This is a genomic window from Pseudomonas sp. BTN1, from assembly GCF_001907715.1.
Lineage (GTDB): Bacteria > Pseudomonadota > Gammaproteobacteria > Pseudomonadales > Pseudomonadaceae > Aquipseudomonas > Aquipseudomonas paracarnis.
This window is the reverse complement of the sequence record NZ_MPBM01000026.1, coordinates 1-192,121: the sequence shown is the minus strand read 5'-3', so window position 1 is coordinate 192,121 and position 192,121 is coordinate 1. Positions and strand designations below refer to the sequence as shown.

The window sequence follows — 192,121 nt, the reverse complement described above, 5'->3', positions numbered from 1 at the left end:
GGACTGGCATTGGATGCGTTCTATCTGGCCAGCGGAGCCACCAATACGGGTATTGGTATCGATGACAAACTACATGGCAAACCGACTGGCAACCAACGAATCATATTCGGCGTGTTCAATGCCGCACCTGTGGTGATACCGCGTATCGTAAAGGCTGGCAAAGCGGGGGAAGGTGCCGTTAACGAACCCAAGGCGCCTACGGTAAAACCCGGCGAGGCACCTACGCCTCCCCACTACCCGCCAGATACCGCCCCCCCTGTAGGGGCCGGCGAATCGACAGTCAATCGTCTACGTCCATCTCAATGGAAGGACATCAGCAGCCATGTGGTACCAGAGGGTGAGCAACTGATCTCAGGCGTTACCCCAAACGCCAAAGGCATCTATCAAATCAAGGGGCCCAACGGCGAAGACCGATGGATGATCCGAATAACCGATGACGCAGGAAACAGCCAAGTACATGAGATCGACGGCCGGTTTAAGCTCAGTGATGGTTATGCCCAGATCATTGACCCATTGACCAAAAAACCTGTGATGACCGTGCACGCGACTGCTGATGGAGCGTGGAGCCCGATCAATGGGCCGGGGGGTATCAAACTCCCATGGTTCTTAAAAAATGCGTCCCGTGCAAAAGAGGAACTCAACGAGTATATCGCCAATATTAACAAACCCAAGGAAGCCTATACCGAGTCAGAGAGGGAACACTTCAGTCAATCGTTGGAAGACTTGATAAATGGATCTAAGGCCGAGCATTCTCAAGCGTTAGGCAAATATACTGAAGGCGGGTCAGCAGAGATAAATAGCGAACTACGCGCAAAATCCGATCCAAACGAGTATTCAGAAGAGCTTAAAAAGCTCTTATCGGACCTGGATAATCAAGCCGATTATAGAGGTCCAGCATTCCGCTACTCTTATGTTTCCGCCGAGGGCGCAAAAAAATTGAAAGCGGGGGTTGGAAAAGTATTCCGGGGGCCCGCCATTCAATCGTCCTCATCTCAGCCTTCAAATGTAAAGGGGTGGAGCACCTGGGCCAAAGATGATCCGCTTACGCAAAATAACCAGCCTGTCATCTATATATTCAACGAGTCGATTCCCAAAAAAAACCTTTCCAGTGGATTTCTAGTTGACCATGTAGCAATCAAACCAAACGTTTCCTTGGAGGTGTTGGCGACGAAAGAAAAAGATGGAATTTTATATGTGTACTTCGACGCCCCTACCAAGGTGCCGAAAGAGCGTTACAACCTGTACGACGGCAGCGTTGCACGTCCGTTCTGAGCCGTGTTACTGCGCGTGATGTAGCCGCCACCCAGCCCCCACCGTTTCGCCAGCGTCACGGGACGTTAGTGAAACGGTGGTCGACACTGGATTGGCCGTTTATGTTAGAGCACTTTATCCAAGGTAATCGGAAACTCCCGCACCCGCTTTCCGGTGGCATGGTAAACCGCATTCGCCACCGCCGCCGCCACCCCGACAATGCCGATTTCCCCCACGCCTTTGGACCCGAGGGCATTGACGATCTCGTCATGCTCTTCGACAAACAGCACGTCAATCTCGCCAATATCGGCGTTCACCGGGATGTGGTATTCGGCCAGGCTGTGGTTCATGTAGCGCCCCAGTTCATGGTCCACCTGGGTCTCTTCATGCAGCGCCATGCCGATGCCCCACACCACGCCGCCGAGGATCTGGCTGCGGGCCATCTTGGGGTTGACCACGCGCCCAGCGGCAATGGCGCTGACCACACGACTGACCTTGATGGTGCCCAGGTCTTCATCGACCCGCACTTCGACGAACACCGCCGAGTGAGTAGCGCTGGCATAACCCTCGCGCTTCTTGTCGGGCTGGCTGTCGACCTGTACCTCCAGGGCCTCTTCACCGCTGTCCTTGACCAATTGCGCCAACGACACGCTCACGTCACCGCTGTGTAGCTGGCCGTCTTCAAACCGAACCGAATCGGCATCCTTGAATACCGGATAAGTCTGCCGGGCGATCTCCAGCAACTTGGCATTCAGCGCTTCGCACGCTTGCTGCACGGCAGTGCCGACGGACGAGACGGTAAACGAGCCGCCCTGCAACGGCGCGGTGGGCAACGACGAATCGCCTAGCACAAAACGCACATCGGCCATGGCCACCCCGCTGGCCTGGGCGGCGATTTGAGTCATTACGGTGTAAGTGCCGGTACCAATGTCGGTGGTAGCGCTGCTGACGGTGAGCTTACCCTCGGCGTCGAGGCGCGCCTTGGCGCTGGCTTTCATCTGCATGGCTTCCCACACCCCGCCGGCCATGCCCCAGCCGATCAATTGGCGGCCGTCACGCATGCTGCGCGGTTCCGGGTTGCGCTGGCTCCAGCCGAAGCGTTCGGCGCCTTCGCTGTAGCACTCGCGCAGGGCCTTGCTCGACCAGGGTTTGTCTTCGTTCTGGTTGCGTTCGGCGTAGTTGATCAGGCGCAATTGCACCGGATCGATGGCCAAGGCGCAGGCCAGTTCGTCCATGGCACACTCCAGGCCGATCACGCCCAGTGCCGCACCGGGCGCACGCATATCCAGCGGAGTAAAGACGTCCAGCGGCACCAGCTTGTAGGTCAGTTGCACGTTGTCACAGTGATAGAGCATGCCGCTCCACTCCACCACGTGCTCGCTGAAATCCTCAAAGCGCGAGGTCTGGCCAATCGCGGTATGCCCCAGCGCCAGCAAGCGACCATTGGCGGCGGCGCCCATCTGCAAACGCTGCAAGGTGCGCGGGCGATAGCCGAAGGTGAACATCTGCTGGCGCGTCAGGGTAACGCGCACCGAGCGCTTGAGCACCATGGCCGCCATCACCGCGAGCGGCAATTGGTATTGCGGGCGCAAGCCCGACCCGAAGGCACCGCCGACGAAAGCGGCAAAGATGCGCACCTGGTTCTTATCCAGGCCGAAGACTTTTTGCACATAGGCCTGGCAGTTCTGCGGGCCCTGGGTCTTGTCGTGAATATGCAGGGTGCCGTCGGGCTGATACAGCACGGTGCTGGCGTGGGGCTCCATCGGGTTGTGGTGCTCGATGGGCGTGCTGTAGTGCAAGTCCAGACTGATTGCGGCACCGGCCCATTCAGCCTCGAAGTTGCCTCGCGGTTTGGGTGGGGTCTGGGGCGACGGGTGCGCCGCCGCTTGCTGGGTGAGCAGGTCGGTTTCGAAGGCTTCAGGCGCGTAGTCGATCTGCACCAGCGAGCCAGCGTGCCGCGCCAGTTCGAGGTTATCGGCAATCACCAAGGCCAGGGGCTGGCCACTGTAGAGTACGCGGTCGTTATACAGCGGGCGAAAAGGCGAGCCATCGGCCGCATCGGCATCGGCGAACGCCTCATCATAGCTGGCGATTTTCGGCCGATTGAGGTGATGGATCACGTCCACCACACCCGGCAACGCCAACGCCTTGGACGCATCGATGCGCAGCACCCGGCCTTTGGCGATCGTGCTCGACACTACGCTGCCATACAGCAGGCCGTCCTCGGGAAATTCACCGGCGTAGCGCGCTTGGCCGGTGACCTTGAGCAGACCGTCGACGCGGTCCAGGGGTTTGCCGATGGCGCTCATGGCTGTTCTCCTGCGACGGCGGCGTCGCTCAGGGCACGAATGATTGCGCGCCGGGCCAGCTTGATCTTGAAGCCGTTGTGTTCCAACGGTTCGGCGTCTTGCAGCAGGGCGTCGGCGGCGGCGCTGAAGGTTTCGCGGCTGACCGTGCGGCCGATCAGCAAGGCTTCCACTGCGCGGTCACGCCAGGGTTTATGCGCCACACCGCCCAAGGCCAGGCGGGCGTCGATGATTTCATCACCGTCCAGCTCCAAGGCGGCGGCCACCGAAACCAGGGCGAAGGCATAGGAGGCACGGTCACGGATTTTCAGGTAATGGCTGTGGCGGGCCAGGTGATCGGCGGGCAGCTCAATGGCCGTGATCAGCTCATCGTCGGCCAATTGGTTGTCACGTTGCGGCGCATCGCCTGGCAAGCGATGGAAGTCGGCGAACTCGATCACCCGCGCACCGCCACGTCCTTCTACATGCACCCGCGCCGCAAGCGCCGCCAGGGCCACGCACATGTCCGATGGATGGGTGGCCACACACTGTTCACTGGCGCCGAGGATCGCATGGATACGGTTCAAACCGTCGCGCGCCGGGCAGCCGCTGCCGGGCTGGCGCTTGTTGCACGGCACCGCGGCGTCGTAGAAGTAATAGCAACGGGTGCGCTGCAACAGATTGCCGCCGGTACTGGCCATGTTGCGTAACTGCGGGGACGCCCCGGCGAGAATGGCCTGGGACAGCAACGGGTAACGCTGCTCAATGAGTGGGTGCCAGGCCAGGTCGGCGTTGCTCACCAGCGCACCGATACGCAGGCCACCCTCGGCGGTCTCTTGAATGTCGTGCAGCGGCAAGCCGGTGATGTCGATCAGATGCTCGGGATGGCTGATGTTTTCCTTCATCAGGTCCAACAGGTTGGTGCCACCGGCGATAAAGCGCGAGGCGCCGCTGCTCATCTGAACGGCCTGCTGCACATCGGTCGGCCTGCTGTAGTGGAAGGGGTTCATGACTCACCTCCCTGGCGGCGGCAGGCCGGCAGCGCGTCTTCGATGGCATCGCGGATGTTGTTGTAGGCGCCGCAGCGGCACAGGTTGCCGCTCATCAATTCCTGGATCTGCGCACGGTCGTGGGCGCGGCCTTCATTGGCCAGGCCCACGGCAGAACAGATCTGGCCGGGGGTGCAATAGCCGCACTGGAACGCGTCGTGCTGGATAAAGGCCTGTTGCATGGGGTGCAGTTGGTCGCCGTCGGCCAGGCCTTCGATGGTGGTCAATTCGGCGCCGTCGCACATCACGGCCAGGGTCAGGCAGGCATTCACGCGTTTGCCGTCACGTAACACGGTGCAGGCGCCGCACTGGCCGTGGTCGCAGCCTTTTTTGCTGCCTACCAGGTCCAACTGCTCACGCAGCAAGTCCAGCAAGGTGGTCCAGGGCAACACGTTCAGTTGGCGAGCCTGGCCGTTGAGTGTCAGGCGTATCGGGTGGGCAACGAACGGCTGGGCCGCCGCGCCATGGGGGGTCGCGCTCATAAACACCTCACGGGTTGAAGTACATCCGCGGCGTTCAGGAAAATCGCCGTCTTAGGGGTACGACTTCCGGGGGTTTTGAGCGTTCAAGATGATTGATCAGCGGATATTGAGCTGGGCTTTCAGGGTGTTTTGCGGTGGGTTGATCGAGGTATTGGTGAATTCGAACCAGCCCTGGGCCTGGACGTTCAGGTCGAACACATAGATGTAGCCCATCAAGGTGCCCACGCCGTTGCACGCCTCACTGATGTTGCCGACCTGGCACACCGCTGTGCGTTGCCCATTCAACTCTGCGCCGTTAAAGCGGCCCATGGGGCTGTTGCCCAGGCCGACTTCCATCACCGAGACCTGGGTGGGCCCGCGGTGCTCGCACATCTGGGTGGTGTTGACCCGCTCCGGGATCGCTTCGCTGCAGTCGGCCGATTCCACCTTGAACACCCGCACCTCGCTCAAGGCCGGTGCAGCCGCGCCCCACGCCGGTGCTGCGCCCAGCCACAGGCTGATAATGGCGATCAGAGCTAGACTCCACGGGTTGGCTTTTTTCATGCTGTCGATGACCGGCTGTTGAACGTCGGCGCAGTATGCCTCAAGCCCATGCGCCACACAGCCTCGGCTGCTGGTATGATGCGCCGCTTTTTCCGATCCTCTCTGAAACCACAAGCGTTTGGCGCAGTTTGTGCTTTGACTTAGAGGTCAACAAATCACGACGCACACTAGCGTCACAGGGAGCCGGCATGCTGGAAAAGCTGTTTCAACTCAAAGCCCACAACACCAATGTGCGCACCGAGATTCTCGCGGGGATCACCACCTTCCTGGCCATGGCCTACATCCTGTTCGTGAACCCGAGCATCCTCGGCGAGACCGGCATGGACAAGGGCGCGGTGTTTGTCGCCACCTGCCTGGCGGCGGCCATCGGTTCGACCGTGATGGGCCTGATCGCCAACTACCCGATTGCCCTGGCACCGGGCATGGGCCTCAACGCCTTCTTCACCTACACCGTGGTCCTGCACATGGGCCACACCTGGCAGGTGGCGCTGGGCGCGGTATTCATTTCGGCGGTGCTGTTTTTCTTGCTGTCGATCTTCCGCATTCGTGAGTGGATCATCAACGCCATCCCCCTGCCGCTGCGCTCGGCGATTGCCGCCGGCATCGGCCTGTTCCTGGCGCTGATCGCCCTGCATAACGCCGGTATCGTGGTGAGCAACCCGGCCACCATGGTGGGCCTGGGCGACCTGAAACAACCGGCGCCGATCCTGGCGACCCTGGGTTTCGTGCTGATCGTCGCGCTGGAAGCCCTGGCCGTACGCGGCGCGGTGCTGATCGGCATCCTGGCGGTGACCGTCGCCTCCATCGTTCTGGGCTTCACGCCGTTCATCGGTGTGACCTCAGTACCGCCGTCCCTGGCGCCGACCTTCCTGCAGCTGGATATCAAGGGCGCGCTGGACATCGGCCTGGTCAGCGTGATCTTCGCCTTCCTGTTCGTTGACCTGTTCGACAACTCCGGCACCCTGATCGGCGTCGCCAAGCGCGCCGGCCTGATGGGCAAGGACGGCCATATGCCGAAAATGGGCCGTGCACTGATCGCCGACAGTACCGCTGCCATGGCCGGTTCCCTGCTGGGTACCTCGACCACCACCAGCTACATCGAATCGGCCGCAGGCGTGAGCGCCGGTGGCCGTACCGGCTTGACCGCCATCGTGGTCGCGATCCTGTTTTTGCTGGCGCTGTTCTTCTCGCCATTGGCCGCCAGCGTACCGGCCTATGCTACCGCGCCAGCCTTGCTGTTTGTGGCGGTGCTGATGAGCCAAGGCCTGGCCGAAATCGACTGGGACGACATTACGGTGGCAGCGCCGGTGGTGATCACCGCCCTGGCGATGCCCTTCACTTACTCCATCGCCAACGGCATCGCCTTCGGTTTCATCGCCTGGACCGCCATCAAGCTGCTTTCGGGCCGCTACCGTGAGCTGAACCCGGCACTGGTGATCCTGTCGATCCTGTTTGTGATCAAGCTGGGTTGGTTCAACGCATGACTTTCGACGCCGCAAGCTACACCGCTCAACTGCAAGACAAGGTCACGCGCCTGCGTGACCTGCTCGCACCGTTCGACGCGCCCGAGCCGCAGGTCTTCGACTCGCCGCTGCAGCACTTCCGCCTGCGCGCGGAGTTCCGCCTGTGGCGCGAAGGCGGCGAGCGCCACTACGCGATGTTCTCCCAGGAGGACAAGCGCACGCCGATCCTCATCGAAGAGTTCCCCATCGCCAGCCAGCGCATCAACCAGTTGATGCCGCAACTCAAGGCCGCCTGGCAAGCCAGCGCCGCCCTGAGCCACAAGCTGTTCCAGGTGGAGTTCCTCACCACCCTGGCCGGCGACGCGATGATCACCCTGTGTTATCACCGCCCGCTGGACGAACATTGGCACACCGCCGCAAACAAATTGGCCGCTGAGCTGAATGTGAGCATCATCGGCCGTTCCAAGGGCAAGCGCGATGTGATCGGCCACGACTACGTGGTGGAGAAACTCGACGTCGGTGGGCGCACCTTCAGCTACCGCCAACCCGAAGGCGCGTTCACCCAGCCCAACGGCACGGTGAACCAGAAGATGCTCAACTGGGCCTACGAAACGCTGGGCGATCGCCCGGACGATTTGCTGGAGCTGTACTGCGGCAACGGCAACTTCACCCTGCCGCTGGCGACCCGCGTGCGCAAGGTGCTGGCCACTGAGATCAGCAAGACCTCAGTGAATGCGGCCCTGAGCAACCTGGATGAAAATGGCGTGGATAACGTCACCCTGGTGCGCCTCTCCGCCGAAGAACTCACCCAAGCCCTGAATGACGTGCGCCCGTTCCGCCGCCTGCACGGCATCGACCTGAAAAACTACGAATTCGGTAGCGTCTTCGTCGACCCGCCCCGCGCTGGCATGGACCCGGACACCTGCGAGCTGACCCGGCGCTTCGACAACATCCTGTACATCTCCTGCAACCCGGAGACGCTGGCGGCGAACATCGCGCAACTGCACGACACGCACCGGATCTCCCAGTGTGCAATGTTTGACCAGTTCCCGTGGACGCACCATATGGAGTCGGGTGTGTTGCTGACCCGCCGATAAACCTGCAGGGTAGGAGCGAGCTTGCTCGCGAAAAACGTCAACGATAACGCGTGCTTCCTGGATAAACGCGTTGCCTGTGGGTTTTTCGCGAGCAAGCTCGCTCCTACAGTTTATTCAAGTGTCTGTTGTCTCTGGCGGCTGCGGTACTTCCTTGCGTGGCCGGCCCCCCTTCTTGCCATTGGCCCGGGCCGCTGCGGTCTTGGCCGCGCTGCTTTTGCGACCATTGCGTGATGCCACCAGGCTGGTTGCCAGGTCCATCAGCGGCTGGCTTGTAGCGATCAACCCTGTGATCGAAACATCCAGGTCTTGCGCTTCACAGCTAATCGCCTTGCCTCCGAAAGTCACTTCCAACTGCTGGAAATCCTTCTCTGAAAACCCTTCGAACTCCGGCAGGCCAGCCACCGGCAACACCACGCGGCTGCCATCGGAGAAGCCAATGGAGAGGCAGTCGTGTTCATAACGCACATTGCTGGCGTTGGCGTACAGGCGTTTCAACCTGCGTCCTCGGGCGATTGCCTTGTCAACGTCGGCTTCAGTGAGAGGTACATAAGGTGTGACTTTGGCTTTTATGATCTTTTTCATAAATCGATCTCCACAAAACCTGGGGCTCTGACCAGATTCAAAATTGTTTTCTGCCCTACGACATCGTGTCGGGCACGTGCAATCACGTAAACACCACGCTGAATGACCAATCCAGGAATGAGTTCATCCGTTTCCCAATCCCAGGAATGATTCTCCAGGCATACCGTCTGCAGTTTTTCCCACCAGATCCTGCGTGCCCGCGCCAAGTAGTGCCGCTGCATGATCGTCGCGCGTATTTCCTTCAGTACCGCCATGGGTGGCCGTCTGCGTTCAGGCTCTACATTCCACAACTCAACTTCCCCATCCAGGAAACTGAAACGAAACCGCGCATCCCATCCCTTGCCCCTGACATGCACATGGGGCGGGCAATGCTCATCCCTGATAAACACCGAAATGACATAGCCTTTGTAAGCACCTACTCTCATCGTAACCCATCCGTTAGGTTATTTTCCGTCAGGTAACAATTTCCCTCTGCACACCCGACAACCGGCTCCTATTCCCGAAGCTGTTTCACAGATTAGTAAGCACAAAAAACCCGGCGAATGCCGGGTTGTAACCAGGGATGCCAACGACTGGAACGACCCGGTCAATGCTCGAAAGTCCTCGTCATTCAGCAACCTCGCGCAATACTTCAACCGAATGCACATCAGCCGGTGATCCAGCAATTGCACTGATTAAACGTTCGATCACCGAACAGTTCCACTGCCATCCATTGACCAAATTAACCAACCAGTACATTTTGACTCCACAACCAATAAGAACTGTGGAGAAGCCTCTATGCCGCCCATCGTGCTGGTGCTCAACGGCCCCAATCTCAACCTGCTCGGCACCCGCGAGCCTGCCACTTATGGCCATGAAACCCTGGCCGACATTGCCGCCCTGTGTGGTCGCAGCGCCGACAAGCTCGGGCTGAAGATCGAGTTTCGCCAGACCAACCACGAGGGCGAATTGCTTGACTGGATCCACGGCGCCCGCAACCGCTGCGCGGGTATTGTGATCAACCCGGCGGCCTGGACTCACACTTCGGTCGCGATCCGCGATGCCCTGGTGGCCAGTGAAGTGCCAGTGATCGAAGTGCATTTATCCAACGTGCATGCCCGTGAAGCCTTTCGTCATCACTCGTTTGTGTCACCGATCGCCCAGGCCGTGCTGGCCGGGTTTGGCAGCCATGGCTACCACCTGGCCCTGGAACATTTCAGTCTGACGCTGAAGGGACGCACGTAATGAAACCACGCATTCTCGCTGGCCTGATCGGCGCCGGCATCCAGGCCTCACGCACACCGGCACTGCATGAGCAGGAAGGCGACGCCCAAGGCTTGCGCTACCTGTATCGCCTGATCGACCTGGAGCCGCTGCACCTGGACCTCAAAGCCCTGCCGGAATTACTACGGGCCGCTGAGTTGATGCACTTCACCGGTTTGAACATTACTTACCCGTGCAAGCAGGCGATTCTGCCGTTGCTCGATGAGCTCTCCGATGAGGCCAGGGGTATTGGTGCGGTCAACACCGTGGTGTTCAAGGGCGGCAAACGCATCGGTCATAACACCGACTGCCTGGGGTTCGCCGAAGGCTTTCGGCGCAACTTGCACAACGTGCCGCGCCAACGCGTGGTGCAGATGGGCGCCGGTGGTGCGGGCGCGGCAGTGGCCCATGCACTGTTGGCAGAAGGCGTGGAATACTTGAGCATCTTCGATGTCGACCGCACTCGCGCCCAGGACCTTGTGGATAACCTTGCCCAGCAGTTCGGCACCGGTCGCGCTCAGGTCGGCAGCCACTTGGAAAACGCCATGGCCGAGGCCGATGGCCTGGTGAACACCACGCCGATGGGCATGGCCAAGCTGCCCGGTACGCCTGTGCCTGCGACGTTGTTGCGGGCTGAATTGTGGGTGGCGGAAATTGTGTACTTCCCGCTGGAAACCCAACTGCTGCGCGACGCGCGCGCCTTGGGTTGCCGTACCCTGGATGGCGGCAATATGGCGGTGTTTCAGGCGGTGAAGGCATTTGAGTTGTTCAGCGGCGAAGTGGCGGATGCAGACAGGATGCTGGCGCACTTCCAGAGCATGAATATCTAGGGATGCAGCCCCATCATGATCGTTCCCACGCTCTGCGTGGGAACGATTAGTTCTCAGGCTTGCAGGTAGCGCAACACCGACTCGCAAATCATTTCCCGATGGCGCTGCTTGATCGCCTCATCCGACAGTTCGATCTGGAAAATCTCGCTGAAGGTGTGCCGGTTGGACACCCGGTAGAAACTGAACGAGTTGATCAGCAAGTGCACATCCAGCGGCTCCAGCCCTTCGCGAAACAGCCCCAACTCAGCCCCGCGGCGCAGGGTCTCCCCCAACCCTTCCAGGATTTTGCTGTTCATCGCCTTGATGGTCTCGGTGCGTTTGACGTACTCGGCGTTGTGGATGTTTTCGATGCTGACGATGCGCACGAAATCCACGTTCTGGTCGTGGTGATCAAAGGTGAATTCCACCAGCCGGCGAATCGCCTCACGCGGCTCCAGGGCGGTGAGGTTCATACGCGTTTCGGTGTTGCGGATATCACCGTAGAGCTTCTCCAGCACCTCGACGTATAGCTGCTCCTTGCTGCCGAAGTAGTAATAGATCATGCGCTTGGAGGTGTGAATGCGCTCGGCGATGGCGTCTACGCGAGCGCCGGCCAGGCCCTGTTGAACAAACTCGACAATGGCTTCCTGGAGAATATTCTCCCGGGTCTTTTCCGGATTGTTCTTGCGACTCTTGCGCGGTGCGTCAGCTACCGCGGGGAGATCGGGACTCGAGGTCATGGTGCGCTCACGGCCATTGTTGTGCAGGCGCTGATTATGGGCCGCGGCGCTCCCCGAAGGAAGCACCTGCCTTGCGGTTATAGCCGAGCCTGGCGTACCGCCCCACTGCGCGACTTGGCCATCGCCGCCAGACGCACCGCGACGTTGGCAGCGCCGTAGCCGGCATAGCCATTCTTGCGCTGGATGATCTCGAAGAAAAACCGCCCCTCGAACGCCTCGGTGTACACATGAAACAACTCACCGCCCTGGGCGTCGCGGTCATACAGCACGTTGTAATACGCCAACTCACTGAGGAACTCATCGTCAAAATCAAAGCGCGCCGCCAGGTCGTCGTAATAGTTGAGAGGGATATCCAGCAACGGCACACCGGCTTCTTTGGCCCGGCGTACCTCGGCGAAAATATCCGCGCAATCGAAGGCAATGTGGTGCACGCCCGAACCGCGATAGCTGGAGAGCGCGTGGGAAATCGCGGTGTTGCGGTTTTCGGAGATGTTCAGCGGCAGACGGATCGAGCTGCAGCGGCTACGCAACGCACGGCTTTTCACCAGGCCGTAAGGGTCGGGCAGCACCACTTCATCGTCGGCTTCAAAATCCAGCAGGCTCTTATAAAACAATACCCAACTGTCGAGGCTGTCGGCCGGCAAGGCCATGGCCATGTGGTCGATGCGCAACAAGCCGCCGCTAGCGGGTGCGGCCGTTTGCAGGTTGAAATCGGTGTCGTACAGCCCGCCTTCGCTGGGGTCGACCAGGTAAATCAGGCTGCCATCCGGTGCACGCACGGCGGCCAATTCCAGCTCGTTGGGGCCGACCAGGCCGCGATAAGGCTGGCCCTTGTAGGCCACCGCCCGCTCCAGGGCCTTGGCACTGTCCTTGACCCGAATTGCCGTGGCGCACAGCGACGGGCCATGGGCCTCGAAAAAGTTGTGGGCGAAGGAATAGGGTTCGCAGTTGAGGATCAGATTGATATCGCCCTGGCGCAACAGGCTCACATTCTTCGAGCGATGCTGGCCGGCCTTGGCAAACCCCAGGCGTTCCAGCCAATTGCTCAGTTTGGCGCCAAGGCTTTCATCCACGGCAAATTCGAGGAATTCGATCCCGTCGTACTCGCTGGCCGCCGGGGTTTCAAACAGGATGTCCACTGGCGCAGCGGGCGCCTCTTGCGCCAGGCGCTGGCGGGTTTTTTCCTCGAGGTACAGCAACGAGCGCAAGCCATCTGCCGCATTCGCACGAGTGGGCGCGGCGCGGAAGCCATCGTTGAAAATTTCCAGGGACAAGGGCCCGGTGTAGCCACTTTTGATGATCGGCGCGAGAAAGCCCGCCAGGTCAAATTCGCCCTGGCCGGGAAAGCAACGGAAATGCCGGCTCCACTCCAGCACATCCATGGCCAGGATCGGCGCGTCGGCCATTTGCACGAAGAAAATCTTGTCGCCCGGGATCTGGGCGATGCCACTCGGGTCGCCCTTGAGCGACAAGGTGTGGAAGCTGTCGAGCAACACGCCCAGGCTTGGGTGATCGACCTGGCGCACCAGGTTCCACACCTGCTGCCAGGTGTTCACATGCTTGCCCCAGGCCAGAGCTTCATAGCCGATGCGCAGGCCGCGCTTGCCCGCGTGTTCGGCCAGCAGGCTCAGGTCATCGAGCAGAATGCGTTCGTCACCCACGCTGTCGGCCGAGGCGTTACTGCACACCAGCACCAGGTCGGTGCCTAGCTCTTGCATCAAATCGAATTTGCGTTCGGCGCGCTCCAGGTTGCGCGCCAGGCGATCACGGCGGCAGCCTTCGAAGTCGCGAAACGGCTGGAACAGGGTGATGGCGATGCCGAGGTCGGCACACATCTGCCTAACTTCCCGAGGGCTGCCGTCGTAATACAACAAGTCGTTCTCAAAGATCTCCACCCCATCAAACCCGGCGGCGGCGATGGCTTCGAGTTTTTCCGGCAGGGTGCCGCTCAAGGACACAGTGGCGATAGAACGTTGCATGGAAGACTCCCGGCAATTGTTGTTTGTGGCAAATTATTCGCCCCCAGCCTACAGGCAGCAATTAAAATGTACGAACCGGTTAGTTTTTGGTGCGATTATCGAACACTAAGCCCCTTTGGCGAATTGACGACTTTTTAACCACTGCGCACCATCGACCGGGTAATTCGCTCACGTAACAAAGACCCAGAACACACCATAAGAATTTCAAAAAACGGGTACAAACCTCATGCCTCTGCAAAATTCAGCCCTGGCCGCGCGCCCGGGCAACCCGCACGCCGGCATCGGCGACAAGATCCGCGGTGCCCTGGCCGTGGGTAAAACGCGCTGGGGCATGCTGGCCCTGGTGTTCTTTGCCACCACCTTGAACTACATCGACCGCGCCGCCCTGGGCGTGATGCAACCGATCCTCGCCAAGGAAATGAGCTGGACGGCGATGGACTACGCCAACATCAACTTCTGGTTCCAGGTCGGCTATGCCATCGGCTTTGTGCTGCAAGGCCGCCTGATTGACCGGGTTGGCGTCAAGCGCGTGTTCTTCTGCGCCGTGCTGCTGTGGAGCCTGGCCACCGGCGCCCATGGCCTGGCCACCTCGGCGGTCGGCTTTATGGTCTGCCGGTTTATCCTCGGGCTGACCGAAGCCGCCAACTACCCGGCCTGCGTCAAGACCACACGCTTGTGGTTCCCGGCGGGTGAACGGGCAGTGGCCACCGGCATCTTCAACGCCGGCACCAACGTCGGCGCGATGATGACGCCCATGCTGCTGCCGTTGATCCTGCACGTGTGGGGCTGGCAGGCAGCGTTCCTGTGCATGTCGGCACTGGGCGGTATCTGGCTGGTGCTCTGGGGCTTGAAGTACTACAACCCGGAAGACCACCCCACGGTTAAACAATCCGAATTGGACTACGTGCAACAGGAAGTCGAACCGGAACAACCCCGCGTGCCGTTCAGCCGCATCCTGCGCATGCGTGGCACCTGGGCCTTCGCCCTCGCCTACTCGCTGACCGCGCCGGTGTTCTGGTTCTACCTGTATTGGCTGCCGCCGTTCTTGAATCAGCAATACAACCTGGGCATCAACGTGACCCAGATGGGCATTCCGCTGATCATCATTTACCTCACCGCCGACTTTGGCAGCGTCGGGGGCGGGATCCTGTCGTCATTCCTGATTGGCCGTGGGATGAACTCGATCAAGGCGCGGCTGTTGTCGATGCTGCTGTTCGCCTGCTGCATCGTCGGCGTCATCATGGCGGCCGGCTCCAGCCAGCTGTGGGCCGCGGTGTTTGCCATCTCCCTGGCCATCGGCGCGCACCAGGCCTGGACCGCCAACATCTGGAGCCTGGTGATGGACTACACGCCCAAGCACATGATGAGCACGGTGTTCGGTTTCGGCGGCATGTGCGCGGCCATCGGCGGCATGTTCATGACCCAGATCGTCGGCCATATTCTCACGGTGACCAACAACAACTACACGGTGTTGTTCACCCTGATCCCGGCGATGTACTTCATCGCACTGGTGTGGATGTACTTCATGGCGCCGCGCAAGATCCCTACCGTAGACGTTTGATCTACCTGCGCCGCTGCTGCCAGGCAGCGGCCAACCCGCTCATGCAGATCACCCCGATACCCACAACCGTGGTCATATCGGGGGTATGGCTGAACACCAGCCAGCCCAACAACCCCGCAAACACGATCTGGCAATAGCCAAACGGCGCCAGCAAGGCCGGCGCCGCGAAGCGGAACGCCTGGGTGAGCATCAGGTGCGCGGTCATCCCGCAGGTGCCCAGCGCCAGCATCATCACCGCATGCCACAGCGTCGGCACTTGCCAGAAGAACGGCACCATTGCACTCATCACCAAGGTGTTGCACAGGCCGGCGAAGAAGTTGCTGGTGGTCGGGCTGTCGTATTGGCTGAGGATGCGCGTGAGCAACTGGTAGAAGCAGAAGAACAGCGCCGAACACAGCGGCAGCAACACCGCCGGGGTAAACAGCTCGCCGCCGGGGTGGATAATGATCACCACGCCGATAAACCCGCAGATCACCGCTAGCCACTGGCCTCGGGTCACGTGCTCACCGAGCAACGGCACCGACAGCGCCGTCACCAGGATCGGCGCCAGGAAGTTCACCGCTGTAGCTTCGGCCAACGGGATGTAATGCAGCGCTGTGGTGAAGAACAGGCTGGTGCCCAACAGGCATAACGCCCGCACCACCTGCATGCCCGGCCGCTTGCTGCGCAACACGCGCAGGCCCGATTGCGGCAGGAAGATCCCGGCCATCAGCAAGGTGTGGACCATGTACCGCGCCCACACCACCATCACGATCGGGTAAAACCCGGCCAGGTATTTGGACAAGGCGTCGTGGCTGGAGAACAGGAACGTCGCCAGCACAATCAGCAGGATGCCTTTGAACGGATGGTTGACGCCGGAGAGCGGGGTACTGACAGTCATTGAATTCTCTTGTGTGGCGAGCGGGACGCTGAGCGCTGAACCAAGTCGCGCTCAACCCGGTAATCTAGCAGCCGGGCCGGAGTCTGCCCCAAGAGCATAACCAAACACTGGGCGAACAGCGCACTAAATCGATGGATCCGAGTCCAACGCTGCACGCTCGCCCCGGCGTTGCACACTATTTAACCAAGGCCTTGCCGCTATGAAAAAAATCCTCTTTGCCCTGTCTGCCCTCGCCCTGCTCGCCGCCTGCGATAAAACCCCGAAAGAAGCCCCCAAGCCCGCGCCGGCTTCCGTGCAAGCGACCCTGGTGCCCGAGACTCCGCCGACCGATAAATGGGTAGGCAAGTGGGTCGGTGTCGAAGGCTTGCACCTGACCATCGCCAAGGACGACAGCATTGGCCGTGGCCACTACCTGCTGACCATGCAATACGGCCTCGACGCCGATGACGCCGGCACCTTCAAAGGTGAGGCCACCGAAGACGGCATCGCCTTCATCCGCCCCGACGGCCCGCAGTTGTTGCGCGCTGGCGACGGCGCCGCCACCGGCTTGAAATGGCTGGCAGATAAAAAAGACTGCCTGATCGTCGCCACTGGCGAAGGCTATTGCCGTTAATACCGACCATAATCAATCACGGTTTGCACACAGAGGATTGCTCCCATGCTATGGAAAAAAGGCCGACGCAGCGACAACGTGGTGGATGCCCGTAACGACAGTGGCGGCGGTGGCGGCGGCGGTATGCGCTTCGGCGGCGGCAAGGGCCTGAGCCTCACGGCCATCGTGCTGATCGTTGGCATTGGCTGGCTGACCGGCCAGGACCCGATGCAGATTCTTGGCCAATTGACCGGCCAGATGGAACAGGCGCCGTCGGTCAGCACCCAGCCGCGTCAAGCGCCGCCAGCCAACGATGAGCAAGCCGACTTTGTGCGCGCCGTGCTGGGCGATACCGAAGACACCTGGGGCCAAGTGTTCCAAGAAAATGGGCTGGCCTATAAGAACCCGAAACTGATCCTGTTCCGTGGCCGGGTGAACTCAGCCTGTGGTGGCGCCACCTCGGCCAGCGGCCCGTTCTACTGCCCGGCTGACCAGCAGGTGTACTTGGACCTGGATTTTTTCCGGGAAATGTCGCAACGCTTCCAGGCCGCCGGTGATTTCGCCCAGGCCTACGTGATCGCCCACGAAATCGGGCACCACGTACAAACGTTGCTGGGCATCTCGTCCAAGATCCAGGCGGCGCGCCAACAGGGTCGGCAGATGGAAGGCGACGGGGGCCTGCTGGTTCGCCAGGAGCTGCAAGCCGACTGCTTTGCCGGCGTGTGGGCCAACCATGCGCAAAAACGTCTGAACTGGCTGGAACCCGGCGATATCGAAGAAGCCCTGAACGCAGCCAATGCCATCGGCGATGACCGCTTGCAGCAACAAGGCCAGGGGCGCGTGGTACCAGACTCGTTCACCCACGGCACCTCGGCCCAGCGCGTGCGCTGGTTCAAGACCGGCTTCGCCCAGGGCCAGATCACTCAATGCGATACCTTCGCGGCCAAGAGTCTCTAAATGATCAAACGATGGGGGTTACTGCTGGGTGTGCTCGTGTCCTGTTGCACCTTCGCAGCCGAACACGGCGTCAAGGTGGTCAGCCCCGATCACTTTCATCTGGAGGCCGGCGACCTCAGCCTGGGCCTGAGCCAGGATTGGCGCGAACCACTGCCCAAGGTCACACGCGCGTTGATCATCGTGCATGGCCGCCTGCGCAATGCACAAACCTACCTGCAAAGCGGCATCGACGCCGCCGAGCATGCCGGGGTGGGCGGTACTACGCTGGTGATCGCGCCGCAGTTTCTCAATCAAGCCGACGTGAAGCGCAATCACCTGGGCCACGAGGTAGTGCGTTGGACGGGTAACGACTGGATGGCCGGCGAAGCGTCCACCGGCCCAGGGCAAATCAGCTCTTATGGCGCTCTGGACCAGATCATCAAGCACTTGGGCAACCGCAAACTGTTCCCGGCACTGAAAGAAATCGTGGTCGCCGGGCATTCCGGTGGCGGCCAAGTGGTGCAGCGCTTCGCCCTCACCGGCCACGACCACCCGTTGCTGAATTCCGAGGGCATCCGCCTGCGGTATGTGGTGGCTAACCCGTCGTCCTATGCGTACTTCAGCCCGCAACGCCCGGTGACGTTCGACATCGCCAATTGCCCAGGCTTCAACGACTGGAAGTACGGCATGCAAAACCTGCCGGATTACGTGGGGGGCCGAGGTGCCCAGCAGCTGGAACAAGACTACGTCTCACGCGACATCACTTACCTGTTGGGCCAGCAGGACACCGACCCCAACCACCCGGCATTGGATAAAAGCTGCGAAGCCGAAACCCAGGGTGCGTATCGACTGCTTCGTGGCCACAACTACTTTGACTACCTCAAGCAGCGGCATCCGCAGTTGGGCCACCGGCTGGTAGAAGTGCCGGGGGTGGGACATGATGGGGACAAAATGTTTACCTCGCCAGAAGGAGAAAAGGTGCTGTTCGCCCATTAGCACCTGAAGGAACCTAATCAAAATGTGGGAGCTGGCTTGCCTGCGATGACGGACTGTCAGTTGATAAAGTGTCAGCTGACCCACCGCTATCGCAGGCAAGCCAGCTCCCACATTTGATCTCTGGAGCCCGGCTTAGATCATTCGGCGCAGCGCCGCACAATCCTCGGCATGCCAATCCGTCAATTCCGGCCAAGGGTTCTCCGGCAAGTTCACCAACACCGTCTTGGCCCCCGCTGCCCGACCACAATCCAGGTCAAAGCGATAATCCCCGACCATCACCATTTCGCGGGGTGCTACATCCCAAGCCGCCGCCAGTTTCAGCAACCCACCGGGATCCGGCTTGTGCGGCGCATCATCGCGCCCCAGCACATCCTCAATGGCAAAGCAGTCCGCCAGGCCTATCGCCTCCAACGTGATATGGGCCAGCTCCCGCGCATTACGGGTCAGGATCCCCAAGCGATAACCGCGCCCGGCCAATTCGCGTACCAATTCCACCGCGCCTTGCGCCGCCACCGAACCCAGGGCCAGCTCGCGCTCGTGCTCCAGCAACCAGGCGTGCTTGGCCGCTGCAACCGGCGCCGGCAAGGCCGCCAGGTGCGTGAGGATGTCGTCTTCAGGTGGAATGTCCAGCGCCACGCGGATAGCGGCAAAATCATGCACGGCCACCGTGAGGGTGCCGTCCATGTCGAACACCCAGTGCCTAACGTCGCCGAGGCTCATGCCCAATCCTTGCGATGGCGGATCAAACCTTCCTGGGTCACCGACGCCACCAGTTGCCCGGCGCGGTTGTACACGCTGCCCCGGGAGAACCCCCTGGAGTTGCCAGCCCACGGGCTGTCCATGGCGTACAACAACCAGTCATCGGCACGCAGGTCGGCGTGGAACCACAGCGCGTGATCGAGGCTGGCGACCTGCATGTCTTTCTGCCACACGGTCTTACCATGGGGCAGCAGCGAGGTGGTCAGCAGGCCAAAGTCCGAGGCATAGGCCAGCAGGTATTTATGCAACGCCGGTGTGTCCGCCAAGGCACCGTCGGCACGAAACCACACGTACTTGACCGGGTCGGACGGCTGCGGGTTGAACGGGTCTTTTTCGGTGACCGGGCGCACTTCGATGGGCTTGGGGCACAGCAGCTTGTCGCGCATGTGCTCGGGGATCAAGTGCGCACGTTGCTGGGTCAGCTCCAGCTCCGACGGCAGGTTTTCCGGGCCCACTACCACCGGCATGGTGGTCTGGTGCTCGAAGCCTTGTTCGTCGTACTGGAACGAGGTCGTGCAGGTGAAGATCGGATTGCCCTTTTGAATCGCGGTGACACGACGCGTGCTGAAACTGCCACCATCGCGCACGCGGTCCACCGAATACACCACCGGCAACGCGGCATCGCCAGGGCGCAGGAAATAACCGTGCAGGGAATGTACATGCCGCGCTTCTTCTACGGTCTGGCTGGCCGCCGACAGTGACTGGCCGAGCACTTGGCCGCCGAACAGCTGGCGAAAGCCCAGGTCCTGGCTGCGGCCGCGAAAGAGGTTCTCCTCGATCGGCTCCAGGGTCAGCAAGTCCACCAGATCTTCCAATACTTGGCTCATTGAAACTCTCCTCAAAGCAAAACGGTATCTACCTGTAGGAGCGAGCTTGCTCGCGAAGGTCGCTAACGATTACGCAGCGCTTCTGGTTTACCGCAGCGCTCTTGCGCTCTTCGCGAGCAAGCTCGCTCCTACAGGGTTCTCTCAAGCACGACCGCCTGCTTATCCGTGCAGCGTGTCCAACCATTGGGCGCGGGTGATGCGGTACAAAACATGCGGTCGCAGCGGGTCACCGGCTGCGACTTTCGGGTGTTCAAAATCTGCCTGCGGATCGTAATGCATACCGATGGCCTGCATGACTTTTTGTGAGGGCAGATTGCTCTCGGTGGTGAAGGCCAGGATTTCGTCCAGTTGCAAGCGGTCAAAACCACAGCGCAACGCTGTCCAGGCGGCCTCACTGGCATAACCCAGGCCCCAATGTTCGCGGGCCAGGCGCCAGCCGATTTCCACCGCCGGGGTAAAGCCGGCTTCAAAGCTGACATTCGCAAGCCCGGTCAGGCCGATAAATTCGCCCGTGTCCTTGCGCTGCAAGGCCCAAAAACCAAAGCCATATTCAGCAAAATGCCCGCGAATCCGGCCGATAAGCGCGGCGCTTTCCAAGTGGCTCAATTGAGCCGGAAAGTAGCGCATCACCTGCGGGTCGGCGCACATGCGCGCAAAGTCCGGCAGGTCGCTGTCGCGCCATTGGCGCAGCACCAAGCGTGCACTTTCCAATTCCAGTATCGGCTCCATGGGTCCCCCCTGCCTTGCCATGTGCGTGAGTGTACAGCGCTGTTAAGATTCGTCGCAGGTTCCCGTCAGAAAATCCCATGCCCTTGCCATTGATCTACCACGAAGACTACAGCCCTGAGTTCCCGGCGGACCACCGGTTCCCAATGGACAAGTTTCGCCTGTTGCGTGACCACCTGGTGGACAGCGGCCTGACCGAAGACAGCCAATTGCTGCGCCCGCCGCTGTGCCCGGCAGACATTTTGGCCCTGGCCCATGAACCTGGGTATATCGAACGCTACATGAGCGGCGAACTGTCCCGCGAAGACCAACGCCGCCTCGGCCTGCCGTGGAGCGAAGCCCTGGCCCGGCGCACGGTGCGCGCGGTGGGCGGCTCGATCCTGGCCGCCGAACAAGCCCTCGAACATCGCCTGGCCTGCCATTTGGCGGGCGGCACCCACCATGCCCATTACGATTATCCGGCGGGTTTCTGCATTTTTAATGACCTGGCGGTGATCAGCCATTACCTGTTGGCCAGCGGCCGGGTCAATCGCGTGCTGATCTTCGATTGCGACGTGCACCAGGGCGACGGCACCGCACGCATCCTGCACGACACGCCGGACGCCATCACCGTGTCGCTGCACTGCGAAAAGAACTTCCCGGCACGCAAGGCCCAGAGCGACTGGGACATCCCGCTGCCCATGGGCATGGGCGATGCCGACTACCTCAAGGTGGTGGATGACGCGCTCAACTACCTGCTGCCGCTCTACCAGCCGGATCTGGTGCTGTACGACGCCGGCGTGGATGTGCACAAGGACGACGCCCTTGGTTACCTCAAGCTGACAGACGAAGGCGTCGCCGCCCGTGATGAAAGCGTGATGCGCCACTGCCTTGGCCGCGACATACCGGTGATGGGCGTGATCGGCGGCGGTTACAGCAAGGACCGCCCCGCCCTCGCCCGCCGCCACGGCATCCTGCACCACAGCGCGCAGCGGGTGTGGACGTCATCAGGCTGTCATTGAGCTGTGGGCGTTACCCACAATGCCTGTGGAACGGCCTGTGGATAACTTGAGCGTAAGCGGCTGCAAGCGAGTAGCCGCATGGCCTGTAGGAAAGTGTACGTTTTTTGATCAGGCAGCGGCGTCATGGTCGGGTAGAATGCTCGGCCTATTCACATCACCGTAGCCCTGCCCATGCCTCAGACTTCTGCCCACCACGTCTCCATTATCGGCGGCGGCCCCGCCGGGCTGATGGCCGCTGAAGTCTTGAGCCAGGCGGGCGTGCGCGTGGACCTGTACGACGGCATGCCTTCAGTGGGGCGCAAGTTCCTGCTGGCCGGCGTAGGCGGCATGAACATCACCCACTCCGAGGCGTACCCGGCGTTCCTGTCGCGCTACGCTGAACGCGCGCCGCACATGGCGCCGCTGCTGCGCAGCTTTGGCGCCGAGGCGTTGTGCGAATGGATCCATGGCCTGGGTATCCAGACCTTTGTCGGCACCTCCGGCCGCGTATTTCCTACCGATATGAAAGCCGCGCCACTGCTGCGCGCCTGGCTCAAGCGTCTGCGGGAGCAAGGTGTGGTTATCCACACCCGGCATCGTTGGACGGGTTGGAATGCCGAGGGCGATTTACTTATCCACAGCCCGGACGGCGAAAAAGTTGTCCACAGCGACGCTGTGCTGCTGGCCCTGGGCGGCGGCAGCTGGTCGCGATTGGGCTCCGACGGTGCATGGCTCAACCTGTTTGAAGGCAAAGGCCTGCCCTATGTGCGACTGCAACCGAGCAACTGCGGGTTTGAAGTGTCGGCATGGAGCGCGTTGATGGTCAGCAAATTCGCGGGCGCACCGTTGAAAAACGTCGCCATTGGCCTGGGGGATGACAAGCCTCGGCTGGGTGAATGCGTGATCACCGCCACCGGCATTGAAGGCAGTTTGATTTACGCCTTGTCGGCGCCGATTCGCGAAGCGATCAACCGCGACGGTGCGGCCACGGTGCATATCGATTTGCTGCCCAGCAAGCCGCTGGACAAGGTGCAGGCCGCATTGGCCAAGCCCCGTGGCTCGCGGTCGATGAGCAAGCACTTGCACAGTCAGTTGGGGTTGGATGGGGTGAAAGCGGCGTTGTTACGCGAGTTGACGCCCGCTGAACACTTCACCGATCCGGCGCAATTGGCGGTGGATATCAAAGCGTTGCCGCTGACATTGGTGAAAACACGGCCGATGGATGAGGCGATCAGCACGGCCGGTGGTGTGCCGTTTGAAGCGCTGGATGAGCGGTTGATGCTCAAGCCGTTGCCTGGGGTATTTTGTGCGGGGGAAATGCTGGACTGGGAGGCGCCCACTGGTGGGTATTTGCTGACGGGGTGTTTTGCCAGTGGTAGAGCGGCTGGGCGGGGGATTTTGGAATGGCTCCACCGCTGATCGTTCCCACGCTCTGCGTGGGGATGCCGCCAGGGACGCTCTGCGTCCCGCTTTAGGTTCGTGACGCAGAGCGTCACAGGATGCGTTCCCACGCGGAGCGTGGGAACGATCAATCACTTCTTCTTACGCGGCCCAGTGTTAAAAACCGGCACCTTGCGCACCGGCTTGATCGAAGGCTCGGCCGGCGCCACTTCCCCACTGTCCACCCACTTGCCCAGGTTGCGCTTGCCGCCACCGCCGGACGCTTTAGGCTTCTTCGGCTTTTTCGGTTTCTTCACCACCTGCCCGCTGGCATCGGTGTCCGGCACGCGGTGCTCCGGCTCGAAATCCGGTTCCATCTTGCGGGTGAGGGTCTGACGGGTCAGCATTTCGATCGCCGAGAGCATGTTCACCTCATCGGCACACACCAGGGAAATCGCCTCACCGGTGTTGCCCGCACGCCCGGTACGGCCGATACGGTGGATGTAGTCCTCGGCCACGATCGGCAGGTCGAAGTTGACCACCAGCGGCAGGTCTTCGATATCCAGGCCACGGGCCGCTACGTCGGTGGCCACCAGGATCTGCACGTCGCTGGTCTTGAAGCGGTCCAGTGCGCGTTGGCGGGTGGCTTGGGGTTTGTCGCCATGAATGCCGTCGGCGTTGATGCCCAGGCCCTGCAACTTGTCCACCAGGGCGTCTACGCCGTTGCGGGTCTTGGCGAACACCAGCACTTGCTTCCAACGGCCTTTGCGCATCAGGTGCACAAACAGCTCCGGCTTGCGCTTCTTGTCCACCGGCACCACCCACTGCTTGACGGTGTTGGCGGCAACGTTGCGTGGGCTGACTTCGATGCTCAGCGGGTCGTTGAGCATTTGCCCGGCGAGCAGGCGGATGTCATCGGAGAAGGTCGCGGAGAACAGCAGGGTCTGGCGCTTTTTCGGCAGCATGCGATAAATGTTGGCAAGCTCTTCGGAGAAGCCCAGGTCGAGCATACGGTCGGCTTCATCCAGCACCAGGGTTTGCAGCTGGTTGAGCTTCAACGCGTTCTGGCGGAACAGGTCGATCAGGCGGCCAGGGGTGGCGACCAAAATATCCACACCCTTGCGCAGCTTCATCATCTGCGGGTTGATACTCACGCCGCCGTACACCGCGTAAGTGGTCAGCGGCAGGTGCTGGGCGTACTCGGCAACGCTGGCGTGAACCTGCTCAGCCAGCTCGCGAGTGGGGCACAGGATCAGCGCACGCGCCGAGTTGGCGGCGACTTTCGGCCCTTCCAGGGTCAGCAGTTGCAGCAGCGGCAAAGCGAAACCTGCGGTCTTGCCGGTGCCGGTCTGGGCCGCGGCCATCAGGTCGCGACCGGCCAGCACGGCCGGAATGGCTTGGGCCTGCACCGGCGTCGGGGTCTGGTAGCCAAGCGTCTCAAGGGCGCGCAGCAAGGGTTCGATCAGGCCAAGGGTGGCGAAAGTCATGTAGTTACCGTAGGAAAAATTCAGCGCAAGGGCGTAATGCGCGGCAGTTTACCTTATTTCCGGTTTGGGCTTGCGCCATTGGGGCAGGCTGATCAGCAACACCGCGCTGATGATCACCAGCATTGCCAAGGCTTCTTCCAGGCCGATGCTCTCACCGACGAACACAATCCCCAGTAACACGGCCACGGCCGGGTTCACATAGGCGTAGCTGGTCGCCGCCGCCGGGCGTACGTGCTTGAGCAGGTACATATAAGCGTTGAAGGCGATGATCGAGCCGAACACCGTGAGGTACGCCAGGGCCAGCCAGCCTTCCAGCGGCGGCATGGCCTGCAGGTGCTCGCCGGACAGCGCGCTGACGATCAGCAGCGCCATACCGGCCACGAGCATTTCCGCGGCGCTGGCCATGGCGCCTTGGGGCAGCGGCAAGTGGCGGCTCCACACCGAGCCGAAGGCCCAGGACGCCGCCGCCATCAACAGCAACACCGCGCCCAGTGGGCTCGACTGCAAGGTACTGCCCATGTTGAGCATGGCAATGCCGATAATCCCCAGCAGCACCCCGGCCCATTCCAACCGTGTATTACGTGCGCCCCAGAAAAACCCACACAGCAAGGTAAACAGCGGCACCGTCGCCACCGCCAGCGCGGCCACGCCGGACGACACGCCCATATGTTCGGCCACACTCACGCCACCATTGCCCACGGTGAGCAACAAAATGCCGATCATCCCGGCCGCCTTCCACTGCGGCCAGGTCGGCGCCGGCACCCCGCGCCACCTCAGAAAGCCGTACATCAACGCGCCCGCCGTGCAAAACCGAATCCCCGCCAGCAACAGCGGCGGCCAGTACTCCACGCCAATGCGGATCACCAGGTAGGTGGAACCCCAGATCACATACAACGCAAAAAAGGCGGCGATCAACGGTAAGGGAAAGCGACGTGGGCCAGGCATTGGGCGGCTCTATGGCAGGTAATGGGAGACTTATTCTAGAAACGAAGGTGGATAAACTTAAGTTACAAAACCTGTTTAAAACGCCAATACACTTCTCAAACCATGGTTATCAAGGCTATAAACCGTGCTTTCGAAAGCCATGCGCAACCGGAGCCTTATCATGGACAAATACGACCGCATGCTCCTCAGCGCCCTGCTTGAAGATGGCCGTGCTTCCTACGCGCAACTGGCACGCACCGTAAACCTCTCCGCCCCCGCCGTGGCCGAACGCGTGGCCAAGCTTGAGGCCAGCGGCGTGATCACCGGCTACCAGGCCAAGGTGGATTTATCCAAAGTGGGTTTGCCGATTCAATGCGTGATCGAGTTGCGGCTGACCAACCATGGCAGCCAAAAGGTGTACGACGCCCTGGCGGAAATACCCGAACTGACCGAATGCCACCGGGTCACCGGCGACCCGTGCGTGATCATGCAAGCGGCGGTGGGCTCGATGCCCGAGCTGGAAAACCTGATTAATCGGGTAGCGAAGTTCGGCTTCAGCAAGACCTCGATTATTTTGTCCAGCGCCATAGAGCGGCGGGTGCCGTTGGGGCAGTTGGACACCAATGGCAAAAATGCTGGCTGATCGATCGTTCCCACGCTCCGCGTGGGAATACACCCCGTGACGCTTTGCGTCACGACTTTAAGGGCGGACGCAGAGCGTCCAGGGCAGCATTCCCACGCAGAGCGTGGGAACGATCAGTGACTGCCGGGCAGCTTGTCATCGTGTTGCCCACATGAAACGCCACGCTTGAACTGGAGCCCAGATCAATGCCATTTGATTCAAGTTCCAACTTGCTTCGCATAATCGCTGTATGAAGATCGCTTTCCTGCATGACTGTAATCCCTATGCATGAGTGACAGACGGGATGGTAGGTCGCAGTAAGACGCGATAGAGGAGTGAAGAGAAAAACGAGAAAGGTCCTGGGTCATAGCAGGATTTGGCCTACCGACCATTCAGCGCTCAGGTGAAAGAGACCTCACCCCCCCGTATTTCATTGGCCAGCACGACCGATCCCTTTCATTTGCGGGACGTTTCCGAGAGAATCCCACGGCCTTGTTTCCGTCGGATTCGGTAGCTAGTCTCGCCCTGTCATCGAATGTTCGGTGACCGGACGTGCAAGTCCGACGACGGTAATACGCATAGCCTTAACTCTCTACGCCTGGGTTTTATCTCAGGCGCTAAGTGTCATGGCAGCTGTACGCGGGAGATCTTCGGATCTACCGGACTCCGTCTCGGTCTTGCACACCTGCGTACTGCTGCCACCCTAATTCGTGTGCAAGCGAACGGTTGCAGCTTCTTACCTGACGGAGAAGTTTCACCATGGTCAAAAAAGTCACCCCCGATCCACCCCAGTCCAAAACCGACTTCCTCAGCGAAGACGCCCTGCTCCACCGTCGTGCCATCGACTACTACCTCAAGGCATCCGCCCCGGATGCGCCGATCTTTATCCTCAATGACAACCTGAGCTTCGAAGACGCCCTGGCCCATGCGGCGGATTTGTTGCACTGCGCGGTGGAGACGGCGAATGCGTCGGGTGAGGTGATGAAGGCGCCGCAGCGGGCGGTGATGCATTTGGTGGAGATGGCGAAGGGGGTGGTGGACCAGGCGCGGGAGTGCGCACAGCCTCGATAGGCGACGCATGACCCCTGTGGGAGCGGGCTTGCCCGCTCCCACATTGGCACTCTGTTTGCTGATCGTTCCCACGCTCTGCGTGGGAATGCCGCCCTGGACGCTCTGCGTCCGCTCTTAAAGTCGTGACGCGGAGCGTCACCAGATGCATGCCCACGCGGAGCGTGGGGACGATCAGCGCCAGGCCTTAAAACCCGCGATGTTTCTTCAGGTGCTCATTGATCTTCGCGGCCGGCACTTTTTGCAAGGTACACAGCAAGTCATGGGACAGCTCCCGCAAGCCATGAGTCTGGCGCAGTTCCTGGGCCAGGTGCGCGGTGAGGTTGGCGGCCATTTCCGCATCCGCCAGCGCCCGGTGAGCCTGGCCGGTGTGGGGCAGTTTGGCGTAGGTGTTGAGGGTGCCGAGCTTGTGGTTGGGCGCCGCCGGCATCAGGCGGCGAGCCAGCAGCAGGGAGCAGGCAAATTTCTGCAGGCGGGTGCGGCGGATCAGGCCCAGCTCAAAGTCCCAGAACTTCTGGTCGAACGCGGCGTTGTGCGCCATCAAGGGCGTGGTGCCGACGAACTCATTGACTTCGTTCATCACCCGTTCAGCCGGTGGCGCGCTGCGCAGCATGGCGTTGCTGATGCCGGTGAGCTGTTCGATAAACGCCGGTATGCGCACGCCAGCATTCATCAGGCTCTGGTAGCGGTCCACGATTTGCCCGCGCTCAAGGATGACCACGCCAATCTCCGTGGCCCGACAGTGGCTGCTGGGGGTGATGCCGGTGGTTTCAAAGTCGATGACCGCTATACGTTCCAAACCTGTTCCAACTCCGTTCTACGATCTATTTGAGCAACAACGCGCCTTCGATCGGCACATAGTGGCTGGCGGCGCGTATCAATGAGTTGGCCGTCAGCCCCGGCACGCCGTAGGCCACGGCCCGCACGCCATGCTTGTGGATAATGCGCTCGAGCAGCATGTCGAAATCACCGTCACCTGAGGCCAGCACGACTTCGTCGACATGGTCGGCGGCGTCCATGATGTCCAGCGTGATGCCCACGTCCCAGTCGCCCTTGGCCGAGCCGTCGCTGCGCTGGATGTACGGCTTGAGTTTTACCGTAAAGCCCAGGTTGCGCAGGATCTGCTGGAACTGCTGCTGCTTGCTGTCGCCGCGGTCGATGGCGTAGGCGTACGCCTCGACAATCTGCCCGCGCGCGCTGATGTCAGCCCACAGGGCGGCGTAGTTGAAGTGGCAACCATAGGCCTGGCGCACGGTGTAGTAGAGGTTTTGCACATCGGCGAACACTGCAATTTTTTTCACCGCACTTCCTCATGGACAGCCAGGCGCCAGCGCCCGGAAAGGGCGCCAGTATGCCAGCCAAGGGAGCGTTTCCGGGAAAAAATCAGACCGGAGCGCCGCAGCGCCCCGGCGTGGTGTGTCAGACGAAGGAATCGTCGTCGCCAAAGGATGAGGAATCGTCGGAATAATCGCTGTCGGCGAAGTTATCAGAGTTGCTGCCCCAGCTGTCATTGCCGGCAAACTTCTGGTCATCGTTGCCCCAGTTGCCCTGGTCACTGGCCGGTGCCGGTTGTTCGATGATTTCTTCCACCACCTGCGGCTGCTGGTTGTGATGGAACAGGCTGCTGATGCCTTCGGCCAGCAACACCCCACCGGCCACGCCGGCGGCGGTTTTCATGGCGCCACCGAGGAAGCCGCTGCCGGCTGGCGCGGCGGCCGGTGCTTGCGGCGGTTGGTAGTTCTGCTGCGGCGCTGGCTGACCAAAAGCGGGTCGCGCCGGCTCACGCCAGCCGCCACCTGTGTTGCTCGGCGCAGGCTGTGGCTCACGGGAGCCGCCGCCAAAGATGCTCGACAGGAACCCACCACCGCTGGCCGGCGCCGGTTGCGTGGCCTTGGCCCGTTGCAGCTCGTCCTGCAATTGCTGGATCTGCTGGGCCTGTTGCTTGTTTTGCGCGTCGAGGCTCTGCAGCGCATGTTCCTGCACCAGAATCGACTGGGTCATGTAATAGCCGACGGCGGGTTGGCGAGCCATATGCTCCTTGATCCGCGCTTCGGCCTGGGCGTCGCGGGGGGCTGAGTCCGTTTCGGCTTGCTGCAACCGTGAAAACAGTCCATCGATCAGGGTTTGCTCTTCGCTGTTCATGGCGACCTCGTTAGATTGCCGATAAAAAATTCCGGTCCCGCCTGTGATCAGGCTGGGGGCTTTCCAGTTATGGGGATGTTACGAGTTGTTTCAATGGTCTTTACTCAAGGTTTACGTTTGCGCCCCTTGGACCCTGATCGGTTAAAGTGTGGCCCTCTGCTTCCAGGCCTGTGATGACCCTGATGAATCCGTTAGACGTTTTGCGCGACTCCTTCCGCTTTACCCAGCGCAACCTGGGCGCCATCGTCCAGCTGTGCCTGCCATTGGTGATCCTCGAAGCCTTGTTGCAACAGGTTCTGGACCACACGCTGGGCCCGGATGCGTTTCCCGGCTACAGCGTGGTCGTGGGTTTGTTGGTGTACCCGCTGTACACCGGCGCCCTGATCCTGTTTCTCGATGCCCGCACCCGGGGCGAGTCGCCGCGCACCAAGGACGTGTGGGCCATGGCCTTGAGCCTGTGGCCGCGTTTTGCCCTGCTGACAGCCATGAGCACCTTGCTGATTCTGCTGGGGCTGTCGCTGTATTTCCTGCCGGGCTTGTGGCTGATGGTGGTGCTGGCGTTTGCCGAATACCTGCTGGTGCTGCGCGGTATGCCGGCGTTGGCGGCGATGAAGGAGAGCTTTCGCCTGACCCGCGGGCATTTCTGGCGCATCCTGGTGTGCCTGCTGTGCGTGATGACGCCGTTGTGGCTGCTCAAGGGCGCCAGCGTGGCGGCGTACCCTGAACCGGCGCCGTTGCTGGGGCTGCTGATGGACAGCGCCCACAGCTTCCTGCAACTGTTCACCAGCGTGGTGCTGTTCCGTTTATTCATGCTGATCGGTGGCGACGCCGACGTGCGGTGATATGCTCCGTGGCTCTTCTGACACGCATATAAGCCGAGCCGATGACCCGTTTATTGCGCATCACCCTGTTGAGCCTGTTGATCATCACCGGCCTGCTGGCCGCGCTGATCTACAGCCTGACCTGGCGCCCTGCCGACAAAGAGACCCTGCCCGTCAGCTGCGTGGCACCCCGTGCGCCGACACTGTTGCCGGGGCAGGCGCTCAAGGTCATGACCTGGAATGTGCAATACCTGGCCGGCAAGAACTACGTGTTCTGGTACGACACCCCGGACGGTAGCGGCCCGGACGATCGCCCCACCGTCGAAGACATGGCCTTCAGCCTCGACGAAGTGGCGCGGGTGATTCGCGACGAACAACCCGACATCCTGCTGTTGCAGGAAGTCGACGAAGGCGCCAAGCCTTCCCATTATCAGGACCAGCTTGCGCTGTTACAGGAGCGCCTGGTCGACCTCTACCCCTGCAGCGCCCAGGCGTTCGACTGGAAGGCCGACTTTGTGCCCAGCCTGCATATCTTCGGCAGTGTCGGGCGCAAGCTAGCTACGCTCAGCCGCTATCAGATCGAACACGCCGAGCGCCTGCAACTGCCGGCCGCCGAAACCAACTTCATCAGCCGGCAGTTCCAACCTAAACCTGCGTTGCTACTGACTTACCTGCCCTTGAGCGATGGCGGCCAACTGGCGGTGCTCAATACACGCCTGGACGGCGGCGCACCTGGCCGCTCGGCAGCGCAACAACAAGTGCAAGCCACGGCCAAGCTGCTGGACAAGTTCGAAGGCCGGGGCACGCCCTGGTTGATCGGCGGGGATTTCAATCTGCTGCCACTGGGCCAATACCTGCGCCTGGACGCGGCTAAGCGTGGGCAGTATGCGCCGGACAGCGAGTTGCACCTGCTGTGGGACAAGTACCCGATGATCCCACGTAACAGCGAGTCCAGCGGGATTGATCGAGAAAAATGGCTGACGCACTTCCCCAATGACCCGAGCCTGGACGGGCCGGATCGCACCTTGGATTATCTGTTCTACAGCCCGCGCATCAAGCGGGTGGAGGCGAAGGTGAGGCAGGAGGACACATTGCGCATTTCCAACCATCTCCCGGTTATCGCCCGCTTCCTGCTGCCTGCCGCGCAATAACCCACATCCTTAATCTTTTGTGGGAGCTGGCTTGCCTGCGATGCCGCCGATGCGGTCTTTCAGTGACACCGCAGCGATGCGATCGCAGGCAAGCCAGCTCCCACATTTGAACTGCATCGCGCCTACTTACGCGGCTTGATCCGGGCCGTCGCTTCGGCCACCAACGGGTCATCCGGCCAGTAATGCTTGGGGTAGCGCCCTTTCAAATCCTTCTTCACCTCGGCATAGGTACTGCGCCAAAAGTTCGCCAGGTCCTGCGTGACCTGCACCGGTCGCCGCGCCGGGGACAGCAGGTGCAGCTTCACGGCCAGGCGCCCACCGGCAATGCGCGGGGTGTCTGCCAACCCGAACAATTCCTGCAAGCGCACCGCCAGGATCGGCGGCTGTTCGCTGTAGTCCAGGCGTACCGATGACCCTGAAGGCACTTTCACATGCTGCGGCGCCAGCTCTTCCAGGCGTTGGGGCAAGGGCCATGGCAGCAGGTTGTGCAGGTAGCTGGAAATATCCAGGTTGGCGAAATGGCTGAGGCGCGAGACTTTGCCCAGGTAAGGCATCAGCCAGTGCTCCAGGCCCGCGAGCAGGGCCTTGTCACTGATGTCGGGCCACTCGCTGGTGTTGCCGGCATCCAGTTGGCGCAGCAGCATCACACGGGCTTGCCACTGACGCAGTTCCGGGGTCCAGGGCAGCAGTTCCAGGCCTTTGCGGCGCACCAGGTTGACCAGCGCCTGGCTGCGAGCGGATTCGTCGAGGCCGGTCAGGGGTTCGCGGCTGAGCACCAGTTCACCGACTTTGCGTTGGCGCTCGGCACGCAAGACGCCTTCGCGCTCGTCCCAGTCGAGTTGGTCGACGTTGCGCACTTGCTCGGCCAGCACCGTGTCGAACAGCGCCGGGTCAAAATCCGCCGCCAGGTAGATGCGCTCTTCACGCTGGCCCTGGCGGCTGCCCAGGTCGGCGATCACCAGCCAGGGTTGTTTCATCAGGCTGTCGGCTTCGGCAAACAGCGCCGCTCGGCCATTGGCCAGGCGATATTCAGCGCCACCGGCGCGACGTTGCTGGGCGACGCGGTCCGGGTAGGCCAGTGCCAGCAAGGCGCCGAGCCAGCGTGGGTGGTCGGGGTTGTCCACCGGCTGGGCCGCCTTGCCGCGCAGGTAGCCCCGGTATTGCCGGGCCAGTTGCTTGGCACGCTGAACGCCGCCCTGGGTGCCGCGCGCACGTTCTTCTCCGGACATCAGCGCCAGGCGGCTGTGCAAATCGGCACCGCCGCCGCGCAAGATGTCGCGTTCGCCCAGCAGGGCCGCCACGTCACAGGCGGTGGCGGCGAGGCCCAGGTCCTGGCCACGCAACAACAGATGGGCGATACGCGGGTGAGCCGGCAACTCCGCCATCTTCTGGCCATGGGCGGTGAGGTTTTCTTCGTTCAATGCACCGAGGCGCTGCAACAGGTCCTGAGCCTGGGCATACGCGGCCGTGGGTGGTACGTCCAGCCACACCAACTGGTTGGGCTTCACACCCCAACGGGCCAGTTGCAAGGCCAGCCCTGCCAGGTCAGCGGCGAGGATTTCCGCGCTGCCATAAGCGGCCAGACCGTCGTGCTGGTCTTCGGACCACAACCGGTAACACACCCCCGGCTCCAACCGCCCTGCCCGGCCGGCGCGCTGGGTGGCGCTGGCGCGGGAGATGCGCTGGGTGTCGAGGCGGGTCATGCCGCTGCCGGGGTCGAAACGCGGCACCCGCGCCAGCCCGGCGTCGATCACCACGCGTACGCCGTTGATGGTCAGGCTGGTCTCGGCGATGTTGGTGGCCAGCACCACTTTGCGCTTGCCGGCCGGCGCCGGGTCGATGGCGGCGCGCTGGGCGTTGAGGTCCAGCTCACCGTGCAACGGGCATAACAGTACATCAGGGCGATCACCCAAGGCCTCAGTCAGTTGCTGGTTGACCCGGCGAATCTCCGCCTGCCCCGGCAGAAATACCAGCACACTGCCGGGCTCGTCATGCAGGGCTTCGAGGATAGTTTGCACCACGCGCGGCTCGATAAACTCCCCGGCCTGGTACGGCCGGCCCCAGCGCATCTGCACCGGGAACATGCGCCCTTCGCTGCGCAGGATCGGCGCGTCATCCAGCAGGCCGGCCAAGCGCTCGCCTTCGAGGGTGGCGGACATCAGCAGGATCTTCAGCGGCTGCTCGTCGCGAAACAGCTCGCGACCGTTAAGGCTCAGGGCCAGCGCCAGGTCGGCATCAAGGCTGCGCTCGTGGAATTCGTCGAAGATCAACAAGCCCACGCCGTCCAGCGCCGGGTCGTCCTGCAGGCGGCGGGTGAGGATACCTTCGGTGACTACCTCGATGCGCGTGTTGGGGCCGACTTTGCTGTCCAGCCGAATGCGGTAGCCCACGGTCTCACCGACCTTTTCACCCAGTTCACTGGCCAGCCGCTCGGCAGCAGCACGGGCAGCCAGGCGCCGGGGTTCGAGCATCAGGATGGTTTGCCCGGCGAGCCACGGCTCATGCAACAAGGCCAACGGCACGCGGGTGGTTTTACCGGCGCCGGGGGGCGCTTCCAGCACGGCTTCATGGCGATGCGCCAAGGCGTCACGCAGGGCGGGTAAAACATCATCGATCGGCAACGAATTCATACTGGCTCCAAAGCAGAGCGGCGAGTATAACGGCGAACTGCCGAGTGCCGATGCGGGTCTTAAAAACACCCACGCTTTGGGCTGTGAATGCAGTCGAAGGTGGGAGCTGGCTTGCCTGCGATAGCGGTGTGACAGTTGCCGCTGTATTTCCTGAACCGTCGCAATCGCAGGCAAGCCAGCTCCCACATTGGTTCATCGGCGCCTGGCCGATCTGGCTTATAGTCACCCTTAAATATGTTCAGGAGACTTTTTCATGCGTATCGCTTCCCGTGTCATCGGCGGTGTCCTCGCCGTTACCCTGCTGAGCCAACTTACCGCCTGCGGGTCGATTTTCTACCCCGACCGTCGTGGCCAGATCGATGGCAAGATCGACCCGACCATCGCGGTACTCGATGCCCTCGGCCTGTTGTTTTATGTGATCCCCGGCCTGATCGCCTTCGGTGTCGACTTCGCCACGGGCGCCATTTACTTCGAACCGGGCAAGACCGCCCAGGTCGCCCCCGAGAAACTGCACGAAGCCATCGGCGCTGACGGCAAGGTCGATAACGCCAAGCTGCAAAGCATCATCCAGAAAGAAACCGGCCGCACCTTGCCGCTGGACGACCCACGCCTGATCCAGTTCAGGGGCAGCGTGCAGCAACTGGCGGCCCTGGGCCTGCAGCCTGCCGCGTAAGGACAGCTCATGACCAGCAGCCCCGAACACGCAAGGCTCTTGCGCCTAGCCACCCGCGCCTCGGTGGGCGTGGCCTGTGTGTTGATTGTGACCAAGGCCATCGCCTGGTGGCTCAGCGGCTCGGTGAGCATGCTCGCCGGGTTGACCGACTCGCTGCTCGACGGCGTGACCTCGCTGCTGAACTTGCTGGCGGTGCATTACGCCCTGCGCCCCGCCGATGACGATCATCGTTATGGGCATGGCAAGGCAGAGTCGCTGGCGGGTATGGCGCAAGCCTTGTTTATCGCCGGCAGTGCGGTACTGATTGCGCTCCAGGCCTATGAACGGCTCAAGCATCCGGAGCCGGTCGGCGCACCGTGGCTGAGTATCGGCGTGATTATCTTGTCGCTGGGGCTGACCATGGCCCTGCTGATGCTGCAACACCGCGTGGTGCGCGAGACCGGCTCCAACGCGGTGCGTGCCGACTCGCTGCATTACCGCTCAGACTTGCTGCTCAATGGCAGCATCCTGATTGCGCTGGTGTTGGCAGGCTTTGGCTTTCATCAGGTCGACGCCTGGTTCGGCCTGGGAATCGCCGCTTACATTCTGTGGAGCGCGATCCAGATCGCCCGGGAAAGCTTTGCGGTGTTGATGGATGAAGAGCTACCGCCGGATGTCAGCCAGCACATGCTGGAGCTGGCCCGTGGCGTGCCCGGCGTACTGGGTGCCCACGACTTGCGTACGCGGGTTTCCGGCAACCACTGGTTTGTGCAGTTGCACCTGGAGTTGCCGGGGGAATTGACGCTGTCGGTGGCCCACGGCATCAGCGACCAGGCCGCCGATGCCATCCACCGGGAATACCCGAAAGCCGAAGTGCTGGTGCACGCCGACCCACGGGAAGTGGTCACCGGTAACAAGGCCTAGTACTGCACCTGATACCCACGACTGCCCAGGCAGTTGCCCTGGGCCTGGCGGTAGGTTTGCACCACCGCAGGGTCCGGGGCGTAGGTGACGGTGCGCGGGTCGAAGCCACTTTGTTGCACCGCCCAGCGATAACAGTCGTAGCCGTCCTGCTGTACCTGGGCTGGCGACTGGCCGTTGGCCGGGTAAGCCACCACGTCATAACCGTTGCCTTGAGGCGTCGGCGGAGGTGATGGCACCTGCGTCGGTGGTTGTACCACCACGTATTGTTGGGTGCTTTGCTCGTAGGCGTAATAGGCGCCTGCGGCGAGGAACAACAGTGAGCCGCCTACCCACACTTCACGTGCGTAGTCCGGCAGGTAATGCACGCGGATGCCGTAGGGCGGCGTCACCACCACGTAGCGCGGGCCTTGGGGGCGATACCAGTAGCCACCGGAGAAAAAGTAGTCCTGGCCACGGTAAGGCACGCGGTAATTGCGGTCGGGAAAACGGTCGATGACATATCCAGGGCGATGTTGCGGGCCCGGGCCCCAGCCGTTGCCATGCCCGTCGGGGCGGCCTGGCCAGCGGTTATCACCGGGGCGATCGTTACCCGGACGCGAACCGGGGCCGCCGGCCTCCCAATGCCGGTTGTCATCGGGGCGTCTGGGAATATCACGGTAATAACCCTGGCGCGGCTCCTGAGTCTGGCGCACGGTATCGGGCCGGCCCTGGATCGGCAGGTTATTGGAGGGTTGCGGTTGCAGTGCTGGTCGCCCCGGCTCATGACCTTGAGGCCGACCTTGCCATTGGCCACCCTCGTGCTGGCCGCCACGATCACCCTGCGGGTTTTGTGGGCGTGGCTGATTGTGCTCAGGCCGTTGCCCCTGGCCCGGTGAGTTATCGCGTTCGTCGGCCATCGCCTGGGAGCCGACGCTGACCACCAGCAAACCAACACCTGCCATACGCCAGATGCGCTTCATGCTTTTCCTCACTGCGGATTGGGGCTTGATCATGAGACTGGAAAAGCCTCGCCCGGTTCTGAGACAGGTTATCAGTCACGAGAACTATTTTCTGAAGGCAAAACGCGCACAAAGAAAAAGGGGTGACCCGTCGGCCACCCCTTGAGAATTTCGTCCTGGCTCAACGCTTTTGACGTTGGCTCACCTCACGCCGTCTTGTGGACAGTGTGCAGCCTGGAGGCCGGCTCAACCCTGCTGGGGCGGCGGCCGCAACGGGCCTGATTGGGCGCGTTGCTGTGGACTGTTGTCCAGGCGGTGATTCTGTTGGTAATCATAGGCGTGCCGGGCGGGCAGAGGATTGCGAAGATTGCGTCAATAAACAGTGCTTGCGCAATTTTTAACCCTTCATGGATAATTAACCGCAATAGTTACGACAAAGGCCAACCCAATGAGCAAGCTTGACCGATACGACCTGAGTATTCTGGCGGAATTGCAGCGCGACGCGAGGATCTCCAACCAGGAGCTGGCCGAACGCATCGGCCTGTCGCCTTCGCCCTGCTCACGCCGGGTCAAGCAATTGGAGGACGACGGCTACATCGCCCGCCAGGTCGCCCTGCTCGACCGCAAGATGCTCGGCCTGAGCCTCACCGCATATGTATTGATCGGCATGGACCGTCACACGCCGGAACGCTTCGAGAATTTCGAGGCCGCCATCCGCACCCTGCCGCAAGTGCTGGAGTGCAGCCTCGTGACGGGGATGGATGCGGACTACCAGTTGAAGGTGGTAGTGCCGGACATGGATCACTATCAGAAATTGCTGCTGGGGCATCTGACCCGGATCGAAGGGGTGACCAGCGTGCGGTCCAGCTTTGTGCTGAACCAAGTGCTCAACAGCACCGAACTGCCCCTGACCCACCTGCGCACCTGAGAACAACGATGTTCAACGGTGGGAGCTGGCTTGCCTGCGATGGCGGCGGGCCAGTTTGCCTCACGATCACTGACAGACCGCTATCGCAGGCAAGCCAGCTCCCACCGTTTGACCGCGTACGACTCAGGTCAATGTTGCGTTTGTGACGCTGCCGTATACTGCTCGCTTGTCTTGTCGGAAGAGTCCCATGAACAACATCGACCCCGCCCTGTTTGAAGAATGGATGATGACCGGCCTGGTCACTATCCTCATCATTTTCATGGGCTTTATCGTCTGGGACCTGGCGAAAAAATCCAAGGCCGGGCGCTTTGGTTCGTTCATCCTGTTTTTCGTGTTGGGCCTTGGTGTGGCAGCGTTCATCATCAAGAGCGTGGTGATCGGCCTGATTGAATCCGGAGCCTTATAAGCGCGCCGGCACTGCCTTCCATTGGCCTTGATCCAGGCCGTCGATAGACCAGTCGCCAATGCGCACGCGCACCAGGCGCAGCGTCGGCAGGCCCACTGCTGCGGTCATGCGCCGTACCTGACGGTTGCGCCCTTCACGTATCACCAACTCCAGCCAATGCGTCGGCACGCTTTTGCGAAAGCGTACCGGCGGGTTGCGCGGCCATAACGCCGGTTCATCCAGTTGTCGAGCCTCGGCAGGCAAGGTCATGCCATCGTTCAGCTCGACACCATCGCGCAGACGTTGCAGCTGTTCTTCAGTCGGCTCACCTTCCACTTGCACCCAGTAGGTTTTCGCCAATTTGTGCTTGGGATCGGCGATGCGCGCCTGAAGCTGGCCATCGTTGGTCAACAGCAGCAAGCCTTCGCTGTCACGGTCCAGGCGCCCCGCCGGGTAAATACCGGGAATATCGATAAAATCCTTGAGCGTCGCGCGCCCGCCTTCGTCGCTGAACTGGGTCAGCACATCGAACGGTTTGTTGAACAGGATCAGCTTCGGCTCGGCCGGTGGCGCCTTGGCGACACGTCGAACAGGCTGCGAAGGTTTCACGCCTGGGCGGCGCGAATCGGGACGGGTAGGACGGGACATGGCAAAGGAACATCTAACGGTCAGGACCGACAATGCTAGTGGCCTGACCGCCAAATGACCATCCCAACCGCTTAGCGGAACGGCGGTTCGTCGAAGCTGCGCAGTTTGCGCGAGTGCAACGAGTTGAGTTCGGTGCGCAACAGGTCGACCGCCTCGATGCCGATCTTCAAATGCTGGCTGACCGCACGCTCGTAGAACGCGTTGGCCGAACCCGGCAGCTTGATCTCGCTGTGCAGCGGCTTGTCGGATACGCATAACAAGGTGCCGTAAGGCACGCGCAAACGGTAACCCTGGGCGGCGATGGTGCCGCTTTCCATGTCCACGGCCACGGCGCGAGACAGGTTGATCAGCGGCCGCTCCTGGGCCCAGCGCAGTTCCCAGTTACGGTCGTCGTAGGTCAGCACGGTACCGGTGCGCAGGCGTTTTTTCAGCTCTTCGCCTTTTTCGCCGGTGACTTTCGCCGCCGCTTGCTGAAGCGCCAGCTGCACTTCGGCCAGGGCCGGGATCGGGATGTTCGGCGGTACTACACGGTCCAGAATCCCGTCGCGGCGCATATAGGCGTGGGCCAGTACGTAGTCGCCGATGGTCTGGGATTGGCGCAAGCCGCCGCAGTGGCCGATCATCAGCCAGCAATGCGGGCGCAATACGGCCAGGTGGTCGGTGATGTTCTTGGCGTTGGACGGGCCCACGCCGATGTTCACCAGGGTCACGCCGTGGCCGTCAGTGGCCTGCAGGTGATACGCCGGCATCTGGTAGCGGTGCCAGACCACGCCGGCGGCAATGGCCGAGGCTTCGCCGTGGTCCATGCTCTTGTCGATGACCACGTTGCCCGGCAGCACCATGCGGATAAAACGCGGGTCACTGCGCAGTTGCTCCAGGCCATGCAGGATGAACTGGTCCACGTAGCGGTGGTAGTTGGTCAGCAGGATCCACGGCTGTACATGGCGCCAGTCGCTGCCGGTGTAATGCACCAGGCGGCGCAGGGAAAAGTCCACACGGGCGGCATCGAACAGGGCCAGGGGCAGCGGGTCGGTGTTTTCCCAGTCGTACAGGCCATCGGCAATGCCGTCGGTGGCGGCGGACAGGTCGGTACTGGGGAATACACGGGCCAGGGTCGCGGCGGTGACGCCGGAGCCGGCCAGTTCATCGCCCTGCTCCACCACATAGGGGTACGGGATGTTCTGCTGGCTGACGCCCACTTCCACCGTGACGGTGAAGTCGTGCATCAGCGGCACCAGTTGCTCCAGCAGGTACTTACGGAACGCGGCCGGGTGGGTCACGGTGACGCTGTAGGTCCCCGGCAGTTGCACCTTGGCATACGCCCGAGTGGTTTGGGGGACTTCACCGTGGCAGTGGTAGGTCAAGCGCAGTTCCGGGTAGCGAAACAATGCGCGCTGCTCGGCGTCGGGCTCGACGCGGTCCTTGAGGTATTGCTTGAGCGCCTGGTTGAGCGCGCCAGTGGCACGCTCATGCAGCGCCGCCAGCCGGTCCACGGCTTCTTCGGCGGTTTTAACGACAACAAAAGCTTCGGTCACGGTAAGCATCCTGTGTTCTGACTTGCAGGCCTTTATCTTGCCTGTATCCAAGCCTCACCGAAACACCAGAAGTGGAATGCGTTGATAGGTGGGAGCTGGCTTGCCTGCGATAGCGGTCTATCAGCTACATAATTGCTGGCTGCACCACCGCTATCGCCGGCAAGCCAGCTCCCACATTTGGATTGTGTTTATTCAGAGCGATTGCGGGGTTGAGCGGGCGACAATTGCTTCCACGTCGACGCCACGCGGCAAGGTGCCATATACCCGCCCCGACGATTCACCCAGCCGGCTGGCGATAAACCCATCACTCACCGCCGCATTACCCGCCTCCAGCAACAACTTGGCCTGTAACGCCAGGGCGATGTCCTCGGTCAGTTGCCGCGCCCGATACTGGATGTCCTGGGTGTCCATGAATGCCGCCTTCAACTGCTCGATATGCCGCGCCAACTGCTTGTCGCCGTGGCCATCGCCCAGCTCCACAAACAACGCCTCCAGTACCCCCGGCTCTTTGGACAGGGCACGCAATACGTCCAGGCACTGCACATTGCCGGAACCTTCCCACGTCGAATTCACCGGTGCCTCGCGGTAAAGGCGCGGCAGGATGCTGTCCTCCACATACCCGGCACCGCCCATGCATTCGGCGGCTTCGTTGATCATCGCGGGCGCGCGTTTGCAGATCCAGTACTTGCCCACGGCCGTGACCAGCCGGGCGAATTTGGCTTCATGCGCATCATCAAGATGATCCAGGGCGCGGCCCATGCGCAGGCTCAAGGCCAGGGCCGCTTCGCTTTCCAGGGCCAGGTCGGCCAGCACGTTCTGCATCAGCGGCTGCTCGCTGAGCACGCGGCCACCCACCTGCCGATGAGCGCAGTGATGGCTGGCCTGGGTCAGCGCCTGACGCATCAAGGCGCTGGAGCCGACCATGCAATCGAAGCGGGTCATGGCAACCATTTCGATGATGGTTGGAACGCCGCGGCCTTCTTCACCGACCATCCACGCCAGGGCGCCGCGAAATTCCACTTCGCTGGAGGCGTTGGAGCAGTTGCCGAGTTTGTTCTTCAAGCGCTGGATGTAGAACTCGTTGCGCGTGTCATCCGGGCGGTGCCGGGGCAGCAGGAAACAGGTCAGGCCCTTGTCGGTCTGGGCCAGGGTCAGAAAGCCATCGCACATCGGTGCCGAGCAGAACCACTTATGCCCCACCAACTCGTAGGCTTGGCCAGGGCCACTCGCGCCCACGGGGTAAGCGCGGGTGGTGTTGGCGCGCACGTCGGTGCCGCCCTGCTTCTCGGTCATGGCCATGCCGATAGTAGCGCCGGCCTTGTGGGCGATGCCGACATTGCGGGGGTCGTATTGGGTACTGAGGACTTTAGGCAGCCAGAGGTCCGCCAGCTCCGGTTGCAGGCGCAGGGCCGGGACGCAGGCGAAGGTCATGGTCAGCGGGCAGCCGCTGCCGGCTTCGGCCTGGCTGTGCAGGTAGGTCATCGCCGCACGCGCCACATGGGCGCCCGCCTGGGGATGGGCCCACGGCAACGACGGCAGGCCATGCTCGACGGCGGTGCGCATCAGCTCGTGATAAGCCGGGTGAAACTCAACCAGGTCAATGCGATGGCCATAACGGTCATGGCTGCTGAACACCGGTTTGTTCTGGTTGGCCAGGAAGCCGGCTGCCATCAACGGCCCACCCGCCAGCGCGCCGTAGGCATCAATGCGCGCTTGGGCCCAGCCGGCGCCAAAGCGGCGTGACCATTCCTGCAAAGGCAAGTCGATGCGATACAGGTTGGTGCCGTCCAGGGACGGTGGCTGGTTGGTGACGTCGTGGGTTTCGGCAAACTGATGCAGGTTCATGACGGGCCTCCTGGAAAAAAGGCCGCATGAACAGTGGCCCGGAATTCAGTTAAGCACCGTGCAAGACCTTAAAAAAGTGGCATACGCGCCGAATGTTCGGCGCTTTCACCCTCATCCGCGCACAGCACGCTACGTTCAAGTGCCGCCTGCAAAGCATCGAAACGCACCGGCTTGGCCAGCCGATCCGTCATGCCAATGCCATGGCAGCGCTCACGCTCCGGCCCATTGGGCGAAGAGCTCAGGGCGATCACCGGCAATTCACCGCAGCCAGGCAATGCGCGAATCTGACAGCACAACGAAAAGCCACCCTCTGGCACATCCAGCAGCACGGCGTCGAAGCTGTGCGCTTGCAACGCAGCGAGTGCCGCCGGGCCGCTGTCCACGGTTTTGACCCGGTAACCGAGCTTGAGCAACATGCCACGCACCGCCAGTTGGCCCACGCTGTTGTCGTCCACCAACAGCACCGTGCACTCCTGAGGCGCACGCTGTGCAGGCAGCGTTTGCGTGGCGGGCGTCACCTGCTGCGGCACGGCGCTGACGTCCACTTCCAACTGGAAGCGACTGCCTTTACGGGGCTCAGAATGATGGGTCAGGCGCCCGCCCAGCAGTTCGATCAACTGCCGGCAGATCGCCAGGCCAATGCCCAGGCCGCCGTATTCACGCGTCATCGAGCCGTCCAACTGAAAGAAACGCTGATACAGCGTGGCCTCATCGAGAAAGGCGAAGCCGATACCGGTGTCGGTGACGATAAAGCTCAGGTGCAAGGCGCCATCCCCTTGGGGCACGCCCACCACTCGCAAGCGCACCGCGCCGACGTGGGTGAATTTGAAAGCGTTATCGAGCAGGCAATCCAGGCACTGGAGCAGTTTGTCGGCGTCGCCGATCAGCCGGTCCGGCACCTCATCGGCCACATCAATGGAGAACGCCAGGCCTTTGCTCTGGGCGCTGCCGGTGAATTGCTGGCGCAAGGTATCGAGCGTGCCGCGCAGGCTGAACACTTGCGGCTGGGCCACCAGGCGACCGGCCTGCAATTCGGTGAGGGTGAGGATGCCGTTGACCATGCGCATCATGTCCCGCGCCGAGCCGGCGGCGGTTTGCTGGTACTGCGTCAGGTCATCGTCCAATGACACGGTTTGCATCAGCTCCAGCGAGCCGATCACACCGTTCATCGGCGTGCGCAATTCGTGGGTCAGGGTGGCGAGAAATTCGTCTTTGAGGCGATTACTGCGGGCCAGTTGCTGGTTGAGCGCTTCCAGCTTCTGGCTGGCATCGAGGAGAATCTGCGCCTGCTGTTCGCGCATGCCGTTGATGCGGTCGGCCAGGGCCAGGGACAACAGCGCCACTTCAATGGCTGAGCCGAGCTGGCTGGCGTACATGGTCAGGAACACGTTAGGCAGGTAACCCAGCACCATCAGGGTGTTGACCACCCCGCCGAGCAGGAAAGCCGACCAGGCGATGATGAAATAACGCGCCATGCGCTGCCCGCAATACCAGGCCTTGATGGCCGCCACGAAGATGGTCACGGTAAACACCAGCGCCAGCGCAGTGGCCAGGCGCAGGGCCACGGCGTAACTGGTCAACAACGCCAGTGCCATCACCAACCCTCCACAGGCCGCGAGCGCCAGCAGGATACGGTTGAGCCAGCGGCTGTGCTGCGCGGTGTGCAGGAAGCTGCGCGCGAACAGGCTGCCGAACAAGGCCGCCGAGCCGATCAGGAAGGGCACCGCCGCATTCGCCCACCACGGGTTGTTCGGCCAGAAGTACTCCACCGCGACGCCATTGACCGACAGCTGATACAAGCCGAACGAGGCGATATAGAGGATGTAATACAGGTAGCTGGTGTCGCGCACGCTCAGGTAGATAAACAGGTTGTAGATCAGCATGCCCAGCAACACACCGTAGATGGCGCCGAGCACGTACAAGCGCAGCGGCTGCTCCTCCATGTAGGCGGTGCCGGCCCACAATGTCAGTGGTGCCTGGATCGAGCCTTGGCTTTGCAAGCGCAGGTAGACGGTTTGTTGCTGGTCGGGCAAGAAGCTGAGCTTGAACAGGTAGTTGCTCTGGCTCACCTCACGGCTGGAAAACGGCAACGCGCTGCCGGTGCGGGTGGTGAGGCGGAAGTGACCAGTGCCGTCGTCCTGGTAAAGGTCCAGGCGATTGAGCGGCGGGTAGGCCAGTTCCAGAAACCAGGTGCGTGGTGCCCGGGGATCTTGGGCGGTGTAGTGCAGGTTGACCTTCAGCCAGAACACCGAGCGTGAATAGCCGGCATTGAGCGTGTCTTTGTCGTGGGTCTTGAATTGGGCGGCATAGGCGGGGGAACTGACATCGGCGATGGTGAGGGCATCGGTTGGGTCTTCGAGCACTTGCATGACCCGGCCCAACGGGAGGCTTCGCGTGTCCTGGTTGAACTCGACGGCGCTGGCGAGCATCGGCAGCCCGCACAATAAAAAAATCAGCAAATAGCGCATAGAGCCCCAGCGTAGCCTGGTCCGGTTGTGTCAAAAGCCCCCCATTCCTTTTGAGAAGACGTACACCGGCGATACAGTAAGTTGTTTGGATGCACTTTAGCATAGCCAGTAAAAGCCATTAGCCACCGCGGGAACTTTTTTTAGGACAGCTCTAGGGCAATGCTTTCAGCTCATCTCAGTGCAGCGCTCAGCCACGGCAAATCGCGCCGCAGCGGCAAACTCCTGCCATCGCCAGGCAGCCACGCAAAAAGCGTTTGGTGGTAAGCTCGCGCACCATGAATATCTACAGCTCTCGCCCCGTTGTCCTCTGTCTCTCCGGCCACGACCCCAGTGGTGGCGCCGGCCTGCAGGCAGATATCGAAGCCCTGCTCGCCCAGGGTTGCCACGCGGCCCCGGCCGTCACCGCGTTGACCGTGCAAAATACTGTCAATGTCAGTGATTTCCGCGTGCTTGACCGTGAGTGGGTACTGGCCCAGGCCAATGCCGTGCTCGGCGACTCTGAAGTTGCGGCAGTCAAGCTGGGCATGCTCGGCTCCACCGCGATGGTCGACACCGTGGTCGAACTGCTGCAGGCGCACCCGCATTTGCCGGTGGTCTGCGACCCGGTGCTGCGCGCCGGCGGCGGCGGTAGCCTGGGCAAGGACGAGGTCGGTTATGCAATGCGCGAGCGGCTGCTGCCCTTGTCATTGATCGCCACCCCCAACCTGCCCGAAGCGCGCATCCTCGCGGAACTGCCCGACGGCAGCGCCGACGACTGCGCCGAGAAGCTGTTGCCGTACATCAAGCACCTGCTGATCACCGGTGGCCATGGCGACGAGCACGAAGTGCACAACCGCCTGTACAGCCGCGACGGCACGCGCCAGACCTTTACCTGCCAGCGTTTGCCCGGCGGTTATCACGGCTCGGGTTGCACCTTGGCCAGTGCGCTGGCCGGGCGCATTGCCCAAGGCGAAGGTTTGGCCAGCGCCGTGCAAACGGCTCTCAACTACACGTGGCGTACCCTGCGTGATGCCGAACAACTCGGCCAGGGCCAGTTCGTGCCGCGTCGATTGCCGCTGGATTTCTGCTCGTAACTTATCGCTCGTCAGCAAGGGGTTTGCCCGATGAAACTACGCGGCCTTTACGCCATTACCGACAGCCAACTGTTGGCCGGCAAATTCCTCGCCTACGTCGAGGCGGCGCTGGACGGTGGCGTCACCCTGTTGCAGTACCGCGACAAAAGCAGCGACGAGACACGGCGCCTGCGTGAAGCCGAAAAGCTCTATGAACTGTGCTCGCGCTACAAGACTCAATTGATCATCAACGACGATGCCGAACTGGCCGCGCGACTGGGCGTCGGCGTACATCTGGGCCAGACCGACGGCCCGCTGACCTCGGCCCGGGCACTGCTCGGCGCCAAGGCGATCATCGGCGCCACCTGCCACAGCCAGATCGAACTGGCCGAACAGGCCGCCAAAGAAGGCGCCAGCTACGTCGCCTTCGGCCGCTTCTTCAATTCCACGACCAAACCCGGCGCACCCGCCGCCACCGTTGACATGCTGGCCCAGGCCCGCAAGCGCCTGCACCTGCCGATCTGCGTAATCGGCGGCGTCACCCTGGAAAACGCCGAGCCGCTGGTGGCCCACGGGGCTGACCTGCTCGCCGTGGTCCATGGCCTGTTCGGTGCCGACAGCACCCAGGAAGTCACGCGCCGCGCCCGTGCATTCAACGACCTTCTTAAATCTTCAGTTTAGAGAGCCCGATCATGTCCCGTTCCGAAACCCTGTTTGCCAACGCCCAGAAACACATCCCCGGCGGTGTGAACTCCCCCGTGCGTGCGTTCAAGAGCGTGGGCGGCACGCCGTTGTTCTTCAAGCATGCCGAAGGCGCCTACGTCACCGATGAAGACGACAAGCGCTATGTCGACTACGTCGGCTCCTGGGGCCCGATGATCCTCGGCCACAGCCATCCGGATGTGCTGGAGGCGGTGCGCCAGCAACTGCAACACGGCTTGTCCTACGGCGCCCCGACCGCGATGGAAACCGAGATGGCCGACCTGGTCTGCTCGATCGTGCCGTCGATGGAAATGGTGCGCATGGTCAGCTCCGGCACCGAAGCCACCATGAGCGCGATCCGCCTGGCCCGTGGTTTCACCGGCCGCGACAACATCATCAAGTTCGAAGGCTGCTACCACGGCCACTCCGACAGCCTGCTGGTGAAAGCCGGCTCCGGCGCGCTGACCCAGGGCGTCCCCAATTCCGCTGGCGTACCTGCGGCATTCGCCAAGCACACCCTGACCTTGCCGTTCAACGACATCGCAGCCGTCGAGCAGATGCTCAGCGAAGTCGGCCAGGACGTTGCCTGCATCATCGTCGAGCCGGTTGCCGGCAACATGAACTGCGTTCCACCGGCCCCGGGTTTTCTTGAGGGCTTGCGCGAGCAGTGCGACAAGCATGGCGTGGTGCTGATTTTTGACGAAGTGATGACCGGTTTCCGGGTCGCCCTCGGTGGCGCCCAGGCTTACTACGGCGTTACGCCAGACCTGAGCACCTTCGGCAAGATCATCGGCGGCGGCATGCCGGTAGGCTGCTTCGGCGGCAAGCGCGAGATCATGCAACACATCGCCCCGCTCGGCCCGGTATACCAGGCAGGCACCTTGTCGGGTAACCCACTGGCCATGGCCGCCGGCCTGACCACCCTGCGCCTGATCAGCCGCCCGGGCTTCCACGCCGAGCTGACCGACTACACCACGCGCCTGCTCGACGGCCTGCAACAACGCGCCGACGCCGCCGGCATCCCGTTTGTGACCACCCAGGCCGGTGGCATGTTCGGCCTGTACTTCAGCGGCGCCGACGATATCGTCACCTTCGATGACGTGATGGGCAGCGATGCCGAGCTGTTCAAGCGCTTCTTCCACCTGATGCTCGAAGGCGGCGTGTACCTGGCGCCGAGCGCCTTTGAAGCCGGCTTCACCTCGATTGCCCATGGCGAAGCCGAACTGAAATTGACCCTGGATGCTGCCGAGCGCGCCTTCGCGGCCCTGAAATAAGTGACGGCAACCTCTGACGTTGCCCCTGGCAGCGTCAGATTTGCTACTTTGCTTACAGAGAATTCCTGGTTTTTTCGAGAATTGCACTGCAATCCGGCAGATAACTTGCCCAAGCAGCAGAAAAACGAGTAAAGACTTTGTAAGCAGAGGCCTGCTTATTTCATAATGCGCGCTTATTGGACTCCCTCGAGGGTCCGCGCGCCCCGTCAGAGGTAAGTCGATTCCCATGAAACGCACCGGCCGCACCCTGGTTCTGGGCTGCCTGTTGCTCCTTCAACCGCTACTGGCACATGCCCAGGCCGGCGGCAACTCGTTGTTAATTCCAGCGATGGGTCGTTGCACCCTCAATACCCAGCCAGAGAGCCAGGCCGAAGCCCTGAGCGCGTGCCAGAAACAGGCCGAGGACGGGGATGCGCAGGCGCAATACGAGTTGGGCGAGTACTACCACGACAGCAAGAACCCGGCCGTTGACCTCAACAAAGCGTTGAGCTACTTCGAGAAAGCCTCGTTGCAGGGCCACGCCCAGGCGCAATACCAGTTGGGCAACATGTTCTTCAAAGGCGAAGGCGTGCCGGCCAACAACATTCAGGCGTACATCGTGCTGAAAATGGCCGCGGTCAATGGCGCCGAAGACGCGCTGGACACCGCCGACGAAGTCGCCGAGCACATGCAGCGCGATGAACTGGAAGTGGCGACCCAGGTGCTGGGGCAGATTTTCCGCAACTACCTGCAGGAGTTGCAGAGCGCCGATGGGCGTTCGCCTTTCTCTCCCCTGCCTTGATCACGGCGATAACAGGTAGCCCTGTCGATACGCCGTGACCCCTGCGACGTGGGCAATCGCCATACCGGCGCTTGCCATTCGGCGTATTGATCGTACATACAAAAGCCCTGCACGCTCACACGCTACCTCGGTCACACGGTCTGTAATCGGATCGATGACGTGCGCCACGATTTGTCCTGCTTCCAGGTAATCCCCCACCTGCGCGCAAAACACAATCAAGCCTCCCACCGCACTCACCACCGGCTCGACCCCCGCCAAGGGTGTTGGCGGACTCAATAACGCCGGTAGTGGAGGCGCTTGCCCCTCAACGCCTCCCTGCAAAGTCAGATAGTTGATCAACGCCTGACAATCCTGTCGCGCCAGCCCGTGGCTCACATCAGCCACGCCGCGCAACTCCACGGTCACGGCAAAACCCGGCGCCGCAAAGACCCCAGGGAAACGCGCCTGCATCCGTGCCCAGAACAAGGTGTAGCAATCGTCGAACGAATGCCCGCCCGCGTCCGGGCTCATAAAGCAGGCCCGGGCGCCCAGGTACCGCGCCAGCGGTTCCACCTGGGGCCAGGCGTCCGGTGCCAGGTACAGGTGCTGCACCGCCTCGAAATCACAATGCAGGTCCAGCACTCTGTCGGCGTCACAGGCCAGCGTTTGCAGGGCCAGGCGCAGGGAATGCAGCTGGGTCCCCGGCACCTGGCTGACAAGGGTTTGCCGCAAGGTCGCGCGGATCAGGTGCAGGTTATGCGCAGGATCATCAGTCAGAACATCCTGGACCTGATCCCCGACCTGCTGGCTGACGTCGACGAAGAAGCGATTGAAGTTCTCTCGACTGTCGTTATCGAAGCGCCCCTGCGGCACGTCCATCAGCACCTGCTCCAACCCCAGCGGATTGGCCACCGGCACCAGCACCACCTGCCAACGCAGCGCACCTTTGGCCTCCAGATCTGCCAGCCGTTGTTTGAGATGCCACAACACCAACATCCCCGGCAACTCATCGGCGTGCAGGGAAGCCTGGATGTAAACCTTGCTCGGCGCATCGGCTGGGCCGTAATGAAAACTATGAATATGCCGCGTGGTGCCTGGCACAGCCGTCAACAGTTCATGTCTGCAAGTCTGCATATCGCCTCCTATCGATTCGAATCAAGAAAGCTCAGCCAGCGTCGTTCTGCCAGACGGAACAGGCAGATCAACGCGAACGTAATGCACAAGTAGAGCGCCGCGGCCAGGCCAAAGGATTGGAAGGTGAGGAAGGTTGCAGCGTTGGCATCCCGTGCGACTTTCAGGATATCCGGCACCGTTGCCGTGAACGCCAGGGTGGTGGAATGCAACATGAAGATCACTTCATTGCTGTAGTAGGGCAACGACCGGCGCAGGGCCGAGGGCATGATCAAGTGCACGTAAAGCTTCCAACCGTCGAAACCCAACGACCGTGCAGCCTCGATTTCACCGCGCGGCATCGCCCGGATCGCGCCCGCGAGTATTTCCGTGGTGTAGGCCGCGGTATTGAGGGCAAACGCCAGAAGGGTGCAATTGAGCGCTTCGCGAAAAAAAGCATCCAGCAACGGTTGCTCGCGAACGGCGCCAATGCTGTAGATGCCGGTGTAGAAGATCAGCAACTGGATATACAGCGGTGTGCCGCGAAACACGTAGGTAAAGCTTTGCACCGGCCAACGCAGCCAGCGTCGGCTGGACGTCCTGGCAATGGACAGTGGCAACGCCAACAGCAGGCCCAGGCACGAAGAGGCGCTAGTCAGCCACAAGGTCATGGCCAGGCCGGTGATTTGTTGGCCGTCAGAATAGATAAACGGCCGCCAATACTCCTGGATAAGCTCGATCATGATGATGATTCCTGCACACCGTCACCATACCGACGCTCCAGCCAGCGCAACGCCGCGTTTGAAACACTGCTGAGCAACAGGTAAACCAGCGCCGCCAGCAGCAGAAAAGCCAGTAATTGCTGACTGCTCTTGCCCGCCATCTGCGCCACTTTCACCAAGTCTGCCAAGCCGATGATCGACACCAACGCCGTGGCCTTGAGCAAGACCATCCAGTTATTGCCCAGCCCCGGCAGGGCAAACCGCATCATTTGCGGGAATATCACATGCACAAAACTCTGCCTGAAGGTCAGGCCAAGGGCTTTGGCAGCCTGGAACTGGCCCCGGGGCACAGCCAGCAACGCGCCGCGAAAGGTTTCGGTGAAATAGGCGCCGTAGATAAACCCCAGAGTGATCACGCCGGCGCTGAAAGGGTCGACATCGATGTAGGCCCAGCCCAATTCGCTGGTCAGACGACTCAGGCCTGTCTGCAACCCGTAGAAAATCAACAGCATCAACAACAGGTCCGGAACCCCGCGAATCAAGGTGGTATACACCTGCGCGCACAGGCGCCATGCCCTGACCCTGGACAGCTTGGCGCCTGCCCCCAGCAGGCCCAGGATCAGCCCCAGCAGCAATGACAACAGTGCCAGTTGCAGGGTGACCCAGACCCCGTGCAGTAACATCGGCAAAAAACCGCCCAGGGACGCGGCGAATTGAGTGAAGGCAGGTAGCATGATTGTGTCCTCGCTGGCCGTTGAGGGCGGTTATTGGCCGCTGAACATGTTCACTCCGGGGAAGTACTGCTCTTGCAGGCGAGCGTAGGTGCCATCGGCGTGCAGGGCAGCCAGCCCCTTATCCAACAGCGCTTTCAACGTGTGGTTGCCCTTGGCGATGCCAATGCCGCTTTTGGACGGCATCAACTCGCTGTCAATCAACGGGCCCAGCACGAACCCGACGCCTTGGGGTGAACGTAAAAATCCGCTCTGTGCTTGCTGAGCATCCTGCAGCGATGCCTGCAAACGCCCTGTCAGCAGGTCCGCGTACACTTGCTCCTGATCGGCATAAGCCACCACCTTCATACCCTGCCCGGCGAGCACTTGCCGGGCATACACTTCTTGAGTACTGCCCTGCAAATAGCCGACGGCCATGCCTGTGGAAAGCTCAGTGCCAGGGCGCATCACCATGGCGGTGGGACTGGAAAACACCTCCGAGGAAAAGTCGATGACCTTTTGCCGAGCGGCAGTGATGGTCATTGAAGCAAGGATGGCGTCGATCTTGCCGGCGTTGAGGCTGGGAATCATGCCGTCAAAGTCACTCTCGACCCATTGGCAGCGAACATTCAAATGTGCACAAATTGCATTGCCAATATCTATTTCAAAACCGGTCAAAGTGCCCGTACTGTCTTTATAAGCAAAGGGCGCATAGTTGGGATCGGCAGCGAAACGGATCACTTTATAATCGCTGGCAAACAACGATGAATTAATAAGGAGTGTGGTGAATAACATCAGGAGTATTTTTTTCATTATTGTATTCCTCGTTATTGATTGAACAGTCGGACTGACTACACCTCGATAAATGGAATTTCCCGCCGCACTATCAGCGAGCCTTCGGGCGCATCGAACTCACGTGCGATGCGATGACCTGAATACACCGCCGCCGCAATGGTGCCCGGCGCCACACAGTCGCCGATCAGCGTCAGCGTTCGGATGCCTGCCGCCTGTAACTGTTCGGGTGAGTTGTTCAAGGCCTGATACAGCGCCTGCTCAGGCTCCCGGGAAGTGACCAGCAGCAAGGCTGCAGCTGGGATCAACCGCGTACGTTCGGTGTAGATGCAGCCCGCTACCACACCCTCTGGCTTAACGCTGACCAGCGTATGGGACGGTATGATCGTGACATTCAACTGCATCAGACGACGCTGAATGCGGTGCTGCTCGAGAGTGTTATGGGTCCAGGCCGCCACGTCCGCCGCAGGGGTGACGAATATCACCTCCACACCCCGCGCCACCAGGTGTTCGGCCAGCACGCTGCCCATGTAATAGTGATCGTCATCGAACAGCAGCACCGGCGAAGTGGGCAACACCCCCGCCATCAGGTCATCAGGCGTCAGCACGGGCAGGCTCTCCAGGCCCGTTAAGGGGGAGCGCAAGGCGCGTCCCAAGCCATCCCGCCGCCAATGGGAACCCGTAGCGATGAACACATGCTCGGCGGCGAAATCCAGCACATCCTGGGCCTGCAAGGGGCTTTCCCGATAGATCTCGACTGACGGCATGCGGCTCAACGCATCCAGTCGATAGTCAATCACCCGTGCCCAACTCGCCAGCCCCGGCAGCCGGGCTTCCAACGCTACACGCCCGCCTAGGGTGCGCAGGCTGTCGACCAGGGCCACTTCCATCCCTCGCGCACCTAGGATCCGTGCACACTCAAGCCCGGATGGCCCGGCGCCGACCACCAGCGCCCGGCCGGGTTGCTGCGTACGGTTGACCGACTCGGGGTGCCAGCCACGCCGCCACTCCTCGCCCATGGTCGGGTTCTGTGTACAGCGCAGGGGCGTGCTGGTGTGGTCGCCACTGACACATACATTGCAGCCGATGCATTCGCGAATTTCCTCGGCGCGCCCCTCTTCAATCTTCTTGGGCAAGAACGGATCGGCAATCGAAGGGCGGGCCGCCCCGATCAGGTCCAGTACGCCACGGCGAACCAAAGACACCATGGTGTCCGGCGAAGTGAAGCGGCCGACGCCCACCACGGGCTTGCTGGTCAGCGCCTTGAGCCCCAGCAGGAAGGCCTCCTGGTAACCCTCCCCGGCAAAGCGCGCCGTCACGCTGTCATTGGACCAATCGGCGACATTGACGTCCCACAAGTCCGGCAGGTCCGCCAGCATCGAGAAGATTTCGGCACCTTCGCCCTCGCGGCTGAGGCCGTCGGCCATTTGCTCATCCACCGCCAGGCGGACCGCTACGGCACACCGATCACCCACTGCGTCGCGAGTGTCTTCAATCAACTCGCGCAACAGGCGCACACGGTTTTTCAGCGTACCGCCGTATTCGTCGGTACGCCGGTTATTGCGTGGCGTGAGGAAATGGAACGGCACGCTCAAGTCGTGGCCGGCGTACACATAGATAATGTCGAAACCCGCCTCCCGGGCGCGCAATGCGGCGGCTCGATGCAGGGCGCGCAATTGCCGGATATCGGCATGGCTCATGGCCCGAGCCTGCACCGGGTCGTAACTGCGCACCGGGGTATTGGAAGGCGCCCAGGGAATTTCGCGACTGTAGCGGTTGGGCGCCGAGTAACCATTGAATGCCAGCTCTACCCCAGCCAACGCCCCGTGACGGTGTACCCCCTCACACATGCGCGCCAGTGCAGGAATATCGCGTTCATCCCAAAGACGCGCTTCTATATAAGGGGAGAACTCGCTCAGCGGGCTGATTTCGCATTCTTCCGTGCACACCACGCCCCAGCCGCCCTCGGCTTTCACTGCGCGCATGCGCGCCATCGCCGAGGGGTGCACGTGGCCCATGCCATTACAGTGCGGAACTTGATAAAAGCGATTGCGGGTACGCACCGGGCCTATTTGCACCGGTTCAAACAGAATGTCATAGCGAGGATCGCGCACAGGGCTACTCCCGAACAGGTCAGTTCGTTAATGAAGGCGTGTTGGAACTTGGCGCTAATGAGTGGCGTGATTAAACGCAGTCGAACGGGGGAAACTTCGAGGTTTTCTTATTATTGGTATATTCATGATGCCCTCTCTGAATAAACAAAATTTGCTATCTTTCAAACAAAATGTCTATCCATTGAGAGGCAGTTTCGGAAACGCCCTACAAATTAATTGCAGATCACTTCTCAGGCATCGGCATCGGAAACGGCATCACATTGCTCATGCCCCGAGCTTCACTGATCTTCGGCGTCCCCAAGCGCTCGACTTCATCGATGCGCACAATCGAATGCATGGGCACAAAGCTGCGCACTACCCCTTCGAACTGGGCCTTGAGCTTTTCTTCGCCCGGATCGACCACCAACTGGGTGCGCTCGCCAAAGACGAACTCTTCCACCTCCAGGAAGCCCCACAGATCACTTTGATAGATCTGCTTGGCGTACATTTCGAACACCTGGCCCTGGTTGAGGAAAATCACCTTATAGATTGGAGCTTCACGTTTGGTCATGGTGGGCGAACAACACATGGGGATATAAAAGAGGGCGCGAACTATAGCATGGCACCCGATGCACAGCGCTAGGAACCAATGGGCATGCCCCCTATAATGCGCGGTTCTTTACCACCAGTTGACGATTCCCATGGCCAAGAAGCTTTACATCGAAACCCACGGTTGCCAGATGAACGAGTACGACAGCTCGCGCATGGTCGACTTGCTGGGCGAACACCAGGCCCTGGAAGTCACTGCCCGCGCCGAAGATGCCGACGTGATCCTGCTCAATACCTGCTCGATCCGCGAGCGGGCCCAGGACCGTGTGTATTCGCAGCTGGGCCGCTGGCGCGAATTGAAACTGGCCAACCCGGACATGGTGATCGCCGTCGGCGGGTGCGTGGCCAGCCAGGAAGGCGCTGCGATCCGCGACCGCGCGCCCTATGTCGATGTGGTGTTCGGCCCGCAAACCCTGCACCGCTTGCCCGAGATGATCGACGCCGCACGCATCACCAAGCTGCCGCAGGTTGACGTGTCGTTCCCCGAAATCGAAAAATTCGATCATCTGCCCGAACCGCGCATCGATGGGCCGAGCGCCTATGTGTCGGTGATGGAAGGCTGCAGCAAGTACTGCACCTTCTGCGTGGTGCCTTACACCCGCGGCGAAGAAGTCAGCCGGCCGTTTGACGATGTGCTATCGGAAATCATCCACCTGGCTGAAAACGGCGTGCGCGAAGTGACCCTGCTGGGCCAGAACGTCAACGGCTACCGTGGCCAGACCGATGATGGCCGCCTGGCCGACCTGGCGGAATTGATCCGCGTGGTCGCCGCTGTCGATGGCATCGAGCGTATCCGCTACACCACCTCCCACCCGCTGGAGTTCTCCGACAGCCTGATCCAGGCCCACGCCGAAGTGCCAGAGCTGGTCAAACACCTGCACTTGCCGGTGCAATCGGGTTCGGACCGCATTTTGTCGGCGATGAAGCGCAACCACACCGCGCTGGAATACAAATCCAAATTGCGCAAACTGCGCGCTGCCGTGCCGGGCATCTGCATCAGTTCGGACTTTATCGTCGGCTTCCCGGGCGAAACCGAGAAAGACTTCCAGCAGACCATGAAGCTGATCGAGGACGTCGGTTTCGACTTCTCCTACTCGTTCGTCTACAGCCAGCGCCCGGGCACCCCGGCTGCCGACCTGCTGGATGAAACCCCGGAAGCGTTGAAAAAAGAGCGCTTGAACGCGCTGCAACATCGCCTCAATCAGCAGGGCTTTGAAATCAGCCGACAAATGGTCGGTTCGATCCAGCGCATTCTGGTCACCGATTATTCGAAGAAAGACCCGGGTGAATTGCAGGGGCGTACCGAGAACAACCGAATCGTCAACTTCCGCTGCGACAATCCCACGCTGATCGGCCAGTTTGCCGATGTGCACATTGATGCGGCGCAGCCACACTCGTTGCGTGGCTCGTTGATCAACTGATCTCGCTGACCGGATGAAGATCAAAATGTGGAAGCTGGCTTGCCTGCGATAGCGATGTATCAGTGCCCTATGTGCCAACTGACCCACCGCTATCGCAGGCAAGCCAGCTCCCACAGGGGTTCTTCAGGGTTATCGAGAGTGGGGCCAAGCTATTTAAGTGCTTTCGCACACCGGCGCCTGGCGTTATTCTCTCTCTCACCTCATCAGCCAAAGGGCGGCTAAAAGCAACCTTGAACGCACCCATAGCAGAACCCCATCGCTTTATCCTCGAGCCGTTTGAGGCTCGCCGTTTCGCCAACCTGTGCGGCCAGTTCGACGAGCACCTGCGCCTGATCGAACAACGCCTGAGCATCGAGATCCGCAACCGCGGCAATCAGTTCGAGCTCATTGGTGAACCTCAACACACCACGTCTGCAGAAAACCTGTTGCGCCGCCTCTACCGCGAAACCAAGGGTAGCGAGCTGTCGCCGGAGACCGTGCACCTGTACCTGCAGGAATCGGCTGTGGAAGACCTGGCCAATAACCCGGTGGCCGAAGCCAGCGTGGCCTTGCGTACCAAAAAAGGCATGATTCGCCCCCGCGGCTTGAATCAGCAGAAGTACGTCAAGGAAATCCTCGGCAACGACATCAACTTCGGCATCGGCCCGGCCGGTACCGGCAAGACCTACCTGGCGGTGGCCTGCGCTGTCGATGCCCTGGAGCGCGAGCAAGTGCGGCGCATCCTGCTGGTGCGCCCAGCGGTCGAGGCCGGCGAAAAGCTCGGTTTCCTGCCCGGCGACCTGGCCCAGAAGATCGACCCGTACCTGCGCCCACTCTACGACGCGCTGTACGAGATGCTCGGCTTTGAATACGTGGCCAAGCTGATCGAGCGCCAGGTGATCGAGATCGCACCACTGGCCTACATGCGTGGCCGCACGCTCAACAACAGCTTCATCATCCTCGACGAAAGCCAGAACACCACCGTTGAGCAGATGAAGATGTTCCTCACCCGTATCGGTTTCGGCTCCACTGCCGTGATCACGGGCGACATCACCCAGGTCGACCTGCCCAAGGGCACCAAGTCGGGCCTGGGCCAGGTGATCGAGGTGCTCAAGGACGTGCCGGGTATCAGCTTCACGCACTTCATGCCCAAGGACGTGGTACGCCACCCGCTGGTGCAGCGCATTGTCGAGGCCTATGAGCGTTTCGAACACCGCGACGACGCGCCCGCCAAGGACGCTCGCCACGATGCTTGAGCTAGACCTGCAGCTGGCCACCGACGCGCCCGCCCCCAGCGAAGCCCAGTTCCGCCAATGGTGTGAACTGGCCTTGCGCCAGCGCACCGCCGACTCGGAACTGACCATTCGTCTGGTGGACGAGGCCGAAGGCCGTGAGCTGAACCACACCTGGCGCCAGAAAGACTACGCGACCAACGTGCTGTCCTTCCCCGCCGACGTGCCCGACGAATTGCTGGATATCCCGCTGCTGGGCGACCTGGTGATCTGCGTCGCGGTGGTCGAACGCGAAGCGGCCGAACAAGGCAAGGAACTTGAGGCCCATTGGGCCCATCTAGTCATCCACGGCTGCTTGCATCTCTTGGGTTACGACCATATAGACGATGACGAAGCCGAGGAAATGGAAGCGCTGGAACGAACGTTGCTTGCAGAGCTGGGTCACCGCGACCCGTACGCAGACGACGAAAACTGATCAACACTCAACTGTCATATCAAAGGATTTAGAGTAATCGCTATGAGCGAAGACCGATCGAGCAACGGGCAGAAGTCATGGCTGGGTAAACTGACCCAGGCTTTTGCCCACGAGCCGAAGAACCGCCAGGAGCTCTTGGAGCTGCTGCGCGATGCACACCAGAACAAATTGCTGGACAGCGAAGCGCTGGCCATCGTCGAGGGCGCCATCCAGGTGGCTGACCTGCAAGTACGCGACATCATGGTCCCGCGCTCGCAGATGATCAGCATCAAGGCGACCCAGACCCCACGGGAATTCCTCCCGGCCGTGATCGACTCGGCGCATTCGCGCTACCCGGTGATCGGTGAAAGCCATGACGACGTCATGGGCGTCCTGCTGGCCAAGGACTTGCTGCCGTTGATCCTCAAGGAGAACGGCGACAGCTTCAACATCAAGGACCTGCTGCGCCCGGCCACCTTCGTGCCCGAGTCCAAGCGCCTGAATGTGCTGCTGCGCGAGTTTCGCGCCAACCACAATCACATGGCCATTGTGATTGACGAATACGGCGGCGTGGCCGGCCTGGTCACCATCGAAGACGTGCTGGAGCAGATCGTCGGCGACATCGAAGACGAGCACGACGTCGAAGAAGACAGCTACATCAAGCCGCTGCCCAGCGGTGATTTCCTGATCAAGGCGCTGACGCCGATCGAGAACTTCAACGAGTTTTTCGACAGCGAGTTCTCGGACGATGAGTTCGACACCGTAGGCGGCCTGGTGATGAGTGCGTTCGGGCATTTGCCCAAGCGTAATGAAACCACCGAGATCGGTGCGTATCGCTTCCGCATCCTCAATGCCGATAGCCGTCGTATCCATCTGATCCGTTTGACACCTATCGCCCGCTAAGGACTGACATGCGCCGTATGATCGCACCCGGCTGGCCCGGTAACTTGCTGGCCGTGGTGGCCGGCGCCATCACAACCCTGGCGCTGGCGCCGTTCGATATCTGGCCGTTGGCGCTGGTAGCGGTCGGCCTGTTCTATATCGGCCTGCGGGAGCTGACACCCCGCCAAGCCCTGGCCCGTGGCTGGTGTTTCGGCTTCGGCCTGTTTGGCGCCGGCACCAGTTGGATCTACTACAGCATCCACCACTTCGGCGGCGCTTCGGTGCTGCTGGCGGGGTTCCTGATGCTGCTGTTCACCGCCGCCATCGCCTGGTTCTTTGCCCTGCCCGCCTGGTTATGGGCACGCTGGTTGCGCCGTAACGAAGCACCACTGGCGGATGCATTGACGTTCGCCGCGTTGTGGGTCGGCCAGGAAGCCTTTCGTGGCTGGTTCCTTACCGGTTTCCCGTGGTTGTACTCCGGTTACAGTCAACTCGATGGGCCTTTGACCGGCCTCGCGCCATTGGGTGGGATGTGGCTGATTTCCTTCGCCCTCGCACTCACCGCCGCATTGCTGTGCAACCTGCCGCGTCTGCTGGCCAGCAAGCGCAATGCCTTCATCGGCGCGGGTCTGTTATTGCTGGTTGCACCTTGGGCCATTGGCCTGGCGCTCAAGCATCACGCCTGGACGTCGCCGTCTGGCGCGCCGCTGAGCGTGGCCGCGATTCAGGGCAACGTCGAGCAAAGCATGAAGTGGGACCCCGACCAGCTCAATGCACAGTTGGCGCTGTACCGCGACATGAGCCTGAGCTCCAAGCGCGTCGACCTGCTGGTCTGGCCGGAAACCGCCGTGCCGGTGCTCAAGGAGTCCGTCGAGGGCTACCTGGGCATGATGGGCAAGTTTGCCGCCGACCGGGACAGTGCGTTGATCACCGGGGTACCGATTCGCCAGGAAGTGCACCACCAGAAGCGCTATTTCAACGGCATCACCGTGGTGGGTGAAGGTGACGGCACCTACCTCAAGCAGAAACTGGTGCCGTTTGGCGAGTACGTGCCGTTGCAGGACATGTTGCGCGGGCTGATCGCCTTTTTCGACCTGCCCATGTCGGACTTCGCCCGCGGCCCTTCTGACCAGGCCATGCTGCAGGCCAAGGGTTATCAGATTGCGCCGTTCATTTGCTATGAAGTGGTGTACCCCGAATTCGCCGCCGGCCTGTCGGCCCAGAGCGACCTGCTGCTGACTATCAGCAACGACACCTGGTTCGGCCGCTCCATCGGCCCGCTACAGCACCTGCAAATGGCGCAAATGCGTGCGCTGGAGGCTGGCCGCTGGATGATCCGCGCCACCAACAACGGCGTGACCGGGCTGATCAACCCGTTTGGGCAGATCACCGCGCAGATCCCGCAGTTCGAGCGCGGCATTCTCTATGGAGAGGTGGTGCCGATGCATAACCTCACGCCGTACCTGCAATGGCGTTCGTGGCCGTTGATCATTGTGTGCCTGGCATTGTTTGGCTGGGCTCTGCTGGCTGCACGAATGTCCAAAACGCTCTGACCTGTGGGAGCTGGCTTGCCTGCGATGGCGGTGTATCAGTGCCCTGAGTGCTCACTGACCCACCGCCATCGCAGGCAAGCCAGCTCCCACATTTTGATCTCCTGTGTTGCGCCTACCGGTAAAACAACCGATACCCCACCTGCCCCACCGCTTCATTGATCAACTGCCCGCTTTGCCACACCGCCTTGACCTCCGGCATCCAGCCACCCAGCGGTCGGCCATGGTCCACACCCAAAAAGCCCACCGGCCCCGGCACCACGGTGAAGCCGGCCTTTTCAAAACTCCACACCGAACGCGGCATGTGCCAGGCCTGGGTCACCACTACCACACGCTTGATGCCTTGAGGCAAGAGTATCTCGGCGCTCATCTGGGCGTTTTCCCAGGTAGTGCGGCTTCGCTCTTCTTTCCAGCGTACGGTGACACCGAAGTCATCCTGCATCGACACGGCCATCAGCTCGGCCTCACTGGGCGGCGTGCCGTAGTGCAAGCCACCGCTGGTCAGCACTGGCAAACCGGATGCCTTGGCCAGCCGCGCGGCAAAACGCTCACGCTCCAGGCCAATACCGGTGGGCTGGTCGCTGCCCCAGGCAACGTCACCGCGCTCGCGCCCCGAGCCCAGCACCACAATCGCGTCGGCACGCTGGGCCAAGGTGGCCCAGTCTTCCCGGGCCAAAGGTGGTTCTGTCTCCAGGACACGGGCGCCCCACTGCACCATCACTGGCAGGCTGATCAACCACATCCCGCCCAGCCCGAGGGCAAAGCACAAGCCCGCCAGGCGCGGACGGCTGCGGCGAAACCACCAGGCACACGCCAGCAACAGCAGAAAAATACCGGGCGGCAACAACAGTTGTTTAATGAAATAACGAAAAGGCATCGGGCATCTCCAAAGATGCCCGCAGCCTAGATGCATCGGGGTTTTGCAACAATCCTTACCGACAACATTTTGATAACGCTAACGGATAACGCGTGGCTCACTTGCACCGCACGGACCGGAAGTTCTCTGGCCCACGGCCGGTCGCCACGTCTTTGAGCCAGATGACCTTGGCCGAATGAGCGGGCGGGGAAGCCTGCCCATGGGAGGCGCGGTCGTGATTCAACGCCAGGTAGTTCTTGATCAATTCAAGTTCCGCCTGGCTCAAGCCTCGCAACTCCAGCTCCAGAGGCCGCTCATCACGCAATCGGCCTGCGGTTCTTGCGGCATCCAATGCCCGACCCAAACGGTCGATCAATCCTTCATACAACTGCGGTTTCGTTAAAGTTCGCTGCGATTCAACCATCCCCTCACCTCATTGAAGAAATACTTGCTCCCCACTAAACAGCGTAGCCCCCGTGGCTGCGCCTGCCCGGTGCCGCGACAGACGGCCCTTGCCGCGCAATCAGGGTTTCCCTCGATAGAGTGGGGTCATGTATGCTACGGCGCTTCCTGTAACTCCACTTCCCGCAGGGTTTGGGCACGGACGCGCCGCTTCTTGGTGTCGAACAACCCGGACAGTGCACCGAAGAGGATTAGGCCACCCCTATCCAGTTCAAAAGTAGCCATGCACGAACAATATCAGCCCCGTGAAATAGAAAATGCCGCCCAAACCTTCTGGGACGAGCAAAAGTCCTTTGAAGTCAGTGAACAGCCAGGCAAGGAGACTTACTACTGCCTATCGATGTTCCCTTACCCCAGCGGCAAGCTACACATGGGGCACGTGCGCAACTACACCATCGGCGACGTGATTTCGCGCTACCAGCGCATGCTCGGCAAGAACGTGTTGCAACCTATGGGTTGGGACGCCTTCGGCATGCCGGCAGAAAACGCCGCGATGAAAAACAACGTGGCGCCCGCCAAGTGGACCTACGAAAACATCGCCTACATGAAGACCCAGCTGCGCAGCCTGGGCCTGGCGGTGGACTGGTCCCGCGAGGTCACCACCTGCAAGCCGGATTACTACCGTTGGGAACAATGGCTGTTCACTCGCCTGTTCGAAAAAGGTGTGATCTACAAAAAAAGCGGCACCGTGAACTGGGACCCGATCGACCAGACCGTACTGGCCAACGAACAGGTTATCGACGGTCGCGGCTGGCGTTCCGGCGCGCTGATCGAAAAGCGCGAAATCCCGATGTACTACTTCAAGATCACCGCCTACGCGGATGAACTGTTGTCGAGCCTCGACGATCTGCCGGGCTGGCCTGAACAGGTCAAGACCATGCAACGCAACTGGATCGGCAAATCCAAGGGCATGGAAGTGCAGTTCCCATACAACGTCGACTCCATCGGCGAAGCGGGCGCACTCAAGGTCTTCACCACCCGCCCCGACACCCTGATGGGCGCGACCTACGTCGCCGTGGCCGCCGAACACCCGCTGGCCACCCAGGCCGCACAGAACAACCCTGAGCTGCAGGCGTTCATCGCTGAATGCAAAGGCGGCAGCGTGGCCGAAGCCGACGTCGCCACCCAGGAGAAAAAAGGCCTGCCAACCGGCCTGTTCGTCGAGCACCCGCTGACCGGCGAGAAACTGCCGGTTTGGGTCGCCAACTACGTATTGATGCACTACGGCGATGGTGCCGTCATGGCCGTGCCGGCCCACGACGAGCGCGATTTCGAATTCGCTACCAAGTACAGCCTGCCGATCAAGTCGGTCGTGCGCACCAGCTCGGGCGACACCAACCCCGCTCCGTGGCAAGACGCCTACGGCGAGCACGGCACGCTGATCAACTCCGGCGAATTCGACGGCCTGGACTTCCAGGGCGCCTTCGATGCCATGGAAGTGGCCCTGATCCAGAAAAACTTCGGTGCCTCGCGCACCCAGTTCCGCCTGCGCGACTGGGGCATCAGCCGCCAGCGCTACTGGGGCTGCCCGATCCCGATCATCCACTGCCAAACCTGCGGCGACGTGCCGGTACCGGAAGACCAACTGCCGGTCGTGTTGCCAGAAGACGTGGTGCCGGATGGCGCTGGCTCGCCGTTGGCACGCATGCCTGAGTTCTACGAGTGCAGCTGCCCTAAGTGCGGCGCACCGGCCAAGCGTGAAACCGACACCATGGACACCTTCGTGGAGTCCTCGTGGTACTACGCTCGTTATGCCTCGCCGCATTATGAAGGTGGCCTGGTGGAGAAATCCGCAGCCGACCATTGGTTGCCGGTGGATCAGTACATCGGTGGCATCGAACACGCCATCCTCCACCTGCTGTATGCGCGCTTCTTCCATAAGCTGATGCGTGACGAAGGCCTGGTGAGCTCCGATGAGCCGTTCAAGAACCTGCTGACCCAGGGCATGGTGATCGCCGACACTTACTATCGTCGCGAAGCCAATGGCGCCTACACCTGGTTCAACCCGGCGGATGTCGAGCTTGAGCGTGACAGCAAGGCCAAGGTCATCAGCGCCAAATTGAAGGCCGACGGCCTGCCGGTGGAAATCGGCGGCACCGAGAAGATGGCCAAGTCCAAGAACAACGGCGTCGACCCACAGTCGATGATCGATCAGTTCGGCGCCGACACCTGCCGCCTGTTCATGATGTTCGCCTCGCCGCCTGACATGAGCGCCGAATGGTCCGACTCGGGTGTCGAAGGCTCGCACCGTTTCCTCAAGCGCGTCTGGCGCCTGGCCCACGCCCATGTCAGCCAGGGCCTGCCGGGCAAGCTGGACCTCGGCGCCTTGAACGACGAGCAGAAAGCCGTGCGCCGCAGCATCCACCTGGCTATCCGCCAGGCCAGCCAGGACGTCGGGCAGAACCACAAGTTCAACACCGCCATCGCCCAGGTGATGACGCTGATGAACGTGCTGGAAAAAGCCTCGCAGGCGACCGAACAAGATCGTGCGCTGATCCAGGAAGGCCTGGAAACAGTTACCCTGTTGCTCGCGCCGATCACGCCGCACATCAGCCATGAACTGTGGAGCCGTCTGGGCCACAGCGGTGCCGTCATCGATGCCGCCTGGCCGGTGCAGGATGACAGCGCCCTGGTACAGGACACGCTGCAACTGGTCATCCAGGTTAACGGTAAACTGCGTGGCCAGATCGACATGCCGGCCAGCGCCAGCCGTGAAGAGGTTGAAGCAGCTGCACGTATCAATGAGAACGTGCTGCGCTTTACCGAAGGCCTGACCATCCGCAAGGTGATCGTGGTGCCTGGCAAACTGGTCAATATCGTCGCCAGCTAAATCGGATCAGGCGCGGGGCTTGGGCCCCACGCCGAACTAAACCTTTAGGGCCCGAGAAGGCCCACCTGGTTTCAAGGGGAGCAACAAAATGATCAAACGCAATCTGCTGGTTATGGGCCTTGCCGTGCTGTTGAGCGCTTGCGGCTTCCAGCTGCGCGGTACCGGCACCAATGAGCTGTCGCTCAAGGAACTCGACGTCAGCGCCCGCAACGCCTACGGCGAAACCGTCACCCAGCTGCGCCAGACCCTGGAAAACAGCGGTGTGCACGTGTACAACGGCGCCACCTACAAACTGATCCTGACGGATGAGCGAGAAACCCAGCGCAATATCAGCTACGCGAGTGCTGGCCGTGCGTCCGACGTCGAGTTGAACACTGCGCTGATGTTCGAAATACAAGGCCGTGATCAGTTGCCGTTGATGGGTGACAAGATCCAGGTGCAGAAAGTGGTGAGCCACGATGGCAACAACTTGGTGGGTTCGGACTCCGAGACCATCCAGGTGCGCAAGGAAATGCGTCGTGAGCTGATCCAGCGCATGATGACTCGCCTGCAAATGCTCACTCCGGAAAAACTGGCTGAGCTGCAGCAAGTGGCCGACAACAAGGCCAAGGCTGATGCCGACGCCCTGAAAGCCGCGCAGGAATATGAAGACAACACGCCGAAACAGTCGCCTGTTGAAGTCCCTGTCGAGTAAGCCAGACGGGGCGCCCCTGGCGCCCCGTTCGCCCTGCCTATGAAACTTGCCCCCGCCCAACTCGCCAAACACCTGCAAGGTGGCCTTGCGCCTGTGTACATCGTCAGCGGCGACGACCCGCTACTGTGCCAGGAAGCGGCCGACGCTATCCGCACCGCCGCACGCCAGCAAGGTTTCGATGAACGCCAGGTGTTCAGTGCTGACGCCAGTTTCGACTGGGGCACGCTGCTGCAAGCTGGCGCGAGCATGTCGCTGTTTGCCGAAAAACGCCTGCTGGAACTGCGCCTGCCCTCGGGCAAGCCGGGCGATAAAGGCGCGGCGGCCCTGATGGAATACTGCTCGCGCCCCGCCGAAGACACCGTGCTGCTGGTCAGCCTGCCCAAGCTTGACGGCAGCGCGCAGAAAACCAAGTGGGGCAAGGCCCTGGTTGAAGGTCCACAGACTCAGTTCATCCAGATCTGGCCGGTGGACAGCAACCAGTTGCCGCAGTGGATTCGTCAGCGCCTGTCGCAATCAGGGCTGGCGGCGACACAGGATGCCGTGGAACTGATCGCCGCTCGGGTCGAGGGCAACCTGCTTGCCGCCGCCCAGGAGATCGAAAAGCTCAAGTTGATGGCTGAAGACGGGCAGATCACCGTCGAAACCGTGCAAGGCGCAGTGGCCGATAGCGCACGCTTTGATGTGTTCGGCCTGGTGGACGCCATCCTCAACGGCGAGCCCGCCCACGCCCTGCGCATGCTCGAAGGCCTGCGTGGCGAAGGAGTGGAACCGCCGGTGATTCTGTGGGCACTGGCCCGTGAGCTGCGGGTGCTGGCGAACATTGCCCTGCAATACAGCCAAGGCACACCGCTGGACAAATGCTTCAGCCAGGCCAGGCCGCCGGTGTGGGACAAACGCAAACCCCTGATGAGCAAAGCCCTGCAACGGCACTCGGCGCAACGCTGGGCGCAACTGTTACTGGAAGCGCAGCGCATCGACGCACAGATCAAAGGCCAGGCTGCCGGCTCACCGTGGATGAGCCTGAGCCGTTTGTCGCTGTTGATGGCTGGCCAGCGCCTGGCGTTGCCTGCCGAATAACCACCTCTGTACAACGGCACAAAACCCTGTGGGAGCTGGCTTGCCTGCTCCCACATTGACTCTGCCCACTGCCTATTTGCGACATTTCCCACCTATCGACGGGCTTTACAGCCGGCCCACTTCGGCAGATGATTTGCACCGCTGCATTCCACCCTCAAGCGAGAGAATCCACCATGAGCAAAAAGCCATCCAAGCATGGCCCCAACAAGGCCAAATCCATCATCGCCCAGCCCTTGTTCCGCAGCCGCCAGGAACGCGCCGGCAAAGGCAAAGGCAGCTACCGCCGCGAAGCCTTCCAGTCTAATAGCTGGGAGGCTTCTTACTTTCTGGCTGCCTGAAGGCAAGCGCCCCTCTGGCATGATAAGGTCTGTACCTGATTTGTAACCCCTGGACCTGTGCATGCCCTCTCGTCTTTCTCGTCATTGGCACCTGCGCCAATTGATCGCTGCCTCCAGCCTCATTCTGCTTGTCGCCTGCGCCGAAAAACCTACCGCTGCGGACGCTCAACCCCTGCCCAAGCTCCAGACGGCCCCGGCTATCGCGCCTGCCGTGGTGGCCCCGTTGGCGGTGGACAATCTCGATATCCAGCCGACCCAGACCTTTGCCGAATGGCAAGCTGGCTTCCGTGCGCAAGCGCTGCAGGCCGGGATCACTGCGGCCGTGTTCGATAACGCTTTTGCCGGCGTCACACCTGATATGGCGGTGATTCGCGCCGACCGCAGCCAACCGGAATTTTCCCGCCCGGTGTGGGAGTACCTCGACGGAGCACTGTCGCCGGTGCGCGTGCGCAATGGCCAGGCACTGCTGGTCAAGTACGCCGATATTCTGCAAAGCATCGAGCAACGCTATGGCGTCGACCGCCAGGCGCTGGTCTCGGTGTGGGGCATGGAGAGCAACTTCGGCGCTTTCCAGGGCAATAACTCGGTGATCCGCTCCTTGGCCACCCTCGCCTATGAAGGACGTCGTCCGGCCTTTGCGCAAGCGCAGTTGCTGGCCGCGCTGCAGATCATCCAGCATGGCGATATTCAGGCCGACCAGATGAAAGGTTCCTGGGCCGGGGCGATGGGCCAGACCCAGTTCATCCCGACCACCTACAACACCCATGCCGTGGACTTCGACGGTGACGGTCGCCGCGATATCTGGAACAGCCCGTCCGACGCCCTCGCCTCCACCGCGCATTACCTGCAAAGCTCCGGTTGGCAGAAAGGCCAGCCGTGGGGCGTTGAAGTACAGCCGCTGCCGTCGGGCTTCGACTACAGCCTGGCCGATGGCGGCGTGCGCAAGACCGTGGCGCAATGGCTGCAACTGGGCATCCAACTGCCGCCTGGCGTGAGCCTGCCGGCCAATGTCGACCAGCTGTCCGCCGCCCTGCTGCTGCCGGCCGGCTACCGTGGCCCGGCGTTCCTGGTGCTGGATAACTTCCGCGCGATCCTCAAGTACAACAATTCGTCGTCTTATGCACTGGCGGTTGGCTTGCTGTCGGAGCGGTTTGGCGGTGGCGGTGTGATTCGGGGCAGTTGGCCAAAGGATGAGCTGCCACTGAGCCGTTCGCAACGCATAGACCTGCAGACGGCGCTCAGCGCCAAAGGCTATGACGCGGGTAATGCCGACGGGATTATTGGCGCCAACACGCGCAAGGCGATTCGGGCTGCGCAGCAGGCGTTGGGCTGGCCGGCGGATGGGTATCCGACGGTGAAGTTGCTGGAATCGCTGCAGAACCGCTGAAGTGATCGCTCCCACGCTCTGCGTGGGAGCGCTGCCTTGGACGCTCCGCGTCCGCGGCTGAAGAGGGTGACGCAGAGCGTCACTGGAGGCATTCCCACGCAGAGCGTGGGAACGATCAGGCCTTGAACACTACATCCTGCTCCAACACCACACGCTGCTCCCCCGCATCCAGACGCACCAAGGCGCCCATCGGCAATGTCAGGTTCGGGTCGCAATGCCCACTGCGCCAGCCTGCCAGCACTGGAATGCACAGCGGCTCAAAGGACTGCTTCAGCAGACGTGCCAACGCCCCGCTATCCACACCAGCCACATCCCCTACCAGCACACCGGCGACCTGGGCCAGCTTGCCAGCCAGGCGCAGGTGGGTCAGCAGACGGTCAATGCGATAGAGCGGTTCGTTGACGTCTTCGATAAACAGGATGATGCCGTCAGCGTCTATTTCGTAAGGCGTGCCCATGACCGCGGCGATCATCGACAAGTTACCCCCCAGCAAGCGCCCACAGGCCACACCTGGCTCGATTGTGGTCAACGGGTAGGCCATCGGGTGCGGCAGCACACTGCCGGCGCCCCGCTGGCCACGCAGCAGGCTGAACAAGGAGGATTCGGTGGGTGGCTGTTTGCCGCCGAGCAGGTCGGCGTTGAGCATCGGGCCATGGAACGTCACAAAGCCCGCATAGCGGTTGATGGCCAGATGCAAGGCGGTGATATCGCTGTAGCCCACGAACGGCTTCGGGTTGGCGCGCAGCAGGTCGAAGTCCAGGGCGTCGAGCAAACGGGGCGTGCCGTAACCGCCACGCAGGCAAAGGATGACATCGATATCGGGGTTTGCGAAGGCGGCATGCAAATCACGCACGCGCACTTCATCGCTGCCGGCCAGGTAACCGTCGTGCTCGTACACCCCGGGGAAAATGTGCAATTGGTAGCCACGGGCACGCATCCATTGCCCGGCTTTTTCAACATCCAGCGCGGCGGGGCCGGCGGGGGCGATCAGGCCGAAGGTGCCTTCGGGGCGCAATGCAGGTACGGCGGCGGTCATCCATGGTTCTCCCTATATGACGCAGAACGAAATGTGGGAGCTGGCTTGCCTGCGATGCAAGCGCCTCGGTGTATCAGTGACACCGAGGTGATGCTATCGCAGGCAAGCCAGCTCCCACACAAGCCAGCATTTCACATTGATTCTGGGGGCGGCTTACGAAACCAGGCTCGCCTTGACCAGCTTGGCCTGCTCGTCGGCGTGGTACGAAGACCGCACCAACGGGCCCGAGGCCACGTTCTTGAAGCCCATCTTGTAACCTTCCTCGGCGAACCAGGCGAAGGTGTCCGGGTGCACGAAGCGCTGCACCGGCAAGTGGCTGCGGGACGGTTGCAGGTACTGGCCCAGGGTCAGCATGTCGATGTCGTGTTCGCGCATGCGCTTCATGACTTCGATGACTTCTTCGTCGGTTTCACCCAGGCCCAGCATCAAGCCGGACTTGGTCGGGATGTGCGGCATCATCTGCTTGAATTTCTGCAGCAGGGTCAGCGACCACTGGTAGTCCGAACCCGGGCGTGCAGCCTTGTACAGGCGCGGCACGGTTTCCAGGTTGTGGTTGAACACATCCGGCGGCTCGGCAGCGGTGATGTCCAGGGCGACGTCCATCCGGCCACGGTAGTCCGGCACCAGGGTTTCGAGCATCACGTTCGGCGACAGCTTGCGGATCTCGCGGATGCAGTCGGCAAAATGCTGGGCACCACCGTCACGCAGGTCGTCGCGGTCTACCGAGGTGATCACCACATACTTGAGCTTCAGGTCGGCGATGGCGATGGCCAGGCTTTCTGGCTCGTTGACGTCCAACGGCTTCGGACGGCCGTGGCCGACGTCGCAGAACGGGCAACGACGGGTGCAGATGTCACCCATGATCATGAACGTGGCGGTGCCGCCAGAGAAGCACTCGCCCAGGTTCGGGCAGGAGGCTTCTTCGCATACGCTGTGCAACTTGTGTTTGCGCAGCAGCGACTTGATACGGTCGACTTCCGGCGAAACCGGGATGCGCACGCGAATCCAGTCAGGTTTCTTCGGCAGTTCGGTGGTCGGGATGATCTTGACCGGGATGCGTGCAATCTTCTCGGCGCCGCGCAGCTTGACGCCGGCTTCCACCTTGGCACGCGGGGCCGGGGCTGGACGCTCAGTGATGTCCAGCGCCGGGATCATGGTTTGCACAACATCAGTAGTCATATCAATCGATTCCGCCCGTCAGGGTCGTCTGCTCTGCATAGTCGAGGTGTTTGACGAGCTGCGCGCGCAGCCGGGCACTTACCTCGGCAAATTCTATGGATGTTGCATGCTCACTCAACTGGGTCATCGCAAGCCCGGCGTAACCGCACGGGTTGATGCGCCGGAACGGCGCCAGGTCCATGTCCACATTCAAGGCCAGGCCATGAAAGGAACAACCGTGGCGAATGCGCAGCCCCAGGGAGGCGATTTTCGCGCCATCCACGTATACACCCGGTGCATCGGGCTTGGCCACGGCGGTCACGCCGTAACTGGCCAATAGCTCGATCAGGCACGTTTCCATGCGGCTGACCAGGTCGCGCACGCCAAACCCCAGCTTGCGCACGTCCAGTAGCAGGTAAGCCACTAGTTGACCGGGCCCATGGTAAGTCACTTGTCCCCCTCGGTCGACCTGCACCACCGGAATATCACCCGGCAGCAGCAAGTGCTCGGCCTTGCCGGCCTGACCCTGGGTGAAGACCGGCGGGTGTTCCACCAGCCAGATTTCATCCGGGGCCGAGGTGCCGCGCTCATTGGTAAAGCGCTGCATGGCATGCCAGACCGGCTCGTATGCCATCCGGCCGAGCTCGCGAAAGCCCAGGACTTGCGACATCACAGCACCATATGCACGAAGCCGGTGGCTCGCAGTTCGCTGTTGATGTTGTAGAGCTGGTCTTGATCGGTCGCAACGATGTGCAACTGGATCGTGGTGTACTTGCCGGTGGAGCTTTGGCGCTCGTCCACGCGGTTGTCGTTGATTGTCGCGTGCTTGCGCACGATTTCGAGAATCTTGTCCTTGCGGCCGACACCGGTATCGCTGATCACCTTGACGGGATAATCCGTCACAGGAAATTCGATCTTTGGCGCCTTTACTTCTACGTCTTTATCGGTCATGGCAGAACAGCCTCGTAAGCGCTAAGCCGTGGCGACGGGCAAAGCCCCGCGTTGGATCAACGCGGGGCTTTGCAGGTGCACACAATCAGTTGAACAAGCCGTAGAAGAATAGACGGATGCTATCCCATACGCGGCGGAAGATACCACCTTCCTCGACAGCGTCCAGCGCGATCAGGTCGGCGCTGTGCACCACCTTGTCGTCCAGCTTCACTTCGACCTTACCGATCACATCACCCTTGGCGATTGGCGCAACCAATTGCGGGTTCAGGGTCATGCTGGCGGCGAGCTTTTTCAGCTGGCCTTTAGGCATGGTCAGGGTCAGGTCGTCGGCCAGGCCGGCCTTGACTTGAGAAGTCGAGCCCTTCCACACCGGCGCGGTCGCCAGTTCAGCACCCTTCTGGTAGAAGGTCTGGGTTTCGAAGAAGCGGAAGCCGTAAGTCAGCAGTTTTTGCGTCTCGGCCGCACGGGCCTGCTCGCTGTTGGTGCCGAATACTACGGCGATCAGGCGCTGGCCATCACGTACGGCGGACGACACCATGCAGTAGCCGGCTTCGTCGGTGTGGCCGGTCTTCAGGCCATCGACGGTCTTGTCGCGCCACAGCAACAGGTTGCGGTTAGGCTGCTTGATGTTGTTCCAGAAGAATTCCTTCTGGGAGTAGATCGCGTAGTGCACCGGGTCAACGCGGATGATCGCGCGCGCCAGGATCGCCATGTCATGAGCCGACGAGTAGTGCTCCGGGTTCGGCAGGCCGGTCGGGTTCATGAAGTGGCTGTTGGTCATGCCCAACTCACCGGCGGTTTTGTTCATCATGTCGGCGAAGGCGTCTTCGCTGCCGGCGATGTGCTCGGCCAGGGCGACGCTGGCGTCGTTACCGGACTGGATGATGATGCCGTGCAGCAGGTCGCTCACGGTCACTTGCGAACCCACCTTGATGAACATCCGCGAACCACCAGTACGCCAGGCGTTTTCGCTGACGGTAACCGGGTCGTTTTCGCCGATCTGGCCGCGACGGATTTCCAGGGTCGCGATGTAGGCAGTCATCAGCTTGGTCAGGCTGGCAGGCGGCAGGCGTACATCACCGCCGTTTTCGACCAGCACGTTGCCACTGGCGGCGTCCATGAGGACCCACGACTTGGCGGCCAGTTGCGGGGAGGCCGGCACCATTTCAACCGCCCAGGCGGCCGGGGTGATGATCAGCGAGATAAGCAGGCACGTGCGTTTGGCTAAGGTGGTGATGTTCATCCGTCTCTCGAAATTGCTTATGGAAACTTGCCCTCGCGGGCAAAACTATTCAGACAGCCCGCTTCCAGACTGTCACGTGTTCGGTTGCCCGCTCACCCCTTGCCCCTGGGTTTTTATTGTTCAACGAGCCAACAACCAGGGCTCGGGCACGCAGACGCCCCCGAGCCATCAATGCGTTACTTATTCTGCGGTGACCACGCTAGGTTGCCCCAGGTTGGCCAGGCGTACGCTGTTCTGCACTTGCGCCACTTCGCTCGGCGAGCCGATCGGGCCCATGCGCACACGGTGCAACGTTTGCTGGTTACGCACGATGGAGCTGATGAAAACCGGCGCACTGACCATGCCGCTGAGCTTGGACCTTAACAGTTCTGCCGCATCCGGGTTGGCGAAAGCGCCGACCTGCAGGTATTGCCCGCCCGCCATCGAGGCGCCCGGTGCCGCGTGAGGGACGACGACGGTATCCGGAGCATGTTGCGCCGGCGGCGGCGTCCACTGCTCGATCTTGCCGGTCGAGGCCGTCACTTGCGGTTGCGGGGTAGCCGGTTCGTTGAGCATCAACGGCGCCGGCTTGCCGCGCTGGGCCCAGTACTGCGCCGGGTCGATGCCTTCGACTTTCACCCGGGCGGTGCCGGTTTCGGCGTAGCCAAGCTTCTTGGCGGCGGCGTAGGACAGGTCGATGATCCGGTCCGAATAGAACGGCCCGCGATCATTGACCCGCAGGATCACCGTGCGGTTGTTGTCCAGGTTGGTGACGCGAACATAGCTGGGCAGCGGCAGGGTCTTGTGGGCCGCGCTCATGCCATACAGGTCATACACTTCGCCGTTGGCGGTGTTCTGGCCATGGAACTTGGTGCCGTACCAGGACGCGGTGCCCGACTGCACGTAAGTCTTGGACTCCTGCAGCGGGAAGTAATTCTTGCCCAGCACGGTATAGGGGTTGGCCTTGTAGGGGCCGGTGTGCAGGGTCGGCGTGGCGTCCGGGATTTTCGACACATCCACATCCCACCACGGCGCGCCGTCTTTGTGCGCGCGGTTGATGTCCAGGCCCGGCTGGGCACGCACGACCGCGCCGCCGGCCTTCTTGGCCGGCGCACGGTTAGGCGTGGTGGAGCAACTGGCTACCAACAAGGACAACGCGGCGAACGCCACCAGCTTGAGCGGTTTTTTGAACGGCGATACCCGCATTACTTGTTGCCCCGTGCTTGAACCAGCTCATCTGACAGCTGATGCACGGCCATGGCGTACATCACACTGCGGTTATAACGCGTGATTGCGTAGAAATTCTTCAGGCCCATCCAGTATTCAGGGCCATTTGCGCCTTCCAGGCGGAATGCCGTCACCGGCATGTCGTCGCGTGGCGCATTCTGACTCGACCAGCCCAGCGCTCGCAACTCCCCGACGGTCTTGACCGGTTCGATACCTTGGGTCAGGCCCTCGTCGGCGTGCTCGCCCGCGACATCGGCGCGGATAACCACCGGCTCGCCGCCCACCCAGCCGTGGCGCTTGAAGTAGCTGGCCACGCTGCCGATGGCATCGTCGGGGTTGCTCCAGATATTGATGTGCCCGTCACCGTCGAAATCCACCGCGTAGGCCCGAAAGCTGCTCGGCATGAACTGCGGCAAGCCCATCGCCCCGGCGTAGGAGCCCTTGAGGCTCAGCGGGTCGACCTGCTCTTCGCGGGCCAGCAACAGGAATTCGCGCAGTTCCTTGCGGAAGAACTCGGCGCGGGGCGGGTAATCGAAGCCCAGGGTCGACAAGGCGTCGATCACCCGGTAGCTGCCGGTATTGCGCCCGTAAAAGGTTTCGATGCCGATGATCGAGACGATCACCTGCGCCGGCACGCCGTATTCTTGCTCGGCGCGGGCCAGTACCGCCTCGTGCTGGCGCCAGAAATCCACGCCGCGGGCGATGCGTGCATCAGTGAGGAACATCGGGCGATAGTCCTTCCACTGCTTGACGCGTTCGGCGGGCCGGGAAATGGCGTCGAGGATCGCCTGCTTTTTCTGGGCTTCGCGGAACACGCCCATCAGTTGCTCACCGGCAAAACCGTAGTCGCGGGTCAGCTCACCGACAAATTCGGCAACCTGGGGAGAGCCATCGTAGTCACCGGCCTGCGCCTCTTGCGTTGCCCCCAGCAGCCCGATCAGGCCCATCCAGGTCGCATGCCGAGTCGCCCAGCCGCGCATTACTTGCATTGACATCTTCACCTTATTCAAACCTGTGCGATCCACTTGCGATGCGTATGAATCGACATCAAAACCCCAAACGCTGACAGCAATGTCACCAGCGAAGTTCCGCCGTAGCTAATGAATGGCAACGGCACCCCAACCACCGGCAGCAGGCCACTGACCATACCGATGTTGACGAAAACGTAAACAAAAAAAGTCATGGTCAGGCTGCCGGCGAGCAATTTGCCGAACAGCGTCTGCGCCTGGGCCGTGATCACCAGGCCGCGACCAATCAACAGTAGATAGATCAGCAACAATGCGCAAATGCCCACTAGGCCGAACTCTTCGCCCATCACCGCGATGATGAAGTCGGTATGGCTCTCGGGCAAGAAGTCCAGGTGAGACTGGGTGCCCAGCAACCACCCCTTGCCAAATACCCCGCCGGAACCGATGGCCGCCTTGGATTGGATGATGTTCCAGCCGGTGCCCAGCGGGTCGCTCTCCGGGTCGAGGAACGTCAGGATCCGTTGCTTCTGGTAGTCGTGCATAAAGAAGAACCACATGGCCACCGCCACGGGCACGGCGGCGGCCAGCACGCTGAGGATCCAGCGCCAGCGCAATCCGCCCATGAACAGTACGAACGCGCCACCGGCGAGGATCAGCAACGAGGTGCCAAGGTCCGGCTGGCGCACGATCAGCACAAAGGGCACGCCAATCAGGATCAGGCTGATCGCCACGTGCTTGAGCTGCGGCGGCAAGGTGCGCTTGGACAGGTACCAGGCAATAGTGGCCGGCATCAGGATCTTCATGAATTCCGACGGCTGGAAGCGAATCACCCCCGGGATGTTGATCCAGCGTGTGGCCCCCATGGCGTTGTGGCCCATGACGTCCACCACCACCAGCAGCAACACGCCGGCGACATAGCCCAAGGGCACCCAGCGTGCCATGAAGCGCGGCTCCAACTGGGCGATCACCACCATCGACAGCAGGCCCAGGCCAAACGAGGACGCCTGCTTGATCAGCAAGTCCCAGTTCTTGCCGCTGGCCGAATACAGTACAAAAAGGCTGCCGGCCGCCAGGGTCAGCAGCAGGATCAGCAAAGGGCCATCAATGTGCATGCGTTGCAGCAACGTCGCACGGCGACGCATCACATCTTCGCTGGAGAGGATGCGGTCAAAATTACTCTTCACGGGCCGTAACCTCGGGGCTTGAAGGGGGGCCGCCATACTCGGGCTTGAGCCGGCCATCGTCGGCCAGCAGCCAGGCGTCCATCACCTGGCGTACCACTGGGGCCGCGACGCCGGAGCCGGACTCGCCGTTCTCGACCATCACTGCCACCACGATTTTCGGGTCTTCCGCCGGCGCAAAGCCGACAAACAAGGCGTGGTCGCGGTGGCGCTCCTGCACCTTGGAGCGGTCATACTTTTCGCCCTGCTTGATTGCGACCACCTGGGCCGTACCACTCTTGCCGGCAATGCGGTACTGCGCGCCGACCGCCGCCTTGCGCGCGGTGCCGCGAGCGCCGTGCATCACCTGCTGCATGCCATGGTTGACCTTGGTCCAGTCGGACGGGTCACGCAGCACGATGTCCGGAATCGGGTTGTCGTCCACCGGCTTTTCGCCTTCGATGGTCCTGGCCAGATGCGGTCGGTTCCACACGCCTTTGTTCGCCACCAGCGCCGTGGCCTGGGCCAGTTGCAGCGGAGTGGCTTGCATATAGCCCTGGCCGATACCCAGGATCAGGGTTTCGCCAGGGAACCACGCCTGGCGGCGGGTCGCACGCTTCCACTCCCGCGATGGCATCAGGCCGGGGGATTCTTCGAACATGTCCAAGGAGACTTTCTGACCGAGGCCAAACTTGCCCATGTAGGCAGATAGCCGATCAATCCCCAGCTTGTGGGCCAGGTCGTAAAAATAGGTGTCGTTGGAGCGCATGATCGCGGTGTCCAAATCGACATAGCCGTCACCGGAGCGGTTCCAGTTACGGTACTTGTGGTCGTAGTTGGGCAGCATGTAGTAGCCAGGGTCGTACACCCGGCTTGAGGCCGTGACCACACCAGCATCCAGGCCGGCAATCGCCACCGCCGGCTTGATGGTCGAGCCCGGGGGGTACAGGCCGCGCAACACACGGTTGAACAGTGGCCGGTCGATGGAGTCACGCAGCTCGGCGTAGGCCTTGAAGCTGATGCCCGTCACAAACGGGTTGGGGTCGAAGCTGGGCTGGCTGACCATCGCCAGCACTTCGCCAGTCTTCGGGTCCAGCGCCACTACGGCACCTCGCCGACCGCCCAAGGCCATCTCGGCAGCTTCCTGCAACTTGATGTCCAGGCTCAGGACAATGTCCTTGCCCGGTACCGGATCGGTGCGCTTGAGCACGCGCAATACGCGGCCACGCGCATTGGTCTCGACTTCCTCGTTACCTACCTGGCCATGCAACTCGGCCTCGTAGAAACGCTCGATGCCGGTTTTGCCGATATGATGGGTGCCGCTGTAGTTGATCGGGTCGAGGGTTTTCAGCTCTTTCTCGTTGATCCGCCCCATGTAGCCAACGGAGTGGGCAAAGTGCGGCCCTTGCGGGTAATGCCGCACCAACTGCGCCACCACTTCCACACCCGGCAGGCGGAACTGGTTCACCGCAATCCGGGCGATCTGCTCTTCGGTCAGCTCGAACAGAATAGGCACCGGCTCGAACGGCCGGCGCCCCTGCCGCATGCGCTTCTCGAAGACGGCCCGGTCTTCCGGCGTCAGTTGCAGCACCTCGACGATGACATCGAGCACCTGCTTCCAGTCGCCGGAACGCTCACGGGTCATGCTCAGGCTGAAGCTGGGCCGGTTATCGGCAACCACCACGCCATTGCGGTCGAAAATCAGCCCACGGGTAGGGGGAATCGGCTGCACATGCACCCGGTTGTTTTCCGACAGCGTGGAGTGATAGTCGTACTGGATCACCTGGAGGAAATACAGCCGCGCAATCAGCACGCACATCAGCACCACCACCAAGACAGCACCGAACACCACCCGCGCGCGTACCAGACGTGCGTCTTTCTCGTGGTCCTTGATGCGGATCGGTTGGGTCATCGGGGGCGGCGCAGGCTATTTGTGGTAAGGGTGCCCGGACAGAACTGTCCAGGCGCGATACAGCTGTTCACCGATCAGAATCCTTACCAACGGGTGCGGCAACGTCAGCGCCGACAGCGACCAGCGCTGATCGGCCCGCGCACAGACTTCCGGCGCCAGCCCTTCCGGGCCGCCGACCATGAAATTGACCGTGCGCGAATCCAGGCGCCAGCGATCCAGCTCCACCGCCAGTTGCTCGGTGCTCCAGGGCTTGCCGTGCACTTCAAGGGTGACGATGCGCTCATTGGGGCCGACCTTGGCCAGCATGGCTTCGCCTTCCTGACGGATAAAGCGCGCCACGTCGGCGTTCTTGCCCCGGGTATTGAGCGGTATTTCCACCAGCTCAAGCGACAGCTCAGCGGGCAGACGCTTGGCATATTCGTGCCAGCCTTCTTCCACCCACTTGGGCATGCGTGAACCGACAGCGATCAGACGCAGGCGCACAGCCGTTCCTTATTCCTGGTCTTTGTTGAGCTTGTCGAAGTGCGCGTGGCCCACTTCCGGGCTGTGGTGCTTGCCATCGGCAGCACGGCTCTGCTCGGCGCCTTTCCACAGACGCTCCAGGTCGTAGAACTGGCGAGCGTTGGAGGTCATCATGTGAACGATCACATCGTCCATGTCCAGCAGCACCCAGTCGCTGTCGCCCTTGCCTTCTTCACCCAGTGGCTTGACGCCCTGGGCTTTGACGGCTTCGCGAACCTTGTCCAGCATCGCGCCGATCTGGCGGTTGGAGGTACCGGTGGCGATGATCATGAAGTCGGTGATGCTCTGCTTATCGCGCACGTCCAGCACCTGGATGTCCTGGGCTTTAACGTCTTCCAGGGCAGCCACGGCGACTTTCACCAGCTCTTCGCCAGCCAGTTCCGGGCCAACATGGGCTTCAACCGGCAGCGGCGCGCTTTTGAAGGTGCCTTTGCGCTTAACTTTGCTTACGTCTTTGTTCGTCATATAAAACTCGTTTTGCTCGTATGTTCGGGCGCTTGCTGCACGGTTCGTGCGTTCAAGCGCGCCTTTTCAGTTCGACGCACGGTAAAGCCCGTGCGCATCGATGTAGGCCAGGACCGCGTCAGGCACCAGGAAACGTACCGACTTCCCGCTGGCCAGCAGTTGACGGATCTGGGTGGCGGACACCGCAAGCGGGGTCTGCCAGACGAATGCAATATTCCCGTTCGGCCCGGTCAGGGCCAAGGGGTCACTTACCGACCGCGCGGCCAGCAGGTTGCGCAAGGCATCCGGCGGTTCGCTGTCGGCATCCGGGCGTTGCAAAACCAGGATGTGGCAATGCTGGAGGAGTTCCTCCCAGCGGTGCCAAGAGGGCAGGCCGCAAAATGCGTCCCAGCCCAAAAGCAGAAACAGTGGGTCATCTGCGGCCAATTCGGCGCGCATCAGCTCCAGGGTGTCGATAGTGTAGGACGGTTTATCGCGCTTGAGTTCGCGATCGTCCACCACCAGCGGCGATATACCTTCTACGGCAACACGCACCATTTCCAGGCGTTGTTCTGCGGCCACCTGCGGCGTGTCGCGATGGGGCGGCCGAAAATTGGGCAGCAGGCGCAGCTCATCCAGCGCAAGGGCATCCGCAACTTCCAGGGCACTGCGCAAATGGCCGATGTGCACGGGGTCGAAAGTACCGCCGAGCAGCCCGATGCGTTTAGTCATCAAGTGCGCACATGACCGTCGCCAAACACCACGTACTTCTCGCTGGTCAGCCCTTCGAGGCCCACCGGGCCGCGTGCGTGGAGCTTGTCGGTGGAAATACCGATCTCCGCCCCCAGGCCGTACTCGAAGCCGTCGGCAAAACGCGTCGAGGCGTTGACCATCACCGAAGCGGAATCCACTTCGTTGAGGAAACGCCGGGCATCGCTGAAATGCTCGGAAACGATGGCGTCGGTGTGCTTGGAGCCATAGGTATTGATGTGTTCGATGGCCTGGTCCAGGTCGTCGACGATGCGGATCGACAGGATCGGGGCCGTGTACTCGGTGTACCAATCCTGCTCGGTCGCCTCGATGACGTCCGCGCCCAGCAGCGCACGGGTGCGCTCGCAACCGCGCAGTTCTACCGACTTGTCACGGTAGATGGCGGCCAGCGGCGGCAGCACGCGCTCGGCAATGCCGACGTGCACCAGCAGGGTTTCCATAGTGTTGCACGGCGCGTAGCGGTGAGTCTTGGCGTTGTCGGCAATGCGGATCGCCTTGTCGAGGTCGGCGGCGATGTCGATGAACACATGGCAGACGCCGTCCAGGTGCTTGATAACTGGCACCTTGGCATCGCGGCTGACGCGCTCGATCAGGCTCTTGCCACCACGAGGCACAATCACGTCGACGAATTCCGGCATGGTAATCAGCGCGCCCACGGCGGCACGGTCGGTGGTTTCCACCACTTGCACCACTTCGGCTGGCAACTCGGCCACGGCCAAGCCCTGCTGGATGCAGGCGGCGATGGCGCGGTTGGAGTTGATCGCCTCGGAACCGCCACGCAGGATGGTAGCGTTGCCTGACTTGAGGCACAGGCTCGCGGCGTCGATGGTCACGTTCGGGCGCGACTCATAGATAATGCCGATCACGCCCAGGGGCACGCGCATCTTGCCCACCTGGATGCCGGACGGCAGGTAACGCATGTCGCGAATTTCACCGATGGGGTCAGGCAGCTTGGCCACCTGACGCAGGCCTTCGATCATGTCGTCAATACGTGCCGGGGTCAGCGCCAGGCGGTCCAAAAGGGCTGGCTCCAGGCCATTGGCGCGCCCATTGGCCAGGTCCAGTTCGTTGGCGGCGGTCAGCTCGGAGCGCGAAGCATCCAGAGCATCCGCAGCCGCCAGCAGCGCACGGTTCTTCTGCGCGGTGCTCGCACGGGCGATCAACCGCGAGGCCTGCCGGGCAGCGCGACCCAGGCGGGTCATGTAGTCAAGAACGGACTCAGTCATGGTCAGGGAGTCTTGGCAAAGAGGAAAGCGGCAGATTATAGCTGTGACGCCGCCCGACTGACAGCGGTGAGGGGCGGATGGTCGAAATGAACTGTAAAAACCCCAGGTTCAGGCGTAATTAAGCTGAGAGTTGTTATGATTCGGTCACATTTAGCCGTATCAACCCTTGACCGCCATGCCCGATTTTTCGCCCCAACTTCCCGCCAGCCCCCTGCCCGATAGCTTCTTCGACCGCGATGCCCAACTGCTTGCGCGCGAATTACTCGGAAAAGTCATTCGTCATCGTGTGGGCGATCTCTGGCTTTCGGCGCGAATTATTGAAACCGAAGCCTATTACGTGGCCGAAAAAGGCAGCCACGCCTCACTCGGCTACACAGAAAAGCGTAAGGCTTTGTTTCTGGATGGTGGCCATATCTACATGTACTACGCCCGTGGCGGTGATTCGTTGAACTTCAGCGCTCACGGCCCGGGCAATGCCGTGCTGATCAAATCGGCCTATCCCTGGGTAGACGACATTTCCGGCGCGGCGAGCCTGGCGCAGATGCTGTTGAACAACCCCAACCCCGATGGCAGCCCACGCCCCTCGCAAAAACTCTGTGCGGGCCAGACGCTGCTGTGCAAGGCCCTGGGCCTGAAAGTGCCGATGTGGGACGCCAAGCGCTTCGATCAGGAACTGCTGTATGTCGAAGACGTGGGCCAGGTGCCCGCGCAGATTATCCAGACCACGCGCCTGGGCATCCCCAGTGGGCGCGATGAACACTTGATGTACCGCTTCGTCGATGCTGGCTATGCGCCTTATTGCACGCGGAACCCGCTGCGTCGGGGCCAGGTCGAAGGCCGAGATTATTTTTTGATTTGATGATATCCGCAACACAGCGGATCCAATGTGGGAGCGGGCTTGCTCGCGAATGCGGCGTGTCAGTGAAGGAATCTGTTTCTGACACACCGCATTCGCGAGCAAGCCCGCTCCCACAATTGAATCTTCAGCGTTTTTTGAATATGTATGCATGGAGTGGATTGTATGGGCCAATGGCTCGATAGCATCACCGGCTGGTTGACCCTCAACCCACAATGGCTGGCAGCCGCGGTGTTTATCGTCGCGTGTGTGGAGTGCCTGGCGATTGCCGGGTTGATCGTGCCGGGCACGGTATTGCTGTTTGCAATCGCCGCGTTGGCTGGCAGCGGTGCGCTGCCTTTGAGTGAAACCCTACTGCTGGGCTTCCTCGGCGGTTTATTGGGCGACGGCGTTTCCTATTACCTGGGCCGCCATTTCCATCAGAACATCCGGCGCCTGCCCGGCCTGCGCCAGCATCCTGAGTGGATGAACGGTGCAGAAACCTACTTCCACAAGTACGGAATCGCCAGCCTGTTGGTCGGGCGTTTCATCGGCCCATTGCGTCCCATGCTGCCCATGGTCGCCGGCATGTGCGACATGCCCTTCCCGCGCTTTGCCGCTGTGAGCATCATTGCCGCAGCGGGTTGGACCGTGGCCTATCTGCTGCCGGGCTGGGCTGCCGGCGCCGCGTTCCGCCTGCCGTTGCCGGAAGGCTTCTGGCCGGAAGCGGCGATTATCGCGGCGTGCCTGGCGGTGCTGCTGGGGCTGAGTTTGAACAGCAGTTGGCGCGGGCATCGGCGCGCCACCTTGTGGATCGGTTGCGCCAGCCTGGTGTTGTTAATCGCGTTGTTTATCGGCTATCCCCACCTCAATGACTTCGACCAGGGCCTGAGCGCCCTGGTGCAAGAGCATCGCAGCCCGTGGCTGGACGAAGTGATGGTACGGGTCACCCAACTGGGTGAGTTCAAGAAGATGTTCTTCGCCAGCGCGGTGTTCACTGGCCTGTTGCTGTTGGCACGGCAGTGGCGCCACGCGGTGTTTGTCGGCGCCACCCTCGCTGGCGCGGCAGTGATCAACACCGGCACCAAGCTGTTTTTCGCCCGGGGCCGCCCGGAAATCCTCACCGACCCGCTGACCAGCTTCAGCATGCCCAGCGGCCATGCCTCCGGTGCCTTTGCCTTCTTCCTGGCGCTCGCGGTATTGGCCGGTCGCGGTCAACCCACGCGGCTGCGCCTGACCTGGATGCTGCTGGGCTGCATTCCGGCGGCGTTCATTGCCTTGTCACGGGTGTACCTGGGCGCCCACTGGCCGACGGACATCCTGGCCGGCACGTTGCTGGCGATGACCGTGTGTGCGTTCAGCCTGACGGCCATCCAGTACCGCAGCCCATTGCCAGCCATGTCGCAAAAAGCCTGGTGGCTGGTGCTGCCCGCCGTGGTGGCCGTGCTCGGTTTTATCGCCTTTACCGGCACGCCCCACGCCCTGCTCAGGTACGCCTACTGACCCTTGGCCGGGCCGATCCAGTCCACGGAGGCGCTGCGCCGTTCAACGCAACGTTCGCGGCGCTCCAGTAACATCTCATCAGCCACTTCGGCGGCGCGCTCGGCAATGTACTCCGCGCCCCGCGTGGCTTGCTGCTGGAGTAATTGCGTGGTCACGCTGACAAAATAAGCGTCCCACGCCACTTGTTCCGAGGGTGTCAGCCGAATCATGGTTCTCTCCGATCATTGTTGTGTGATCGGAAAATAGTGCAGGCGACACCGTGGAGACGACCGAGCAAAGTCTGAAAGCGCTGTCAGGCAAATCCGAACCTCAGGTGAACAGCTCGCCCTGCAGTTCATCGAGCAACATCTGGATCGCATCCAGCCGTTGCTGTGGGTCGTCCAGTTGCAGCAAGTCGATCTTGTCGGCTTCGGTAAACGGCAACAGATAGGCCAATTGATTGCCCAGGGCTTGCTGGCCTTCGGCGTGGCCGCCCATGTCCAGCGAGGCCACCATCGGGTGCTCGGCCAGGGCCTCAAGCAACGCCAGCAAGTCGGCGTCCTCTTCGCCCAGCGGCGCGTCCGGCAACTCTTGCAACCATTGCACTTGGGCCACCAGCAATTGGTCTTTCTGCACGTCGGCCTCACGCACGCGGAATCGACGGCCACCTTCGACGCGAATGCCCAGCAGGCCGTTATCCTGCTGCTTGAAGTCACGAATCAGCGCTTCACAACCGACAAGCGCATAGCCGTCAGGGGCCGCGCCCACCTCTGAGCCATCCAGGATGCACACCACACCAAAGCCTTCGCCCTTTTTCATGCAACGGCCGATCATGTCCAGGTAGCGCGCCTCAAATATCTGCAAGTCGAGGATGCAGCCCGGGAACAGCACAGTGTTGAGGGGGAATAGCGCCAGACTCATAACGGTTTCCTTAAACCTGGGTTAAACAATGACCGACACCGCCAACGGTAGGAACACCGCCGTGGCCACGCCCATCAAACTCATGGCCAGCGCCGCGAAGGCGCCGCATTCTTCGCTTTCCTGCAGGGCCACCGAAGTGCCGACGGCGTGGGCGGTCATGCCCAAAGCCATGCCGCGCGCTTCGGGGCTGCGCACTCCCAGCCGTGACAAGAGCGCTGGGCCGATCATCGCGCCGACCACCCCAGTGATCAACACAAACACCGCCGCCAAGGCCGCCACGCCGCCGATCTGCTCGGCCACCAGCATGGCAATCGGCGAGGTCACCGACTTGGGCGCCATGGTCATCAGCACCCGGTGCTCAGCCCCGAACCACCACCCCAACGCCACACAAAAACCAGTGGCCAATACCCCGCCTACCACCAGCGTAGTAAAAATCGGCCAGAACAATTGGCGAATCCGTCGCAGGTTCAGATAAAGCGGCACCGCCAGGGCCACGGTCGCAGGCCCCAGCAGGATGCCCATGATCTCGGTGCTCTCGCGGTATTCGGCGTAGCTCAGCCCGCAGGTGAGCAGCACGCCGATCACCAGCAACATCGACACCAGCACCGGCTGCAGGAAGATCCAGCGGGTTTTCTCGAACCCCGCCAACACCAGCTGATAGGCGCCCAGGGTGATACCGATACCGAACAACGGGTGATGAATGACCGCCGTCCAGGCGCCCTGCCAGTCGAGGATCATTGGTCCTTCTCCTTGCGCTTGACCATCTGCTGCATCAGCACGCCGACAAAGCCCATGGCAACCACTAGCGACAGCACCAACGCCCCGACGATGGCCCAAAAATCCGCCACAATGTCCTTGGCGTACACCATTACCCCCACGGCCGGCGGCACCAGCAGCAGCGGCAGGTAACGCAACAGGCTGCCGGCCGCCAGGCTCAGGGGCTCGCCGACTTCACCGCGCCAGACCAGAAAGCCCAGCATCAGCAACAAGCCGATGATTGGCCCAGGCAGCACCGGCACCAGCAAATGATTGATAGCGGTGCCGATCAGTTGAAACAGCACCAGCCAGGTCAGGCCACGTAACAGCATCCCGCTCTCTCCCCCTCAAATCCCGCGCGCATTATAAGCACGCCCGCCCTATGCTCCGGCATTCGCCAAAAGCATGTTGGGTTGACCGGGCTGATTGCCCGTGATGATCTACAGTGGTTCTCTGCAACAAAAAAAAACGCCCCTTATCAACGGGCACATAAGTGATGAACCAAGGAGAGACGCAATGCCCTATGTACCCGTAGCGCAGCTCAAAGATTACGTCGGCAAGGAACTGGGACGTTCCGAATGGCTCACCATCGACCAGGCACGTATCAACCTCTTCGCGGAAGCCACCGGCGATCATCAGTTCATCCACGTCGACCCGATCAAGGCGGCGCAAACCCCGTTCGGCAGCACCATTGCCCATGGGTTCCTGTCGCTGTCGCTGATGCCCAAGTTGATGGAAGACATCCTGATCATGCCCGAAGGCTTGAAAATGGCCGTCAACTACGGCCTGGACAGCGTGCGCTTTATCCAGCCGGTGAAGGTGAACTCCAAGGTGCGCCTGAACGTCACCCTCACTGACGTCACCGAGAAAAAGCCGGGCCAATGGCTGTTCAAGGCGACGGCCACCCTGGAAATCGAAGGCCAGGAGAAGCCGGCCTACATTGCCGAGTCGCTGTCACTCTGCTTCGTATAATCACCACACCTGCTCTGTAGGAGCGAGCTTGCTGAATAAATGCGGTGCCTGTGAGTTTTTCGCGGGCAAGCCCGCTCCTACAGGTGGTAGATCCTGCGCATAGACCACTAGGTTCGGCACCCCGGCTACGGCATACTCGGCGCTCAATTATCCGGATCCCGCTATGCGCCCACTCGCTCCCCTTGCCCTTGCCCTGTTGCTCACCGCTTGCGGAGACGGCGAATCGCTGTTGCCGCCCGATGCGCGCCTGCCCGATGGCGGCCGCTACCGTGGCGACGTGGTCAACGGTTTGCTGCAAGGCCAAGGCCGTGTGGACTACCCCAATGGCAGTTGGTACGCCGGCCAGTTCGACAAAGGCCAGTGGCACGGCCAGGGCGAATGGCATGGCAGCAATGGCGAAGTCTATAAAGGCGAATTCAAGCAGGGCCTGTTTGATGGCCAGGGCAGCCTGACCACGTCGGGCAGCAGCTACGTGGGCGGCTTCAAGAATGGTCGACGCAACGGCGAAGGCACCCTCAAAGAGGGGCAGATGACCTATCGCGGCGAATTCCAAGACGACCAGTATTCAGGCCTCGGCCGCCTGGAACTGGCCGACGGCAGCCAGTATCAGGGCCAGTTCGCCCACGGCAAGCCCAATGGCGAAGGCCAGCGCAATGACGACAGCGGCAACCAGTTCAGCGGCCGCTTTGTCGATGGCCAACTGGAAGGCAATGGCACCTTTAATAGCGCCGAGGGCGATATCTATGTCGGCCAATTCAAGCAGAACCAGCTCAACGGTAAAGGCCGCTACGAGAACGCCGACGGCGACGTATGGATCGGCCAGTTCAAGGAGGGCGCGCTGACCGGCAAAGGCGAACTGATCGGGGTTGATGGCAGCCACTACGTCGGCCAGTTCAGTGACTGGCGCTTTACCGGCGAAGGGCGTCTGAACCTCACCGATGGCAGTTTCTATATCGGTGGCTTTGACAGTGACAACTATCAAGGCCGTGGCACCCTGGTCCTCACCGACGGCACCGTGCAGTCCGGCACCTGGGTCAATGGCCTGCGCGTACGCGACGCCGAGGGCAAGCTGCTGCCCGACCCACTGGAGACCGGCATACTGGCCCAAGGCCGCTTGCTTAATGACGCCCTGGCGACCGTGCCCGCGTCCACCCCGGCGGTGGAACTGTACACCCTGGTGCTGGCCGGTGACGGCAAACAAAGCGTGTTCCTGCGCGAAGCCGATTACGTCAGCAACCTGCTCGCCACCCGCTTCGGCGCGCGCGGGCAAGTGCGCCTGGTCAACCACCGCGACCATATCGCCGACCGCCCCCTGGCCACCCGCGAAAGCCTGCGCCGCTCGGTACAAACCCTGGCCGAACGGACCGGGCCGGAAGACCTGGTGTTCATTTACCTGACCAGCCATGGCACCCATGAGCATGAGCTGGTGCTCGACCAACCGCGCATGGAACTGGCCGACCTGCCCGCCGACGAGCTGGCCGCCGTGCTCGCACCGCTGAAAAACCGCGACAAGGTCATCGTGATCTCCGCATGTTATTCCGGCGGCTTCATACCGGCGCTCAAAGATGAGCGCACCCTGATCATGACCGCCTCCCGCGCGGACCGCGTGTCGTTCGGCTGCTCGGAAGAAGCAGACTTCACCTACTTCGGTGATGCGCTTTTCGCACAGGCTTTCAACCAAACGGATGATTTGCAACACGCCTTCAAACTGGCACAACTGCACGTGGCCGAACGCGAACAGGCGGACAATTTCGAAGCCTCCGAACCGCAGATCTGGGCGCCTAAGGGCGTGATCGCCCATTGGCAATTATTACGTAAACAGCAGGCACGAAAGGCGCTCGAAAGCGTCTCAATGAATAGCAAGGAAGCCAAAGGCAACTAAGCTGTAACGTGTAACAAGGGGGAAACACCATGTACCTGACACCGCAGCATATCTTGCTGGCCGGGGCCTCCGGCCTCACTGGCGAACACCTGCTCGACCGCCTGCTCAACGAACCTACCGTGACCCGCGTGCTGGCACCCAGCCGCAAACCATTGGCTGAACATCCACGCCTGGAAAACCCGGTAGGCGACCCGGCGGTGTTCCTGCCGCAACTGAGCGGCCGCGTGGATATTGCCTTCTGCTGCCTGGGCACCACGATTAAAAAGGCCGGCTCGGAAGCGGCGTTCCGTGCGGTCGACCTGGACATGGTAGTGGCCTTCGCCAAACGCGCACGGGAACTGGGCGCGCGGCATCTGATCGTGATCAGTGCGATTGGCGCCGACCCGAAATCCTCGGTGTTCTACAACCGGGTCAAAGGGGAAATGGAACTGGCGCTCCGAGCGCAAGACTGGCCGCAGTTGACCATCGTACGTCCCTCGCTCCTGCTGGGTGAGCGACTGGAACCGCGCCTGGCCGAACAGTTGGCCGGCCCGCTGTCACGGCTTATCCCGGGCAAGTACCACGGTATTGAAGTCTGCGAACTGGCCCGCGCCATGTGGCGCCTGGCGCTGGAAGAACAGGATGGCGTGCGGGTGGTGGAGTCGGACGAGTTGCGCAAACTCGGCAAGTGATGATGCAGGGCTGTTACTGATCGTTCCCACACTCTGCGTGGGAACGCCGGTTATGACGCTCTGCGTCATGCTTGGGACGCGGAGCGTCCCCGACTGCATTCCCACGCGGAGTGAACGATCCACCCAGTTAGCCCTTATCTTACAGCCCGCCCGTGGCGTTGAAGCCAACCCCCAGCACCGTCAGCACCGACAGTGGCAACAACAAGGTATCGAGCAACGCACTGGCCGGCAGGTCGAGATGGGGAGAGCTCGGGGCCTCGGCACCAAAGCGATCCTTGGCGCAACAACCGCCATTGATCGCATACAGGTCCAGGCGCGTGCCGGCATACACCACCGGCGCGCCCGCCTGCGCGGCATCCAGCGTGCGCGCGGTGGCACAGCCGGTGAGTTGCAGCGCCATCAACAGCAGCAGTGCTTTATTCATCGCCGCCCAGATGGTGCTCGCCCCAACGCGGCAACATGTCCTGGGGAACGTTCAACAGGTTGAGAATGCGCGCCACCACAAAGTCCACCAGGTCATCGATGGTCTGTGGCTGGTGATAGAAGCCTGGCGACGCGGGCAGGATGGTCACGCCCATGTTCGACAACTTGAGCATGTGCTCCAGGTGAATGCTCGAATACGGCGCTTCGCGCGGCACCAGGATCAATTGGCGGCGCTCCTTTAAGGTCACGTCCGCCGCCCGTTCGATCAGGTTGTTGCAGGCGCCCGTGGCAATCGCCGACAAGGTGCCGGTGGAACAAGGCACCACCACCATCGCCGCTGGCGCACCGGAGCCTGAGGCTACCGGCGACATCCAGTCTTCTTTGCCGTAGACCTTGATCTGCCCCGCCGCTGCGCCGGTGTACTCGGTGAGGAATGCCTGCATCATCTGCACCTTGGAAGGCAGCGCGACATCGGTCTCAGTCGCCAGCACCAATTGCGCCGCCTTGGAGATCAGAAAATGCACCTCACGGTCTTCACGTACCAGGCAATCGAGCAGGCGCAGGCCATAGGGCGCACCGGATGCGCCGGTCATCGCCAGGGTAATGCGTTCCGGCCCGCTCATTTCAGTGCCTCGGCCAGCTTGCCGTGCAGGCCGCCGAAGCCGCCGTTGCTCATGACCACCACGTGGGTGCCGGCCTGGGCCAAGGACTTCACATGCTCAATGATGCCTTCCAACGAATCGCAGACTGTGGAGGGCACGGTGCATAGCGCAGCAATCGCGGGCAAATCCCAGCCAAGGTTGGCCGGTGCATACCACACCACCTGGTCGGCATCGTTGACGCTTTCGGGCAGGCCATCACGGTGCGCACCCAGCTTCATGGAGTTGGAGCGCGGCTCGACGATGGCAATGATCTGCGCATCGCCGACGCGCTTGCGCAGGCCATCCAGGGTGGTGGCAATTGCGGTCGGGTGGTGGGCAAAGTCGTCGTAGATGGTAATTCCATTTACTTCAGCGACTTTCTCCATGCGCCGCTTCACACTCTTGAACGCGCTCAAGGCGGCAATGCCCATGGCTGGTACCACGCCAACATGCCGAGCGGCAGCCAGGCTCACCAAAGCGTTGGCCACGTTGTGTTGGCCGGTCATGCCCCAATCGACGATGCCTTGGGGTTGGCCTTCGAACAGCACTTCAAACCGCGAACCGTCTTCGCTGAGCAACCTCGCCTGCCACTGCCCGCCCGCGCCGGTGGTTTGCACCGGGGTCCAGCAGCCCATGTCGATCACACGCTGCAACGCAGGCTCGGTGGTGGGATGAATGACCAGGCCTTCGCTGGGAATGGTGCGCACCAAGTGATGGAACTGGCGCTCAATCGCCGGCAGATCGGGGAAGATATCCGCGTGATCGAACTCAAGGTTATTCAGGATCGCTGTGCGCGGGCGGTAATGGACGAACTTGGAGCGCTTGTCGAAAAAGGCGCTGTCGTACTCGTCGGCCTCGATCACAAAAAACGGTGTCTCACCCAGGCGCGCTGATACCGAGAAGTTCTGCGGCACGCCGCCAATCAGGAACCCCGGGCTCATGCCCGCATGCTCCAGCACCCAGGCGAGCATGCTGCTGGTGGTGGTCTTGCCATGAGTGCCTGCCACTGCCAGGACCCAACGGCCTTGCAGCACATGGTCGGCCAGCCACTGGGGGCCGGAGACGTAAGGCAAGCCTTTGTTCAGTACGTATTCCACCGCCGGATTGCCGCGCGACATGGCGTTGCCGATCACGACCAGGTCCGGCACCGGGTCGAATTGCGCGGGGTCGTAACCTTGGGTCAGCTCAATCCCTTGCGCCTGTAACTGCGTGCTCATGGGGGGATAAACATTGGCATCGGAGCCAGTTACATGATGGCCCAGCTCCTTGGCCAGAACCGCCATCGAACCCATGAACGTACCGCAGATACCCAGAATATGAATGTGCATAGTCGACCTCGTAAACATCGAGGCAGGTTAGCGTAGGGTGGGAAAGTTCGCACGCTTTAGCTGAGCGCGAAACGCCCGCCGGTAGGATCCGGCGGGCAAAAAGGCTGCCTTAAACGGAGGCCTCGGTTTTTTTGGCTTCGGCGTCTTTCAGGGTAATGATCCGGTCAGCCGCCTTTTCCAAGGCGCGATAACGGCGCTCTATCACGCCTAAGCGGCCCCCCGTGCCTGGGCCGGTTTCTGGTTCGAGGTGAGGTTTGAAAATAATGCCGTTATCCTCGGCCACTTGCTTCATATGGGTTTCCGAAATGCTCAGTAACTGCTCAAGGTTATCCAAGCGTGCCCCCCGCTCCTTGGGCCAGGCGTCGCCCATGGCAAGCCGGTCTTCAGTATTTCCCGACGCCAGCGTGATGATGACATTGGCAAATTCCAGCACCACTTTTTCTACCCGGTCCAGATGGCGCGTGGCCGAAGGCGTTGGCGTATCCGATGTGGTTGGCGCGGCTACTTGCGGTGTAGACGCGGGATCGGGCTTTGCAGTACCAGGCAAATGCGGCGGCGGCAATGGCGACGGTACATACTGGCCCTTGATCGCCTCTCCCGCGGCCACGGACCCGGCGTATGCGCCCACATTGATCGGCGCGCTGACGATGCCATTGACGCCCGCGTTGATGAACGCGTCCTTGATTGTCTTGCCGGTTGAAGGTGAGGTGGAAATAACCCCTGCCTTGACCAGCCTGTCGGCATCCAAAAGCCGCTGGGTGACATCGGCCACACTGATCTTGGGCGGTTCCACCGGCTTTACGGAGACAACCCCGCCACTGGTGGGCGTTTGAGGCCCCCTGGTCACTACGCCCTTGAGTTTATCTAAGGCCGACTGGCTTGAACTGGCTGCGGTCGAGCTGGTACCAGGGTTATTTCCACCCAGTGCGTTCTGCAGCCTGGTGGCAGTGGGATTGACCGGGGCGGGCGGCACCCTGGTCGATGGACCGGGGGACACGGACGCAGGCGACGGCACCTTGATCGATGGCGTGGGAGACACGGGCGCCGTGGGCCGGGTTGCGCCTCCAAATGGGAACCGCCGTCCGAAGAAGGAGATTCCACGCTTGTTGCGTACCTTCGGCGCTTGGTCGGCCTCCTGAGCAGAAGGCGGCGTGTCATGGTCAGGCTGAGGGGGGTCCATCGGTTCGCCCCAGCCCGTTATCGAGTGTTGCGGTGGGGAGGTGGGCGTAACATCAAGTTGAACAGGGAGTTGTGGCACAGGAGTCGTTATTGGACTTGTAATATTCATGTGTTGTCACCCTAGAAGTTTCAAACAGCGGTGTTTAAGGGCAATTGATGCTCTGCCCTTATTCCATCAGTGCTTAAAACAACGTGCCACGTTCCGGGACGACGTGAACGGGTAGAGCGATAAAAAACCTTAAATGACGTGGGACAAAAACGAGTCGTCCGCAATAACGGAGTTATTCCGACAACTGTCGCGCGCCCTAATGCATGGCGCCCCGTGAAATACCATGTTTGCGTAACTTGCGATACAGCGTATTGCGACTGACGCCCAACTGTTCCGCCACATGGCTCATATGCCAGCGCTGCTGCGCCAACGCATCGAGTAATGCCTGGCGCTCGGCGCTTTCCAGTGGCAAAGCGTACGGCGCATCCGCCCTTGCCCCTTGCGGCCGCGCCTGGCGAATCAGCGCCGGCAAGTCTTCAAGACCGACTCGCCCGCCCTCACAGAGTGCCACCACCGTGCGCAACACAGTACGCATCTGCCGCAGGTTGCCGGGCCAGTGGAATGCCAACAAGGCCTGGCGCGTCGACTCGTCGAGCATCACCTGCTCGGTGCCTGCTTCCTGCGCCAAGAGGAAATCCAACAGTTGCGACTTGTCACTGCGCTCGCGCAACGGCGGGAGGGCGACTTCCAAGCCGTTCAAGCGGTAATACAGGTCTTCACGAAAGCTGCCATCGGCCACCCGTTCCAGCAAATTGCGGTGCGTGGCGCTGATGATGCGCACGTTCACGGCTTGGGGTTCGCCGCCGATAGGCACCACCAGGCGATCCTCCAGCACCCTTAACAGGCGGGTTTGTAACGCCAGGGGCATGTCGCCGATTTCGTCGAGAAACAGCGTGCCACCATCGGCCTGTTGCAGCTTGCCGCGCATGCCTTCTTTAAGGGCGCCGGTGAAACTGCCGGCGCGATAGCCAAACAGTTCGCTCTCGATCAGGTTTTCTGGAATCGCCGCACAGTTCAGCGCGATAAAGGCCTTGTCGCCCCGCTGGCTGCCCTGATGCACGGCCTTGGCGAAGGCTTCTTTACCGCAGCCGGTTTCGCCGTTGATCAGCAAGGGCACATCGCGCTCGAACACTCGCGAGGCCTTGCGCAGCTCATTTTGCAACGCCGGGTCGCCCAGGCAGATACCCAATGGGCGTGACGCCTGTGGCTTGATGATAGGGGCCGGCGCACTGCGCGGCTGGCCTCGCAGCGCTGCGAATAAAGGCCGACCATCGCGGGTGCGCAGCGGCCAACTGGCCGTGGCATTTGCGCTGGCCCGCCCCAGCAACTGATCCAGGGAGCAGTCGAAAAACGCTTCCACCGGCTGGCCCACCAAGCCGCCGCGCAACTGCCCCAACAGGTTCAGGGCGCTCTGGTTGACCGCACAAATGCGCCCTTCGCCATCAAACGCCAGCAAGCCTTCGCTGAATAACCCGACCGACTCGGCCTGCAGGTGAAAACGCAACAGCCAGTGGTGTTCGAAGTGGCGCAGGAAGTAGCAACTTTCGATCATCTTGGCCGACAGGTTCACCAGCGCCATGGTGTGGAACTGGCTTTGGCGCGACACGGCTTCGCGGGCCGAGGACACATCCAGCACCGCCAGCAATTCACCATGAGGATCGAACACCGGGCTGGCCGAACAGGTCAGCCCGGTATGACGGCCGCGAAAATGCTCGTCACGGTGGATCGTCAACGACTGCCGCTCTACCAGGCAGGTGCCTATGCCGTTAGTGCCTTCGCAGGCTTCGCTCCAGTCAGCGCCCAACCATAAGCCGGCGCGCTCGAAAATCTTGCGCTCCGACGGCGCGGTGACACAGTTGAGGATCACCCCGCGCGCATCGGTGAGCAGCACCGCATGGCCGGCGCCGGAAAGTTGCTGGTGCAGGCTATTCATCTCGCTGCCGGCGATGTGCAGCACTTGGCGCAGGCGTTCGCGACTTTCCAGCAGGCGCCCGTGTTCAAGCACGGTAGGCGCGATGGTCAGCGCCGGGTCGAGGTGGTAGTCCTCCACGCAGCGCAGCCAGGAGCGGGCGATGGACGGGTCGCTGCCCGGCCCCTGGGAAAGCTCTTGGCCACGGGTGACGGTCAGGACTTGCTGGGCATGGCGGCTGAAATGATCGTTATGCATGTTCTTATTATTCTCCCTGCGTGAGAACGCCCAGCATCCCCCAGCCATTGGGCCTTTGCAATCCCGGCCCGACCCACCGGTCACAGGCTGTACCGCTTATGGCACAAACTGTCACCACGCCTGTACCACACCTGTCACGGCACCGCCTTGCGACAAAGCCCAACCCATTGATTTTGCTGGCCCGCACAGCAGTGGCCCAACCTTTGCTCTACGCTTTATAACGCGCTTGCCGCGCTGTACTCCAATAAACATAAAAGCAGGAGATGCTCACCATGCGTTATGCACACCCCGGTACTGAAGGCGCCATCGTTTCGTTCAAGGCCAAATACGGCAACTACATCGGCGGCGAATTCGTGGCGCCAGTCGATGGCAACTATTTCTCCAACACCTCGCCGGTCAACGGCAAGCCGATAGCCGACTTCCCGCGTTCCACCGCCAAAGACATCGACAAGGCGCTGGACGCCGCCCACGCCGCTGCGGACGCCTGGGGCAAAACCTCGGCCCAGGACCGTTCGCTGGTGCTGCTGAAAATCGCCGACCGCATCGAGCAAAACCTCGAACTGCTGGCCATCACCGAAACCTGGGACAACGGCAAGGCCGTGCGTGAAACCCTTAACGCCGACATCCCCCTGGCTGCCGACCACTTCCGCTACTTCGCCGGCTGCATCCGCGCCCAGGAAGGCAGCAGCGCCGAAATCAATGAACTCACCGCCGCCTACCACTTCCACGAGCCGCTGGGCGTGGTCGGCCAGATCATCCCGTGGAACTTCCCGCTGCTGATGGCCGCCTGGAAACTCGCCCCAGCCCTGGCCGCCGGTAACTGCGTGGTGCTCAAGCCCGCCGAGCAAACGCCGCTGGGCATCAGCGTGCTGATGGAGCTGATCGGCGACCTGCTGCCACCGGGCGTGCTGAACGTGGTGCACGGTTTCGGCAAGGAAGCCGGCGAAGCCCTTGCCACCAGCAAGCGCATCGCCAAGATCGCCTTCACCGGCTCAACGCCTGTGGGCTCGCACATCATGCATGCGGCGGCCGAGAACATCATTCCGTCTACGGTGGAGTTGGGCGGCAAGTCGCCGAACATCTTCTTCGCCGACATCATGAAAGCGGAACCTGCATTTATCGAAAAAGCCGCCGAAGGCCTGGTGCTGGCGTTCTTCAACCAGGGCGAAGTGTGCACCTGCCCTTCCCGTGCTCTGGTGGAAGAGTCGATCTACGACGACTTCATGAAAGTGGTGATGAAAAAGGTCGAGTCGATCAAGCGTGGCGACCCGCTGGATACCGACACCATGGTCGGCGCCCAAGCGTCCGAGCAGCAGTTCGACAAGATCCTGTCTTACCTGGAAATCGCCAAGGGCGAAGGCGCGCAATTGCTCACGGGCGGCAAGGTGGAGAAGCTCACCGGCGACCTGGCCACCGGTTATTACATCCAGCCGACCCTGCTCAAGGGCACCAACGACATGCGCGTATTCCAGGAAGAAATCTTCGGCCCGGTGGTGAGCATCACCACTTTCAAGGATGAAGCCGAAGCCCTGGCGATTGCCAACGACACCGAGTTCGGCCTGGGCGCTGGCCTGTGGACCCGCGATATCAACCGCGCCTACCGCATGGGCCGGGCGATCAAGGCTGGCCGCGTGTGGACCAACTGCTACCACCTGTACCCGGCGCATGCCGCGTTTGGCGGTTACAAGAAGTCTGGCGTGGGCCGTGAAACCCACAAGATGATGCTGGATCACTACCAGCAGACCAAGAACTTGCTGGTGAGCTACGACATTAATCCGTTGGGCTTTTTCTAACTCAGCCTTATAGCAAGCAACCAGTTCCCAACTTGAAATGCAATCAAGTGTGGGAGCTGGCTTGCCTGCGATAACGATGTATCAGCCAAATAAGGGGTAGCAGACAGGCCGCTATCGCAGGCAAGCCAGCTCCCACATTTGATATCACACGCAATTGCTACCTCGTTCGGCACACAGACGCCGAGTCAAAAACAATAAGAATGGAAGGTACTTCCCATGCCTAGCGAACCCACTGGTTCTTCTGTCGACTTCGAAAAAGTCGGCACCGATTATTTTCAACAACGCGAACTGAAAAAAGGCGCCGCCGGCTGGGTACTACTGGTTGGCCTTGGCGTCGCTTATGTTATTTCCGGCGATTACGCCGGCTGGAACTTCGGCCTGGCCCAGGGCGGCTGGGGTGGCATGTTCCTCGCCACCTTGCTGATGGCCACCATGTACCTGTGCATGTGCTTTTCCCTGGCCGAGTTGTCGTCCATGATCCCCACTGCTGGCGGTGGCTACGGTTTTGCCCGCAGCGCTTTTGGCCCTTGGGGCGGGTTCCTCACCGGCACTGCCATCCTTATCGAATACGCCATCGCGCCCGCCGCCATCGCGGTGTTTATCGGCGCCTATTGCGAGTCGTTGTTCGGCATTGGCGGCTGGATGATCTACCTGGCGTTCTACATCATCTTTATCGGCATCCACATCTTTGGTGTGGGCGAAGCCTTGAAGCTGATGTTCGTGATCACCGCCGTCGCCGCGATTGCCCTGGGCGTGTTCCTGGTGTCGATGGTGCCGCACTTCAACGTCGCCAACCTGCTGGATATACCCGTGACCGAGGCCAAGGGCGCCAGCAGCTTCCTGCCGTTCGGCTACGTCGGCGTGTGGGCCGCGATCCCTTATGCCATCTGGTTTTTCCTGGCGGTGGAAGGCGTGCCGCTGGCCGCTGAAGAAACCAAGAACCCCAAGCGCGACCTGCCGCGCGGGCTGATCGGCGCGATTGTGGTGCTGACCAGTTTTGCCCTGTTGATCCTGGTGATCGCGCCGGGCGGTGCGGGCACTTATGCGCTGATCAAATCCGGCAACCCGCTGGTTGAAGCCTTGGCGTTGTCTTACGGCGGTTCCACCTGGATGGGGAGCTTCGTCAACCTGGTCGGCCTGGCCGGTTTGATCGCGAGCTTTTTCTCGATCATCTACGCCTATTCGCGGCAGATCTTTGCCTTGTCCCGTGCCGGTTACCTGCCGCGCAAATTGTCCGAGACCAACAAGAGCAAGGCGCCAGTATTGGCACTGGTAATCCCCGGGATTATCGGCTTTGGCCTGTCGCTGACCGGCCAGGGTGACTTGCTGATCCTGGTGGCGGTGTTTGGCGCCACGATTTCCTACGTGTTGATGATGGCCGCCCACATCACCCTGCGCATCCGTCGCCCTAAAATGGAGCGGCCATACCGCACACCCGGTGGCATCTTCACCTCAGGCGTGGCACTGGTGCTGGCTTGCGTGGCCGTGGTGGCGGGCTTTCTGGTGGACCCGCGCGTGGTGATTGGCGCGGCGATCATCTATGGAGTATTAATTGCTTACTTTGCTTTCTACAGCCGGCATCACTTGGTAGCAGGCACGCCGGAAGAGGAATTCGCGGCGATCCAGGCCGCAGAGGCCGCCCTGCACTAACTGCCGAAAACCTCGACGCGGCGCCTTGCCCACAGCAGGCGCGCGTCATCAAGGAGACACTGTATGGCAAGCTTTTCCCACGCGGTGGGTGCTCAAACCTACCGCTTCGACAGCCTCAAGGACGTGATGGCCAAGGCCAGCCCGGCACGCTCCGGGGACTTCCTCGCCGGTGTCGCCGCGCAGAATGACGGCGAACGTGTGGCGGCGCAGATGGCGCTGGCAAATATCCCGCTCAAGCACTTCCTGCAGGAAGCATTGATTCCTTATGAAAGCGATGAAGTCACCCGGCTGATCATCGACACCCACGATAAACAGGCGTTTGCAGCGGTCAGCCACCTCACTGTCGGCGGCCTGCGCGACTGGCTGCTCAGCGATGCGGCCGATGAACAGGCCCTACGCGCATTGGCGCCAGGGCTGACACCGGAAATGGCCGCGGCTGTGTCCAAGATCATGCGCGTGCAAGACCTGGTCCTGGTGGCGCAGAAGATCCGCGTAGTCACCCAGTTTCGCGGCACCCTGGGCCTGCGCGGGCGCTTGTCCACGCGCTTGCAGCCCAACCACCCCACCGACGAACCGGCCGGCATCGCCGCGAGCATTCTCGACGGCCTGCTGTACGGCAACGGCGACGCCATGATCGGCATCAACCCGGCCACCGACAGCATCGCCTCGATCTGCGCCATGCTGGAGATGCTGGACGCGATCATCCAGCGCTACGACATCCCCACCCAGGCCTGCGTGCTGACCCATGTCACCACCTCCATCGAAGCGATCAACCGCGGCGTACCGTTGGACCTGGTGTTTCAGTCGATTGCCGGTACCGAAGCGGCCAATGCCAGTTTCGGGATCAACCTGAACGTGCTGCAGGAAGGTTATGACGCGGGCTTGAGCCTCAAGCGCGGCACCCTGGGCCAGAATCTGATGTACTTCGAAACCGGCCAGGGCAGCGCTTTGTCGGCCAATGCGCACTTTGGCGTCGATCAGCAAACCTGTGAAACCCGTGCCTATGCCGTGGCCCGGCACTTCAAGCCGTTTCTGGTGAACACCGTGGTCGGCTTTATCGGCCCGGAGTACCTGTACAACGGCAAGCAGATTATCCGCGCCGGCCTTGAAGACCACTTCTGCGGCAAACTGCTCGGCGTGCCCATGGGTTGCGACATCTGCTACACCAACCACGCCGAAGCCGACCAGGACGACATGGACACCCTGCTGACCCTGCTCGGCGTGGCCGGCATCAACTTCATCATGGGCATCCCCGGCTCCGACGACATCATGCTCAACTACCAGACCACCTCGTTTCACGACGCCCTGTACGCCCGGCAAACATTGGGTTTAAAACCGGCGCCGGAGTTCGAGCAGTGGCTGGCGAAAATGGGCATCTTCACGCAGGCTGATGGCAAGGTGCATTTTGGCAATAGCTTGCCACCGGCCTTTCGTCACGCCTTGGCGCAATTGGGATGAAGGAGCCGACCGTGCAACCAGAATTGCCTGACAACCCGTGGCTGGAACTGCGCCGCCTCACCCCGGCGCGTATTGCCCTGGGCCGCACCGGCACCAGCCTTCCCACCAGCGCCCAACTGGACTTCCAGTTTGCCCACGCCCAGGCGCGGGACGCGGTGCATTTGCCGTTCGATCACACCGGCCTCAGCCGCCAATTGGCCGAACGTGGCCGAGACAGCCTGTTGCTGCACAGCGCCGCCACAGACCGGCACATGTACCTGCAACGCCCGGACCTGGGGCGACGCTTGAGCGATGAGTCGGCGCAAACATTGCGCGACTACGCTTCGGCCCAGCCCGGCGGGGTGGACTTGGCCATCGTAGTAGCCGATGGCCTGTCGGCACTGGCCGTGCATAAACATACAGCACCGTTTCTGGCGCGCCTGGAAGAACAGACCCACGCCGAAGGCTGGTCCTTGTCACCGGTGATCCTGGTGGAGCAAGGCCGCGTGGCGGTAGCCGATGAAATCGGGCAGCTACTGGGCGCCAAGATGGTGGTGATCCTGATCGGCGAACGACCGGGGCTCAGCTCGCCGGACAGCCTGGGCCTGTATTTCACCTACAACCCCAAGGTCGGCCTCACCGATGCCTATCGCAACTGCATCTCCAACGTGCGGCTGGAAGGCCTGAGTTATGGCATGGCGGCCCATCGCCTGCTGTACTTGATGCGCGAGGCGTGTCGCCGGCAGTTGTCGGGGGTTAATCTCAAGGATGAGGCACAGGTTCAGACCCTCGAATCGGACGACCCGGACCTGATGAAGGGCAATTTCCTGCTCAGCCCGCCCGATGACCGATAGCGGCAAGATTGCGCTTTTTGGCGTCATTAGGCAGCATCGAGTCACGGCCGCTCGTGTGGTCATACCCCATTTGGAAGTTGAGGCCTGGCATGCGGATTACTCAAGCGACCCTGGAACACCTGGACCTGTTGACCCCGTTGTTCGTCAAATACCGCGAGTTCTACGGGGCCCTGCCGTTCCCGGACTCGTCACGGGCCTTTTTGGAAAAGCGCCTGCGGCGCAAGGAGTCGGTGATCTACCTGGCCCTGGCCGACGATGATGACAAGCGGCTGCTGGGGTTTTGCCAGCTCTATCCGAGCTTTTCCTCACTGTCTCTCAAGCGGGTATGGATCCTCAACGACATCTATGTGGCCGAGGATGCGCGCCGGCAACTGGTGGCCGACAACCTGATGCGCACGGCCAAGAAAATGGCCAAGGACACCCACGCGGTACGGTTGCGGGTATCGACCAGCAGCGATAACGACGTGGCGCAGAAGACCTATGAGTCGATTGGGTTTCGCGAAGACACCGAATTCAAAAACTACGTGTTGCCGATCAACGAAGACTGAAAACCGGTAAGCCAAACACCGCAATATCCTTGTGGGAGCTGGCTTGCCTGCGATGGCGGAGTGTCAGCGAGCACTTCTCATACTGACCCACCGCTATCGCAGACAAGCCAGCTCCCACATTGGGTCCGGCGACTGGCTTGAAGCCCAGCCCCTTCACAATTTCGCGACACTCCCCGCTACAAAAGCCACACGCTTTTCACCTCTCAATCCGTATAATGCCGACCTTTCAGGGTTGTAAGAACCGCGACAATTACTTGTAGCCTTATTGCCTGAGCTTCCGCACAAGCCCGCTGAGCCGGGCCATTCACACAGGTGCCATCCATGGATTTCAACCCGCTTGACCTTATCCTGCATCTCGACGTTTACCTCGATATGCTGGTAACCAACTACGGTCCGTGGATCTACGCCATTCTGTTCCTGGTGATTTTTTGCGAAACCGGCCTGGTGGTCATGCCCTTCCTGCCGGGCGACTCCTTGCTGTTCATTGCCGGTGCCGTAGCGGCCGGCGGCGGTATGGACCCAGTCCTGCTGGCCGGCCTGCTGATGCTGGCGGCCATCCTCGGCGACAGCACCAACTATGTGATCGGACGAACGGCGGGCGAGCGCTTGTTCAGCAACCCGAACTCCAAGATCTTCCGCCGCGACTACCTGCAAAAGACCCACGACTTCTACGACAAGCACGGCGGCAAGACCGTGACGCTGGCGCGCTTCCTGCCGATCCTGCGTACCTTCGCGCCGTTCGTCGCGGGCGTGGCCAAGATGCCGTATCCACGCTTCTTCGGCTTCAGCGTACTGGGCACCATCCTGTGGGTCGGCGGCCTGGTGACCTTGGGTTACTTCTTCGGCAACGTGCCTTTTATCAAGAAGAACCTGTCGCTGCTGGTGGTGTTCATCATTCTGCTGTCCCTGGTGCCGATGATTATTGGCGTAGTGCGCAGCCGCTTTGGCCGCACGTCCTCCGAAGCCAACCCGCACTGATTGCCCGTGTGGTCCTTCAGCGCCTGGCGTCGCCGGCGCCTGCTGGCCAAGCACCCGATTGCCGATGACATCTGGCAACGGGTGCGCCACCACCTGACCTTCCTCGACGGCATCACGCCGGAGCAAGATCAGTGGCTACGCGAAGCCTGCGTGGTGTTCCTCAGCGAAAAACACCTCACCGCCCTGCCTGGCGTCGAACTGCACCAGGAACAACGCCTGCTGCTCGCCGCCCAGGCGCAACTGCCGCTGATGAACCTGGGCGACCTCGACTGGTACCAAGGCTTTCATGAGATCGTGCTGTACCCCGACGACTTCCTCAGCCCACAACGCCATCGCGATGCCAGCGGCGTCGAACACGAGTGGGACGGCGAACACAGCGGCGAAGCTTGGCAACAGGGCCCGGTGATCCTCGCCTGGCCCGGCGTGCTCGCCAGCGGCCAATGGGAAGGCTACAACCTGGTCATCCACGAACTAGCGCACAAGCTGGACATGCTCAACGGCGACGCCAACGGCCTGCCGCCGCTGCACCACGACATGCGCGTGCAGGACTGGGCCAGCGTCATGCAAGGCGCCTTCGATGACCTCAATCGCCAGCTGGACGCCAACCCGGACGCCGAAACCGAGATAGACCCCTACGCTGCGGAAAACCCGGCGGAGTTCTTTGCCGTCACGAGTGAATATTTCTTCAGCGCCCCGGATTTACTGGTCAACAGTTATCCACAGGTGTACGCCCAACTCAGCCGCTTTTATCGCCAGGATCCCCTGGCCCGCCTGACTCAACTGCAAGCCAGCGACCTGCGCTACGCGCCACAGGGCGAATGACCGTACGACGCTTGGCGCATGGCATCGGCGTCAGAATATGCCTATAATCGCCGCCACTTTTAGGCCAATCCGGCCATGTCATATGGCCAACTAACGGGGGCAACGCCCAATGAGCTACAGCAAGATTCCGGCTGGCAAAGACCTGCCGAACGACATCTACGTCGCCATCGAAATTCCGGCCAACCACGCGCCGATCAAATACGAAATCGACAAAGACAGCGACTGCCTGTTCGTTGACCGTTTCATGGCCACCCCGATGTTCTACCCGGCCAACTACGGTTTTATCCCTAACACCCTGGCTGACGACGGTGACCCCCTCGACGTGCTGGTCGTGACCCCTTACCCGGTCACCCCAGGCTCGGTTATCCGCGCACGCCCAGTCGGCATCCTGAACATGACCGACGACGGCGGCGGCGATGCCAAAGTCATCGCAGTGCCACACGACAAGCTGTCCCAGCTGTACGTGGACGTGAAGGAATACACCGACCTGCCGCCACTGTTGCTGGAACAGATCAAGCACTTCTTCGAGAACTACAAAGACCTCGAAAAAGGCAAGTGGGTGAAGATCGACGGTTGGGGCAACGCAGACGCCGCCCGCGCCGAGATCATGAAGTCGGTTGCCGCCTACAAAGGCTGATACCCGCGCCTCATTGCCACGGTAATTAAAAAGCCCCGTTAATTCGGGGCTTTTTTATGGGCCGAATTAAACATCAAGTTCAATGTTTATTTGCAGCGTTTAACTAAGTTGCACACCTGAAAGATCCGGCCATAACTAAGCCAAATCCTACAACCGCAAATCAACGCATGGTTTATTTGATTAGACTTTCCGGCCAGTAAACTCTGCGTTTATGAATACATCAGGTGATCGTTTAAAAGCGCTACTACGGGAAGTTCATCTTTCCGCCTCCGACTTCGCCAAGAACCGCGGCGTCACGCCTCAGCACGTGAACAACTGGTTCAAACGCGGGGTCCCCATGGGCCGACTCAACGAGATCGCAGAGTTGCTGTGCGTCTCAAGTCGCTGGTTAAGCGACGGCAAAGGCCCCAAACACCCGCCCGCCAACTACCTGTTGGAAGGCCCCACCGCAAGGATTGCAACCGCCCGCGAAGACACAGGCAAATACCTCACAGGCCCCGCCTGCCGCCCGGAAAAAACCGACGTGGAGATCCCCCTCCACCCCACCTTCACCTCAACCGAACGCATCCGCGTCTCCCTGCACAGCCTGGAAACACTCAACGTAAACCCCGACCGCGCGATAGGCGCCTACATGGTCGACAACAGCATGATCGACATCATCCAACAAGGCGCCACCCTCGCCATCGACCGAGGCCGTACCCAAATCATCGACGGTGAAATCTACGCCGTCGAACACGACGGCATGCTGCGCATCAAATACCTCTACAACCGCCCTGGCGGCGGCCTGCGCCTGCGCAGCCACAACGCCAGCGAACACCCGGACGAATACCTCAACCACGAGGAACGCTTCGAGCAAAGCTTCAAGATCGTCGGCTGGGTATTCTGGTGGTCCACCCTCAACAACCGCCGCCCACCGGTGCCACTGGATGAACACCTGCTGGGCTGGGAAGGCTCTAAATCGGAACCGGAGGTGGGCAACTGAAGTGAATGTGAGTATCATGCGCCGCACATTTGGCAGGGGTCGCTTCTAGCTGACTCCCTGCTGGCGAAGCGGAGGAGTTCCCGCGGATGCCCTACTATTCAGCCCGACGCAATGTGGGCTGAGCGATTTGAAGGCTGGTGAGGTTTGTCAAAAACAAGCTGAGGCAGTCCCCGAGAAGCCGGCCACAAGCCGGCTTTTTAATGCCCCCCCTTAAACATCAATCACGTAGCCTTAAAGATCCACTCTGCCCCCCCTGAACATGTCTCTGGTGCAATAGGCAGCCATTCAAAGGCCAGTGGGCTCCAGCAATATCAAAATGACTCGACGCAATCTAGGGGTATTACCCCTTCTTCATTGCTTCACCCAAATAGTCAGCGACCTGATCGATATCCAACATGTCGCCAACAGCGACGCGAGGATGAAACATGTCGCAAAAATACAAAAATAACGACACGTTATGCACGCAGGCTTACACTAGCGACATGACAAGGGCGCTTATAAAAGCGGCCTTACCTTTAACTGGACGTCCTAGTGAGCGTGCGCCCATGACTAACCCCCAACGGCCTTGGCAGGCGGATAGACCCTATAACCAGCTTCCACCCTTGCCGCCAAAGGCAGAACTGGAAACCCGAGCAGTCCTCAAACGCTGCATCGAAGCTCGAGCAGCCTTGGCCGAATTGAAACAAGCAGCCGAGCTGATTCCTAACCAGACGATGCTGATCAATACGATCCCGCTGCTGGAAGCCAAGGACAGCTCCGAGATCGAAAGTATTGTCACTACTACAGATTTACTCTTTCAGCATGCCCAGGATTGCGCCAATCATGCAGATCCCGCGACCAAAGAAGCGCTCCGGTACCGCAAGGCTCTACATAACGGTTTCCAGTCTCTGGCTGAACGTCCACTCTCTACCGGCACAGCAGTAGAGATCTGTCGAACGCTCAAGGGTGTAGACATGGACATCCGTCGAGTGCCAGGCGTCCAGCTAGCCAATGATCGGACCGGAGAAATCATCTATACCCCACCAGAGGGCGAAGATCGCTTACGCGACTTGCTCACCAACTGGGAACGTTTTCTACACAACGAGACAGACCTCGACCCGCTGGTTCGCATGGCTGTCGGACACTATCAGTTCGAGGCTATTCATCCATTCACAGACGGCAATGGTCGTACCGGGCGCGTGCTAAACACCCTGTATCTGATCCAGGAAGGTCTGTTGAATCTACCGATTCTCTACCTTAGTCATTTCATCATTGCGCATAGAGCCGATTACTATCGACTACTGCTTGATGTCACACGCGAACAGGCCTGGGAGCCCTGGCTGCTGTACATGCTTACTGCCGTGGAAGAAACCGCTCGTTGGACCAGTGCAAAAATTGCCGCCATTCGCAGCCTGTCCGAGCACACCAGCCAATTTGTTCGCGAACGTTTGCCGAAAACCTACTCACGCGAATTGGTGGACGTGATTTTTGAGCAGCCCTATTGCCGTATTAGCAACGTCGTCGACAAGCAGATCGCTCAGCGCCAGGCTGCTTCTCGCTACCTCAAAGAGCTGGTCTCCATTGATGTTCTGCAAGAGGTTCAGGTCGGAAAGGAAAAACTGTTCATTCATCCAAAGCTGATGCAGTTGCTGATTCGCGACAGCAACGAATTCAAGCCCTATTTCTGAGCCGAAATTAAGGAAATCGTGAATAAGTCGCCTGGACGATCAAAACCGAACAGGCGACGTCATATCACCTAGGCTGCAAACACTCCACAGCCCTATCCGCCACCATCTTCGCCATCTCCACCAAATGCATCACCGCCCTCTGTGGCGCAGCCACTGACTCGCCGATCACCTGCGACGTAGCCAGCGCACAATGCAGCAGCTCAGCCACCTGCACCCAGGCATCCTCGAAGCTCAGTTCTTCATTGACCGTAAATGGGTTGGTTGCGCCTGACGACGGCGAATCCGAAACAACGTTATCCATAGCAAAACTCCAATCGATAATTTGAAGCTGCCAATTACGCGACTAAACGAAAGGTGGCAGCTGTACGCAGGTTAGTCGACCGGTCGATTGGAACCCGGCGCACCCGAAGGTGCCCTGCGCACAGCCACCATAAGATGCAGGCGATGAGGTGCCTGACTCATGAGTTGCATATGCGCCAATCGAATCCGGGCGACTAAACCCGATCACTGAATTAGCAGTGACGGTCAGCAGCCTAGTCACCCAATTCCACTGGCGCAAGCGGTTGGGATTCTCTCGGAAACGTCCTGCAAAGGAAAGGGATCGGACCTGCTGGCTACTCAAAATCAGGCAATTCATTCCTGTTCTGCACAGCAAGCCGGAGGCCTGAAATCGGGCGCCAATCATTGTCCACTTTAAGTTGACAGTAAGACTCCTCCCACCCGATTTATCCCTCGTCACCCACCCATTAATCTGTGCCCATGTTGAACGCAACGCCCAACCAACCTAAACAAAAAAGGATTAACCATGAGCACTGCAACCTACAACCGCTTGAACAAAGACGACGCCATTGTTCTGCTGGTCGACCACCAGACCGGCCTGATCTCCCTGGTGCAGGACTTCTCCCCCAACGAGTTCAAGAACAACGTGCTGGCCCTGGCTGACCTGGCCAAGTTCTTTAACTTGCCGACCATCCTCACCACCAGTTTCGAGCAAGGCCCTAACGGCCCGCTGGTGCCGGAGTTGAAGGAGATGTTCCCGGACGCGCCGTATATCGCTCGCCCTGGTCAGATCAACGCCTGGGACAACGAGGATTTCGTCAAGGCAATCAAGGCCACCGGGCGTAAGCAGATCATCATTGCCGGTGTGGTGACGGATGTGTGTGTGGCGTTCCCGACCTTGTCGGCGCTGGCAGAAGGTTTTGAGGTGTTTGTGGTGACGGATGCATCGGGCACGTTCAATACCACCGTGCAGCAAGCGGCGTGGAGCCGGATGACGCAGGCCGGTGCGCAGTTGATGAACTGGTTCTCGGTGGCGTGTGAGTTGCACCGCGACTGGCGCAACGATATCGAAGGGCTGGGGAATTTGTTGTCCCAGCGGATTCCTAACTACCGCAATTTGATGAACAGCTACTCGGCCCTGTCTGCTCGCCAGAGCTAAGACTGCCATGCTCCGTATTGAGCCTGCCTGAAAAGGCAGGCTTTTTTATGGGTGTAGATTGAGACGCGTGTGGGTGACGCGGAGCGTCACTGGATGCATTACCACGCGGAGCGTGGGAACGAACCCGTCAGACGTCCCTAATCCAGGATCAAGTGCGGCAGAAACCGGCTTGAGTCCTTGGTGATCAAGCTATTGTCCTCTCGCACCCCAATCCCCGCCGCCTGGTCGCCAATGACCCAGGAGCCGATCAGCGTGTAGCTGTCCCCAAATTTTGGCAGCGGTGCGAACTCTTGAAGGATGAAGGGCGCATCCGTGTAGGGACCGTCTTCTTTTACGATCAGGCCTTCGGCGGTTTGCAGTTCGATGTTGGCGCCTTCACGGGAGAAGAACGGTTTGCGCACCCAGCCTTTTGGCACGGCTTTGCCTGGGTCGGTGTCCAGGTGGGACGCGAGCAGGTTGGGGTGGCCTTTGTTGAATTCCCACAGCAGCGGCAGGATGCCTTTGTTGGAAATAATGGATTTCCACGCGGGCTCGAAGAACTGTGTGTCGCTCTGGGCAATCGCGGCACCAAAGGGTTCGTGGAAGATGAACTCCCAGGCGTGCAGTTTGAACAGGTGGGGAATCCAGCGATCTTCAAGGTCGACGAAGCGGCCTTCGCTGTTCAGGCCGATGTCTTCGATGTCGATGTGGCGCGATTCGATGCCGACCTTTTCAGCGACCAGGCGCAGGTAGTCGGTGGTGCCTTTGTCTTCGATCGAGTCTTTCATCGAGGCGAAGTAGAACGGCTGGTTGACCTGCAGTTGCGCGAAGGCCTGGTGCAGTTTGGTGTCGATGCTATTGAACTGGTCGGCGTGCTTGGGCAGCAGGCCGCGTTCGATGCATTGTTCCAGCCAGCCCCACTGAAACGCGGCGGCTTCGTAGAGGCTGGTGGGGGTGTCGTAGTTGAGCTCCAGCAACTTGGCGGGCCCGCTGCCGTTGTAGGAGAAGTCCATGCGCCCGTAAAGGTGCGGGTGGCCTTCGAGCCATGAGGTTCGGATCATGTCGTAGAAAGGCGCGGGGATGCTCAGGCGTTCAAGCAGTTCTTCGCTGTGGACCACGCGGGCGACGAGGTCCATGCACATGTCATGGAGCTCGGTGGTCGGGTCTTCGAGGTCGCGCTCGATTTGCTTGAGCGTGAACTGGTAGTACGCGCTTTCGTCCCAGTAGGGTTCGCCGTCGATGGTATGGAACAGGAAGCCGAGGCTCTCGGCGGTGTGTTTCCAGTCATGACGCTCTGCGCATTGGATCTTCTTCATGGCCGGTTTCCTTAGCTGCTCGACCCGCCGCCCCAGCCGCTGCGTGCGCTGGCTTTGCTGCCGAAGCCGCCGCGGGAGGTGGCCGATGAAACCGAGCTCGACTTAGGTGAAGAGCGCAGCGTGCTGGTGTAATTGCTGCTGCCGTAGCGGGCTTGGTTGGAACGGCCAAAGGTCGCGCCATTGGACACGCGTTGGTTGAGCGTCGAGTTACCGTAGTTGCCGCGATCATCGCGGTAGCGGTACACCGGCTCGGAACGGTAGCTGTTGCGGTTGTTGCTCAGCATGTTGCCGATCAGCAAGCCGGTCAGCAGGCTGCTGGTGGAGAAGCCTGAGCCGCCGCTGGCCTGAGCGTTGGCCGCTTGCGCATTGGCAGCGTCGACTTGGGATTGGGTCACCTGGCCTTCGGCGGTCAGTTCGAAACCGCCCAAGCGCGGGATGAATTTGCCGGTGGAGTCTTGCTGGCACCAGTCAGCGACAAAGTCGGCGTCGCAATCGGCCTGGCTGTCATACACCGGCGCAATGCGGCGATGCTCGGCCATGGCCGTCATGTAGGCGTCCGAGCAGACGTCTACCGGAAGTTTTTCATCGGCGCATTGCTGTACCGATTGGAAGTTGTACTTCTTTTGCAGGTCGTAGGTTTTTTCCGTTGGGCCACAGCCGGATATCGCCATGGCGACCGACGCTGCCAGCGACAGCTGGACGTACTTGCTTCGTTTCATCGGGAGCTCCGTGGGCAATCAGTTCGAGGTGGGCGTCATGCACGCGGCATTCAGCATGCCGACGCTGATGGCCACCGCGGCCACGTAGATACCGGCCGCCAGTTCGCCCTTCTTGATGCGCTCGGACGTGCCTTTGAGCACCAGGCTGGTCAGCAGGAACGCCAGCAGTTGGACGACGGCGGCGATCACGGCCCAGACGATGAAGTCGAGAACGTTGATCGAGTAGGCAATCACATTGCTGGCCGGAATGGCGAAACCGACGATGGCACCGCCCAGGGCGACCGCTGCGGAGGTGTTGCCCGCACGGATCAGTTCGAACTCCTTGTGCGGGGTGATGCGGGTGTAGATGAACTGGAACAGCGCGAACAGTACCGCAGCCCCCAGGATGTAGAGGACAAAGCCGAGCACCGCAGCTTTGTTGAGGGAGATGGAGAGTGCTTCTAGCATGGACGGCTTCCTTTTTTTAGAGCGTAGTCAGGTCGGTGGTGTACAGCGAAATGCCCAGGGATGTGCTCAGGCTGATGGTGCCTTCGGCATCTTCTTCGACGGAGAACAGCAGGAACTCTCGGCGGTCGGTCAAGCCGGTGTCGCGGGCGTATAGCATCGAACGGTGCTCGACGCTGTAGGTGGCTTCTGGGCTGATGACCTGTTCGCTCATCGCCACCAATTCGGTCTGGCCATCTTCGCTGCCCCACTCCCGGAAGAACTCGACGCCGTCGTGGGTGTAGGTCGGCAGACCGATCAGGCTTTGTGGGCCCGCGAGCCTGCTCAGTTCCGCTTTACTGCTGATGGTGACGTAACTCAGGTAGTTGAACAGAATCACTGACTCGACCTGGCCCGCTATCTGGCCGGTGGTGTGCACCTGCAACCAATAATCTTCGTCGTTCATGTAATAGCGCGACAGCCAGGTGGACTGGCCGAGGTCGATGGTGCCGTTGCTCCAGATTTCCTGGGAGCCGGGGATCACCACGTTGGTTTTTTCATCGAGCAGCAATTTCAGAGTCGTGTCAAACATCACGCCCTTGCCCGGCGCCAGGCCCAAAGGGCCGGTGGCGGGCAGGCTTGGGCTGGCGGTTCGGCTCGAGTCGGTAGTGGCTTTTGGGGCCTCAAGCCCCATCAACTGTTTAAGCCATCCCATGAAAGATTTCCTTAAGGCGAGTGGAAGCGATGTAGAAGAGTTCGCCGCCTTTGACCGCTGTGGCACTGGGCGGGTTGATCGACGGCTGCTGAACACCTTTGGCGCGATAGCCAATGAGGGTGGCGTTGTGGCGCTCCTTCATCTGCGTGTACAGCTCGCCGAACGTTGCCTCAAAGGCGTCGGGCAATTTCATCAGGTACTGGGTGGCGCCCTGCCCCACGCACAGCAACTCATTGATGACCACCGACGAGCCCGGATCCTGAGAGGCGCGCACCAGCATTTCGATCGCCATGCTGGACGTGCATTCCAGGCGCGGGGCGTAGGAGCTGGCCAGTGCAGCGATTTCACTTTCGTTGAAGTGGGCGACCACATGCCCGACGGGGCTCAGTTGATTCACCGCCAGCACGGTGGCCAGCGTCAGGTCATCAGACGCGGTCCGCACCAGCACACGCTCGGCACCGGGCACACCGGCACGCAGCAACAGTGCGGTGGAAGACAGGCTTTCGCCGCGGATGAACGCTGCTTTGCCCGGTATCGGATTTTCTTCAAGGCTGCAATCGCAGATCACGATCAGGTTGTCGTTCGAGGTTTCGTCTTGCAGCAACAACTCAATCACCCGCTCGCTGGACGCGCCCTCCCAGCCGATCAGCACGGTATGGCCGACCTTGCCGGTGAAATCACCTTTGCCCTTCATGCCTTTTCTCCATGCATCGATAACACTGCTGGTGGTTTTGCCGATGGCTGCCGTGAGCAGCGCAATGCCCCCGAGCATGACCCAGGCCGCCACGAAAATTCGCCCAGCAGACGTCTGCGGTGCGAGGTCGCCATAGCCGACGGTGAGTGTGGTGGTGAGATAGAAGTAGATAAACGTGGCGGCAGCGGTGAGGTGTTGTTCGCCCAGCAACACCAGGCCCAGGTAAGCGGTGCTCAGGTGGACACCCAAGGCAACGATCAGGCCAGCCCAACCGAAGCGATGAAAGAGGGACGAGGCGTACATGCGTAGCAGTAGGAAAATCGACATTTAGCCCCTGGCTCCCTGGGTACTTGAATCCTGACGACAGCATCGCCTCGACGTCTGGATGCTCAAGTGCGTTCACCCGGCATTAAACCCGCTGCGCGGCGTGGATAGAAGTACCTTGGCTGCAATAAATCCGGCGAGCGCACCAAACAGATGCCCTTCGAAGGAAACGCCCTGCCGCGGAAGGAAGCCCACGACCAGTCCGCCATACAGCAAAGCCACAACAGCAGCTGTTAGCAGGTTGCCCCAGCTTCTGTGAAACCAGGCGCGAGACAGCAGATAGGCCCATAGCCCGAACACCCAGCCGCTGGCGCCGACGTGTACGCCTGAAAAACCGAACAGCCAGACCAACAAGCCGCCCAGCAGAATGACGATGGCACTGACGGCGATGAACCGGTTGACCCCTTCGATGATGACCAGAGAACCCAGGATCACAAAGGCAATCAGGTTGGCGCTCAGGTGGGCGAAGGAGGCGTGCAAAAACGGTGATGTGAGGATGCCGAACAGACCCTGCATCGTTCTCGGGATTAGCCCGAATGCCATGAGGCTGTAACCGGTCACCACATTGAGCAGTTGCAGCGCGACCATGAAGAGGGCCAGGCCTGCGATTGTCTTGAAACCCTTCAAGGCGTTCATCCTGACCTCAACATACAAAAGAAGAGCACTGCGACTGTGGCGAGGGAGCTTGCTCCCGCTGGGGCGCGAAGCGGCCCCAAAAACAGGACTGCTGCGCAGCCCAGCGGGAGCAAGCTCCCTCCCCACAGAGTTGCAGGCTTAACTGACCTACGTTGATTACTCAGCCGACTTTTGCTTCAGACGCTCCAGAATCGCATTGGCACTGCCTTCGTTCGGCGTGATGCCGGCATCGCGCAGTTTGCGTTCCAGGTCTGTCCCCGTCGACGCTTCAGCCAGCTCATCCTGGGCTTGCAGCTCAGCGGCGCGTTGTTGCTGTTTGGCCTGCAAGCGATTGAGCGTACCGACGGCGGTTTCCAGCTTGCCGTTGGCACCGCCGCTGGCAATGGAGGCACTGACCTGGGCCTTTTGCACGCTGTCGCGAGCCTTGGCCATGTCCACTTGCTGGCGCAGGCTTTTGATGCGGCTTTCGGCCTTGGTGATGTCTTTGCGCATGCTCTCAGCGTACCCACCGAACTCGGTGGTCTGCTTTTGCTCAACGTCCCGCTCGTTGGTCAGGGTCGAAATGGCTTCGGCCACTTCCAGGGCGAGGTCTTCACGGTTGGCCTGGATAGCGGCCATCGCCTTGGATTCCAGGTCTTTGATCTTGGCGTCGTACTCGCCAACACGATCAGCCGCCAGTTTGTGCTTGGCCATGATGCTCACCAGCTCACGCTTGGCGTTGGCCAAGGCGCTGTCTGCATCGCGAATTTCCTGGTCAAGGATGCGCAGGGCCTGTTGGTCGACGATCGATTCGCCGACTTCGCTGGCACCGCCACGCAACGCGGTGAACAATTTGCTCCAGATGGACTGAGTCATTGGGTTTTCCCGAATAATTAAATGAAGAAACGTTCGAAGGCTTCGCTGGCGCGCTGCACGTTATCAACCAGGGTTTTCACCTCGGTCACGATGTTGGTCAGGCTGGAGTCGGAGCTGAGCGCACCGAACATGTTGTAAACCACCTGCCCGTTCGGCATGGACTCGATACCGATCGACGACAACGGGAACATCTCCCGGCTGCGCAGCACGGCATCATTGAAGGCCGGCACGTCGTTGATGGACTCGGCGTCGACCAGGACGGTATCCACGATGATTTGCTCGCCCACCACCGCGATGTAAATCGGCAAGCCACCAAAGTCGTTCATCTCCAGCTTGATACTGGACTCGGAACCTTGGACGAGAGAAAGCGTAATGTCATTGGACGTCACGTCATCCAGCGCCTGAAGAGCACTGAAGAGGCGATCGATATTCCAGTTAGTACCTGCGCTCATGAAATTCTCCGACATGAATGAGCCAGCCAGGATCGGTTGGCGTAGCTGTTTCTCCATTTGCTTGAGCAGGCTTCGGTTTTCGGGAAGCACCCAAGTCTCGTGTTTCACATAACCGGCCGCCGCCAGCCCCGCACGCATCTGCTTCATGTAAAAGCTCGACGGCTTTTTTGCGGACGGCTTCAAGCGCTCTCCCTTGAGGCTTGTTGAATCGGTATCGGGCCCAGTTGATGGGCTCGATGGAGAGCTGCTGTTCATGGTACTGACCTCGCTGTGAAAAACTCACGCGTGAGAAAATTTACAGGCAATCCGCAAGGTACTCAATAGCTCACGCGTGAGATTTTTCCTTACATTTTTCAGCCACCGAAAAGACCCAGCCTACCCCGCCAACTCTCGCTCGATTTGCTCGATTTGCTCGATGCTAGGCAAGCTCGATTGCAGTTCGGCTGGCAAAGACTCCATCAGTTGATATTGCGCCACACCAATAGGCCGTTGTTATCGCGCAGTGCGTATTCAGCCACCACTTCATTTTTACCCTTGCACAACAAGAGGCCGATAGTCGGGCCATCCTGTGGGTGCTTTATCTCGGCATCCACCGCCGCAAGATAGAAGCTCAATTTGCCCAGATGCTCGGGCTTGAACTTGCCTGCCTTGAGTTCGATCACCACATAGCAACGCAGCTTCAGGTGATAGAACAACAGGTCGATGAAGAACTCATCGCCGCCTACATTCAGCAGCACTTGCCGGCCAACGAAGGCAAAACCTGCGCCCAACTCCAAAAAGAAGTCAGTGACATGCTTGATCAGGGCGTTTTCGATTTCGCGCTCTTGTGCATTCTGGCCCAGACTGAGGAAATCAAAGCGGTACGGGTCTTTGAGGGATTCGCGCGCCAGGTCGGATTGCGCTTTGGGCAGATGGCTTTCGAAGTTGCTGACGGCCTTGCCACTGCGCTCAAGCAGGCGATTTTCAATGTGCATCACCAGTGTGTTGCGCGACCAGTTATGTTTTAAGGCCTGGATGATGTACCAACGACGAGTTTCGGGGCCGGGAAGCTTATCGAGCAGCACCACGTTGTGGCCCCAAGGCAATTGTGCAGCAGCCTGTTGCACAAATTCCGAATCCGGCCACGCCTCGGCAAAAGCACGCATGTACTTCAGATTGCGCGGCGAAAAACCCTTGATGTCAGGAAAGGCCGCCCGCAGATCTTGCGCAAGGCCGTAGCCCTCAGGAGGCGCGATCAACCCGATAGAAGTTTCGCTCATGCCTTTTTTACTCTGGTGTTTTCGGCAGGCTAGCCAGCCGACAGTACCGTCACAAGCATTCGAGACAGTTCAGGAAGGGTCCTGCGTACCTCACAGAAAGGTCCTGCTGGCACTTGACTCTCCCCTATACGGCACCCCCTACCCTGAATGCCCTTTTCTCAGAACTTATCACCATGAGTCAGCGCATTCTGGTCATTCTCGGCCACCCGTTCGCCGATAGCTTTTGTTCCGCCCTCGCGCACACTTATATCCACGCTGCTAAAACGGCCGGTCACGAAGTCCGCGTCCTGCGCCTGGGTGATCTCAGGTTCGACCCCATCCTTCATCATGCTTACACCCAGGTTCAAGCGCTGGAACCTGACTTGCTCAGCGCCCAAGCCGACATCCTTTGGGCCGAGCATCTGGCCTGGGTTTTCCCTGTCTGGTGGGGCGGTATCCCGGCACTGATGAAGGGCTTTATCGACCGCGTTTTCCTCCCCGGCTTTGCCTTCAAGTACCGCGCAGGCAAGGCATTCCCAGACAAGCTGCTAAAGGGCCGAACCGCGCACTTGTTAGTGACCCTCGACACGCCGCCGTGGTATTACCGCTGGGTTTATCGCATGCCGGCCATCCACCAAATGCGGCGCACCATGCTGGCGCTGTGCGGCATCGCGACGAGCAAGACGCTGCTGTTGGGGCCGGTGCTGGGCTCTTCGCTGACGCAGCGGGCCAAGTGGCTGAAACAGGCCGGCGCACTATTTGAAAAAGGGAGTTTTCATGTACATCGGCAAAGCCGCGCAGTTGTCCGGCACGACCATCAAGGCGATTCGTCACTATGAGGCAATCGGGCTGATGCCAGCGCCTGCGCGTCGGGGCGGTTATCGCGTTTATACCGAGCAGAGTGTCGAGCGGCTGATGTTTATAAAGTGCGCGCAACAGCTGGGGTTCAAGCTCAAGGAATTACAGGAGATTTTGCAGGGGTACGAGGGTGATGCGCTTCCCTGGGACAAGGCTGACCAAGCCATCGCCAATAAGAAGCAAGCGTTAGCCATGCAAATTGTGGCATTGCAGAATATGCATCAGGGTTTATTGGTCTTCGAGGCCCAATTGAAAGCGGCGCAGGGGGAGTGCTGGGTCGCCACGAAGGCAAGCTGAGACTCGGTGAGCCGAATAAGGTCGCTAATCGGCTCATGGGGTGAGCCGAATAAACCCATCAATCGGCTCACATCACCGTGTGTGCGCCACTCATTTGCCCCAATCCCCCATGTCTGCTAGTGTCGCGCCGGTTTACCGTCTACCGGAATTGCCGCCATGGCCCGCAAAAAAGTTGCACTCGATTTCGAACAATCCCTCGCCGACCTGCAAGCCCTGGTCGAGCGTCTGGAGAACGGCGAGTTGTCGCTGGAAGACTCGTTGACAGCGTTTGAGCAAGGCATCGGCCTGACCCGCGACTGTCAGAGCGCGTTGGCGCAGGCGGAGCAGAAGGTCCAGGTGTTGCTGGAGCGTGACGGGGAGTTGGCCGAAGAGCCTTTCGATGTGGAACAGCCGGAATGATCAGCGCATACCAAGCCAGTAGCCAAGCCCGGGTGAATGCCGCGCTGGAGCCCCTGTTTGTTGCGCCAAGCCCGGAAATGACGCGCCTCTATGAAGCCATGCGCTACAGCGTGATGAATGGCGGCAAGCGGGTGCGCCCGTTGCTGGCCTATGCCGCCTGCGAAGCTCTCGGGGCGCCGGCAGCCGAGGCGAATGGTGCGGCCTGTGCGGTCGAGTTGATCCACGCCTATTCCCTGGTGCATGACGACTTGCCGGCAATGGACGACGATGATTTGCGTCGCGGCCAGCCCACCACCCACAAAGCCTTCGATGAGGCCTATGCAATTCTGGCCGGAGATGGCTTGCAGAGCCTGGCGTTCAGCGCATTGCTGGACCCGACGCTAAGCAGCGTCAACGCCGAGATCCGCTTGCGCATGGTCACCGCCCTGGCCCATGCAGCGGGCCCGGCTGGAATGGTCGGCGGGCAGGCCATCGACATGGGCTCGGTCAGCCTCAAGCTCGATCAAAAAGCCCTCGAACACATGCATCGCCACAAGACCGGTGCGCTGATTGAGGCCGCCGTGCAACTGGGCGCCCTGGCCAGTGGCCGTGCCGACGCCGAGCAATTAGCGGCGCTGCAGACCTATTCTCGCGCTGTCGGCCTGGCCTTCCAGGTACAGGACGATATCCTCGACGTGGAAAGCGACACCGCCACCCTCGGTAAACGCCAGGGCGCCGATATCGCACGTGACAAGCCGACTTATCCTGCCTTGCTGGGGCTGCAAGCCGCCAACGCCTATGCCATCGAGCTGCGTGACCAGGCTCTGGATGCCCTGCGACCTTTCGACGCGGCGGCCGAGCCACTGCGTGACCTGGCGCGGTATATCGTCGAACGTCGCCACTGACAGCCGCGGCCATTTGCGCCGCATATCGGCCAAGTTCGGCCCTCTGCGTGGGCAGTTTGCACGGCTTGAGGTAAACTGCCGCCTCTTCTATACCTATAACGATTCGCCTGATGCCCACGACGTTTCAAGAGATTCCCCGCAAACGCCCGTCTACGCCCCTGCTCGACCGTGCTGCCACGCCGGACGGCCTGCGTCGACTGGGTGAAGCCGAGCTGGAAACCCTGGCCGATGAGCTGCGCCTGGAATTGCTCTACACGGTCGGCCAGACCGGTGGGCATTTTGGTGCCGGGCTGGGCGTGATCGAGCTGACCATCGCCTTGCATTACGTGTTCGACACCCCGGACGACCGGCTGGTGTGGGACGTGGGCCACCAGGCGTATCCGCATAAAATCCTCACCGGCCGTCGCGAGCGCATGGCCAGCCTGCGCCAGAAGGACGGCCTGGCCGCCTTCCCACGCCGTGCCGAGAGCGAGTACGACACCTTTGGCGTCGGCCACTCCAGCACGTCCATCAGTGCAGCACTGGGCATGGCGATTGCCGCCCGCCTGCAAGGCAGTGAGCGCAAGGCGATTGCGGTGATTGGTGATGGCGCGCTGACCGCCGGCATGGCCTTCGAAGCGCTGAACCATGCGCCGGAAGTGGACGCCAACATGTTGGTGATCCTAAACGACAACGACATGTCGATTTCGCGCAACGTGGGTGGCCTGTCCAATTATCTGGCGAAGATCCTCTCCAGCCGTACCTACGCCAGCATGCGCGAAGGCAGCAAGAAAGTGCTGTCGCGTCTGCCTGGCGCATGGGAAATTGCGCGCCGCACCGAAGAATATGCCAAGGGCATGCTGGTACCCGGCACCCTGTTCGAAGAGCTGGGCTGGAACTACATCGGCCCTATCGACGGCCACGACCTGCCGACCCTGATCGCGACGTTGCGCAACATGCGCGACCTCAAGGGCCCGCAGTTCCTGCATATCGTCACCAAGAAAGGCAAAGGTTTCGCTCCGGCGGAAGTCGACCCGATTGGTTACCACGCGATCACTAAGCTCGAACCCCTGGACGCTCCCGCCGCCGCGCCGAAAAAGGCCAGCGGGCCGAAGTATTCCGGGGTGTTTGGCGAATGGCTATGCGACATGGCCGCCGCCGACCCGCGTCTGGTGGGTGTTACCCCGGCGATGAAGGAAGGCTCCGACCTGGTGGCGTTCAGCGAGCGTTTCCCGCTGCGTTACTTCGACGTGGCGATTGCCGAGCAACACGCCGTGACCTTCGCGGCCGGCATGGCCTGCGAAGGCGCCAAGCCGGTGGTGGCGATCTACTCCACCTTCCTGCAACGCGGTTATGACCAACTGGTTCACGATGTGGCGGTGCAGAACCTCGACGTGCTGTTCGCCATCGACCGTGCCGGCCTGGTGGGCGAGGACGGCCCGACCCATGCGGGCAGCTTCGACCTGTCGTACCTGCGCTGCATCCCCGGCATGCTGGTGATGACCCCGAGCGACGAGAACGAACTGCGCAAGATGCTCAGCACCGGCCACCTGTACAACGGCCCGGCCGCTGTGCGGTACCCGCGCGGCACCGGCCCGAACGCCGTGATCGAAAAAGACCTGGAGCCGATCGAAATCGGTAAAGGCATCGTGCGTCGCCAAGGCAGCAAAACTGCGTTCCTGGTGTTTGGCGTACAACTGGCCGAAGCCTTGAAAGTCGCCGAGAAGATCGACGCCACCGTGGTCGACATGCGGTTCGTCAAGCCACTGGATGAAGCGTTGGTACGCGAAATTGCCGCCAGCCATGAGCTGCTGGTGACCGTCGAAGAGAACGCCATCATGGGCGGCGCCGGTGCGGCGGTCAGTGAGTTCCTGGCGCGGGAGAACATCCTCAAGTCGGTGCTGCACCTGGGCTTGCCAGATGTATACGTCGAACACGCCAAGCCGGCGCAGATGCTGGCTGAATGCGGGCTGGATGAGGCGGGTATCGAGGCGTCCGTGCGCGAGCGCCTGGCGCTACTGAATCTGTAATCAGCCCCAACTGTGGGAGCTGGCTTGCCTGCGATGACGGCGGCACATTCGCTAACAATGTGTCAGATACACCGCTATCGCAGGCAAGCCAGCTCCCACAGTGGTTTTGCATGACCTTCGAATGCTATGGACAGCCCATGAAACGCCTGTGCCTTGCCCTGCTGCTGCTACCCTGCGCTGACCTGCTCGCCGACACCCGCGACCAGGCCCTGAAGCTCTCCGACGTGGTCATCAGCGCCAACCGCCAAGTCCAGGCGCGTAATGACAGCAGCGCCGCCAACACCGTCTTCACCCGCGCCGACATCGACCGCCTGCAACCCACCAGCGTCACCGACCTGCTCAGCCGCGTGCCGGGCGTGCAAGTTGCGCCAACCGGTGGGCGTGGCAGTTTGCCGGGGATTTTCATTCGCGGCACCAAGTCGGCGCAGAGCCTGGTGCTGGTGGACGGCCAACGCATCGCCAACACCACCTCCGGCGACAGCGGCTTGCAATACCTCAACGTCGATCAGATTGAACGGGTGGAAGTGCTGCGCGGTTCACGTTCGGTGATTTACGGCAGCGATGCGATTGGCGGGGTGATTCAGGTGTTCACCCGGCGCAATGCCGAGCAAGGCTTGCAGCCGCGCCTGAAACTTGGCTTTGGCAGCAACCAGACCTGGGAGCGCAGCTTGGGCCTGTCGGGCGGCGATGAACACACGCGGTTCAACCTGGGCGCGAGCCTGGATGAAACCGCCGGCATCAACGCGAGCCACGCGTCGTTCCCCAGTGACGGCGACCATGATGCCTACCGCAACCAGTCCATCAGCCTGAACCTCAGCCACTCGTTCAATGATGAGCTGGAGGTGGGCTTCAATCTGCTGGATAACCGTGGCAAGTCGCAGTACGACAACAGTTATGGCCGCTACGACGGCGCCACCGGGCAGAGCCTCGGCCAGAAACCCTACACCGACTACACCGTGAGCAGCGCCAGCGGCTATGTCGATGCCAAGCTCAATGACAGCTGGCAGTCGCGCCTGGAGCTGGGCCACAGTGAAAACCGCGACACCAAGCGCGATACCCTCAGCGATGATTACAGCGCATTCAACACCTACCGCGACTCGGTCAATTGGCAGAACGACCTGATCCTGGATGAGCAAAACAGCCTGATCGTCGGTGGCGACTGGTATGAAGACCGTTTCCACGGTTCCACCACCTTTACCGAGAACAGCCGCTGGAACCGGGCGGCCTTCGTGCAGCACCGCTTCCAAAGCCAATGGTTTTCCACCGAGCTGGGCCTGCGCCGTGACCAGAACCAGCAGTTCGGCGGCCAGAACAGTTGGAGCGGCACCCTGACCTTGCCGGTCAACCCCGACAATGACTTGCTCTTGAGCTACAGCGAAGGCTTTCGTGCGCCAACCTTCAACGACCTCTATTACCCCGACACGCAGTACAGCAACCCCAACCTGCAGCCCGAGACATCAAAGAGCTACGAGCTGCAATGGCGCAGCCAACTGACCGACAGCACACGCCTGGAAGCCTCGCTGTATCGCACCGACCTGAGCGACGCGATCATCCTTGACGCCGGCAAGCCGCAAAACGTGGCGTCGGCGCGGATCAACGGCTTTGAAGCGGCGCTCAAGCAAGAACTGTTTGGCTGGCAGGGCAACCTGGGCCTGTCGCTTATCGACCCGCGTGACCGTGACAGCGGCCACACCCTGGCACGTCGCGCACGGCGAACGGTGAACCTGGATCTGGACCGGCAATTTGATCAACTCGGTCTCGGCGCCAGCTGGCAAGCGATCAGCAGCAGCTACGACGATGAAGCCAACCGCAACCGTCTGGGCGGTTATGCCTTGTTGGGGCTGCGCAGTAGTTGGGCGTTGAACCGGGAGGTGTCGTTGTCGCTGAAGGTGGATAACGCGCTGGACAAGTCTTATGCACGGGCGAAGTACAGCTACCTCGGGGAAAACCAGAATTATCGTGAAGAAGGTCGGGTGTGGATGTTCGGGGTGACGTGGACACCTGAGCTCTAAGTAGCCTGATCCGGCGTCATCGCAGGCAAGCCAGCTCCCACAATTGAAATGCATTCCCCTGTGGGAGCTGGCTTGCCTGCGATAGCGTTGTCACAGGTTCGGCGCAATCACCTGGCACAACCGCCCCACCGCCTCCAACATCTGCCCGCTGGGCCGTTCCAGGCCCTTGTCCGGCACTAACCGCACCCGAGCAGCCATCGCCGGCCATGCCGTCCAGGCCTCCCTCTGAGCCTGATCCCCCACCAGGATCACCTCGGGGTCTCGCGCCAGCACCGATTCGATATTCACCTGCGGCGCCGGCAACTTCAGGTCATCGAACACATTGCGCGCCCCGCACACGCTGAGGGCATCGCTGATGATCTGCCCACCGCCCACGGTGTACAGCGGCTGGTTCCACACTTGGTAGAACACTCGCAGCGGCTCGGCCCGCTGGTAGCGCTGGCGCAACTCGGCCAAGCGCTGGCGCAATTGTGCCGCGCGCTGGTGCCCGGCCTCGGCGCGGCCCAATTGCTCGGCAATGGCCTGCACCTGCGCGGTCAGTTGTTCAAGGCTGTGGGGTTCGGCGACGTACACCGGGATATTCAATCGTTGGAGCTGCTCGCGCTGGGCCGGGCCGACGCTGCCAGGCCAGAGCAGGATCAGGTCGGGCTTGAGGCTGAGCAGGCGCTCCATGTCCAACTGGCCGTAGTGCCCGACCGAGGTCACCTTCGCCAACGCCGCCGGGCGGTCACCACCATCAAGCATGCCGACCAGCGAGTCCTCGGCACCCAGCTCAAGCACGATTTCAGACAGTGACGGCGCCAGGCTGACAACCCGCTCGACCGGCCAGCCCTGGGCACTGAATACCAGCAGCAGCGCCAGCCAATAGCGCTTCATCCCAACTGACGCGGTATGCGATAGAGATAGAACAACACCAGCGTCGACAGCGCCAACAGAAACAGCGGCACTGCCTCCAGGCCGACGAACACCGCCAGCGCGCCAATCCAGGCCGGTAACGCTGCAACCAGCAACGCCGTGCGTCGACGCGCCGCCAGGGTGATCCAGGCTGCCGGCTCTTGAGCAGTATCAAGGGCTTTGGAGGTGGCGATCAGCGCGTGTTTGTAGGCGTGAAAATAACGCAGGCTGAGAAACATCGAGGCCACGCCGGCGATGAAGAATGGCATGGCCAAGACGGGCAACAAGGATTCAGCCCGGCCAAACAGCAGGTTGATCACGAACAACGGCAGCAATGCCAGGGCCAGGTACTGCCACCAGTTGAAGGACAGTCGCCGTTTCACCTGGCCACGGGTCACGCGCGGTCGACCTCGCCCTGGTGCTCGTTGCCCATCATGTGGTCGAGCTTGCTGGCTTTGGTGGCCAGGTAGAGTTTGTTGTGCGGGTTGTGCCCGGTGTGTAGCGGCACGCGCTCGGCCACGGTGATGCCCATCTCGGTCAAGGCTTTGACCTTGCGGGGGTTGTTGGTCATCAGGCGCAGGGATTTGACCCCCAGGTGCTCGAGCATCGGCAGGCAGATGGCGTAGTCGCGCTGGTCGGCAGCAAAGCCCAGGCGCTCGTTGGCCTCGACGGTGTCGGCGCCGCCGTCTTGCAGTTCGTAGGCGCGGATCTTGTTCAACAGGCCAATGCCGCGGCCTTCCTGACGCAAGTACAGCAACACGCCACGGCCTTCACGGGCGATGGCTTGCAGTGCAGCCTCCAGTTGCGAGCCGCAGTCACAGCGCTGGCTGAACAGCGCATCGCCGGTCAGGCACTCGGAATGCACACGCCCCAGCACCGGCGCGCCATCCGTGATGTCGCCGAGGCTGAGCACAACGTGCTCGCGCCCGGTGGCTTCTTCAAGAAAGCCGTTCATGGTGAACGTGGCAAAAGGGGTAGGCAGCTTGGAAGCGGCGACGAAAACGACGGGCACCGTGTGCTCCTGATTTCAGATTTCACAGAGGCGGGCATTGTAACAGCACGTTCCTACAGACGCTTAAGCTGAATTATCGCTGATAAAGATCAATAGGTTCGATTGGCCTTTGAGTCAGTTCTATGGGCGTCAGAACGGATACGGCTGTTTCCAGCGTTCGAAAATCGCTTTCAGCTCACCGGTCTGGATCAGGATGCCCAAACGCTGGTCATACATGGCCATCAGTGCCCTGCCGCGCGCGGTGTCGGCAAAGCCTACGTAGAGCGGCAGTTCAGCAATATGGGTGAGTTTGAACAGCGCCGGGTCTTGCGCCTGGCTGAGCACGTATTTGGCTTCGGTGAGGGCGTCGATATAAAAATCAGCACGGCCGTGTTGCAGCATTGGCAGAATGCCGCTGCGCCGCTCGATCTGGTTGAAGCGGCGCACGGTGGGCAGGTATTCCTCGTATTTATAGCCGCGCACCCAGGCCAGGCGATAGTTGCCCAAGGTCGCCAGGGTCGGTGTCGGCGCAGTGGCCAACCCGAGGGCGTAGACATGATCGGCGTCGAAGTTCCTGCGGGGGTACAACACACCGCTGGCCTCATCGCGATAGGTGCCGACACAACCATCCACCTCACCACGCTGGGCCAGACCGACCGAGCGGGTATAGGGTACGCTGCGGATGTGCACGGTGATGCCAGCCGGTTCAAAGACTTGGCGCAACAGGTCCCAGGCCAGGCCGCTGCCATCTTTGTTGGTGTAGTCGTTCCACTCCTCACTGGCCAGCACGATTTTGCCGGGCATGGGAGTGTCCGCCTGGGCCAGGGAAGCGAAGGTACACAGCACGATCAGCAGCCAGCGGCATGCAGCCATAGTCACGGCCTCTTACTCGGGATAATCGTATAAAGGGTAGCGCAGACCGCCGGCTTAGGGCGCCTGGCGAAAATGCTGGTAGCCGCGCACAGCCGGGGTGATGTCCTGGCCGTGGACGTCGAGCAGCGTTACGCCCTGCCCCGCTTCGACCCGGCCGACCACATGCACCGGCCAGCCATCCGCCTGCAACGGCGCTAACTCGGACGGTGGCAAGGTGAACGCCAGCACATAGTCGTCGCCCCCACTCAACGCCGCCACGTGAGCCTGGTCTTCACCAACAAACGCCAGCAAGGCCTCGGACAACGGCAACCGGTGGCGCTCAACCACCAGGCGCACCGCTGATGCCTTGGCGATATGCCCACAGTCGGCCAACAGCCCATCGGAGATATCCATGGCCGCTGTCGCCTTGCCCCGCAGCGCAAGCCCCAGGGCTAACTGCGGTTGCGGCGACCAGTAATGCGCCAGCAGCGGCTCGGCGATTGCTGCGTCAGCCGTGCGTTGCCCCAATACCAGCGGCAACGCGCCAGCGGCATTGCCTAACTCGCCGCCGACACACAGCAGGTCGCCCGGCTGTGCACCGCTGCGCGTCAAGGCCTGGCCAGCCGGCACGCGGCCGAACACGGTCAGGGTCAGGCTCAGCGGCCCACGGGTGGTATCGCCGCCCACCAGGCCCACGCCGCAGTTTTGCGCCATGGCATTCAAACCTTGGGCATAGCGTTGCAGCCAATCGGCTTCGACGCTCGGCGTGGTCAGGGCAAGGGTAAAGGCGAGGGGGTGGGCGCCCATGGCGGCCAGGTCGCTCACCGCCACGGCCAGCGAGCGCTGGCCGAGCAGGAACGGGTCACAGGGGTCGGCAAAATGCACGCCAGCCACCAGCGTATCGGTGGAGACTGCCAGTTGCTCCCCGGCGGGAAGCGCCAGCAAGGCGCAGTCGTCGCCGATCCCCAGGGCAATGCCTTCGCCACCTTGCGCACAGGGCGCGGCGGCGAAGTATGTGCGGATCAGCTCAAACTCACCCATTGAGGAATCAAGCGCAGATTAGCGCTTGTGTTCCTTCACTTCGGCTTCACGCAGGCGCGGGGCCAGCTTGTCGAGCACGCCGTTGACGAACTTGTGGCCGTCGGTCGAACCGTAGACTTTCGCCAGCTCGATGCCTTCGTTGATCACGACGCGGTACGGCACGTCAACGCGCTTGAGCAACTCCCAGGTAGACAGGCGCATCACGCACAGCTCAACCGGGTCGAGCTCTTCGATGGTCAGGTCCAGGCATGGCGCCAGGGCTGTGTCGATCTCGGTCAGGTTGGCGTGCACGCCGTGCAGGATGTCGTGGAAGTAGCTCTGGTCGGCGAAGGTGAAATCGTTATCGACGCGAAACTGTGCCTCGATTTCGTTCAGCGAAGCGCCCGCCAGGTGACGCTGGTACAGCGCCTGGGTCGCGAGTTGACGCGCCTTGCGGCGCTTCTCGCTCTTGGACGGTTTGCCGGCATCGGCAGGACGCGGGTCCTGAGGGTTGAACTGATCGCTTTCGTCGGAAATCACTTGGCCTCCAACTGCGACAGCAGGCTGACCATTTCCAGAGCGGACAAGGCAGCTTCAGCGCCTTTGTTACCGGCTTTGGTGCCGGAACGCTCGATGGCTTGCTCGATGGAATCAACGGTCAGTACGCCGAAAGCGACTGGCACGCCGAATTCCATGGACACCTGGGCCAGGCCCTTGGTGCATTCGCCGGCCACGTATTCGAAGTGCGGGGTGCCGCCACGAATGACCGCGCCCAGGGCGATGATCGCCGCGTATTCACCCTGCTGAGCAACTTTTTGCGCAACCAGTGGAATTTCGAAGGCGCCAGGCGCGCGGATAAGGGTGATATCGCTCTCGCTCACACCGTGGCGAACCAGGGCGTCAACCGCACCGCTTACCAGGCTCTCAACCACGAAGCTGTTGAAGCGGCCAACCACCAGGGCATAGCGGCCTTTGGGGGCGATGAAGGTACCTTCGATGGTCTTCAGGGTCATTCGACAAATCTCTTAAAGAGCCGGGACGCGAAAAGTGCGTCCCTCAGTGATGATTTAACCGCGAACAAGGGGCAAAAATCGCCGGCCTTTATTCGGAGGGCACGTATTCTACAACTTCCAGGTCGAATCCGGATATCGCATTAAATTTCATCGGTGCGCTCATCAGGCGCATTTTGCGCACACCCAGGTCGCGCAGGATCTGCGAACCGGCACCGACGATGCTGTAGGTGGTCGGTTTTTTCACCGGCACGGCGTCAGCGGTTTCGCGGATATGCGCCAGCAATACATCACCGTCCAGCGGGTGGCCGAGCAACAGCACCACACCGCTGCCAGCCTCGGAAACCGCAGCCATGGCGGCGCGCAGGCTCCAGCGACCGGGCTGCTTGACCATCAACAGGTCACGCAGTGGGTCCATGTTATGTACGCGTACCAGGGTCGGTTCTTCGGCGCAAATGTTGCCCAGGGTCAGGGCCATGTGCACGTCGCCTTCCACTGAATCACGGTAGGTCACCAAATTGAATTGGCCCAGTTCGCTGTCCAGGGGCTGCTCGGCAATCCGCTGAACGGTACGTTCGTGGATCATGCGGTAGTGAATCAGGTCGGCGATGGTGCCGATCTTGAGGTTGTGCTCGGCGGCAAAGGCTTCGAGTTCAGTACGACGGGCCATGGTGCCATCGTCGTTCATCACTTCGCAGATCACCCCGCTTGGCTCGAAACCGGCCATGCGCGCCAGGTCGCAGGCGGCTTCGGTGTGGCCGGCACGGGCCAGGGTACCGCCAGGTTGGGCCATCAGCGGGAAGATGTGGCCGGGGCTGACGATGTCTTCGGCCTTGGCGTCTTTCGCGGCGGCGGCTTGCACGGTGCGGGCGCGGTCAGCGGCGGAAATGCCGGTGGTGACGCCCGTGGTGGCTTCAATGGATACGGTGAACTTGGTGCCGAAACCCGAGCCATTGCGCGGTGCCATCAACGGCAGCTTGAGCAATTCGCAGCGTTCGCGGCTCATGGGCATGCAGATCAGCCCACGGGCGTGCTTGGCCATGAAGTTGATGTGCTCGGGCTTGCACGCTTCGGCGGCCATGATGATATCGCCTTCGTTCTCGCGATCTTCGTCATCCATGAGGATGACCATCTTGCCTTGGCGGATGTCTTCAACCAGTTCTTCGATGCTATTGAGCGCCACGCGGCACCCCCTTGGTCAGGATTTCAGGTAGCCGTTAGCGGCCAGAAAACTTTCGGTGATGTTGCCTGATGCAGGCTCTGCGGCCTTTTCGCCCAGCAACAGGCGCTCCAGGTAACGGGCAAGCAAGTCCACTTCCAGGTTCACCCGGCGACCCGGCTGGTACGAGGCCATGATGGTTTCGCTGAGGGTGTGGGGAATGATGGTCAGTTCAAATTCGGCGCCATTCACGGCGTTCACGGTCAGGCTGGTGCCGTCGACGGTGATCGAGCCTTTGTGGGCGATGTACTTGGCCAGCTCTTTGGGCGCGCGGATGCGGAATTCCACCGCGCGGGCGTTTTCGCTGCGGGCCACCACTTCGCCGACGCCGTCGACGTGGCCGCTGACCAGGTGACCGCCCAGGCGCGTGGTCGGCGTCAGGGCTTTTTCCAGGTTGACCGGGCTGCCGGCCGCAAGATCGTTCATCGCGGTGCAGTCCAGGGTTTCCCGGCTGACATCGGCAGCAAAGCCGTTGCCCGGCAGCTCGATGACGGTCAGGCACACGCCGCTGACGGCGATGCTGTCGCCCAGCTTGACGTCGCCGAGGTCCAGCTTGCCGGTTTCAACCAGCAGGCGGACATCCCCGCCTTTGGGGGTCATTGCACGGATGCTGCCGATGGATTCGATAATGCCGGTGAACATTTCGTTCTCCTGAAAACGAGGGGGCTGACGCTCAAGCGCAGGCCGGGAATTATACGCTCACTGCTGGGACGGGGATGGCAGTGACTCGCCAGTCGTCGCCCACAGCGCGCATTTCGGTGATCTTGAGTTGGGGAGCATCGGCCAACTTATCAAGCGGCCAGTCCAGCAACGGGCGGGCAGCGGAGCCGAGGAACTTGCCGGCGATGAATATCACGTATTCATCCACCAGGCCTTGTTGGGCAAACGCGCCGGCCAGGCTTGGGCCGGCTTCCACCAACACATCGTTGACGCCACGGGCAGCCAGGGCGACCAATGCCGAGCGCAGGTCAACCTGGCCTTCCACGCCCGGTACTACCAGGCACTCGGGGCCACGGGGGAACTGGTTCTCTGGGGTGACGCAGGTGATGACCAATGCCGGGCCGGCCTTGAAGAACGGTGCGTTGAGCGGCACCCGCAGGCGGCCATCGATCAGCACGCGCAACGGCGGGCGCGACATGGCCAGGGCGGTGGTTGCGTCGTCCAGGCCCAGTTCGGCGGCGCGTACGGTCAAGCGGGCACCGTCGGCCAGTACCGTGTCGGCACCGGTCAACACCACACTGGCCTCGGCACGCAAGCGTTGCACCGCAGCACGGGCGGCGGGGCCGGTGATCCATTGGCTTTCGCCGCTGGCCATCGCCGTGCGGCCGTCCAGGCTCATCGCCAGCTTGACCCGCACAAACGGCAGACCGTGCTCCATGCGCTTGAGGAAGCCGGGGTTAAGCGCCCGCGCTTCGGTTTCCAGCACACCGCTACGCACCTCGATACCGGCCTGGGCCAGGCGTTGCATGCCTCGGCCAGCCACTTCGGGGTTCGGGTCCTGCATGCCGGCCACCACCCGCGCGACGCCGGCGGTCACCAGCGCATCGGCACAGGGCGGCGTACGGCCATGATGGCTGCACGGTTCAAGGGTCACGTACACCGTCGCGCCACGGGCCTTGTCGCCAGCGGCGCGCAGGGCGTTGGGCTCGGCATGGGGCTCGCCGGTGCGCTCATGCCAGCCTTCGCCGACAATCTGCCCGTCACGCACGATCACGCAGCCAACCCGCGGGTTGGGGTGGGTGGTGTACAGGCCCTTGCGCGCCAATTCGAGGGCACGGGCCATGTAGTGGGCGTCGAGCACAGCCTGTTCAGATGTCATTGTTTGGAGGGCTCACGGGCCAGGCGGTCGATCTCTTCGCGGAATTCATTGAGGTCCTGGAAGCGTCGATACACCGAAGCGAAACGGATATAGGCGACTTCGTCGAGCTTTTGCAGCTCGCCCATCACCAGCTCACCGACCACCAGGCTCTTGACCTCGCGCTCGCCGGTCGCCCGCAGCTTGTGCTTGATATGCACCAGCGCCGCTTCCAGGCGCTCGACACTCACCGGGCGCTTTTCCAGGGCGCGCTGCATACCGGCGCGCAGTTTTTCTTCGTCGAAAGGCTGGCGGCTGCCGTCGGACTTGATCAGACGCGGCAACACCAGTTCGGCGGTTTCGAAGGTGGTGAAACGTTCACCACAGGCCAGGCATTCGCGCCGGCGACGCACTTGGTCGCCCTCGGCGACCAGACGCGAGTCGATGACCTTGGTGTCGTTGGCACCGCAGAAGGGACAGTGCATGGTTGGCAGGCAACAAAAAATGGGAGGGCCATGGTAGCGCATCCCTGTGGCAAGACAAGCCATAGCCTTTACGGTATATAGGCAGGCTTATATGTTTCATATTTTTAAGCCACGGATTTTGTCCTTTCTGGAGCCGTACATGCAGTTACGACCACTCGTTCTACTCAGCCTGTTCAGTTTTCTGGTCGCCTGCAGCAGCGAAGCCCCCAAGCCGGCCGCGCCTCAACCAACACCGGCGCAAGAGAAAAAAGTCCCGGGCATTGAAGACCTCGGCCCCCTGCCCGCCTATCAGCGCGAAATCAGCGGCAGCCTGACCAACGTGCCCGCCGGTGCCGAAGTCGAGATGGCGCTCTTGGTGATCGACGACCGTTCGCGCCCGCAGCAACTGCTCGCCAGCAGCGTACTGAGCGGCAACGGCAAGCCCTTGGCCTTCCGCCTGCGCTTCAACCCTGAAGCCTTCCCGGCCGGTGCCCGCGTGGAATTGCGCGGCCGCGCCAGCCAGTCCGGCCAGCTGATCCTGCATCTGCCTGCCGTGCGCGTCACCCAGGCGATCACCCAGAGCACCGGCCCCCTGCAACTCGTCAAGGCGCCATGACGCCACCGCTGGGCCTGCAACACGCCTTGAGCGCGTTGATTGGCGATGCGCAATTGGTGCCCTGCCCGTTGCCGGGTACCGCGTTGTCGTTGTGGTTGCTGGACGCCGACAACATGGACCGTGCCTTCAGCCAGGAAGAAACCCGGCGTATCCTGCATGAGCCGCCCTACTGGAGTTTTTGCTGGGCCAGCGGCATGGCGTTGGCGCGTTACCTGGCAGCGCATCCTGAGTGGGTCGCCGGCAAACGCGTGCTGGATTTCGGCGCAGGTTCGGGCGTAGCCGGGATCGCCGCCGTCAAGGCTGGCGCCCTGGAGGTGGTGGCCTGCGACCTGGACCCACTGGCCTTGGCCGCTTGCCGTGCGAATGCCGAACTCAACCAGGTGGCGCTGAGTTATTCGGCAGACTTTTTTGCCGAAGCCGACCGCTTCGACCTGATTCTGGTGGCCGACGTGCTCTATGACCGCGCCAACCTGCCGTTGCTGGATCAGTTCCTCACCCGTGGCCGCGAAGCGCTGGTGGCGGATTCGCGGGTACGGGATTTCCAGCATCCGGATTACCAGCGGCTGGAGATCCTCGAGGCCTTGACCCTGCCAGACCTGGCCGAGCCGTGGGAGTTTCGCAAGGTGAGCCTGTACCATTCGCGGCGTGCTTGAGGCCATCGCGGGCAAGCCGGCTCCCACAGGGGAATGCATTTCAAGGTGGGAGCTACCACGATGCTTTCAGCCAACCTCGCCAGCCCTTATAGTTGCCCCCATTCCCGCTTTATTCGAGACGCCCCATGAGTGAGCCCACGCCGTACATCTTCGACGTCACCACCGCCAACTTCGATCAGGCCGTTATCCAGAACTCCTTCGAAAAGCCCGTATTGGTCGATTTCTGGGCCGAGTGGTGCGCACCCTGCAAAGCACTGATGCCAATGCTGGCGAAGATTGCCGAGAGTTATCAGGGTGAGTTGCTGCTGGCCAAGATCGACTGCGAAGCCGAACAGGACATCGTGGCGCGTTTTGGCATTCAAAGCCTGCCGACGGTGGTGCTGTTCAAGGATGGCCAACCGGTGGACGGCTTTGCCGGTGCACAGCCGGAGTCGGCCGTGCGGGCGATGCTGGAGCCCCATGTGCAAATGCCACCGCCGGCTGCGGCGGACCCGTTGGAGCAGGCTCAGGCGCTGTTCAGCGAAGGGCGCATCAGCGAGGCCGAAGCGTTGCTGGTGCAATTGTTGGGCGAGGACAATACCAACGCCGCCGCCCTGATCCTGTATGCACGCTGCCTGGCCGAGCGCGGTGAGCTGGGTGAAGCCCAGGCCGTGCTCGACGCGGTCAAGAGCGACGACCACAAGGCTGCCCTGGCCGGGGCCAAGGCGCAAATCACCTTCCTGCGCCAGGCGGCGGATTTGCCGGACGCTGCCGAGCTGAAAAGCCGCCTGGCGCAAAACCCGCAGGATGACGAAGCGGCCTATCAGTTGGCGATCCAGCAACTGGCGCGCCAGCAATACGACGCGGCGCTGGAAGGTTTGCTCAAGTTGTTTATCCGCAATCGCAGCTACAGCGAAGGCCTGCCCCACAAGACCTTGCTGCAAGTGTTCGAATTGCTGGGCAATGATCACCCGCTGGTCACGGTGTACCGCCGCAAGTTGTTTGCCGCGTTGTATTAATCACCGATCCAACTGTACAGCGGCGTATCTCCGCCGCTGCTCACCTTTACCTTGGCGCTGTGGCGCAGGCGCACCAGCAGGCGCTTGCCCGCCCCGGCATCGCCAGCCAAGCCTTCGAGTTGATCGAGCAATTCCAGACCATTGAGTTGTCCGGCCTTGCGCAGCAAATCCTGGGCGTTCTGCCACAGGTCCTCGTTCTGTTTGACCGGAGCCGCAGTGGGCGCGCTGGGCGTTGGCGTGGCCTGCAGTTGGGCACCCAATCGCGCCCAATCGCCGTCGTCCAGCTCCAGGGTCAAGTCCACCGGCAGGTCGCCGATGGTTCCACGAATTCGCAACATCGTCCTTACTCCTGCATTTTTCTGACGGGCATGCTCCCATGCAGCTTGCGCAACACCAAGCGGGCGGTCAAACTCTCGGATCAATTGTTATAAGATCACATAACAAAACTTTCATCCTGGAGCCCTCTCATGCGCCGTTTGCTGCTTGCTTTGCCGTTTGCCCTGCTGCCACTGGCTGTCGCTCATGCCCATGAAGACCATGACCATGACCACGAGCACGGCAGCCTCGGCGCCCATGAACATGGCGTCGGGCGCCTGAATGCCGTACTGGACGGCCAGGCCCTGGAGCTGGAACTGGACAGCCCGGCCATGAACCTGGTGGGTTTCGAACATGTAGCGACCAGCGCCGCCGACAAAGCCAAGGTCGCCGCCGTGCGCAAGCAACTGGAAAATCCATCGGCACTGTTCAACCTGCCCAAGGCCGCAGGTTGCGTGGTCAGCAGCCAGGAACTCAACAGCCCGTTGTTCGGTGACAAACCAGAAGCCGAGCATGACGACGATGACCACGCCACCGACGGCAAAGGCGCCGCCGCCCACAAGCATGATCACGACCACAGTGAAATCCACGCCCATTACCAGTTCACCTGCGCCACGCCGACGGCCCTGGGCAACCTGGACTTGAGCCAAGTGTTCAAGACCTTCCCCGCCACCCAGAAAATTCAGGTACAACTGATCGGCCCGAGCGGTCAGCAAGGTGTTGACGCGACGGCCACCGCCGCCACCCTGAAGTTCTGACTTGAAAGCACAGTCCCTGTGGGAGCTGGCTTGCCTGCGATACAGGCGATGCGGTGCAGCAGGCACACCGTAGCGATGCCATCGCAGGCAAGCCAGCTCCCACAGTGGATCGGCGCCATTTTCGACTACCAGGCGACACTGACTTCCCATGACTCAAGCGTTAATCGAACTGTCCGACCTGGGCTTCAACTGGCCCGGGCACCCGCGGTTGCTGGACATCCCCGCGTTCCGCCTGGAACCCGGGGAAACCCTGTTCCTCAAGGGCCCGAGCGGCAGTGGCAAGACCACTTTGCTCGGGCTGTTGGGAGGCGTGCAGAAACCCAGCCAAGGCAGCATCCGCCTGCTCGGCCAGGAGTTGACCGAACTCTCGGCCGGCGCTCGTGACCGTTTCCGTGTGGACCACACTGGTTATATCTTCCAGCAGTTCAACTTGCTGCCGTTTCTGTCGGTACGCGAAAACGTCGAGCTGCCTTGCCACTTTTCCAAGCTGCGCGCGCAACGGGCCAAACAGCGCCACGGCAGTGTCGACCAGGCCGCCGCGGCCTTGCTAGCGCACCTGGGTTTGAAGGACCCGAGCCTGCTGGAACGCCGCGCCGATTCGCTGTCCATTGGCCAGCAACAACGGGTGGCCGCTGCCCGAGCGCTGATCGGCCAGCCAGAACTGGTGATTGCCGACGAACCCACCTCGGCCCTGGACTACGACGCCCGCGAAGCCTTCCTGCAGTTGCTGTTCGCTGAATGCCGCGAAGCGGGCGCCAGCCTGTTGTTTGTCAGCCATGACCAGAGCCTGGCGCCGCTGTTCGACCGCAACCTGTCGCTGGCCGAACTCAATCGCGCCGCCATGCCCGCAGAGGTTTGAGATGTATCTGTTCCGTCTAGCCATGGCCAGTCTGGCTAACCGCCGCTTCACCGCGATCCTCACTGCGTTTGCCATCGCGCTTTCCGTCTGCTTGCTGCTCGCGGTGGAGCGTGTGCGCGTCGAGGCGCGCAACAGTTTCGCCAGCACCATCAGCGGTACCGACCTGATCGTCGGTGCCCGCTCCGGCTCGGTCAACCTGCTGCTGTACTCGGTGTTCCGCATCGGCAACGCTACCAACAACATCCGTTGGGACAGCTACGAGCACTTCGCCGCCAGCCCTCAAGTGAAATGGGCGATTCCCATTTCCCTCGGCGACTCCCATCGCGGCTACCGGGTAATGGGCACCAACGAATCCTATTTCGAGCACTACCAGTACGGGCGTAAGCAAAATCTCGCGCTGGCCAGCGGCCGCGCCTTCGCCACCGACCCATTCGAAGTGGTGCTCGGCGCCGAAGTGGCCGACGCCCTGCATTACAAACTCGGTGACAAGCTGGTGCTGGCCCACGGCGTGGCGGTGGTCAGCCTGGTCAAGCATGACGACAAGCCGTTTACGGTGGTGGGCATTCTCAAGCGTACCGGCACGCCGGTGGACCGCACGTTGCATATCAGCCTCGGCGGCATGGAAGCGATCCATATCGACTGGCACAACGGCGTGCCGGCCCAGGGCAAAGGCCGCATCAGTGCCGACCAGGCGCGCAATATGGACCTGACGCCGCAGGCCATTACCGCGTTCATGCTCGGCCTGAACAACAAGATTTCCACCTTTGCCTTGCAACGGGAAATCAATGAATTCCGTGGCGAGCCAATGCTGGCGATCCTGCCAGGCGTGGCGTTGCAAGAACTGTGGAGCATGATGGGCACCGCCGAAAAAGCCTTGTTCGTGATCTCGCTGTTTGTGGTGCTGACCGGCTTGATCGGCATGCTCACGGCGATCCTCACCAGCCTTAACGAGCGTCGCCGCGAGATGGCGATCCTGCGGTCGGTGGGTGCGCGGCCTTGGCACATCGCAACGCTGCTGATCTTCGAAGCCTTTGCCCTGGCCTTGTCTGGCGTGTTGGCGGGCCTGGGGTTGCTGTACCTGTGCATAGCCGCATCACGGGGTTATTTGCAGGCCAACTACGGCCTGGACCTGCCGATGTCGTGGCCGAGCGAATATGAATGGACGTTGCTCGCCGGTATCCTGGCAGCCGCCCTGTTGATGGGCAGCGTGCCCGCGTGGCGCGCCTATCGACAATCTTTGGCCGATGGCCTGTCCATCCGTTTATGAGGAAGGCTCCGATGCGTCGTGCCCTGTTTGCCCTGTTGCTGCTGACGGCCGTTCCGGTGTGGGCGGATGAACAGCCCAAGGATTTGTCCTGGCAGGAGATGATCCCGCCGGATGCGCCGCCGGAAGTGCCCAATATGAAGCCGCTGCACGACCTGTCGAGCATGGCCGATGCCTTGTCCGTCGAGGCCGCGCCCGCAGCCAAGCAGGACCTGCCCAACGCGCCGGTGGTGCAGAGCCTGGACGGCCAGCACATTCGCTTGCCGGGGTATATCGTGCCGCTGGAAGTCAGCGAAGAAGGCCGCACCACGGAGTTTCTGCTGGTGCCGTATTTCGGCGCCTGTATCCATGTGCCGCCACCGCCGTCGAACCAGATCGTGCATGTGAAAAGCGAGGTGGGGGTGAAGCTCGATGAGCTGTATCAGCCGTACTGGATCGAAGGCGCGATGCAGGTCAAGCCATCGTCCAGCGAATTGGCCGATGCCGGTTACCAGATGGATGCCCAGAAGATTTATATGTACGAGCTGGAGGAATAACCCCCACCAGCAACACACTGAAGCTCCCACAGGTTTTGATCAGTGCCGAAAGTGACTGATCACCCTTTCATTGAGCTGAGTCAAAAGACCGAACGGAACGATCTTTACCATTGGACGTACAACTTTTAAACGTCCTTTGGAGCTCCCATGAACAAGTCTCTGCTCGGCGCGTCCCTCTTCGCGCTCGCCCTCGTCGCCCCCGTCGCCCACGCTCACCAGGCGGGCGATATTCTGGTTCGCGCCGGTGCAATTACCGTGAACCCGAAGGCCGACAGCAGCAGCGTCAAGGTTGACCAGGGCCCATTGGCCGGTACCAACCTGGGCGGCAAGGCGACCATGAGCAGCGACACCCAATTGGGCTTGAACTTCGCCTACATGATCACCGACCACGTCGGCATCGAATTGCTTGCGGCCACGCCGTTCGAGCATGACGTGAAGATCAAGAACACCGCCCTCGGCGCCGCCAACGGCAAGCTCGGCACGCTGAAACACCTGCCGCCGACCTTGAGCGTCGTGTACTACCCGCTGGACCACAAGTCCGCGTTCCAGCCGTATGTGGGCGCCGGTATCAACTACACCTGGATCTACGACGAGCACGTGGGCAGCCGCGCCGAACAGGCCGGCTTCAGCAACTTCAAGGCCGAGAACTCCTGGGGTTGGGCTGCACAGATCGGCGCCGACTACATGATCAACGACAAGTGGATGATCAACGCCCAGGCGCGCTACATCGACATCAGCACCAAGGCGACTGTGGATAACAACGCGCTGGGCCAGGGCACTCGGGCCAAGGTCAATGTGGATGTAGACCCGATGGTTTACATGGTGGGTATCGGCTACAAGTTCTAAGTCCCGTTTACGCCACACCGCATAACCCAAGTGGGAGGGGGGCTTATGTGGGAGCCGGGCTTGCCCGCGATGCAGACACCACGGTGTATCAGTGATACCCAGGTGATGCTATCGCAGGCAAGCCAGCTCCCACATAATTCCCCTCCCACTTTTGGTTTTGGGGTGTCAGCTATGGCGGTAGAAGCGATCCAGAAGCGCCGGCAAGCCTGCCCGCCATGCCCTGGGCTTGATGCCGAAGGTATGCAGGATTTTCTTGCAGGCCAACACCGCGTGCTGCGGTTCTTCTGCCGCGTCCGGCCGCGCCGCGTGGGCCTGGGCGGTGGGGGACTCGATGGCCAACGGATGGAAGTTGCGCGCTTCAGTCAGAATCGCCTGCCCCAGCGCCAGCGGGGTAGTCGCCTCGTGGCCGGCGTAATGGTAAGTGCCCCACAGCGGCGCGGCGCAATCGAGTTGCTTGAGCACCGAGATGATCACCCGCGCCGCATCGTCCACCGGCGTCGGATTGCCGCGCCGGTCGTCCGCCATCAGTAATTCATCGGGTTTCTCGGCCCGGGCCAGGAAACGCCCGAGGGTGCCGTCGACGCTGTCATCGAGCAGCCAGCCAAACCGCAGCAGCACATGCTGCGGGCACGTAGCGCGCACGCTTTGTTCGATACGCCACAACGCCTGGCCGCGCAGGCCCAGGGGCACCGGCTCGTCTTTCTCGCTGTAGGCCGTGGCGCGGGAGCCATCGAACACACGATAGCTGGACGGTTGCAGCAGGGTGATGCTGTGGTGCTGGCACAGTTCGGCCAGGCGCTCGATGGCGAATTCCTGGCCGGCCAGGCGGGTTTCGCTTACGGCTTCGGCCTGGAACCAGTCGAAATAGTAGGCGAGGTTGATCAACGCATCGGGACGGGTGTCGTCGAGCAATTGGGTGAGGCTTGCGGCATCCCAGCCGTCTTGGGGCGGTTTGGGGGCGAGGAAACCGATGTCTTCCTCCGCACCGAGGCGAATCAGCGCCTGCCCGAGGGCATTCCCGCCGCCCAGTAACATAAGGCGCATTCGCATAGATTGAGCAGGCCCGGTCTGTTTGGAACGATGGTTATTATCGACAGGCGTATGCGCCTTGCCGTAGGTAGTTGCCAGAATCGTTGCATTTTGCGGGTTTGTAGCGCAACCGTCACGGATAAAGTGCGGGGTTGCAACTTGGCCCCGCCGGTTGCATATAGGGTGAATGAACCTTCCCGAATCAACGGACAAGGGTTTGCACGGCTTTCACCCCGCCGTCAGCACTTGGTTCCGTAGTACCTTTCCTTCGGCGACCAACGCCCAGGCCCAGGCGTGGCCGTTGATCCGCCAGCGCCGCTCGACGCTGATCGCCGCGCCCACCGGCTCCGGCAAGACGCTGACGGCCTTCCTGGCAGTGCTAGACGACCTGGTGCACCAAGGCCTGGCCAACGGCGGCGAACTGCCGGACCAAACCCTGGTGGTGTATGTGTCGCCGCTCAAGGCGCTATCCAACGATATCCAGATCAACCTGCAAAACCCGCTGGCCGGCATTACCGAACATCTAGAGAAGCGGGGGCTGCCGCCGCTGGTAATCCGCACCGCTGTGCGCACCGGCGACACCCCGCAAAAAGACCGCGCCCAGATGCGCAAACGCGCACCGCATATCCTGGTAACCACTCCTGAATCGCTCTACGTGCTGCTCGGCTCGGATTCCGGCCGGCACATGCTCGCCAGCACACGTACGGTGATCGTCGATGAGATCCACGCCATCGCCGCTAGCAAGCGCGGCAGCCACTTGGCCTTGAGCCTGGAGCGCCTGCAAGGGCTGTGTGCCGAGCCATTGACCCGTATCGGCTTGTCGGCCACGCAAAAACCCATCGAAGCCGTCGCACGCTTTTTAGTCGGCACCGAACGTGATTGCGCCATTGTGGATATCGGCCACGCCCGCCCCCGTGACCTGGCGATCGAAGTGCCGCCGGTGCCGCTCTCGGCGGTGATGGCCAACGACGTGTGGGAGTTGGTCTACGATCGCCTCGCGCAATTGGCCCGTGAACACCGCACCACCCTGGTATTCGTCAACACCCGGCGCCTGGCCGAACGCCTGGCCCGGCACTTGAGCGAGCGCCTGGGCAAGACCGCCGTGGCCGCTCACCACGGCAGTCTGGCCAAAGAGATGCGCCTGGACGCCGAACAGCGCCTCAAGGCCGGCGAACTGCAAGTGTTGATCGCCACGGCGTCCCTGGAGCTGGGGATTGATATCGGCGAAGTGGACCTGGTGTGCCAGATCGGCTCACCCGGTTCCATCAACGGCTTACTGCAACGGGTCGGCCGTTCCGGGCACCAGGTCGGTGGCACGCCCAAGGGGCGCCTGTTTGCCACCACCCGCGACGACCTGATCGAGTGCGCCGCGCTGCTCGACTGCGTGCGCCGTGGCGAGCTGGATACCTTGCATATTCCGGTGGCACCGCTCGATGTACTGGCCCAGCAGATCATCGCCGAGGTCAGCGCCCAGGAATGGCCGGAACAAGCGCTGCTGGCGCTTATCCACCGCGCCGCGCCTTACGCCGAACTGGATGAACGCCACTACCAGGCCCTTTTGCAGATGCTCAGCGAGGGCTACAACGGCCGCCAGGGCATGCGCAGCGCCTACCTGCACCGCGACGCCGTGGCCCACACCCTGCGCGGCCGCCGTGGCGCCAGGCTCACGGCGGTAACCAGCGGCGGCACGATCCCCGACAATGCCGACTACAGCGTGTTGCTGGAGCCGCAAAGCCTGAATATCGGCAGCGTCAACGAAGACTTTGCGGTGGAAAGCATCGCCGGGGATATCTTCCAGCTCGGCAATACCTCCTATCGCATCCTACGGGTCGAAGCCGGCAAGGTGCGGGTCGAAGATGCCCAGGGCCAACCCCCGACCATTCCGTTCTGGTTGGGTGAAGCCCCCGGGCGCAGCAACGAGTTATCGGTGGCCGTGGCCCGCTTGCAAGGGCAATTGGACAGCTTGCTCGGCGCCACGCCCGGCGACCTGCAACCGGCCCTCGACTGGCTTACCGGCACCCTGGGTCTCAATGTCGCCAGCGCCGACCAACTGTTGGATTACCTCGCCCGGTCGCGCCAGGCCCTGAGCGCCTTGCCGTCCCAGGACACATTGATCATGGAACGGTTTTTCGATACGTCCGGCGGCACCCAACTGATCATCCACACGCCGTTTGGCAGCCGCATCAACCGCGCCTGGGGCCTGGCCTTGCGCAAGCGCTTTTGCCGTACCTTCAATTTCGAGCTGCAAGCGGCGGCCAGTGAAAATGCCATCGTGCTGTCGTTGTCCACCAGCCACAGCTTCGCGCTGGATGAGGTGTGGCGTTACCTCAACAGCAATAGTGCCGAGCACATTTTGATCCAGGCCGTGCTGGATGCGCCACTGTTCGGTGTGCGCTGGCGCTGGAATGCCGGCGTGGCCCTGGCGCTGCCGCGTTATACCGGCGGGCGCAAGGTGGCGCCGCAGATCCAGCGTATGAAGAGCGAAGACCTGATCGCCAGCGTATTTCCCGACCAACTCGCCTGCCTGGAAAACCTCGCCGGCGAACGCGAAATCCCCCACCACCCGCTGGTGGCGCAAACCCTCGACGACTGCCTGCACGAGGCCATGGACAGCGACGCCTGGCTGGCGCTGCTGCGGCGCATGGAACGCGGCGACGTGCGGTTGATCAGCCGCGACCTGCCCGCGCCCTCGCCCATGGCCGCAGAAATCCTCAGCGCTAAACCCTATACCTTCCTCGACGACGCCCCCCTGGAAGAGCGCCGCACCCAGGCCGTGCTCAACCGCCGCTGGAGCGACCCGCAGAGCACTGACGACTTGGGCGCCCTGGATGCCGACGCCATCGCCGGTGTACGCGAAGAAGCCTGGCCGGCGCCCAATGGCCTGGATGAAATGCATGAAGCGTTGATGAGCCTGGCGTGCATCGCAGCGGGCGAAGTTACGCCGCAATGGGCCCAATGGTTGCAGGCCTTGCGCAAGGCCGGGCGGGCCTATCAGTTGCCCAACGGAATGTGGAGCGCCGTAGAGCGCTTGAATTGTTTGCAGGCGCTGTATCCCAACGATCTGCCGTTGCTGCCGGGGTTCGATGAGCCCTGGTCCTTTGATGACGCGCTGGTGGAAGTGCTGCGTGCGCGCCTCAGTGGTTTCGGCCCACTGACCCTGGTCGAGATCGCAGCGCCCCTGGCATTACCGGTGGTGGCGCTTACCCAGGCCCTGGCACGCCTGGAACAAGAAGGCTACGTGCTGCGCGGTCACTTCAGCCCCGGCGTGGGTGAAGAACAATGGTGCGAACGTCATTTGCTGGCGCGCATTCATCGCTACACGGTCAAGCGCCTGCGCCGGGAAATCGAGCCGGTGGCATTGCAGGATTTCATGCGCTTTCTGTTCGATTGGCAGCACCTGTCCGACAGCACACGCGGCCAGGGCAGCGCCGTGTTGCCGCAAATCGTCGGCCAGTTCGAAGGCTATGCCGCCGCCACGTCAGCCTGGGACACAGACCTGCTCAGCGCCCGCATCAAGGATTACTCATCGACCTGGCTCGATGACCTGTGCCGCAGCGGCAAGCTGGTCTGGACGCGCCTGAGCAACAAGGCCGGCGCCATGGCGTTGCGCAGCACCCCGGTGGTTTTGCTCCCCCGTAGCCAGGTAGCGTTGTGGAGCGGGCTGACCGAGCCTACCGACAGCGCCACCTTGTCGCCCAAGACGCAGAAGGTCCACCTGGCCCTGCGCGAACATGGCGCGCTGTTTTTCGATGAACTGGTACACGAGGCCCATTTGCTGCGCAGCGAGCTGGAGGCAGCCTTGCAGGAATTGGTAGGCGCCGGCTTGGTGAATGCTGACAGCTTCGCCGGCCTGCGCGCCTTGACCACCCCCGCCAGCAAACGCCAGGCGCGCAGCAGTCGACGTGGGCGCGGGGCGTTTGTCGGCGGTATGGACGACGCCGGGCGTTGGGCCTTGGTTCGCCGCTCGGCGACCGCCGCCGGCGCGCATACGGCCGAGACCTTGGAGCATGTGGCGATGACCCTGCTGCGCCGCTATGGCGTGGTGTTCTGGCGGCTGCTGGAGCGCGAGGCGGATTGGTTACCGAATTGGCGCGAGTTGCTGCGCACTTTCCATCGGTTGGAGGCGCGAGGCGAGATCCGTGGCGGGCGGTTTGTCAGTGGGTTGGCGGGAGAGCAGTTTGCATTGCCGGAAGCGATACCGTTGCTGCGCGAGGTGCGGCGACGACCCCATGATGGCAGTTTAATCGCGGTGTGTGGGGCGGATCCGTTGAATCTTGTCGGCACGCTGTTGCCGGGAGCGAAGGTACCAGCGGTAAGCGGTAACCGGGTTGTGTACCGTGATGGGGTGCCGGCGGCGGTGATGGTAGGGGGCAAGCAGCAGGTTTTGTTGGAGGTGGATCAGCAGGCGGTGCAGCAGAAGTTGATCAGGCGCTGACCTTGAGGGCCTCATGATTGAGACCTGGGCTGCTCCGTCAACACCACCGCATCCTGCTCATGCTCCTGCGCCACACGCTTAGGCAACAACACCTGCTGTGGATAAGTTTGCGCAAAATGCACCTCATCACAGTTATCCACAAGCTTTTTCAAGCGCTGATTAAACGCCCGGCTGACTGCGTATTGGCCACCCGAAACCGTGCGGAACTGCGCGGTGAGCACCACGCCATTGAGGTCCATCTTGTCCACGCCAAATACTTCAAGCGGCCCTTGCAGGTTGTACTTGAGGAACACGTCGTCGCGGATCGACTGGCCGGCCTCGCGGATCAGCTCCACGGCCCTGTCCACGTCGGTGTCGTAAGTGAACTGCACTGAGAAGAACGCGTAGGCGAATTGACGCGACTGGTTGGTGACCGCCTTGATCTGCCCGAACGGCACCGAATGCACAAACCCCTTGCCGTCACGCAGGCGCAGGGTGCGGATGGTCAGGCCCTCCACGGTGCCGGCGTGACCAGAGTCGAGCACCACCCAATCGCCGATGGACAGGGTGTCTTCGATGATGATGAACAGGCCAGTAATCACGTCCTGCACCAGTTGCTGGGAACCGAAACCGATCGCCAGTCCCACCACCCCGGCGCCCGCCAGCAACGGCGCGACATTGATGCCCAGGTTGGCCATGGTGGTAATCGCGCAGATCACCACCAGGATGATCTTCACTGCATTGCGCAGCAGCGGCAGGATGGTTTTGACCCGGGTGCTGGGCTGGCGACTGGAGCGTTTATTCACCGGTGGTTTGAGGGCTTCCTGAATCGCAGTGTCGAGCACCACCCAGAACAGCCAGGTCACCAACAGGATCAGGCCGATACTGCTGAGGGAATCACTGATGGCCCGGCCCACCGAGTTGCGCTGGGCGAATTCGAACAGCGAAACGCCCCAGATACGCCCGAGTATCTCGATAAACGTGATGGCCATGACGATACGCAAAATCGCGTGCAGCAAACTCAGAAAGCGTTCCTTGTAGGCGCTGCTGCGTTGGATCGATACCTGGCTGCGGGACTTGAACAGGTGTTGCAGCACGGTGCTGAGAAACACCGTGCCGATCAGTAACAAGGTGGTGAGCAACGCGCAGCGCAGGGCCTCTTGGTTGTCGTCACCGGCACCAATCAGGTTGACCGCCGACACCAGCACCATCAACAGAATCGGCCAGTACCAGAGCCCGGAAAACACCCGCAGCGACTGTTGCAATGCTGGATGTTTGAGGCGCTGGGCCAGTGGCCGGTTGCGGATCAAATGGGCCACCGGCCGACGCAGGCGTACCACCAGTACGCCAAAGATGACCGCGGCAAACAGGCCGGTAAACACGGCGATGCTGCTGGTGATATTGCCGCCCAACTGACGAGCGATTTGCGGGCTGGTCAGTGCATCACTGAGGGCCGCGAGAAAGCCGATCAGGAATAGAGGCTTGGGGCAATAGTCACGAATGATCCGCACGGCAGGCCGCTTGTGGCCGACGTTGAACATGACAATGACGCACAGCAACAGCGAGGTGGAAAAGATGCCACTACTGGTGGCGTAGGCAAAACACAGTGCCAGGGCTCGGCCGACAGACGTGGGTAAAAAGTGACTGACATAAAGGGTCAGCGGCAGGCAGATCAGCGCTGGAATCGTGTAGGGAACTACATAGCCCAGCAAGCCTTGCAGCCGTTGGCGCCGCGCGAGGAATGGGCGGCGGCTCGAGCGTTGCACAACCAGGCGCCCAAGTATCGTCAAGACCGCAAAGGCACCGACCCACACCCCAGACAACAGCAGGAAATCGCCCGCCACGCTCCACGGCGAGCGTGCGGCTGTCTGGTCTACCAGGCGCCCTACTTCGTCCGCGGCGCGATCAGCACGCAGGCGCCAGGCGTCGATGAGGTTCTGGTCGAGGTCGAGCTTGTTCTGCACGTCGTCGATGCTGGAGCTGATGGCCCCGAGCAGCCCGCCTTCTACCAGCAGTTCCGGCTTGGCCGGCGTTTCGGCAGCGGGCGCCGTTGCCGCGGCTTGCAGGGCGCCATTGCCGCAGAGCAGCAGCGCGACGAGCAGTAATGCAGTCTTTGGATTCAGCAAAACAGCAAGCTCCTTCAGCAGGGTCTGTAAGGAACTGACGAGCTTGGGCCCTTATCGTTCCCTGCGTTTGCAATGCCCCTCCCACATTTCCCCCCCTGTACCGCCTGTAGGAATGTGGAAACTTTCAGCCAAACAGCGCAGTCATCCCATAACGGAGGTCACCTCACCCACCATCCACGGGAGCACACATGGCGGCGATTCACATCGGCATTTCCGGCTGGCGCTACACGCCCTGGCGCGGGGACTTTTACCCCGAAGGGCTGACCCAGAAACGCGAGTTGCAGTTTGCGTCACGCGCCGTCAACAGCATCGAAATCAACGGCTCGTTCTATGCGTTGCAAACCCCCAAGCGCTACGCCGAGTGGTATGCCGATACGCCCGAAGGTTTCCTGTTCAGTGTCAAGGCGCCCCGTTTCATCACGCATATCCTGCGCCTGCGGGACGTGCACAAGCCGATGGCGAATTTCTTCGCTTCCGGGGTGCTGGAACTCAAAGAAAAACTCGGCCCCATCCTCTGGCAGTTTCCGCCCAGCTTCAAATTTGACGCCACGCTGTTCGAAACCTTCCTGGCCCAATTACCCACCGACACCCAGCAGGCGGCCGCCCTCGCCCGCCAGCATGAGCCACGCCTGAACGGCAAGGCGAGCATGAAGGCCTATGCCAAGAAGCCTTTGCGCCATGCCGTGGAGATTCGCAACAAGAGTTTTGCCGTGCCGGAGTTCATCCAACTGCTGGATAAGCACGGTGTGGCGCTGGTGGTCGCGGACACCGCCGGCAAGTGGCCGTACATGGAAGACGTGACCGCCAACTTCATGTACCTGCGCTTGCACGGCGACAAGCAGTTATACGCCAGTGGTTATAGCGCCGAAGCGCTCCAGCGCTGGGGTGACCGCATCGAACGCTGGGCCCAGGGCAAGCAGCCTGCCGATGCACACCTGGTCGACCCGCACCACACACCCCGCAGGCGTAAACAGCGCGATGTGTTCTGTTTTTTCGACAACGACATCAAAGTTCGCGCCCCCTTCGATGCACGCCAATTGCTGCAACGCTTCGGACTGGACGAACACCTGCTCACCGAGCCTGGCCGACTGCCGGAACCAGGAGTATTGCCATGACGCATCCAGAGCTGATCCCCACCCCGCCGACCACCGCCATCACCCGTTTCACGGTGCTGACGGTCAATATCCACAAGGGTTTCACCGCACTGAATCGCCGCTTCATCTTGCCCGAACTGCGTGAAGCGGTGCGCAGCGTGGGCGCCGACATGGTGTTCTTGCAGGAGATCCATGGCACTCACGAACGCCATCCCCAGCGCTACAGCGACTGGCCAAAAATGCCGCAGTATGAGTTCCTGGCCGACAGCATCTGGCCGCAGTTTGCCTATGGGCGCAATGCGGTGTACCCCCATGGCGACCATGGCAATGCACTGCTGTCGAAATTCCAGATCATCCGCTACGACAACCTCGACATTTCGCAAAGCGGCCATGAAAACCGCGGCCTGCTGCATTGCGTGTTGCGCCTGCCGGGCAGCGGCCAGCAGGTGCACGCGATCTGCATCCACCTGGGCTTGCGCGAGGTGCATCGCCAACAACAATTGCGGTTGCTGGAACAACGTATCAGCGAGATTCCGGCCGATGCGCCGTTGGTGGTCGCTGGCGATTTCAACGACTGGCGGCAAAAAGCCGACCTGAGCGAAAGCGGTTTGCAGGAAGTGTTCATGCACACCCTTGGCAAACCGGCGCGCACCTTCCCGGCACGCCTGCCGTTGCTGCCGCTGGACCGCATTTATGTGCGTAACTTGACGGTGCACAACCCGCGCGTACTCACCACTCGCCCTTGGTCCCATCTCTCAGACCATGTGCCGCTGTCGGTGGAGGTTGAGCTATGAACGTTGCGGTAGACCATATCGCCACAGACCAACCGCCAGATGACAGCAAAGCGCGGGATCTGGATTACGGCTGGCAGAGCGGCAACCAGGTGGCGTTGCTGGAGAACGGCGAGGCGTACTTTCCCGCTGTGTTCGAGGCTTTGCGGGCGGCAGAGCGCGAGATCCTGCTGGAGACCTTCATCCTCTTTGAAGACAAGGTCGGCTTTGAGCTGCACAGCATCCTCATCGAGGCGGCCAAGCGTGGGGTAAAGGTGGTGGTCAGCCTCGACGGTTTTGGTTGCGGCGAGCTGAGCCCGGGCTTCCTGCGGGAGTTGGCCGAAGCCGGGGTGATGGTGCAGATGTTCGACCCGGCGCCCAAGACCTTCGGCATACGCACTAACTGGTTTCGCCGCCTGCACCGCAAGATTGTCGTGGTGGATGCCCGCGTGGCGTTCATCGGCGGGATCAATTTTTCTGCTGACCACTTGGCGGATTTCGGCCCCGAAGCCAAGCAGGATTACTCAGTACAGGTGATCGGCCCGGCTGTGGCCGACCTGCACCATTTCGCCCTCGCCCAAAGTGGCCGCCAAGTGCGCAGCCGTCGCGGTTGGCGACGGCGCCAGCAACGGCCTTCGCCCTGGACGAGCGAGCCAGGCGACGGCCTGGTGCGCCTGATTTATCGCGATAACATTCAGCATCGTGACGATATCGAAGACGCGTATATCCACGCCTTGAGCCAGGCTCGGCGGCGCGTGGTGATCGCCAACGCGTATTTCTTCCCCGGCTATCGCCTGCTTCGCGAGATCCGCAACGCGGCGCGCCGTGGCGTGCAGGTGCAGTTGATCATGCAAGGCCAGCCGGACGTGCTGTTGGCGAAACTCGCTGCGCGCATGCTCTATGACTACTTGCTCAAGGATGGCGTGGTGATTCACGAATACTGCCAACGCCCGCTGCACGGCAAGGTGGCGCTGGTGGATGACGAATGGAGCACCGTCGGTTCGAGCAACCTGGACCCACTGAGCCTGGCATTAAACCTGGAAGCCAATGTGCTGATTCGCGACCGGGCTTTCAATCAGCAGCTCTACGAACGCCTGGAAGCCCTGGCCCGAAATCATTGCCAGACCATTCCGGAAAAGCGCAAGCCACGTCTGTGGCTCTGGCGCTTGACCGTGGGTTTCCTGGTGTTTCATGTGATGCGCCATTTCCCGGTACTGGCCAGTTGGTTACCGGCCCACAAACCGCGTTTGAAACCTTTTGAGGCCACGCCCCATGACGTCTGAAGCCCGCCCCCAAGCGCAAGCCTCTGGGTTCAAGCGCTGGAAGAAACCGCTGACGATCGCGTTCTTCGTGCTGCTGATCGTGTTGTTTACCCTGCTGGCCCGGCGCATCGACTGGAGCGAAGTGTTCCAGACCCTGAGCGAGTTCAAGCTGCGCACATTGTTCATCGCCGGCGCGCTGACGCTGTGCAGTTTTATCGTCTATGCCTGCTTCGACTTGATCGGCCGCACCTACATTCGCCAGCCGTTGCGTTGGAAGCAGATATTGCCGGTGGGTTTCATCAGCTACGCGTTCAACCTCAACCTCAGCGCCTGGGTCGGTGGCATCGCCATGCGGTATCGGCTGTATTCGCGCCTGGGCGTGAGCACCAGCAATATCGCCAAGATCCTCGGCCTGAGCCTGGCCACCAATTGGTTTGGCTATATGGCGTTGGCCGGAGTGGTTTTCAGCAGCGGGTTGGTGACCCTGCCGCCGGGCTGGAAGCTCAGCAGCGGCGCCTTGCAAGGGGTCGGGGGGTTATTGGTGCTCGCGAGCCTGGGCTACCTGGCGGCGTGCCGGTTTTCGAAAAAGCGCGCGTGGTCGATTCGCGGTATCGAGATCAACTTGCCGTCGCTGCGCATGGCCTGTTTGCAACTGGCCCTGGGTGCGTTGAACTGGTCGTTGATGGCGGCGGTGATATTTGCCTTGTTGCCCGCCAAACTGGATTACCCACTGGTGCTGGGGGTGCTGTTGATCAGCGCAATTGCCGGGGTGGTCACCCATATTCCCGCCGGCTTGGGGGTGTTGGAGGCGGTGTTCATTGCGCTGTTGCAGCATGAGGCGTCGCGGGGGAGTTTGCTGGCCGGGCTGATCGCGTACCGGGCGATTTATTTTATCTGCCCGTTGTTGATTGCACTGGTGATGTATTTGGGGGTGGAGGCCAAGGCCAAGGCGTTGCGGGTTAAGAAAACTGCCTGATGAGACGGTGGTGACGGTGGAATCGCTTTCGCGGGCAAGCCCGGCTCCCACAGGGGAATGCATTCCCAGGTGGGAGCCGGGCTTGTCCGCGAAAGCGATCACAAGGGCAACGACTATCGAGCCTGAATGATGCTCAACCGCTCCCCTACCACCATCTCGGTGATCCAGTCCACCAGGATCGAGGTGTAGGCCTGTTGCGACACCGGGTCGCTCAGGGAATGGTCGGCGCCGTCGATGATGCGGTGGGTCAGCGAATGGGTCTGCTGGCACGCCGCGCGGTAACTCATGATGGTGGCGTGGGGCACATGGTCGTCGGTTTCCGATTCGACAATCAGCACATCGCCGGTAAATTGCGCGCAGGCATGCAGGGCACGGTTGGTTTCGGCGTGCACGAGGGTGCCGCGGTAATCCATCAGGTCGGCTTTATCCAAGTCGCGCTTGGGCTTGAGCCATTCCTGATCGCGGTACAGCGCCGGCACTCGCAGCGCCAGCCAACGTACCGGGCGCAATGAGGTGAGGATCGCTGCCAGGTAGCCGCCATAACTGGTGCCCACCACTGCCACCGCCGAGGTGTCGATAGCCGGGTGGGACAGCAGGCGGTCGTAGGCGGCCAGCAGGTCGCGCAGGTTGTCTTCGCGGGTGACGCGCGACAAAGGGATGCCGGTGCCAGCATGGCCACGCAGGTCGAAGGTCAGGCACACACACCCAAGGCCTGCGATACCTTTGGCCCGCTCCAGGTCGCGCTCCTGGCTGCCGCCCCAGCCGTGCACGAACAACACGCCGGGCACTTTGGACTTGGGACTGAGGAATGTCCCGCTCATCTGTTCGTCGTCTATATCGATGGTGATGCTCTCGCTTCTAGCCGTCATAAGTCTTGACCGTCACATACTTGAGTAGAAAGTCGCTGTTTTCGGCCGGGCCTCGGTATACCTCGATGGCATCCGCCGGCAGCGCTTGGTCTACATAGGTTTCTACCGAGGACACACGGATAGCCTTAAGGCCCGGATGGTTGATAAAGCTCTGCAGCGCTGCGACCTCCGCGCTGCTGGCTCCGCCCATGCGCCAGGATTGTTCGAGCACGCCACTACGGCGCTGGCCTGTGCTGTCCAGGCCTTGGGCGATGTCGTAGTTGCGGCGCGAGGCGAAGAAGCTTGGGTAGGCTTCGTCCGCAGCACGGTCGAAAACCAGCGCCTGTTCAATGGCCTCACGCACGTCTTCCCGCAGATCCAGTTTGAGCAGGGCAGCATAATCACCGGGGACGACCAGCAGATCGGAACCGCCGTAGACCTCTTCCCCCTGCCCGTCTTGGGTCAGGTGCTGCTCGCCGCAGTAGCTAATGAGGTGATCGCCAATAAAACTCTGGCCCACACTGTGGGTGACCACCGCGTGCAGGTCTTGTTCCAGCACCACGCCTTCATTGAACATTCGGGCCGCTTCCGGGCGCGCCACTATCGCGTCGAACTCATCCAGGCTGTGGATAACTTCCTGCCCGCGCCCTGCACAGGCGTTCACGGGTTTCAGACGAATCGGGCCACTGTAGAGCAAGCGGGTCGCGGCAGGCCGCGCGTCCTTAAGGGCGAACACACTCACGCCGTCCAACACCACGTCACGCACGCGCTCGCAGAATGTCGGCGACCAGCCTTCGGGCGCCTTGGCCTCGGGACTCAACAGGCCATGCGTGATGGCCTTGGTGCAGATAAAAGCGTGATCGACATAGCCGCCCCACAGATCGCCAGGCCCCTTGATATTGAGCTGGCGCGCTTGGGCTGGCCCGACCAGGGTTTGCGTGGGCAGCAGATACAATTCCCGACCCGCATGCAGGGCCGGGTCGTAACTGCCACCGAACTTGAGCCCCAGGATCTGCGCCAGCCAGCGTGCGAGGGCGCGGTTGGTTTCGATTTCATGCAGGGGCGCCCCCTCTCGCATGGAGTGGGCGACCACCAACTTCTTGCGACTTATGGGGGTCATGCGGTCCCCTTTTCCATCAACCTTTGTGTAGCAATGAGGTTGCATGGATCAGGCCAACGCTGTGATTGAGCGGATAGTTGTTAAATCAATCAGTTGCGCAAAAAGTGATGGCCGTTAGCCTGTTTTATTCTGCACGACCCGGGGCGAACCCTGCGGCGTTCTGCACGATTCAAACCCCAAAGCGGTTGCGGTAATCGCTGGGGGACAGGCCGGTGATTTTCTTGAAAATGGTACGAAAGGCACCGGGGTCTTGATAGCCCACGGTCCAGGCAATGTGATCGATGGTGCCGTTGGTGAACTCCAGCATCTGCCGCGCCTTGCCGACCCGCAGGTGTTGGCAGTACTCGGTGGGTTTCAATCCGGTGGCGTTGCGAAAGCGCCGCAGAAAGGTGCGCTCTTCCAGGTTCGCCTCCTGCGCCATCGCTGCCACGGACACGTCCACCGCGCCACTGGCTTGCAGCCAATGCTGGACCTTGAGGACCGCACCATCACCGTGCCTGAGAAGCGGCGCAAAGTTACTCCCACATTGGCTGGCGCTGGCGCTGTGTTCGATCACCAGAAAACGCGCCGTATCGGCCGCCACGCTCGGGCCCATCAGCCGGTCGACCAGGCGCAGGCCCAGTTCGGACCAGGCCATCAGCCCCGCGGAAGTGATCAGGTCGCCGTCATCGACAATGGGTTTATCCGCTTCCAGGCGCACCGCCGGGTAACTGGCCGCAAAAGACTTCGCGGAGGACCAGTGGGTGGTGGCGCTGCGGCCATCCAACAGGCCGCTGCGCGCCAGCATGATCGAGCCGATGCACACGCCGCCCAGCACGGTGCCGCCCGCATGTTGCAGGCGCAGCCATTCCAGCAGCGCAGGCGGCGCCTGGTCTTCGATGAACTCTGCAATCGAGGGCGGCACCAACACGGCCATCATCGGTTGGTCGGGGCCTGGGTGGCTGTCGAACGTGCGCGCGGGCGTGCCGTGGGCATCTACCTGCCAGTGGCTGACCCGCAGCAGCGGCAGTTGCGCAGAGTCATGCTCGGCGGCGATGCGGTTAGCGACCCCGAACAGGTCAGTCAGCCCGTGGACTGCGGCGAGTTGCGCACCTTGGTAGATCAACACACCCAGCTCGACAGTGCTGCGTTGCGCGGCCATTGTCAGTTTTCCCCCTGTTATTGTCGGTGCGGCCAATTCTCGGCGTGATCGCCAGCTAAGATACTAGGCCCATCAACCCATCACGAGGCAACACACATGGCCAAGCAGGCGCTCATCCTAATCGATATCCAGAACGACTACTTCCCCCAGGGCAAGTGGCCGCTCGACGGCGTGGAAGCCGCAGCGGACAAGGCGGCGCAGGTGCTCCAGGCGTTTCGACAAGCAGGCGATGCGGTGATTCATGTACGGCATGAGTTCGCTGGCGACGACGCACCGTTCTTCACACCGGGCTCCGAAGGCGCGCACTTGCATGCCAAGGTGCTCAACGAGGGCGAGGAACCGGTGGTGCTCAAACACTTCGTGAATGCGTTTCGCCAAACCAACCTGCGCGAACTGCTGGAACAGCGCAGCATCACCGACGTGGTGGTGGTAGGCAGCATGAGCCATATGTGCATTGACGCCGTGGTACGGGCGGCGGCGGACCTGGGCTACAAGGTTACGGTGATCCATGATGCCTGCGCGACCCGCGACCAGGAATTCAACGGGCAGGTGATTCCGGCGGCGCAGGTGCACGGGGCGTACATGGCCTCCCTGGCATTTGGCTATGCGGGTGTGGTGTCGGCAGAGGAATATCTGCAGGCCCAAGCAGCGGCTGCGTGACCGCCACCCGGGGCTGATCGCTTTAGCGTGTGGCGATGATGAACAGGCGCGGAAAGGGCAACAACACCGTGCCATCGGCCAGGGCTGGATAAGCCTGGGTAATTCGCGCCTGGTATTGCTGCAGGAAGGCGGCTTTTTCATCGTCGGTCAACGGTGCGAGAAAAGGCCGCAATGCCGAGGCCTTGAACCACTCCACCACCGCCGAGTGGTCCGCCAACGGGTGGTGATAGGTGGTGCGCCACACATCCACGGTGCTGCAATGCTTGCTCAGCAGCTCGTAGTAGTAACTGGCGGTGTGCCGCTCATTGTGTTTGACCGCCCCTATCTTCGCCGACCACGGGCCATCGGCCGCAACTTCACGGGCCAGGCGATGGGCGGGCTCGTCAAGGTTGTCCGGGGTTTGCACCGCCAGCGTACCGCCTGGGTTCAGTTGGTGGACCAAGTGCGGGTAGAGCGTGGCGTGGTCCGGCAGCCATTGCAGCGAGGCATTGGCCAGAATCACATCCAAGCGTTGCGCAGGGTGCCAGGCGCCGATATCTGCCAGCTCGAAGTTCAACCTGGGCAGGCGCTTGCGGGCGTCTACCAACATGTCATCGGAGCTGTCCATGCCAGTGACGTGCGCTTGGGGGAAACGCTCGGCCAGCACTTCGGTGGAGTTTCCCGGCCCGCACCCCAGGTCGACTGCGGTGCCCACGTCGGTGTTGGGAATTGCCGCAATCAGGTCACGGACAGGGCGAGTGCGCTGCTGTTCGAACATCGTGTACTGCTTGGCGGACCAGGTCATCACAGCTTTCCTTCTTTCTTAGAGGTGGCGACAGCCTAAATCTTGTGAGCCATGAGAACAAATGCTGGGGTTGGTGTGCTGCCTGCAAAAAGGCAGCGCGTGCACCGACGCCTGTTCATCGCCCATAAAAAAACCCCGATGCTTTCGCTATCGGGGGTTTTGTTTGTTCAGGGTCGGTCTTGGACCTTAGAACGGGATATCGTCATCAAAGCTGTCGAAATCCGGAGCCGGTTGCGGAGCAGCCTGTTGTGGTGCTGGGCGCGACTCACGCTGTGGCTGCTGGCTTGGCTGCGGACGCGACTGCTGTGGGCGCGGTGCCGAGTTGGACATACCGCCCTGGCCCTGTTGGTCGCCCTGTGGACGGCCGCCCAGCAGTTGCATGGTGCCTTGCATGTCGACCACGATTTCGGTGGTGTAACGCTTGATGCCGTCTTTTTCCCACTCACGGGTTTGCAGTTTGCCTTCGATGTAGACCTGCGAACCTTTGCGCAGGTATTCACCGGCGATCTCTGCGACCTTGCCGAACATCGACACGCGGTGCCATTCGGTCTTCTCGACCTTCTGGCCGGTCTGCTTGTCGGTCCACTGTTCGCTGGTCGCCAGGCTCAGGTTGGTCACGGCGTTACCGTTAGGCAAGTAGCGAACTTCGGGATCCTGGCCGCAAGTACCGACCAATATGACTTTGTTAACCCCACGGGCCATAACGTTCTCCTAGGCTGGGCGCGCTGTCGGCACTGGGTTGACCAGTTGCTCGAGCGTCGCGCGATCCAATAATTCGGTGTCCAATTTGATGTAAATGGCCGCCTCTTCAGCGACCACGACTGCATCCGTTACCCCTACGACAGCCTTCAGGCGCTCTACCAGGCCGGCTTCGCGGATCGCCTCGGGCGATAGCGGCAAACGCAGACTGGTGACGTAGGGAGGTTCGCGCATGGTAACAGCAAAGACCAGCCAAAGTGCAGCCAGCCCGGCGCATCCGAGGAACACAACCGACAAACCGCCATGCTGGAACATCCAGCCGCCCATGATGCCGCCCAACGCGGAACCCAGGAACTGGCTGGTGGAATACACCCCCATGGCCGTGCCCTTGCCGCCTGCCGGTGAAACTTTACTGATCAGTGACGGCAACGACGCTTCGAGCAGGTTGAAGGCGGTGAAAAACACCACCGTTCCGATCACCAATGCTCGCAGGCTGTCGCCGAACTGCCAGAAGAATAGTTCAGTGAGCATCAATGTCGCGACGGCGCCGAGTAAAACTCGTTTCATTTTGCGTTTCTTCTCGCCATAGATGATGAACGGGATCATGGCGAAGAACGAAATCAACAGCGCAGTGAGGTAGACCCACCAGTGCTGTTCCTTGGGCAGACCGGCTTTTTCCACCAGGGCCAGGGGCAAGGCGACGAAGCTGCACATCAGCATGGCGTGTAATACGAAGATACCTAAATCCAGGCGCAGCAGGTCCGGGTGCTTGAGCGTCGGCAGCAACGCCTTGCGTGCGACGCCCGATTCACGATGCTGCAGGGTGCCGGTGGAGCGCGGCACCATAAAAGCCACGATCAGGATGCCGAACAACGCCATGCCGCCCGTGGCCAGGAACAGCCCATGCAAGCCGAACGCGCGCGTGAGCAAGGGGCCGACCACCATGGCCACGGCAAACGACAGGCCGATGGTCATGCCGATCATCGCCATGGCCTTGGTGCGGTGTTGTTCGCGGGTCAGGTCCGACAGCAGCGCCATCACGGCGGCGGAAATCGCACCGGCGCCCTGCAGGATGCGTCCGGCGATCACGCCCCAGATCGAATCGGACTGGGCCGCTAGCACACTGCCAAGGGCGAATACGATCAGCCCGAGATAGATCACCGGGCGACGGCCAATGCGGTCGGAAATAATCCCGAACGGAATCTGGAAAATTGCCTGGGTCAGGCCATAGGCGCCAATCGCCAGGCCGATCAAGGCGGGGGTCGCCCCTGCGAGATCCATCCCATAGGTGGCCAGCACCGGCAACACCATAAACATGCCCAGCATACGGAAGGCGAACACCAGGGCCAGACCGCTTGCCGCTCGGGTCTCGCCGCTACTCATGCGTTCGCTGTGGGGATCGTGCATGGAAAAACCTCGTGTGAACCGGCGGCGATTCTACCAGTCCCATCGATTGAGAGGGTATATGCGGCGCTTTGCCGCGCAGCTTTCATGTAAGGCTGCAAGCGGCGTTTTGACAGTGTATATTCATCCAGTCTTTAGCCGTATACTCCGGCATCATTTACGCCCGCCGTGCGAGGCCATCTTGGACAAGATCCTGATTCGTGGGGCTAGAACCCACAACCTGAAGAACATCGACCTGACCCTGCCCCGGGACAAACTGATCGTCATCACCGGCTTGTCCGGCTCCGGCAAATCGTCCCTGGCGTTCGACACGCTGTATGCCGAAGGTCAGCGTCGCTATGTGGAATCCCTGTCGGCCTACGCCCGGCAGTTCCTGTCGATGATGGAAAAGCCCGATGTCGACACCATTGAAGGCCTGTCGCCGGCTATTTCCATCGAGCAGAAATCCACGTCCCACAACCCGCGCTCCACCGTGGGTACCATTACCGAAATCTACGACTATCTGCGCCTGCTGTATGCGCGCGTGGGCATTCCGCGCTGCCCGGACCACGATATTCCCCTGGAAGCCCAGACCGTCAGCCAGATGGTCGACCTGGTACTGGCCCAGCCAGAGGGCGCCAAGCTGATGCTGCTGGCGCCCGTCATTCGCGAGCGCAAGGGTGAACACCTGTCGGTCTTCGAAGAACTGCGTGCCCAGGGCTTCGTGCGGGCGCGCATCAACGGCAAGCTCTATGAGCTGGACGAAGCGCCGAAGCTGGACAAGCAGAAAAAGCACTCCATTGATGTGGTGGTCGACCGATTCAAGGTGCGCGCCGACTTGCAGCAGCGTTTGGCGGAATCGTTCGAAACCGCGCTGAAGCTGGCCGATGGCATTGCCCTCGTAGCGCCGATGGATGACGAGCCGGGCGAAGAGATCATCTTCTCCGCGCGCTTTGCGTGCCCCATATGTGGCCATGCCATCAGTGAGCTGGAACCCAAGCTGTTTTCCTTCAACAACCCGGCCGGCGCCTGCCCGACTTGCGACGGCCTGGGTGTGAAGCAGTTTTTCGATATCAAGCGCCTGGTCAATGGTGACCTGACCCTGGCCGAGGGGGCGATACGCGGATGGGACAGGCGTAACGTCTACTATTTCCAGATGCTCGGGTCATTGGCCTCGCACTACAAGTTCAGCCTGGAAGTGCCGTTCAACCAGCTGCCGGCAGACCAGCAGAAGGTCATTCTGCATGGCAGCGGTTCGCAGAATGTCGACTTCAAGTACCTGAACGACCGTGGCGACATCGTCAAGCGCTCGCACCCGTTCGAAGGCATCGTGCCGAACCTGGAGCGTCGCTACCGCGAGACCGAATCGGCAAGCGTGCGTGAAGAACTGGCAAAATTCCTCAGTACTCAGCCTTGCCCGGATTGCCGTGGCACCCGCCTGCGCCGTGAGGCACGTCACGTGTGGGTGGGCGAGAAGACCCTGCCAGCAGTGACCAACCTGCCGATCGGCGATGCGTGTGAATACTTTGGCGTACTCAAGCTCACCGGGCGACGCGGGGAAATTGCCGACAAGATCCTCAAGGAAATTCGCGAGCGTCTGCAGTTCCTGGTCAACGTTGGCCTGGACTACCTGTCGCTGGACCGTAGCGCCGATACCTTGTCGGGCGGTGAAGCACAGCGAATCCGTCTGGCCAGCCAGATTGGCGCGGGCCTTGTGGGCGTGCTGTATATCCTCGATGAGCCGTCGATTGGCTTGCACCAACGGGATAACGACCGCCTGCTGGGCACGCTGAAACACCTGCGCGATATCGGCAATACCGTGATCGTGGTCGAGCATGATGAAGACGCTATCCGCCTGGCGGACTACGTGGTCGATATCGGCCCGGGCGCGGGAGTGCATGGTGGCCATATCGTTGCCGAGGGCACGCCTGCCGAAGTGATGGCACATCCGGACTCGTTGACCGGCAAGTACCTGTCTGGCCGGGTGAAGATCGAAGTGCCCGCCAAGCGTACGCCGCGCAACAAAAAGATGGCTCTGCACCTCAAGGGCGCGCGCGGGAACAACCTGCGCAATGTCGACCTGGAGATTCCGCTGGGCCTGCTGACCTGCGTGACCGGTGTTTCCGGTTCGGGCAAGTCGACGCTGATCAACAACACCTTGTTCCCACTGAGTGCCACCGCCCTGAACGGCGCGACCACTCTGGAAGCTGCGGCCCACGACAGCATCAAAGGCCTGGAGCATCTGGACAAGGTCGTCGACATCGACCAGAGCCCGATTGGACGCACACCGCGTTCCAACCCAGCCACCTACACCGGGCTGTTTACGCCTATCCGCGAGCTGTTCGCTGGCGTACCCGAGTCGCGCTCACGGGGTTATGGGCCGGGCCGGTTCTCGTTCAACGTCAAGGGTGGGCGCTGCGAAGCCTGCCAGGGCGACGGCCTGATCAAGGTGGAGATGCACTTCCTGCCCGACATCTACGTGCCGTGCGATGTGTGCAAGAGCAAGCGCTACAACCGCGAGACCCTGGAGATCAAGTACAAGGGCAAGAGCATCCATGAAACCCTGGAGATGACAATCGAGGAAGCTCGCGAGTTCTTCGACGCGGTGCCGGCGTTGGCGCGCAAGCTGCAGACGCTGATGGATGTAGGCCTGTCGTACATCAAGCTGGGGCAATCAGCGACCACGCTGTCGGGCGGTGAAGCGCAGCGGGTCAAATTGTCTCGCGAGCTGTCCAAGCGTGATACCGGCAAAACCTTGTACATCCTCGATGAGCCGACCACTGGCCTGCACTTCGCGGATATTCAGCAGTTGCTGGACGTACTTCACCGCTTGCGGGACCACGGCAATACCGTGGTGGTGATTGAGCACAACCTTGATGTGATCAAGACGGCCGACTGGTTGGTAGACCTGGGGCCGGAAGGTGGTTCGAAGGGTGGCCAGATCATCGCAGTGGGCACGCCAGAGCAGGTTTCCGAAATGCCGCAGTCGCACACCGGTTACTACCTGAAACCATTGCTGGAACGCGATCGGGCCTGATCTTTTCATCGTCCAATAAAAAGCCCCTGCCACTTTGCGGTGACAGGGGCTTTTTTATAGCCGGGAATCAGAACTGCGATTGCAGGTAATTCTCCAGGCCGATCAGCTTGATCAGGCCCAACTGCTTTTCCAGCCAGTAGGTGTGATCTTCTTCGGTGTCATTCAACTGCACTCGCAGTATTTCCCGGGTGACATAGTCGTTGTGCTGCTCACAAAGCTCGATGCCCTTGCAGAGTGCAGCACGGACCTTGTACTCAAGGCGAAGATCGGCAGCGAGCATGTCAGGCACTGTGGTACCCACGTCCAGATCATCAGGACGCATACGTGGCGTGCCTTCGAGCATCAGAATGCGGCGCATCAGGGCATCAGCGTGCTGTGCCTCTTCTTCCATTTCGTGGTTGATACGCTCGTAGAGCTCGGTAAAGCCCCAGTCTTCGTACATACGCGAATGGATGAAATATTGGTCACGAGCTGCCAGTTCGCCCGTCAGCAACGTGTTGAGGTAATCGATTACGTCGGGGTGACCTTGCATCGCCCTACATCTCCCTGCTTGAAAGACTGTAGTTTGAACCATGCTGACTTGAAGGTCACGGGACAAACGGCAGAAAAGTGAAGATTTCCGGAGAAAAGTAGCTGAAATAACGCAAAAACCGCCCAAATGAGGGCGGTTCTGCTTATCGTTTAGAGTCAGTTAAGCGATACACCCAATGCCTTTGCGATTGCTTCTCCATAAGCCGGGTCGGCCTTATAGAAGTGCTGCAGTTGACGCTGGACCACATCGCTGGAAACGCCACCCATAGCACCGGCGATGTTATTGGTGAGCAGGGCTTTCTGCTCATCATTCATCAGACGGAACAGCGCACCGGCGTGGCTGTAGTAGTCCGTATCTTCGCGATGATCGTAGCGATCAGCCGCGCCGCTCAGGGTCAATGCTGGCTCTGCATACTGCGGGGCTTGCTTGGGCGCATCGGCATAGCTGTTTGGCTCGTAGTTCGGAGCCGCACCGCCGTTACTACCGAAAGCCATGGAGCCGTCACGCTGGTAGCTGTTAACCGGGCTACGTGGTGCGTTCACCGGCAGTTGCTGGTGGTTGGTGCCCACACGGTAGCGGTGCGCATCGGCGTAGGCAAAAACCCGACCTTGCAGCATACGGTCCGGCGACAGGCCAACGCCTGGGACCATGTTGCTTGGGCCAAATGCGGCCTGCTCGACTTCGGCGAAGTAGTTCTGCGGATTACGATTGAGCTCCAGCTCACCCACTTCAATCAACGGGAATTCTTTTTGCGACCAGGTCTTGGTCACGTCAAACGGGTTCTCGTAATGGGCGTTCGCCTGTGCCTCGGTCATGATCTGGATGCACACGCGCCACTTGGGGAAGTCACCGCGCTCGATTGCACCAAACAGATCACGCTGGGCGTAATCAGGATCGGTTCCCGCCAAGCGGGCGGCCTCGGCCGGCGCCAGGTTCTTGATGCCTTGCTTAGTCTTGTAGTGCCACTTCACCCAATGACGCTCACCCTGGGCATTGATCAGACTGTAAGTGTGGCTGCCGAAACCATGCATGTGGCGATAGCCGTCCGGGATGCCACGGTCCGAAAACAGAATGGTGACCTGATGCAGCGCCTCTGGTGAGTGCGACCAGAAGTCCCACATCATCTGCGCGCTTTTCAGGTTGCTCTGCGGCAGGCGTTTCTGGGTGTGGATAAAATCCGGGAATTTCAGCGGATCACGAATAAAGAACACGGGAGTGTTGTTACCCACGATGTCCCAGTTACCCTCTTCGGTATAGAACTTCAGGGCAAAGCCACGTGGATCACGTTCAGTGTCAGCAGAACCGCGCTCACCGCCTACAGTGGAGAATCGCAGGAATGTCGGCGTTTGCTTGCCAACAGATTCGAACAGCTTGGCGCTGGTGTATTGGGTGATGTCACGGGTGACTGTGAACGTACCGTAGGCGCCCGATCCTTTGGCGTGCACGCGACGCTCAGGGATGTTTTCACGGTTGAAGTGAGCGAGCTTCTCGATCAGGTGGAAATCGTCGAGTAACAACGGACCACGAGGGCCCGCGGAACGGGAGTTCTGGTTATCCGCAACGGGAGCACCGCTGGCGGTGGTAAGGACTTTATTCTGGCTCATGCTCAATCTTCCTCAGGTCGGACTTGGAACTGCCGGCTAATCGGCTTGGAGGGAGTATTGATCATCAACACCACGCCTACAAATTCATTAAATTGCAGGCATCGATAGAGAATAACTAACAACACTCCGTTCGCTATAGTGCAGCGCCCGGCCTATGGAAGCTTGTATAAGTTGCGCTTTTGTTACGCGCACAAAAAACCGGGCACTAGGCCCGGTTTTTCGTTGCAGCTTGTCGTCTTACTCGGCGCTTACAGCTTCGCCGGCAGTAGCACGATCAACCAACTCGACGTACGCCATAGGCGCGTTGTCGCCAGCGCGGAAACCGCACTTGAGGATGCGCAGGTAGCCACCCTCACGGGTAGCGTAACGCTTGCCCAGGTCGTTGAAGAGCTTACCAACGATAGCTTTCGAACGAGTACGGTCGAAAGCCAGACGGCGGTTAGCCAGGCTGTCTGTCTTGGCCAAAGTGATCAGCGGCTCAGCAACGCGACGCAGTTCTTTAGCTTTCGGCAGTGTAGTTTTGATCAGCTCGTGCTCGAACAGCGACACCGCCATGTTTTGGAACATGGCCTTGCGGTGCGAGCTGGTACGGCTCAGGTGACGACCACTTTTACGATGACGCATGGTTCATTCCTTACCAAACTCACGTTCGGTGATTACGACGATCAGGCAGTCGCCTTGTCGTCCTTCTTAAGACTTGCAGGCGGCCAGTTGTCGAGGCGCATGCCGAGGGACAGACCGCGGGAGGCCAGAACGTCCTTGATTTCAGTCAAGGATTTCTTGCCCAGGTTCGGAGTCTTCAACAGTTCTACTTCGGTGCGCTGGATCAGGTCACCGATGTAGTAAATGTTTTCCGCCTTAAGGCAGTTAGCCGAACGTACAGTCAGTTCCAGATCGTCAACCGGGCGAAGCAGGATCGGATCGATCTCGTCTTCCTGCTCGATTACCACTGGTTCGCTGTCACCTTTGAGGTCGACGAACGCAGCCAACTGCTGTTGCAGAATGGTTGCAGCGCGGCGGATAGCCTCTTCAGGATCCAGGGTACCGTTGGTTTCCAGATCAATAACCAGCTTGTCCAGGTTAGTACGCTGCTCGACACGGGCGTTTTCCACCACGTATGCGATACGGCGAACCGGGCTGAACGAAGAGTCAAGCTGCAAGCGACCAATGCTGCGGCTTTCGTCTTCATCGCTCTGACGCGAGTCGGCCGGTTCATAACCACGACCACGAGCTACAGTGAGCTTCATGTTCAGGGCGCCGTTAGACGCCAGGTTAGCGATTACGTGATCGGGGTTAACGATCTCGACATCATGATCCAGCTGAATATCGGCAGCGGTAACCACCCCCGAACCCTTCTTCGACAAGGTCAGCGTAACTTCGTCACGGCCGTGCAGCTTGATAGCCAGACCTTTAAGGTTCAACAGGATTTCAATTACGTCTTCCTGTACACCTTCGATGGCGCTGTACTCGTGGAGCACACCGTCAATCTCGGCCTCGACTACTGCACAGCCGGGCATTGAGGACAACAGGATGCGGCGCAGCGCGTTGCCCAGGGTGTGGCCAAAACCACGCTCGAGAGGCTCGAGAGTAATTTTGGCGCGGGTTGGACTGACAACCTGCACATCAATGTGGCGGGGTGTCAGGAACTCATTTACCGAAATCTGCATGGATGCACCTATTTTCTAGCCCTTACTTGGAGTAGAGCTCGACAATCAGGCTTTCGTTGATGTCGGCGGACAGATCACTGCGAGCAGGAACGTTCTTGAAAACGCCCGACTTCTTCTCAGTGTCTACTTCTACCCATTCTACGCGGCCACGTTGGGCACACAGATCGAGAGCTTGGACAATGCGAAGTTGGTTTTTTGCTTTCTCGCGAACTGCGACCACGTCACCAGCACGAACCTGGTAGGACGGAACGTTTACGGTCTGACCGTTAACGCTGATCGACTTGTGCGATACCAGCTGACGGGATTCGGCACGAGTCGAACCGAAGCCCATACGGTATACAACGTTGTCCAGACGGCATTCGAGCAGTTGCAGCAGGTTTTCACCGGTTGCACCTTTCTTGCCAGCAGCTTCTTTGTAGTAGCCGCTGAACTGACGCTCGAGAACGCCGTAGATACGACGGACCTTCTGCTTTTCACGCAGTTGGGTGCCGTAGTCGGACTGGCGACCGCGGCGTTGGCCGTGGATACCAGGTGCTGCTTCAATGTTGCACTTCGATTCGATCGCGCGCACGCCGCTCTTCAGGAAGAGATCGGTGCCTTCGCGACGAGCGAGTTTGCATTTTGGACCAATGTAACGAGCCATTCTTTACAATCTCCTGGATTACACGCGGCGCTTCTTCGGCGGACGGCACCCGTTGTGCGGGATTGGCGTCACGTCGGTGATGCTGGCGATCTTATAGCCACAGCCGTTCAAAGCACGGACAGCAGACTCACGACCTGGACCTGGACCCTTGACGTTAACGTCGAGGTTTTTCAGGCCGTATTCCAGCGCAGCTTGACCAGCACGTTCAGCAGCTACTTGAGCAGCAAACGGGGTGGACTTGCGGGAACCGCGGAAACCCGAACCACCGGAGGTAGCCCAAGAAAGCGCGTTACCTTGACGGTCGGTGATGGTCACGATTGTGTTGTTAAAAGATGCATGGATGTGGGCGATGCCATCAACCACTGTCTTTTTAACTTTTTTACGAGGACGAGCAGCAGGTTTTGCCATGATAATTTTCCTGTCGATTCGCTGGGGCGATTACTTGCGGATCGGCTTACGCGGACCTTTACGGGTACGCGCGTTAGTCTTGGTACGCTGACCGCGTACTGGAAGACCACGACGATGACGCAGACCGCGATAGCAACCGAGGTCCATCAAACGCTTGATTTTCATGTTGATTTCGCGACGCAGGTCACCTTCAGTGGTGAACTTCGCCACTTCGCCACGCAGCTGTTCAATCTGCTCGTCGCTCAGATCCTTGATCTTAGCGGCTGGGTTTACCCCAGCAACTGCGCAAATTTTCTGCGCAGTAGTGCGACCAACACCATAGATGTAGGTCAGCGAGATAACAGTGTGCTTGTTATCTGGAATGTTAACGCCTGCAATACGGGCCATTCAGTGGGACTCCAATTGACAGCTACCTACGCCCCGGAAGCCAAGAAATAGGGCGCGAGATAATATCGCTGTAATAACAAATAATCAACCCGGCAGCGCACTAGCTGCCGGGCTTCAAGCGGATCACACTCAGCCTTGGCGCTGTTTGTGACGCGGTTCCGCGCTGCAAATTACTCGAACAACACCTTCGCGGCGAATAATCTTGCAGTTACGGCACAGCTTTTTCACCGATGCACGAACTTTCATCACCAACTCCTCGAACCTTATGGGGTACTCAGCGCAACATGCCGCTGCCGTAGCCCTTCAGGTTGGCTTTCTTCATCAGGGATTCGTACTGGTGCGAAACGAGGTGCGATTGTACTTGGGACATGAAGTCCATCACAACCACGACCACGATCAGCAACGAGGTCCCGCCAAGGTAGAACGGAACGTTTGCTGCAACCACCAGGAACTGGGGCAACAAGCACACGGCCGTCATATATAGAGCACCGAACAGGGTCAAACGAGTCAGAACGCCATCAATGTAGCGTGCCGACTGCTCACCTGGACGGATGCCCGGAATAAAGGCACCGGACTTCTTCAGGTTTTCCGCTACGTCTTTCGGATTGAACATCAACGCCGTATAGAAGAAGCAGAAGAAAATAATCCCTGCACTAAACAGCAGAATATTCAACGGCTGACCAGGAGCGATCGACTGAGAGAGGTCCTGCAGCCAGCCCATATTTTCAGACTGACCAAACCAGGTACCCAACGAAGCCGGAAACAGCAAGATGCTGCTCGCGAAAATTGCCGGAATAACACCGGCCATATTCACTTTCAGCGGCAAGTGGCTGGTCTGCGCAGCGAAGACCTTACGGCCCTGCTGACGCTTGGCGTAGTGAACAGCAATACGACGCTGGCCACGCTCAATGAACACCACAAAACCGATAATCGCTACTGCCAGCAAACCGATGGCAACCAAGGCGAAGATATTGATATCACCCTGACGCGCAGACTCGAAAGACTGCCCGATTGCTCTCGGAAGACCGGCGACGATACCTGCGAAAATCAACATCGAGATACCGTTGCCAACACCACGCTCAGTAATCTGCTCACCCAGCCACATCATGAACATCGCACCAGCCACAAACGTGGATACCGCGACGAAATGGAAGCCAAAGTCACCAGTGAACGCAACGCCCTGCCCCGCCAGGCCAACGGACATGCCGATAGCTTGAACCAGGGCGAGGACGACAGTGCCGTAGCGGGTGTACTGGCTAATCTTGCGACGGCCAGCTTCACCTTCCTTCTTCAACTGCTCCAGCTGCGGGCTGACGGCTGTCATCAGCTGCATGATGATCGATGCCGAAATGTACGGCATGATCCCCAGTGCAAAGATGCTCATCCGCTCCAGCGCGCCGCCGGAAAACATGTTGAACAAGCTAAGAATGGTCCCCTCATTCTGTCGAAACAGGTCTGCGAGTCGGTCCGGGTTGATACCTGGAACCGGGATGTGTGCGCCTATTCGGTAGACGATAATCGCCAGGAACAGAAAACGCAGACGAGCCCAAAGTTCAGACATACCGCCTTTGCCGAGCGCTGAGAGAGCACCTTGCTTAGCCATTTATTCCTCGAACTTGCCGCCAGCTGCTTCGATAGCCGAACGCGCACCTTTGGTGGCGCCGATTCCCTTGCCGATAGTGACAGCGCGAGTCACTTCACCGGACAGCATGATTTTCACACGCTGTACGTTGACGTTGATCACGTTGGCATCTTTCAGGGTCTGCACAGTAACGATGTCGCCTTCCACTTTAGCCAGCTCGGACAGACGCACTTCTGCGCGATCCATGGCTTTCAGGGATACGAAACCGAACTTGGGCAGGCGACGATGCAGCGGCTGTTGACCGCCTTCAAAGCCTGGAGCAATGGTGCCACCGGAGCGGGAGGTTTGACCCTTGTGGCCACGGCCACCGGTCTTACCCAAACCACTACCGATACCACGGCCCGGACGATGCTTTTCGCGACGGGAACCCGGCGCTGGACTCAGATCATTGAGTTTCATCGATTAACCCTCTACACGCAGCATGTAGTAAGCCTTGTTGATCATCCCGCGATTCTCGGGAGTATCCTGGACTTCTACAGTGTGACCGATGCGACGCAGACCCAAACCTTTAACGCACAATTTGTGGTTAGGGATGCGGCCGGTCATGCTTTTGATCAGCGTTACTTTAACGGTAGCCATGATCAGAAGATCTCCTTGACAGTCAGACCACGCTTGGCAGCGATGGACTCAGGAGATTGCATAGCCTTCAGACCCTTGAAAGTGGCGTGAACCACGTTTACCGGGTTAGTCGAGCCATAGCACTTGGCCAGAACGTTCTGAACGCCAGCAACTTCGAGCACAGCACGCATAGCGCCGCCAGCGATGATACCGGTACCTTCAGAAGCAGGCTGCATGTACACCTTCGAAGCGCCGTGAGCGGACTTCATTGCGTACTGCAGAGTGGTACCGTTCAGATCAACTTGGATCATGTTGCGACGAGCAGCTTCCATTGCCTTCTGGATCGCGGCAGGCACTTCACGTGACTTGCCACGGCCGAAGCCAACACGCCCTTTACCATCACCCACCACGGTCAACGCGGTGAAAGTGAAGATACGGCCGCCTTTAACGGTTTTGGCTACGCGGTTAACTTGAACCAGCTTCTCAATGTAGCCTTCGTCGCGCTTTTGGTCGTTATTTGACATAACTTAGAACTCCAGCCCAGCTTCACGAGCAGCATCAGCCAGCGCTTTCACGCGGCCGTGGTACTTGAAGCCAGAGCGGTCGAAAGCCACTTGCGAGACGCCAGCGGCCTTAGCACGCGTAGCGACCAGCTGGCCAACCTTTGTGGCCGCGTCGATGTTGCCAGTGGCACCATCACGCAGTTCTTTATCCAAAGTCGAGGCGCTTGCCAGGACTTTGTTGCCGTCGGCCGAGATGACCTGGGCGTAGATGTGCTGCGACGAGCGGAACACGCAGAGACGCACGACTTCGAGTTCGTGCATTTTCAGGCGTGCTTTGCGAGCGCGACGCAGTCGAGTAACTTTTTTGTCGGTCATTTGCTATGCCCTACTTCTTCTTGGCTTCTTTACGACGGACGACTTCGTCCGCGTAGCGCACACCTTTGCCTTTGTACGGCTCTGGTGGACGGAAGTCGCGGATCTCAGCGGCCACTTGACCTACCAGCTGCTTGTCGATGCCCTTGATCAGGATATCGGTCTGGCTAGGAGTCTCAGCAGTGATGCCCGCTGGCAGTTCGTAATCCACTGGGTGCGAGAAGCCAAGGGCAAGGTTCAAAACCGTGCCTTTTGCTTGCGCTTTGTAACCAACACCGACCAGCTGGAGCTTACGCTCGAAGCCTTGGCTTACGCCTTGGACCATGTTGTTTACCAACGCACGCGTGGTACCGGCCATTGCGCGAGTTTGTTGATCGCCATTGCGAGCAGCGAAACGCAGCTCACCAGCTTCTTCAACGATCTCAACGGACGAATGGATGTTCAGTTCAAGAGTACCCTTGGCACCCTTCACCGAAAGCTGTTGGCCTGCGAATTTGACTTCGACACCGGCTGGCAGCTTAACGGGGTTCTTAGCGACGCGAGACATGCTTATCCCCCCTTAGAACACAGTGCAAAGAACTTCGCCGCCGACACCGGCAGCGCGCGCAGCACGATCCGTCATCACACCTTTGTTGGTGGAGACGATAGACACGCCCAGACCGCCACGAACTTTCGGCAGATCTTCAGCGGACTTGTACTGACGCAGGCCTGGACGGCTAACGCGCTTCACTTCCTCGATGACCGAACGGCCTTCGAAGTACTTCAGCTCGATGGACAGCAGTGGTTTGATTTCGCTGCTGATCTGATAACCCGCAATGTAGCCTTCGTCTTTCAGGACTTTGGCAACAGCTACCTTCAACTTGGAAGATGGCATGCTTACGACGGACTTTTCAGCCATCTGGGCATTACGGATACGAGTTAGCATGTCCGCTAACGGGTCCTGCATACTCATGGGCTAGACGCTCCTAATACAAAAAAATTAGCCTTGCGGCTACATATGTCGCCGAGAATCTCCGAGCACAAAAAACACGGGCTCAGGCGAGCCGCGTATTTTAGACATACTCCAGAAATGAAACAAGCCCCAAAAGGGGCTTGATCCAGATTCAAGGTCACCGGCGGTCAGTATCTTGCGATTCCGACCACCTGGACGTTGAAAGTACTTACCAGCTGGCTTTAACCAGACCTGGTACGTCACCACGCATTGCCGCTTCACGCAGTTTGTTACGGCCGAGGCCGAACTTGCGGTAAACGCCGTGTGGACGACCGGTCAGGCGGCAGCGGTTACGCATGCGCGAAGCGCTTGCGTCACGTGGCTGCTTCTGCAGAGCAACTGTAGCTTCCCAACGCGCTTCTGGACTTGCGTTCAGATCAACGATGATTGCTTTCAGTGCTGCACGCTTCTTGGCGTACTTGGCAACCGTGAGCTGACGCTTCAGCTCGCGGTTTTTCATGCTCATCTTGGCCATGGTCCTACTCCAATCAGTTGCGGAACGGGAATTTGAACGCACGCAGCAGAGCGCGGCCTTCATCATCGTTCTTGGCAGTGGTGGTCAGGGTGATGTCCAGACCGCGGAGAGCATCGATCTTGTCGTAGTCGATTTCCGGGAAGATGATCTGCTCTTTCACGCCCATGCTGTAGTTACCACGACCATCGAAGGACTTGGCATTCAGGCCGCGGAAGTCGCGGACCCGAGGCAGGGAGATCGACAGCAGACGATCCAGGAATTCGTACATACGCTCACGGCGCAGAGTCACTTTGACGCCGATCGGCCAACCTTCACGGACTTTAAAGCCAGCGATGGATTTCCGAGCGTAAGTCACAACGACTTTTTGACCGGTGATCTTTTCCAGGTCAGCAACAGCGTGCTCGATGACTTTTTTGTCGCCGATCGCTTCGCCCAGACCCATGTTCAGGGTGATTTTGGTGACGCGCGGAACTTCCATCACGTTCCCGAGCTTAAGTTCTTCCTTAAGCTTAGGGGCGATTTCCTTCCGGTAAATCTCTTGTAGTCGTGCCATGGTCTAATCTACCTAGCAGTGTTCAAGCATCAACCGCTTTTTGGGTCGACTTGAAGACACGAATTTTCTTACCGTCTTCTACTTTGAAACCAACGCGGTCAGCCTTGTTGGTTTCGCCGTTGAAGATGGCGACGTTAGAAGCGTCCAGCGGAGCTTCTTTCTCGACGATACCGCCCTGCACGCCCGACATCGGGTTAGGCTTGGTATGACGCTTGACCAGGTTCAGACCACCGATAACCAGACGGTTATTGGCGAGAACCTTAAGCACCTTACCGCGCTTACCTTTGTCTTTGCCGGCGATCACGATGATCTCGTCGTCACGACGAATCTTTTGCATGTCGGATCTCCTTACAGCACTTCTGGGGCGAGCGAGACGATCTTCATGAACTTCTCAGTACGAAGTTCACGGGTCACTGGCCCAAAGATACGGGTGCCGATCGGCTCTTGCTTGTTGTTCAGAAGAACAGCAGCGTTGCCATCAAAGCGGATAATGGAGCCATCAGCACGACGTACGCCGTGACGAGTGCGGACTACAACAGCAGTCATCACTTGGCCTTTTTTCACCTTACCGCGAGGAATTGCTTCCTTCACGGTAACTTTGATGATGTCACCGATACCAGCGTAACGACGATGGGAGCCACCCAGCACCTTGATGCACATAACACGGCGAGCGCCGCTGTTATCGGCCACATCGAGCATGGATTGAGTCTGAATCATATAATTTCTCCGACCCCTAGTCCTTAGACTTCCACAGCGCGTTCGAGAACATCAACCAGTGCCCAAGACTTGGTCTTGGCCATCGGACGAGTTTCACGAATAGTGACTTTGTCGCCGATGTGGCACTGATTGGTTTCGTCGTGCGCGTGCAGCTTAGTCGAACGCTTAACATATTTACCGTAGATCGGGTGCTTAACGCGACGCTCGATCAAAACGGTGATGGTTTTGTCCATCTTGTCGCTGACAACACGGCCAGTCAGCGTACGGACAGTCTTTTCGGCTTCAGCCATGATCACTTACCTGCCTGCTGGTTGAGCACAGTCTTCACGCGAGCGATGTCACGCTTAACTTGCGAGAGCAGATGAGACTGCCCCAACTGGCCAGTTGCTTTCTGCATACGCAGATTGAACTGGTCGCGCAGCAGGCCGAGCAGTTGCTCGTTCAGCTGCTGTGCGGATTTTTCACGAAGTTCATTCGCTTTCATCACATCACCGTCCGTTTAACAAAGGAGGTGGCGAGCGGCAGCTTTGCAGCAGCCAGGGCGAAAGCCTCACGCGCCAGCTCTTCAGAAACACCCTCGATTTCATACAGGACTTTGCCTGGCTGAATCTGGGCTACCCAGTATTCCACGTTACCCTTACCTTTACCCATCCGAACCTCGAGAGGCTTTTTGGAGATCGGCTTGTCCGGGAATACACGGATCCAGATCTTGCCGCCACGTTTTACGTGACGGGTCAGAGCACGACGCGCTGACTCGATCTGACGAGCGGTGAGACGACCACGAGCTACAGACTTCAGCGCGAACTCGCCGAAGCTGACTTTGCTACCGCGCTGAGCCAGACCACGGTTGTGGCCTGTCATCTGCTTGCGGAACTTCGTACGCTTAGGTTGCAACATTTGGCGTACCCCTTACTTAGCAGCTTTTTTACGAGGCGCTGGTGCTTGTGGTTTCAGTTCTTCTTGGCGACCACCAATTACTTCGCCTTTGAAGATCCAAACCTTTACACCGATCACACCGTAAGTGGTGTGAGCTTCGTAGTTGGCATAGTCGATGTCGGCACGCAGGGTGTGCAGTGGCACACGACCTTCGCGATACCATTCAGTACGTGCGATTTCAGCACCGCCGAGACGACCGCTCACTTGGATTTTGATGCCTTTGGCACCAATGCGCATGGCGTTCTGTACGGCGCGCTTCATAGCGCGACGGAACATTACGCGACGCTCCAGCTGCTGAGCTACGCTCTGCGCAACCAGCATACCGTCGAGCTCCGGCTTGCGGATCTCTTCGATATTGATGTGCACAGGCACACCCATTTGCTTGGTCAGGTCCTGACGCAGTTTCTCAACATCTTCACCTTTCTTCCCGATAACGATACCTGGACGAGCGGTGTGGATGGTGATACGTGCAGTTTGGGCCGGACGATGGATATCGATACGGCTTACGGACGCGCTTTTTAGTTTGTCTTGGAGATACTCACGCACCTTCAGATCAGCGAACAAGTAGTCCGCATAAGTCCGACCGTCTGCGTACCAGACGGAGGTGTGCTCCTTGACGATTCCCAGGCGAATGCCAATGGGATGTACTTTCTGACCCATCTCTTCGACTCCGTTACTTGTCAGCAACCTTGACAGTGATATGGCAAGACCGCTTGACGATGCGATCAGCACGGCCTTTGGCACGTGGCATGATGCGCTTCAGCGAACGCCCTTCGTTGACGAAAACGGTGCTGACCTTCAGGTCATCAACGTCTGCGCCTTCGTTATGCTCGGCGTTGGCTACGGCCGACTCCAGCACTTTCTTCATGATCTCGGCGGCTTTCTTACTGCTGAAAGCCAACAGGTTGAGCGCTTCGCCCACCTTCTTCCCGCGGATCTGGTCGGCGACCAAGCGGGCTTTCTGGGCGGAGATTCGAGCGCCCGACAACTTAGCGGCTACTTCCATTTCCTAACCCCTTAACGCTTGGCTTTCTTGTCTGCCACGTGCCCACGATAAGTGCGGGTACCGGCAAACTCGCCCAGTTTGTGGCCGACCATGTCTTCGTTAACGAGAACTGGGACGTGTTGACGACCGTTGTGTACTGCGATGGTCAGACCGACCATTTGTGGCAGGATCATCGAACGACGCGACCAGGTCTTAACTGGTTTGCGATCGTTCTTTTCCGCCGCCACTTCGATCTTCTTCAGTAGGTGAAGATCAATAAAAGGACCTTTTTTCAGAGAACGTGGCACTGTCGTATCCCTCTATTTACTTGCGACGACGGACGATCATTTTGTCGGTACGCTTATTACCACGAGTCTTCGCGCCCTTAGTCGGGAAGCCCCATGGCGATACCGGATGACGACCACCAGAGGTACGACCTTCACCACCACCGTGTGGGTGGTCAACCGGGTTCATGGCAACACCACGAACGGTTGGGCGAACGCCACGCCAGCGTTTGGCACCAGCTTTACCCAACGAACGCAGGCTGTGCTCGGAGTTCGAGACTTCGCCCAGGGTCGCACGGCATTCAGCCAGTACTTTACGCATCTCACCAGAACGCAGACGCAGGGTCACGTAGACACCTTCACGAGCGATCAGCTGAGCCGAAGCGCCAGCGGAACGAGCGATCTGTGCGCCTTTACCTGGCTTCAATTCGATGCCGTGTACGGTGCTACCAACTGGAATGTTACGCAGTTGCAGAGCGTTGCCCGGCTTGATCGGTGCCAGAGCACCTGCGATCAGCTGGTCGCCAGCACTCACGCCTTTAGGGGCGATGATGTAGCGACGCTCGCCATCTGCGTACAGCAGCAGAGCGATGTGAGCAGTACGGTTTGGATCGTATTCGATACGCTCGACAGTGGCAGCGATGCCATCTTTGTCGTTGCGACGGAAATCGACCAGACGATAATGCTGCTTATGGCCACCACCGATGTGACGAGTGGTAATGCGACCATTGTTGTTACGACCACCAGACTTCGATTTTTTCTCGAGCAGCGGTGCGTGAGGAGCGCCTTTATGCAGCTCCTGGTTGACCACCTTGACCACAAAACGGCGGCCAGGGGAAGTCGGTTTGCATTTAACGATTGCCATGATGCACCCCTTCCTTACTCAGCACTGCTGCTGAAATCGAGATCTTGGCCTGGCTGAAGGGAGATAACTGCCTTCTTCCAGTCATTACGCTTGCCCAGACCGCGAGCAGTGCGCTTGCTCTTACCCAGAACATTCAGGGTAGTAACACGCTCTACTTTCACGCTGAACAGGCTTTCGACGGCCTTCTTGATTTCCAGCTTGGTTGCGTCAGTTGCAACCTTGAAAACGAACTGGCCTTTCTTGTCAGCCAGAACCGTAGCCTTTTCGGAAACGTGCGGGCCAAGCAGAACTTTAAATACGCGTTCCTGGTTCATCCCAGCAGCTCCTCGAATTTCTTCACGGCCGACACAGTGATCAACACCTTGTCGTATGCGATCAGACTAACTGGATCGGAACCTTGCACGTCACGTACATCAACGTGTGGCAGGTTGCGAGCAGCCAGGTACAGGTTCTGATCAACAGCTTCAGACACGATCAAAACGTCGGTCAGGCTCATGTTGTTCAGTTTGCCCAGCAGATCTTTGGTTTTTGGACTTTCAACAGCGAAGTCCTGAACCACGACCAGACGATCAGTACGCACGAGTTCAGCAAGGATGGAGCGCAGTGCTGCGCGGTACATCTTCTTGTTGAGCTTCTGAGAGTGATCCTGTGGACGAGCTGCGAAAGTGGTACCGCCGCCACGCCAGATTGGGCTACGGATAGTACCGGCACGAGCACGGCCAGTGCCTTTCTGACGCCAAGGGCGCTTACCGCCACCACGTACGTCGGAACGGGTCTTTTGCTGCTTGCTACCTTGACGGCCGCCGGCCATGTAGGCCACGACTGCTTGGTGAACGAGCGTCTCGTTGAATTCGCCGCCAAATGTCAGTTCGGAAACTTCGATCGCTTGAGCGTCATTTACATTTAATTGCATGTCAGCTTCCCCTTAACCGCGAGCCTTGGCCGCTGGACGTACAACCAGGTTGCCGCCAGTAGCGCCAGGAACAGCACCCTTGACCAACAACAGATTGCGTTCAGCGTCGACGCGCACTACTTCGAGGGACTGCACGGTCACGCGCTCAGCGCCCATATGACCGGACATTTTTTTGCCCTTGAATACACGACCAGGAGTCTGGCACTGGCCAATAGAGCCCGGGACGCGGTGGGAAACGGAGTTACCGTGAGTGTTGTCTTGACCACGGAAATTCCAACGCTTGATCGTACCCTGGAAGCCTTTACCTTTGGACTGACCGGTTACATCAACCAGTTGACCAGCGGCGAAGATTTCAGCGTTGATCAGATCGCCAGCCTGGTAGTCGCCGTCTTCAAGACGGAACTCCATGACAGTACGACCAGCTGCAACGTTTGCTTTAGCGAAGTGACCTGCTTGAGCAGCAGTCACGCGCGAAGCACGACGCTCGCCGACAGTGACTTGCACTGCACGATAGCCATCGGTTTCTTCAGTTTTGAACTGGGTGACGCGATTCGGTTCGATCTCAATGACCGTGACCGGAATGGAGACACCTTCTTCGGTGAAAATACGGGTCATACCGCATTTACGACCGACTACACCAATAGTCATGTTGTAAACCTCATGAGTGTACGGGGCTTTCACCCGCTATGGCCGCCCATTTCAGAGCGTTACACGACTAAGACCCAAGTCTTAGCCGAGGCTGATCTGTACTTCCACACCGGCCGCCAGATCGAGCTTCATAAGTGCATCAACGGTTTTATCCGTTGGCTGGACGATGTCCAGTACGCGCTTATGAGTACGGATCTCGTACTGGTCACGCGCGTCTTTGTTGACGTGCGGGGAGACCAGAACGGTGAACCGCTCTTTACGGGTAGGCAGTGGAATTGGACCACGCACTTGAGCACCAGTACGTTTCGCGGTTTCCACGATTTCCTGGGTGGATTGGTCGATCAGGCGATGGTCAAAAGCCTTCAACCTGATACGGATTTGCTGATTTTGCATTGGATTTCAGACTCCGGCTGCTATTCCCACCGGGCGCAATACGCCCGTTAAAAGGAGGCGCAATTCTATAGACGCCCTAGATAGGTGTCAACCCAATAAAAAAGCCCCCGCTAAGCGGGGGCTTTCTCAAAACATCAAAGCTCACTCAAAAGAGAGATTACTCGATGATTTTAGCTACAACGCCAGCACCAACGGTACGGCCGCCTTCACGGATTGCGAAACGCAGACCGTCTTCCATAGCGATGGTTTTGATCAGGGTGACAACCATTTTGATGTTGTCGCCTGGCATTACCATTTCTACGCCTTCCGGCAGTTCGCAGTTACCAGTCACGTCAGTAGTACGGAAGTAGAACTGTGGACGGTAGCCTTTGAAGAACGGAGTGTGACGACCGCCTTCTTCTTTGCTCAGTACGTATACTTCAGCTTCGAACTTGGTGTGCGGCTTAACCGAACCTGGCTTGACCAGAACCTGGCCACGCTCAACGTCGTCACGCTTGGTACCACGCAGCAGAACGCCGCAGTTCTCGCCAGCACGACCTTCGTCGAGCAGCTTACGGAACATTTCAACACCGGTGCAGGTGGTGACGGTAGTGTCACGCAGACCAACGATTTCCAGTGGATCTTGAACCTTGACGATACCGCGCTCGATACGACCAGTTACAACAGTACCGCGACCGGAGATCGAGAATACGTCTTCGATTGGCATCAGGAACGGCTTGTCGATAACACGGACTGGATCTGGGATGTAGCTGTCCAGAGTCTCAACCAGTTTACGAACGGACGTGGTGCCCATTTCGTTATCGTCTTTGCCTTCCAGAGCCATACGAGCAGAACCGATGATGATCGGAGTGTCGTCACCTGGGAAGTCGTAAGTGCTCAGCAGATCGCGCACTTCCATCTCAACCAGTTCCAGCAGCTCAGCGTCGTCTACCAGGTCAGCCTTGTTCAGGTAAACCACGATGTACGGAACGCCAACCTGACGGGACAGCAGGATGTGCTCACGGGTTTGTGGCATCGGACCATCAGCGGCCGAGCAAACCAGGATTGCGCCGTCCATCTGGGCAGCACCGGTGATCATGTTCTTCACATAGTCAGCGTGACCTGGGCAGTCAACGTGAGCGTAGTGACGGATCAGCGAGTTGTATTCAACGTGCGCGGTGTTGATGGTGATACCACGAGCTTTCTCTTCTGGCGCGCTGTCGATTTTATCGAAATCAACGATTGCGGAACCGAATACTTCGGAGCAAACGCGAGTCAGAGCAGCAGTCAGAGTGGTTTTACCGTGGTCAACGTGACCGATGGTGCCAACGTTGACGTGCGGTAGGGAACGATCAAATTTTTCTTTAGCCACGACAATTAACTCCTTGCCTAAAGGACTGAATCAGCCTTGTTTTTTGGATACAGTTTCAGCGATGTGCGCCGGAGCTGTGTTGTATTTTTTGAATTCCATAGAGTAGCTTGCGCGACCCTGGGACATGGAACGAACGTCGGTCGCATAACCGAACATCTCGCCCAACGGAACCTCGGCGCGAATCACTTTGCCGGAAACCGTGTCTTCCATACCCAAGATCATGCCGCGACGACGGTTAAGGTCGCCCATGACATCACCCATATAGTCTTCAGGTGTAACAACTTCTACCGCCATGATTGGCTCAAGCAACTCACCACCGCCCTTCTGGGCCAGTTGCTTGGTTGCCATGGAAGCAGCCACCTTAAACGCCATCTCGTTGGAGTCGACGTCGTGGTAAGAACCGTCAAAAACGGTTGCTTTCAGGCCGATCAGCGGATAGCCGGCAACAACACCGTTCTTCATCTGCTCTTCGATACCCTTCTGGATAGCAGGGATGTATTCCTTAGGAACAACACCACCTACTACTTCGTTCACGAATTGCAGACCTTCCTGACCTTCGTCAGCAGGAGCAAAACGGATCCAGCAGTGACCGAACTGACCACGACCGCCGGATTGACGAACGAACTTGCCTTCGATTTCACAGTTCTTCGTGATGCGCTCACGATAGGAAACCTGAGGCTTACCGATGTTGGCTTCGACGTTGAACTCACGGCGCATCCGGTCAACCAGGATGTCCAGGTGCAGCTCGCCCATGCCGGAGATGATCGTTTGACCAGTCTCTTCATCAGTCTTGACGCGGAAAGATGGATCTTCCTGAGCAAGCTTGCCCAGAGCGATACCCATTTTTTCCTGGTCATCCTTGGTCTTAGGCTCTACGGCAACCGAAATAACCGGCTCCGGGAAGTCCATGCGAACCAGGATGATTGGCTTGGCAGCGTCGCACAAAGTCTCACCAGTGGTGACGTCCTTCATGCCGATCAGGGCCGCGATGTCACCAGCGCGTACTTCCTTGATCTCTTCACGGGCGTTTGCGTGCATTTGCACCATACGACCCACGCGCTCTTTCTTGCCTTTAACCGAGTTGATCACGCCGTCGCCGGAGGCCAACACGCCCGAGTAAACGCGGACGAAGGTCAAAGTACCCACGAATGGGTCGGTAGCGATCTTGAACGCCAGAGCCGAGAACGGCTCGTTGTCATCGGCGTGACGCTCCATTTCTTCTTCCTCGTTATCAGGGTTGGAACCCTTGATAGCAGGAATGTCGGTTGGAGCAGGCAGGTAGTCGATAACGGCGTCGAGAACCAGGGGAACACCCTTGTTCTTGAACGAGGAACCGCAAACAGCCAAGACGATCTCACCAGCGATAGTACGCTGACGCAGAGCGGCCTTGATTTCCACGTTGGTGAGTTCTTCACCTTCGAGGTACTTGTTCATCAGCTCTTCGCTGGCTTCGGCAGCAGCCTCAACCATGTTGTTGCGCCACTCGTCAGCCAGTTCCTGAAGCTCTTCAGGGATAGGCTTACGAACAGGAACCATACCTTTGTCGGAATCATTCCAGTAAACAGCTTCCATGTTGATCAGATCGATCTGACCCTGGAAGTTGTCTTCGGAACCGATAGCCAACTGGATAGGCACCGGAGTGTGACCCAGACGCTGCTTGATCTGACCGATCACGCGCAGGAAGTTGGCACCAGCACGGTCCATCTTGTTTACATAAACAAGACGTGGAACACCGTACTTGTTGGCTTGACGCCATACGGTTTCCGACTGAGGCTCAACACCCGAGGTGCCGCAGAACACAACGACAGCGCCGTCGAGCACGCGCAGGGAACGTTCAACTTCAATGGTGAAGTCTACGTGGCCCGGGGTATCGATTACGTTGAAGCGATGCTCGTCTTTGTACTGCTTCTCGGAACCTTTCCAGAAGGCGGTAATAGCAGCAGAAGTAATGGTAATACCACGCTCCTGCTCCTGAACCATCCAGTCTGTGGTCGCGGCGCCGTCATGCACCTCGCCCATTTTGTGACTTTTGCCGGTGTAAAACAGTACGCGCTCGGTGGTGGTGGTTTTACCAGCATCCACGTGAGCGACGATACCGATGTTACGGTAGCGGCTAATCGGAGTAGTACGAGCCATAAAGCCCTCGCAAAATTAGTGAAGCTAAAATTAGAAGCGGTAGTGCGAGAAAGCTTTGTTGGCTTCAGCCATACGGTGCACGTCTTCACGCTTCTTAACAGCAGCACCTTTACCTTCAGCAGCGTCCAACAGTTCGCCGGCCAAACGCAGAGCCATAGACTTCTCGCCGCGCTTACGGGCGAAGTCTACCAACCAGCGCATTGCCAGAGCGTTACGACGGGACGGACGAACTTCAACCGGAACCTGGTAAGTAGCACCGCCTACACGGCGCGACTTCACTTCGACCAGCGGAGCGATGGCGTCGAGAGCTTTCTCGAAGATTTCCAGGGGGTCGCTGTTCTTGCGTTCTTTAACCTTTTCCAGCGCGCCATAAACGATACGCTCGGCAACGGCTTTCTTGCCGCTTTCCATTACGTGGTTCATGAACTTGGCCAGGATTTGGCTTCCGTATTTTGGATCGTCAAGCACTTCGCGCTTGGCTGCTACGCGTCTTCTTGGCATGGATAAGCCCTCAAACGGTCTTCAGGTTCGCTCGGAATCGGTGCCCTTTCGGGACGCCTCCGACCTTACTCTTATCGACTCAGAAAATAAGATGATTCAGGTTTACAAAAAGCCGCTACTACTTAGGCTTCTTGGTACCGTACTTCGAACGACCCTGGTTACGACCTTTAACGCCGGAAGTATCCAAGGAACCGCGTACGGTGTGATAACGAACACCTGGCAAGTCTTTTACACGACCGCCGCGGATCAGTACCACGCTGTGCTCTTGCAGGTTGTGGCCTTCACCGCCGATGTACGAGGAAACCTCGAAACCGTTGGTCAGACGCACACGGCATACTTTACGCAGTGCCGAGTTAGGTTTTTTCGGCGTGGTGGTATACACACGGGTGCATACGCCACGACGTTGCGGGCAGTTCTGCAGCGCAGGTACGTCGGATTTCTCGACGATACGCTTACGCGGCTGACGTACCAGCTGGTTGATAGTTGCCATCTACTAGCTCCACTGTTGTCTTGCGACGCTATTGTCTTGCAAGAAAAGCAAAATGGCAGGAACGAATTCCCGCCAAATTTAGGGGTACAAGAGTCTAAAGAGGATCTTGTCCCCAGTCAAGGCAAGGCCCCGACCTCCCCTCGCGTCGAACCGGGGCAAAAATGCCTCGATCCGACGAACGGGAGTGCCAGGGCCCAGACTCATCTATCGCAGAACTCAGTTACCGCTTGAGTTCAGCGCTTCGGTCAGTGCAGCTTCCACTTCACTGGCGCTTACGCGCAGCGGCTTGTCAGCATCACGGCGACGCTTACGCTCGCTGTGGTAAGCCAAACCGGTACCTGCCGGGATCAGACGACCCACGACTACGTTTTCTTTCAGGCCGCGCAGGTAATCGCGCTTGCCGGTTACCGCTGCTTCGGTCAGTACGCGAGTGGTCTCCTGGAAGGAGGCCGCCGAGATGAACGACTCAGTGGACAACGACGCCTTGGTGATACCCAGCAGCACGCGAGTGAACTTGGAGACAAATTTCTCTTCGTTCGCCAGGCGCTCGTTTTCTACCAGTACGTGAGTCAGTTCCATCTGGTCGCCCTTGATGAAACTGGAATCGCCGGATTCAGCGATTTCAACTTTACGCAGCATCTGACGCAGGATGGTCTCGATGTGCTTGTCGTTGATCTTCACGCCTTGCAGACGGTAAACGTCCTGGATCTCGTTAACGATGTACTTGGCCAGCGCACTCACACCCAGCAGACGCAGGATGTCGTGTGGATCGCTCGGACCGTCGGAGATAACTTCGCCGCGGTTTACCTGTTCGCCTTCGAACACGTTCAGGTGACGCCACTTCGGAATCAGCTCTTCATACGGATCGCTACCGTCGTTCGGGGTAATAACCAGACGGCGCTTGCCTTTGGTTTCTTTACCGAACGCGATGGTGCCGCTGACTTCAGCCAGAATCGACGCTTCTTTCGGACGACGAGCTTCGAACAAGTCGGCAACACGCGGCAGACCACCGGTGATGTCACGGGTCTTCGAAGTTTCTTGCGGGATACGCGCGATAACATCACCGATCGCGATCTTCGCACCATCCGCTACACCGACCAGGGCGTTGGCTGGCAGGAAGTACTGAGCGATTACGTCAGTGCCTGGCAGCAACAGATCCTTGCCGTTGTCATCGACCATCTTCACGGCAGGACGGATGTCCTTACCAGCAGCTGGACGATCTTTGGCGTCGAGTACTTCAATGTTGGTCATACCGGTCAATTCGTCAGTCTGACGCTTGATCGTGATGCCTTCTTCCATGCCCACGTAGGTCACGGTACCTTTCATTTCGGTAACGATTGGGTGAGTGTGCGGATCCCACTTGGCCACGATTGCGCCAGCGTCGACCTTGTCACCTTCTTTAACCGAAATCACAGCACCGTACGGCAGCTTGTAACGCTCACGCTCACGACCGTAGTCATCAGCGATGGCCAGCTCACCGGAACGGGACACAGCAACCAGGTGACCATCCACTCGCTCAACGTGCTTGAGGTTATGCAGGCGGACGGTACCGCCATTCTTCACCTGAACGCTGTCGGCTGCGGAGGTCCGGCTTGCCGCACCACCGATGTGGAACGTACGCATGGTCAGCTGGGTACCCGGCTCACCGATGGACTGGGCAGCGATAACGCCGACCGCTTCACCGATGTTCACCTGGTGACCACGAGCCAAGTCACGGCCATAGCACTTGGCGCAGATGCCGTAGCGGGTTTCGCAGCTGATCGGCGAGCGAACGATCACTTCGTCGATGCTGTTGAGTTCGATGAACTCGACCCACTTCTCGTCAACCAGGGTGCCGGCAGGAACGATAACTTCCTCGGTACCTGGCTTGAATACGTCACGGGCAATAACACGACCCAATACGCGCTCACCCAGCGGCTCTACAACGTCACCGCCTTCAATGTGCGGCGTCATCAGCAGGCCGTGCTCGGTGCCGCAATCGATCTCGGTTACAACCAGATCTTGTGCAACGTCTACCAGACGACGAGTCAGGTAACCGGAGTTAGCGGTTTTCAACGCGGTATCCGCAAGACCCTTACGAGCACCGTGAGTGGAGATGAAGTACTGAAGTACGCTCAAACCTTCACGGAAGTTCGCAGTGATCGGCGTTTCGATGATGGAACCGTCCGGCTTGGCCATCAGGCCACGCATACCGGCGAGCTGACGGATCTGCGCAGCAGAACCCCGTGCGCCCGAGTCGGCCATCATGTACATCGAGTTGAAAGACTCTTGATCGACTTCGACGCCATGACGGTCGATGACTTTCTCTTTCGAGAGGTTGGCCATCATCGCCTTGGACACTTCGTCGTTGGCCTTGGACCAAAGGTCGATCACTTTGTTGTACTTCTCGCCCTGGGTTACCAGGCCGGAGGCGTACTGGCTCTCGATCTCTTTCACTTCGTCAGTGGCAGCACTGATGATGCGGGCTTTTTCATCCGGGATAACGAAGTCGTTAACGCCGATGGAAACGCCGGAGATAGTCGAGTAAGCGAAACCTGTGTACATCAACTGGTCAGCGAAGATAACGGTCTCTTTCAAACCAACCACGCGGTAGCACTGGTTGATCAGCTTGGAGATCGCCTTTTTCTTCATCGGCAGGTTGACGACGTCGTACGACAGACCTTTTGGAACAACCTGGTACAACAGCGCACGGCCGACAGTGGTGTCGACGATACGGGTGTTGCTCACGCTGCCGCCGTCACGGTCGTTGACGGTTTCGTGGATCCGCACCTTGACCTTGGCGTGCAGTGCGGCTTCGCCGGCACGGAACACACGGTCAACTTCCTGCAGGTCAGCAAACACACGACCTTCGCCTTTGGCGTTGATCGCTTCACGAGTCATGTAGTACAGACCCAATACAACGTCCTGCGACGGAACGATGATTGGCTCACCGTTGGCTGGCGACAGAATGTTGTTGGTCGACATCATCAACGCACGCGCTTCCAACTGGGCTTCCAGTGTCAGCGGTACGTGCACGGCCATTTGGTCGCCGTCGAAGTCGGCGTTGTACGCGGCACAGACCAGAGGGTGCAGCTGGATAGCCTTACCTTCGATCAGTACAGGTTCAAACGCCTGGATACCCAGACGGTGAAGGGTCGGTGCACGGTTGAGGAGAACCGGGTGTTCGCGAATCACTTCAGCGAGAACGTCCCAAACCTCTGGCAGTTCGCGCTCGACCATTTTCTTGGCCGCTTTGATGGTGGTCGCGAGACCGCGCATTTCCAGCTTGCCGAAGATGAACGGCTTGAACAGCTCGAGTGCCATCTTCTTAGGCAGACCGCACTGGTGCAGACGCAGGGTCGGGCCTACGGTAATTACCGAACGACCGGAGTAGTCAACACGCTTACCGAGCAAGTTCTGACGGAAACGACCTTGCTTACCCTTGATCATGTCAGCCAGGGATTTCAGAGGACGCTTGTTCGAACCGGTGATAGCGCGGCCACGACGACCGTTGTCGAGCAGGGCATCGACCGCTTCTTGCAACATACGCTTTTCGTTGCGCACGATGATGTCCGGAGCGGACAGATCAAGCAGGCGCTTCAAGCGGTTGTTACGGTTGATCACGCGGCGGTACAGGTCGTTGAGGTCGGACGTCGCGAAACGACCACCGTCCAACGGTACCAGCGGACGCAGGTCTGGCGGCAGAACCGGCAGAACGGTCAGCACCATCCACTCTGGCAGGTTGCCGGAACCCTGGAAGGCTTCCATCAACTTCAGACGCTTGGACAGCTTCTTGATCTTGGTTTCGGAGTTGGTTTGCGGAATCTCTTCACGCAGACGACCAATCTCGTGCTCCAGGTCGATAGCGTGCAGCAGTTCGCGGACAGCTTCGGCACCCATGCGGGCATCGAAATCGTCGCCGAACTCTTCCAGCGCTTCGAAGTACTGCTCGTCGTTCAGCAGCTGACCTTTTTCAAGGGTGGTCATGCCTGGATCGATAACGACATAGCTCTCGAAGTAGAGAACGCGTTCGATATCACGCAGGGTCATGTCCATCAGCAAGCCGATACGGGACGGCAGCGATTTCAGGAACCAGATGTGGGCAACCGGCGAAGCCAGTTCGATGTGCGCCATGCGCTCACGACGAACCTTGGCCAGCGCAACTTCAACGCCGCACTTCTCGCAGATCACACCACGGTGCTTCAAGCGCTTGTACTTACCGCACAGGCACTCGTAATCCTTTACCGGGCCAAAGATCTTGGCGCAGAACAGGCCGTCACGCTCAGGTTTGAACGTACGGTAGTTGATGGTTTCCGGCTTTTTAACTTCACCGAACGACCACGAACGGATCATCTCAGGCGATGCCAACCCAATACGGATGGCGTCGAACTCTTCGACTTGACCCTGGTTTTTCAGCAAATTCAGTAGGTCTTTCAAGGCCTTTCCTCCTGGCGGAGCAGAGAGCGGGCTAAACAGCCCCGCTCTCGATTCGCGTCACGTGTTATTCGGTTTCCAGATCGATATCGATGCCGAGGGAACGAATTTCTTTGATCAACACGTTGAAGGACTCGGGCATGCCCGGCTCCATACGGTGATCACCGTCCACGATGTTTTTGTACATCTTGGTACGACCGTTCACATCGTCCGACTTCACTGTGAGCATTTCTTGCAGAGTGTATGCAGCACCGTATGCTTCCAGTGCCCAGACCTCCATCTCCCCGAAACGCTGACCACCGAACTGAGCCTTACCACCCAGCGGCTGCTGGGTAACCAGGCTGTACGAACCGGTAGAACGAGCGTGCATCTTGTCGTCTACCAAGTGGTTCAGCTTCAGCATGTACATGTAGCCAACAGTAACCGGGCGCTCGAACTTGTTGCCGGTACGGCCGTCGAACAGCTGCATCTGGCCGCTTTCTGGCAGGTCTGCCAGTTTGAGCATGGCCTTGATTTCGCTTTCCTTGGCACCGTCGAACACCGGGGTAGCCATTGGAACGCCGCCGCGCAGGTTCTTCGCCAGATCCAGGATTTCCTGGTCGGAGAAGGTGTCCAGCTCTTCGTTGCGACCGCCGATCTCGTTGTAGATCTCGTGCAGGAACTTACGCAGGTCTGCGACTTTGCGCTGCTCTTCGATCATACGGTTGATCTTCTCGCCCAGACCTTTGGCCGCGAGGCCCAGGTGGGTTTCAAGGATCTGACCAACGTTCATACGCGAAGGTACGCCCAACGGGTTGAGGACGACGTCGACCGGGGTGCCATTGGCATCGTGCGGCATGTCTTCAACCGGCATGATCACAGAGACCACACCCTTGTTACCGTGACGACCGGCCATCTTGTCGCCCGGCTGGATGCGGCGACGGATCGCCAGGTAAACCTTGACGATTTTCAGCACGCCTGGAGCCAGGTCATCGCCCTGCTGCAGTTTGCGCTTCTTGTCTTCGAACTTGTCGTCCAGCAGACGGCGGCGATCAACGATATAGGCCTGGGCCTTCTCGAGCTGCTCGTTCAGAGCATCTTCAGCCATGCGCAGTTTGAACCACTGGCCGTGCTCAAGACCGTCGAGGATTTCGTCGGTGATGTCCTGACCTTTCTTCAGGCCCGCGCCGCCTTCAGCCTTGTGGCCTACCAGAGCGGAACGCAGACGTTCGAAGGTCGCGCCTTCAACGATACGGAACTCTTCGTTCAGATCCTTGCGGATCTCGTCGAGCTGGGTCTTCTCGATGGACAGTGCACGAGCATCACGCTCAACGCCGTCACGGGTGAAGACCTGTACGTCGATGACAGTACCCTTGGTACCGGTAGGTACACGCAGGGAGGTGTCTTTCACGTCGCTGGCTTTTTCACCGAAGATGGCACGCAGCAGCTTCTCTTCCGGCGTCAGTTGGGTCTCGCCTTTCGGAGTGACTTTACCGACCAGGATGTCGCCAGCGCCAACTTCAGCACCTACATAAACGATACCGGCTTCGTCCAGCTTGTTCAGTGCAGCTTCACCCACGTTCGGGATGTCTGCAGTGATTTCCTCAGGCCCAAGCTTGGTATCACGCGCCACACAGGTCAGTTCCTGGATGTGGATCGTGGTGAAGCGGTCTTCTTGAACCACACGCTCGGACAGGCAGATGGAGTCTTCGAAGTTGAAGCCGTTCCATGCCATGAACGCGATGCGCATGTTCTGGCCGAGAGCCAGTTCACCCATGTCGGTGGACGGGCCGTCAGCCATGATGTCGCTACGCTGAACGCGATCACCCTTGCTCACCAGCGGACGCTGGTTGATGCAGGTGTTCTGGTTCGAACGGGTGTATTTGGTCAGGTTGTAGATGTCGACACCGGCTTCGCCAGTTTCTACTTCGTCATCGGCAACACGAACCACGATACGGCTGGCATCAACGGAGTCGATCACACCGCCACGACGAGCCACGACGCAAACGCCGGAGTCACGTGCTACGTTGCGCTCCATGCCAGTACCTACCAGCGGCTTGTCAGCGCGCAGGGTCGGTACAGCTTGACGCTGCATGTTGGAACCCATCAACGCACGGTTGGCGTCATCGTGTTCCAGGAACGGGATCAGCGACGCTGCAACCGAAACTACCTGCTTCGGAGAAACGTCCATCAAGGTGACGTCTTCCGGCGCCTTGACGGTGAACTCGTTCAAGTGACGAACAGCTACCAGCTCGTCGACCAGGACTTTCTTGTCGTTCATCGTGGCCGAAGCCTGAGCGATCACGTGATCAGCTTCTTCGATGGCGGACAGGAATACGATCTCGTCGGTGACCAGGGCGTCTTTCACCACACGGTACGGGCTTTCGAGGAAGCCGTACTGGTTGGTGCGCGCATAGGCAGCCAGGGAGTTGATCAGACCGATGTTCGGACCTTCCGGCGTTTCGATCGGGCAAACACGACCGTAGTGCGTCGGGTGTACGTCACGGACTTCAAAGCCAGCGCGCTCACGGGTCAGACCGCCCGGGCCCAGTGCAGAAACACGGCGCTTGTGGGTGATCTCGGAGAGCGGGTTGTTCTGGTCCATGAACTGAGAAAGCTGGCTGGAACCGAAGAACTCTTTCACCGCCGCAGCCACTGGCTTGGCGTTGATCAGGTCTTGCGGCATCAGGCCTTCGCTTTCAGCCATCGACAGACGCTCTTTGACCGCACGCTCAACACGTACCAGGCCAACGCGGAACTGGTTCTCGGCCATTTCACCTACGCAGCGAACACGACGGTTACCCAGGTGGTCGATGTCATCGACGATGCCTTTGCCGTTACGGATGTCGACAAGGGTCTTCAATACCGCGACGATGTCTTCCTTGCACAGCACGCCCGAACCTTCGATCTCGGTACGACCGATACGACGGTTGAACTTCATCCGGCCGACCGCAGACAGGTCATAGCGCTCAGGGCTGAAGAACAGGTTGTTGAACAGGGTTTCGGCAGCATCTTTGGTTGGTGGCTCACCAGGACGCATCATGCGATAGATCTCGACCAGTGCTTCCAATTGGTTGCTGGTGGAGTCGATCTTCAGTGTGTCGGAGATGAACGGACCGCAGTCGATATCGTTGGTGTACAGGGTCTCGATGCGAACAACCTGGGCCTTGGCGATCTTGGCCAGGATCTCGGTGTTCAGCTCGGTGTTGCACTCAGCCAGGATTTCGCCTGTAGCCGGGTGAACGATGACCTTGGCGGTAGTGCGACCCAGGACGTAGTCCAGTGGCACTTCCAGCTCTTTGATACCGGCTTTTTCGATCTGGTTGATGTGGCGCGCAGTGATACGACGGCCAGCCTCAACGATGACCTTGCCTTTTTCGTCCTGGATGTCCAGTACAGCAATTTCACCACGCAGACGCGAAGCGATCAGCTCCAGCTTGAGGGTTTCATCCTTCAGGCTGAATACGTTGGTGGTGTAGAAAGCGTCCAGCACCTGCTCAGTGGTGTAACCGAGCGCGCGCAGCAATACCGAGGCCGGCAGCTTGCGACGACGGTCGATACGCACGAACACGCAGTCTTTCGGGTCGAACTCGAAGTCCAACCACGAACCGCGGTACGGAATGATCCGCGCGGAGTACAGGAGTTTGCCGGAGCTGTGCGTCTTGCCGCGGTCGTGGTCGAAGAACACGCCCGGGGAACGGTGCAGCTGGGAAACGATTACACGCTCGGTACCGTTGATTACGAAGGTACCGTTTTCAGTCATCAGTGGGATTTCGCCCATGTAGACTTCTTGCTCTTTGATGTCCTTGATCGCTTTGTTCGACGATTCTTTGTCGAAAATGATCAGACGGACTTTTACCCGCAAAGGTACGGCGTACGTAACGCCACGCAACACGCATTCTTTGACATCAAATGCCGGTTCGCCCAGGCGATAACCGACGTACTCCAGCGCAGCATTGCCGGAGTAGCTGATGATCGGGAAAACGGATTTGAAGGCCGCATGCAGGCCCACGTCGCGGAACTGATCTTTGGTCGCTCCCGCCTGCAAGAATTCACGATACGAATCCAGCTGGATAGCCAGAAGGTACGGGACATCCATGACGTCCGGCAACTTGCTAAAGTCCTTGCGGATACGTTTTTTCTCAGTATATGAGTAAGCCATCAGCGTTCCCCAGCTTGGTCACCTGCTTGTTTGGCCCCTCCGACGGGAGCAGCCAGAAAATCTTGCAAACCCCATGGTTTGCACCACCGCTTCGGGTGGCTACAGCGCGTTAATGGCGGCGACCGAGTCGACAGCCAAGAACGGAAAAAGGCCGGTGGCAAGAGCCACCAGCCATCAGCCTTCAGCTTAACGCTTGGGCTGGAGACGCAAGGTCGATGCTTACTTCAGCTCGACTTTAGCGCCTGCTTCTTCCAGAGTAGCTTTGGCTTTGTCAGCGGCGTCTTTCGACACTGCTTCCAGAACCTGGGCAGGAGCGCCGTCAACTACAGCCTTGGCTTCTTTCAGGCCCAGACCGGTCAGTTCACGTACTGCCTTGATCACGTTTACTTTCTTCTCGCCAGCTTCCAGCAGCATGACGTTGAATTCGGTTTGCTCTTCAGCAGCGACAGCAGCAACAGCTGGGCCAGCGGAAGCAGCGGCAGCGGAAACGCCGAATTTTTCTTCGAAAGCTTTGATCAGCTCAACAACCTGCAGAACCGACATTTCAGCTACGGCGTTGAGGATATCGTCTTGGGAGATAGACATTGCTGTATTTCCTGAATTGGGGGACGGCCTACGCGGCCATCGAAATAAACAAAAATACGCGAGAGAATTTGCTCAGCCTTAGGCTGCGGCAGCTTCTTTTTGCTCGCGAACTGCAGCCAGAGTACGAGCCAGCTTGCTGGTAGCGCCTTGAATCACGCTCATCAGCTGCGAAATAGCTTCGTTACGGGTCGGCAGTGTTGCCAGTACGTCGATTTGGTTAGCTGCGAGGAACTTGCCCTCGAACGCAGCTGCCTTGATCTCGAACTTATCCTGACTCTTGGCGAATTCTTTGAACAAACGGGCAGCAGCGCCTGGATGATCTTTAGAGAACGCGATCAGAGTCGGGCCGGTGAACACATCGTTGAGAACACTGTATTCAGTGTCAGCAACGGCGCGCTTGAGCAGGGTGTTACGTACAACACGTACGTATACGCCAGCTTCACGAGCCTCTTTACGGAGTCCGGTCATAGCGCCTACTGTCACACCACGGGCATCAGCCACGACAGCGGACAGAGCAGCTTTGGCAGCCTCGTTGACTTCAGCGACGATGGCCTTCTTGTCTTCGAGATTAATTGCCACGGGTTTAACTCCTGCTTGTTACCGTTTCATCTGGCCTAGGCCTGATGTCGTTTTGGTGTCTGATTCGGTAAGGAACCGGGAGCACCATCTGCGTAGGCTTGTTGGTTTAAGACTTGCGTCGCCTACGGTCTTGGATAGCCCCCGCCAGGCAGGGACCCCAATCTTTCAATTGGCGCAATTACTTGCGCCAATTTATGTCTTATACGTCCAGCGAGCCTTGGTCGATGACCAGACCTGGGCCCATAGTGGTGCTCAGGGTAACGCGCTTGACGTAGATACCTTTCGAGGAAGCAGGCTTGATACGCTTCAGATCAGCGATCAGGGCTTCAACGTTTTCCTTCAGCTTGACGGCATCGAAGCCGACTTTGCCAACGGAGGTGTGAATGATGCCGTTTTTGTCGGTGCGATAACGAACCTGACCAGCCTTGGCGTTTTTAACCGCGGTAGCTACGTCTGGAGTTACGGTACCGACTTTAGGGTTAGGCATCAGGCCACGTGGACCGAGGATCTGACCCAACTGACCTACAACACGCATTGCATCCGGGGAAGCAATAACGACGTCATAGTTCAGGTCGCCGCCTTTCATTTCGGCAGCCAGGTCGTCCATGCCAACGCGATCAGCACCAGCGGCCAGAGCAGCTTCAGCAGCTGGGCCTTGGGTGAAGACAGCAACACGTACAGTCTTGCCAGTGCCGTGTGGCAGCACAGTAGCGCTACGAACGACCTGGTCGGATTTACGTGGGTCAACACCCAGGTTTACAGCAACGTCAACAGACTCGCTGAACTTGACAGTCGACAGCTCGGTCAGCAGGGCAGCAGCGTCTACGAAGTTGTAGGACTTGCCTGCTTCGATCTTGCCGGCGATAGCCTTTTGGCGCTTGGTCAGCTTAGCCATTACACACCCTCCACGTTAAGGCCCATGCTACGAGCAGAACCGGCGATGGTACGCACGGCTGCATCCATATCAGCTGCAGTCAGATCCGCGTTTTTGGTTTTCGCGATTTCTTCCAGCTGAGCACGGGTTACGGTGCCAACCTTAACGGTGTTAGGACGAGCGGAACCGCTGGTCAGACCGGCAGCTTTCTTCAGCAAAACCGAAGCCGGGGTCGACTTGGTTTCGAAGGTGAAGCTACGGTCGCTGTATACAGTGATGATCACTGGAGTCGGCAGACCTGGCTCAAGACCCTGAGTACGGGCGTTGAAGGCCTTGCAGAATTCCATGATGTTCACGCCGTGCTGACCCAGAGCTGGACCGACGGGTGGGCTAGGGTTGGCCTGAGCGGCCTTCACTTGCAGCTTGATGTAAGCGGTAATCTTCTTGGCCATGAGGCACTCCAATTACGGGTTCAAACGCCTCGAAAGGCTCCCCGGCTACTTGCGCGTTTATCCCAGTGACGACAAAACCCCACAGCCTAGGCTGCGGGGTTGGGATGCTTGCCCAGCTAGACCTTTTCGACCTGGCTGAACTCCAACTCTACCGGGGTAGAGCGACCGAAAATGAGCACTGCCACTTGGATCCGGCTCTTTTCGTAGTTAACTTCTTCGACCGTACCGTTAAAATCAGCGAACGGACCGTCTGTAACGCGAACAACCTCACCCGGCTCGAACAATGTCTTCGGCTTGGGCTTGTCGCTACCATCAGCAACACGACGCAGAATTGCTTCCGCCTCTTTGTCGGTGATCGGAGCAGGCTTGTCGGCAGTACCGCCAATGAAGCCCATGACGCGAGGGGTATCCTTGACCAAGTGCCAAGTACCTTCGTTCATGTCCATTTGTACCAGCACGTAGCCAGGGAAGAACTTGCGTTCGCTTTTGCGCTTCTGCCCATTCCGCATTTCAACCACTTCTTCAGTGGGAACCAGAATTTCGCCGAAGCCATCTTCCATGCCTGCCAGCTTTACGCGCTCCAGCAAAGAGCGCATAACATGCTTCTCGTAACCCGAGTAAGCATGCACAACGTACCAACGCTTAGCCACGGGACACCCTTAGCCAACAATCAAGGAAACAAGCCAGCCGAGCAGGGAATCAAGCCCCCACAACAGCAACGCCATAACCAGAACAACAGCCACGACAATCAATGTGGTCTGAGTGGTTTCTTGGCGAGTCGGCCAAACGACTTTACGGATTTCGGTGCGAGCTTCCTTAACCAGTACCGCGAACGACTTGCCTTTGGCAGTCTGCAGGCCTACAAAGGCAGCTACAGCAGCGAGGGCAAGCAAAGCGAGTACACGGTACAGGATCGGCGAAGCAGAATAGTACTGATTGCCAACAACGCCTACGACCACCAAGGCGACTACAGCGAGCCACTTTACCAGATCGAAACGAGAGCTTTGAGCTTCAGCCTTAGGAGTCATCTATGAAGATCCTGTGAAAAGAAAGCCAGACACACCACGTGAATCTGGCAGGTCAGGAGGGAATCGAACCCCCAACCTACGGTTTTGGAGACCGTCGCTCTGCCAATTGAGCTACTGACCTAAAACAAAATCAGGCCGACCATTATGCAGGCCTGAAAAAGACTTTACAACAACCAACCCCACAAGACCTGAAACATCGAACAACATTCAAGCCGAGGCAGCTGTTAAAACAAAGGCAGATATTTTCATATCTGCCTTGTCATATGGAGCTCTTGAGCGGATTTGAACCGCTGACCTCACCCTTACCAAGGGTGTGCTCTACCAACTGAGCTACAAGAGCGAAACACCTTGCACAACCTGCAAACTTGGAGCGGGTAGCGGGAATCGAACCCGCATCATCAGCTTGGAAGGCTGAGGTTCTACCACTAAACTATACCCGCGGAGCTTGCAGCTCACGCTAAAAATGGTGGAGGGGGAAGGATTCGAACCTTCGAAGTCGTAGACGTCAGATTTACAGTCTGATCCCTTTGGCCGCTCGGGAACCCCTCCTAAGCGAGCCGGCATTTTACATCACGCCGACCTTCTGTCAAGCATTTTCTCATTTAAATTATGAGGTTAGCTGCATTGACGGTCGCTTTGCACTGTAGCCCTTAAAGGTCTTCACTGCGAAGCGGGCGCCATTCTATGCAAACTATTCGAGAGTTGCAATGCCTTCACACAGCATTATTTTATGTTTTAACTCATTGAATTCATTAGCAAGGCTTTCAAAGGGCAGATCGTCAGCCAGGCGACGGCTCTCAGGGGCTACACGCAACCAATAACCCGAGGCGTCCGGCGCATTCAGCAACTGTACTTTGACCTTGATATCCAGGCTGGTGAGCCTCTGCTCGAGAGAGGAGGCTTGGCGTCGATCAGTGAACCCACCGATGTACAAGCAGGTATTCTGCGCCTCTGCCGGCCTCGCTCGATCACGCCGCGCCACCGCATCTGCCGACTCACTCAGGAGGCGAATATCTTGTTGTGCCCCCCGATGGAGACTCAAGGGCGTGACATCCTTGGCCCGCAATGGCGCCTCTTGCTGATGCCAGACGTAATAGAAAACATTGAGGACCAGTAAAAGTAAAAACAGCCAGCGCATAATCACCTCAAGACAAAGGACACGCCATTGCCAAACCAACAAACACCAGATCCGGGACCAGCCGAGCTTGAGGCGCAGCATCCCTCACCAGGTCAGCATCGCCGCCAGTGAGGAAGACTGTGAAATCCTCCCCCCAATAGCCTCGCGCCAACTCGAGCTGGGTCAGCACAAACCCTCTAAGCATGAGCGTACACCCACGCTCGACGGCCTCTACGGTCGTACGACCAGGAGAGAGACGTTCCACAGCCCGCTCAGCGGCCGCGTCGTCATAGCGTATCTTGCGGGTATGGGTTCGCAGTTGATTACGCATAAGCGGCATACCCGGGCAAATAAACCCACCCAGGTGCCCACCGTCCGGACCAATAAAATCTGCTGTCGCCGCTGTACCAAAGTCGAGTACCAGGCATGCACCTGACGCCAACTTGAACGCGCCTAGCATGGCCAGCCATCGATCCATCCCCAGGCGCTGGAAGTCTTCGTAGCCGTTGCGCACTCCGCCCATTTCTTGAGCAGAGGTTGCACAGGAAACAGCAACGCCAAATGCCGCTACCAAGGCAGCTATCAGCTTATCGGTCTCCTCAAGCGCGCGAACACTCACTAACCGACAACGCGTGAGCAATAGACCAGGCAAAGCCACCAAACTATCGATCAGCGCGATATCTGAACCTGCGATACCTTCCGCGCGAACAGTTGCCTCACTCAACTCAAGAACACGCCATTTGATAAAGCTATTTCCACAGTCGAGCTCAAGAATCATCACGCAACCTCAGGCTTAACTCACCACCGCTGTATATTTTCTCAACGCCACCGACATCCAAACGCAAGGCGCCCTGACGATCCACGCCCAGCACAACCCCATCAATCTGATTGACGCCCGCGATAAGCGACACGGACTTCCCCTGCCACGCGTGATGCTGCTCCCATTCGTCTTGCAACCCTGCAAAACCCGCAGCCTTGTGTCGATCTAGGTAGGCTTGGAGTTGCAAACCCAGTCGCGCCACCAGGTGATTGCGATCAACTGAAAAGCCCGCCTCAAGCTGCATCGAGGTCCACTGCTGATCAACATCAACTGCCCTCTGCATATTCACATTGATACCTATCCCTAGCACAACGTGACAGATATCCGCGGGATCTCCCACCAGCTCAAGCAAGATGCCTGAGATTTTCTTGTGCCCAACCAAGACGTCGTTTGGCCACTTCAAAGCCGCGCCCTGCACACCCGACTCACGCAGAGCCTGCAGGACTGCCAGTCCTACCACCAGACTCAACCCTTCCAGTTGCCGCAGACCACCCTCAATACGCAATACAAGGCTGTAGTAAACGTTTTGCGCAAATGGGCTGACCCATTTACGGCCTCTGCGCCCCCTACCAGCCGTCTGCTGCTCCGCTAGCACAACAAAAGGCGCCGCACTGCCTCCATCGACAAGACGTAAAGCCTCAGCATTAGTGGAGTCAATGGAGTCGAAAATATGAACGGGCCAAGCCAAGGAAGCCGCCCCCAGAGAAATCTCCTGCGCATTCAAAAACACCAATGGCGCAGCCAATCTATACCCGCGGCCTCGAACCTTATGAATGGGGAGATTCAATTCTGCCTCAAGATGCTGAAGCTGCTTCCACACGGCACTGCGACTAACGCCCAGGGCGGCGCCAAGCGCTTCTCCAGAATGGAACTGACCATCTTTCAGAAGTTTCAACAACGTCAGCATGCACATATCGCCTCAGAATGAGGCACGCATGATAGCCATGCGCAGGGTCATTGCATAGAAAGGGTGGATATCAGTATTGATCGACGCCCCACAAGATTTTCGAGCGTCCAAAACAAAACCCCAACTGCTTTCGCAATTGGGGTTTCGGAATTTAATCTTGACGATGACCTACTCTCACATGGGGAAACCCCACACTACCATCGGCGATGCATCGTTTCACTGCTGAGTTCGGGATGGGATCAGGTGGTTCCAATGCTCTATGGTCGTCAAGAAATTCGGGTACTGAGTCGTGACCAGTTGGTCTCGCTTCAGCAAATTGGGTATGTGATAGATCGTGGTGTTTGTGAGCGTCGAACTTTCGGTTCATCTTCGTCTTCACACACCGC

General features: G+C 60.1%; 198 protein-coding genes, 4 tRNA genes, 1 rRNA gene and 2 pseudogenes. 71 read left to right on the top strand and 134 right to left on the bottom strand.

Features of this window, described 5'->3' with window-relative positions; translation table 11 throughout:
• Window positions 1–1,272, top strand: a pseudogene (locus tag BMH52_RS29580) (hypothetical protein); the annotation flags it as partial.
• Between the two features lie 104 nt (window positions 1,273–1,376).
• On the opposite strand, the gene BMH52_RS13865 reads toward BMH52_RS29580, so the two are convergent.
• From BMH52_RS13865 to BMH52_RS13850, 4 genes are all read right to left on the bottom strand, one after another.
• Window positions 1,377–3,560 carry a xanthine dehydrogenase family protein molybdopterin-binding subunit gene (locus BMH52_RS13865; RefSeq protein WP_073843970.1) on the bottom strand — a complete coding sequence of 728 codons (2,184 nt, stop codon included), beginning with the start codon at window positions 3,558–3,560 and terminating at the stop codon, window positions 1,377–1,379.
• On the bottom strand, window positions 3,557–4,546 hold the full coding sequence (locus BMH52_RS13860; RefSeq protein WP_073843968.1) for a xanthine dehydrogenase family protein subunit M: 990 nt from the start codon (window positions 4,544–4,546) through the stop codon (window positions 3,557–3,559). Before BMH52_RS13860 ends, BMH52_RS13865 begins: the two co-directional genes overlap by 4 nt.
• A complete protein-coding gene (locus BMH52_RS13855) occupies window positions 4,543–5,067 on the bottom strand; it encodes a (2Fe-2S)-binding protein (RefSeq protein ID WP_019818032.1) in 525 nt (174 codons plus the stop codon). The genes BMH52_RS13860 and BMH52_RS13855 overlap by 4 nt, the downstream gene beginning before the upstream one ends.
• 96 nt (window positions 5,068–5,163) lie before the next feature.
• Window positions 5,164–5,610 (bottom strand): DUF4879 domain-containing protein, encoded by a 447-nt coding sequence (locus tag BMH52_RS13850; protein WP_073843972.1) that lies wholly within the window; start codon window positions 5,608–5,610, stop codon window positions 5,164–5,166.
• A 188-nt stretch (window positions 5,611–5,798) separates the two neighbouring features.
• Here BMH52_RS13850 and BMH52_RS13845 point away from each other — a divergent pair, with 188 nt between their 5' ends.
• Both BMH52_RS13845 and trmA read left to right on the top strand, forming a co-directional pair.
• On the top strand, window positions 5,799–7,094 hold the full coding sequence (locus BMH52_RS13845) for an NCS2 family permease (protein ID WP_003194342.1): 1,296 nt from the start codon (window positions 5,799–5,801) through the stop codon (window positions 7,092–7,094).
• On the top strand, window positions 7,091–8,170 hold the full coding sequence (gene trmA, locus BMH52_RS13840) for a tRNA (uridine(54)-C5)-methyltransferase TrmA (protein ID WP_072435503.1): 1,080 nt from the start codon (window positions 7,091–7,093) through the stop codon (window positions 8,168–8,170). Before BMH52_RS13845 ends, trmA begins: the two co-directional genes overlap by 4 nt.
• Window positions 8,171–8,284: 114 nt before the next feature.
• On the opposite strand, the gene BMH52_RS13835 is transcribed toward trmA, so the two are convergent.
• From BMH52_RS13835 to BMH52_RS29575, 3 genes are all read right to left on the bottom strand, one after another.
• On the bottom strand, window positions 8,285–8,752 hold the full coding sequence (locus BMH52_RS13835) for a DUF2442 domain-containing protein (RefSeq protein ID WP_073843966.1): 468 nt from the start codon (window positions 8,750–8,752) through the stop codon (window positions 8,285–8,287).
• Window positions 8,749–9,177: a DUF4160 domain-containing protein gene (locus BMH52_RS13830; protein ID WP_073843963.1), complete on the bottom strand. Its 429-nt coding sequence runs from the start codon at window positions 9,175–9,177 to the stop codon at window positions 8,749–8,751. Before BMH52_RS13830 ends, BMH52_RS13835 begins: the two co-directional genes overlap by 4 nt.
• 181 nt (window positions 9,178–9,358) lie before the next feature.
• Complete coding sequence (locus tag BMH52_RS29575; protein ID WP_256575788.1) at window positions 9,359–9,490, bottom strand: hypothetical protein; 132 nt, start codon at window positions 9,488–9,490, stop codon at window positions 9,359–9,361.
• 39 nt (window positions 9,491–9,529) lie between these two features.
• Between BMH52_RS29575 and aroQ the strand changes: the two genes are divergently transcribed.
• Together aroQ and BMH52_RS13820 are read left to right on the top strand one after the other, a co-directional pair.
• Entirely contained in the window at window positions 9,530–9,976 is a 447-nt protein-coding gene (gene aroQ / locus BMH52_RS13825; protein WP_019818037.1) for a type II 3-dehydroquinate dehydratase, read from the top strand.
• Window positions 9,976–10,824: a shikimate dehydrogenase gene (locus tag BMH52_RS13820; RefSeq protein ID WP_073843961.1), complete on the top strand. Its 849-nt coding sequence runs from the start codon at window positions 9,976–9,978 to the stop codon at window positions 10,822–10,824. The genes aroQ and BMH52_RS13820 overlap by 1 nt, the downstream gene beginning before the upstream one ends.
• Before the next feature lie 53 nt (window positions 10,825–10,877).
• On the opposite strand, the gene BMH52_RS13815 is transcribed toward BMH52_RS13820, so the two are convergent.
• The gene (locus BMH52_RS13815) at window positions 10,878–11,543 is read right to left on the bottom strand and encodes a TetR/AcrR family transcriptional regulator (RefSeq protein WP_014720036.1); all 666 of its coding nucleotides are present in this window, start codon (window positions 11,541–11,543) and stop codon (window positions 10,878–10,880) included.
• Window positions 11,544–11,620: 77 nt separating this feature from the next.
• Window positions 11,621–13,522, bottom strand: coding sequence for a 3-dehydroshikimate dehydratase QuiC (gene quiC, locus BMH52_RS13810; protein WP_073843959.1), 1,902 nt, complete (start codon window positions 13,520–13,522; stop codon window positions 11,621–11,623).
• A 226-nt stretch (window positions 13,523–13,748) separates the two neighbouring features.
• On the opposite strand from quiC, the gene BMH52_RS13805 reads away from it, so the two are divergent.
• Window positions 13,749–15,083 carry an MFS transporter gene (locus BMH52_RS13805; RefSeq protein ID WP_073843957.1) on the top strand — a complete coding sequence of 445 codons (1,335 nt, stop codon included), beginning with the start codon at window positions 13,749–13,751 and terminating at the stop codon, window positions 15,081–15,083.
• 1 nt (window position 15,084) lies between these two features.
• Here BMH52_RS13805 and BMH52_RS13800 read toward each other — a convergent pair whose 3' ends face one another.
• Window positions 15,085–15,963 (bottom strand): DMT family transporter, encoded by an 879-nt coding sequence (locus BMH52_RS13800; protein WP_003194370.1) that lies wholly within the window; start codon window positions 15,961–15,963, stop codon window positions 15,085–15,087.
• Window positions 15,964–16,162: 199 nt separating this feature from the next.
• Between BMH52_RS13800 and BMH52_RS13795 the strand changes: the two genes are divergently transcribed.
• Genes BMH52_RS13795 through BMH52_RS13785 form a run of 3 tightly spaced genes read left to right on the top strand, consistent with a single transcriptional unit; the run spans window position 16,163 to window position 18,487 of the window.
• Window positions 16,163–16,576: a lipoprotein gene (locus BMH52_RS13795; RefSeq protein WP_014720039.1), complete on the top strand. Its 414-nt coding sequence runs from the start codon at window positions 16,163–16,165 to the stop codon at window positions 16,574–16,576.
• A gap of 45 nt (window positions 16,577–16,621) precedes the next feature.
• Window positions 16,622–17,512 carry a neutral zinc metallopeptidase gene (locus BMH52_RS13790; protein ID WP_019818041.1) on the top strand — a complete coding sequence of 297 codons (891 nt, stop codon included), beginning with the start codon at window positions 16,622–16,624 and terminating at the stop codon, window positions 17,510–17,512.
• Window positions 17,513–18,487, top strand: a complete 975-nt coding sequence (locus BMH52_RS13785; protein ID WP_073843955.1) for a hypothetical protein — start codon at window positions 17,513–17,515, stop codon at window positions 18,485–18,487.
• 132 nt (window positions 18,488–18,619) lie between these two features.
• On the opposite strand, the gene BMH52_RS13780 is transcribed toward BMH52_RS13785, so the two are convergent.
• From BMH52_RS13780 to BMH52_RS13770, 3 genes are all read right to left on the bottom strand, one after another.
• Entirely contained in the window at window positions 18,620–19,207 is a 588-nt protein-coding gene (locus BMH52_RS13780) for an HAD family hydrolase (RefSeq protein ID WP_073843953.1), read from the bottom strand.
• The gene (gene tesB, locus BMH52_RS13775) at window positions 19,204–20,073 is read right to left on the bottom strand and encodes an acyl-CoA thioesterase II (protein ID WP_014720043.1); all 870 of its coding nucleotides are present in this window, start codon (window positions 20,071–20,073) and stop codon (window positions 19,204–19,206) included. The genes BMH52_RS13780 and tesB overlap by 4 nt, the downstream gene beginning before the upstream one ends.
• A 159-nt stretch (window positions 20,074–20,232) precedes the next feature.
• On the bottom strand, window positions 20,233–20,802 hold the full coding sequence (locus BMH52_RS13770; protein ID WP_014720044.1) for a GNAT family N-acetyltransferase: 570 nt from the start codon (window positions 20,800–20,802) through the stop codon (window positions 20,233–20,235).
• 77 nt (window positions 20,803–20,879) lie between these two features.
• Here BMH52_RS13770 and BMH52_RS13765 point away from each other — a divergent pair, with 77 nt between their 5' ends.
• Window positions 20,880–21,800: a histone deacetylase gene (locus BMH52_RS13765; RefSeq protein ID WP_073843951.1), complete on the top strand. Its 921-nt coding sequence runs from the start codon at window positions 20,880–20,882 to the stop codon at window positions 21,798–21,800.
• A 171-nt stretch (window positions 21,801–21,971) separates the two neighbouring features.
• Window positions 21,972–23,198: a TIGR03862 family flavoprotein gene (locus BMH52_RS13760; RefSeq protein ID WP_073843949.1), complete on the top strand. Its 1,227-nt coding sequence runs from the start codon at window positions 21,972–21,974 to the stop codon at window positions 23,196–23,198.
• Window positions 23,199–23,311: 113 nt separating this feature from the next.
• On the opposite strand, the gene BMH52_RS13755 is transcribed toward BMH52_RS13760, so the two are convergent.
• Both BMH52_RS13755 and yedA read right to left on the bottom strand, forming a co-directional pair.
• Window positions 23,312–24,646: a DEAD/DEAH box helicase gene (locus tag BMH52_RS13755; protein WP_072435495.1), complete on the bottom strand. Its 1,335-nt coding sequence runs from the start codon at window positions 24,644–24,646 to the stop codon at window positions 23,312–23,314.
• A gap of 48 nt (window positions 24,647–24,694) precedes the next feature.
• On the bottom strand, window positions 24,695–25,591 hold the full coding sequence (yedA, locus tag BMH52_RS13750) for a drug/metabolite exporter YedA (protein ID WP_073452101.1): 897 nt from the start codon (window positions 25,589–25,591) through the stop codon (window positions 24,695–24,697).
• A 160-nt stretch (window positions 25,592–25,751) separates the two neighbouring features.
• Here yedA and BMH52_RS13745 point away from each other — a divergent pair, with 160 nt between their 5' ends.
• Both BMH52_RS13745 and BMH52_RS13735 read left to right on the top strand, forming a co-directional pair.
• A complete protein-coding gene (locus tag BMH52_RS13745; RefSeq protein WP_044268904.1) occupies window positions 25,752–26,213 on the top strand; it encodes an Lrp/AsnC family transcriptional regulator in 462 nt (153 codons plus the stop codon).
• Between the two features lie 738 nt (window positions 26,214–26,951).
• On the top strand, window positions 26,952–27,263 hold the full coding sequence (locus BMH52_RS13735; protein WP_073843945.1) for a DUF3077 domain-containing protein: 312 nt from the start codon (window positions 26,952–26,954) through the stop codon (window positions 27,261–27,263).
• A 184-nt stretch (window positions 27,264–27,447) separates the two neighbouring features.
• Here the strand turns inward: BMH52_RS13735 and BMH52_RS13730 are convergent, their stop codons facing one another.
• The 3 genes from BMH52_RS13730 to BMH52_RS13720 all read right to left on the bottom strand — a co-directional run bounded on the left by BMH52_RS13730 (window position 27,448) and on the right by BMH52_RS13720 (window position 29,402).
• A complete protein-coding gene (locus BMH52_RS13730) occupies window positions 27,448–28,059 on the bottom strand; it encodes a PolC-type DNA polymerase III (RefSeq protein ID WP_020301743.1) in 612 nt (203 codons plus the stop codon).
• Window positions 28,060–28,084: 25 nt separating this feature from the next.
• Window positions 28,085–28,561 (bottom strand): NYN domain-containing protein, encoded by a 477-nt coding sequence (locus BMH52_RS13725; protein WP_003194396.1) that lies wholly within the window; start codon window positions 28,559–28,561, stop codon window positions 28,085–28,087.
• Between the two features lie 118 nt (window positions 28,562–28,679).
• Window positions 28,680–29,402: a DUF2076 domain-containing protein gene (locus BMH52_RS13720; protein ID WP_032904154.1), complete on the bottom strand. Its 723-nt coding sequence runs from the start codon at window positions 29,400–29,402 to the stop codon at window positions 28,680–28,682.
• 182 nt (window positions 29,403–29,584) lie between these two features.
• Between BMH52_RS13720 and BMH52_RS13715 the strand changes: the two genes are divergently transcribed.
• Both BMH52_RS13715 and BMH52_RS13710 read left to right on the top strand, forming a co-directional pair.
• On the top strand, window positions 29,585–30,244 hold the full coding sequence (locus BMH52_RS13715) for a YciC family protein (protein ID WP_032904195.1): 660 nt from the start codon (window positions 29,585–29,587) through the stop codon (window positions 30,242–30,244).
• A gap of 41 nt (window positions 30,245–30,285) precedes the next feature.
• On the top strand, window positions 30,286–31,374 hold the full coding sequence (locus tag BMH52_RS13710; protein ID WP_019818052.1) for an endonuclease/exonuclease/phosphatase family protein: 1,089 nt from the start codon (window positions 30,286–30,288) through the stop codon (window positions 31,372–31,374).
• A gap of 122 nt (window positions 31,375–31,496) precedes the next feature.
• On the opposite strand, the gene hrpB is transcribed toward BMH52_RS13710, so the two are convergent.
• Window positions 31,497–34,004: an ATP-dependent helicase HrpB gene (hrpB, locus tag BMH52_RS13705; protein ID WP_073843943.1), complete on the bottom strand. Its 2,508-nt coding sequence runs from the start codon at window positions 34,002–34,004 to the stop codon at window positions 31,497–31,499.
• A 253-nt stretch (window positions 34,005–34,257) separates the two neighbouring features.
• Here hrpB and BMH52_RS13700 point away from each other — a divergent pair, with 253 nt between their 5' ends.
• Together BMH52_RS13700 and BMH52_RS13695 are read left to right on the top strand one after the other, a co-directional pair.
• Entirely contained in the window at window positions 34,258–34,677 is a 420-nt protein-coding gene (locus BMH52_RS13700; RefSeq protein WP_019818055.1) for a hypothetical protein, read from the top strand.
• A gap of 9 nt (window positions 34,678–34,686) precedes the next feature.
• Window positions 34,687–35,580 carry a cation diffusion facilitator family transporter gene (locus BMH52_RS13695; RefSeq protein ID WP_014720058.1) on the top strand — a complete coding sequence of 298 codons (894 nt, stop codon included), beginning with the start codon at window positions 34,687–34,689 and terminating at the stop codon, window positions 35,578–35,580.
• Here BMH52_RS13695 and BMH52_RS13690 read toward each other — a convergent pair.
• On the bottom strand, window positions 35,577–36,539 hold the full coding sequence (locus tag BMH52_RS13690; RefSeq protein WP_032904151.1) for a DUF6515 family protein: 963 nt from the start codon (window positions 36,537–36,539) through the stop codon (window positions 35,577–35,579). The genes BMH52_RS13695 and BMH52_RS13690 overlap by 4 nt on opposite strands.
• A 427-nt stretch (window positions 36,540–36,966) precedes the next feature.
• Here BMH52_RS13690 and BMH52_RS13685 point away from each other — a divergent pair, with 427 nt between their 5' ends.
• A complete protein-coding gene (locus BMH52_RS13685; RefSeq protein ID WP_003194418.1) occupies window positions 36,967–37,446 on the top strand; it encodes an Lrp/AsnC family transcriptional regulator in 480 nt (159 codons plus the stop codon).
• 196 nt (window positions 37,447–37,642) lie between these two features.
• Complete coding sequence (locus tag BMH52_RS13680) at window positions 37,643–37,852, top strand: DUF2788 domain-containing protein (RefSeq protein WP_025999909.1); 210 nt, start codon at window positions 37,643–37,645, stop codon at window positions 37,850–37,852.
• On the opposite strand, the gene BMH52_RS13675 is transcribed toward BMH52_RS13680, so the two are convergent.
• From BMH52_RS13675 to BMH52_RS13660, 4 genes are all read right to left on the bottom strand, one after another.
• A complete protein-coding gene (locus tag BMH52_RS13675; RefSeq protein WP_005791693.1) occupies window positions 37,847–38,479 on the bottom strand; it encodes a pseudouridine synthase in 633 nt (210 codons plus the stop codon). The genes BMH52_RS13680 and BMH52_RS13675 overlap by 6 nt on opposite strands.
• Before the next feature lie 71 nt (window positions 38,480–38,550).
• A complete protein-coding gene (gene amn / locus BMH52_RS13670; RefSeq protein ID WP_161981173.1) occupies window positions 38,551–40,023 on the bottom strand; it encodes an AMP nucleosidase in 1,473 nt (490 codons plus the stop codon).
• 183 nt (window positions 40,024–40,206) lie between these two features.
• Window positions 40,207–41,859 (bottom strand): acyl-CoA dehydrogenase family protein, encoded by a 1,653-nt coding sequence (locus BMH52_RS13665; protein ID WP_072435486.1) that lies wholly within the window; start codon window positions 41,857–41,859, stop codon window positions 40,207–40,209.
• Window positions 41,860–41,927: 68 nt separating this feature from the next.
• Window positions 41,928–44,327: a hybrid sensor histidine kinase/response regulator gene (locus tag BMH52_RS13660; RefSeq protein WP_073843940.1), complete on the bottom strand. Its 2,400-nt coding sequence runs from the start codon at window positions 44,325–44,327 to the stop codon at window positions 41,928–41,930.
• 275 nt (window positions 44,328–44,602) lie between these two features.
• Here BMH52_RS13660 and BMH52_RS13655 point away from each other — a divergent pair, with 275 nt between their 5' ends.
• The 4 genes from BMH52_RS13655 to BMH52_RS13640 all read left to right on the top strand — a co-directional run bounded on the left by BMH52_RS13655 (window position 44,603) and on the right by BMH52_RS13640 (window position 48,136).
• Window positions 44,603–45,400 carry a hydroxymethylpyrimidine/phosphomethylpyrimidine kinase gene (locus BMH52_RS13655; RefSeq protein ID WP_014720062.1) on the top strand — a complete coding sequence of 266 codons (798 nt, stop codon included), beginning with the start codon at window positions 44,603–44,605 and terminating at the stop codon, window positions 45,398–45,400.
• Window positions 45,401–45,430: 30 nt separating this feature from the next.
• On the top strand, window positions 45,431–46,060 hold the full coding sequence (gene thiE / locus BMH52_RS13650) for a thiamine phosphate synthase (RefSeq protein WP_072435483.1): 630 nt from the start codon (window positions 45,431–45,433) through the stop codon (window positions 46,058–46,060).
• Window positions 46,061–46,071: 11 nt separating this feature from the next.
• Entirely contained in the window at window positions 46,072–47,355 is a 1,284-nt protein-coding gene (gene hemL / locus BMH52_RS13645) for a glutamate-1-semialdehyde 2,1-aminomutase (protein WP_019818059.1), read from the top strand.
• Window positions 47,356–47,581: 226 nt separating this feature from the next.
• Entirely contained in the window at window positions 47,582–48,136 is a 555-nt protein-coding gene (locus BMH52_RS13640; protein WP_014720065.1) for a tetratricopeptide repeat protein, read from the top strand.
• On the opposite strand, the gene BMH52_RS13635 is transcribed toward BMH52_RS13640, so the two are convergent.
• From BMH52_RS13635 to BMH52_RS13610, 6 genes are all read right to left on the bottom strand, one after another.
• A complete protein-coding gene (locus tag BMH52_RS13635; protein ID WP_073843938.1) occupies window positions 48,137–49,249 on the bottom strand; it encodes a succinylglutamate desuccinylase/aspartoacylase family protein in 1,113 nt (370 codons plus the stop codon).
• Between the two features lie 8 nt (window positions 49,250–49,257).
• Window positions 49,258–49,968, bottom strand: coding sequence for an ABC transporter permease (locus BMH52_RS13630; protein ID WP_014720067.1), 711 nt, complete (start codon window positions 49,966–49,968; stop codon window positions 49,258–49,260).
• Window positions 49,965–50,681, bottom strand: a complete 717-nt coding sequence (locus tag BMH52_RS13625; RefSeq protein ID WP_014720068.1) for an ABC transporter permease — start codon at window positions 50,679–50,681, stop codon at window positions 49,965–49,967. The genes BMH52_RS13630 and BMH52_RS13625 overlap by 4 nt, the downstream gene beginning before the upstream one ends.
• A 30-nt stretch (window positions 50,682–50,711) precedes the next feature.
• Window positions 50,712–51,470 (bottom strand): transporter substrate-binding domain-containing protein, encoded by a 759-nt coding sequence (locus BMH52_RS13620; protein ID WP_019818062.1) that lies wholly within the window; start codon window positions 51,468–51,470, stop codon window positions 50,712–50,714.
• A gap of 38 nt (window positions 51,471–51,508) precedes the next feature.
• Complete coding sequence (locus tag BMH52_RS13615) at window positions 51,509–53,563, bottom strand: NAD(P)-binding protein (RefSeq protein WP_032904149.1); 2,055 nt, start codon at window positions 53,561–53,563, stop codon at window positions 51,509–51,511.
• 223 nt (window positions 53,564–53,786) lie between these two features.
• Complete coding sequence (locus tag BMH52_RS13610) at window positions 53,787–54,113, bottom strand: DUF1820 family protein (protein WP_003215457.1); 327 nt, start codon at window positions 54,111–54,113, stop codon at window positions 53,787–53,789.
• Window positions 54,114–54,243: 130 nt separating this feature from the next.
• Between BMH52_RS13610 and miaB the strand changes: the two genes are divergently transcribed.
• From miaB to lnt, 5 genes are all read left to right on the top strand, one after another.
• Window positions 54,244–55,572, top strand: coding sequence for a tRNA (N6-isopentenyl adenosine(37)-C2)-methylthiotransferase MiaB (gene miaB / locus BMH52_RS13605; protein ID WP_014720071.1), 1,329 nt, complete (start codon window positions 54,244–54,246; stop codon window positions 55,570–55,572).
• A gap of 230 nt (window positions 55,573–55,802) precedes the next feature.
• The gene (locus BMH52_RS13600; protein WP_019818064.1) at window positions 55,803–56,807 is read left to right on the top strand and encodes a PhoH family protein; all 1,005 of its coding nucleotides are present in this window, start codon (window positions 55,803–55,805) and stop codon (window positions 56,805–56,807) included.
• Window positions 56,800–57,258, top strand: coding sequence for an rRNA maturation RNase YbeY (gene ybeY, locus BMH52_RS13595; RefSeq protein ID WP_019818065.1), 459 nt, complete (start codon window positions 56,800–56,802; stop codon window positions 57,256–57,258). Before BMH52_RS13600 ends, ybeY begins: the two co-directional genes overlap by 8 nt.
• 42 nt (window positions 57,259–57,300) lie before the next feature.
• The gene (locus BMH52_RS13590) at window positions 57,301–58,140 is read left to right on the top strand and encodes an HlyC/CorC family transporter (RefSeq protein WP_003194444.1); all 840 of its coding nucleotides are present in this window, start codon (window positions 57,301–57,303) and stop codon (window positions 58,138–58,140) included.
• 8 nt (window positions 58,141–58,148) lie between these two features.
• Window positions 58,149–59,672 (top strand): apolipoprotein N-acyltransferase, encoded by a 1,524-nt coding sequence (gene lnt / locus BMH52_RS13585; protein ID WP_014720074.1) that lies wholly within the window; start codon window positions 58,149–58,151, stop codon window positions 59,670–59,672.
• 112 nt (window positions 59,673–59,784) lie between these two features.
• On the opposite strand, the gene BMH52_RS13580 is transcribed toward lnt, so the two are convergent.
• Both BMH52_RS13580 and BMH52_RS13575 read right to left on the bottom strand, forming a co-directional pair.
• Window positions 59,785–60,546, bottom strand: coding sequence for a YdcF family protein (locus BMH52_RS13580; protein ID WP_014720075.1), 762 nt, complete (start codon window positions 60,544–60,546; stop codon window positions 59,785–59,787).
• A gap of 97 nt (window positions 60,547–60,643) precedes the next feature.
• Window positions 60,644–60,949: a hypothetical protein gene (locus tag BMH52_RS13575; protein WP_072435477.1), complete on the bottom strand. Its 306-nt coding sequence runs from the start codon at window positions 60,947–60,949 to the stop codon at window positions 60,644–60,646.
• Between the two features lie 261 nt (window positions 60,950–61,210).
• Between BMH52_RS13575 and leuS the strand changes: the two genes are divergently transcribed.
• The 5 genes from leuS to BMH52_RS13545 all read left to right on the top strand — a co-directional run bounded on the left by leuS (window position 61,211) and on the right by BMH52_RS13545 (window position 67,313).
• Window positions 61,211–63,817 carry a leucine--tRNA ligase gene (gene leuS / locus BMH52_RS13570; RefSeq protein WP_073843936.1) on the top strand — a complete coding sequence of 869 codons (2,607 nt, stop codon included), beginning with the start codon at window positions 61,211–61,213 and terminating at the stop codon, window positions 63,815–63,817.
• 88 nt (window positions 63,818–63,905) lie between these two features.
• Window positions 63,906–64,511 carry an LPS assembly lipoprotein LptE gene (gene lptE, locus BMH52_RS13565; protein ID WP_014720078.1) on the top strand — a complete coding sequence of 202 codons (606 nt, stop codon included), beginning with the start codon at window positions 63,906–63,908 and terminating at the stop codon, window positions 64,509–64,511.
• Window positions 64,512–64,550: 39 nt separating this feature from the next.
• A complete protein-coding gene (gene holA, locus BMH52_RS29395; RefSeq protein ID WP_003194456.1) occupies window positions 64,551–65,588 on the top strand; it encodes a DNA polymerase III subunit delta in 1,038 nt (345 codons plus the stop codon).
• 173 nt (window positions 65,589–65,761) lie between these two features.
• Window positions 65,762–65,926 (top strand): alternative ribosome rescue factor ArfA, encoded by a 165-nt coding sequence (gene arfA, locus BMH52_RS13550; RefSeq protein ID WP_003176285.1) that lies wholly within the window; start codon window positions 65,762–65,764, stop codon window positions 65,924–65,926.
• 61 nt (window positions 65,927–65,987) lie between these two features.
• On the top strand, window positions 65,988–67,313 hold the full coding sequence (locus BMH52_RS13545; protein WP_003194458.1) for a lytic murein transglycosylase: 1,326 nt from the start codon (window positions 65,988–65,990) through the stop codon (window positions 67,311–67,313).
• Between the two features lie 115 nt (window positions 67,314–67,428).
• On the opposite strand, the gene BMH52_RS13540 is transcribed toward BMH52_RS13545, so the two are convergent.
• The 13 genes from BMH52_RS13540 to BMH52_RS13480 form a co-directional block, all read right to left on the bottom strand.
• On the bottom strand, window positions 67,429–68,349 hold the full coding sequence (locus tag BMH52_RS13540; protein ID WP_073843934.1) for an LD-carboxypeptidase: 921 nt from the start codon (window positions 68,347–68,349) through the stop codon (window positions 67,429–67,431).
• A 153-nt stretch (window positions 68,350–68,502) separates the two neighbouring features.
• Complete coding sequence (gene lipA / locus BMH52_RS13535; RefSeq protein WP_177345089.1) at window positions 68,503–69,504, bottom strand: lipoyl synthase; 1,002 nt, start codon at window positions 69,502–69,504, stop codon at window positions 68,503–68,505.
• Between the two features lie 25 nt (window positions 69,505–69,529).
• Window positions 69,530–70,177 (bottom strand): lipoyl(octanoyl) transferase LipB, encoded by a 648-nt coding sequence (gene lipB, locus BMH52_RS13530; protein ID WP_014720082.1) that lies wholly within the window; start codon window positions 70,175–70,177, stop codon window positions 69,530–69,532.
• Window positions 70,177–70,458 carry a DUF493 domain-containing protein gene (locus BMH52_RS13525; RefSeq protein WP_005791752.1) on the bottom strand — a complete coding sequence of 94 codons (282 nt, stop codon included), beginning with the start codon at window positions 70,456–70,458 and terminating at the stop codon, window positions 70,177–70,179. The genes lipB and BMH52_RS13525 overlap by 1 nt, the downstream gene beginning before the upstream one ends.
• Before the next feature lie 85 nt (window positions 70,459–70,543).
• The gene (locus BMH52_RS13520; protein ID WP_014720083.1) at window positions 70,544–71,701 is read right to left on the bottom strand and encodes a D-alanyl-D-alanine carboxypeptidase family protein; all 1,158 of its coding nucleotides are present in this window, start codon (window positions 71,699–71,701) and stop codon (window positions 70,544–70,546) included.
• A 180-nt stretch (window positions 71,702–71,881) separates the two neighbouring features.
• Complete coding sequence (locus BMH52_RS13515; protein ID WP_014720084.1) at window positions 71,882–72,886, bottom strand: septal ring lytic transglycosylase RlpA family protein; 1,005 nt, start codon at window positions 72,884–72,886, stop codon at window positions 71,882–71,884.
• Complete coding sequence (gene mltB, locus BMH52_RS13510; RefSeq protein WP_020301955.1) at window positions 72,886–73,896, bottom strand: lytic murein transglycosylase B; 1,011 nt, start codon at window positions 73,894–73,896, stop codon at window positions 72,886–72,888. The genes BMH52_RS13515 and mltB overlap by 1 nt, the downstream gene beginning before the upstream one ends.
• A 17-nt stretch (window positions 73,897–73,913) precedes the next feature.
• The gene (gene rodA / locus BMH52_RS13505) at window positions 73,914–75,017 is read right to left on the bottom strand and encodes a rod shape-determining protein RodA (protein WP_044268991.1); all 1,104 of its coding nucleotides are present in this window, start codon (window positions 75,015–75,017) and stop codon (window positions 73,914–73,916) included.
• Between the two features lie 31 nt (window positions 75,018–75,048).
• Window positions 75,049–76,947: a penicillin-binding protein 2 gene (gene mrdA, locus BMH52_RS13500; protein WP_014720086.1), complete on the bottom strand. Its 1,899-nt coding sequence runs from the start codon at window positions 76,945–76,947 to the stop codon at window positions 75,049–75,051.
• Window positions 76,948–76,962: 15 nt separating this feature from the next.
• On the bottom strand, window positions 76,963–77,430 hold the full coding sequence (gene rlmH, locus BMH52_RS13495; RefSeq protein ID WP_003176297.1) for a 23S rRNA (pseudouridine(1915)-N(3))-methyltransferase RlmH: 468 nt from the start codon (window positions 77,428–77,430) through the stop codon (window positions 76,963–76,965).
• 9 nt (window positions 77,431–77,439) lie between these two features.
• Window positions 77,440–77,934 (bottom strand): ribosome silencing factor, encoded by a 495-nt coding sequence (gene rsfS, locus BMH52_RS13490; protein ID WP_003176298.1) that lies wholly within the window; start codon window positions 77,932–77,934, stop codon window positions 77,440–77,442.
• A gap of 66 nt (window positions 77,935–78,000) precedes the next feature.
• On the bottom strand, window positions 78,001–78,645 hold the full coding sequence (gene nadD, locus BMH52_RS13485) for a nicotinate-nucleotide adenylyltransferase (protein WP_003194480.1): 645 nt from the start codon (window positions 78,643–78,645) through the stop codon (window positions 78,001–78,003).
• On the bottom strand, window positions 78,645–79,910 hold the full coding sequence (locus BMH52_RS13480; protein ID WP_003194482.1) for a glutamate-5-semialdehyde dehydrogenase: 1,266 nt from the start codon (window positions 79,908–79,910) through the stop codon (window positions 78,645–78,647). The genes nadD and BMH52_RS13480 overlap by 1 nt, the downstream gene beginning before the upstream one ends.
• Window positions 79,911–80,085: 175 nt before the next feature.
• On the opposite strand from BMH52_RS13480, the gene BMH52_RS13475 reads away from it, so the two are divergent.
• A complete protein-coding gene (locus tag BMH52_RS13475; protein ID WP_072435472.1) occupies window positions 80,086–80,769 on the top strand; it encodes a DNA-3-methyladenine glycosylase in 684 nt (227 codons plus the stop codon).
• 162 nt (window positions 80,770–80,931) lie between these two features.
• Window positions 80,932–82,248: a bifunctional DedA family/phosphatase PAP2 family protein gene (locus tag BMH52_RS13470; RefSeq protein ID WP_019818749.1), complete on the top strand. Its 1,317-nt coding sequence runs from the start codon at window positions 80,932–80,934 to the stop codon at window positions 82,246–82,248.
• Here the strand turns inward: BMH52_RS13470 and BMH52_RS13465 are convergent.
• The 4 genes from BMH52_RS13465 to BMH52_RS13450 all read right to left on the bottom strand — a co-directional run bounded on the left by BMH52_RS13465 (window position 82,242) and on the right by BMH52_RS13450 (window position 84,236).
• Window positions 82,242–82,457, bottom strand: a complete 216-nt coding sequence (locus BMH52_RS13465; protein WP_019818751.1) for a hypothetical protein — start codon at window positions 82,455–82,457, stop codon at window positions 82,242–82,244. The two genes, BMH52_RS13470 and BMH52_RS13465, sit on opposite strands and share 7 nt — an antisense overlap.
• 100 nt (window positions 82,458–82,557) lie before the next feature.
• Window positions 82,558–83,148, bottom strand: a complete 591-nt coding sequence (locus BMH52_RS13460; protein ID WP_019818753.1) for an LON peptidase substrate-binding domain-containing protein — start codon at window positions 83,146–83,148, stop codon at window positions 82,558–82,560.
• A gap of 21 nt (window positions 83,149–83,169) precedes the next feature.
• On the bottom strand, window positions 83,170–83,886 hold the full coding sequence (locus tag BMH52_RS13455; RefSeq protein WP_073843930.1) for an LrgB family protein: 717 nt from the start codon (window positions 83,884–83,886) through the stop codon (window positions 83,170–83,172).
• Entirely contained in the window at window positions 83,883–84,236 is a 354-nt protein-coding gene (locus BMH52_RS13450; RefSeq protein ID WP_014720093.1) for a CidA/LrgA family protein, read from the bottom strand. The genes BMH52_RS13455 and BMH52_RS13450 overlap by 4 nt, the downstream gene beginning before the upstream one ends.
• A gap of 184 nt (window positions 84,237–84,420) precedes the next feature.
• On the opposite strand from BMH52_RS13450, the gene BMH52_RS13445 reads away from it, so the two are divergent.
• The 3 genes from BMH52_RS13445 to BMH52_RS13435 all read left to right on the top strand — a co-directional run bounded on the left by BMH52_RS13445 (window position 84,421) and on the right by BMH52_RS13435 (window position 87,429).
• Window positions 84,421–84,876, top strand: coding sequence for a MaoC family dehydratase (locus BMH52_RS13445; RefSeq protein ID WP_014720094.1), 456 nt, complete (start codon window positions 84,421–84,423; stop codon window positions 84,874–84,876).
• Window positions 84,877–85,039: 163 nt separating this feature from the next.
• Entirely contained in the window at window positions 85,040–86,758 is a 1,719-nt protein-coding gene (locus BMH52_RS13440; RefSeq protein WP_072435471.1) for a C13 family peptidase, read from the top strand.
• Between the two features lie 29 nt (window positions 86,759–86,787).
• Window positions 86,788–87,429, top strand: a complete 642-nt coding sequence (locus BMH52_RS13435) for an oxidoreductase (protein WP_014720096.1) — start codon at window positions 86,788–86,790, stop codon at window positions 87,427–87,429.
• Window positions 87,430–87,568: 139 nt separating this feature from the next.
• Here the strand turns inward: BMH52_RS13435 and BMH52_RS13430 are convergent, their stop codons facing one another.
• From BMH52_RS13430 to BMH52_RS29570, 4 genes are all read right to left on the bottom strand, one after another.
• Window positions 87,569–87,853 (bottom strand): YceK/YidQ family lipoprotein, encoded by a 285-nt coding sequence (locus BMH52_RS13430; protein ID WP_014720097.1) that lies wholly within the window; start codon window positions 87,851–87,853, stop codon window positions 87,569–87,571.
• A complete protein-coding gene (gene ubiX, locus BMH52_RS13425; protein WP_072435470.1) occupies window positions 87,846–88,475 on the bottom strand; it encodes a flavin prenyltransferase UbiX in 630 nt (209 codons plus the stop codon). Before ubiX ends, BMH52_RS13430 begins: the two co-directional genes overlap by 8 nt.
• Window positions 88,472–89,821: a UDP-N-acetylmuramate:L-alanyl-gamma-D-glutamyl-meso-diaminopimelate ligase gene (gene mpl / locus BMH52_RS13420; protein WP_020301976.1), complete on the bottom strand. Its 1,350-nt coding sequence runs from the start codon at window positions 89,819–89,821 to the stop codon at window positions 88,472–88,474. Before mpl ends, ubiX begins: the two co-directional genes overlap by 4 nt.
• Window positions 89,822–89,930: 109 nt before the next feature.
• Window positions 89,931–90,593 (bottom strand): hypothetical protein, encoded by a 663-nt coding sequence (locus BMH52_RS29570; RefSeq protein WP_256575787.1) that lies wholly within the window; start codon window positions 90,591–90,593, stop codon window positions 89,931–89,933.
• An 82-nt stretch (window positions 90,594–90,675) separates the two neighbouring features.
• Here BMH52_RS29570 and BMH52_RS29565 point away from each other — a divergent pair, with 82 nt between their 5' ends.
• Window positions 90,676–90,960, top strand: a complete 285-nt coding sequence (locus tag BMH52_RS29565) for a hypothetical protein (protein ID WP_177480889.1) — start codon at window positions 90,676–90,678, stop codon at window positions 90,958–90,960.
• 345 nt (window positions 90,961–91,305) lie between these two features.
• Here the strand turns inward: BMH52_RS29565 and BMH52_RS13405 are convergent, their stop codons facing one another.
• The gene (locus BMH52_RS13405) at window positions 91,306–93,216 is read right to left on the bottom strand and encodes a sigma-54-dependent Fis family transcriptional regulator (RefSeq protein WP_072435469.1); all 1,911 of its coding nucleotides are present in this window, start codon (window positions 93,214–93,216) and stop codon (window positions 91,306–91,308) included.
• Window positions 93,217–93,488: 272 nt separating this feature from the next.
• Between BMH52_RS13405 and BMH52_RS13400 the strand changes: the two genes are divergently transcribed.
• The 10 genes from BMH52_RS13400 (at window position 93,489) to fic (ending at window position 104,584) form a co-directional block, all read left to right on the top strand.
• The gene (locus BMH52_RS13400) at window positions 93,489–95,009 is read left to right on the top strand and encodes an aldehyde dehydrogenase family protein (protein ID WP_005791797.1); all 1,521 of its coding nucleotides are present in this window, start codon (window positions 93,489–93,491) and stop codon (window positions 95,007–95,009) included.
• 216 nt (window positions 95,010–95,225) lie between these two features.
• Window positions 95,226–96,659, top strand: coding sequence for an ethanolamine permease (gene eat / locus BMH52_RS13395; RefSeq protein WP_003194515.1), 1,434 nt, complete (start codon window positions 95,226–95,228; stop codon window positions 96,657–96,659).
• A 63-nt stretch (window positions 96,660–96,722) separates the two neighbouring features.
• Window positions 96,723–98,117: an ethanolamine ammonia-lyase subunit EutB gene (locus BMH52_RS13390; protein ID WP_014720103.1), complete on the top strand. Its 1,395-nt coding sequence runs from the start codon at window positions 96,723–96,725 to the stop codon at window positions 98,115–98,117.
• Window positions 98,114–98,950 (top strand): ethanolamine ammonia-lyase subunit EutC, encoded by an 837-nt coding sequence (gene eutC, locus BMH52_RS13385; RefSeq protein WP_019818775.1) that lies wholly within the window; start codon window positions 98,114–98,116, stop codon window positions 98,948–98,950. The genes BMH52_RS13390 and eutC overlap by 4 nt, the downstream gene beginning before the upstream one ends.
• An 89-nt stretch (window positions 98,951–99,039) precedes the next feature.
• Window positions 99,040–99,498, top strand: a complete 459-nt coding sequence (locus tag BMH52_RS13380) for an N-acetyltransferase (protein WP_014720105.1) — start codon at window positions 99,040–99,042, stop codon at window positions 99,496–99,498.
• 321 nt (window positions 99,499–99,819) lie between these two features.
• Entirely contained in the window at window positions 99,820–100,476 is a 657-nt protein-coding gene (locus BMH52_RS13375; protein WP_003194521.1) for a DedA family protein, read from the top strand.
• A gap of 6 nt (window positions 100,477–100,482) precedes the next feature.
• Window positions 100,483–101,298, top strand: coding sequence for a zinc-dependent peptidase (locus BMH52_RS13370; RefSeq protein ID WP_014720106.1), 816 nt, complete (start codon window positions 100,483–100,485; stop codon window positions 101,296–101,298).
• Between the two features lie 109 nt (window positions 101,299–101,407).
• The gene (ppa, locus tag BMH52_RS13365; protein WP_003176323.1) at window positions 101,408–101,935 is read left to right on the top strand and encodes an inorganic diphosphatase; all 528 of its coding nucleotides are present in this window, start codon (window positions 101,408–101,410) and stop codon (window positions 101,933–101,935) included.
• 211 nt (window positions 101,936–102,146) lie between these two features.
• Window positions 102,147–102,917 carry a S24 family peptidase gene (locus BMH52_RS13360; protein ID WP_014720107.1) on the top strand — a complete coding sequence of 257 codons (771 nt, stop codon included), beginning with the start codon at window positions 102,147–102,149 and terminating at the stop codon, window positions 102,915–102,917.
• A 545-nt stretch (window positions 102,918–103,462) separates the two neighbouring features.
• Window positions 103,463–104,584 carry a protein adenylyltransferase Fic gene (gene fic, locus BMH52_RS13350; protein ID WP_032904192.1) on the top strand — a complete coding sequence of 374 codons (1,122 nt, stop codon included), beginning with the start codon at window positions 103,463–103,465 and terminating at the stop codon, window positions 104,582–104,584.
• Window positions 104,585–104,648: 64 nt separating this feature from the next.
• Here the strand turns inward: fic and BMH52_RS13345 are convergent, their stop codons facing one another.
• Window positions 104,649–104,885 carry a hypothetical protein gene (locus BMH52_RS13345; protein ID WP_003194531.1) on the bottom strand — a complete coding sequence of 79 codons (237 nt, stop codon included), beginning with the start codon at window positions 104,883–104,885 and terminating at the stop codon, window positions 104,649–104,651.
• 504 nt (window positions 104,886–105,389) lie between these two features.
• Between BMH52_RS13345 and ycaC the strand changes: the two genes are divergently transcribed.
• Window positions 105,390–106,022, top strand: coding sequence for an isochorismate family cysteine hydrolase YcaC (gene ycaC / locus BMH52_RS13340; RefSeq protein ID WP_014720109.1), 633 nt, complete (start codon window positions 105,390–105,392; stop codon window positions 106,020–106,022).
• A 137-nt stretch (window positions 106,023–106,159) separates the two neighbouring features.
• Here the strand turns inward: ycaC and BMH52_RS13335 are convergent, their stop codons facing one another.
• The 9 genes and pseudogenes from BMH52_RS13335 to BMH52_RS13295 all read right to left on the bottom strand — a co-directional run bounded on the left by BMH52_RS13335 (window position 106,160) and on the right by BMH52_RS13295 (window position 113,394).
• Window positions 106,160–107,317 carry a glutathionylspermidine synthase family protein gene (locus BMH52_RS13335; RefSeq protein WP_073843926.1) on the bottom strand — a complete coding sequence of 386 codons (1,158 nt, stop codon included), beginning with the start codon at window positions 107,315–107,317 and terminating at the stop codon, window positions 106,160–106,162.
• An 11-nt stretch (window positions 107,318–107,328) separates the two neighbouring features.
• Window positions 107,329–108,036, bottom strand: a complete 708-nt coding sequence (locus BMH52_RS13330; protein WP_014720111.1) for a DUF1190 domain-containing protein — start codon at window positions 108,034–108,036, stop codon at window positions 107,329–107,331.
• Window positions 108,037–108,054: 18 nt separating this feature from the next.
• Window positions 108,055–108,483, bottom strand: a complete 429-nt coding sequence (locus BMH52_RS13325; RefSeq protein ID WP_003194539.1) for a DUF350 domain-containing protein — start codon at window positions 108,481–108,483, stop codon at window positions 108,055–108,057.
• Between the two features lie 16 nt (window positions 108,484–108,499).
• Window positions 108,500–109,174, bottom strand: coding sequence for a DUF2491 family protein (locus BMH52_RS13320; RefSeq protein ID WP_073843924.1), 675 nt, complete (start codon window positions 109,172–109,174; stop codon window positions 108,500–108,502).
• On the bottom strand, window positions 109,161–110,195 hold the full coding sequence (locus tag BMH52_RS13315; RefSeq protein WP_073843921.1) for an ion channel: 1,035 nt from the start codon (window positions 110,193–110,195) through the stop codon (window positions 109,161–109,163). The genes BMH52_RS13320 and BMH52_RS13315 overlap by 14 nt, the downstream gene beginning before the upstream one ends.
• A 72-nt stretch (window positions 110,196–110,267) precedes the next feature.
• Window positions 110,268–110,828 (bottom strand): rhomboid family intramembrane serine protease, encoded by a 561-nt coding sequence (locus BMH52_RS13310; RefSeq protein ID WP_019818836.1) that lies wholly within the window; start codon window positions 110,826–110,828, stop codon window positions 110,268–110,270.
• 156 nt (window positions 110,829–110,984) lie between these two features.
• On the bottom strand, window positions 110,985–111,683 hold the full coding sequence (locus tag BMH52_RS13305; RefSeq protein WP_014720114.1) for a PspA/IM30 family protein: 699 nt from the start codon (window positions 111,681–111,683) through the stop codon (window positions 110,985–110,987).
• Between the two features lie 17 nt (window positions 111,684–111,700).
• A complete protein-coding gene (locus BMH52_RS13300) occupies window positions 111,701–112,282 on the bottom strand; it encodes a YjfI family protein (RefSeq protein WP_032895109.1) in 582 nt (193 codons plus the stop codon).
• A gap of 228 nt (window positions 112,283–112,510) precedes the next feature.
• A pseudogene (locus BMH52_RS13295) lies at window positions 112,511–113,394 on the bottom strand (YhcG family protein).
• A 173-nt stretch (window positions 113,395–113,567) separates the two neighbouring features.
• Between BMH52_RS13295 and BMH52_RS13290 the strand changes: the two are divergent.
• From BMH52_RS13290 to BMH52_RS13265, 6 genes are all read left to right on the top strand, one after another.
• Window positions 113,568–114,212 (top strand): NAD(P)H-dependent oxidoreductase, encoded by a 645-nt coding sequence (locus BMH52_RS13290; RefSeq protein WP_073843917.1) that lies wholly within the window; start codon window positions 113,568–113,570, stop codon window positions 114,210–114,212.
• Window positions 114,151–114,528, top strand: a complete 378-nt coding sequence (locus BMH52_RS13285; protein ID WP_073843914.1) for a MerR family transcriptional regulator — start codon at window positions 114,151–114,153, stop codon at window positions 114,526–114,528. Before BMH52_RS13290 ends, BMH52_RS13285 begins: the two co-directional genes overlap by 62 nt.
• 156 nt (window positions 114,529–114,684) lie before the next feature.
• The gene (locus BMH52_RS13280; RefSeq protein ID WP_073843911.1) at window positions 114,685–114,927 is read left to right on the top strand and encodes an exodeoxyribonuclease VII small subunit; all 243 of its coding nucleotides are present in this window, start codon (window positions 114,685–114,687) and stop codon (window positions 114,925–114,927) included.
• Window positions 114,924–115,811, top strand: coding sequence for a (2E,6E)-farnesyl diphosphate synthase (gene ispA, locus BMH52_RS13275; protein ID WP_073843909.1), 888 nt, complete (start codon window positions 114,924–114,926; stop codon window positions 115,809–115,811). Before BMH52_RS13280 ends, ispA begins: the two co-directional genes overlap by 4 nt.
• A gap of 110 nt (window positions 115,812–115,921) precedes the next feature.
• Window positions 115,922–117,820, top strand: a complete 1,899-nt coding sequence (dxs, locus tag BMH52_RS13270) for a 1-deoxy-D-xylulose-5-phosphate synthase (RefSeq protein ID WP_014720120.1) — start codon at window positions 115,922–115,924, stop codon at window positions 117,818–117,820.
• A gap of 137 nt (window positions 117,821–117,957) precedes the next feature.
• Window positions 117,958–119,832, top strand: a complete 1,875-nt coding sequence (locus BMH52_RS13265) for a TonB-dependent receptor domain-containing protein (RefSeq protein WP_073843907.1) — start codon at window positions 117,958–117,960, stop codon at window positions 119,830–119,832.
• Window positions 119,833–119,922: 90 nt separating this feature from the next.
• Here the strand turns inward: BMH52_RS13265 and BMH52_RS13260 are convergent, their stop codons facing one another.
• The 11 genes from BMH52_RS13260 to nrdR form a co-directional block, all read right to left on the bottom strand.
• Window positions 119,923–120,708 (bottom strand): cobalamin-binding protein, encoded by a 786-nt coding sequence (locus BMH52_RS13260; protein ID WP_073843905.1) that lies wholly within the window; start codon window positions 120,706–120,708, stop codon window positions 119,923–119,925.
• Window positions 120,705–121,124 carry a hypothetical protein gene (locus tag BMH52_RS13255; RefSeq protein ID WP_014720123.1) on the bottom strand — a complete coding sequence of 140 codons (420 nt, stop codon included), beginning with the start codon at window positions 121,122–121,124 and terminating at the stop codon, window positions 120,705–120,707. The genes BMH52_RS13260 and BMH52_RS13255 overlap by 4 nt, the downstream gene beginning before the upstream one ends.
• Window positions 121,121–121,738, bottom strand: coding sequence for a GTP cyclohydrolase II (ribA, locus tag BMH52_RS13250; protein WP_005791841.1), 618 nt, complete (start codon window positions 121,736–121,738; stop codon window positions 121,121–121,123). Before ribA ends, BMH52_RS13255 begins: the two co-directional genes overlap by 4 nt.
• Before the next feature lie 129 nt (window positions 121,739–121,867).
• Window positions 121,868–122,590, bottom strand: a complete 723-nt coding sequence (locus BMH52_RS13245) for an ABC transporter substrate-binding protein (protein WP_014720124.1) — start codon at window positions 122,588–122,590, stop codon at window positions 121,868–121,870.
• 54 nt (window positions 122,591–122,644) lie between these two features.
• Window positions 122,645–123,610, bottom strand: coding sequence for a thiamine-phosphate kinase (thiL, locus tag BMH52_RS13240; RefSeq protein WP_019818852.1), 966 nt, complete (start codon window positions 123,608–123,610; stop codon window positions 122,645–122,647).
• An 18-nt stretch (window positions 123,611–123,628) separates the two neighbouring features.
• Window positions 123,629–124,129: a transcription antitermination factor NusB gene (gene nusB / locus BMH52_RS13235; protein WP_014720126.1), complete on the bottom strand. Its 501-nt coding sequence runs from the start codon at window positions 124,127–124,129 to the stop codon at window positions 123,629–123,631.
• Window positions 124,126–124,602: a 6,7-dimethyl-8-ribityllumazine synthase gene (gene ribE, locus BMH52_RS13230; protein WP_003194576.1), complete on the bottom strand. Its 477-nt coding sequence runs from the start codon at window positions 124,600–124,602 to the stop codon at window positions 124,126–124,128. Before ribE ends, nusB begins: the two co-directional genes overlap by 4 nt.
• An 88-nt stretch (window positions 124,603–124,690) precedes the next feature.
• Window positions 124,691–125,782 carry a bifunctional 3,4-dihydroxy-2-butanone-4-phosphate synthase/GTP cyclohydrolase II gene (gene ribBA / locus BMH52_RS13225; protein ID WP_003194579.1) on the bottom strand — a complete coding sequence of 364 codons (1,092 nt, stop codon included), beginning with the start codon at window positions 125,780–125,782 and terminating at the stop codon, window positions 124,691–124,693.
• A 15-nt stretch (window positions 125,783–125,797) separates the two neighbouring features.
• The gene (locus BMH52_RS13220; protein WP_014720128.1) at window positions 125,798–126,460 is read right to left on the bottom strand and encodes a riboflavin synthase; all 663 of its coding nucleotides are present in this window, start codon (window positions 126,458–126,460) and stop codon (window positions 125,798–125,800) included.
• A gap of 49 nt (window positions 126,461–126,509) precedes the next feature.
• Entirely contained in the window at window positions 126,510–127,637 is a 1,128-nt protein-coding gene (ribD, locus tag BMH52_RS13215; protein ID WP_019818853.1) for a bifunctional diaminohydroxyphosphoribosylaminopyrimidine deaminase/5-amino-6-(5-phosphoribosylamino)uracil reductase RibD, read from the bottom strand.
• On the bottom strand, window positions 127,634–128,098 hold the full coding sequence (nrdR, locus tag BMH52_RS13210) for a transcriptional regulator NrdR (protein WP_019818855.1): 465 nt from the start codon (window positions 128,096–128,098) through the stop codon (window positions 127,634–127,636). The genes ribD and nrdR overlap by 4 nt, the downstream gene beginning before the upstream one ends.
• Before the next feature lie 139 nt (window positions 128,099–128,237).
• On the opposite strand from nrdR, the gene BMH52_RS13205 reads away from it, so the two are divergent.
• The 3 genes from BMH52_RS13205 (at window position 128,238) to trxA (ending at window position 130,344) form a co-directional block, all read left to right on the top strand.
• The gene (locus tag BMH52_RS13205; RefSeq protein WP_003194586.1) at window positions 128,238–128,693 is read left to right on the top strand and encodes a YbaY family lipoprotein; all 456 of its coding nucleotides are present in this window, start codon (window positions 128,238–128,240) and stop codon (window positions 128,691–128,693) included.
• Window positions 128,690–129,346: a methyltransferase gene (locus BMH52_RS13200; RefSeq protein ID WP_019818857.1), complete on the top strand. Its 657-nt coding sequence runs from the start codon at window positions 128,690–128,692 to the stop codon at window positions 129,344–129,346. Before BMH52_RS13205 ends, BMH52_RS13200 begins: the two co-directional genes overlap by 4 nt.
• 125 nt (window positions 129,347–129,471) lie before the next feature.
• Window positions 129,472–130,344 carry a thioredoxin gene (gene trxA, locus BMH52_RS13195; protein ID WP_019818859.1) on the top strand — a complete coding sequence of 291 codons (873 nt, stop codon included), beginning with the start codon at window positions 129,472–129,474 and terminating at the stop codon, window positions 130,342–130,344.
• Here trxA and BMH52_RS13190 read toward each other — a convergent pair.
• Complete coding sequence (locus BMH52_RS13190) at window positions 130,341–130,682, bottom strand: hypothetical protein (protein WP_003194591.1); 342 nt, start codon at window positions 130,680–130,682, stop codon at window positions 130,341–130,343. The genes trxA and BMH52_RS13190 overlap by 4 nt on opposite strands.
• A gap of 129 nt (window positions 130,683–130,811) precedes the next feature.
• Between BMH52_RS13190 and BMH52_RS13185 the strand changes: the two genes are divergently transcribed.
• From BMH52_RS13185 to BMH52_RS13165, 5 genes are all read left to right on the top strand, one after another.
• Window positions 130,812–131,417, top strand: coding sequence for a DUF2796 domain-containing protein (locus tag BMH52_RS13185; protein WP_072435453.1), 606 nt, complete (start codon window positions 130,812–130,814; stop codon window positions 131,415–131,417).
• Window positions 131,418–131,565: 148 nt separating this feature from the next.
• Window positions 131,566–132,276 carry an ABC transporter ATP-binding protein gene (locus BMH52_RS13180; RefSeq protein ID WP_014720133.1) on the top strand — a complete coding sequence of 237 codons (711 nt, stop codon included), beginning with the start codon at window positions 131,566–131,568 and terminating at the stop codon, window positions 132,274–132,276.
• Window position 132,277: 1 nt separating this feature from the next.
• On the top strand, window positions 132,278–133,543 hold the full coding sequence (locus BMH52_RS13175) for an ABC transporter permease (RefSeq protein WP_014720134.1): 1,266 nt from the start codon (window positions 132,278–132,280) through the stop codon (window positions 133,541–133,543).
• 11 nt (window positions 133,544–133,554) lie between these two features.
• A complete protein-coding gene (locus BMH52_RS13170) occupies window positions 133,555–134,076 on the top strand; it encodes a DUF3299 domain-containing protein (RefSeq protein WP_073843903.1) in 522 nt (173 codons plus the stop codon).
• A 147-nt stretch (window positions 134,077–134,223) separates the two neighbouring features.
• Entirely contained in the window at window positions 134,224–134,922 is a 699-nt protein-coding gene (locus BMH52_RS13165; protein ID WP_014720136.1) for an OmpW family protein, read from the top strand.
• A 165-nt stretch (window positions 134,923–135,087) separates the two neighbouring features.
• On the opposite strand, the gene BMH52_RS13160 is transcribed toward BMH52_RS13165, so the two are convergent.
• Complete coding sequence (locus BMH52_RS13160; RefSeq protein WP_072435451.1) at window positions 135,088–135,972, bottom strand: sugar nucleotide-binding protein; 885 nt, start codon at window positions 135,970–135,972, stop codon at window positions 135,088–135,090.
• Window positions 135,973–136,138: 166 nt separating this feature from the next.
• On the opposite strand from BMH52_RS13160, the gene BMH52_RS13155 reads away from it, so the two are divergent.
• Window positions 136,139–140,386 (top strand): DEAD/DEAH box helicase, encoded by a 4,248-nt coding sequence (locus BMH52_RS13155; RefSeq protein ID WP_073843901.1) that lies wholly within the window; start codon window positions 136,139–136,141, stop codon window positions 140,384–140,386.
• Between the two features lie 11 nt (window positions 140,387–140,397).
• Here the strand turns inward: BMH52_RS13155 and BMH52_RS13150 are convergent, their stop codons facing one another.
• Window positions 140,398–142,491 (bottom strand): mechanosensitive ion channel family protein, encoded by a 2,094-nt coding sequence (locus BMH52_RS13150; protein WP_073843899.1) that lies wholly within the window; start codon window positions 142,489–142,491, stop codon window positions 140,398–140,400.
• Window positions 142,492–142,679: 188 nt separating this feature from the next.
• Between BMH52_RS13150 and BMH52_RS13145 the strand changes: the two genes are divergently transcribed.
• Genes BMH52_RS13145 through BMH52_RS13130 form a run of 4 tightly spaced genes read left to right on the top strand, consistent with a single transcriptional unit; the run spans window position 142,680 to window position 146,593 of the window.
• Entirely contained in the window at window positions 142,680–143,606 is a 927-nt protein-coding gene (locus tag BMH52_RS13145; protein WP_014720140.1) for a DUF72 domain-containing protein, read from the top strand.
• Window positions 143,603–144,379, top strand: coding sequence for an endonuclease/exonuclease/phosphatase family protein (locus BMH52_RS13140; RefSeq protein WP_014720141.1), 777 nt, complete (start codon window positions 143,603–143,605; stop codon window positions 144,377–144,379). The genes BMH52_RS13145 and BMH52_RS13140 overlap by 4 nt, the downstream gene beginning before the upstream one ends.
• Entirely contained in the window at window positions 144,376–145,638 is a 1,263-nt protein-coding gene (gene clsB / locus BMH52_RS13135; protein WP_072435448.1) for a cardiolipin synthase ClsB, read from the top strand. Before BMH52_RS13140 ends, clsB begins: the two co-directional genes overlap by 4 nt.
• On the top strand, window positions 145,628–146,593 hold the full coding sequence (locus tag BMH52_RS13130; RefSeq protein ID WP_014720143.1) for a lysylphosphatidylglycerol synthase domain-containing protein: 966 nt from the start codon (window positions 145,628–145,630) through the stop codon (window positions 146,591–146,593). Before clsB ends, BMH52_RS13130 begins: the two co-directional genes overlap by 11 nt.
• A gap of 113 nt (window positions 146,594–146,706) precedes the next feature.
• On the opposite strand, the gene BMH52_RS13125 is transcribed toward BMH52_RS13130, so the two are convergent.
• The 3 genes from BMH52_RS13125 to BMH52_RS13115 form a co-directional block, all read right to left on the bottom strand.
• On the bottom strand, window positions 146,707–147,462 hold the full coding sequence (locus tag BMH52_RS13125; RefSeq protein WP_019818878.1) for a S9 family peptidase: 756 nt from the start codon (window positions 147,460–147,462) through the stop codon (window positions 146,707–146,709).
• Window positions 147,452–148,561 (bottom strand): DUF3182 family protein, encoded by a 1,110-nt coding sequence (locus BMH52_RS13120; RefSeq protein WP_014720145.1) that lies wholly within the window; start codon window positions 148,559–148,561, stop codon window positions 147,452–147,454. Before BMH52_RS13120 ends, BMH52_RS13125 begins: the two co-directional genes overlap by 11 nt.
• A gap of 169 nt (window positions 148,562–148,730) precedes the next feature.
• Window positions 148,731–149,702: a GlxA family transcriptional regulator gene (locus BMH52_RS13115; RefSeq protein ID WP_073843897.1), complete on the bottom strand. Its 972-nt coding sequence runs from the start codon at window positions 149,700–149,702 to the stop codon at window positions 148,731–148,733.
• A gap of 96 nt (window positions 149,703–149,798) precedes the next feature.
• Here BMH52_RS13115 and BMH52_RS13110 point away from each other — a divergent pair, with 96 nt between their 5' ends.
• Complete coding sequence (locus BMH52_RS13110; protein ID WP_019818884.1) at window positions 149,799–150,362, top strand: cysteine hydrolase family protein; 564 nt, start codon at window positions 149,799–149,801, stop codon at window positions 150,360–150,362.
• Between the two features lie 22 nt (window positions 150,363–150,384).
• Here the strand turns inward: BMH52_RS13110 and tam are convergent, their stop codons facing one another.
• The 3 genes from tam to BMH52_RS13095 all read right to left on the bottom strand — a co-directional run bounded on the left by tam (window position 150,385) and on the right by BMH52_RS13095 (window position 153,252).
• Window positions 150,385–151,146 (bottom strand): trans-aconitate 2-methyltransferase, encoded by a 762-nt coding sequence (gene tam / locus BMH52_RS13105; protein ID WP_073843895.1) that lies wholly within the window; start codon window positions 151,144–151,146, stop codon window positions 150,385–150,387.
• Between the two features lie 186 nt (window positions 151,147–151,332).
• A complete protein-coding gene (locus tag BMH52_RS13100) occupies window positions 151,333–151,848 on the bottom strand; it encodes a single-stranded DNA-binding protein (protein ID WP_003232445.1) in 516 nt (171 codons plus the stop codon).
• Window positions 151,849–151,857: 9 nt separating this feature from the next.
• Window positions 151,858–153,252 carry an MFS transporter gene (locus BMH52_RS13095; protein ID WP_014720149.1) on the bottom strand — a complete coding sequence of 465 codons (1,395 nt, stop codon included), beginning with the start codon at window positions 153,250–153,252 and terminating at the stop codon, window positions 151,858–151,860.
• Window positions 153,253–153,430: 178 nt separating this feature from the next.
• Here BMH52_RS13095 and uvrA point away from each other — a divergent pair, with 178 nt between their 5' ends.
• Window positions 153,431–156,265, top strand: a complete 2,835-nt coding sequence (gene uvrA, locus BMH52_RS13090) for an excinuclease ABC subunit UvrA (protein ID WP_014720150.1) — start codon at window positions 153,431–153,433, stop codon at window positions 156,263–156,265.
• Between the two features lie 67 nt (window positions 156,266–156,332).
• On the opposite strand, the gene bfr is transcribed toward uvrA, so the two are convergent.
• From bfr to rrf, 50 genes are all read right to left on the bottom strand, one after another.
• Window positions 156,333–156,797 (bottom strand): bacterioferritin, encoded by a 465-nt coding sequence (gene bfr, locus BMH52_RS13085; RefSeq protein WP_003176400.1) that lies wholly within the window; start codon window positions 156,795–156,797, stop codon window positions 156,333–156,335.
• A gap of 155 nt (window positions 156,798–156,952) precedes the next feature.
• Window positions 156,953–158,401, bottom strand: coding sequence for a catalase (locus tag BMH52_RS13080; RefSeq protein WP_014720152.1), 1,449 nt, complete (start codon window positions 158,399–158,401; stop codon window positions 156,953–156,955).
• A 237-nt stretch (window positions 158,402–158,638) separates the two neighbouring features.
• Entirely contained in the window at window positions 158,639–159,025 is a 387-nt protein-coding gene (gene rplQ, locus BMH52_RS13075; protein WP_003176402.1) for a 50S ribosomal protein L17, read from the bottom strand.
• 41 nt (window positions 159,026–159,066) lie between these two features.
• On the bottom strand, window positions 159,067–160,068 hold the full coding sequence (gene rpoA, locus BMH52_RS13070; RefSeq protein WP_003176403.1) for a DNA-directed RNA polymerase subunit alpha: 1,002 nt from the start codon (window positions 160,066–160,068) through the stop codon (window positions 159,067–159,069).
• Between the two features lie 22 nt (window positions 160,069–160,090).
• Complete coding sequence (rpsD, locus tag BMH52_RS13065) at window positions 160,091–160,711, bottom strand: 30S ribosomal protein S4 (RefSeq protein WP_003176404.1); 621 nt, start codon at window positions 160,709–160,711, stop codon at window positions 160,091–160,093.
• An 18-nt stretch (window positions 160,712–160,729) separates the two neighbouring features.
• Entirely contained in the window at window positions 160,730–161,119 is a 390-nt protein-coding gene (rpsK, locus tag BMH52_RS13060; RefSeq protein WP_002555466.1) for a 30S ribosomal protein S11, read from the bottom strand.
• 30 nt (window positions 161,120–161,149) lie between these two features.
• A complete protein-coding gene (rpsM, locus tag BMH52_RS13055) occupies window positions 161,150–161,506 on the bottom strand; it encodes a 30S ribosomal protein S13 (protein ID WP_003194635.1) in 357 nt (118 codons plus the stop codon).
• A 129-nt stretch (window positions 161,507–161,635) separates the two neighbouring features.
• Window positions 161,636–161,752: a 50S ribosomal protein L36 gene (rpmJ, locus tag BMH52_RS13050; protein WP_002555468.1), complete on the bottom strand. Its 117-nt coding sequence runs from the start codon at window positions 161,750–161,752 to the stop codon at window positions 161,636–161,638.
• A gap of 28 nt (window positions 161,753–161,780) precedes the next feature.
• On the bottom strand, window positions 161,781–163,109 hold the full coding sequence (gene secY, locus BMH52_RS13045) for a preprotein translocase subunit SecY (protein ID WP_003194637.1): 1,329 nt from the start codon (window positions 163,107–163,109) through the stop codon (window positions 161,781–161,783).
• Window positions 163,110–163,547, bottom strand: a complete 438-nt coding sequence (rplO, locus tag BMH52_RS13040) for a 50S ribosomal protein L15 (protein ID WP_003176407.1) — start codon at window positions 163,545–163,547, stop codon at window positions 163,110–163,112.
• A 3-nt stretch (window positions 163,548–163,550) separates the two neighbouring features.
• Window positions 163,551–163,727 (bottom strand): 50S ribosomal protein L30, encoded by a 177-nt coding sequence (gene rpmD / locus BMH52_RS13035; RefSeq protein WP_003176408.1) that lies wholly within the window; start codon window positions 163,725–163,727, stop codon window positions 163,551–163,553.
• A gap of 2 nt (window positions 163,728–163,729) precedes the next feature.
• Entirely contained in the window at window positions 163,730–164,230 is a 501-nt protein-coding gene (gene rpsE, locus BMH52_RS13030) for a 30S ribosomal protein S5 (protein ID WP_003176409.1), read from the bottom strand.
• 3 nt (window positions 164,231–164,233) lie between these two features.
• On the bottom strand, window positions 164,234–164,584 hold the full coding sequence (gene rplR / locus BMH52_RS13025; RefSeq protein ID WP_003186037.1) for a 50S ribosomal protein L18: 351 nt from the start codon (window positions 164,582–164,584) through the stop codon (window positions 164,234–164,236).
• Window positions 164,585–164,594: 10 nt separating this feature from the next.
• On the bottom strand, window positions 164,595–165,128 hold the full coding sequence (gene rplF / locus BMH52_RS13020; protein ID WP_003194640.1) for a 50S ribosomal protein L6: 534 nt from the start codon (window positions 165,126–165,128) through the stop codon (window positions 164,595–164,597).
• Between the two features lie 12 nt (window positions 165,129–165,140).
• The gene (rpsH, locus tag BMH52_RS13015; RefSeq protein WP_003176413.1) at window positions 165,141–165,533 is read right to left on the bottom strand and encodes a 30S ribosomal protein S8; all 393 of its coding nucleotides are present in this window, start codon (window positions 165,531–165,533) and stop codon (window positions 165,141–165,143) included.
• A gap of 208 nt (window positions 165,534–165,741) precedes the next feature.
• Window positions 165,742–166,047 carry a 30S ribosomal protein S14 gene (gene rpsN, locus BMH52_RS13010; RefSeq protein ID WP_003176414.1) on the bottom strand — a complete coding sequence of 102 codons (306 nt, stop codon included), beginning with the start codon at window positions 166,045–166,047 and terminating at the stop codon, window positions 165,742–165,744.
• A 13-nt stretch (window positions 166,048–166,060) separates the two neighbouring features.
• A complete protein-coding gene (rplE, locus tag BMH52_RS13005; RefSeq protein WP_003194642.1) occupies window positions 166,061–166,600 on the bottom strand; it encodes a 50S ribosomal protein L5 in 540 nt (179 codons plus the stop codon).
• A gap of 22 nt (window positions 166,601–166,622) precedes the next feature.
• Window positions 166,623–166,937: a 50S ribosomal protein L24 gene (rplX, locus tag BMH52_RS13000; protein WP_003176416.1), complete on the bottom strand. Its 315-nt coding sequence runs from the start codon at window positions 166,935–166,937 to the stop codon at window positions 166,623–166,625.
• Window positions 166,938–166,948: 11 nt separating this feature from the next.
• Window positions 166,949–167,317, bottom strand: coding sequence for a 50S ribosomal protein L14 (gene rplN / locus BMH52_RS12995; RefSeq protein ID WP_002555479.1), 369 nt, complete (start codon window positions 167,315–167,317; stop codon window positions 166,949–166,951).
• Between the two features lie 23 nt (window positions 167,318–167,340).
• Complete coding sequence (gene rpsQ / locus BMH52_RS12990; protein WP_003194644.1) at window positions 167,341–167,607, bottom strand: 30S ribosomal protein S17; 267 nt, start codon at window positions 167,605–167,607, stop codon at window positions 167,341–167,343.
• Between the two features lie 2 nt (window positions 167,608–167,609).
• Complete coding sequence (gene rpmC / locus BMH52_RS12985; protein WP_002555481.1) at window positions 167,610–167,801, bottom strand: 50S ribosomal protein L29; 192 nt, start codon at window positions 167,799–167,801, stop codon at window positions 167,610–167,612.
• Complete coding sequence (gene rplP / locus BMH52_RS12980) at window positions 167,801–168,214, bottom strand: 50S ribosomal protein L16 (protein WP_003176421.1); 414 nt, start codon at window positions 168,212–168,214, stop codon at window positions 167,801–167,803. Before rplP ends, rpmC begins: the two co-directional genes overlap by 1 nt.
• 12 nt (window positions 168,215–168,226) lie before the next feature.
• On the bottom strand, window positions 168,227–168,913 hold the full coding sequence (gene rpsC / locus BMH52_RS12975; RefSeq protein ID WP_003176422.1) for a 30S ribosomal protein S3: 687 nt from the start codon (window positions 168,911–168,913) through the stop codon (window positions 168,227–168,229).
• Window positions 168,914–168,926: 13 nt separating this feature from the next.
• Window positions 168,927–169,259, bottom strand: a complete 333-nt coding sequence (gene rplV / locus BMH52_RS12970; protein WP_003103908.1) for a 50S ribosomal protein L22 — start codon at window positions 169,257–169,259, stop codon at window positions 168,927–168,929.
• 11 nt (window positions 169,260–169,270) lie between these two features.
• Entirely contained in the window at window positions 169,271–169,546 is a 276-nt protein-coding gene (gene rpsS, locus BMH52_RS12965; RefSeq protein WP_002555486.1) for a 30S ribosomal protein S19, read from the bottom strand.
• A 16-nt stretch (window positions 169,547–169,562) separates the two neighbouring features.
• Window positions 169,563–170,387 carry a 50S ribosomal protein L2 gene (gene rplB / locus BMH52_RS12960; RefSeq protein ID WP_003186055.1) on the bottom strand — a complete coding sequence of 275 codons (825 nt, stop codon included), beginning with the start codon at window positions 170,385–170,387 and terminating at the stop codon, window positions 169,563–169,565.
• A gap of 14 nt (window positions 170,388–170,401) precedes the next feature.
• On the bottom strand, window positions 170,402–170,701 hold the full coding sequence (gene rplW / locus BMH52_RS12955) for a 50S ribosomal protein L23 (RefSeq protein ID WP_002555488.1): 300 nt from the start codon (window positions 170,699–170,701) through the stop codon (window positions 170,402–170,404).
• Window positions 170,698–171,300 (bottom strand): 50S ribosomal protein L4, encoded by a 603-nt coding sequence (gene rplD / locus BMH52_RS12950; protein WP_003176424.1) that lies wholly within the window; start codon window positions 171,298–171,300, stop codon window positions 170,698–170,700. The genes rplW and rplD overlap by 4 nt, the downstream gene beginning before the upstream one ends.
• A 12-nt stretch (window positions 171,301–171,312) precedes the next feature.
• Window positions 171,313–171,948, bottom strand: coding sequence for a 50S ribosomal protein L3 (gene rplC / locus BMH52_RS12945; RefSeq protein WP_003194649.1), 636 nt, complete (start codon window positions 171,946–171,948; stop codon window positions 171,313–171,315).
• Window positions 171,949–172,029: 81 nt separating this feature from the next.
• Window positions 172,030–172,341 (bottom strand): 30S ribosomal protein S10, encoded by a 312-nt coding sequence (rpsJ, locus tag BMH52_RS12940; protein ID WP_003186070.1) that lies wholly within the window; start codon window positions 172,339–172,341, stop codon window positions 172,030–172,032.
• 157 nt (window positions 172,342–172,498) lie between these two features.
• Window positions 172,499–173,692, bottom strand: a complete 1,194-nt coding sequence (tuf, locus tag BMH52_RS12935) for an elongation factor Tu (protein WP_003176426.1) — start codon at window positions 173,690–173,692, stop codon at window positions 172,499–172,501.
• A gap of 30 nt (window positions 173,693–173,722) precedes the next feature.
• On the bottom strand, window positions 173,723–175,828 hold the full coding sequence (fusA, locus tag BMH52_RS12930; RefSeq protein WP_003194651.1) for an elongation factor G: 2,106 nt from the start codon (window positions 175,826–175,828) through the stop codon (window positions 173,723–173,725).
• Window positions 175,829–175,858: 30 nt separating this feature from the next.
• A complete protein-coding gene (gene rpsG, locus BMH52_RS12925) occupies window positions 175,859–176,329 on the bottom strand; it encodes a 30S ribosomal protein S7 (RefSeq protein WP_002555493.1) in 471 nt (156 codons plus the stop codon).
• A gap of 118 nt (window positions 176,330–176,447) precedes the next feature.
• Window positions 176,448–176,819 carry a 30S ribosomal protein S12 gene (rpsL, locus tag BMH52_RS12920; RefSeq protein WP_002555494.1) on the bottom strand — a complete coding sequence of 124 codons (372 nt, stop codon included), beginning with the start codon at window positions 176,817–176,819 and terminating at the stop codon, window positions 176,448–176,450.
• Window positions 176,820–177,035: 216 nt separating this feature from the next.
• Window positions 177,036–181,235 (bottom strand): DNA-directed RNA polymerase subunit beta', encoded by a 4,200-nt coding sequence (rpoC, locus tag BMH52_RS12915; protein ID WP_019819137.1) that lies wholly within the window; start codon window positions 181,233–181,235, stop codon window positions 177,036–177,038.
• A 64-nt stretch (window positions 181,236–181,299) separates the two neighbouring features.
• Window positions 181,300–185,373, bottom strand: coding sequence for a DNA-directed RNA polymerase subunit beta (gene rpoB, locus BMH52_RS12910; protein WP_010206926.1), 4,074 nt, complete (start codon window positions 185,371–185,373; stop codon window positions 181,300–181,302).
• A 219-nt stretch (window positions 185,374–185,592) separates the two neighbouring features.
• On the bottom strand, window positions 185,593–185,958 hold the full coding sequence (gene rplL, locus BMH52_RS12905) for a 50S ribosomal protein L7/L12 (protein WP_003176432.1): 366 nt from the start codon (window positions 185,956–185,958) through the stop codon (window positions 185,593–185,595).
• A 78-nt stretch (window positions 185,959–186,036) separates the two neighbouring features.
• The gene (rplJ, locus tag BMH52_RS12900) at window positions 186,037–186,537 is read right to left on the bottom strand and encodes a 50S ribosomal protein L10 (RefSeq protein WP_003176433.1); all 501 of its coding nucleotides are present in this window, start codon (window positions 186,535–186,537) and stop codon (window positions 186,037–186,039) included.
• 199 nt (window positions 186,538–186,736) lie between these two features.
• The gene (rplA, locus tag BMH52_RS12895) at window positions 186,737–187,432 is read right to left on the bottom strand and encodes a 50S ribosomal protein L1 (protein ID WP_003176434.1); all 696 of its coding nucleotides are present in this window, start codon (window positions 187,430–187,432) and stop codon (window positions 186,737–186,739) included.
• Window positions 187,432–187,863, bottom strand: a complete 432-nt coding sequence (gene rplK / locus BMH52_RS12890) for a 50S ribosomal protein L11 (RefSeq protein ID WP_003176435.1) — start codon at window positions 187,861–187,863, stop codon at window positions 187,432–187,434. The genes rplA and rplK overlap by 1 nt, the downstream gene beginning before the upstream one ends.
• Before the next feature lie 116 nt (window positions 187,864–187,979).
• Window positions 187,980–188,513 (bottom strand): transcription termination/antitermination protein NusG, encoded by a 534-nt coding sequence (gene nusG / locus BMH52_RS12885; protein ID WP_003176436.1) that lies wholly within the window; start codon window positions 188,511–188,513, stop codon window positions 187,980–187,982.
• Between the two features lie 9 nt (window positions 188,514–188,522).
• The gene (gene secE, locus BMH52_RS12880; protein ID WP_003194658.1) at window positions 188,523–188,891 is read right to left on the bottom strand and encodes a preprotein translocase subunit SecE; all 369 of its coding nucleotides are present in this window, start codon (window positions 188,889–188,891) and stop codon (window positions 188,523–188,525) included.
• Window positions 188,892–188,936: 45 nt separating this feature from the next.
• Window positions 188,937–189,012: transfer RNA gene (locus tag BMH52_RS12875), tRNA-Trp, on the bottom strand.
• Between the two features lie 143 nt (window positions 189,013–189,155).
• Window positions 189,156–189,231, bottom strand: a tRNA-Thr gene (locus tag BMH52_RS12870).
• A 26-nt stretch (window positions 189,232–189,257) separates the two neighbouring features.
• Window positions 189,258–189,331: transfer RNA gene (locus BMH52_RS12865), tRNA-Gly, on the bottom strand.
• A gap of 24 nt (window positions 189,332–189,355) precedes the next feature.
• A tRNA-Tyr gene (locus tag BMH52_RS12860) sits at window positions 189,356–189,440 on the bottom strand.
• A gap of 142 nt (window positions 189,441–189,582) precedes the next feature.
• Complete coding sequence (locus BMH52_RS12855; RefSeq protein WP_014720155.1) at window positions 189,583–190,029, bottom strand: hypothetical protein; 447 nt, start codon at window positions 190,027–190,029, stop codon at window positions 189,583–189,585.
• Window positions 190,030–190,036: 7 nt separating this feature from the next.
• A complete protein-coding gene (locus tag BMH52_RS12850; RefSeq protein ID WP_014720156.1) occupies window positions 190,037–190,786 on the bottom strand; it encodes a pantothenate kinase in 750 nt (249 codons plus the stop codon).
• Window positions 190,776–191,735 (bottom strand): bifunctional biotin--[acetyl-CoA-carboxylase] ligase/biotin operon repressor BirA, encoded by a 960-nt coding sequence (gene birA / locus BMH52_RS12845; RefSeq protein ID WP_073843892.1) that lies wholly within the window; start codon window positions 191,733–191,735, stop codon window positions 190,776–190,778. Before birA ends, BMH52_RS12850 begins: the two co-directional genes overlap by 11 nt.
• Window positions 191,736–191,890: 155 nt before the next feature.
• A 5S ribosomal RNA gene (rrf, locus tag BMH52_RS12840) occupies window positions 191,891–192,006 on the bottom strand.
• Window positions 192,007–192,121: the final 115 nt, after the last annotated feature.

Bases quoted from the DNA above. Each gene is read 5' to 3' on its own strand.
- rplL (WP_003176432.1), bottom strand. From the start codon at position 185,958: ATGTCTATCTCCCAAGACGATATCCTCAACGCCGTAGCTGAAATGTCG.
- BMH52_RS13245 (WP_014720124.1), bottom strand. From the start codon at position 122,590: ATGGCTGCATGCCGCTGGCTGCTGATCGTGCTGTGTACCTTCGCTTCC.
- BMH52_RS13690 (WP_032904151.1), bottom strand. From the start codon at position 36,539: ATGAAGCGCATCTGGCGTATGGCAGGTGTTGGTTTGCTGGTGGTCAGC.
- BMH52_RS13175 (WP_014720134.1), top strand. From the start codon at position 132,278: ATGTATCTGTTCCGTCTAGCCATGGCCAGTCTGGCTAACCGCCGCTTC.
- tesB (WP_014720043.1), bottom strand. From the start codon at position 20,073: ATGAGCCAAGTATTGGAAGATCTGGTGGACTTGCTGACCCTGGAGCCG.
- rplE (WP_003194642.1), bottom strand. From the start codon at position 166,600: ATGGCACGACTACAAGAGATTTACCGGAAGGAAATCGCCCCTAAGCTT.
- BMH52_RS13780 (WP_073843953.1), bottom strand. From the start codon at position 19,207: ATGAGCCTCGGCGACGTTAGGCACTGGGTGTTCGACATGGACGGCACC.
- lnt (WP_014720074.1), top strand. From the start codon at position 58,149: ATGCGCCGTATGATCGCACCCGGCTGGCCCGGTAACTTGCTGGCCGTG.
- BMH52_RS13540 (WP_073843934.1), bottom strand. From the start codon at position 68,349: ATGACCGCCGCCGTACCTGCATTGCGCCCCGAAGGCACCTTCGGCCTG.
- ppa (WP_003176323.1), top strand. From the start codon at position 101,408: ATGAGCTACAGCAAGATTCCGGCTGGCAAAGACCTGCCGAACGACATC.
- BMH52_RS13265 (WP_073843907.1), top strand. From the start codon at position 117,958: ATGAAACGCCTGTGCCTTGCCCTGCTGCTGCTACCCTGCGCTGACCTG.
- BMH52_RS13765 (WP_073843951.1), top strand. From the start codon at position 20,880: ATGCCCTTGCCATTGATCTACCACGAAGACTACAGCCCTGAGTTCCCG.
- rpsM (WP_003194635.1), bottom strand. From the start codon at position 161,506: ATGGCCCGTATTGCAGGCGTTAACATTCCAGATAACAAGCACACTGTT.
- BMH52_RS13830 (WP_073843963.1), bottom strand. From the start codon at position 9,177: ATGAGAGTAGGTGCTTACAAAGGCTATGTCATTTCGGTGTTTATCAGG.
- BMH52_RS13380 (WP_014720105.1), top strand. From the start codon at position 99,040: ATGCGGATTACTCAAGCGACCCTGGAACACCTGGACCTGTTGACCCCG.
- rsfS (WP_003176298.1), bottom strand. From the start codon at position 77,934: ATGACGAACAAAGACGTAAGCAAAGTTAAGCGCAAAGGCACCTTCAAA.
- BMH52_RS13590 (WP_003194444.1), top strand. From the start codon at position 57,301: ATGAGCGAAGACCGATCGAGCAACGGGCAGAAGTCATGGCTGGGTAAA.
- BMH52_RS13820 (WP_073843961.1), top strand. From the start codon at position 9,976: ATGAAACCACGCATTCTCGCTGGCCTGATCGGCGCCGGCATCCAGGCC.
- yedA (WP_073452101.1), bottom strand. From the start codon at position 25,591: ATGCCTGGCCCACGTCGCTTTCCCTTACCGTTGATCGCCGCCTTTTTT.
- BMH52_RS13515 (WP_014720084.1), bottom strand. From the start codon at position 72,886: ATGCGGGTATCGCCGTTCAAAAAACCGCTCAAGCTGGTGGCGTTCGCC.
- BMH52_RS13125 (WP_019818878.1), bottom strand. From the start codon at position 147,462: ATGACGGCTAGAAGCGAGAGCATCACCATCGATATAGACGACGAACAG.
- BMH52_RS13145 (WP_014720140.1), top strand. From the start codon at position 142,680: ATGGCGGCGATTCACATCGGCATTTCCGGCTGGCGCTACACGCCCTGG.
- rplW (WP_002555488.1), bottom strand. From the start codon at position 170,701: ATGAACCAGGAACGCGTATTTAAAGTTCTGCTTGGCCCGCACGTTTCC.
- ribE (WP_003194576.1), bottom strand. From the start codon at position 124,602: ATGACCCTGAAGACCATCGAAGGTACCTTCATCGCCCCCAAAGGCCGC.
- BMH52_RS13655 (WP_014720062.1), top strand. From the start codon at position 44,603: ATGAATATCTACAGCTCTCGCCCCGTTGTCCTCTGTCTCTCCGGCCAC.
- secY (WP_003194637.1), bottom strand. From the start codon at position 163,109: ATGGCTAAGCAAGGTGCTCTCTCAGCGCTCGGCAAAGGCGGTATGTCT.
- BMH52_RS13330 (WP_014720111.1), bottom strand. From the start codon at position 108,036: ATGAAACGAAGCAAGTACGTCCAGCTGTCGCTGGCAGCGTCGGTCGCC.
- secE (WP_003194658.1), bottom strand. From the start codon at position 188,891: ATGACTCCTAAGGCTGAAGCTCAAAGCTCTCGTTTCGATCTGGTAAAG.
- holA (WP_003194456.1), top strand. From the start codon at position 64,551: ATGAAACTTGCCCCCGCCCAACTCGCCAAACACCTGCAAGGTGGCCTT.
- rplO (WP_003176407.1), bottom strand. From the start codon at position 163,547: ATGAAACTCAATGATCTGAGTCCAGCGCCGGGTTCCCGTCGCGAAAAG.
- rpsK (WP_002555466.1), bottom strand. From the start codon at position 161,119: ATGGCAAAACCTGCTGCTCGTCCTCGTAAAAAAGTTAAAAAGACAGTG.
- dxs (WP_014720120.1), top strand. From the start codon at position 115,922: ATGCCCACGACGTTTCAAGAGATTCCCCGCAAACGCCCGTCTACGCCC.
- BMH52_RS13220 (WP_014720128.1), bottom strand. From the start codon at position 126,460: ATGTTCACCGGCATTATCGAATCCATCGGCAGCATCCGTGCAATGACC.
- rplR (WP_003186037.1), bottom strand. From the start codon at position 164,584: ATGACCGACAAAAAAGTTACTCGACTGCGTCGCGCTCGCAAAGCACGC.
- BMH52_RS13260 (WP_073843905.1), bottom strand. From the start codon at position 120,708: ATGAAGCGCTATTGGCTGGCGCTGCTGCTGGTATTCAGTGCCCAGGGC.
- BMH52_RS13405 (WP_072435469.1), bottom strand. From the start codon at position 93,216: ATGCATAACGATCATTTCAGCCGCCATGCCCAGCAAGTCCTGACCGTC.
- mpl (WP_020301976.1), bottom strand. From the start codon at position 89,821: ATGCACATTCATATTCTGGGTATCTGCGGTACGTTCATGGGTTCGATG.
- BMH52_RS13435 (WP_014720096.1), top strand. From the start codon at position 86,788: ATGTACCTGACACCGCAGCATATCTTGCTGGCCGGGGCCTCCGGCCTC.
- BMH52_RS13335 (WP_073843926.1), bottom strand. From the start codon at position 107,317: ATGAAGAAGATCCAATGCGCAGAGCGTCATGACTGGAAACACACCGCC.
- ispA (WP_073843909.1), top strand. From the start codon at position 114,924: ATGATCAGCGCATACCAAGCCAGTAGCCAAGCCCGGGTGAATGCCGCG.
- rpsH (WP_003176413.1), bottom strand. From the start codon at position 165,533: ATGAGTATGCAGGACCCGTTAGCGGACATGCTAACTCGTATCCGTAAT.
- BMH52_RS13375 (WP_003194521.1), top strand. From the start codon at position 99,820: ATGGATTTCAACCCGCTTGACCTTATCCTGCATCTCGACGTTTACCTC.
- BMH52_RS13430 (WP_014720097.1), bottom strand. From the start codon at position 87,853: ATGAATAAAGCACTGCTGCTGTTGATGGCGCTGCAACTCACCGGCTGT.
- ybeY (WP_019818065.1), top strand. From the start codon at position 56,800: ATGCTTGAGCTAGACCTGCAGCTGGCCACCGACGCGCCCGCCCCCAGC.
- BMH52_RS13580 (WP_014720075.1), bottom strand. From the start codon at position 60,546: ATGCCTTTTCGTTATTTCATTAAACAACTGTTGTTGCCGCCCGGTATT.
- rplN (WP_002555479.1), bottom strand. From the start codon at position 167,317: ATGATTCAGACTCAATCCATGCTCGATGTGGCCGATAACAGCGGCGCT.
- BMH52_RS13675 (WP_005791693.1), bottom strand. From the start codon at position 38,479: ATGTCCCGTCCTACCCGTCCCGATTCGCGCCGCCCAGGCGTGAAACCT.
- BMH52_RS13455 (WP_073843930.1), bottom strand. From the start codon at position 83,886: ATGATCCTCGACTGGCAGGGCGCCTGGACGGCGGTCATTCATCACCCG.
- BMH52_RS13625 (WP_014720068.1), bottom strand. From the start codon at position 50,681: ATGCTACCTGCCTTCACTCAATTCGCCGCGTCCCTGGGCGGTTTTTTG.
- arfA (WP_003176285.1), top strand. From the start codon at position 65,762: ATGAGCAAAAAGCCATCCAAGCATGGCCCCAACAAGGCCAAATCCATC.
- BMH52_RS13545 (WP_003194458.1), top strand. From the start codon at position 65,988: ATGCCCTCTCGTCTTTCTCGTCATTGGCACCTGCGCCAATTGATCGCT.
- BMH52_RS13850 (WP_073843972.1), bottom strand. From the start codon at position 5,610: ATGAAAAAAGCCAACCCGTGGAGTCTAGCTCTGATCGCCATTATCAGC.
- BMH52_RS13860 (WP_073843968.1), bottom strand. From the start codon at position 4,546: ATGAACCCCTTCCACTACAGCAGGCCGACCGATGTGCAGCAGGCCGTT.
- BMH52_RS13290 (WP_073843917.1), top strand. From the start codon at position 113,568: ATGAGTCAGCGCATTCTGGTCATTCTCGGCCACCCGTTCGCCGATAGC.
- mrdA (WP_014720086.1), bottom strand. From the start codon at position 76,947: ATGACCCAACCGATCCGCATCAAGGACCACGAGAAAGACGCACGTCTG.
- rpsJ (WP_003186070.1), bottom strand. From the start codon at position 172,341: ATGCAAAATCAGCAAATCCGTATCAGGTTGAAGGCTTTTGACCATCGC.
- rpmD (WP_003176408.1), bottom strand. From the start codon at position 163,727: ATGGCTACCGTTAAAGTAACGCTGATCAAAAGCATGACCGGCCGCATC.
- nadD (WP_003194480.1), bottom strand. From the start codon at position 78,645: ATGACTAAACGCATCGGGCTGCTCGGCGGTACTTTCGACCCCGTGCAC.
- BMH52_RS13390 (WP_014720103.1), top strand. From the start codon at position 96,723: ATGGCAAGCTTTTCCCACGCGGTGGGTGCTCAAACCTACCGCTTCGAC.
- BMH52_RS13665 (WP_072435486.1), bottom strand. From the start codon at position 41,859: ATGAACCTGCATCAGTTTGCCGAAACCCACGACGTCACCAACCAGCCA.
- BMH52_RS13165 (WP_014720136.1), top strand. From the start codon at position 134,224: ATGAACAAGTCTCTGCTCGGCGCGTCCCTCTTCGCGCTCGCCCTCGTC.
- birA (WP_073843892.1), bottom strand. From the start codon at position 191,735: ATGCTGACGTTGTTGAAACTTCTGAAAGATGGTCAGTTCCATTCTGGA.
- thiE (WP_072435483.1), top strand. From the start codon at position 45,431: ATGAAACTACGCGGCCTTTACGCCATTACCGACAGCCAACTGTTGGCC.
- amn (WP_161981173.1), bottom strand. From the start codon at position 40,023: ATGCTTACCGTGACCGAAGCTTTTGTTGTCGTTAAAACCGCCGAAGAA.
- trmA (WP_072435503.1), top strand. From the start codon at position 7,091: ATGACTTTCGACGCCGCAAGCTACACCGCTCAACTGCAAGACAAGGTC.
- bfr (WP_003176400.1), bottom strand. From the start codon at position 156,797: ATGCAAGGTCACCCCGACGTAATCGATTACCTCAACACGTTGCTGACG.
- quiC (WP_073843959.1), bottom strand. From the start codon at position 13,522: ATGCAACGTTCTATCGCCACTGTGTCCTTGAGCGGCACCCTGCCGGAA.
- fusA (WP_003194651.1), bottom strand. From the start codon at position 175,828: ATGGCTCGTACTACTCCGATTAGCCGCTACCGTAACATCGGTATCGTC.
- rpmJ (WP_002555468.1), bottom strand. From the start codon at position 161,752: ATGAAAGTTCGTGCATCGGTGAAAAAGCTGTGCCGTAACTGCAAGATT.
- BMH52_RS13100 (WP_003232445.1), bottom strand. From the start codon at position 151,848: ATGGCCCGTGGGGTTAACAAAGTCATATTGGTCGGTACTTGCGGCCAG.
- BMH52_RS13440 (WP_072435471.1), top strand. From the start codon at position 85,040: ATGCGCCCACTCGCTCCCCTTGCCCTTGCCCTGTTGCTCACCGCTTGC.
- BMH52_RS13345 (WP_003194531.1), bottom strand. From the start codon at position 104,885: ATGGATAACGTTGTTTCGGATTCGCCGTCGTCAGGCGCAACCAACCCA.
- lipB (WP_014720082.1), bottom strand. From the start codon at position 70,177: ATGTCGCAAGTCCTGGGCTTTCGCGAGCTCGGCCGGATGGCATACGAG.
- BMH52_RS13700 (WP_019818055.1), top strand. From the start codon at position 34,258: ATGCGTATCGCTTCCCGTGTCATCGGCGGTGTCCTCGCCGTTACCCTG.
- rplA (WP_003176434.1), bottom strand. From the start codon at position 187,432: ATGGCTAAGCTGACCAAGCGCCAAAAGGCTATCGCCGGCAAGATCGAA.
- BMH52_RS13845 (WP_003194342.1), top strand. From the start codon at position 5,799: ATGCTGGAAAAGCTGTTTCAACTCAAAGCCCACAACACCAATGTGCGC.
- trxA (WP_019818859.1), top strand. From the start codon at position 129,472: ATGAGTGAGCCCACGCCGTACATCTTCGACGTCACCACCGCCAACTTC.
- aroQ (WP_019818037.1), top strand. From the start codon at position 9,530: ATGCCGCCCATCGTGCTGGTGCTCAACGGCCCCAATCTCAACCTGCTC.
- BMH52_RS13620 (WP_019818062.1), bottom strand. From the start codon at position 51,470: ATGAAAAAAATACTCCTGATGTTATTCACCACACTCCTTATTAATTCA.
- BMH52_RS13280 (WP_073843911.1), top strand. From the start codon at position 114,685: ATGGCCCGCAAAAAAGTTGCACTCGATTTCGAACAATCCCTCGCCGAC.
- BMH52_RS13305 (WP_014720114.1), bottom strand. From the start codon at position 111,683: ATGACTCAGTCCATCTGGAGCAAATTGTTCACCGCGTTGCGTGGCGGT.
- BMH52_RS13160 (WP_072435451.1), bottom strand. From the start codon at position 135,972: ATGCGAATGCGCCTTATGTTACTGGGCGGCGGGAATGCCCTCGGGCAG.
- BMH52_RS13120 (WP_014720145.1), bottom strand. From the start codon at position 148,561: ATGACCCCCATAAGTCGCAAGAAGTTGGTGGTCGCCCACTCCATGCGA.
- BMH52_RS13315 (WP_073843921.1), bottom strand. From the start codon at position 110,195: ATGTCGATTTTCCTACTGCTACGCATGTACGCCTCGTCCCTCTTTCAT.
- BMH52_RS13745 (WP_044268904.1), top strand. From the start codon at position 25,752: ATGGACAAATACGACCGCATGCTCCTCAGCGCCCTGCTTGAAGATGGC.
- BMH52_RS13760 (WP_073843949.1), top strand. From the start codon at position 21,972: ATGCCTCAGACTTCTGCCCACCACGTCTCCATTATCGGCGGCGGCCCC.
- BMH52_RS13155 (WP_073843901.1), top strand. From the start codon at position 136,139: ATGAACCTTCCCGAATCAACGGACAAGGGTTTGCACGGCTTTCACCCC.
- BMH52_RS13795 (WP_014720039.1), top strand. From the start codon at position 16,163: ATGAAAAAAATCCTCTTTGCCCTGTCTGCCCTCGCCCTGCTCGCCGCC.
- BMH52_RS13575 (WP_072435477.1), bottom strand. From the start codon at position 60,949: ATGGTTGAATCGCAGCGAACTTTAACGAAACCGCAGTTGTATGAAGGA.
- BMH52_RS13525 (WP_005791752.1), bottom strand. From the start codon at position 70,458: ATGACCGATAAAGACGTAGAAGTAAAGGCGCCAAAGATCGAATTTCCT.
- BMH52_RS13115 (WP_073843897.1), bottom strand. From the start codon at position 149,702: ATGGCCGCGCAACGCAGCACTGTCGAGCTGGGTGTGTTGATCTACCAA.
- BMH52_RS13865 (WP_073843970.1), bottom strand. From the start codon at position 3,560: ATGAGCGCCATCGGCAAACCCCTGGACCGCGTCGACGGTCTGCTCAAG.
- rpoA (WP_003176403.1), bottom strand. From the start codon at position 160,068: ATGCAGATTTCGGTAAATGAGTTCCTGACACCCCGCCACATTGATGTG.
- BMH52_RS13400 (WP_005791797.1), top strand. From the start codon at position 93,489: ATGCGTTATGCACACCCCGGTACTGAAGGCGCCATCGTTTCGTTCAAG.
- BMH52_RS13630 (WP_014720067.1), bottom strand. From the start codon at position 49,968: ATGATCGAGCTTATCCAGGAGTATTGGCGGCCGTTTATCTATTCTGAC.
- lptE (WP_014720078.1), top strand. From the start codon at position 63,906: ATGATCAAACGCAATCTGCTGGTTATGGGCCTTGCCGTGCTGTTGAGC.
- BMH52_RS13140 (WP_014720141.1), top strand. From the start codon at position 143,603: ATGACGCATCCAGAGCTGATCCCCACCCCGCCGACCACCGCCATCACC.
- clsB (WP_072435448.1), top strand. From the start codon at position 144,376: ATGAACGTTGCGGTAGACCATATCGCCACAGACCAACCGCCAGATGAC.
- BMH52_RS13200 (WP_019818857.1), top strand. From the start codon at position 128,690: ATGACGCCACCGCTGGGCCTGCAACACGCCTTGAGCGCGTTGATTGGC.
- BMH52_RS13360 (WP_014720107.1), top strand. From the start codon at position 102,147: ATGAATACATCAGGTGATCGTTTAAAAGCGCTACTACGGGAAGTTCAT.
- BMH52_RS13320 (WP_073843924.1), bottom strand. From the start codon at position 109,174: ATGGGATGGCTTAAACAGTTGATGGGGCTTGAGGCCCCAAAAGCCACT.
- BMH52_RS13520 (WP_014720083.1), bottom strand. From the start codon at position 71,701: ATGAACATCACCACCTTAGCCAAACGCACGTGCCTGCTTATCTCGCTG.
- rplV (WP_003103908.1), bottom strand. From the start codon at position 169,259: ATGGAAGTAGCCGCTAAGTTGTCGGGCGCTCGAATCTCCGCCCAGAAA.
- rodA (WP_044268991.1), bottom strand. From the start codon at position 75,017: ATGCGTCGCCGTGCGACGTTGCTGCAACGCATGCACATTGATGGCCCT.
- BMH52_RS13835 (WP_073843966.1), bottom strand. From the start codon at position 8,752: ATGAAAAAGATCATAAAAGCCAAAGTCACACCTTATGTACCTCTCACT.
- leuS (WP_073843936.1), top strand. From the start codon at position 61,211: ATGCACGAACAATATCAGCCCCGTGAAATAGAAAATGCCGCCCAAACC.
- ycaC (WP_014720109.1), top strand. From the start codon at position 105,390: ATGAGCACTGCAACCTACAACCGCTTGAACAAAGACGACGCCATTGTT.
- BMH52_RS13460 (WP_019818753.1), bottom strand. From the start codon at position 83,148: ATGAGTCTGGCGCTATTCCCCCTCAACACTGTGCTGTTCCCGGGCTGC.
- BMH52_RS13480 (WP_003194482.1), bottom strand. From the start codon at position 79,910: ATGACTGAGTCCGTTCTTGACTACATGACCCGCCTGGGTCGCGCTGCC.
- BMH52_RS29575 (WP_256575788.1), bottom strand. From the start codon at position 9,490: ATGTACTGGTTGGTTAATTTGGTCAATGGATGGCAGTGGAACTGTTCG.
- nrdR (WP_019818855.1), bottom strand. From the start codon at position 128,098: ATGCACTGTCCCTTCTGCGGTGCCAACGACACCAAGGTCATCGACTCG.
- rpsD (WP_003176404.1), bottom strand. From the start codon at position 160,711: ATGGCTCGTTACATTGGTCCAAAATGCAAACTCGCTCGTCGCGAAGGC.
- BMH52_RS13785 (WP_073843955.1), top strand. From the start codon at position 17,513: ATGATCAAACGATGGGGGTTACTGCTGGGTGTGCTCGTGTCCTGTTGC.
- mltB (WP_020301955.1), bottom strand. From the start codon at position 73,896: ATGCAAGTAATGCGCGGCTGGGCGACTCGGCATGCGACCTGGATGGGC.
- eutC (WP_019818775.1), top strand. From the start codon at position 98,114: ATGAAGGAGCCGACCGTGCAACCAGAATTGCCTGACAACCCGTGGCTG.
- hrpB (WP_073843943.1), bottom strand. From the start codon at position 34,004: ATGAATTCGTTGCCGATCGATGATGTTTTACCCGCCCTGCGTGACGCC.
- BMH52_RS13205 (WP_003194586.1), top strand. From the start codon at position 128,238: ATGCAGTTACGACCACTCGTTCTACTCAGCCTGTTCAGTTTTCTGGTC.
- BMH52_RS13640 (WP_014720065.1), top strand. From the start codon at position 47,582: ATGAAACGCACCGGCCGCACCCTGGTTCTGGGCTGCCTGTTGCTCCTT.
- BMH52_RS12855 (WP_014720155.1), bottom strand. From the start codon at position 190,029: ATGCGCTGGCTGTTTTTACTTTTACTGGTCCTCAATGTTTTCTATTAC.
- BMH52_RS13465 (WP_019818751.1), bottom strand. From the start codon at position 82,457: ATGATTCGGCTGACACCCTCGGAACAAGTGGCGTGGGACGCTTATTTT.
- rplB (WP_003186055.1), bottom strand. From the start codon at position 170,387: ATGGCAATCGTTAAATGCAAACCGACTTCCCCTGGCCGCCGTTTTGTG.
- fic (WP_032904192.1), top strand. From the start codon at position 103,463: ATGACTAACCCCCAACGGCCTTGGCAGGCGGATAGACCCTATAACCAG.
- BMH52_RS13190 (WP_003194591.1), bottom strand. From the start codon at position 130,682: ATGTTGCGAATTCGTGGAACCATCGGCGACCTGCCGGTGGACTTGACC.
- tam (WP_073843895.1), bottom strand. From the start codon at position 151,146: ATGACCTGGTCCGCCAAGCAGTACACGATGTTCGAACAGCAGCGCACT.
- BMH52_RS13635 (WP_073843938.1), bottom strand. From the start codon at position 49,249: ATGCAGACTTGCAGACATGAACTGTTGACGGCTGTGCCAGGCACCACG.
- BMH52_RS13790 (WP_019818041.1), top strand. From the start codon at position 16,622: ATGCTATGGAAAAAAGGCCGACGCAGCGACAACGTGGTGGATGCCCGT.
- BMH52_RS13805 (WP_073843957.1), top strand. From the start codon at position 13,749: ATGCCTCTGCAAAATTCAGCCCTGGCCGCGCGCCCGGGCAACCCGCAC.
- BMH52_RS13300 (WP_032895109.1), bottom strand. From the start codon at position 112,282: ATGAAGCAGATGCGTGCGGGGCTGGCGGCGGCCGGTTATGTGAAACAC.
- ribD (WP_019818853.1), bottom strand. From the start codon at position 127,637: ATGACATCTGAACAGGCTGTGCTCGACGCCCACTACATGGCCCGTGCC.
- BMH52_RS13130 (WP_014720143.1), top strand. From the start codon at position 145,628: ATGACGTCTGAAGCCCGCCCCCAAGCGCAAGCCTCTGGGTTCAAGCGC.
- BMH52_RS13735 (WP_073843945.1), top strand. From the start codon at position 26,952: ATGGTCAAAAAAGTCACCCCCGATCCACCCCAGTCCAAAACCGACTTC.
- rpsN (WP_003176414.1), bottom strand. From the start codon at position 166,047: ATGGCCAAGATGAGCATGAAAAACCGCGAGCTGAAGCGTCAGCTCACG.
- eat (WP_003194515.1), top strand. From the start codon at position 95,226: ATGCCTAGCGAACCCACTGGTTCTTCTGTCGACTTCGAAAAAGTCGGC.
- hemL (WP_019818059.1), top strand. From the start codon at position 46,072: ATGTCCCGTTCCGAAACCCTGTTTGCCAACGCCCAGAAACACATCCCC.
- BMH52_RS13080 (WP_014720152.1), bottom strand. From the start codon at position 158,401: ATGAGCCAGAATAAAGTCCTTACCACCGCCAGCGGTGCTCCCGTTGCG.
- BMH52_RS13715 (WP_032904195.1), top strand. From the start codon at position 29,585: ATGAATCCGTTAGACGTTTTGCGCGACTCCTTCCGCTTTACCCAGCGC.
- ubiX (WP_072435470.1), bottom strand. From the start codon at position 88,475: ATGAGCGGGCCGGAACGCATTACCCTGGCGATGACCGGCGCATCCGGT.
- BMH52_RS13710 (WP_019818052.1), top strand. From the start codon at position 30,286: ATGACCCGTTTATTGCGCATCACCCTGTTGAGCCTGTTGATCATCACC.
- rplP (WP_003176421.1), bottom strand. From the start codon at position 168,214: ATGTTGCAACCTAAGCGTACGAAGTTCCGCAAGCAGATGACAGGCCAC.
- rplC (WP_003194649.1), bottom strand. From the start codon at position 171,948: ATGACTATTGGTGTAGTCGGTCGTAAATGCGGTATGACCCGTATTTTC.
- BMH52_RS13800 (WP_003194370.1), bottom strand. From the start codon at position 15,963: ATGACTGTCAGTACCCCGCTCTCCGGCGTCAACCATCCGTTCAAAGGC.
- BMH52_RS13660 (WP_073843940.1), bottom strand. From the start codon at position 44,327: ATGCGCTATTTGCTGATTTTTTTATTGTGCGGGCTGCCGATGCTCGCC.
- rplX (WP_003176416.1), bottom strand. From the start codon at position 166,937: ATGCAAAAGATTCGTCGTGACGACGAGATCATCGTGATCGCCGGCAAA.
- rpsG (WP_002555493.1), bottom strand. From the start codon at position 176,329: ATGCCAAGAAGACGCGTAGCAGCCAAGCGCGAAGTGCTTGACGATCCA.
- rpoB (WP_010206926.1), bottom strand. From the start codon at position 185,373: ATGGCTTACTCATATACTGAGAAAAAACGTATCCGCAAGGACTTTAGC.
- rplD (WP_003176424.1), bottom strand. From the start codon at position 171,300: ATGCAATTAAATGTAAATGACGCTCAAGCGATCGAAGTTTCCGAACTG.
- BMH52_RS13110 (WP_019818884.1), top strand. From the start codon at position 149,799: ATGGCCAAGCAGGCGCTCATCCTAATCGATATCCAGAACGACTACTTC.
- rpsC (WP_003176422.1), bottom strand. From the start codon at position 168,913: ATGGGTCAGAAAGTACATCCCATTGGCATTCGCCTGGGAATCGTCAAG.
- BMH52_RS12850 (WP_014720156.1), bottom strand. From the start codon at position 190,786: ATGATTCTTGAGCTCGACTGTGGAAATAGCTTTATCAAATGGCGTGTT.
- BMH52_RS13445 (WP_014720094.1), top strand. From the start codon at position 84,421: ATGCCCTATGTACCCGTAGCGCAGCTCAAAGATTACGTCGGCAAGGAA.
- BMH52_RS13770 (WP_014720044.1), bottom strand. From the start codon at position 20,802: ATGGAGCCGATACTGGAATTGGAAAGTGCACGCTTGGTGCTGCGCCAA.
- rpsE (WP_003176409.1), bottom strand. From the start codon at position 164,230: ATGTCAAATAACGACCAAAAGCGCGACGAAGGCTACATTGAGAAGCTG.
- lipA (WP_177345089.1), bottom strand. From the start codon at position 69,504: ATGATCCCGGCGCTGGACATCACTGAGCGTCCAGCCCCGGCCCCGCGT.
- BMH52_RS13685 (WP_003194418.1), top strand. From the start codon at position 36,967: ATGAGCAAGCTTGACCGATACGACCTGAGTATTCTGGCGGAATTGCAG.
- BMH52_RS13450 (WP_014720093.1), bottom strand. From the start codon at position 84,236: ATGCTGTTACGTGGCCTGACCTGGCTGGTGCTGTTTCAACTGATCGGC.
- BMH52_RS13170 (WP_073843903.1), top strand. From the start codon at position 133,555: ATGCGTCGTGCCCTGTTTGCCCTGTTGCTGCTGACGGCCGTTCCGGTG.
- BMH52_RS13755 (WP_072435495.1), bottom strand. From the start codon at position 24,646: ATGACTTTCGCCACCCTTGGCCTGATCGAACCCTTGCTGCGCGCCCTT.
- BMH52_RS13470 (WP_019818749.1), top strand. From the start codon at position 80,932: ATGGGCCAATGGCTCGATAGCATCACCGGCTGGTTGACCCTCAACCCA.
- rplK (WP_003176435.1), bottom strand. From the start codon at position 187,863: ATGGCCAAGAAGATTACCGCTTACATCAAGCTGCAAGTGAAGGCCGCT.
- rpsQ (WP_003194644.1), bottom strand. From the start codon at position 167,607: ATGGCTGAAGCCGAAAAGACTGTCCGTACGCTGACTGGCCGTGTTGTC.
- rpmC (WP_002555481.1), bottom strand. From the start codon at position 167,801: ATGAAAGCGAATGAACTTCGTGAAAAATCCGCACAGCAGCTGAACGAG.
- BMH52_RS13815 (WP_014720036.1), bottom strand. From the start codon at position 11,543: ATGACCTCGAGTCCCGATCTCCCCGCGGTAGCTGACGCACCGCGCAAG.
- BMH52_RS13095 (WP_014720149.1), bottom strand. From the start codon at position 153,252: ATGCACGATCCCCACAGCGAACGCATGAGTAGCGGCGAGACCCGAGCG.
- rplF (WP_003194640.1), bottom strand. From the start codon at position 165,128: ATGTCTCGCGTCGCTAAGAACCCCGTTAAGCTGCCAGCCGGTGTCGAA.
- BMH52_RS13855 (WP_019818032.1), bottom strand. From the start codon at position 5,067: ATGAGCGCGACCCCCCATGGCGCGGCGGCCCAGCCGTTCGTTGCCCAC.
- miaB (WP_014720071.1), top strand. From the start codon at position 54,244: ATGGCCAAGAAGCTTTACATCGAAACCCACGGTTGCCAGATGAACGAG.
- BMH52_RS13285 (WP_073843914.1), top strand. From the start codon at position 114,151: ATGTACATCGGCAAAGCCGCGCAGTTGTCCGGCACGACCATCAAGGCG.
- BMH52_RS13475 (WP_072435472.1), top strand. From the start codon at position 80,086: ATGCCCGATTTTTCGCCCCAACTTCCCGCCAGCCCCCTGCCCGATAGC.
- BMH52_RS13185 (WP_072435453.1), top strand. From the start codon at position 130,812: ATGCGCCGTTTGCTGCTTGCTTTGCCGTTTGCCCTGCTGCCACTGGCT.
- rpsL (WP_002555494.1), bottom strand. From the start codon at position 176,819: ATGGCAACTATCAACCAGCTGGTACGTCAGCCGCGTAAGCGTATCGTC.
- BMH52_RS13180 (WP_014720133.1), top strand. From the start codon at position 131,566: ATGACTCAAGCGTTAATCGAACTGTCCGACCTGGGCTTCAACTGGCCC.
- BMH52_RS13695 (WP_014720058.1), top strand. From the start codon at position 34,687: ATGACCAGCAGCCCCGAACACGCAAGGCTCTTGCGCCTAGCCACCCGC.
- thiL (WP_019818852.1), bottom strand. From the start codon at position 123,610: ATGGGTGAGTTTGAGCTGATCCGCACATACTTCGCCGCCGCGCCCTGT.
- BMH52_RS13720 (WP_032904154.1), bottom strand. From the start codon at position 29,402: ATGAACAGCGAAGAGCAAACCCTGATCGATGGACTGTTTTCACGGTTG.
- rplQ (WP_003176402.1), bottom strand. From the start codon at position 159,025: ATGCGTCATCGTAAAAGTGGTCGTCACCTGAGCCGTACCAGCTCGCAC.
- BMH52_RS13610 (WP_003215457.1), bottom strand. From the start codon at position 54,113: ATGACCAAACGTGAAGCTCCAATCTATAAGGTGATTTTCCTCAACCAG.
- BMH52_RS13310 (WP_019818836.1), bottom strand. From the start codon at position 110,828: ATGAACGCCTTGAAGGGTTTCAAGACAATCGCAGGCCTGGCCCTCTTC.
- BMH52_RS13325 (WP_003194539.1), bottom strand. From the start codon at position 108,483: ATGCTAGAAGCACTCTCCATCTCCCTCAACAAAGCTGCGGTGCTCGGC.